The organism is Corynebacterium capitovis DSM 44611 (genome assembly GCF_030440535.1).
Lineage (GTDB): Bacteria > Actinomycetota > Actinomycetes > Mycobacteriales > Mycobacteriaceae > Corynebacterium > Corynebacterium capitovis.
Genome location: NZ_CP047117.1, coordinates 1,144,645 through 1,375,330, shown reverse-complemented (window position 1 = coordinate 1,375,330; position 230,686 = coordinate 1,144,645). Strand labels below are relative to the sequence as shown.

The following is a 230,686-nucleotide window of genomic DNA, read 5'->3' as shown; positions in this document are numbered from 1 at the left end:
CGACGTCGTCGGGATGAGCTACGAGGAGATCGCGTCGACTCTCGGTGTGAAGATGGGCACCGTGCGATCCCGCATTCACCGGGGGCGGGCGCAGCTCCGCGAGAGCTTGGAGGCGCAGGCCCTCAACGACGCGAGCGCGCGCGAACTCATCCGTAGCCACTAGCGCGCTAGGGTAATAAGTGATGGCCGCACCCGAGAAGGAGGTCCCAAGATCGCTCTCCATCTTCACGGGCCCTCCCCAAAACGGGCGGGCACCCGCGCGTTTTCCTCCACTGACCACTTGAGCACGGAGGCCGTGGCCGCGTTCGCGGACGGCGAGTTGTCGGACAGTGCGGCGCACCGAGCCCGGGCACACATTGTCGTCTGCGATGAGTGCTGGCGCGAGGTCAACATCCAGCGCGCTGCCGCTGAACGCTTGCGGCAAGGGAGCCAGGGCGATTCCGTTCGCGCGCCGGAGTCGCTCCTCCAACGGCTCAACGAGGTTGCCGCGCAGGCGCAATGCGCCGCGGACGTACGCCGTCGCAGCAACTGGCGGCGGGGATAAGCGGGAGGTTCGAGGTGTTTTCCAGTATCGGCTGGGGTGAGATCTTCTTCATCCTCATCATCGGCCTCATTGTTATTGGCCCTGAGCGGCTCCCCAGCGTAGTGAAGGACGTGCGCGCTGCCCTCTACGCGGCGCGCAAGGCGATTGACAACGCCAAGAAAGAGCTCGACGGCGGACTGGGGGAGGAGTTCGATGAGCTGCGCAAACCCCTCAGTGCGGTCACCGAGTACGCGTCGCTAGGACCCCGCAAGGCCGCAGCGAAGCTTCTTTTCGACGGCGACGAGGCTGCCCTCGACGACATCGACCCCCGTTCCGCGCTGGGCGATCGCCCGGCACCCGCCATGCCCCCGCGGCAGGGACCCCGCCCAGCCCCGAAGAAAACAAGCGAGGGGGGCACCGGTTCCAGTTTCTCCTGGGCAGATATCACCTAGTGTGTGACGCCGAGGCCGAGGCTTTTGCCGGCGAGGGAATCACGGCGAACCTTGAGCGTCGCTGCGACATCGGCGATGGATCGGGCGGACGGGGAGTCGGGATGGGAAAGCACAACCGGGGTCCCCGTATCGCCCGACTCACGTAGCTGCGCGTCGAGAGGAACGGAGCCGAGGAGGGCGACGTCGCTGTCCGTCAGCGCCGTGAGGCGGTCCGCGACGGTGTGACCACCGCCCTCACCGAAGATGTTGAGGACGGTGCCGTCGTCGAGCACCATGCCTGCCATGTTTTCCACAACACCAGCGATCTTCTGGCCGGTTTGTTGTGCGATAGTCCCGGCGCGCTCCGCGACCTCCGCTGCCGCGGCCTGAGGGGTCGTCACAACGATCAGCTCCGCGCTCGGAACCAGCTGCGCCACCGTAATGGCGACATCCCCGGTCCCCGGGGGAAGGTCCATAAACAGCACGTCAAGGTCGCCCCAGTAGACGTCGGTGAGGAATTGGTGGATAGCGCGCGTGAGCATCGGGCCACGCCACACGACGGGGGCGTTGCCCTCCACGAACTGCCCAACCGAAATGTGCCGCACACCGTGCGAAATTGGCGGCATGATCATGTCGTCCACGACCGTCGGCGGGATGTGCGCCGATCCCATGAGCGCCGGGATTGAGTGCCCGTAGATGTCCGCGTCGAGGATGCCCACGGTCAGTCCCTGGCTTGCGAGGGACGCCGCAAGGTTCACAGTCATCGAGGACTTGCCGACGCCGCCTTTACCGGACGCCACCGCGAAGACGCGGGTCCGCGAGTTGGGGTCGGCGAACGGTATAACCGGGGAGGATTGCTCCCCGCGCAGCTTCAGGCTCAGGGCGCGCCGCTGCTCGGAGCTCATCGTGTGCATCCTCACGTTGACCGAACCCACGCCCTCGAGATCTTGGACGACGGCGCGGACGTTCTTTTCGATCTGGTCGCGCATTGGGCACCCCGCGATGGTGAGGTAAACCCCCACGGACACTGAATCGCCGTCGATCGAGACAGATTCCACCATGTCGAGTTCGGTGATAGGACGGCCAATTTCTGGGTCCTCAACGCGACTCAGCGCATCGCGGACGCGGGATTCAGTAAGTGCGTCAGACATGTGGGACCATTATAGGACCGGTTGAAAACGTAGCGCCTGCGGCCGGTGCCAGTAGACTTTCCCTCAGACGGTTGATCTACAGAAACTACGGAGGCCCCATGGCAAACCAGGTGCAGCGAAAGTCAGTCCCCGAGCGGCCCGCAGGCTGGCCCGTTGGCAGTTTTACAACCTATTCCGATGCCCAGCGGGCCGTGGACGGCCTCTCTGACCAGGAATTTCCCGTCGAAGACCTGTCCATCGTCGGCGTCGACCTGATGCAGGTGGAAAAAGTCGTAGGGCGCCTTACATGGCCCCGCGTCGTGGGCGGGGGCGCGCTCTCCGGAGCCTGGTTGGGCATTTTCATCGGGCTCATATTCGCCCTCTTCGCGGTTCCCGGTGCGGGGTGGGTCGTGTTTGCGACATCCCTCGTCATCGGTGCCATCTTCGGCATGGTGTTTGCTGCCATCAGCTACGCCATGACGGGAGGGCAGCGGGACTTCTCCTCCAGCACCGCGATTGTCGCCGGACGGTATGACGTTGTATGCGACCCCGCGACGGCGGAACGTGCGCGTGATGCGATTGCGGCTATGGGGATCGGCACCTCCACGCAGAAGTAAAGCCGGCCACCCGCGAAGCGGGCGACCGGCTTTAGCTAGGCCGGTTTACGCGGCAAATGCCTCGTCGAGGACCTGCTTATCCTCCATCTGGTGCACCTTGGCAACGCCCGTCGCGGTTGTCGACTGCGCGCGGCGGGACACGCGCACCATCTCGGGCATATCCGGGATGAAACGGCGCAGGTGCTCGTTGTAGAACGGCCACGCGCCTTGGTTCGCGGGCTCGTCTTGTACCCAGCGGACCTGCTTCGCGTTCGGGTAGTTCGCGAAGGCGTCCTGCAGACGGTTGAAGGGGATCGGGTGCAGCATTTCGATGCGGATGATCGCGACGTCCGTCCTCTTGTCCTTCTGGCGACGCTTGTCCAGCTCGTAGTAGATCTTGCCGGAGCACAGCATGATCGTTTCGACGGAGTTCGGGTCGGCCCCCTCGACGCGGGTGTTGTCGAGGGTGACGAAGGCCGGGTCGTCGATGACTGATTGGAACTTCTTCACATCGGTGAAATCGGCTGGCTGCGACACAGCTGCCTTGTTGCGCAGCATCGATTTCGGTGTGAAGACGATGAGCGGGCGCTTCATCTCACCCAGCGCTTGGCGCCGGAGCAGGTGGAAGTGGTTTGCCGGGGTCGACGGCTGGGCCACCGTCATCGACCCCTCCGCAACGAGCTGCAGGAAGCGCTCGATACGGGCCGAGGAGTGGTCCGGGCCCTGCCCTTCGTAACCGTGGGGCAGGAGGGTGATAAGCGACGACAGCTCGCCCCACTTGGTTTCACCAGAGGCGATGTACTCGTCGATGATCGTCTGCGCACCGTTGGCGAAGTCACCGAACTGCGCCTCCCATGCGACGACGGCATCGGAATTGCCCACGGTGTAGCCGTACTCAAAGCCCAAGCCGGCGTATTCGGTCAGCGCTGAGTTGACGACCTCAAAGCGTCCATCGTTGCCGGCCTCGACGGCGTTTTCGTGCAGCGGGTTGTAGCTGCGGCCCGTCTCCGGGTCGTAGAGCACTGCGTGGCGCTGGGTAAACGTCCCGCGCTGGGAATCTTCACCAGCCAGGCGAACGGACTTACCCTGCTCGGCAAGCGAGCCGAATGCGAGCAGCTCGCCCCAGCCCCAGTCGATGTCGCCGTCGTTAAGCGAGTTGCCCCTCTTCTTGAGCACTGAGTTCAACCGCTTGTTCGGGGTGAAGTCGTCCGGCAGTGAGGAGTAGGAGCGTGCCAGCCGCTCGAAGGTCTCGCGAGATATGGACGTGTCCAAACCGCGGGTGAGCTTTTGGGCCTCGGTGATGCCGGTCTGCTCGCTGGGTTTGCCCTCGCTCGCCTTGATGTCCGAGAAGACCGAATCAAGCTGGTCGTGGAAGTCGCGGGCTGCGATCTCGGCCTCTTCTTCGGTGATGTCGCCACGTCCGATGAGGTCGTTGGTATAGCGCGTACGAACCGTCGGGTGGGACTGGATCTGCTCGTACATCAACGGCTGCGTCACGGTGGGGTCATCGGCCTCGTTGTGGCCGCGGAGGCGGTAGCAGATCAGGTCGATGAAGACGTCCTTGCCAAACTCGCGGCGGTATTCCGTCGCGAGCTGCGCGACCCAGGCTGCGGCTTCCGGGTCGTCACCATTGACGTGAAAGACGGGGCAGTCGAAGCCCTTTGCCAGGTCGGTGGCGTAGTACGTGGAACGGCCGGCGTCGGGCGTGGTGGTGAAACCGATCTGGTTGTTCACCACGATGTGCACGGTTCCGCCGACGGAGTAGCCGTTGAGGTTGGAGAGGTTCAGGGTTTCCTGGACGATGCCGAGGCCAGCGAAGGACGCATCGCCGTGGAGCATAAGCGGGACTACCGGGTGGTCAGTGCGCCCCTGCTCGTTTCTGAGCTTGTCATCTTTCGCGCGGGCGATGCCCACCATGACCGGGTCGACCGCCTCCAGGTGAGACGGGTTCGCGGCAAGGGATACCTTGATCTCGCCGTCACCGAACATCTGGATGTGCTCACCCTGGAAGCCGAGGTGGTACTTGACGTCGCCGGACCCGCCCTGCTGGGCGGACTGCATATTGCCCTCGAACTCGTTGAAGATGGTGGCCACGGGCTTGCCGACGATATTGAACAGGACGTTTAGACGGCCACGGTGAGGCATGCCGATCACAACCTCGTCCAGCCCCTGGCCGGCGGCGGTGTCAATGACAGCGTCCATAAGCGGGATGAGGGTTTCGGCGCCTTCTAGGGAAAAGCGCTTCTGGCCCAGGTACTTCGTCTGCAGGAAGTTCTCGAAAGCCTCGGCTGCGTTGAGCTTCTGCAGGATGTACTTCTGCTCGGCGTTCGTGGGTTTGGGCATCCCGGCCTCAACGCGGTCGCGCAGCCATTCGCGCTCGTCACGGTCAAGGACGTGGGTGTATTCGGCACCCACGTGGAGGGTGTAGGCTGCGCGAAGGCGGGAGACGACCTCGCGCAGGGCCATCGTTTCCTTACCTCCGAACCCGCCGACGTGGAATGTGCGGTCAAGGTCCCACAGCGTCAGGCCGTGGGTCTCCATATCGAGGTCGCGGGCGTCGGGGCGGGGCAGACCCGGCTGGTGCCAGCGAAGCGGGTTCGTGTCGGCGATGAGGTGACCGCGGGAGCGGTACGCCTCGATCAGCTGCATGACGCGGGTGTCCTTGTTAATGCCCGAGTTCGGAAGGTCCTGCGCCCAACGGAGCGGGGCGTAGGGGATTTCCATCGCGGTGAAGATGTCGTTCCAGAACTTATCGTCGATAAGAAGCTGCGAGATGTCGCGGAGGAACTCACCGCTCTCCGCGCCTTGGATCACGCGGTGGTCGTAGGTGGAGGTGAGCGTGACCAGCTTGCCCACGCCCAGCTCCGCAAGCCGGTCCTGAGAGGCACCGGCGAACTCCGCCGGGTAATCCATCGCACCGACACCGACGATAGTTCCCTGTCCTTTGGTCAGGCGCGGGATGGAGTGCCGGGTTCCAATGCCGCCCGGGTTAGTCAGCTGGATGGTGACGCCTTGGAAGTCATCCATCTTCAGCTTGCCCACGCGGGCGCGCTCCACGATGCCTTCGTACGCGGCGACGAACTTGTCGAAGGTCAGGCGCTCGCATTCCTTGATTGCCGCCACGACGAGCGACCGGGACCCGTCCTTCTGGGGGAGGTCAATGGCCAGGCCGAGGTTAATGTGTTCAGGCTGGACCGCGAAGGACTTGGAGCCCTCCTCGCGGTAGCTCTTGTTCATGTCCGGGTGGAGCTTAGTGGCCTGGACAATGGCGTAGCCAATAATGTGAGTGAAGGAGATCTTGCCACCGCGGGTGCGCTTGAGGTGGTCGTTGACCAGCGAGCGGTTCTCAAACATGAGCTTGACCGGCATGTCGCGCACCGTCGTGGCAGTCGGCACGGACAGTGACTCGTTCATGTTCTTGGCAATGGCCTTGAACGCGCCCTTGAGCTGGACCTCGCCCGGCTCGGTGGAGACGGAGGACAGCTTATCCAGCGGAGAGGTTTTGGGCTTTTGAAGAACCTTCGTCCGCTTCGTCCGCTCGGTCAGTGCATCCGAGGCTGCTTGGTCTACCTTTGTAGCACGCCCGTCTTGGCTCGGGGCGGCCGTTGTCGCGGAGAGCTGAGGGTCCGTCCGGACACGCTCGGCCGCCTTCGCGTCCTTTTCCTTGGTGGACGCGGTGGACGCGGTGGACGCGGGGGTGGGGGAGGCGGCGGGAGTAGAGGCGCCCGTCGCAGTTCCGGGGGTGCCTTTCTTCTCGAACAGCTCGCGCCACTCCTTGTCCACGGAGTTCGGATCCTTGTGGAACTGCTGGTACATCTCATCCACCAGCCAGTCGTTCTGGCCGAAACTGTTTTCGCTGCTCACGGCAGGAACTCGCCTCTCTTCTCGGGTTTAGTTAAGCGTAAGTTTCCATTGACTTTAATTGCGCCCCTAGGCTGCGCGCTAACTTGTCTCGGGGACGGTGTTCGGTTCGCGCGCCCGCCACCCCCGTTAGCGGTGGACTGACCACATCCGGGCGTACCGGCCACCCCGCTCAAGGAGGGTTTCGTGGGAGCCGTCCTCAATGATACGTCCTTTGTCGATGACAAGTACTCGGTCGGCGCGCGCCGCCGTTGCCAGGCGGTGAGCCACGACGAGGCAGGTGCGGCCTGTTGCCGCCCGCTCTGAGGCGACGAGCACCTCCCTCTCGGTTGCCGGATCGAGGGTGGCGGTGGCTTCGTCGAGAAGAAGTAGCGGCGGGTCGAGCAGCTCGGCGCGCGCGAGGGCGATGATCTGGCGCTGGCCCGAACTCAGACCGCGGCCACGTTCGCCGACTGGGTGGTTGAAACCCCCGGGGATCGCCCCAATGACCCCCAGCCCGCCGATTCGGCGCACCGCGTTTTCAATATCGGCGTTAGTCGCGCCGTCGACTCCGTACGCGATGTTCTCGGCCACGGTGCCAGGAAAGAGGTAGGTCTCCTGCGGGACCTGGGCGGCTGCGCGTCGCCACTGGCTGAGAGGGAAGGAGGCAATATCGCTTGTCGACGCCCTCACGGTGCCCCGGGTCGGATCGTAAAACCGGGCGAGGAGCTTGACGACGGTGGACTTCCCGGCCCCGGTCGGGCCCACCAGCGCGATAGTTTCACCGGGGCGGAAGGTGACGTTGAGGTCGTGAAGAACCGGGTCCGAATCGGCGTAGCCGAAGGTGACGTTGTCGAAGCTCAGCGGCCCGCGCGCGGCCTCAGCCGCACCGCGCGACGTCCCGGAGTCCGGCACGGTCGTCGAAGTGCGAAGCAGCCCCGTGATGCGAGTGAACGAGACCGTCGCTTGCTGCCACGAGTCGAAGATTTGACCCAGCTGCTGGATCGGCCCGTAGAGCTGGCCGAGGTACATCGTGAACGCGACCAGGATCCCCACCTTGAGATCCCCAGCAGCGACGCGTTGCCCGCCGACGGCGATGATGATAGCCGTCATGATCTGGGAAATTGCCTGCATGCCGGGGAAGTAGGTCGCCATGAGAATCGCGGAGCGCACTCTGTAACGACGGTAGAGGTCGGCCTGGTCGGCGAACGCGCGCTCGGCGGACTCCTCCCCCCTGTGCATTTGCGTTGCCCGGATGCCCCCAATCAGCTCTGCGAACTCACCGTTGACAAGGGAAATCTGCGTGCGCGTGGCCTCGTAGAGGTGCTTCGAGATGATCCGGAAGGCCCACGTGGTACCCGCAATCACAGGAACCGCGGCGAGGGCGACGAGGGTGAGTGGGGCATCTGTGGCCACCAACATGGCACTCACACCCACTAGCGTTCCCACGGACACAACCGCCTGCGCTAGGCCTGTTTGCAAGAAGCTGGACAGGGTATCGATGTCCGTGGTCATGCGGGTCATGATCTTGCCCGAGAGCGTGCGCTCGAAATAGCTCAGACCGAGCTGCTGAACATGCGCATAACTGCGAAGGCGCAGCCCGTAGAGGAGGCGCTCACCCGCGCGCGAGCTCAGGACCGTCATCGTGGCATCCGCGGCCCAGGCCACGACGACTGTCGCGAGCGCCGCAACGCCCACGAGCCACAGCGCGTCGGGCTCGGCCGGCGTAATTCCCCGGTCGATGGCAGTCCGAATGAGGGTCGGGAAGGCGAGGTCGGCGAGCACACCGATGACCAGGAGCGCGATCGACGCTACGATGAGCCATTTCACCGAGCTGAAGAGATCGCGCACTCGAAATGGGCGGGACGCGCGCCGCAGACGCTCTGCCGCTAGGTGCGGCTCCTCGGTCGCCGGCGGCAGTGTTTCCACCCGCCTTCGCAGCGCGTCGTCGGCCACCACCGCGCCGCGGACCGGAGCGGGGACGTGCTCCTGGCCGGCCCTTACGACGTGCGGCCACAACCGCTCGTGGGAGGGCTCGGGGTCAACCGCCACCCTGTCTGCGGGCGACATCAGCTCTATGTACGCGGGATGGGAGATGACCGTGGCGCGCGGGCCGTCGGCAACGACCCGGCCTTCCCGCAGCACGACGACCCGGTCCGCGCTGTCCACGGTCGACTGCCGGTGGGCGACCGCAATGACGGCGGTATCGGCGAGCTCACGCCGCATGTTGGACAGAATGGCTGCCTCGTTTTCCGCGTCGATCGCACTGGTCGCGTCGTCGAGGACGAGCACGGCGGGCCTAGCCAGGTAGGCCCGGGCCAGGGCGACGCGCTGCCGCTGGCCGCCGGACAGGGTTAGTCCGCGCTCGCCGACCACCGTGTCGTATCCCGCAGGCAGCTCGTCGATGAACTCGTCGGCTCGCGCGAGGGCGGCAGCCCGGCGGATGTCGGCCTCGGAAGCACCCCCCGGAGCTCCCATCGCTATGTTGTCGCGAATGGAAGAGGAGAACAGGAAGGCCTCGTCGAAAACGCACGTCACCCGCGAGCGAATCTGGGTGGTCGTGAGCTCGGTGTAGGGGGTCGGGTGAGCGGTGGCGTCGATAAGCGACATGCCTCCCGCATCAGGTTCGTAAAAGGCGCCGGCGAGCTGGACGGCCATGGACTTACCTGCGCCGGCGGGACCGACGATCGCCACGCTCTCACCGGGGTTGACGGTGAGACTGAAACCGTCAAGGACGCGGTGGCCGCCGGAGGAAAAGCTCACGTCTTCGAAACGCAGGCCGGTGGGTCCGTCGGGCAGGGCCGCCGGTGTGGCGGGCTCGACTCTGGACGGGCGCAGCCCGAGTACCTCACCGAGCCGGTCTATCGAGCTGCGTCCCATCTGCAAACGCACGTACTGGTTGGTCAGCATAGACAACGTGCTGGTCAAAGAGGTGAGGTACGCCGTGAATGCGACGAACCCGCCCACGGACATTCCGCCGCGGATTGCGATGAGGCCCCCGGCGACGATCGTGACTACCAATGCGACTTTAGGCAACTGCGACAGCAGCGGTTGGAACCGGGCACTCAGTCGCGCGGTGCGCATCTTCACCGCGTAGAGATGGCGGCCCAGCCGGTCGAGCTCATCGATTGCCCGCTCCTCGCGTCCGAAGGCCTTGACAACACGGACGCCCGAGACAGTCTGTTCAACGTGGGAGGCCAAGTCCGCCGCCGATTGCTGGTTCACCCACGTCGCGGCGTACAGAGCGCGACGTGACCGGTTGGCTTCCCACAAAATAAGGGGCACCCAGGCCAGGGAGGCTGCTGTAAGCACCGGATTGACGGAGAACATGACGACCAGGGTGGCGGCGAGCTGAAGCGCCCGCGTGGCAAAGAGGGGCAGCGAACTGAGCACCATGTGGAACTGGTTTAAGTCCGTGATCGAGCGAGAGACGATTTGGCCGGTAACGATGTCGTCCTGCCCGGGGCCGTCGAGACGCTGCAACGTGCGAAGCAAACCGAGCCTCACCCGGTGCTGGCTGCCGGCGGCCCACCAGCCCCCGGCGAAACGGCGCACCCACGACAACGCGAAGGTCGCGAGCGCGACGCCAACCATGGCCCAAACGAGGATGGAGAGAGAACCAGGGGTCGCACCTACCGCGACATCGATGGCGCGCCCCGTCAACGCGGGCAGGGCGGTTTGCCCGAACGCGGCGATTGCAGCGGCAATGAATGCGCCGGCCGCGGCCCACGGGCTGGCGGCTACAGAAAACCGTACAAGGTCGGTGTGTCCTAATTCTTTCGTTTGAACAATCCCTTCTTCCCATTCGCTGCGGGTTCGTCTCGTTTTTCCACTTCGGTCAGCGGGGTATCGAACGCAGCGGGCAACGGGCCAAGGCTAGGGCCCACGCTCTCAACAACGGTTGCGGCGAGTGTGCGGTTCGCGCTTGCCCCCGCAACTGCGCCCAAGCCCAACGGCAACAGCTTGCCCAGCCAGGCTCGGCGCAGACGCTTCGTCACGGCCTTTAAGGCGGTTCGCGTGAGAATACTATTGGCCTCCGCCAGGCGCGGTCCCGAAAATTTGGATAGGCCTGCAATCGACGTCAGTACCGAGCCGTCCGTGCGCAGCACCGTGTCCACGACGGAAAGGCCCTGCGCGCCGGTCAGGACGATGAGCACAATCGCCCGGCGGCGCTCCGGGTCATTGATGTCAACCCCGCGAAGGTATGCGCTGGCCATCGCGTAAAATGCGGCGATGTCCAAAAAGGCCACGGACTCACCCGCGATCGCGGCACTGCCCGTGAGCAGACCAATCCCCGGAATTGCAGCGGCGAGCCCGGCACCGGCACCCGTTCCTGACACCGTGTTGCGGAAGTGCTTGTCTAGGATCGCCTGCGCCTCTGCGGGGGTCGCGTCGGGGTTGTGCCGGCGGACCCTGTCGACGTACGAGCGCACGGTGCCCGACTGGAGGTGCGCCGCCTTATCCACGGTGGCAATGAGCGCGCGGCCGAGTGGCCCAGCTTCTCGCTCCAACGCCGCCGCATCAGAACCCAGTGCGTCCGTAATTACGGGGCCGCTTTTCTTATCGACGTGATCGCGGCGCGACCGGTCACAAGACACGTAGTACCTCCTGGGAATGTGGTGGGGTAGGGGGTCTTCCGCCCGGTACAGCACCCAGCGAAACGGGATAATTCCTCCAGAGACCACAACGTTACACACGGCTACTGTATTGGTCATGGAATCAACGGTTCGGCCCGTTGCCCACACCGTGGCGGGGGCAGTGCGCGGTGTTGTTGACCCAGCGACGGGAGCCCGAACCTGGAGGGGAGTTCCGTACGGCGCTGATACCGCGGGGTCGCACCGTTTCCGCGCCCCGCGCCCACCGGAGCCCTGGGAAGCGGAACGCGACGCTTCCTGGTACGCGGCACCCGCACTCCAAGGGACGTTTGGGTGGCGGGATGCAGTCACGGGTAGCGAGGACTGCCTGCACCTCGACGTAGTCCGGCCCGACACCGATGAGGTGTTGCCCGTCGTGGTCTATTTTCACGGCGGGACGTTTGTGACGGGTGCGAGCCATGAAAAAGTGTTACAGGGCCACTACCTTGTCCAGGCGACGGACATCGTCTACGTGTCTGTGAACTTTCGTCTCGGGGTGCTGGGTTACCTCGACTTTCGTTCCTTGAGCTACGACTGCGCCGCTAACCCCGCACTCCTCGATCAGATCCTCGCTTTGCGGTGGGTGCAGGAGAACATCGGTGCTTTCGGCGGCGACCCCACTCGCGTGACCATCATGGGTGAGTCCGCCGGGGGCGCGGCGGTCATACACCTCATGTCCGCCCCCGCAGCCCGCGGGTTATTCCACGGTGCTATTGCTCAATCGGCGCCGTGCGCCAGTGTCCACTCGCGGGTGCAGGCTGCGATGTGGGTGCGCTCGCTTCTCGACGGAATCGGCCTGGACAGCAACGCCAGCCTCGACGACCTCCGCCGGGAGGACGCGGAGGAGCTTGTCCGGGTGGGGCAGTCCATGCTGCTCAACGGCAAAGAAATCGTCCAGTTCAACACTGCGTTTATGCCAACGGTCGACGGAGACACTCTGCCGGGCCACCCCATCGACGTTTTCGAGGAGGGTACACAAGCCCCCGTCCCGCTCATCATTGGGACCAATTCCGACGAGGCGAGTTTCGCGAAAGCGATGTACCAATCGGCGCGTGCTCGTCGCAGGGCAGCGAACCGCGCGCTCGGCGTTTTCGACCCCGCCAACGCGCAGCTCGTTTTGGAAGCATACGGTTTCGCGGGCGGCCGGTCTGAGTTCGCGGACCTCATCGCGGACGCGGTGTTCTGGGCGCCGTCGGTGATGGTGGCAACCTCTCATCGGCGCATCGCTCCCACATGGATGTACCGCTTTGAATACGCGTCGGCTACGATGCGCCGCCTCGGCCTGGGGGCGATGCACACGGCCGACCTCACGGCTGTCTTCGGAGACCCGTTTGCCACCCGCGCGGCGTGGTTCGACCGATTCGGAACGAAGGAGGGGTTCGCGGAAGTGAGTCATCTCATGCAGCACCATTGGGGAGCTTTCTTTCATACCGGGGCACCGGGCGCCGATTGGCCACAGTACGGATTCCGGGACGACACCGCGCCGGGCCGGGCGACGGCCATCTTCGGAAGAGGGTTGCGCGTTGAATACGACCCGAAAGCTGCGCAGCGGCGGGCATGGGAGGACTTCGACATGCGTGAGTGGGGCACGAACCGCGAGGACCTTCTCGAATCCCTCACCGAGTTCTTCGGGTTCGACGTCCCCGCCACGGATGACGAATAACCGAGCCCGGCGAAACGGCGGGCCAATGGCTAGGCTGGGGTGCCGTCGACCAACACGGGTGGACTCTTCAACACACCACTGGAAGGAACTGGTGCGCTATGAGCTTTTTTGAGGACATTGCCGCCGCCCTTGACCGCGAAGGGATCGAGTCTCGGGTGCATGACGAGACCATGTTCGTGCCCATCACGGCCGACGTGGAGATTCAGTTCGTTGAGATCGACCCGCACCTGCCGGCAGCGAATGTCTATATCGCCGCAGCGGACGTAGACGAGGACGATGAGGAGTTCGAGGCTGTCCTCGTGTCCGTCGTGTTCTCCGTCGAGGACGCGGTGGCGACGGTAGCCGAGCATGTCGCGACCGACCAAGTCGTGACCGTCCTGAGGGACTTGCTCGAGGCAACTGACGAGCGCATCTCGGACCTCGAGTTCTTCCCCGACCGCATCAACAGTCAACTCGTGCGCGCTGAGGTAGGTGACAGCGCCGAGCTGCACGTGCGTGTTGAGGTCGACGGTGGCCAGCCGACCGCTGCTGTGTCTTTCATCGCGCTGACCGACAATTACGACGACCTCATGGATGACGCCATCGGCGAGCTATGGGAATCGGACGGCGACGGCGAGCTCACGGATGAAGACCGCGCCCGCCTTTTCGAGACGATCCACAGCGAGGCAGTGTCAGAGGCCGAAGTTCTCGAGCTCGGCGCTTTCACGGATTTTGATCGTCTTTTCGACGTCCTCTCGCTGGCTGCTGACCAGGCGGAAGACTGGGAGGCGCAACTTCTTCCCGTTGAAGACGACGACGAGGATGAGCTCGACGTCTACGACATTTTCGGCCGCGACGACGCCGATGCCGACACCGACGGTTCTTTCGGGGAAGAGGAGGGAATTGACCCCTCCGAGGAGTCTGCTGTGGAAGACGAGGTTTAGCTCCGGTTAAGCCACAGCAAGACCCGCAAAGAGGGATGGGGGAGAAGGCACGGGCCGGTACGATCCATCCACCAGCCACACGTAGTCCGCGGCCACGGGGGAGCCGAGCTCGTGCACCGCAGTGATGTCCTCGTCCGCGACGAGGGAGCGGATCCAAGCGTCGGAGTGTCGCCGGTCGGTGCGAAGCCCTGTGGCGTCGGTGAAACGCAACTCAACCAGATAGGCCGGGACCGCGGACTCGCCGTATCCCCGTATCCGGGCTTTCGCACGGGGCCCGACTCGCCGCCGCGTTACCGCCACCGCGAGACGCGGGCCGCCGTGGATTGCGGGCAGTTCCTTAACCGGCGGGCGCCATTGCGCGGTTGGTCGTGCAAGCGAACGCGGGTGCCGGATGACGGAGTGGAGAGCATCGACCGTGGCGGGGTGCTGCTCTGTGATGTCGGTGGGGGTGGGGGTTTCAGCTGCGCGGGGTCTCGTTGAGAAAGTGAACATGCATGGCACGTTAGCTGGCGGGCTAGACGTGGCCATCGCAATGTCGAAAATATATTCGATATAACGCGGGACGCCGTGTGCGCCCGCGCGGCGGAGGAGTCTACAGGAAAGGGTAGGGGTCCCAGCCCGAGAAGTACTCAATGCGTTCGCGTGCAATGAGCAAGATGCCAGCGAAGATAAACGCAATGGTAATGGCGAAGAACACCCAGGCGATAATTTTCCGGGGCCCGCTGACTCGGTAGGAGTCATCGGATCCCGCTGGCGGGGTAACAAAGTGGATGCCGAGGGAGAACAGGGCGGGCAACCCGGCGCCAAGGATGAGCCCGCCGGCTATGACCCAGAAAAGAGAGGTAAGAAGTTCCACGACGGTTCCTTAGGAGGTTGCTGGTCGGTCGGGGTTGTCGGATCTAGCAGCTACAGTGGAGCCGGTGCGGGGCCCGCCATCGGGGTTGAGCCCAGCGCTGGTGTCCACAAACTCTCCGGGCTCGCCGTAAATGCGACGCCGCGGACGCTTTGTCTCGTCGGAGGGAGCCGGGGTGATGCCTTCTTCGTCCCAGTCGTCGTTGATGTTGTCCGTGGTTACGGGGTTCTGGTTGGCGCGGTAGAACATGTAACCACCCGCGATGGCGATAATCGCCGCGAGAACAGCACCACCGATGACGAGGTTTCCGGTCAGATCGGCGACGAGCTTGCCCACCGACCAGACAAGGAAGGAGACGAGGGCGGCGATGGGCAGCGTCGTGACCCAAGCGAGGAACATGCGCCCGGCGACGGTCCAGCGCACCTCGCCTTTCGGGCCAGTAAGGCCCGATCCCATGATGGAACCGGTGGCGACGTGGGTGGTCGACAAAGCCATACCAAGGTGGGACGAGGTGAGGATGATGGCCGCGGACGAGGTCTCGGCAGCCATGCCCTGTGGCGGGTGGATCTCGACGAGCCCCTTGCCCAGGGTGCGGATGACCCTGAAGCCGCCGGAATACGTCCCGGCCGCGATGGCGGTGGCGCAGGCCAGCTGGATCCAGAAAGGCATCGGGTCATCAGATTGGAAGTGGCCGGCGGCGACGAAGGCGAGGAAAATCACGCCCATGGTTTTTTGCGCGTCAGAGGTGCCGTGCGCAAGTGCTACAAGGGAAGCGGAGCCGATCTGACCCCACCGGAAGTACGTATCGCGGTGGTGCGGCTCGGTGTCGTTGGTGAGCCGGTAGACAAGCCAGGTTCCGACGAGAGCCACCAAACCGGCCACGAACGGCGCCGCAAGGGCAGGAACGACGATCTTGTCTAGCACGCCGTGCCACACGACGCCGCCGAAGCCCATGGCGGCAATGCCCGCCCCGATCAGGCCGCCGAAGAGCGCGTGCGAGGAGCTGGAGGGGATGCCGAAAACCCAGGTAAAGAGATTCCATAAGATCCCTCCGCCGACCCCGGCGAGGACAACGAGAAGGAGAGTCTCGGCCTGGGCCGCATCCCCGAGGTCGAAATTATCCAGCCGGACAATGCCGGCGGCAACGGTTTTCGCGACTTCTACGGACAGGAACGCACCCACTAAGTTGAGGATACCGGCGAGAGCAACGGCCACCTTCGGCTTGAGCGCGCCGGTAGCAATAGACGTTGCCATCGCATTCGCCGTGTCGTGGAAACCGTTGGTGAAATCAAACACCAAAGCCGTAACCACGATGATGCAAAGAAGAATGGTGATGGACACATCCCGGATTATGCTCCCAGGAAAGGATGGGTGCAGTGCGCGAACGAAATGTTCACGCACCGTTTACCGGGGGCTTTATAACCCGGCGCTGTCCATTACGGCGCGCAATGCGTCGGCGGACTGCCTGAACCGGCGGCGTTCGTCGTCGTCAAGCTGAAGCTCGATGACTTGCTCGACACCGCCGCGACCGAGCACGGCAGGGACGCCGATGTAGATCCCGTCCTGCCCGTACTCGCCGCTGAGCAGTGTTGAGACCGGGAGGGCAACTTGCTCGTCTTTCAGGATGGCTGACACAATGCGCACGAGCCCGGCGCCGATCCCGAAGGACGTCGACCCTTTCGCTTCGATGATCTTGTAGGCGGAATCGCGGGTATCTGCGAACAGCTGGTCGATCTCGGCGGCGACGTTGGGGTTCGTGCGGGATCGGTCGGCGATCCACTTTGACAGGGGCAGGCCAGCCAGCGTCGCGTAGGCGGTTGCTGCCAGCTCGGAATCCCCGTGCTCACCGATGATGTAGGTGTGGATCGAGGAGGGGGACATACCGAAGTAGCGGCTCAGGTTGTAGCGCCAGCGGGCCGTGTCGAGGACCGTCCCCGAACCGACGATTCGGTTAGACGGCAGCTCGAGCTGCTTCCAGCTCACGTAGGACAAGATGTCCACGGGATTTGTGGCCGCAACATACACACCATTGAAGCCGGACTCGCGCACGGAGGTGTTGATGGATTCGAAGATGCTGACGTTGCGCCCAACCAGCTCGAGGCGAGTCTCGCCTTCGTGCTGCGCGACTCCCGCACAATTGACGACGATCGCGGCGTCCCGGCAATCGTCGTAGTCTCCTACGCTGACGCGTGTGTTGTGCCCGGTCCAGGGAACTGCGTGGTTAAGGTCTTCTGCGTGACCCCAGGCGCGTTTGGTATCAAGGTCGATGATGACAAGTTGGTCGCACAGACCCCGGTTGACGGCGGCGTATGCGAACGCGGCGCCAACGTCACCTGCCCCGATCAGGACGACTTTGTTGCCTCTGGTGATCTCAGTCATTGGCTCTTCCTCTGACGCGCTTTCCGGTAGATCGTGGTGCTTCCTAGCGTACGCGCGCAGAAGCGAGGGGGGTCGGGGCCAACGAGGTGGTCCAAGGTGCGTTGGCGAGGAAGCTCGGCATCTCACAGATTTCGGGTAAGTCCGCGGCTTTAAGGCGCTCGGTGATGTGAACTGCACTACGCGGCGCGTGTGCCTGTGTGATTCACGTCGCTTACAGGGCGGTCGGGGCTTGGCGCCACCATCTTTTAGCGCAAATAGTAAAGCCGGCCCAGGTAGCGTATGGTGGGGAAACAATGAGCAATTCCGAAAACGCTACCGGCAGCGAGTATGAGCCGGACATGAATCTGTCGGAAACTCAGGAAACCCCGCAGGATGCCGCGGCCGGTGACACGGTCGCCGTTGAAGGCACCAGGGATGCGGGAGCTTCTGAGGCAGCCGGCGCTTCGGCCGAGGTCGAAGCCACTGCACCTGAAACCACTGAGACTGCCGCAACCGATGACGCGCACGATGCGGATGATGCTGCGACTGATGAACCCATGAGCGGGTTTGCCACACTGAGCCTGCCTGAGCGCGTCGTCGAAGCGGTGAAAAAGGTCGGGTTCGAGCAACCCTCCGCAATTCAGGCGGAAACCATTCCGCTCCTGATGGAGGGCCGAGACGTCGTCGGCCTGGCCCAGACGGGCACGGGTAAGACCGCCGCTTTCGCGCTGCCGATCCTGTCCCGGATTGATACCTCCCTGCAGCATCCGCAGGCGCTCGTGCTTGCGCCGACGCGGGAGTTGGCACTCCAGGTCGCGGATTCTTTCCAGTCCTTCGCTGACCACCTGGGCAATATTCACGTTCTGCCGATCTACGGTGGTCAGGCTTATGGGATCCAGCTGTCCGGTCTGCGGCGCGGGGCGCAGATTATCGTCGGCACGCCCGGCCGCGTGATCGATCACCTCGAGCGTGGCTCCCTCGACATCTCGAACCTGCGTTTCCTCGTCCTCGACGAAGCGGACGAAATGCTGAACATGGGCTTCCAGGAAGATGTCGAGCGGATCCTCGATGACACCCCGGAAGGCAAGCAGGTTGCTTTGTTCTCGGCGACCATGCCGAATGCCATTCGTCGGATCTCGAAGCAGTACCTGGACAACCCCGCTGAGGTGACCGTCAAGTCCGAGACGCGTACGAACACGAACATCACGCAGCGCTACCTGTTCACCGCGCACCGGAACAAACTCGACGCGATTACGCGCATTCTCGAGGTCACCGAGTTCGAGGCGATGATCGTGTTCGTCCGCACGAAGCAGGAGACGGAGGAGCTCGCCGAGAAGCTGCGCGCCCGCGGTTTCTCTGCCGCCGCGATCAACGGTGACATCGCTCAGCAGCAGCGTGAACGCACGGTGGATCAGCTTCGCGACGGGCGCCTTGACATCTTGGTCGCCACCGACGTGGCCGCCCGTGGCCTCGACGTCGAGCGCATCAGCCACGTGCTGAACTACGACATCCCGAACGACACCGAAAGCTACGTGCACCGCATCGGCCGTACGGGCCGCGCCGGCCGCTCCGGCGAGGCGATTCTCTTTGTCACTCCGCGCGAGCGTCGCATGCTGCGCTCGATTGAGCGCGTGACCAACGCGACTATCGACGAGATGGATCTGCCCACGGTCGACGAAGTGAACGAAAGCCGCAAGCAGAAGTTCATGGACTCGATCACCTCCTCGTTGGAGTCCAAGAACCAGGAACTGTTCAAGGCGATGGTTCGCGAGTACTCCGCAGCGAACAACATCCCGATGGATGACATCGCGGCAGCCCTCGCTGCGCAGGTTCAAGCAGCCGACGACTTCTTTATGAAGGAGCCGCCGAAGGACAACCGCGGTCGCTTCGACCGTGGCGATCGTGGCGATCGTGGTGAGCGCGGAGGACGCGGCGAGAGGGGCGGGCGAGACCGCTTCGACCGTGGCGATCGCTTCGACCGGGGTGACAGGGGTGACCGTGGCGGCCGCGGTGGGCGCCGGGACCGCGAGCACGACAATGAGTCCTTTGACACTTACCGTCTCGAGGTTGGAAAGCGCGATCATGTTCGCCCGGGCGCGATCGTCGGAGCGCTCGCCAATGAGGGAGGCCTGAACTCCCGCGACTTCGGCCGAATCACCATCGGCGGTGACTTCACTCTGGTGGATTTGCCGAAGAACCTCGACCGTGGAGTTTTGGACCGCCTGCGAGACACCCGCATCTCTGGCCAGCTGATCAACATCAAGCGTGACCAGGGCGCTCCGAACAGGGGCGAGCGGGGCGACCGGGGAGGTCGCGGTGGCTTCGGTGGCGGCTACGGTGCTCGCCGCGGCCGAGACCGCGAGAGGGGCGGTCGTGGCCGAGAGTGGCGCGATTAAAGAAAATTAAAGGCCGCAGCTGAGAACGCTCTCAGCTGCGGCCTTTGCCGTGGGCGCGAACTACGCGGGGTGGGGAAGGAACATCAGAACGAGAGCGATGATCCAGAGCAGGTTGAACACGCCTGCTCCCGCGGTTGCTTTCGCCTTCGCGCCTTCGAACTCCGATGCGTCCCCCTGCCCCTGAGGGCCCTGGTGAGATAAGACGGACATCAGTTTGCGCTGTTGGGGGAGAACCACCAGGTACAGCACCGCCCACGCGATGATGGAGAGAACAATCGCCGTGTGGATCCAGTAGTTGGTCTTGTAAACGTCCCACCCAGAGATCAGAACGGCAGCGCCGAGGAGAGGGACAAACAGCGAGAACAGGCCGTAGCGCGACGAGATGGTGTGCAGAATTGAGGCGCGGCCGGCGGCCTCCTCGTTCCCGCCGCGGGACTCAGCGGCCTGACCGGGGAACATAGAGGTGGCCACGACAACGGGGCCGAGCAGCAAGATAGCTGCAGCGACATGGAGGAAGACGAAAAACGAGGTCATGTCAACCCACCTTAATCGACGTGGCATCCCGCGTGGTGCTTCGCGTGTCCTCGGATGAGACGGGGGCGATGAGCCGATCACGGGCGAACAGGGAACCGAACCCGGAGCACTGACGGCGTGAGGTACGAAGATCGGCCCGGGGGAGGGGAAGGTCATAGCGCGCGGCAACGGTCGCCACCTGGCGCACGTAAGCGCATCGCGCTCGCCAATCCGACGGGAGCCATTCGCTGGGCAGTTGATCCGACTTCGCCTGGTTCTCCTTGGACGAGGTGACGATGAGGTTAGCTGGGTCGTTGGCGAAGGTGCGGCGTGCCGAGTCAGTCCACGAATGGGCGCCTAGATCCCACGCCGCAGAAAGCGGAAAGACGTGGTCAATCTCCACATCCTCCGGGGACAGTGGCGCGCCTGAATACGGGTCCGTGATCGGGGCGGAGTCCCAGCTTCGATACGGGATGTGACACGAGGCGGAAAACGCCGCGGCCATCAACGCCTCGCGGGACGTGCAGCCATCAGGCAGGCTGCCCCAGCCAGCCCCGAATGCGTCTCGCTCGTACCCCAAGACGGTGACCCGCTGTGGGACGGTGCGGGGAGGGGCGGGGGCGTCGATAAGAAAGCGCCCGGTAGGGAAAGGAAGAATGGCGAGTGTAAAGACGATGAGGGCGGGCACCAAGAACCGCATGTCTCTTTAGACTGCCGGGGCCTCGCTGGGGTTCCCGCCGGCAGCCGCGAGGGCCGAGTCGAATTCTTCGCTCGTGCCTGGTTTCGGCGTCGTTAAGAGCGAGCCGACGACAAGGGCCGCGGTGGCGACGGCAACGCCGGGGACGATCTCGTAGATCGCGCCGGACAAGACATCGATAGAACCCCAGATGAAGACGGTGGCCGCGCCGGCGATCATCCCTGCCACCGCGCCCGGCGCAGTGAGGCGACGCCAGTAGAGCGACGCGACGACCACCGGACCGAATGCCGCGCCGAAACCGGCCCAGGCAAAGCCGACGAGGTTGAGGATCGTGTCGGAGGGGTGAACGGCCAGCACCATGGCCACCACCGCTACCGCCACCACCATGGATCGGGACAGGACGAGCAGGGTTGTGTGCGAAGGGGTGCGTCGGCTGGTTGCGCGGTATAGGTCCTCTACAAGCGCCGAGGATGTGACGAGCAACTGCGAGGACATCGTGGACATGATGGCGGCCAGCACGGCAGTGAGGATGATGCCCGCGATGAAGGGGTGGAAAAGAATGCGAGAAAGGTCCAGGAAGATGGTCTCGAAGCCAGATTGGTCGGTCACTGTGCTGCCGTGTTGTGCGAAATACACAGTAGAAACCAGAGCGGTGCTCACCGCGCCTAGGTAGCACATGAGCACCCAGAATGTTCCCGTGCGGCGCGCAGAGGTGGCCTCCTCGGGAGAGCGCAGTGCCATGAAACGGGTGATGATGTGGGGCTGCCCCATGTAGCCGAGCCCCCAGGCGAGGTTGCCGATCACGGTCGCCCCCGACACGCCAGCGATCATGTCGAAGTAGTTCGGGTTGCCCTCGGGCCATGGGCCGTACGCATGCGAGGTGGCAAAGGAAAAAATGTCGGCGGGATGGTCAAGGGCGACCAGCGCCATGACGGGCACGGCGATGAGGGCGAGAAACATCAGCGCGCCCTGGACGACATCGGTGTATGACACGGCGAGGAAACCCCCGAGGAAGGTGTAGAGCACCGTGATCGAACCGACGATGAGCATGCCGGTGAGGTAATCACCGTGGAAGGTCGACTCGAAGTAGCGCCCGCCGGATACCATGCCCGAGGAGACGTAGAAAGTGAAAAAGAAGATAATGATCACCGCGGCGACAACGCGTAGCAGCGGTGACGAGTCGCGGGTGCGGTTCTGGAAGAACGAAGGCAGCGTGATCGAGTTCTTGGCCACCTCGCTATAAGCGCGCAACCTTGGGGCGATGAACTTCCAGTTCGCCCACGTACCGATGAACAACCCCACGACAATCCACAGTTCGCTCATCCCCGCGACGAAGAGGGCCCCGGGCAAGCCCATGAGTAGCCAGCCAGACATGTCGGAGGCGCCCGCTGACAAACCCGCGACGAATGGGCCAAGGCCGCGGTCGGCCAGCACGTAGTCGTCGTACTTCGAGGTGCGCAGCCACGAGTAAAAGCCGATGGCGACCATGACGCCGAAGTACAACACGATTGCGAGGACGAGCCAGAAGCTGTCAGTCATCGATCCTCCAGGAAGGCGGGGAGAGGGATTCTCTGAGGGTACTGCACTCGTGCGACGGTTCAGGCGCTGCGCCGGTAGTGTCACGCAGGGGTGGTAAAAAGGTGGGTATGCCAAAATTCCTTCTGCACGGACTTTGGTTGGCCGAGTCCGGGCTCAACCTATGGGTTGAGCAAGTGGAAGGACACAGGATCGTGGTGCCCTCGCAGGTACCCGAGGGCACTTTTCCCCGGCCCATCGAGGCACTGCTTGATGACGCCGCCTTCCGTCACCGGTCGCGCGTGCGTCTGCAAACCCCCCGCGGCCGCCACGTGGAATTGCGTGTGCCCTCAGCGGCATTTGCGCCCCAGCAGGCCGTCGATTTCCTTGCCGCGGCCGCGTTTCTCGACGAGCTGTCCCCCGGAGCAACGCGCGCTCAGCGCGACGCGGTGGCGCCGGACCTGTACTGGCTGATCCGGATGTACAACGGGCTGACTCAGTTCATTCGCGCCGGCCGAGTGAGCTTGCACGTTCCTTTCCGAGACGGCCTGTGGTACGCGGAGTGGAAGTTGGGCACGGGGGTTGAAGAAAGGGGATGGCTCGCCGAGATGATCGCCGCCGCCCCCGGTGTGCTTAGCGCCAACAACCCGAGCTTGGGCGAGAACGTCTCCCAGACCATGGTGCACTGGATTGCGACGGCGCGGTTGAGCGGCGTTGAGGAGGAGGAGAGACCGTACCCGTGGCATGACTTCGTCCATTCGTTGCTGCATTCAGCGCCGCTTCGTCGCGGGGGTGGCCCGCTGTCGCTGCGTTTGAGTGATTGGAACGGCTCGATCGCAGCGGTGAACTTGCAACTGGTATTCGTTGTGGAGGAGCCCGAGGACATTGACGAGCAGTGGCGCGAAACCGGGGTGGGGTTCTCGGCGCTGCAATGGCCGGTTCGAGTCCGCGTGCGAGCGGGCACTGACTCGCCGCGACCCGTGAACGTCATGGATTACGACGCCCAGACAGTGCACATGCTACGCCACGACATGGCCCGCGCTGGAGAGGTCAGCAGCGTCGTCGAGGCGGGCAGACGCCCCCGTCAGCCGTGGACTTCGGCGACCGGTGACGAGGGGGATTGGGACCTCTACCTCACCTCGGACGAGATCGTTCGCTTCGTGTCGCAGGACGCCGCAAAATTGCGACGCGCCGGCTTTAGTGTGATGCTTCCGCGTGCGTGGTCCGCGGCCGAAACCCGAGCCCAGCTCCACGTGGCTAGCCAGGCGGATCCCCATGACTCCTCGACGGCCACAGCATTCGGCTTCGACACGATGCTCAAGTACGACTGGCGTGTCAGCCTAGGAGGGGTTGAGCTCACCGACGACGAGATGGCGGAGCTCATCCGTTCCAAGTCGGGCCTGATGAAGCTTCGCGGGCAGTGGGTACTTGCCGACGGCCGCGCGCTGGCCAAAACCAAAAAGTACATGGAGAAGCTGGCGGAACGCTCCGGCGACGGCAGTGACCCCGACGCCCTCGGTGGCACAGCGACCGCCGCCGACCTGCGGCAGCTCGCGCTGGAAACAGCGGGTGTCGAGCCGGTCGAGTTCACCGGGTCCCCCTGGTTTACCTCGCTCGTCGGGGGGACGGACCGTCCTGCCCCGGAGCGCGTCGCGGTGCCCGATGCCGTCCACGCGGAGCTGCGGGAGTACCAGCGGCGAGGGGTTGATTGGCTCGTCTTCATGTCCCGAAACAACCTCGGAGCCGTCCTTGCCGACGATATGGGGTTGGGTAAGACGCTGCAGCTGCTTGCCCTCCTCGCGGTGGAGAAGGCGGCAGACCCTGGCCGGGCGCCAACGCTCGTCATTGCGCCAACGTCGGTGGTGGGGAACTGGGCGGCGGAGGCGGCCCGCTTTGTGCCGGGCTTCCGGGTTGCCGTGCACCACGGCGCCGGGCGGCGCTCGGGGGACGCCTTGGACCAGGTCATCGCGTCCAGCGACGTGGTGGTCACCTCCTACGGCGTGGCAACGCGCGACGCGGAGCAATTGTCACGGACCAAGTGGGATCACGTTGTGCTGGACGAGGCGCAGGCTATCAAGAACGCGGGAACGAGGGCGTCGAAAAGCGTGCGGGCGATCCCGGCCCGGCACCGCATTGCGCTTACCGGGACGCCTATTGAGAACAAGCTCTCGGAGCTACGAAATCTGCTGGATTTTGTGAACCCCGGGATGCTGGGGACCCAGTCGTTTTTCCGCAACCACTTCGCGCGTGCCATCGAAACGCGCCGGGACGAAGAGCTCGCGGACCAGCTGGGCGAGAGGCTGCGCCGGCTCACGGCCCCGTTTATCCTGCGCCGCCTCAAGACAGACCCGGCCATTATCGACGACCTTCCGAACAAGCGGGAGGAAGTCATCACCGTGGATATGACGGCCGAGCAGGCCGCGCTTTACAAAGCTCTGGTCGACGACTTGTCGCGGGAGCTGGAAGAGCGCGAGGGGATGGCCCGCAAGGGGCTGGTGCTCGCCTCGATCACACGAATCAAGCAGATCTGCAACCACCCGGCGCACTTTCTGGGCGACGGAACCCCCGTCACCTCCCGCGGCAAGCACCGGTCGGGAAAGGTCGCGATGCTTGTCAAACTATTGGACAAAGCCATTGCCGACGACCGCCGGGTGCTTATCTTCACCCAGTACAAAGCCTTCGGCGACATCCTCCAGCCGTACCTTCAGTTGCGTTTGGGTGAGGTGGTTCCGTTCCTGCACGGGGGCGTCGGTAAGAATGCGCGAGACGCGATGGTTGCGCAGTTCCAGCAGCCCGACGGGCCGCGGGCGATGCTGCTCAGCCTCAAGGCCGGGGGAACGGGGCTCAACCTCACCGCTGCGTCGATGGTGATTCACATGGATCGCTGGTGGAACCCGGCTGTGGAAAATCAGGCGACGGACCGCGCGTTCCGGATCGGACAAGAGAAGGATGTCACCGTGTACAAAATGATCACGCGGGGAACCCTGGAGGAGTCGATCCAGGATGTCCTGGACGGCAAAACCCACCTCGCCGGCGTGGTCGTGGGCGAGGGCGAAGGGTGGATCACCGAGCTGGGCACGGAAGACCTGACCAGGCTCATGAGTTACAGGGCGGAGAGCTAATGGGAGCGTCACGGCCGACGGAAGACAACGTTATCTGGGCAAATTTCTGGGCGCGGCGGCGTGTCGCCAGCGCGGAGGAGGCGGCGGCGGAGAGCCTCGAGGAGACGCCGGCGCCGCCGCCCGAGCGGTACAACCCGGCGGCGATGCGACTTCTCAACGCGGCGTTGCGCCAAACGGACGCGGGACGGGCCAAGCGCGGACGGCAGTACGTGGCGGACGGCCGCGTGTTAAGCGTGACTCCGCGCTCCGCAGGTTTCGACGGCACCGTTGCCGGCACCCAAAACGACCCTTTCGATGTCACTATCTCTCTGCCGCGGCGTTCGTTTAAAGATGTCGACGTCGCCCTCGAGCTCATGGCACGTCGTTCTGGCTCTGTGCAGCGTGCGCGGGAGGGTGACCTCGACGAAGACGTGATGGCGATTTTGATCGCTCACGACCCGTCTGACGTGCGGTTTTATTGCTCTTGCCCCGACAGTGCTCCCGTGTGTAAACACGCCTGCGCGGTCGCGTTGAAGGCCGCCGAGCTCATCGACGCCGACCCAGCGGTCGTGTTTGCTTTGCGCAACCTCAGCCTCACCACCCTCGAGCTGCGTGTGCGGGGCCAGGCTGAGGCCGCAGCCCGCGACAACGCGGCGGAGGGGTCGGAGTTCTTCTGGGAGGGGCGGGAGCTGCCGGCGCTGCCGCGCCCGAAGGTTGCGCCGATGATCGAGGACTCCGATATGGACCTGCTGCATCAGGCGATGCAGACGGTTTCATTTACGAACATCGACCAGATGCGGGCAGTGGCAGACTTAGAAGATCTTTACGACGAGCTCACGCGCCGATAGAACACGTATTCGAACACAGGCGAACAGTGTCATAACAGTGTCATATTCGTCTGCTATCCATAAATGCATGAGTGAAGTCACCTTCATCCATACCTCAGACCTACAACTGGGTATGACCCGCGCCTTCCTCCCCGCGGAGGCCCAGGCCAGGTTCGATGCCGCTCGCCTCGAGGCGGTCGTTCGCATCGGGCGGATCGCGCAGGAGCGCCAGGCCGAGTTCATCGTGGTGGCAGGTGACGTTTTCGAGCACAATGCGCTCGAGAGCCGCACTCTCGGCCGAGCGCTTGAGATGTTCAAGGCGCTTCCTGTTCCGGTGTACCTCCTGCCGGGAAACCACGATCCGCTGGTCGCGGATTCAATTTTCAGCCGGACCGAAAGTCTGGACAATGTTCACGTTCTGCGCACCTTCGACGTCGTTGAGGTTCGCCCTGGTGTCGAGCTGGTCGGGGCGCCACTGAAAGCCAAGCACGCGTCCGAAGACCTAGTAGCTAAGGCGCTACGCCCTCTCGAGCCGACAGCGGCGATTCGTATCGCGGTGGGGCACGGCCAGGCCGAAGCTCGCACGGCCGATGTTGTGCCCGATCTGATCGACGTAGCTGCGGTGGAGGAGAAGCTGGCCGACGGCACGATTGACTACCTCGCGCTGGGGGATACCCACTCAACGATGAGCCTCGGAACGTCGGGACGAGTGTGGTACTCGGGCTCGCCGGAAACAACCGACTTCCACGACCATGCTCCTGGGGTAGCGGGGAACGAAAGCGATTCTGGGAACGCCCTCGTGGTAACAGCCCGGAAAGGTAGCGCCGAGGTTGAGAAAGTGCGCACCGGGGGCTGGACATTCGACGCACTGCACTGGGAGGTCGACGGGGCAGATGACGTCGACAAGCTTTTGGCTGAGCTCTCCGCGTACCCGGACAAGGAGCGGACAGTGGTGAAGTACTCTATGTCGGGCACACTCGGATTGGAGGAGACGAGCGCTTTGGAAACGGGGTTGGCGCAGCTTGAGCCCGTTTTCGCCGCACTGTACGAGCGATCGAGGTTGATGGACTTGCACCTGGAGCCCGGCGACGGTGAGCTCGCGGGGCTTCCCCTGACAGGGTTCGCCGCGGCCGCCATGAGTGAGCTCGTAGAGGCGGCCGCCGACAACCCGGTGGCTCGCGACGCCGTCAACCTGCTCTTCCGCCTGAGCAAGGAGTCATAAACCAATGCGCATCCGTACTCTGGCTCTGAACGACGTTCGCGGGATCGGCCACCTCGAACTGACGGACCTCCCACCGTCAGGCGTTATTGTTATCCACGGGGACAACGAGGCGGGCAAGTCGACGATCCTTGACGCGCTTGACGTGGTGCTTAACGCGAAGCACACCTCGAAGAAGAGTGAGGTGAAAGCGCTTGAACCAGTCGGACGAGACGCCTCGCCCGACATCACCCTTTCGGCAACCGTCGGGCCGTACGACTTCACCATCCGCAAGCGCTTCGGGCGGGCGAGACTCTCTGAGCTACACATCGTTGCGCCCAAAAACGAGCAATTCACCGGGCGGGAGGCAGACGACGCGCTAGCCCGGATTCTCGATGAACACGTGGACAAAGAACTTCGCTCCTCGTTGTTTGTTCGGCAGGGGATGCTTGATCCCGCGGTCAGCGCCGCCGGAATCCCGTCTGTCACCCGGGCCTTGAATGGCGCGACAGAAACCGGAAGCCAGGAGCCGGAAGACACGGAACTCTTGTCCCGGGTGCACGCGGAGTTCGAGCGCTTTTTCACCAATTCTGGGAAGAAGAAGGCCAGCTACGCTGCCCTCGAGACACGCGTCGAGGGCGCCCGCACGGCTGCCGCCGATGCCCGCCGGCGAGCGAGCGAACTCGATGCCTTTGTTGCCGAGGTTGGGCGCTGTGACAATGAGATTCATGCGGCGGAGGCGGAGCTGCCCGGCGCTGAGGAAGATGTGGCGCAGCGCGAGGCAGATGCCGCCGTTGCCCGCGAGGTAGGTGAGAAGATCGAGGCGGCTAGGCGCGAGCGCGATCGCGCGGGCATCGATGCCCAGCGGGCGGAAGATGATTTCGCGGCCCGCACTGCGGCGAATGAGCGTCTCGCCGCGCTGCGCTTCGAGGTTCTTGAACTGGAAAAAGAGGCCTCGGGCGCCCAGGTGCGGGCAGTTGAGGAGCAGGACAAGCTGCGCGCGCTCACGGAGTCGCGAGACCGCGCCAGGTCTGCCGAGACCGAGGCACGCGAGGTAGCAAAGCGTGCCCGGCAAGATGTTGAGCGCGCACGGGGTGCGAGGCGCAAGACAGAATTGCAACATATTGTTGCCCGGGCGGACAAGGCGACAGATGAGCTCTCCGCGTTCCTCGAGCAGCAGCCCGAGCGGCGGGTAACGGATGCCGACGTCCGCCACGCCGAGAGCGCCGCAGCCGAGGAGGAGCTGCAGCGCCGCTTGCGGGACGCCTCTTCAGCCAGGCTCGACGTCTCTTCCGACAACGACTCAGAAATAGCGGTCGACGGGGAGCCTCGCCCGCTTCGTGGCACGACCACCGTCGAGCTCCACGATGGCACGTCCCTCCAGCTCGGAAAGTTCAGCGTGGTGTACCGCGCCGCTCCCACGGGCACGGACACGGAAGCCCCCTTGCGTGAGGCGCGCATGGCGCTTAACGACAGCCTCGAACCTTTCGGGTGCCAAAACGTCGATGAGCTGCGCGCCTTGCGGGACGCTCATGCTGAGCTGTCCGCTCTCATCGAGGCTGCGCGCCGGCGGCGGGACGAGATCGCGGACGGCCACGACGTCGAAGTGCTACGAGCAGAACTGGCTCGGCTTACGACAGAACTCGGCGAGTGTGAGCAGATCGATGAAGCCGCCGCAGTGAAAACCGCGGACGAGGCCGAGGCGGAGCTTGAACGCGCAACGGCGGCGCTGCACGAGGCCGAGGCGGCGCTGCGTCCCTTTGCAGCGGGTGAACGTTCTACCGAATACACCATCATCAGCGCGCGCTTGGAGGCGAAGAAGTCCGAACTGCAGGCGGCTGAGCGGGAACTAGAAGCCTCAGCGGCACGCGTTTCGACGATGGCGCTCGCACAAGCCAAAGCGGCCGCGGCCAAAGCGTTTGATGCTGCGGCCGCCCGCGTCGCGGAACTAGAGGCGGAGCTAGCCCAGTCCAACCCCGACACAGCGGAACGCCTGCTTGAGGGCGCCCGGAATCGCGCGCAAAGTTTGCGCGAGAGAAGGTCTGCTGCGCACCTGCGGTCCGTGGAGCTCAAGGGGCGTATTGAGGCCGCGATCGGGGCGGCCGAGACAGCGGATCGAGCCGACGCGGCAGTGGAGGCGGCCGAGGCTGAGTTGGTTCGCGCGAACCGTCGCGCCGAGGCGGTCAAGCTGCTGTGGGATACTCTCGTCTCTCATCGCGACGCGTCCCGCCGGCGCTACGCAGAACCGTTTGCTCAGGCCCTAAACCGCTACGCCGCGGTCGTCTTCGGGCCCGGCGTGGAGTTCACACTGGGTGAGGACCTAACAATCGCTGCTCGCACTCTAGGCGGGGTCACGATTCCCCTCGATCAACTGTCAGGCGGTGCGAAGGAGCAAATCGGGCTGCTGGCAAGGTTTGCCATCGCGGATCTCGCTGGCCAGGGAAACGGCGGGGCCGCGCCGGTCCCTGTGGTCGTTGATGACGTGCTGGGTGCTTCAGACGGGGACCGCCTCGAGCTTATGAACGCGCTTTTTGATCAGGTGGGAAAGTCCGCACAGGTCATTGTCTTGACCTGTTACCCGCAGAGGTTCGACCGTGTGGCGGTGGCGCGGAGGGTGTCAGTGCATGAATTGAAGAGTTGACATTTCCCCATCAACGTGGCCCGTAGTAACCTGCGCTTCATGACAATTCAACCGCGGTGGCTCAGTGATGACGAACAAGCCCTATGGCGCGCCATGCTTGCCGCCGCACGAAAGGTGGACCGAGTCATCGGTGACACTCTGCTCGCCGGATCGAACCTATCGTCGCCAGAGTTCGCGGTGCTCGTCGAGCTGAGCGAAGCCGAGGACCGTGAAATGCGGTTGCGTGACCTGTGTTCATGCCTTGACTGGGACCGCTCTCGCACGTCGCATCAGGTGACGAGAATGGAGAAGCGCGGCCTTGTCACCAAATGCAAGAGCCCAGGCGATGCCCGCGGTGTTCTCGTGTCACTGACGGACGAGGGGCTCGCGCGTTTGGAAATGGCAGCTCCTGAGCACGTCGAAAGCGTGCGGCGGGTCGTATTTGATCATCTCGACTCCGCGGATGTCCCGGTGCTGCGGCGCTTCCTAGAGGGCGTGGCCGCCGTTGACAACGTGCCCGGCGCACCGGGTTTCTGTTCGGAATCCGCTCCCCTGAATGAAAAGCGGGGAAATCTCGGGGTCTAACTTCAGGGTTTGCCCTGTTGTGGGGCGGAGGGGGGAGCGGTTGGATAAGTGGTGACTCTAACGCCACCGAGATGAGGAGTTCAGCCATGAATGCGCCGTGAAGTTTTTCGCCCCAGCCCTCTCGCCTTAGCCGCTCGCTCACCGACCGTTGGATCGCCGGTGTCTGTGGTGGCATCGCGCAGCGCTTCAAGATCGATTCGACTCTCGTCCGCCTCGTGTTCGCCGCCCTCGCGCTCGCCGGCGTCGTGCCGGGCGTTCTGCTTTACATCGTCGCATGGATCATCATGCCGGAAGGTGTATAGCTGCGCTGGTCGGTCACAGCTTCCGCCTCGGCGGCTAATCGCTGTCCATGACTGCGAAGGCCTCCTCGACGGAAGCGTGTTCCTCGCGCGCTTCCTGCCACACTTCCCGAAAAGCCGAGAGGTTCAGGAGCGCGATGATGAGGCCGGCGGCGACGTCGAACCACGCCGTCGGCCATGCCCGCGTGGCGACGCCCGCTGCGATGATAAAGATGTTGGCAAGGGCATCGTTGCGAGCGGCGAGCCAGGCCCCCGTCGCCAATGATGTCTCGGCCTCGCGGATTCGGTGCACGATCACCGCGCAGACGAGATTCACGACCAACGCTCCCACCGCTGTGGCCGTTAGCCCCTCTGGCGAGGGCGGTTCCGGCTGCGCGACCTTGTAAGCGACGGTGATCAGTGACGCGGCCGCGGGAATGAGGATGCACACCGCCAACACCCTGCCCATCACGCGGCGGCGTTCGGCTGCCATCGCAACAGCGAAGAACACCAGCAGGTTGATTGCCGTGTCTTCGAGGAAATCGGCGGAGTCCGCGAACAGAGCTGCAGAACCGATGACGCTCGCCGCCACGAACTCGACACCGAAATACACGACGTTGAGAACCGCGACCACGAGAACAGCGCGGCGCACACGCTTAGTACCCATCCACCAACCTCACAGTAGTAAGCAAGCCTCACGGCGAGTAAAGCTGCTTTTGCTATTCGACGCCAACGCTCCGCGTCCCGGGCTTTCGTACCCTGGTTAGTGCTTGGGGTCGAATAGGCCCGCATTACCACGCTACGAGGAGCGGCCAGAAAAAAACCCGCACAAGCGGAACACTGTTCCACCCGCGCGGGGGCCAACTGTCAACTATGTCGCGACTGATGACAACTGTGTCCCCGACAGGATTCGAACCTGCGACCTTCGGTACCGGAAACCGATGCTCTAATCCACTGAGCTACGAAGACAATCCGCGTCCGCTCGGACGAACGGACGCGCTTTAGGTTAGCACCCACCCAGCGCGGTCAACTAATCAGCCTGCTTTCTGGGCTTCGAAGTACCCGGGCGCGTCGGTTGCAGTGGCCTGGCCGGTGCGGAGGTAGTCCACCACGAGGTCGTCAACAACTGGGTTGCCCAGCGCAACGTGACCGTGGCCGGGGCCGTGGACGGTGACTAGGTGGGATCCCATGGCGTCGGCAATAGTCGTCCTGCCGGCATACACCGTCTGCGGGTCACCGGTCGCGTTGATCTGTAGGGGGCGCACCGTCAAGGTGGCGCCGCTCAGGGGCACCTCCGCCGCAACGGGGGCCGCTCCGTTGCAGTAGATGCCGGAACCAATCACTGCATGAGGGCTAGTGAAGATGTCTCCGGTGACAAACGAGCTCCACACAGCTGCCGGGAGCTGCGAGTAGTCGGGCGGGGTGATGTTCTCGTTGCAAATCTGGACCGACTGCAGCCTGAAGAGCGCGAGCTGCATGCCGATTATCTCGTCGGAAAGCTCGGGCGAGAGCTCGGTGGCGCCCGCCTCAAGTGTGCCGTTGGTCATCCGCGCAATGGAGTCCCAGTTTTTCGCCTGCGGCAGCATCGCTTTGGTGGCGGCGAGGAGGGGGGAGTTGATCTGGTTCGAGCCGGGGTTGAGCATGCGGGACACGATCCCCTCGCCTTCGACGCGGGCCTTGCCGGTGGCGGTGAGGGCGTCGGCACCCGCCTGGCCAGAGGAGCCAAGGCCTGCCGGTAGGTCCCCGACCCGCGCTGGGGGCGGGGTGACGGTTGGGTTGGTGCCGGTTTCTGCGACGATTCGGGCGGACCAGTACTGGTAAGCCTTCAGCGGCGTGTCGCCCATGTGGTAGGTCGCGTCATTGTCCGCTACGAAGCCGAAGTAGTCGTTGAGGGTGCGCTCGTACCCGCCTTGCTGGTCGAGCAGAAGGCGGTCCCACCGGGTGCTCGGGTCCATCGCTGAGTCGAGGACAACCCGGTCCGTACGCTCCGGGAACAGGCTGGCGTAGGCGCTGGCCAGGTACGTCCCGTAGGACAGCCCCATGAGTGAGATGGAGTCATAACCCAGGGCTTGACGGGCAGTGTCCCAATCCCGGGCGTTAGTGTCGGTCGTGATCGTCTCCGGGTAGCCTGGCCGACTGCCTTGGCAGGCGGCGCGGCTCTGCGCGCCTGAATTAACGTAGGAGTCGACGACAGTGCGGGCGACGTCGAGAGGAGAAGCGCCCCCGATGACTTCGCACTCCAGCGGGGTGGAATGCTGGAGGCCGCGAGGCTGCACCGTGATGAGGTCCCATTCGTTGCGAATTTCTTCCGGCCATTCAAACCCCCCTTTCGCGGTGCCGAAGTACGAGTACGCATCCACGCCGGGACCGCCCGGGTTGCCGAACAGCGCACCGCGGCGCTCCGACGGGTCGGCAGCCGGAATCTTCATGACACCAAGGCTGATGGTCGGGCCTGCCGGATCGTCGTAGCGCATGGGGGCCTCGACGCTGCCGCACTGGGCGCCATCGACGTTGACGGTTGGGGGGCAGGCCCCCCACTGGATGTGCGATGGCTCGTCAGCGCGGGCGACAGAGGTTGCCCCCGAAATAAGCGCGCAACTTAGAACCGAGGCGACTAATGGCCATTTACGTGCCAACACTGCCCACCTTTTCAGATTGTTTGTATGATTTTCTATGGTTTACGCCCCACAATACATGCGGACGCGTGAGAGAGCGTCTCACGGGAAATGAGGAATGCGAGGGTGGCCGGAGACTCACCCCTGTCGGGTGGCTCCGGCCACCCTCGCGTGCGTCCTCCCCAGTTGGGGTCTGCGACGCACTACTGAATTAGACTGTGACTCCATGACGCCAGCTGACCTTGCCGCAGTGATCCAGCGTGCCGCAACGGACGTGCTCAACGCCCATGACCTAGACGCCACCGTCGTTCCGGACTCAGTGACCGTTGAGCGTCCCCGCAACCCTGAGCACGGGGATTACGCCACGAATATCGCGCTTCAGACGGCCAAGAAGGCGGGCACGAACCCGCGGGAGCTTGCAGGCTGGCTTGTCGACGCCCTCGTGGCCGACCCGGCCATCGAGTCCGCGGAGGTAGCTGGGCCAGGGTTCATCAACGTTCGGTTAGCGGCCGACGCCCAGGGGCAACTCGTGTCGCAGATTTTGGAGCAGGGGGAGCATTTCGGCCACTCGGACAGCCTGGGCGGCCAGAAGATCAACCTCGAGTTTGTCTCAGCCAACCCCACCGGGCCGATCCACTTGGGGGGGACCCGCTGGGCTGCTGTGGGCGATTCGCTCGGCCGCGTCCTCGAGGCCTCGGGCGCGGAGGTGACCCGCGAGTATTACTTTAACGACCACGGTGGGCAGATCGACCGCTTTGCGCGTTCGCTCGTCGCCGCGGCGAAGGGGGAACCGACCCCGGAGGACGGGTACGGCGGGGACTATATCGGCGAGATCGCGCGGGCGGTCGTCGACAAGCGGCCTGATGCCCTCGCGTCTGAGGACGTGCAGGAAACGTTCCGCGCGCTGGGCGTGGAGATGATGTTTGACCACATTAAGTCTTCGCTGCACGAGTTCGGCGTGGACTTCGACGTGTACTTCCACGAGAACTCTCTCTTTGAGTCGGGGGCCGTCGACTCAGCGGTGGAGACTCTGAAGAGCAACGGAAACCTGTACGAGGCCGATGGCGCCTGGTGGCTCAAGTCCACGGACTTTGGCGATGACAAAGACCGCGTGGTGATCAAGTCTGATGGCAACGCAGCGTATATCGCGGGCGATATCGCCTACGTTGCTGACAAGTTCCAACGCGGCCACTCACTGGCTATCTACATGCTGGGCGCGGACCACCACGGCTACATCGCGCGGTTGCGTGCCGCGACGGCGGCGCTCGGTTTCGACCCGTCCGCCGTAGAGGTGCTGATCGGGCAGATGGTCAACCTCGTGCGAAACGGCACGCCGGTGAAGATGTCCAAGCGCGCGGGGACAATCATCACGCTCGACGACCTTGTGGATGCCATTGGCGTCGACGGCGCGCGCTACTCCTTGGTGCGCTCGTCGGTAGACCAAACGCTCGACATCGACCTCGACCTATGGACTTCTCAGTCGAGCGAGAACCCCGTTTACTACGTTCAGTACGGCCACGCCCGGTTGTGCTCGATCGCGCGTCGGGCAGCCGACTCCGGGGTGACGGTCGAGGGGGCGGACCTTTCACTACTCACCCACGAGAAGGAAGGCGACCTAATACGCACGCTGGGTGAATTCCCCGGCGTTGTGGCGGCCGCCGCCAGCCTACGCGAGCCGCACCGGGTGGCCCGCTACGCGGAGGAGCTGGCCAGCTCCTTCCACAAGTTCTACGACTCCTGCCAGATCTTGCCCAAGGCGGGCGAAGAAGCTCAGCCGATCCACGCCGCGCGCCTTTCCTTGGCGACGGCCACGCGTCAGGTGCTCGCTAACGCGCTTGGCCTGCTTGGCATCACCGCACCGGAGCGGATGTAGGTGTCCGCGCCAGTGTCCGCGTTCAACGAACTCCCCGCGCATGTCTGGCCGCGCGGGGCTGCGCGGCAAGAAGACGGAGTGGTCACGGTGGCGGGGGTACCGCTGCCAGAGATCGCTGAGGAGTTCGGCACACCCGTCATGGTTGTGGACGAAGACGACTTCAGGTCGCGGTGTCGCGATATGGCCGAGGCGTTCGGGGCGCCGGAAAACGTGCACTACGCGTCCAAGGCGTTCCTTACCCGTCGGATAGCGAGCTGGGTCGACGAAGAGGGCCTCTCGCTCGATGTGGCCAGTGAAAACGAGTTGCGCATCGCGCTGGCGGCCGGTTTCCCGGCAGAGCGGATCACGGTCCACGGGAATAACAAGTCGGATGGTTTCCTCACGCTGTGCCTCGAGTCCGGCGTCGGGCACGTCGTCGTCGATTCCCACGCGGAGCTTGAGAGGTTAGAAGAGCTCGCGGCACTGTCGGGCACCATCCAGGACGTCTTTGTGCGGGTCAAACCGGGTGTGGATGCACACACCCACGAGTTCATTGCCACTAGCCACGAGGATCAGAAGTTCGGTATGTCCCTCGCGTCCGGTTCCGCGTACCAGGCGGCCGTGGACGCAATTGCCGCCGCACACCTCGAGTTGACGGGGTTGCATTGTCACGTGGGTTCACAGGTCTTCGACGCGGAGGGTTTTAAGCTCGCCGCTGAGCGCGTTCTACGTCTCTACCGCGCGATTTGGGAGAACACGGGCGTCGCGCTCGACTACCTCGACCTCGGGGGTGGCTACGGGATCGCCTACACACCGGCTGAACAAGCGCTCGACGTGCGAGGCGTGGCCGCCGACCTCCTCGCCGCAGTGCGGTCGGCCGCTGCGGATTTGGGAATCGAGGCTCCCACGGTGGTGGTCGAACCGGGGCGCGCGATTGCGGGGCCGTCAACCGTGACGGTGTATACGGCTGGCATCGTCAAGGATGTGCACACCTCGGATACGGAGACCCGACGCTACATCGCGGTTGATGGTGGAATGAGCGACAACGTACGCCCCGCGCTTTATGCGGCGGAGTACGACGGGCGCATGGTCAACCGCTTCACGGACGGAGAAGACACGGCAACAAGGCTCGTGGGGTCCCACTGTGAATCGGGCGACATTCTCATTTACGACGCAACGTGGCCCGACGACATCGTTAGTGGCGATCTCATTGCGCTGCCCGCGACGGGGGCTTATTGCTACTCGATGTCGTCGAATTACAACTCATTCGCTCGCCCAGCGGTCGTCTCGGTGCGCGCCGGGCGGGTGAGCCCCATGATCAGGCGCGAAACCGTTGAGGACATCCTCGCGAGAGAGGTCTAGAGACCCGCGTGCGGACTTCACCGGGTGCAATCTAGACTAAGCGGTACACTCGAGCACAGCCAGAATGACGCGACTACAGGAGACTGCGAGAACGATGACTGCACGCTACGCCGAAGGCCGTAACGGCAACTACCCCGGAAAGGGGATTGGTCAAGAGGTCGGGGTGGCCATCCTAGGCAAGGGGACTGTCGGCTCGGAAGTGCTACGCCTCATCAGTGAGTTCTCCGAAAACCTCGAAAACCGCATCGGCGGGCCCATCGCGGTGCGCGGCGTCGCGGTGTCCGACGTATCCAAGCACCAGGGCAGCCCCGGCCTCGAAAACCTCCAACTTACCGACGACGCCCGCAGCCTCATCGACCGCGACGACGTTGAGGTGGTAGTGGAACTCATCGGCGGGATCGACTACCCCCGCGAACTCGTCCTGCAGGCCCTCAATGCTGGCAAATCGGTGGTCACCGCCAACAAGGCGCTCGTCGCGGCACACGCCGATGAGTTGTCCCGAGCCGCAAACGAGGCCGGGGTCGACCTCTACTACGAGGCCGCCGTGGCCGCGGCGATCCCCGTCGTCGGAATGCTGCGTCGCTCCCTCGCGGGGGACCAGATTCAGCGAATCTCGGGCATCGTGAACGGAACGACGAACTTCATCCTCGATGCGATGGCCACCACGGGGATGAGCTACGAGGACGCGCTGGCCGAAGCCACTCGTTTGGGCTACGCCGAGGCGGACCCCACCGCTGACGTGGAGGGGCACGACGCCGCCTCCAAGGCTGCGATCCTCGCCTCCATGGGTTTCCACACCCGGGTCACATACGACGATGTCTACTGCGAGGGCATCACGAAAATCACCGCCGACGATATCGCAGCCGCCCGCCAGTCGAACGAGACCATCAAATTGCTGGCCATCTGCGAGAGGCTTGTCGACGACACCGGTGCCACGACCGGGGTTAACGCGCGCGTTCACCCCGCGCTGGTTCCCAATGACCACCCGCTTGCCAGCGTGGACAAATCTTACAACGCCATCTTCGTCGAGGCGGAAGCAGCCGGACGCCTGATGTTCTACGGCAACGGCGCCGGGGGCGCTCCCACGGCGTCTGCCGTCCTCGGTGACCTGGTCGGCGCGGCCCGGAACAAGATCCACGGCGGCCGGGCCCCCGCGGATAACCCGTACGCGGACTACCCCGTTGTCGAGTTTGGCGAGGTCCTGACGCGCTACCACATTAATATGACCGTCAACGACCGTGTGGGGGTGCTCTCCGACCTCGCGCGTGAATTCGCCGAGGCCGGCGTGTCGCTTTCGGCCGTGCGCCAAGAGGAATCTGGGGACGGCGCCCATCTCATCGTCGTCACGCACGAAGCAGCGGAAAAGGACTTGCGGAGAATCGTCGAGAATCTGAGCGAGCATCGGGACGTCCAGGCTGTCGACTCGGTGATCCGCCTCGACGCTTAAGATTCTCGCATGCCTATCGATCTGCAGGTGGGGCTCAAGGCCTCGGTTACTGTCCCCGGGTCTTCGGCGAACCTCGGCCCCGGGTTCGACACCCTGGGCCTCGCGCTCGGAATCTACGACACCGTTGAGGTAGAGGTGACGGAGTCGGGCCTGGAGGTGGTGATCTTTGGGGAAGGCGCGGATGAGCTCCCCCGCGACTCCTCGCACTTGGTGGTCAAAGCGATCCGCGAGGGGCTGCGGGCAGCCAACGCCCACGCGCCCGGACTTAAGGTGACCTGCACGAACGCTATCCCGCAATCGCGCGGGTTAGGATCTTCGGCGGCTGCGGCGGTCGCGGGTGTCGTCGCAGCGAACACGCTCGCGGGCCAGCCGCTGGACACTGAGGCTGTTGTGCAGCTGTCGTCGGCGTTCGAAGGTCACCCAGACAACGCGGCGGCATCTGTGCTGGGTGGCGCCGTGGTGTCCTGGACCGACGTGCCCGTCGATGGCGTGACGCAGCCGGCGTATCGTGCCGTTGGGGTCGACGTGCACCCGTCGATAAGAGCGACGGCCTTGGTGCCGGATTTCCACGCTTCCACGCACGCAGTACGTCAAGTGCTTCCGAGCCACGTGACGCATACAGATGCGCGCTTCAACGTCTCCCGCACCGCGGTGATGACGGTGGCCATCCAGCACCACCCGGAGCTGTTGTGGGAAGGCACCCGCGACAGGCTGCACCAGCCCTATCGCGCAGATGTCCTGCCGGTCACGGCGGAGTGGGTCAACCATATGCGCAACCGCGGCTACGCCGCCTACTTGTCCGGCGCCGGCCCGACAGTGATGGTGCTGAGCACGGAACCAGTGCCGGATAAGATCCTCAGCTCGGCCCGAGAGGCTGAGCTGAGGGTCCTCGACCTCGACATCGCCGGAGCGGTTACCGCCACTTTGAGCCGAGCCTAAGCGCCGGGGGTAGCTAGTCCTCTTCCTCGCTAGCCACCGCGACTTGCTCGGCGGTCGGGTTACCGCGCGAGCTGTTACCCGGCCCGGGCAGCGCGATCACGTCGAACACCCCGGCCGCGAGGTGCTTGCGCAGGTCCTTCTTGTCGAATTTGCCCACCGAGGTCTTGTCGATCGACGAGACAAACGCCCAGTACTCGGGTGCCATCCACGACGGAAGGGTGCGTCCCAGCCCGCGACGTAGCCGAGCCGCCGTCTCGGGACTTGGCTCGACGCCCTCGTGGAGGACGGTGACGGCGAGCGGTCGCTCGCCCCACTTCTTGTCGGGGTGGCCAATGACGGCGCACTCCACCACCTCGTCGGCCTCCATCACAAGGTTTTCGACCTGCGCGGAGTAAATCCACTCGCCTCCTGAGCGGATGACGTCCCGGGCACGGTCGTACAAAGTCATAAACCCATCGTTGGTCACCGTTCCCACGTCACCGGTGCGCAGCCACCCGTCCGCCGTGAACAAATTGCGCTGCTCGGTGACGGGTTCCCCCCGAAACTCGCTGGCCAAACCACCGGGTTCTTGGGCAGGGGAGTGGTAATAGGAGCCGGCTACGAGGTTGCCCCGAACTTGGATTTCGCCCTGAGAGCGATCCGTTGACGACATGACGCGTCCATCGTTGACCACTCGGTACTCCAGCCACGGCGCGAACCTGCCCTGGGACACCCGGTACGCCCAGCGCGCTTCACCAGACACCCCGGACGGGGAGCGGGCAATGGTTCCCACCGTCGACGTTTCCGTCATGCCCCAGACGTGGACAACGTCGACGCCATAGCGCTCTTCCCACATCTTGATCAGCGCCGGCGGGGCGGGGGAGCCACCGACGTACAGCTCCGTCAGACTCATTCGAGCCGGCGGATGCTGCAGGTAGTGAACCATGAGCTGGATCCACAAGGTAGGTACACCGTGCGCGACACGGGGGTGCGTCGCCTCGATGAGGCGGGCGAGGGTCGGCGCGGAAACATCCGAATCGGGCAGAACGAGAGGCGTTCCCACGAGAAAGGCCGCAAACGGCACTCCCCAGCTGAGCACGTGGTAGACGGGGATGCAGCAGAGGAAGGACTCCCCATGCGAAACGGCGAGCGAATCCGTTGCGCGCAGACCCATGGCCTCGAGCCAAATCGAGCGGTGCGAATACGCCACACCCTTAGGCGGGCCCGTCGTCGCTGTGGAGTACACGAGCGCCGCGGCTGTGTTTTCGGGTAACACGGGCCAGTCGTAAACGGTGGCGCGTCCGTCGAGAAGCGACTCGTATGAATACGCCGCGACCCCCTCGGGCAGCTCGCGGGCGGCCGTGTCGAGCGGGTCGAGGCCCGTGAAAACCACCGCCCGCACGGTGGGGCACATGCGCACAATGCGCCCGGCCTTAGGCGCCAAGCGCGGGTCTGCGACCAAGACCTCAGCTTGGGAATGATTGACGACGTAAGCCACCTGATCCTCGACGAGCTGAATATTGAGAGGTGTGAACACGGCGCCCTTCGCGGCAACCGCGAACATCACTTCCAGATGCTCGGCGCAGTTGTACATCAAAGAGGCGACCCGCTGGTCGCTATCGACCCCGAGATCGTCGTGCAGTGCATGCGCGAACGCCGCGGCCCGCGCCCCGATCTGGGCGAACGTTGACTCCTCCGCCTCCGGTTGCGCACCGGAGCGCCAGGTAGTCACCCTCGTCGTGCTGTGAATTGTCGCACCGTATTCGAGGATCCGCCCGACGGAAAAAGGCACTTCCTGCATGGTGGAAAACATGATCCACACTCTAGCGTGGCGCGCAGACGTCACCGCCGTGCGTGCCTGAGGGGGTAGTGAAGGGTCACGTAGGCTACAATCATTTCGGAGATCGCCCGAGTTTGCTATTGCTCCTCGTATACATTCCCGCGATGCCCTCGAAGCGGTGCGGAGCGGGTGGCGGTCTTCCCCTTGATTCGGTTGATGCAGCCGGCGGCGCGGGCGCGTGCCGCGGGGGCCCGCTCGGAGTGATGATGAATCCGACGCGCGGGCACAAAAGAGAGCTAATCGCACACGAAAGCTACCGGTTCGCGGCGAGGTGAAGACGCATTAGCGCCACCACGTCGCGTCCGACAAGCGACGAAAGGACATCCGTGACCGATACGGACACCACGGCAGCAAGCCAAGACCTGACTGCCCTAAAACTCCCCGAGCTGCGCAGAATTGCGGCCGAGCGCGGGCTGAAGAGTGTGTCAGCGCTGCGCAAGGGAGCGCTGATCGAGGCGATCCGCACCGGCGTGGTGCCCAAGGGCGCAGTGGGCCGAGGGGGCGAAACGGAGTCCGCGGGGGGTCATGTTTCGGGCGGACGTGACGACCGCCAGGATGCAGAGCACGGCGCGAAAAACGCTGCGCCCGACGAGCGAACCGGGGCATCCGAGGACACGCACGAGTCGGAGGGCTCGCGGGCCGAATCGGAGCAGCAGCGTGAACCGCGCAACGATTCCGGGGAAAACACCGAGCAACGATACGAGTCTCGCTCCGCGGCGCGCCGTGCCCGGCGCAATCGCGCCCGCCAAAGTCCCGACGATCATGAGAATACCTCTGACAACGGCCGCGAACAACACGACAACCGGGATCACCGGGACAACCGAAATAACCCAGACCGCGGCTCGGAGACCCGAGAGGACGATACCCGGGGGGAGAACCGTCCCCGCAGGGACAATAACCAGGACAATAATCGGGACAGCAACCGAGACAACAACCGGGATGCCGACGACAACGACGGCACCAACCGTCGCGGCCGCCGCAATCGCCGTAACCGCAATCGCGGGCGGGAGAACGGTGAGAACCAGAACAACCACCAGAGCGGGCAGAACTCACAGAACCCGCAGGACGAGCCGGAGGAATTGCTCGACGTCGCGGGCATCGTGGATGTCGTAGACAACAACTCGGCGTTCCTGCGCACCACCGGCTACCGCCAGAGCCCGGCGGATGTGTTCATTCACAGCAAGCTCGTACGCCAGAACGGACTCCGCTCTGGCGATGCAGTGGTTGGGCAGGTTCGCTCGAACGGGCAAGGCCACACGCACGGCAACGGGCGCAACCGGCAGCGGTTCAACCAGCTCGTCCGGGTGGATTCCGTCAACGGTGTGAGCCCGGAGGAGGCGCGCCAACGCAAGGAGTTCCACAAGCTCACCCCGCTTTACCCGAACAAGCGGCTGCGGTTAGAGACAGAACCGAACATCCTTACCACCCGTGTTATCGATCTGGTCATGCCGATCGGCAAGGGTCAGCGCGCGCTGATCGTCTCCCCGCCGAAGGCCGGCAAGACCACGATCCTGCAGAACATCGCTAACGCCATTGCGACGAACAACCCGGAGTGCTACCTCATGGTCGTCCTCGTAGACGAACGGCCCGAGGAGGTGACCGACATGCAGCGCGGCGTGAAGGGCGAGGTCATCGCGTCGACGTTCGACCGCCCGCCGAGCGAGCACACTGCCGTCGCCGAGCTCGCAATTGAGCGCGCTAAGCGTCTCGTGGAAATGGGCCAGGACGTCGTGGTCCTGCTCGACTCGATCACCCGCCTGGGTCGCGCGTACAACAACTCCTCGCCGGCGTCGGGGCGCATCCTTTCGGGTGGCGTCGATTCCAACGCCTTGTACCCGCCGAAGCGTTTCCTGGGTGCCGCCCGCAATATCGAGGAAGGCGGCTCGCTGACAATCATCGCCACGGCCATGGTGGAAACGGGATCGGCTGGCGACACCGTTATCTTCGAGGAGTTCAAGGGCACCGGCAACGCGGAGCTGAAGCTGGACCGCAAGATCGCCGAGCGCCGCGTTTTCCCCGCTGTGGATGTCAACCCCTCGGGCACCCGCAAGGATGAGCTGCTGATGAGCCCCGAGGAAGCGCGCATCATGCACAAGCTGCGCCGCATCCTCTCCGCGCTCGATCCGCACCAATCCATTGACATGCTGATCAAGCAGCTCAAGAAGACCAAGACTAACGGTGAGTTCCTCATGGGCGTGGCCCAATCAGCTCCGATGGCCGCTGATCAGGACGAGGAGGAGTACAGCTAGTGGTGAAGAACTCACAGGCCGCGGCGTCGCGCGTATCGCTTGTCGACGACTACGTGTCCGAATACCAAGGTATTCAGGCACAGATGGGTGATCCGGCAGTCGCCGGTGACCAGGGCCTGTTCCGCACGCTGTCCAAGCGCTACGCGGAACTTCAGCCCATCATCCGCGTCAACGACGCCCTCGTGCAAGCCCGGGACGACCACGGAGCGGCTCTTGAAATGGCCGCCGAGGACAAGGAGTTCGCGGAGGAGGCGGCACGGCTCGAGACGAAGATCGTCCGCCTGGAGGAGGAGCTGGCCGACCTTCTCGCGCCGCGCGATGAACACGACGGCGACGACGTCATCATGGAGATCAAAGCCGGCGCCGGCGGGGAAGAAGCGGCACTGTTCGCAGGGGACCTCGCCCGCATGTACCAAAAGTATTGCGAGAAGCACGGCCTAGCCTGGGAAGTCCTCGACCTGTCCGAATCCGACCTGGGCGGTGCGAAGGACCTTACGGTGGCGATCAAGTCTACGACCCCCTCGCGTGACGGGGCGTGGAGCAAGTTGAAGTTTGAGGGTGGTGTGCACCGCGTACAGCGCGTGCCCGTCACCGAGTCCCAGGGGCGGATTCAGACGTCCGCCGCTGGCGTGCTGGTCTACCCAGAGCCGGAAGAAGTCGGCTCCGTCGACATCGATGAGAAAGATCTGCGCATTGACGTATATCGCTCCTCGGGCAAGGGTGGCCAGGGTGTTAACACGACCGACTCGGCCGTGCGCATCACTCACCTGCCCACAAACATCGTTGTGACCTGCCAGAATGAGCGATCGCAAATTCAAAACAGGGCCCGCGCGATGCAGGTGTTGCAGGCCCGTTTGGATCAGATGGAACGCGAGAAGGCAGAGGCCGAAGCCGCGGAGGGACGAGCGTCCCAGGTGCGCACGATGGATCGCTCCGAGCGCATCCGCACCTACAACTGGCCGGAGAACCGCATCTCCGACCACCGCATCAACTACAAGGCCAACAACCTTGATGCGGTGCTCGACGGAAACATGGATGACCTCATCACGGCTCTCCAGACTCACGAGCGCCAGGAGCGCCTTGAAGCCGAGTAAGGATGTCCGCTTCCTCGTCGCCCGCGCCGCCCAGGTCTTGGGGGACGCGGGCGTCGCCACGCCTGCCGTCGATGCGCGTCTTTTGGCCTCAGCTCTGCTCGGTGTGCCCGCGCTCCACCTCACCCTGCTTCCTCCAGCCGACGTCCCAGAGTCGTTTGAGCAGGACTATGCCGCCGCGATTGAGCGCCGCGCCCAGCGCGAACCGCTGCAATACATCACGGGAGTGGCTCCCTTTGGTGGCTTCGACCTAAACGTTGGCCCCGGTGTTTTCATCCCGCGCCCGGAAACAGAGCTGTTGGCTCGGTGGGCGGTCGACACGCTTGATGGTGTCGCTTCGCCGACGGTCGTCGACCTAGGAACGGGATCCGGGGCGATCGCCATCTATATTGCGCTGTCCAGGCCCGACGCCCGCGTCATCGCGGTGGAGCGTTCGGCGGCGGCGCGGGAGTGGGCTGAGGCCAACGGGCGGGACCTTGGGGCGTCGATAAGCGTTGTACCTGGCGATATGACGGACCCGGACCTGTTGACTGAGCTTTCGGGGGAGGTCAACCTCGTGGTGAGCAACCCGCCGTACGTGCCCGAATCGCCCGACCTCAGCCCCGAGGTCTACTTCGACCCGCACGAGGCGGTGTTCTCCGGCGCAGACGGGATGGGGGCCATTCGAGGGCTAGTGCCCGTTGCGGCGCGTCTGCTTGTCGACGGGGGCGCGCTCGGCATCGAACACGACGACACGACTTCGCGCGCGGTACGCAATGTCGTGCACTCCACAGGGGCGTTCCGTGAGTCCGCGGTGGTTCAGGACATGGCGGGCCGAGACCGTTTTGTTACGGCGAGTAGAGTGAAGCGGCACGAACGCTCATGAACACTCACGAGCACTCACGAACACTGAGCAAGCGCTAACGAGGGAGGACCACAATGCCGAGCCGGCTTTATGACTGCCTGGACCCCGAGGGCCGCACAGAGGGCCTGGCCAGGGCAGTTGACGCGGTGCGCGCCGGACAGTGCATCGTCCTGCCCACCGACACTGTCTACGGCATCGGCGCGGACGCCTTCAACAACGACGCCGTCGCGAAGCTGCTGGCTACGAAGCGCCGCGGGCCCGATATGCCCGTGCCGGTCCTCGTCGGGTCGTGGTCCACAATCCGAGGGCTGGTCCGCGAGTTCACCGACACGGCGCGCACGCTCGTCGAGGCGTTCTGGCCGGGTGGGTTGTCGATTGTTGTGCCTGAGGCGCCGAGCTTGCCGTGGAACCTGGGGGACACCCGCGGAACGGTTCTGCTGCGCATGCCCAACCAGCCGCTGGCGATTGAACTCCTCAGGGAAGTCGGGCCGATGGCCGTATCCAGTGCCAACATCTCCGGCAACGAGCCGCCGACCAGCGCGATCGGGGCGAAGCAGCAGTTCGGTGACGCGATTTCTGTCTATCTGGATGGGGGAGACGCGGAGGCGGGGCAGCCGTCGACGATCATCGACATCTCCGGGCCGGAACCAATGATCTTGCGTGAGGGCGCGATCCCCACGGAGCGCCTCGCTGACGTTCTGAACCTTGACCCGGAGCAGCTGCGGAGGCTCTAAATGAACGGAGTGGGCGTCCCGCTGCGCGAGCTAGGCCTAGTCCTCCTCGTTGCGGCCGCGATCACTTACCTCACGACTGGCGGCGTCCGCTCCCTACTCGTGCGGACGGGGAGGGTAGCGGAGATCCGCACCCGCGACGTCCACACCCAGCCGACGCCCTCGGCCGGTGGTGTTGCCATGTTTACCGGCTTTGTGTCCGCCGTCGCCCTCGCGCAGCAGCTGCCCGCGCTGACACGGGGTTTCGCCCCTGTTACACCTGAAATGACGGCGGTGCTCGCTGGCGCCTTCGCAATCGTGGTCGTGGGTGCGTTCGACGATTTATATGAGCTCGGTGCGCTGACAAAGTTGGCCGGGCAGTTCTTCGCCGCCAGCTTGATGAGCCTCATGGGTCTCGTCTTCACCGTGTTCTTCGTGCCCGGAGGCGGGGGAACGACGCTCATCCTCGACCAAGTACAGGGCGTGATCATCACCGTGGTCTTCACCGTGCTGCTGATCAACGCGATTAACTTCGTGGATGGAATCGACGGGCTGGCCGCCGGGCTGGGATTGATCGCTGGGGCTGCGATCCTGGTCTTCTCGCTCACTGTTTTGCACGACCAAGGTGGCGCTGTCTCGGCCTACCCGCCCGCGATCATCTGCGCCGCCCTCGTGGGAATCTGCGCGGGGTTCTTGCCCCACAATTTCGAACCTGCGCGAATCTTCATGGGGGACTCGGGCGCCATGCTCATCGGGTTGCTTCTCGCTGCGGCATCCGTATCGGCGTCGGGAAAAATCAACATGTCCCTCTACGGTGCGGCGGACTTCGTGGCGTTAATCAGCCCCATCATGGTTGTGCTGGCAGCTATTGCGCTGCCAGTGATCGACCTCGTGTGGGCGGTTGTGCGTCGCACCGCCCGCGGATCCAGCCCGTTTAGTGCCGACGCGGGGCACATTCATCACAGGCTCCTCCGTCTCGGTCATACGCACCGGCGCACCGTGCTCGTGTTGTACACGTGGGTCTCCGCCGTGGCCTTTGGGGCGGTGAGTTTCTCGATCGTCCCCACGGGATGGGCGATCGGGCTCAGCGCCTGTGCGGTTGTCGGTGCCTTTCTGCTCACTCTCGTGCCACTGATGCACGTCAGAACTGGCGCCGCGCAAGCGGGCGGTAGGATGACCCAGCGTGAGTAGCGAAAAGAGCAGCGCGGGGGCCTCGTCAAGCGAACCCATCGCGGCAGCCGATACAACCGACTTTGACGATCCCCGTCAGCCCCTCCTTCGGGCTCTCAAGCTGGGGGGAGGCGCGCTAGGCGTCATTTCCCTCGTCTCCCTAGTTGCGTGGGGGGCCCACGCTGGGCTCCCGGGCCTGCTGGGCGTCGTCATGGGGGCGGCCATCGGCGGGGGGTTTGTCCTTCTCACGGCGGCCTCGGTGCTCGCCACGTCGGGCACGTCGCCGTCGACAACAATGGCAATCGTGCTGGGCGGCTGGTTAGTCAAGCTTGTGGTCTTGATTATCGTCCTACTGTTCATCCGCGACCTACACTTTTACAGTCACGTCGCGTTTGGGGTGACGACGATCGTGGCGCTCCTCGTCGTCCTGGGCGCGGAGGCGTGGGGCGTCATCACGACGCGCGTGAGCTACATCGGCGACTAGGCCGTCTCCCGGTTACCCCCAAAGGCCACATTCCGCCCACCTACCTGTTAGGCTATCCGCTGGGTTTTCTTGAGGTAGCACTGCGCCTGCTCGAAGGTGGCCGTTGTATTGCCTTGACAAACATCCCCTGCCCCGCGGTCGCTGATGTGCGACGGAGTCCGCCGCGGACGGCAGCAGTTTTTAAAGACGTCCATCGCACCGCTCCCCGCGCCGACGGGGTGCGGCCCGAGAACGGGAGAGAACGCTGAGCGTTACAACTTTGGCCGAGGGCATGAAGGGTACCTTCCATGCGCCCGCACTTGGTCCAGAATTTTTCCCGGGGCAAACGTACGGCCACATAGTTGGCGAAGACTTCGCCAACGGGTGGTTCGCGCTGGATCGCATCATGATCGTCCGCCTTTTCGTCGCGGCGATCCTGGTGCTCCTGTTTGTTATTGCGTTTAGGAAGCCGCAGCTGGTTCCTAAAGGTCTGCAGAATGTGGCTGAGATGGGCGTGGACTTCGTCCGCGTCAATATCGCCGAAGACACGCTGGGGAAGAAGGACGGCAAGCGGTTCCTGCCGATCATTGCCACCATCTTCTTCACAATTCTGTTCATGAACGCGGCCACGATCATCCCGTTCCTCAACATCTCGCCGAGCGCGCGAATCGGTATGCCGATCGTGCTGGCGGCTGTTGCGTACATCGCGATGATCTACGCCGGAGTGCGGCGCTACGGTGCTCGCTACTTCAAGCACTCGGTTGTGATTCCCGGCCTACCGCCGTTCCTCCACATCCTCGTGGTGCCGATCGAGATCTTCTCGACGTTCATTCTGCGGCCGGTCACCCTGGCTCTTCGTCTGATGGCGAACTTCCTGGCGGGCCACATCATTCTCGTCCTGCTGTACTCTGCCACAAACTTCTTCTTCTGGCAGCTCAACGCATGGACGGCAGTGAGCGGCCTGACGCTGGTGGCAGGGCTTCTGTTTACCCTGTACGAGTTGATCATCATCTTCCTGCAGGCGTACATCTTTGCGCTGCTCACCGCCGTGTACATCGAACTGTCGCTACACGCGGATTCGCACTAACTCGCGCCCGCTCGCGAACCACAGGCCAAACTGAATAACCCCACCCACTTCGTCACTCGCCCAGGTGAGCACATAAGGCACCCGGGCACCTAGAAAGGGAACGACTTTCACATGAACGACATCATCCTCGCCCAGGCTTCCGATTCCACCACGACCACCTTCGACGGCCTGCAGTCCATCGGCTACGGTATCGCCACCATCGGCCCGGGCATCGGCATCGGCATGCTCGTGGGTAAGACGGTCGAGGGTATGGCTCGCCAGCCTGAGATGGCCGGCCAGCTCCGCACGACCATGTTCCTAGGTATCGCGTTCGTCGAGGCGCTCGCCCTCATCGGCCTCGTCGCTGGCTTCCTGTTCTAAAAAGACCCACGCATCCCCGTAAACCTTTTTAGATCAGGAGCAACCAATGACGAACGTCACTGAATTGATCGTGGCGGCGAACCATGAGACGCTCCCGCTTGAGAAGGAGCCGAACATCCTTCTGCCGCCCATGTACGACGTGGTGTGGTCCTTGGTCGTCTTCCTCGTCGTCTTCCTGCTCTTCTGGAAGTACGTCCTTCCGAAGTTCCAGGAAGTCCTGGCGGAGCGCGAAGACCGGATCAAGGGCGGCATCGAGCGTGCCCAGGTTGCCCAGGCGGAAGCCAAAGCTGCGCTGGAGAAGAACAACGCCGAGCTAGCCGAAGCTCGCGCGGAGGCTGCCGAGATTCGCGAGGCAGCCCGCGCGCGCGGCAAAGAGATTGAAGCCCAGGCGCGCGCCAACGCTGAGGCGGAGTCGCGCCGGATCGTCGAAGCCGGTGAGAAGCAGCTGCTCGCCTCCCGCGAACAGGTCGTCGCTGAGCTGCGCAACGAGATGGGCCAGAATTCGATCTCGCTCGCAGAGCGTCTGCTGGGCACTGAGCTGTCCGACTCGACGCGTCGTTCCTCCACGATCGACGACTTCCTGTCTGAGCTCGACAACGTGTCAACGAGGAAGTAGGCGAGATGAAGGCAGCTAGTCGCGAAGCACAGGCCCGCGTTTCGGAGAAGCTCGATGCCGTGGTCGGCTCCGCCGCAGACCCCGTTGCCACCGCAGCCCAGATCGGCGCGGAGCTGTTCCTCGTCGTCGATCAGCTGGACGGGGAGCGCGCCCTGCGTGTCGCCGTTGCTGACCCCTCGCTCGATGCGTCGCAGCGAGCGGGGATTATCGACGAGGTCTTTGCAGGCAAGGTCGCCGAGCCGACCCAGCAAATCCTGCACGCCGCAGCGGACAACGAGTGGTCGACGCCACGTGAAATGCGCGCCGGCCTGGTTAACGCCGGGCGTCAGGCGGTGCTCAAGGCCGCCCAGAAACAGGGACAGCTGGAGCAGGTAGAGCGAGAGCTCTACGAGCTTTCCGTTCTCCTCGAAAGGGAGAAAGAGTTGACCCAGTTGTTGTCCGACCGGACATCAACTGCAGCGCAGAAGCGCGGTCTGCTAGCAAACGTCATCTACGGCAAGGTGACGATGGTCACCGAAGCCCTCGCCCTCCAAGTCATTGGACGGCCCGAGCAAAACCCGATTGATGACCTCGCCGCCCTCGCGGCCGAGATAGCCACGCTGCGCGGCAAGACGGTGGCGCGTGTCGCCACGGCGGAGGAGCTGACTGCGTCTCAGCAGGAGGCTCTCGCTGCAAAGCTGGAGAATATGTACGGTCGCGAGATGGCCATCCACTCTGAGGTAGACCCCAGCCTCCTCGGCGGAATGATCATCCGGGTCGGCGACGAGGAAATTGACGGTTCAACGCTCGGCAAGCTCAACCGTTTGCGGGCCGACCTCGTAGCCAACACGACCTTCTAAAGAGAACTAATGCTGGAACAATCTACCGAGAGCAGGAAGAACATGGCGGAGCTGACGATCTCCTCCGACGAGATCCGTAGCGCGATTGCGAACTACACCTCGAGCTACTCCCCGGAGGCCTCCCGTGAGGAGGTCGGCGTGGTGACTTCGGCTGCCGATGGTATTGCCCGAGTTTCTGGGCTACCCGGCTGCATGACGAATGAGCTGCTCGAGTTCCCCGGCGGTGTTATTGGTGTCGCACAGAACCTGGAGACCGATTCGATCGGTGTCGTGGTGCTGGGCAACTTTGAGACCCTTACCGAGGGTGACACCGTGAAGCGGACCGGCGAGGTCCTGTCCATTCCGGTTGGGGAGAATTTCCTCGGCCGCGTTATCAACCCCCTCGGGCAGCCGATTGACGGCCTCGGCCCGATCGAGTCCACCGAAGAGCGCGCCCTGGAACTCCAGGCGGCGGGCGTTCTTGACCGCCAGCCGGTTGAGGAGCCGATGGCCACGGGTATCAAGGCTATTGACGCCATGACCCCGATCGGCCGCGGCCAGCGTCAGCTCATCATCGGCGACCGCAAGACCGGCAAGACCGCGGTCTGCATCGATACGATCTTGAACCAGAAGTCCTACTGGGAAACCGGAGACCCCTCGAAGCAGGTCCGCTGCATCTACGTCGCCGTCGGCCAGAAGGGGTCGACCATCGCCGGCGTGCGCCAGACCCTTGAGGACAATGGTGCCCTGGAATACACCACGATCGTCGCTGCGCCTGCGTCCGACTCCGCGGGTTTCAAGTGGTTGGCTCCCTTCTCCGGTGCTGCACTGGGCCAGCACTGGATGTACCAGGGCAAGCACGTATTGGTCATTTACGACGATCTGACCAAGCAGGCTGAGGCGTACCGCGCGATCTCCTTGCTGCTGCGCCGTCCGCCGGGACGCGAGGCATACCCGGGCGACGTGTTCTACCTGCACTCCCGCCTGCTCGAGCGTGCAGCCAAGCTGAACGACGAGCTCGGCGCTGGTTCCCTGACCGCCCTGCCGATCATTGAGACCAAGGCGAACGACGTGGGTGCCTTCATCCCGACGAACGTCATCTCCATCACCGACGGCCAGGTGTTCCTCCAGTCCGACTTGTTTAACCAGGGCATTCGCCCGGCTATCGACGTGGGCATCTCGGTGTCCCGCGTCGGTGGCGCCGCGCAGACCAAGGGCATGAAGAAGGTCGCCGGTAACTTGCGTCTGGATCTTGCCGCGTATCGCGACCTCGAGGCCTTTGCTGCGTTCGCTTCGGATCTCGACTCCGCTTCCAAGCGACAGCTTGAGCGCGGTCAGCGTCTAGTCGAGCTGCTGAAGCAGCCGGAGAACTCGCCGCAGCCGGTTGAGTACCAGATCATCTCCATCTGGCTCGCCAACGAGGGCGTTTTTGACGTCGTTCCCGTCACGGAGGTTCGTCGTTACGAGTCCGAGCTGCACGAGTACATCCGCTCGAACGAGCCGCAGGTGTACGAGCAGATCGCTGGTGGCGCTCCCCTAGACGACGAGTCCAAAGACGCACTGCTGCGTGCAAACGATGCCTTTGCTCGGGGTTTCCACACCAGCGAGGGGCGTCGTGTTGTGCGAGAGCCCGAGGCTCAGCCGCTGGACGCCGGCGAGGTGTCCAAGCAGCAGCTCACCGTCAACCGCTCCAAGTAGGTCACAACCTCTTGGGTACACCCCTACACAAAGAAGGGAGGAGAGGAAACCATGGCAACACTTCGCGAATTGCGTGACCGTATCAGGTCCGTCAACTCTACGAAGAAGATCACCAAGGCGCAGGAGCTTATCGCAACCTCGCAGATCACTAAGGCGCAGCAACGCGTCGAGGCGGCAAAGCCCTACGCCGATGAGATGTTGCGCGTCATGGAGCGACTCGCGGCGGCGAGCTCACTCGACCACCCGATGCTCCGAGAGCGCGAGAACGGTCGAGTTGCGGCGATCCTGGTGATTACGTCGGACCGCGGGATGGCAGGTGGCTACAACCACAACGTGCTGAAGAAGACCGCGGAGCTCGAGCGCATGCTGCGCGACGCGGGTTACGAAGTTGTTCGCTTCGTAACGGGCGGCAAGGGCGTCACCCACTTCCGCTTCCGCAATATGGATGTGGCAGGTGCGTGGACCGGTTGGTCCCAGAAACCGTCGTGGGAAGACACGCACGATGTGCGTCACCACATCATCGACGGTTTCTTGGCAGGGTCCGACGGGACCGTCGCGTGGCGTGAAGGCGTGAGCGCTGAGGAGGGGCGGCGTGTTCCCGGTTTCGACCAGGTTCACGTCGTCTACACCGAGTTTGTGTCCATGCTCACGCAGGAGGCTCGCGTACACCAGTTGCTGCCCATCGAGCCGGTGCTTGAGGAGTACACCTACGAGCAGGAGGACATGCTGACCTCCTCAGGCGAGGTCGCTCCGGATATGAACTTCGAGCCGGACCCGGACACGCTCATGAACGAGTTGCTTCCGGCGTACGTCTCCAGGACGCTCTTTTCGATCTTCTTGGAGTCTTCCGCCTCGGAGTCTGCGTCTCGACGCACCGCGATGAAGAACGCGACGGACAACGCAACGGAACTGGCTAACACGCTGACGCGTGAGGCCAACCAAGCCCGACAGGCAAAAATCACCCAGGAAATCACCGAGATTATCGGCGGCGCTGGCGCGTTGTCCGGTAGCGGAGAAAGTGACTAAAACATGACTACTGCTCATTCTTTCGATGAGCGCATTGATGTGCCGTCGGGCGAGGCCGGTGCCAAGGCTGGTTCCGACAACGGCCGTGTCGTGCGCGTCATCGGCGCCGTCGTCGACGTGGAGTTTCCCCGCGGGGAGCTCCCCGAGCTGTACAACGCCCTCAAGGTGGATATCAAGCTCGGCGACCTGTCCAAGACCCTGACCCTCGAGGTCGCTCAGTTCTTGGGCGACAACCTTGTTCGCACCATCGCCATGGCGCCGACTGACGGTCTGGTCCGTGGTGCCCAGGTGCGTGACTCGGGCGACCCGATCTCTGTGCCCGTTGGCGACCAGGTTAAGGGCCACGTGTTCAACGCCCTCGGCGACTGCCTCGACGACCCCTCCGTGGGCCAGGACGGCGAGCGCTGGGGGATCCACCGCGAACCCCCGGCCTTCAAGGACCTCGAGGGCAAGACCGAGATCCTCGAGACCGGTATCAAGGTCATTGACCTGCTCACCCCGTACGTGAAGGGCGGCAAGATCGGCCTTTTCGGCGGCGCTGGTGTGGGCAAGACGGTTCTCATCCAGGAGATGATTACCCGTATCGCTCGCGAGTTCTCGGGCACCTCCGTGTTCGCCGGCGTCGGCGAGCGCACCCGTGAGGGGACCGACCTCTTCCTCGAGATGGAGGACATGGGCGTTCTTCCCGATACGGCCCTTGTGTTCGGCCAGATGGACGAGCCGCCAGGAGTTCGTATGCGCGTGGCGCTGTCCGGTCTGACGATGGCGGAGTACTTCCGTGACGAGCAGAACCAGGACGTCCTCCTCTTCATCGACAACATCTTCCGCTTCACCCAGGCGGGTTCCGAGGTGTCGACGTTGCTCGGCCGCATGCCTTCGGCCGTGGGTTACCAGCCGACTCTTGCCGACGAGATGGGCGTGCTGCAGGAGCGCATTACGTCTACGAAGGGCCGTTCGATTACGTCGCTGCAGGCGGTGTACGTCCCCGCGGACGACTACACCGACCCGGCGCCGGCGACCACCTTCGCGCACCTTGATGCGACCACCGAGCTTTCCCGCTCGATTGCGTCCAAGGGTATCTACCCTGCGGTGGATCCGCTGACCTCCACCTCCCGCATTCTGGAACCGGGCATTGTCGGCGAGCGCCACTACGCCGTGGCGCAAAAGGTGATCGCTATCCTGCAGAAGAACAAAGAGCTGCAGGACATCATCGCCATCCTCGGTATGGACGAACTGTCCGAAGAGGACAAGATCACCGTCATGCGCGCTCGTAAGATTCAGCGCTTCCTGGGCCAGAACTTCTTCGTCGCAAAGAAGTTTACGGGTGACGAAGGATCTTACGTACCGCTGGAGGAGACCATCGAGGCCTTCGACAAGCTGTGCGAGGGAGAATTCGACGCTTACCCGGAGCAGGCGTTCTCGAACCTTGGCGGGCTCGACGACGTCGAAGCTCAGTACAAGAAGCTGCAGGAGAAGTAGGAGGGCCGTCATGGCTGAAATCACCGTGCAACTGGTCGCGGTCGACCGCATGCTCTGGTCCGGCCAGGCGAGCATCCTCACGGCCCAGACCACCGAGGGTGAGATCGGCATTCTGCCCGGCCACGAGCCCCTCCTCGGCCAGCTGAAGGAAAATGGCGTCGTGACGATCCGTCCGATCGACGGCGACCGAATCGTCGCTGCCGTCCAGGGCGGCTTCCTGTCAGTGCAGGGCGACAAGGTCACCGTTCTCGCGGACTACGCGATCTTTGCCAACGAGGTCGACTCCGCGGAAGCGGAGCGCGGACTTGGCGACGCCGACGCGCACACCAAGGCGCGTTCGGAAGCGGAGCTCGCGGCAGTTCGCCGCAGCTCCTCCCGATAGACACGAGGCCGAACCGCCCCCACGCACAGCTGTGCTCGGGGGCGGTTGCGCGTTTCGAGCACCTGTGTCCTGACGTGTTGCACCTGCCTTTAGTGCAGCTAAACTAGGTCAAATAGATGGCCGGTCGGTCGACGCTCGAACACGGCGGGAGTGCATATGGAGTACGTGGGTATCGCGGCGGTTGTGGCCTTGGTGCTTGCCGCCGCGGCTGCGTTATGGCGCTTCACAGCGGTGAGGCGGGCGGGAGCCCCCGGCCTGTTCCGCTGGATGCCCGCGACGGGCGTTCACGGGTGGCGGCACGGGGTGCTGCATTACAGTGGCGACCAGCTGGAGTTCTACAAGGTGCGTTCGCTCTCGCCCAGCCCGGACTTGGAGTTAAACCGCCGCGACGTAGAGCTTGGCGGGCTGCGGGACCTGACGGCGGAGGAGATAGACATCATGCCCGGGGTGTCGTCTGTGCTTCAGTTCTCCACCCCCGCCGGGAAGTTCGAGTTCGCCGCCGCCCAGAGCCTAGCGCTGGCGTTTATCTCGTGGGTGGAGTCGGCGCCTGACCGTCGTCAAGAACCGCGCGCTGTCCGCAACAGGGGAAAGCGCGCGACTCGGGGGCACCGGGAACACTAGTTTCCGCCCTTGAGTATCGGGCGGTACCCTAGCCCCATGCGTTTGCTCATCGCCCGGTGCACCGTGGATTACGTGGGTCGCCTCGAGGCGCATCTTTCAACGGCGATGCGACTCATCATGGTTAAAGCAGACGGATCGGTCTCGGTCCACGCGGACGATCGCGCGTACAAGCCGTTGAACTGGATGACGCCGCCGTGCACGGTGCGCGAAGAGCCCATTGTCGACGTCGATGGCAACCCCACCGGCGAAGAACTGTGGATCGTGGCCAACGACAAGGGCGAGCAGCTGCGCATCACGATTGAAGAGACAATCCACGACACCGCGGTCGAGCTCGGCGTTGACCCGGGCTTGGTTAAAGATGGGGTCGAAGCACACCTGCAGGAGCTCCTAGCGGAACATATTGGCACCTTGGGCGAGGGGTTCACGCTGGTGCGACGCGAGTACCCCACGGCGCTTGGGCCGGTCGATATCCTCGCCCGCGACGCGACAGGCCAGACTGTGGCGGTGGAAGTAAAACGCCGTGGAGGCATCGACGGCGTGGAGCAGCTCAGCCGATACGTCGAGATGCTCAATCGCGATGAACTTTTGCGGCCTGTCCACGGGGTGTACGCGGCACAGGAGATTCGTCCGCAGGCGCGTACGCTTGCGGAAGACCGCGGCATCCGTTGCGTCGTGCTCGATTACGACGACTTGCGGGGCATCGAGTCGAGGGAGTTGAGGTTGTTTTAGCCATGCCGCGCCGCAACAAGCGAGCTGGATCGGCGCCACGGGCGCTTCCGCGAGACGGGTCGACCTTCCTAGGCACCGCCGAACAAGAGGGGCCGAGCTGGTCGGGAGGAGAGATCTTTCTCGTACGACACATGGGGTCGGCGGCTGCGAGGAAGTTCTACGTGTGCCCCGGCTGCAACCAGAACATCCCACCCGGCGTCGCCCATATTGTGGCGTGGCCACGGGATTCGGGGCGAGGAGGAGACGACCGCCGGCATTGGCACCGGCACTGCTGGGAGCGTCGCTAAGCTGGGGGCATGATCGCAGCTTTTTCCGTCGCGCCTGCTGTGGCCGACAACCCGGAGGGTGAGATGTCTGCCGCCGTCGCCCGAGCGGTGCGGGTCGTGCGGGAGTCGGGTTTGCCCCACGAGACGAACGCCATGTTCACGTCCGTTGAGGGGGACTGGGACGAAGTGATGGACGTGATCAAACGGGCGACCCAAGCGGTGGAGGAGGTGTCGCCGCGCGTGTCTCTCGTCATTAAGGCCGACATTCGCCGCGGTTATACGGACATGTTGCACCAAAAGATGCACTCACTGAACAAACACTTGAAGGAGGACTGAGAGGTGGCGCAGTTTGGGCCGGGGGCCGTCGACCTATCGACGCTAAAGAGCGAGGCGGAAAAGCCACGCGACGGCGAGTTTTCGCCGTTTGTCACGCTCACGGATACCACGATCGAGGACGACGCAATCCGTTTCTCGCAGAAGGTGCCCGTCATCGTCCAGGTCGGTTCCGCGCGCTCTGCGGAGTCCGAGCAGCTCAAGGCCGCCTTTTCGCGGATCGTGGTAGGGCGGCGCGATGTCCGCGTCGGGTACGTTGACGCTGACGCGACCCCCATGCTCGCGCAGATGCTGGGCGTGCGCCAGGTCCCGACGGTTCTCGCCCTCGCTGCCGGATGCCCCGTGGCGAGCTTCGAGGGCGGGCAGCCGGAGACCGAGTTGACTCAATGGGTCGCCGGCCTGGTTGCCAGCGTTGGCCCGCAGCTCGAGGGCCTGCCGGAGGTGGACGCGGCCGGCGGCGGGAAGGAAGACCCGCGCCTCGACGCCGCGACGCAGGCGCTCAACCAAGGCGATTTCGACGCAGCACTGGCCGTGTATGACGAGATGCTCCGGGAAAACCCGGGAAACGCCAGGGTGCGACAGGCGAAAGCGACAGTGACGGTGCTCGCCCGGTCGCAGGGGGAGGGGGAGCAGGAGGGCGTCGACAAGGAGCTGGCTCGCGCCGACGTGGAGGCCTTAAGCGGCGAGCCGGAGAAGGCGTTTGACCGCCTGCTCGCTCTAGTGAAGGAGGAGCCGCGGGCGAAGGAGCGCCTGCTCGAGCTTTTCGGCATGTTCGAGGCAAACGACCCGCGGGTGATTGCGGCGCGCACAAAGTTGGCGTCGGCGCTGTTTTAGCGCTACTTCCTAACTACTGCGCCAACCGGTAGTACTGGACGCTCATGGCGGGAAGGTGCAGGCTTACGGATTGCTCGAAGTTGTCCCACGCCGTCGGCTCGGTGTGCACGATCCCGGGCAGGTCGTTGCCGGCCCCTCCGTAGACCGCTTGGTCCGTGTTGATGAGCAGCTCCCAGTTCCCGGCCTCCGGAAGTCCGAGCCGGTAATCCAGGTGCGAGGCGCCGGAAAGGTTCACCACCGCGAGGAGGGGAACGTTGTCTGAGCCCCGCCGGATGTAGGCCAGGACGTTGTGCTGGGCGTCGTCGCCTTTCACCCATTGGAAGCCGAGGGGAGTGTTGTCCTGCGAGAAGAGGCACGGGTTGTCGCGGTACACAAAGTTCAGATCACGCACGAGGCGTTGGATACCGCGGTGGTACTCGTTTCCCCAGCCGTCCGCAAGGTTATCCCAGTTGATGGAGTGGGCCTCGTCCCATTCGGTGGTCTGACCCCATTCGCACCCCATGAACATGAGCTGCTTGCCTGGGTGGGAGAACATGTAACCGAAGAGAGCGCGCACGCCAGCGGCCTTATTCCAGTCGTCGCCGGGCATGCGCTGCCAGATCGAGCCTTTGCCGTGCACCACCTCATCGTGGGAAAACGGCAGCACGTATCGTTCGCTGAATGCGTAGACCAGTGAAAACGTGATTTCGTTGTGGTGGTAGGAGCGGTGAACGGGGTCGAGGGAGAAGTACTCGAGCGTGTCGTTCATCCAGCCCATGTTCCACTTCAGGCTAAACCCGAGACCGCCCGCGGACGTTTGCGCGGTCACGCCCGGCCACGCCGTTGACTCCTCGGCGATGGTTACAACGCCGGGATGGGTGCGGTGCACGGTGGCGTTCATTTCCTGCAGGAAGTGCACGGCGTCCCAGTGCTCGCGGCCACCGTATTGGTTGGGCAGCCATTCACCGGGGTTGCGGGAGTAGTCGAGGTAGAGCATGGACGCCACGGCGTCGACCCGCAGTCCGTCCAAGTGGAACTCCTCGCACCAGTACAAGGCATTGGCTACGAGGAAGTTGCGCACTTCGTTTCGTCCGAAGTCGAAGACGTAGGTGCCCCAGTCCTTCTGCTCACCGCGGCGCCAGTCGGGGTGTTCGTAGAGCGCGGTGCCGTCGAAACGCGCGAGCGCCCACTCGTCCTTGGGGAAGTGCGCCGGCACCCAGTCAACGATGACGCCGATCCCGTGAGCATGAAGCTTATCGACGAGCGCCCGAAACTCATCCGGGGTGCCCCACCGCGCGGTCGGCGCGTAGTAACCGGACACCTGGTATCCCCATGAGCCCCCGAAGGGGTGCTCCGCAACCGGGAGGAACTCGACGTGGGTGAAGCCGTTTTCGACGAGGTAGGGGACGAGTTCCTCTGCTACCGTGGCGTAAGTCGCGCCCTGCTTCCACGAGCCGATGTGGCACTCGTAGACGCTCATCGGGGCGTTGGTGGCATCGATACCGGGGCGGTTATCCATCCATTCGTCGTCACCCCACTCGTAGGCGGTCGGGTCGGCCACGATCGAGACGGTTTCCGGTGGCGCCAGCGTTTGCTTGGCAAGGGGGTCCGCTTTGTCGATGCGCTCGCCGGACGCCGTCTGGACAGCGAACTTGTAGGCGGTACCCGGGCCGACCCCTGGGATAAAGATCTCCCATACCCCGGTGGACCCGAGGGTCCGCATGGGGTACTGGTTGGGGTTCCAGCTGCAGAAATCCCCGACAACGGCGACGCCTCTGGCATTCGGTGCCCAGACTGCGAAAGAGGTCCCCGACACCTCGCCCATCGTGGTGGTGTAAGTGCGCACGTTGGCTCCGAGCACCTCCCACAGGCGCTCGTGGCGACCCTCGCTGATGAGGTGGAGATCAAGCGAACCTAGGGTCGGAAGGAAGTGGTAAGGGTCTGCCTTGACCACCGGTTCGGCTGCGGGGTAGGACACGCGAAGGCGGTAATCGGGGGCGCGCGTATCACCTAGCTCGGCAATCCACACGTCGTCCCCGGTGGCCGTCATCTCCACGACGTCATCACGGATCAACAGCTCGACGTTCTCCGCTCCGAGCTGGCGGGTGCGCACGACGGAACCTCCACCCGCAGCGTGCCAACCGTAAAAATCGTGGGGCGCGTGGTGCTTGCATTCTAGGAGGCGCTGCCGGTCTGGCTCAGGGATGAGAAGCGCAGGGTTGAAACCCGTCATGGTCGTCCTAATTGTCCTTTGATCTCGGCGGTTTTGTTCTTTTCGACGCTACAGGAATCCGCTCTCACGGCCTGTAGTCATGGTCGGAGATGCGGCGGAATCCGAGCTGCTCGGCCTGCCTCGGAGCGACGTCCGGAAGGCGGAAGATGTGGGCGACGTTTGCCTCCGGGGACAGCCTGACGAAGTTGTCGGTTGACCAGGTGTACTCGCCGCCGGTGATGAGGTCGCGGACGGGGAAGGACTCGCCGGGGTTGAGGCCAATGGCCTCAGGGTCGACGTGGACCATCGTCTCCTGCGTCGCGGTCGGGTCCAAGTTGACCACGACGAACACCGCGTTTCCGCTGGCCGGGTCGACCTTAGAATAGGCAATGATCTGGTCGTTGAACGTGTCGTGGAAGTGGATCTGTCGCAACTGCTGTAAGGCCCGGTTGTCTCGGCGGATCGAGTTCAACAGCGTCACATACGGCTCTAGAGACTGACCACGCTCCAGCGCGCCCGCGAAGTCGCGCGGCCGCAGCTCGTACTTCTCCGAATCGAGGTACTCCTCGCTGCCAGGGGACACGGGTTCGTGCTCGTAGAGCTCGAAGCCCGAGTAAACCCCCCAGAGCGGGCTGAGGGTCGCGGCGAGCGTCGCGCGGATCGCAAAGGCCGCCGGGCCTCCCGTCTGCAAAGATTCGTGGAGGATATCCGGGGTGTTGACGAAGAGGTTCGGCCGGGACACGTCGGAGACGTCGACAAGCAACTGCGCGAAGTCCGTGAGCTCTTCCTTCGACGTTTTCCACGTGAAGTGCGTATACGACTGGGAGAAGCCAGCCTTAGACAGGCCGTACATCCGCGGTGGGCGTGTGAATGCCTCGGCGAGGAAGATGACCTCTGGGTGTGTCTCATGAACTTTCGAGATCAACCAGTTCCAGAAGTTGACGGGCTTCGTGTGCGGGTTATCCACGCGGAAGGTGGTAATGCCCAGGTTCACCCAGTACATAAGGACGCGGTAGATTTCGGCGTAGACGGCATCGGGTGCGTTGTCGAAGTTGAGCGGGTAGATGTCCTGGTACTTCTTGGGCGGATTTTCGGCGTAGGCGATGGTGCCGTCCGCGAGAACGGTGAAGAACTCCGGGTGCTCTTTCGCCCACGGGTGGTCGGGAGCAGCCTGAAGCGCAAAGTCGAGGGCGATTTCCAAACCGAGTTCGTCGGCGTGGGCCTTCATGGCCAAGAATTCGTCCTCTCCGCCGAGCTCGGGGTGGAAAGTGTCGTGGCCACCGGCGGCCGATCCCACCGCCCACGGCGAACCGACATCGGACTCCTCGGGGGTGAGCGAGTTGTTGCGGCCCTTGCGGTTGACTTCCCCGATCGGGTGGATGGGAGGGAAGTACACCGTGTCGAACCCCATGGCTGCCACGCGATCGAGTGCCCGCGCGGTAGTCTCCCACGTGCCGTGGACGGGGCGGCCTGTGTCGTCCACGCCGCCGGTGGAGCGAGGAAACAGCTCGTACCAGGAGTTCACCAGCGCGGCCCGGCGCTCGACCAAGATGTCGCACACCGGGCCGCGGGTGATGTGCTCGCGCAGCGGGTAGGCGTCGAGAATATCGAGGACATCGTCATCTAGCGCGGCGTCAACCCGCGCGGCGACCGGTTGTGAGCTATCCGCTAGAGTCTCCGCGACCTCCGCCAAAGCCGCGCCGTCGCGATTCGGGGCGGCGGCAGCGGCCGCGCGGAACAGGTCAACACCGTGGGCAATATCGTTGGCCAACTCAGCCTCGCCCTGGCCCGCCTGGAGCTTCTTAGTGACGGCGTTGCGCCACGTGGCCATCACGTCGCTCCATACGTCGACGCGGAAGCGCCACAGCCCCGGCGCGTCGGGAACGAAGACGGCGTGAACGTAATCGGGGCGGTAGACCTCTGGCTGCATGTGGACCGAAAATTGCTCGCCATCGGGCTGGGTGATCACGAGGGTCGCCGCGACAGCGTCGTGGCCCTCCCGCCACGCGAGGGCAGAAATCGGAACGACCTCGCCTACGACAGCTTTCGCGGGCAAGGTCCGCCCGGACACCTGAGGGCGCACGTCGTCGATACCAAAACGTCCAATCATGGCAGTCCAATCCTTCGCCGGGGAGATGTACCACCCACCCTAGCCACAGAAGGGGAGGCCCTCACCCCACCGAGAGATGTTTTAGTTCAGAATGGGAGGGGTGAGCGACAACCCAGGAACCACCCGAGGAACCACGTCAGACCCGCGCGAGACCGATCCTCCCGAAACCGACCCCGATCTGTTGCTCGATTTCCGCGGTGTCGAGTTCATCCGCGGCGGGTCCACCCTTGTTGGGCCTGTGGATTGGCAGGTCGAGCTCGACGAGCGGTGGGTCATCATCGGGCCCAACGGAGCGGGGAAAACCACCCTCGTCCGGATCGCCTCGGCCGCGGAATTCCCCTCTCGCGGAGTGGCGTTCGTCCTCGGGGAGCGTCTCGGGCGAACGGATATGCGTGACCTGAGGGCGTCGATAGGCGTGACGTCCTCCTCGGTTGCTCAGCGGGTTCCCGAAGGGGAAAAGGTTGCTGACCTCGTGATGTCCGCGGGTTATGCGATCCTCGGCCGCTGGCAGGAGGACTACGACGAGGTCGATTACGGCCAAGCCATGGACGTCCTCGAACAGGTGGGCGCGATGCACCTTGCGGAGCGCGCGTGGGGCACACTTTCCGACGGGGAAAAGAAGCGCGTCCTCATCGCCCGCGCCATTATGACTAACCCCGAGTTGCTGATTATGGACGAGCCCGCCGCGGGCATGGACCTGGGCGGCCGCGAGGACCTCGTCTCCTACGTCGGTGACATGGCCCTCGACCCTGATGCACCCGCGATGGTCATGATCACCCACCACCTTGAGGAAATTCCCTACGGCTTCACCCACGCCATGCTGCTTGACGAAGGCCGCGTGATCGCCCAGGGCCTGATCGAGGACGTACTGACCTCCGCTAACGTCTCCCGCGCCTACCACCAGCCTATCGAGGTCTCCGCGCAGGGCGGGCGCTACTTTGCCCGCCGCGCCCGCGGCGCGCGACGCGGCGCGCACCGAGCTGGTTAGCCCGGCTAGCCTGGGGAGCCTAAAGACGGTGGAGAAGCGGAGGTGAGCCAGCGTGGTCCCGGATCTAGGCACAAGGCGCGTCGTCAGTGAAGAGTTAGACGACAAAGACGCCATTGATCCGTTTGACATGCGGGGGTACAACGGCGCCCGCCTGGCTAGCACCGTGATACTTATCCGAGACGGCCGCAACGGGGTAGAAGTCTGGGTTCAAGAGCGGGTCATGACGATGCCGAGCTACCCCGGTATGACGGTCTTCCCTGGTGGGGGAGTCGACAGCCGCGATTTCCCGGGCCGCTCCTGGGACGACGGGGATTTGTGGATGGGCCGGTCGTCGGTTTCTCTCGCCCGAACCCTCGGCGTGAATAAGTACAAGGCGCACGCCCTGTTGTTCGCCGCCGTGCGCGAGCTGTTCGAGGAGACAGGCACCTTGCTGGCGGTCGACGACGCAGGCACGCTGCTTCTCGACGCGCGACCCTTCCACACCCAGCGGCTCCTCCTCGAATCCCACGAGCTCTCGCTCACCGACGTACTCCGCGACAACGACCTCAACGTGTGTACCGAACTGCTCACCCCCTACGCACGCTGGGTCGGAAGCTCGGAGCGCGGGACGTGGTTTGACGTCTTCACCTGGCTCGTTGTCCTCCCCGCCGGCCAAGAACCCGATGGACAAACGGGGGAAGCCGATGACGCGAACTGGTTCCCACCCGAGCTCCTGCTGGAGGGCTGGCGCGCCGGGCTGGTTCGCTTCGCGCCAGCGACGTGGGCGCAGGTTCACAACATCGCCGGTTACGCCTCAACCGCCGAGCTACTGCGCGCGGCGAAGCACAGCGATTTGACCCCCGTGGTTGGTGACCCGGTGCATCACCCCCGTTACCGCGAGTTTTTCACACACGTACCAACCGACCGGATCGGCCGGGCGGGTGAGGCACGGTGAGTTTCACCGTGGACGAGGTCCGGTACCTGGCAGACAGCCGTGACGAGATCCGGGCTGCGGGCGCGGGGTTAGCGCTAGACGGCGGGAGTGCCTTCGAGGCGCACGCGAAGCTGCGCACGCAGTTCGGCCCTTTTGCCCGCGCGGTCGCGGAGCTCATCTCAGCCCAGCGCTCGGCGGACGGGAAATTCCCGCCGCATTGGCTTGCGGATAGCGATGCCGTGCAGCAGGCGACGCCTTACCGAGTAGCAGACATCCGGGTTGAGCGCCTCTCGCGTGTAGGCGTGGAAGTTGTCCATGACGTGACGTGCTCGGTGGGCTCAGAAGCGCAGGCAGCAGACGCGGTAGGGCTGGAGTGGATCGGTTCCGACCTCGACCGCGCACGTTTACTGATGGCGCGGTTTAACCTCGGCCCCGGTGCGCGGCTTGCCCAGGCCGACGCTCTCGCCCCCGCAATCACCTTCGGCTCGCGGCGCGGCGCCGTCGTGGCAGACCCGGCGCGCCGCGCGGGTGGCCGGAGAATCACCGACCCGGCGCGCCTTTCCCCGCCACTTCCCGCACTGTTAGACGCTCACCGCGGCACGGAGATGGCTATCAAGTGCGCCCCGGGAATCGATTACTCGGAGTGGGAAGGGCTTGTCAGCGTCGTCTCGCTTCGCGGTGGGGTGAAGGAGGCCTGCCTTTATTCCCCGGGCTTGAGCGAGGGGTTGACCCGAGAGGCGGTAGTGCTACACGCCGAGGGGGAGGAGCGGGTCACGTCGCGTGACGACGGCTCCGTGGAGGTCTCCCCGCCTGGTTCCTTCATCATTGACCCGGACGGGGCGGTGATCCGCGCGGGGTTGGTCCGGCAGTGGGGCCATCGCCACGGTCTGAGCATGCTGGACGACCACATTGCGTACCTGACGGGTGAGAAGATTCCACCCGGGTACAGCGGCTTTCCATTCATCGAGGCTGTGCCACTGAAACGACTCCGCGCTGCCCTTGCTGGGTTGGGGGCGGGGGCGTTAGAAATCCTCGTGCGCGGCGTTGGTGTCGACCCAGACGACATGCGAAAAAAGTTGAAGACGAAGGGGGACCGGCCAATGGCCGTCGTCATCGCCCGGGTAGGGGAGCGAGCGGTTGCCCACATCTGCGGCGCGCGCGTGTGGGGTTAAGGTGTCGCCATGGCCTACTTTGATCACGCCGCAACGACGCCCATGAGGCAGAGCGCTATCGACGCATGGGTCCGCTACGCGGGCGAGTTGAACCCCGCCGGTCAATACGCCGCGGGGCGTCGTGCACACGCGGTGCTTGCAGAGTCGCGGGAGATCATCGGTGAGCTGCTCGGTGCCGATCCCGTCGAAGTCGTCTTTACGGGGTCGGGGACGGAATCGGACAACATCGCCCTGCGTGGACTGTACCGGACGTCGCTGGCATTAGGGAAGCGGCGGGTTGTGGCTTCGCCGGCGGAACACTCCGCCGTCGTCGAGACCGTCAAGAACCTAGCCGCCACGGCAGGGGCGGAGGTGAGCTGGCTGCCCGTTACAGAGGATGGGGTCGCCGCCGGTTTGGAGGCCCTCCGCGAACCCGCGGCCGTAGCGACCTGCATGATGGCGAACAACGAAACGGGTGCCGTACAGCCCTTCGAGCAGGCCGCCACACTGGCACGTGAGGCGGGCACCCCGTTTCATATCGACGCGGTCCAGGCGGTGGGCAAGATTCCCGTCGACTTCCACAAGCTGGACGCTACGACCCTGGCGGCATCAGCCCACAAATTCGGGGGTCCGAGGGGGACCGGGATTCTGCTGGCGCGCCGCTCCCCGGTGCCCCAGCCAACTGTCCAGGGGGGCGGCCAAGAACGGGGATTGCGCTCGGGCACGGTCGACGTGGCGTCCGCGGCGGCCACGGCCGCGGCGCTAACGGAGGCGGTGGCAGAGATGGACCGGGAGCGGGAGCGCGTCGATAAGCTGACTGCCCGGCTTGTAACTGGGGTGCTGGAGCGGGTGCCCGGTGCGCGTCTTACGGTGAGCGGGCCTGTCCTGCCCGGGCACGCCCATTTTCTTTTCCCCGGGGCGGACGGCGCGCTGATGATCATGCTGCTCGATTCAGTGGGTATCGCGGCGTCCACCGGTTCGGCGTGCGCGAGCGGGGTGCACCGGATGAGCCACGTGCTAGAGGCAATGGGGATTAGCCGCAGGGAGGGGATGGGTGCGCTGCGCCTGACTCTCGGGAGAACAACCACCGAAGAAGATGTGGACGCGGTGGTGCATCAGATTGAGGGGGTCGTCGAGAAAGCGACGGTGGCGGGAGCGCTTTAGGGATGTGCGTGTTGCGCGTGTTGCCCGTGTTTCTCGTGTGAATTCTTGTACTCTGCGGGACATGCACACCACCCGCAGGAGACAGACCATCACGGCAGCCGTCGCATCGCTTTCTGCAGCAGTCATGACCTTCGGCCTGGCGGCCGTCGTGCCATTCAGCCCGGCCCACCGCACGTCCGCCGACGCCCAAAGCATCACCGACCTCATCCCGGGGATGGTCCAGGGCGTCGACGTCGCCGGGTATCAGCGACCGGGTGGCCAGCAGATCAACTGGGCCCAGGTAGCGGGTGCGGGAAGCCAGGACTTCGCCTTCGTCAAGGCCACCGAAGGGGAGGGCTGGACGAACGAGTTTTACGAGGAGGACGCGCAGCAGGCAGGAACTGCGGGCCTAGCCGTCGGTGCGTACCACTACGCCCGCCCCGCTCATGACCCCGTTGTCCAGGCGCAGCATTTCGCTTCCGTTATCAACTCTGGTCCCGCGCTGTCGCTGCCGCCCGTATTGGACCTCGAGGTGGACGAAGGTCTAAGCCCCGCGGCTCTATCGACGTGGACGGCGTCCTTCCTCACCGAGGTCGAGCGCCTCACCGGTGAAAAACCCATGCTCTACACCTACCGCTACTTCTGGTACGAGCGGATGGGTAACACCACGGCCTTCAGCGAGTACCCGCTGTGGCTGGCGGCGTTCCAGAACGTCGCGCCCCGCCCCGTCGGCGGGTGGGACAAGGTATCCATCTGGCAGCGCTCCAGCGACGGCAGCGTGCCGGGCGTCTCGGCCCCCGTGGACCTCAACATCTTCAATGGGGACGGCACCGCTTTCACCCAGTTCGTCGGGGGCAACCTCACCGCCGGGGGCGGTGTACTGGAGTCGTTCCAAGCTACCGACGACGGCGTCGCGCCGGGGCTGGACGTCCTCGAGCAGAACAGCACGGCGCTGGTCGTTGCCATCCTCGGGCTGGCCACCGGCATCTTAAATTCACCGCAGATTAGCCAGGCGGCGCAGCAGCTGGGCTTCGCGGAACCCGATTCCGCCGCGATCGCCGACGAGGTGCGGGAGCTGGCGGACTCGGGCCGCCTGCCTGTCGACGACCTCCGCACCATGATGCTCGGCGACTACTCGGTAGGAGATCTGCTTATCTTGCTTAATAACATCAGAACTGCCGCCTAACCCGGCAAGGAAGGCCCGGCTAGCGGATCGGTGGCGTCGATGAGCGACAAGGCCTGGGAATGTGCTGTGGATAGGTCGGGAAGTGGCGAGGGGAAGGGGGACAAAGGGGGCATCCGGTCGTAGGTTACTGGGGTGGAATATGTGCGTTCGATCTCCTTACTGTCGCCTACAGCCGCAGTCGCCGTCGCCGGCGTGGCTGTGATCACGACCCTTATCGCACTTCTTCGCCCGAACCGTCGCACATTTTTAGCACTCGTCGGGACCTTGCTGGTGCTTGCAGCCGCCGTCTTTGCGCTATGCGTGTGGCCGAAGCCCTTTCCGGATTCCATCCCGTGGACGATCTACGCTGGGGGGGCAGGGGCGGTTTTTGTCACCCTCTCGGCGGTGTTGCAGAAGGGTCGGCGGTTGTTGCTCGCGGTGCTCGCTATCGTTGCGCTTGGGAACACCTATCTCATCACAAATCTGACCTACCAGCAGTACCCCACCATCGGTTCATTCCGCCCCGCTCCCGTCACGGTGAACATGACACTTGAGGAGTTCCAGGCTGCGAAGCAAGCTCCCATCCTCAACGGGCGCACGGTGGGAGCGCTTGTTACCCTTCCGGCTGACCCGATGCGCGACGCGGTGGCGTACGTGCCACCGGCCTACTGGCAACGCGATGACCTGCCCGTCCTCCTCCTCCTGCCCGGCGACCCTGGCGCCCCCGAGGACTGGTTCACCAACGGCGCGGCCGCGGAAACCGCCGACTCCTACCAGCGCCGCCACAACGGGGCGGCCCCGATCGTGATCAGCGTAGACGCCACGGGCAGCGAGACGGGGAACCCCGCCTGCGTCGACGGCCCCGAACTCGCCGTGCAGACCTACCTCACTCAGACGATCCCTTCCCTTATCACGCGCACGTTCACGGTCAACACCGACCAATCAACGTGGACGGTGGGGGGGCTCAGTTACGGAGGGACGTGCGCGCTACAGGTGATGACAAACCACCCCGGTTCCTACGGGTCGTTCCTCGATTTCTCCGGGGAGCCCGAGCCGACGCTAGGAGACCACCAAGAGACGGTGGACAAGCTCTTCGGCGGAGATGAAGCCGCGTTCCAGGCCCACAACCCCGCCACGTTGCTCGCACAAGCGGCGGGCACCGGAAAGTACAGTGGCGTGGCGGGGCGTTTCATCGCAGGTGAGAGGGACGAGATGAGCACCGCCGCGCTTCCTCACCTCGACGAGCTCGCGCGCGCCGCCGGGATGGACACGAGCTATTCCACGTTGCCCGGCGCCCACAGTTACGGTGTGTGGCGCATCGCCCTGCGTAATACCTTCGATTTCGCCGGCCAGAGGGGGGGTCTTTCGTGAAGACGCTAATGACTTTGGCACGCAAGGTGCCCATCTGCACCGCGATGCTGGTTCTCATGTGGGTGCTTTTTGCTTTCTTGGGCACGTCCGGCCCGTCCGCGTTGGGGTTCAACGCCGGGGGTGAGAGCGAGCTTTGGCGCGTCATCACGTCCGGCTTCACGGGCGGGCACATCCAAGGCATGGTCTTTGCCACGTGCATCCTCGTTCTCTTCGCCGCACCCGCTGAGGTGACGCTGGGATCGGGGCGATTTGCGGTAGTAGCTGTGGCCACCCAGGCGGTCGCGGTGCCCGTGGGGATCACACTAGCTGTCGTTGTAGAGCATGCCGGGTTCAACCGGTGGGGAGCGGATCTGACGAGCCAGACCTTTTTATCGCCGGTGGCGTGGGCCTTTGGTTCGCTCGCGTTCGCTACCTCCACCATGGGTATTCTGTGGCGGCGGCGGTTGCGGCTGGTCATGGTGGCGCTAACTGGGACGCTCGTTCTTTACGACGGCTCCCTGTCCGAGGTCGTCGCCTCCCTCGCTGTCCTCCTTGGCTGGGCCGCGGGCGCCCTCGTCTACGGCCGCTCAGGGTCGGCGTGGCGCGTCTCCCTGCGGGAGTCGCGCGTTCTCGTCGCCGCCCTCCTTCTCGCCGTCACTGCAGGTCCCGCGCTGGCTGCGCTCACCCCCACGTCACAGGGCCCGTTCGCGGAAGTCAGCCAGCTCATGTGGGAGCCCGCCGTGTCCCCACACGAGCTCGCCGAGCTGTGCCTTTCTCCCTCATCCCCGGAGTGCGTCGATGCGATGGCCATCAACCGCCAGAGTGGCATAGGGCCACTGGTGTTCAACCTCGTCCCGCTCGTGGCGTCTCTCGTCGTGGCGCTGGGGCTGGTCCATGGACGCAGGCTCGCCTGGGGCCTCGGCATCCTCATTACAATCTGCTCGATCTTCCTCATCATCGTCCAGGTCGATGGTCCTTTCGGCGACGCGTACATGGCGATCAACCTCGCTCTCGTGGTGGCGCCGTGGGTCGCTGTCCTCGTCGTGCTGCTCGCTTCTTATCGACGATTCACCGTCGCCTCGGACTGGTACCGCGGCCTCATGGGCATCGGCGCGGTCCTCGTGCTCTGTTCCGGCGTGTGGGTTGCGGGGGCGGTGCGTGTCCGGGGATTCGTCGGCACCCCCACCCTCGCTGAGGCGCTTGCGGAACTTCCCAGTCGGTTCCTTCCCCCCATCCTGGCCTTGTTCACGCCCCAATACGTCATTCCCCAGTCCTCTGCCGCGTGGTTCCTCTACGAGTGGGTCGGCATCGCCTTTTGGGCCGTGGCTCTAGTCCTCCTTCAGCGCGTGTTGTCGTCGCCACCGTCCCCGGCCGGAGCGCTGGACAGGCACCGGGCGCGATTGATGTTGATGTCGGGGACGGGTGACCACCTCGCCTGGCAGGGGCTGTGGGAGGGAAACAGATACTTCTTCCACGGAGATCACGGGTACGTCGCTTACCGCGTCTCCCACAACGTGGCGGTCACCCTCGGGGAGCCGGTCTTCCTCGCCCCCGCCACGCGCGGCGAGGTGGCGGACGCTTTCCAGGCTTTCGCCGCCGAGCAGGGGTGGAGAGTCGCGTGGTACTCCGTGACCGAGGGTTTCACGCGTCCCGGCTTCCACACGATCCACGTGGCGGAAGAGTCGTTGCTCTACACGGACAACCTGGAATTCAAGGGCAAGAAGTACCAGAACATTCGCACCGCCCGAAACCGAGCCGTTAAAGAAGGTGTGTCTGCGGTGTGGACCAGCTGGGCGGAGTGCGATGTCGAGATGCACGACAAAATCTCCGCCCTAAGCGAGCAGTGGGTTGCGGACAAAGGTCTTCCGGAGATGGGCTTCACCCTGGGAGGGCTTGATGAGCTGCGCGATGCGGATACGAGGCTGCTCCTCGCCGTGGGCGACGACGGCCACCTCCACGGCGTGACGAGCTGGCTCCCCGTGTACGAAAACGGATCCCTGGCTGGATACACGCTCGATTTCATGCGCCGCGATTCGCATGGGTTCCGCCCCGCGATCGAGTTTCTGTTGGCCGAGGCCGCTGTCATCGCAGCGGGGGAGGGCCTGGGGTGGGTATCGCTCTCCGGCGCCCCATTGTCGCGCTCGGACGAACCGACGTCCTTGCTTGAGGTGCTCCTCGACAAAGCGGGGGGCACCATCGAACCGCTCTACGGTTTCCGTTCCCTCGCCGCCTCGAAGTACAAGTTCCACCCAACCCACCAGGGGTGGTACCTGGCGTACGAGGACGAGATGAACCTGGGTTCGATCGCTCTTGGCGTGGTCAGCTGCTACCTTCCCACGATGCGCGCGGGCGATTACGTAGGCGTCGTCAGGGAGTACCTGGCGCGCCGGGCGCAGGATCGCGCCGCGGAACAGAGGCCTGCTGCCGAGTCCACCGCTCGCCCATGAGTTGCGCCGGCGCGGCCCCGGCCAGAAGCGCGCGACTCAGCTGTGGGTCTTCCTCCACGGGGAAGGGCGCGCCGATAAGTACTACGTTACCCGGCGTGCGGCCCCGAAGCGTTGCGGCGTCGCCAATCGCGCCGACGTGCGGCCAGACTTCCCACATACCCGCCAGTTCCTCCCTCATCTCCGCCGGTCCGGCCAGCGTCCCGCAATTCGCAAGGTAGACGCCTCGCGCGCCGAGCGACGCTTGCGCCGCCCGGTAAAACTCGACGGTGGTCAACTCCTGCGGGGTTGCGGCCGCAGAAAAGACGTCCCGGATGATCACGTCCCGCGTCGCTGGCTTGAAGCGTTCAGTTTCTTGGCGCGCGTCGCCGACGCGGATCTTGACCGCGGGCGCGCGGGGTACGTCGAACAGCTCCCGGGCGAGCCGGGCGAGCTGCGCATCGATCTCCACGACGGTGTTACGCGAGCTCGGCCACGCGCGGGCGAAGTAGCGCGGCAAGCTGCAGGCGCCACCGCCGAGGTGGGTCAGGCGGGGCCGGTCCCACCCAGGGTAGTGGTTGACGTAGTGGTCTAGGTAGTGCGCGATCCACCGCATGTAGGGAAACTCAAGCCGCAGCGGGTCCCCGGGGGTGACGTGGGAACTGGGCACCCCGTTGACGAGCAGCAGTTGCGACCCGTCCGGCTCGTCGACAAGCTCGGCGGTGCCCGTCTCAATCTCGAAACTCTCGCTTTGTGAGGCCACGGGCTGCGAGAGTACACTCCTGCCCCATGCGGGTACTGGTGGCAATGAGCGGAGGAGTGGACAGCTCGGTCGCGGCGGCCCGTTTGGTCGAGGCGGGCCACGACGTCGTGGGGGTGCACCTGGCGCTGTCGCGTGATCCCCAGGCAACGCGCGAATCTGCCCGGGGTTGCTGCTCGCTCGAAGACTCTGCGGACGCTCGTCGCGTTTGCGACAAGCTCGGCATCCCCTTTTACGTGTGGGACTTCTCCGACCGGTTCAAAGAAGAGGTCATCGACAACTTCGTCTGGTCCTACGAGCACGGAGAGACACCGAACCCGTGCCTGCGCTGCAACGAGAAGATCAAGTTCGCGGCGCTGCTGGACAGGGCGCTTGCTCTGGGCTTCGACGCCGTCGCCACCGGCCACTATGCCGTTGTAGATTCCGACGGGAACCTGCGCCGTTCCGCCGACCCGCTTAAGGACCAGTCCTACGTGCTGGGTGTGCTCACCCGTAGCGAGCTCGACCACTGCATCTTCCCCGTGGGGGACACGGAAAAGCCCCAGATTCGCGAGGAAGCGGCTCGCCACGGTTTCGCCACGGCGACCAAGCCCGATTCCTACGACATTTGCTTTATTCCCGACGGCAACACCCAGGCGTTCCTGGGGTCCAGCATCGGCATGCGCCCCGGCATAATCAGAGACCAGGACGGCACGGAGCTTAAGGTGCACGACGGGGCGTTCCAGTACACCATTGGGCAGCGGCGCGGCCTCGACCTGCGTGTACCGGCTGCTGACGGAAAGCCGCGTTACGTCACTGGCATCGACGCGGCAACGGGAGTTGTCACGGTCGGCCCCCGCGAGGCGTTGCAGGTGAGCGTGATACGTGCGGACAGGTTGAAGGTCCTCCACCCCGAGATGACTGGGGCGTTTCGGGCGCTCGTTCAGGTCCGCGCCCACGGTGGCGTCGTCCCCTGCCTCGTAGACATTGCCGGGGATGAGATGACACTGGAGCTGGGCCGCCCCCTCGAGGGTGTCGCGACGGGCCAGGCGGCCGTGCTCTACCTCCCGGACCCGGATGGTCTTGGAGACATCGTCATCGGGTCGGGCACGATCAACGCGACAGCGTGAGGAACGAGCCGTGACCGCGTTCGGCCTTGGAGACATGCCGGGGTGCGACCTTGCCCAGGCCGCCGATGTCGTCCTTAGCGAGAGCCCTCTCCCGTACCTGCCCCAGTTGCCCCAGCGCGGCCTCGACGCCGTGGGTCGCACCGCCGCGCTGCTCGACATCCCGATTGATCGGGGGCCGCGCGGGTGGCGGGTGGCCACGCAGCACCGCGCGGCGAAGGATCAGATGCCCCGTGACCTCGACGTCCTCGAGCAGCTCTGGGCCGGCCGGCTCAGCGAGGTCAAAGTGCAGCTTGTGGGGCCGTGGACTCTGGCCGCGGAGATCGAGATGGCTAACGGGCACCGGATGATGACAGACGCGGGAGCCCGACGAGACCTCGTGGACGCCCTCCTCGGTGCGGTTGAGGAGCACCGCACGGACGTCGAAAAGCGACTGCGTGCGCGCAGCATCCTCCAGCTCGACGAGCCACGCCTCGCCGACGTTATAGCCGGCACCGTGCGCGGGTCGACCGACTTCGAAACCATCCCGGCGGTGCCCGAACCCGAAGAGACACTGTCTCGCTTCGGCGATTTCTTGCTCAATGCGCCCACGCTTATCGACGTCCCGTGGGCCGTCACCGACATCACCCGCGCGCACGACGGGCTCGCCCGCGCGTTGGAGCGGGGAACGCGCCTGGCGGTTGCTCCCGTCGAGCCGAAGCGCCTGTGGCGGGTGTTTGACGAGCTCCGAATCGACCCCGGGGAGGCGCGGCTCGACGTGTGGGCGAAGCCGGCGCCGACGCTGACGCAGGCGGCGCGCAACCTCGCCGCGGCCCGGGAGATGGCCGAGGGCCTCGCCTAGCTCAGCCCAGCATGGGCCACGAGACGCTGAAGTCCGACACGTCGCGCCCCTGCTTCTCGAAGTAGGCCTTCGTGTCCAGCGCCCTTTCGTAGTACTGCACGGCCTGATACTCCATCAGCTCGCCGGTATCCATCTGCGACAGCTCGGGCCAGACCGAGCGGACCTGCTTCCAGGCGATGCGGGCGGCGGCCATCGCGTCGGAGGTGGCTTCGTGCGCGTTGTCGAGGCGCACCCCGTAGTACTCCGCAAGGTCACCGAGGGTGCGCTTCCCCTTACGCCACGGGTCGCGGGCGCGGTCGATCACGAGCGGGTCGAACACGGCGCCCGTGACGGTGAAGTCACCGGTGAGCTGGCGCAGGACCGTCAGGTCGTAGGGGGCGTTGAACACCACGAGCGTGAGCCCCTCGTCCCACCCCTTCTTGATTTCCCGCACCGTATCGCGCAGCACGTCTTCATGTGGGCGGCCTTCCGCCCTCGCCCGCTCGGTGCTAATGCCGTGGATTTCCTGCGCTGCCTCGGGGATGTCCACCCCAGGGTCCGCCAACTGCTCGCTGGCGCTGATATCGCGCCCGTCGATACGAACGAGTGCCGAGGTGACAATCCGCGCCTCAAGAGGATTCGGCGATGTCGTTTCAAGGTCAAACGAGAGCATGCGCGAAGCGTCGAAAGTGGGCATGAGGCACACTCTAGTGGCCCGGCCAGACAACTAGACTGGCTGACTGTGACTGAACCTTCCCCCGACTTGCTCCGCCAGTGGGACGAACTGGCCGCAGAGGTCCGCAAGCACCGCGATCTCTACTACAACGGAGAACCCGTCATTTCTGACGCGGAGTTCGACACCCTCTTCCGGCGCCTGCAAGCCCTGGAGGACGACCACCCCGAGCTCGCCGTGCCCGAATCCCCGACCAAGGAGGTCGGTGCCCCCGTCTCCAGTGCGTTCGCCGACGTGGAGCACCCGGAGCGGATGATGAGTCTGGACAATGTGTTCAGTGCAGAAGAATTGCAGGAGTGGCTGGACAAGACGCCCGGCCCCTACACCGCGGAGCTCAAGATCGACGGCCTGTCTATCGATCTGATTTACGAAGACGGGAAGCTGACCCGCGCCGCGACCCGCGGAGACGGCCGCGTCGGCGAGGACATCACCGACAACGCCCGCGTGATCCCCGACATCCCGCAGCAACTCAGCGGCGACTACCCACCGCTCCTTGAGGTGCGTGGGGAGGTCTTCATCAGGCCGGAAGACTTCCCAGAACTCAACGAGCTCCGACTCCGCGAGGGGGGCAAACCCTTCGCCAACCCGCGCAACACAGCCGCTGGAGGCCTGCGTCAGAAGAACCCGGAGGACGTGAAGAAGCGCAAGCTTCACATGGTGTGCCACGGCATCGGCGCGCGCGAGGGTTTCGCGCCGAAGACGCAGCATGAGGCCTACGACAAGCTGCGGGAATGGGGGTTGCCCGTCTCCGAGTACACCAGACTCGCCGCCACGGCCGATGAAGCCCAGGACGCTGTGCGCTATTGGGCGGATCACCGCCACGATGCCATCTTCGACATGGACGGGGTGGTCATCAAAGTCGATCCGGTCGCGCAGCAGCGCGCGCTGGGGGCGACCAGCCGCGCCCCCCGGTGGGCCATCGCCTACAAATACCCCCCCGAGGAGGTGACGACGAAACTGCTCGACATCGCCGTCTCCGTCGGCAGAACCGGCCGCGCCACGCCGTTCGCCGTCCTCGAGCCTGTCTTCGTTTCCGGCTCCACGGTCTCCCTGGCCACCCTGCACAACCAGCACGAGGTGAAGCGCAAAGGCGTATTGATTGGGGACACCGTCGTCGTCAGAAAGGCCGGTGAGATCATCCCCGAGATCCTCGGACCCGTCGCCGATCTTCGCGACGGCAGCGAACGGGAGTTCGTCTACCCCGTCACCTGCCCCTCGTGCGGCACGAAGCTCGCGCCGGCGCGCGAGGGCGACGCCGACTGGCGCTGCCCCAACACTCGATCCTGCCCTGCACAGCTCTCCCAGCGCCTCAAGTACCTCGCCGGACGCGGCGCCTTCGACATCGAGGCGCTCGGTGAGAAGGGCGCCCAAGACCTCATCGCGTCCGGCGTTCTCATCGACGAGGGCCCCCTGTTCGACCTCACCGCGGATGACCTCGCCAAGTCCCACGCCTACACGACGAAGAAGGGGACGATCAACGCCGCGGGCAAGAAGCTTCTAGACAACCTCGCTACCGCCAAGGACGTTGAACTCTGGCGTGTCCTCGTCGCCCTTTCCATCAGGCACGTCGGCCCCACCGCCGCCCGCGCCCTCGCCGCGCGTTACCGCAGCATGCAGTCGCTTATCGACGCCCCCGTCGACGACCTCGCCGAAACCGACGGGGTCGGGCGCATCATCGCGGAAAGCTTCAAAGAGTGGTTTGACGTCGACTGGCACCGCGACATCGTCCGCTCATGGGCGAAAGCCGGTGTGCGCATGGAAGAATCCACGTCAGACGTGCTCCCGCAAACCCTCGATGGCTTGAGCGTCGTGGTCACCGGCACGTTGGAGAACTACACCCGCGACGAAGCCAAAGAGGCCATCCTGGCGCGCGGCGGCAAAGCTGCGGGCTCCGTGTCCCGGAAGACTAGTTACGTCGTGGTCGGCGAAAACGCCGGCTCCAAGGAAGACAAGGCCCGCGAGCTAGGCGTGCCGATTCTCACCGAAGCCGAGTTCACCCGCCTCCTCGACACCGGCTCCGCCTAACCCCCGCGCCGGCCTCGGCGGGGAGGGAGGCTAGCGCAGCATGGCGCCGATGATGTGGCCCAGGTCGCTGATCTGCGACACCTCTGATGCGAGGAAGTCGGGACCGCCGATGCGCCCGATGACGAGGACGAGGTCCGTGCCGGTCAGCGGGGAGATTGCGAGGGTTGTGTCCAGGATCCACCACGCCTCCGGGACCCAGGTGTCTGTTTCGGGGTGGAGGATGCGCGCGCTGGTGACGTCGACAAGCGTGGGCGTCGAGCCGTCGTCCTCCGGGGCGGCCTGGGATCCGGTGACGCGCACGAGCCCCGCGCCGGTTTCGCGCACCACGACGGCCCAGGACGACGTCATGGCCTGAGGCAAGACGGCGACGAGTTCTGCGGCGGCGGCGGCGACGTCGTGGGTTACTTGCGCGATGCGGGCGAGCATTTCGATCTGGCCACGGCGGTCGACGCGCCCGGTGAATGGACGGATGGAGTCGACCTCGACGCCGTCGAGGGAACCCGCTGCGGTGATGAGGGCGTCGACAAGAGTGCCCGTAGGCAGCTCGACCACGATGTCGTCTGTGACGAATCCGTCCGTGGTTGTCTCGACGATGTCCACGGAGCGGATGTCGGCGTCGATCATGCCGAAAGCCTCGGCCAGCTCGCCGAGGCTTCCTGGTGTGTCGGGGAGGGAGACACGGATCAGATACGACATGGCTTCTTTTATATCAGCCTGAAACTCAGGATTGCCTTATCCCGTGCGGGCCCATGTGCCTGCGTGACGTAAGATGAGGAGCGTTTTCCACCCCCGTATAGATTGGATTTGCTTTGTCTGAGATCTCACGCGATGAGGTGTCCCACATCGCCCGTCTCGCCCGGATCCGCATGAGCGAGGAGGAGCTCGACCACATCGCTGACCAGCTCGACACAATCGTCAGCGCCGTATCTGCCGTGCAAGAGGTCGACACGCAGGGCGTCGCTCCGATGAGTCACCCACACTCGATCGACGCGGGTATGCGTGCCGACGTCCTGCGGGAGACCCTGTCGCAGGAGCAGGCGCTGGACCAGGCCCCGGAAGTCGATGAGCAGCGTTTCGTGGTCCCGCAAATCCTCGGGGAAGGTGAATAAATATGGCGCAGAATAGGTACACGATTCCCACGCAGGGCCTGGTCGGGAAGCCCGCCCACGTTCTGGCTCGCAAGATCCAGGACGGTGAGGTGAGCTCGCGCGAGGTCACCCAGGCGTTTTTGGACAGGATCGCCGAGACGGACGGCGAGCTGGGCGCGTTCCTCCACGTCGGAGCGGAGGAGGCGCTGGCCGCGGCGGACAAGGTCGACGAGCAGGTCGCGCGGGGGGATGAGCCGGCATCGGCTCTCGCTGGGGTCCCGCTGGCGCTCAAGGACCTGCTGGTGACGACGGACGCGCCGACGACCGCGGCGTCGAAGATTCTGGAGGGGTACGTCAGCCCCTACGATGCGACCGTCGTCAAGCGACTACGCGATGCTGGCATCCCGATTCTGGGCAAGACCAACCTGGATGAGTTCGCGATGGGGTCGTCCACGGAGAACTCCGCCTACACGTCGACGAAGAACCCGCACGACCTCACCCGCGTGCCGGGCGGATCCGGCGGTGGAACTGCTGCCGCGCTCGCGGCAGGCCAAGCCCCCCTGGGCATCGGGACGGACACGGGCGGGTCGATCCGCCAGCCCGCGTCCCTGACGGGGACAGTGGGCGTGAAGCCGACGTACGGCGGGGTGTCTCGCTATGGTGTTATCGCCTGTGCCTCCTCGCTTGACCAGGTGGGCCCGTGCGCGAACACCGTACTCGACACGGCGTTGCTGCATGAGGTCATTGCCGGGTACGACGAGTTTGACGCGACCTCCGTTGACCAGCCGGCCGCTGCTGTGGTTACTGCCGCCCGCGAGGGCGCATCGGGCGACCTCACGGGCGTCAAGGTCGGCCGCGTGAAGCAGTTTGACAGCCCGGGCACGCAGCCGGGGGTGGCGGACGTCGTCACCAAGGCTTACGCGCAGCTTGAGCGTCAGGGCGCCACGCTTGTCGACGTCGACTGCCCCTCCTTCGCCCACGCGATGGGTGCGTACTACATCATCCAAATGTCTGAAGTGTCCTCGAACCTCGCTCGTTACGACGGCATGCGCTACGGGCTGCGCGTGGGCGATGACGGGAAGCGTTCCGCCGAGGAGGTGATGGCCCTGACCCGTGGCGCCGGATTCGGCGCGGAGGTCAAGCGCCGCATCCTCCTGGGCACCTACGCGCTCTCGGTGGGGTACTTCGACGCCTACTACCTGCAGGCGCAGCGGGTGCGCACGCTCATCGCGCAGGATTTCCGCCGCGCGTTCGAGGAGGTCGACGTGATCGCCGGCCCCGCCGTGCCTACGACGGCGTTTAAGCTGGGCGAGAAGGTCGACGACCCCTTGGCGATGTACAACTTCGACCTCTTCACCCTCCCGCTCAACCTCGCGGGCCTGCCGGGCATGTCGGTGCCCGCCGGCATGGCCCCCGACACGGGCCTGCCGGTGGGTCTGCAGCTCATCGCGCCGGCATTCGAGGACGACCGCCTCTACCGGGTCGGCGCCGCCTTCGAAGCTAGCCGCGCCTAGACCCAGCGCCTAGACCCAGCGTTGAGGGGTCCCAAGCCCGGAGGCGCGCGTTTCGGCGAGACGCTAGGCTGGGACGCATGCGACTTGCGACACTGACCTCCGGGGGGGATTGCCCAGGCCTGAACGCCGTCATCCGTGGCATCGTGCGCACTGCCAGCGCGGGATACGGTTCCACAGTCGTCGGTTATTTGGACGGCTGGGTGGGCCTCATGGAGGACCGCCGGATCGATCTTTACGACGACGCGTACATCGATTCCATCCTCCTGCGCGGTGGTACGATCCTCGGCACCGGCCGATTGCACCCTGACAAGTTCAAGGCAGGGCTGGACACGATCAAGGCGAACCTGAGCGACGCCGGGGTGGACGCGCTCATTGCGATCGGCGGCGAAGGCACATTGAAAGGTGCAAAGTGGCTCTCGGACAACGGGATCAACGTTATCGGTGTGCCCAAGACCATTGACAACGACGTCGCCGCAACCGACTACACCTTCGGCTTCGACACCGCTGTGTCGGTTGCGACGGACGCGATCGATCGCCTGCACACCACCGCGGAATCCCACAACCGAATCCTCATTGTCGAGGTGATGGGGCGGCACGTCGGCTGGATCGCCCTGCACGCCGGAATGGCGGGTGGCGCTCACTACACCGTGATCCCTGAAGAACCCTTCGACATCGAGGACATCTGCAAGGCGATGGAACGTCGCTTCCAAATGGGTGAGAAGTACGGCATCATCGTTGTCGCCGAGGGCGCCCTGCCCCGCGAGGGGACGATGGACGTCGGTCTCGGCGGGGAAGACGAATTCGGTCACGCCACGTTCGCCGGGATGGGCCAGATCATCGCGGGTGAGATCAAAAAGCGCCTGGGGTACGACGTCCGCACGACCGTCCTCGGCCACATCCAGCGTGGCGGCACACCCACCGCGTATGACCGGGTCCTGGCCACGCGCTACGGGGTCCATGCCGCCCGCGCGGCACATGAGGGCAACTTCGACACGTGCGTCGCCCTCCACGGGGAGAACATCGAGCTAGTCCCGCTTGACGACGCAGTCGCCCACCTCAAGAAAGTCCCCGAAAACCGCTACCGCACCGCGCGGACCATGTTCGGCTAGTTCATCTGGCGGGACTAAGATTCCGCAGGGGTCATCCTAGTCGGCTGCGCGCCGGGCGGGACCTCCTCAAACGTCGTGAGCTACCTCGCGCGTGGCGACGTCGCACTCTCCGTCACCATGACCTCCATCTCCACCTTGCTCGCGCCCCTCGTGACCCCGGTGCTCGCCCTCTGGCTCGCCGGCGAATACATGCCGGTCAGCGCCTCGTCGATGGCGCTGTCCATCCTGCAGATGGTCTTCCTCCCCGTCGTCGCCGGGCTGGTACTCCGCCTCGTCCTGCCGAAGGCCATCGAGGCCGTGCTGCCCGTGCTGCCGTGGGTCTCCGTCGTGTCGATCTCGCTGATCGTCGCCATCGTCGTCTTCGGCTCCCGCGACAAGATCGTGCAGGCGGGCCTTATCGTGCTGGCCGCTGTCGTGATCCACAACGCCCTCGGCTACGCGCTGGGCTACGCTACGGGTCGACTGACCCGCCAGCCCGAGCCCGTCGCGCGCACCATGGCCATCGAGGTGGGCATGCAGAACTCCGGGCTCGCCGCCACCCTGGCCGCGGCTTACCTCAGCCCACTCGCCGCGCTGCCCGGGGCGGTCTTCTCGGTGTGGCACAACCTCTCCGGAGCCCTGCTCGTTCTCATTGCACGTCGAGTAGACTACTCAAATGACTGGGCACTCGGTGGTGATGGAAAACGCGCTGGTCCGGCTCGAGCCGCTGGGCGGTGTACACGCAGAGGACCTGCGCGCCGCGGCCGGGGACCTGGGCAGGATCTGGTACGTCGATCACGTGCCTTCGCCTGAAGGGGTCGCCGCCCAGATCGAGTTCCTGCTCGGCAGCGACAATTACGCTCCGTGGGCTGTCATCGACCTCGCGGCCGGGCGCGCCGTCGGCGTGACCTGCATGTACAACATTGACGAACACAACCGGCACTGCGAGCTGGGCTACACCTGGCTCGGTGCCGAGGCGCAAGGCAACGGCATCAACGCAGGCCTCAAGCTCCTCGTGCTCACCCACGCCTTCGAGGAGCTCGGCTTCATCCGCGCGGAGTTTCGCTGCCACTCCATGAACTGGCAGTCGCGCCGCGCTCTAGAAAAACTCGGCGCCACCTACGAGGGCACGTTGCGACGCCAGCGGATCATGAGCAACGGCACCGTGCGCGACTCCTGCATCTACTCCATCCTCGACTACGAGTGGCCGACCGTGAAGTGCGGGTTGGAGGCGCGGGTGGAAAAGACTCGGCACCGGTCGGGGGCTTAGTAAGCACGTGGCAGAAGGGTTTTTACCCCGGCCGGCCAATCGCTCTCGTTCACTGCGAGTGAGCTTCGTCGGGCAGTGGGTTGAATCCACGGGCTTCCAGGACAGCATTGATCTCTCGTTTCTTTGCGCTGTCGATTACGCCGTCGCCACTAGTGCAAGGGGCAGCGGACTCTTGCTCGATGGGTCGTGGTGGGGAATCGCCGAACTCTGAGAAACGCGTTGCCCTCACAACACGGGTACCAATGCTGGAGAACTACACTGTAGGCCATGACTGCCTACGACCTGATGGATTTCGACGAGGTACTGGAGAAGTTCGACCCGGTAATGGGTCTGGAGGTGCACGTCGAGTTGGGGACCGAGACGAAAATGTTCTCCTCGTCCTCCGCGCACTTCGGGGCCGCGCCGAACAGCAACGTCGACCCAGTGTCGCTGGGCCTGCCAGGGGCGTTGCCCGTGGTCAACGCGAAGGGCGTCGAGTGGGCGATCAAGATCGGACTGGCCCTGAACTGCTCAATCGCCGAGTCGAGCAGGTTTGCCCGGAAAAACTACTTTTACCCTGACCAGCCGAAGAACTACCAGATTTCGCAGTACGACGAGCCCATTGCGTACGACGGCTACCTTGACGTGGTCCTCGAGGACGGGACTGAGTGGCGCGTCGAGATCGAACGGGCGCACATGGAAGAGGACACGGGCAAGCTGACGCACCTGGGTTCGTCGACCGGGCGGATCACGGGTGCGACGGCGTCACTTGTGGACTGCAACCGAGCGGGTGTGCCTCTCATCGAGATCGTGACGAAGCCCATTACCGGGGCGGGGGAGCGTGCGCCCGAGGTGGCTAAGGCGTATGTGGGGGCGCTGCGCGAGCTGGTCAAGGCGTTGGGCGTGAGTGACGCTCGCATGGACCAGGGTTCGATGCGGTGCGATGCGAACGTGTCGCTGCGCCCGATTGGCCAGGAGGAGTTTGGCACGAGGACCGAAACGAAGAACATCAACTCGTTGAAGTCTGTGGAGCAGGCGGTTCGGTTCGAGATGCAGCGCCAGGCCCGAGCGCTGGTAAACGGGGAGGAGATCGTCCAAGAAACGCGCCACTACCAGGAAAAGGACGGCACGACGCTGAAAGGCCGCCCGAAGGAGGAGGCGAGCGACTACCGCTATTTCAACGATCCGGATCTTCCGCCGGTCGTCGCTAGGCGGGAGTGGGTGGAGGAGATCCGGCAAACTTTGCCGGAGCTGCCCTGGGTGCGACGCGCGCGCATTCGCGACGAGTGGAAGCTGCCCGAGAAGGAGTTTCGCGACCTAGTCAACGCCGGGGCCCTGGATGTGGTCGTCCAGACCGTGGAGGCCGGCGCCACACCGGGTGAGGCCCGGGCGTGGTGGGTGTCCTACATTCTGTCGAAGGCGAACGAGCTAGGCCGTGACCTGGACGCAGTGGGCGTTTCCCCGGAAGACGTGGCCAGGGTGGTGCAGCTGGTCAAGGAGGGCAAGCTCACTACGAAGCTGGCGCGCCAGGCTGTGGATGGCGTGATCGCTGGTGAGGGGAGCGTTGATGAGGTCGTCGAGAAGCGAGGTCTCGAAGTTGTCCGCGATGATGGCGCCATTGAAAAGGCCGTGGATGAGGCGCTGGTAGCGAACCCGGACATCGTGGAGAAGTACCGCGCCGGCAACACGAAGGTGACTGGTGCGATTGTCGGCGCGGTCATGAAGGCGACGCAGGGGAAGGCGGACCCGGGTCAGGTCAACAAGCTTATTGCCCAGAAGTTGAGCTAGAACCGGCTTCGGGCTTGACCGCGGGGAAGCTGCCCGTTTCGTACATCTCGGCGTAGGCTTCCCAGTCGATGGGCTTGTCTTCGGGGGAGTCGGGGGCTCCCTCGTAGTTTTCGTGCTCCGGGTTCAGCGCGGGGGCGTCGTCGAGGGAGAACTCGCTGACGGGGTCGGCGTCGAGCTCGGCGGCGACTTCTTCCTGGACGGATTGCCATAGTTCGGTCTCGTCAACGTTAGATTCGGTCACGAGGCTTTCTACTTCTCGACGCTCCCTCGCGCTCAGGTCATCCTCGCTGGGTTCGAGCGCGGTTTCCGCGAGCTCGGCGAGGCGCTCGCGCCTGCGGGTTTCCTCCCGGATCCGCCCACGGTCCTTCAGCCACGAGCCCAGCATCACAGCGATGAGGGCCATCCCGAGGTAGCCGATGACGGGGTAGACCCAGCTGACCAGCGAGGCGAAACCGATGAAGGAGAGCGCGAAACCGATCAGAACCACCGTGAAGTAGACGGGGCGGAACAACTCTGGGCGCGACGCTGTGAGCCGGCGCGCCATCGCGTAGAACATGCCCACGGCCGTGTTGTAGATCATCAGGTAGATGACAACGGAGACCGCAAGCCCTACCAGCGGGTGCATGTTGTGGAAGACCATGAGCAACGGGAAGTCAGCACCGATGACGCCGTCCATGTTTGCGAAGATGACGAATACCAAGATCACCAGCATCACGGAGAACAGCATTCCGCCGACGAGCCCGCCTGTGCCGGCCTCCCGCGGGTTGAGCTGAGAGCCGGCGATGACCAGGATCATCGAGACCGCCATGATGATGCAGAGCGCGGAGTAGTTCAGGGCGGAGATGAGCCAGTTGTTGAACACGCCGCTGGCGGGGGTGTTCGTCATAGCGAGGTCGTTGAGGGCGCCGATGTGGTCTGGCATGTTGACGATCGTGACCATGAGGGCGCCGACGACCGACAGGATGAGCAGGGGAGTAATCGCCGAGATGACATTAGTTAGCTTGTCGACGTTCAAGAACCCCGAACCCAACAACATCAGCGTCATCACGACGGAACCGACCCAGGTCGGGGTTCCGAATTGCTGGGCCATGTTCGATCCTGCCCCGGCGACCATCACGAACCCGATGGCGAAGAGTGTGAACATGGTCGATATGTCGAGGAAGGTGGACACCACCGGTTTGCTCACTCGGCGGAACACGGCGCTGTGGTCGTTGGCCAGGTAGTAGCTACCCAGCTGGAACAAGGTCGAGCCGACGAGCACGATAATGATGCCCGCGACGATCGCCCCGACGATGCCCCAGTAGCCGTAGGCCAGGAAGTACTGGATCGCCTCCTGCCCGCTCGCAAACCCAGCACCCACCAATAAGCCGACGAAGGCAAGCGCCACCTTGACGGATTTTTTCATAACTCGTCCAATCTTTGTCTTACAAAGCAACGCCCCGCGCAGGGACGGGTAACGAGGGTAACAACACGTGGACGTACGCTACAGTTCGGCCCTCAGAAGGCGTGTGGGTTTTTGAGCTCCTCCACCTCTTTAATGGGCCCCGGTTGCGTTGTCGACGGGGCGTACGGGGAGGAGCCGAGACGCTGCCTTCCGTGCGGTTCCCTCAACCAGCTCATGTCGGGGCCGACGGGGACGACGCCGGTGGGGTTGATTTCCGCGTGGGTGATGAAGTAGTGCTTCTTGATCTCGACGAAGTCGGTTGTGTCCCCGAAGCCAGGAAGCTGGAACAGCTCTTGGAGGTACCCGCGCAGGTTTGGCATCTCGGCGATCTTGTGGCGGGACGTCTTGAAGTGGCTGTAATAGACGGGGTCGAAGCGCACGAGCGTGACGTAGAGGTAGATGTCAGCGAGTGTGATGTGCTCGCCGACGAGGTACCGCCGGGAGCCCAAAAGACCCTCGAGCCAGTCGAGCGCGGCCCACAGCTGGGCGTAGGCGTCCTCGTAGGCGTCCTGGGATGCGGCGAATCCGCACCGGTAGACACCGTTGTTGACGTCTCGGTACACGCGGTCGGTGATGTCGTCGATGCGTTCGCGCAACTCCCGCGGGTAGAGATCAGGCGCGCCGGGGCGGTGGTAGGCAGTCCATTGATCGATGAAATCGACGGGAATCTGCCGGAACCAGTTGGTCACAACGCGAGAGTCGGCGCCATCAACCTCGACGATCGCCGGGACGGTGATGCCCCTGGGGTAACCTGGGTATCGGTTTTCGTAGGCCTGTTTGAGGCGGACCAGCCCGGTTGCGGGGTCGCGCTTTCCCGGGTCGAGGTCGAACGTCCAGGAGTCGGCGTCGTGGGTGGGGCCCGCCAGGCCGAGCGAGATCACGTCCTCGAGGCCGAGGAGGCGCCGGGTGATGACAGCGCGGTGCGCCCACGGACACGCGCGAGCAGCCATGAGTCGGTAGCGGCCGGGCTCTACCGGCCACGCAAAGGTGCCGTCGTCACGCTGTGCTGGCGGCGTACCAGGGGGAAGCGTCGCGTCGAATCGGTCGCGGACGTAGGTAGTGTCGCGTTCGAAGGCGCCGGAGGTGGCAGCGTTGCGTGCTGGTTTGCTCATGGCCCAAGTGTGCCCGAGGTATGATGACACGTCAACTATAGTAGGGGAGGGCCACGCCGCAGAGGGTCCCGACGCATAGGCGGAACCTCGCCTACATTCTTAACCATGACCGACAAGAACCGTCGCAACGTCACCCCTGATGACCTCGCCGACCTCGACAGCGCAGGATCCGTGCCAACCTACAACGCCGGTTCCATCTACGAACGCACCGGCAAGGCCGCGCCGACCGAAGTGCTCCCTTCCGCCAAGGGCTCCGAGCCCACCACTTCATTGACAATGGCCGCCCCGCTTGCCGACGCCCCAGCGCCGCGACCGCTCGGCGATTCCCGCGCCGTGTCCGTTCCGGAGGTCGTCGATACGAGGCGGGATGGAGCTCCAGCCCGTCGGGGGACTATCGACCTTGGGCTGCTCTTGCTCAGGCTCCTGCTCGGCTCGGTGCTGGTGCTAGACGCAGTGAAGACGTTCTTCCGTCTCGGTGGCTCGGCCGGCATCTCGGGGCTGGAATCGCAGTTCGCCGATTTCCCTTACGCCTCCGTTTTGTCCGTCTTGGTGCCCACCCTCGAGCTCACAGCGGGAGTCTTCCTCATCCTGGGCCTCCTGACACCGGTGGCCGCGATGGTCGCGGTGGTCGTGACCGGGTTTAACGCGATCTTTTCCGTCTACAGCTCCGGCCACGGCGCGAACGTGCTGGCCTGGGACGCGAACGTGTGGCTGCCCGTGGTCCTGCTCGGAGCGAGCCTCGTGCTGCAATTCACCGGCCCCGGTTTTTACGCGGTCGATGCCGGCCGCGGGTGGGCACGCCGTCCCCTCGCCAGCTCGTGGATCTTCGCTCTGCTGGGCATCGTGGCCGCGGCCGTGCTGTGGTGGTTCGGCACCGGAGTTAACCCGTTCGCCTAGGGCGCACGGGTGCTCGCTTAGTCGACCTCGCGGACGGCGCCCTTGTCTGCGGAGGTCGCCATCTTCGCGTATGCGCGGAGTGCTTTCGACACAGTGCGCGTGCGATTCGGCGTCCACGGGCTGTCGGAGGCCTCCATCTCCGCTCGGCGCTGCGCCAGTTCCGCATCGTCGACAACGAGGCGCAGCTCGCGGTTCGCCACCGAAATGGAGATAGTGTCTCCGTTTCGGATGAGGCCGATTACCCCGCCGTGGGCGGCCTCGGGGGAGATGTGCCCGATAGACAACCCCGAGGTGCCGCCGGAGAAGCGCCCGTCGGTAATAAGGGCGCACTTCTTGCCCAGGCCGGCTCCCTTGAGGAAGGAGGTGGGGTGGAGCATTTCCTGCATGCCCGGCCCGCCGGAGGGTCCCTCGTAGCGAATGACCACCACCTCGCCCTCCTGCACTTCGCGGGCGAGGATCGTGGACACAGCTTGCTCCTGCGAATCGACGACGCGCGCGGGGCCAGTGAACTCCCACAGGCCTTCTTCAACGCCGGCGGTTTTCAGGATCGCCCCGTTCGGCGCCACGTTTCCCCGCAAGACGACGAGGCCGCCGTCGGAGGTGAAGGCGTGGTCCACATCGTGGATGACTCCGTTGGCTGCGTCGTAGTCAAGTGACTCCCAGCGGGACGACTGCGAAAACGCTTCGGTCGTCCTCACTCCGCCGGGCGCGGCGTGGTACAGCTCGACGGCGCGCTCAGTGGGGCGCGGGCCGCGGATGTCCCAGTCACCAAGCCACGAGTCCAGGCTCGGGTAGGCCACTGTGTGGACGTCCTTGTTCAGCAAACCGGCGCGATCCAACTCGCCGAGGATGGCCGGGATGCCGCCCGCGCGGTGCACGTCCTCGACGTGCGCGGTGCCGTTGGGCGCGACCTTCGACAAGCAGGGGATCTTGTGCGACAGGTCGTCGATGTCGGTCAGGTCGAAATCGACCTCACCTTCTTGAGCCGCGGCAAGGATGTGCAGGACTGTGTTCGTCGACCCGCCCATGGCCATGTCCAAGGCCATTGCGTTGCGGAATGCCTCGACGGAGGCGATGGAGCGAGGCAATACAGACTCGTCGCCCTGGCCGTAGTAGCGGTTGCACAACTCGACGATGGTCGCACCGGCCTCCTCGAACAGGGCGCGCCGGGCGGTGTGGGTGGCCAGCGTCGTGCCGTTGCCCGGCAGGGACAGGCCGAGTGCCTCCGTTAGGCAGTTCATCGAGTTCGCGGTGAACATTCCCGAACACGACCCGCAGGTGGGGCAGGCGTTGTTGGCAATCTGGTCCAGCTCGGAATCGGAGACTCGCTCGTCCGCTGACAGCGAGATGGCGTCGATAAGATCTGATTTTGGCTTGGTCACGCCCTCGACGGCGATGGCTTTGCCGGCCTCCATCGGGCCGCCGGAGACGAAGACGGCGGGGATGTTCAGGCGCATCGCGGCATTGAGCATGCCCGGGGTGATCTTGTCGCAGTTTGAGATGCACACCATCGCGTCGGCGGTGTGGGCGTTGACCATGTACTCGACGGAATCCGAGATGATCTCCCGCGAGGGCAGGGAGTACAGCATGCCGGAGTGTCCCATCGCGATGCCGTCGTCTACCGCAATCGTGTTGAATTCTTTCGGAATGCCGCCGGCGGCGCGCACCGCGTCTGCAACGATGTCGCCGACGTTCTTCAGGTGGACGTGGCCCGGCACGAACTGGGTGTAGGAGTTGACGATGGCCACAATGGGCTTGCCAAACTCGTTTTCCTTTGTGCCGGTGGCCCGCCACAGTGCGCGGGCGCCCGCCGCCTGACGGCCGACGGTGGTGACTCGTGAGCGAAGGGGAATCATGTCAGTTAGTCCTTTGTGTGGTGCCCGTGGGTCGAGGTCCGGGGAGGTCGGGGTGCTGGCGTACGTACTCGTCGTACTCCTCCCGCGTGAGTAGGACGGTGTTCCCGCCGCGGTCGATAATCTCGTACTTCCCGTCCGCGGCCTCGGCGCTGCTGGTGATGACGTCTCGGATCCGACCGCGGGAGGCCTCCTCGAGCTCGGGAAGCGAGTTGAACGTCACTCCCGGCATTAGGTACTCGGTACCGTCATGTGTGGTGGCTAGGGCGCGTGTGCCCTTAAAGGCAATACCCTCTAGGTCCGCCCATTTGATGTGCGCGTTCTTCTTGGCGAGGTAGCGGACGTCGATTCCGTCCTCGCCGACGCGTGTCGACGACGCGTAGACCCACGCAAGCCACGCCACGGGAATGAGAAGCAGCCACCCGAGGTAGAGCGGAGCCCAAGAAATCCCGATAAGTGCGATGCCCGTCATGAGCACAATCGCGATCACGTGCTCGCGTGTGGGGCGGAACACTTTCGGCGTGTCATACATGGACAACATGCTAGTCACCGCGTGGCCGTGGCTTGCGTGGGGGGAGCATTTACGCTTGACGGCGCCCCAGGGGCAACCTGGGCGGAAGCGCCGGTGGTCGGCGAAGGTTCGGTTGCCGCTAAGGACGATGCCGCCGGGCTCGACTCTGCTGCGGTGGGTCGCGAGGCGGGGGAGCCCGAGCCCGTGGCGGTTTCGGCAGTGGGTGTCACCCCCGTGGCGGGCGCTGTGGGTGCGACGGGAGCAGGAGTGGACGTGCTCACGGGAACGGGCGTCTCCGTCTCGCGCGGCGGGGGCGCGAGGACCCCGCTATTGTTCGACGTCGCGGTGGAAGCATCGAGAGTCAAGCCGCGGATGATGAGGAGAACCGCGAATACGGCAAGCAGGACCGCGGTGGACAGGCGCATGGTGCCGTGGAGCACAGTGCGGGCAGGCGCGGAACCGGTGTCCTCCTCGTTGTCCCCGGTGCCCTGGGCCAGGGTGTCGGTCGCGGGGTCGTCCTCAGCGTCGATCGAGAGCCCCGCTTCGCTGCCGGTTTCCGCGCGAGCTGCGGGGAGAACGCGTGTGTCCTGTTCGTCGGAGCGCTCGCGCGAGTCGGACGCCGCGGGCATCATCTCGGTGTGCCGCGGGTGGGTGATCACATGGTCCAAGCGTGAGCCGTCGATGGCGGTGGCGGACCCGTATTCATCCCAGAATTCATTGAGCAAAGCGACCCGCACCGCGCGCTCGACCATCCACTGGCTGAGCGGTTCGACGCGGACGATAAACCGGATATCCACAGTCCAAGGCATGCCCACGCTCGTTGGCGGGTTGACGTCGACGGCGGGGTGCACGGAGAGCTCACCGAGCACTTTTTCAGCGACGTCCGGGGTGGACAGCGCACGCTGAGCCGCGTTTTCGGAACGCTCGATCGCCTCGTCGGCACTGGCAGAGCCGAGCAGCGGCACGGGCATGACAACAACCGCAGACGACCAGTAATTCGACTGGTTGATGCAAATCCGCGCGGTCGAATTCGGGATGGACACCGTCGCCTGTTCGAGGGTGCGGATCTGCGTGGATCGCATCGTGATCTGAATAACGTCACCACTGATCTCCACCCCGTTGCCCGAAAAGGTGACGAAGTCGCCAACGCCGTACTGCTTCTCGGTGAGGATGAAGAAACCGGCGAGGAAGTCGGCAATGATCTTCTGCGCACCAAAACCAATGGCGGCGGACACCACGGTGGCGGGGATTGCGGCCCCCGCCAGCGAGAACCCGAGTTGCTGGAGGAAGTAGACGAAAATGAGGAAGAACGCGAGGATCTGGACGATGTTGATGCCCACGCCCGCGATAGCCAGCCGCGTCTTGCCGTCGTCGCTCTCGCTGTTTTGCACCTGTCGCTCCACCACCCGGTTGGCAAACCTGCCCGCCCGGGGAATGAGGAGGGCCAACGCGAGGATGAGGGCGAGGTTGATTCCTGTGCCGGCGACCCACCGCCACAGTTCTTCTGCGATGTACGAAAAGGGCATAGTGCCCCCAGGTTAACCCCGAAAATCAACCCTCTCGTCAACAGTTGCCTGTGAGCTATGTATGATAGTGACCATGATCACCGCGCGACTAGTAGTAATTATTCCGTCTCGGCGTTTGCCGTAGCGGTCTGATTTCCTGCTCAGTCGCCACAACAAACGCCCTCGACAGCGCCGAACCGGTGCCTGTTGAGGGTTTTTGTTTAGGATCACCACGCTGACGACAACCCTCCCCATCCTTTAGCACCAAGGAGCTTTCAATCGTGGCTGCCTCCCACAAAAACTCGGCCAAGACCGAGGACGCCGGGACACCGGAACGCATGAGCGGCGCGGACACTGTTGTCCGCAGCCTCGAGGAACTTGGCATTGATACCATCTTTGGCCTCCCCGGCGGTGCAGTTCTCCCGCTTTATGACGCCCTGTCCTCAGCCCGCATCCTCCGCCACGTCCTTGTCCGCCACGAGCAGGGCGCTGGTCATGCAGCGGTGGGATACGCGCAGGCCTCGGGGCGAGTCGGCGCGTGCTTGGCCACCTCAGGCCCGGGAGCAACAAACCTTGTCACTGCCCTCGCCGACGCTTACCTTGACTCAGTCCCGATGGTGGCCATCACGGGCCAGGTGGGCTCGCCCCTCATCGGCACGGACGCTTTCCAGGAGGCGGACATCCGCGGGATCACCATGCCGATCACCAAGCACAACGTGATGGTGACGCGCGTCGAGGACATCCCGGAGGCCCTCGCTACGGCTGTCCACATCGCGACTACGGGGCGCCCGGGGCCCGTTCTCGTGGACATTCCGAAGGATCTGCAGGCGATGGAGGTTGAGTTCCACTGGCCACCTACCCTGGATTTGCCGGGGTACAAGCCCAACACCAAGCCACATTCCCGCCAGATTTCTCAGGCGGCGACGCTGATTTCCGAGTCGAAGCGCCCGGTTCTCTACATCGGCGGTGGGGTCATCAAAGCCGAGGCGCATGAGGAGCTGCGGGAGTTTGTTGAGCTGACGGGTGTCCCGGTCGTGACCACCCTGATGGCTCTTGGCGTCTTCCCGGAGAGTCATCCCCTCAACATGGGAATGCCGGGCATGCACGGCTGCGTTCCCGCCGTGGGTGCCCTGCAGGAAGCCGACTTGCTCATTGCGATCGGCACGCGTTTCGACGACCGCGTGACCGGGGACACCTCAACGTTCGCCCCGTTAGCAAAGACGATTCACGCTGACATTGACCCGGCCGAGGTGGGCAAGATCCGAGAGGTGGACGTTCCCATCGTCGGGGATGCGAAGCGGGTGTTGCATAAGCTCGCTGATGCTTTCCGTAGTTCGAAACTGCGCGCGCCGTCGATAAGCGAGTGGGTAAGCCGACTGGACGACCTGAAGAGGCGATTCCCTCGCGGGTACGAACCGCAGTCGGACGGCAAGCTTTCGCCGCAGTTCGTGATTGAAACGCTCTCGCGCGAGGTCGGACCGGAGGCGATCTACGTGGCCGGTGTAGGCCAGCATCAAATGTGGTCCGCTCAGTTCATCGACTTCGAGCACCCCCGTACCTGGCTCAACTCCGGTGGCCTGGGGACAATGGGTTACGCCGTACCGGCGGCACTCGGTGCGAAGGCCGCCTGCCCCGAGAAGGAGGTGTGGGCGATTGATGGGGACGGCTGCTTCCAAATGACGAACCAGGAAATCACCACCGCCGCGATGGAGGGCTTTCCCATCAAGATCGCCCTCATCAACAACGGTAACCTCGGCATGGTGCGGCAGTGGCAGACACTGTTTTACGAGGGGAACTACTCCCACACCAAGTTGGGGGGCGAAGAGGCCTACGTTCCTGACTTCGTGAAGCTGTCGGAAGCACTCGGGGCGGAGTCGTTCCGCGTGACGAAGGAGGAGGAGGTCATCCCCGCGATCCAGCGTGCCCGGGACATCAATGACCGCCCGGTCGTCGTCGAGTTTATTGTCGGCGAAGACGCCCAAGTATGGCCGATGATCGCTGCGGGGTCCAACAACTCCGACATCCAATACGCGATGGACATCAGGCCGTTCTTCGACATGGATGAATCGGCCGCCGAAACACCCGACGCAATTCACGATGCCGCCCTCGCCGTCGAGGCCGTTCAGCAGAAGGAGAACTAAAAATGGCTTCCGAAGATACGACGCGCAACATCCTGTCTGTTCTTGTTCTCGACGTCGACGGCATCATTACCCGTGTTACCGCGCTGTTCACGCGCCGCGGGTACAACCTCGTCTCCCTTGTCTCCGCGCGCACGGAGACCGAGGGTATCAACCGCCTCACCATCGTCGTCGACGCAACCGAGTACCACATCGAGCAGATCACGAAGCAGCTGAACAAGCTCATTCAAGTGTTAAAAGTGCTGCGGCTTGACGACGAGACCACGATCGCGCGGTCTCTCATGCTCGTGAAGATCGACGCCGACAACTCGAACCGGCCGCAGGTCGTCGATGCCGCGAACATCTTCCGCGCGCGGGTCGTCGACGTGGCACCAGACTCCGTTGTCATCGAGGCCACGGGAACGCCCTCAAAGCTTCGCGCTTTCTTAGACGTCATGGAAACGTTTGGGATTCGCGAGCTTGTTCAGTCAGGCCAGGTCGCCCTCAACCGCGGGCCGAAGACGCTGGCGCCGTCCAAGTAGGTCACCCGCGGGCTCCCGGAGCCCCCGGTGTGTCATAATATGAAATAACCGTCTCACAGAACAGGAAAAGCGAGGTCTTTCCTTATGGCAATTGACGTCTTTTACGACAACGACGCGGATCTGTCCATCATCCAGGGCAAAAAGGTCGCCGTGATCGGCTACGGCTCTCAGGGGCACGCGCACGCTCAGAACCTGCGCGAATCCGGCGTCGAGGTCGTCATCGGCCTGCGCGAGGGCTCCAAGTCCGCAAGCAAAGCGCGGGAAGCTGGATTTGAGGTGATATCCAACGCCGACGCGGCAGCGTGGGCGGATGTCATCATGCTGCTCGCCCCCGACACCTCGCAGGCCGAGATCTTCAAAAACGACATTGAACCGAACCTGAAAGAGGGTGACGCTCTCTTCTTCGGCCACGGACTGAACATCCACTTCAAGCTCATCGAGCCGGCGGATAACGTCACCGTGGCAATGGTCGCGCCGAAGGGCCCCGGGCACCTCGTTCGCCGTACGTTCGTGGACGGCAAAGGCGTGCCGGCGCTCATCGCCGTCGACCAGGACCCGACCGGAACCGGTCGTGACTTGGCCTTGTCCTACGCCTCAGCCATTGGCGGAGCGCGGGCTGGCGTCATCCCGACGACGTTCGAAGCTGAAACGGTCACCGACCTGTTCGGTGAGCAGGCCGTCCTGTGCGGCGGCTTAGAAAGCCTCATTCTCAACGGTTTCGAGGTGCTCGTTGAAGCTGGCTACGAGCCCGAAATGGCCTACTTCGAGTGCCTTCACGAGCTCAAGCTCATCGTCGACCTCATCTACGAGGGAGGCATCTCGAACATGAACTACTCCGTGTCCGACACGGCCGAGTTCGGGGGTTACCTTTCCGGCCCGCGCGTTGTCGACGCGGGCGCCAAGGATCGCATGCGCGAGATCCTGGCCGACATCCAGTCCGGCGAGTTCACGCGCCGCCTCGTGGCTAACGTCGAGGGGGGCAACAAGGAACTCGAGGGGTTGCGCGAGAAGGTTTCGAGCCACCCGATCGAAAAGACCGGCGCGGGGCTGCGCCAGATGATGAGCTGGGTGCAAAACCCCTTGACCGAAACCGCCTAGGTAAAAGTAGAGCAACACGCGGGGAGCGGCCGACAACCGGTCAGATATCCCACGTTGCTCTACTTCGCCCGCGTGGGAGATCCATCAGGTGAGGAAAGCGAGTGCGCTGGCTCCGAAAATATCCGCGAGCGCGTGGCTAAACACCAGCGGGTACAGGTTGTTGCCCCGCACGCGGCGGTACACCACGTAGTAGATTGACCCGACGGCCAGACCGATGAAGAGCGCAGAGAAAAGCCCCTGGTAGGTGTGGAATGACACGCGGACCGCAAGGGAGTAGAGAAACGCGGCCGTTCGCCAGCGTGGTGCTACCGCGAGGCAGAGCCCGAGGAAGAAGAACTCCTCGTAGAAACCGTTGAACGCGGAATACACCAGCAGCGAGGGGTCGATGTGCGCGAGCGGGGAACCCGCAGCGGCTGCTGCATCTGTTGCTTCTGGGGCCTCCGGTGCTGCAGCTGCGGTGAAGGCGGAGAAGAGCCAGTACGAGACGTCGAAAAGCAAGCCAATCGCGAAAAACAGCCCCACGCCGGCGGCGGTCCCTTTCCACGTCGGGCGGAAGCGGAGAGTGCGGAAGTCGAAGTTTCGAACCCGGAGGTACACCAGCGCGATCACAAGCCACAGTGCCTGCTGCACGAGTGCGCGGAGGTTGTCGTGCGAGGTGAAGTCGGAGGCGCTCGTCGGGGTCGACGCGGCCCCGCCGGCGACGTCGGCCGACGCGAAAAAGATGCCAAGCGATGACATGATGGGCTGCCCGAACAAGATGACAGTAAGGATTCCGATGTCCCACCATCGCAAGTTTCGGCGGGACTGTGCTCCCGGCAGCGCAGAGAAAAACTTTTTGATTCTCACGTACTCCCTTACTGTCGTCTACCTGTCATGGCCCCCGGGGTGTGGACGAGTGTACAGTTTTTCGGACTGGGCCGGCAAGACGGGGTAACGCGAAAAACCCGCACCCCGTGATGCCGGAGTGCGGGTGTGCGGTCGAGTGTGACTAGGACGTTGCCGGCGCGCTCTCGGGCGAGATGGTCTCGGTAGCAGGGTTGACGTTGGTCTCGGCTGCGGTCGTCGGACTGATCGCCGTTGTGCGCTGAGTGGTTGTTGCGACCGTGGAGGTCGTGGTCTCCGTGGTCTCTTCCTCGTCGTTGCCGGCGAACAGGCTCCACAGCAGCCAGAGAAGAAGCAGCAGGGCCAAGATGCCCAGCAGCCACTTCCACCAGTCGTTGCCACCCTCGCGGACGGCGGTGGAACCGGCGGTCTTCTTCTCAGGCTCGACGCGCTCAACGCGGGTTGCGTTGTCACGGTTGACCTTCCCGCCGGCCGTGTCGTCAACACGATCACCAACACGATCACCAACACGGTCGCCAGCGCGGTCGCGAGCGCGGTCCGCAGCCTCGTGGCTAAGGTTGTCGCCGCTGTTCTTCGGGTCGAGCGGGTTCGGGGTCTTGTCAGTCATGGTCGATCCTTTCGTCTAATTTATCGGGAGGGGCCACGGAGGACCTAGGGAAAAGGCTAGCAAAAGTGGACGGGTGGGTCGTGTGCTCTGCGGCACCGCGGCCGAAGCCGAGGTGCCCATTTCACCGTTCTGTACTGGGGTGTTGGCGGCCACATGCATGTTTTCAATTAGTTGTCAATAAGGCCGGGGCTGGGGTAGGTTAGGTCGCATGGCACACGAACATCACGGCGCACACGGCTCTCCCGTTGGCGCCCCCGTGCGCGCTCTCGCGACAGCCCTTTCGGTTACCGCCGTCGTCTTTGTGGCAGAAGTAGTGGGAGGGGTGCTCACCGGATCGATGGCTCTCGTGGCCGACGCGGTGCACATGCTGTCCGATGCGGCCGGGCTGACCATTGCGGTTGTCGCGGTGGTCGTCGGCAGGCGCGCGGCAACAGCGGCAGCGACCTACGGCTACCGCCGGGCTGAAGTGCTCGCGGCACTCCTCAATGCCACTGCGGTGCTAGCCATCTCCCTCTGGATCGTGGTGGAAGCGGTCCGCAGATTCGGTTCCGGGGCAGAGGTCGCAGCCGGTCCCATGATGATCGTCGCTGCCGTGGGGCTCGTGGCCAACGTAATATCCGCGCTTGTCCTGCAGCGACAACGAGCGCAATCGATAAACGTGGAAGGCGCTTTCCTCCACGTCATGATCGACATGCTCTCGTCCGTTGCGGTGTTGTGCGCCGGCGTCGTCATCGCGGTAACCGGCTTTCAGCGAGCTGACGCAATCGCCTCCTTTATTATCGCGGCGATGATCCTGCCTCGGGCGTGGCAGCTGATGCGTCAGGCGCTGCGGGTGCTGTTGGAACAAGTGCCTCACGGGTTCAATGAGGAAGAGGTCGGCCCCGCCCTACAAGCGATTCCAGGGGTGCAGAAGGTGCACGACTTGCACGTTTGGTCGTTGGATGGCGCGGGCGTTCTTGCCACGGCTCACCTCGTGGTCGACGACGACGTCCCGGCAGGCCCGGTTCTCGACAGCGCGCAGCACGCCCTCACGTTGCTAGGGATCCGTCATAGCACCATTCAGATTGAGGCCCCCGAGCACGGGGAGCATGAAGATGCGGAGAACGTGTGTTAACTCTGCTCTAGAGTGGGCCGCATGGGCTTCACCACCGCCAGCTACTCGCTTTCCGACCTGTTCGCCCGCGCCGAACGCGGTGAGCTCCAACTGCCGGATTTTCAGCGCGATTTCGTGTGGGACGTCGACCGCATCCGCACCCTCGTCACCTCTGTCCTCCGCGGCTACCCAGTGGGTGCCTTCCTTGCCCTCGACACCAGGAATGAACCCCTGCGTTTCCAGGCCCGCCCCCTCCACGGGGCACCCGACACTGGGCGCTCGCCGGGCATGTTGCTTCTCGACGGCCAACAGCGTCTCACCTCCCTCTACCACGCCTTCGGCGGCGACGGTCTAGTACCCACTCTTGACTTCCGAGGAAGGCCGATTGAACGCCGGTTCTTCGTGGATGTGGTGGCGGCGGCATCATCGACACCTATGCCCGTGGAGGCCGTTTTCGCCGTCGACCGCGACGGCGCAGTCCGATCGCACTTCGGACCGCAGCTCGACGGCGGGATCCGAACCCGCAACGACATGATTGTTAACGGCGTTGTCCCGCTTCCGTACGTGTTGTCGGAGGCGGGGTCGGACCTCGTCTTCGACATCGTCGCCTCGAGCTCTCAGCCGACGCTCATCGCGGCGGTTAAGGAGTTCCACACCCGGGTAATGAGGGATATCTCCGCGTACACGATTCCCGTCACACGCATTCCCCGGGAGACGCCGCTAACTGGAGTCGGGCAAATCTTCGCCCACGCAAATTCGGCGGGGGTGCAGCTTGACGTGTTCGAGCTTCTCACCTCAGTTTTTGCGGCGCAGCGGCCCGGATTCGAGCTCGCGACTCACTACCGCCAGAACGTGGAGGACCGCCTGCGGCGCCACCCGTCGCTGGGGGGCATCGGGAGGGTGGAGTTCCTTCGCGCCATGTCGCTGCTGGTCACTTCCCAGTCGGGTCCTGCTATGGGCCACCGAGGTGACATCCTCAACCTCAGCGTGGAGACCTACCTGGCGCACGTCGACGAGCTGACCGGGGCTTTTGAGCGCGCCGCGGAATTCCTCTCTGAACGCCGGATTATCACGGTGGATCAGGTCCCGTACTCGTCGCAAATTGTGCCTCTGGCCGCAATCCTCGTGCGAGTCGGAGAGCCAGAGGCGGGCCAGCCGACGGACCGCCTCAACCGGTGGTTCTGGAGCGGCGTGTTCGGCGAGCTTTACGGCGCCCACGCGCCCACGATCCGCGCCGGCAACGATGTCGACGAGGTAACTCCGTGGGTCATGGGGGTCACGGACTCCACCCCGCGCACCGTTGAGGATGCGCGCTTCGCGCAATCGCGGTTGCTCACCGCCGGGCCGGAATCGGGCGTGTACCGCGGGATTTTTTCGCTCATCATGGGGCGCGGGGCGCGAGACTGGCGGACGTGTCTGCCGTTCGACCAAGACACGCTACCCAAGCTCGACACGACCTTTGGCACCGTATTTCCCCCGGGGGCTTTCGCCGGGTTGGGTGATAACGCGGAGGCGGCCTACGGGTCCGTCTTAAACCGAACCCCGATGGGTATCCGCACCCGGGTGCTTATTGGCGACGCGAACCCCAAGCGCTACATCCCCCGGGTTCAGTCGAAATCGATCATGGAAGACGACGAGTTCGACGAGATGCTAGCGGGGCACCTCCTCGACCCGGCCCTGCTCCTTGCGGGGGACGGCGTGGGCTTCCTGAAAAGCCGCCTCGACGCTTTGACAGGGGTCATCGAATATTCCATGGGCAGAGCCGCCGACCGCGACGCGGGGGAGGGCTGGCTTGCCGCAGAGGAGGCGTAGCTCTTCCTCGTTGTGTGCGGCAGGGGCTGCTCTTATTGTTTGCAGTTACCTCGTCGCGTGCGGCCAGCCGGCTGGGCCCGGGTCCATCGAGGAAGCCCGGAACGCAAATCAGGCCCGCCGCGTTGCTGACGGGTTTCCGCAGCATCCCGTCGTGGTTGACGATCAATTCGGGTTCGAGACCGCCAGACTGTTTTTCGACTCGTCGGAAACGCTTGTTGTCACGGACGGGACTGTGGAGGCGCAGTTGCGGGCGGCGTCGATAGCCGTCGTTGCTCACGCGCCGATGCTTGTCGACGACGACCTCCACGACGAGGTGGTCGCAGAGATTTCGCGGCTCGGTGTTCACACCATCCTCACCGTGGGCGACGTATCACTGGCACCCTCCTCTGGCGCGGTCAGCGTGGTCCGCGATCCGGGTGGCCTCGAAGCCCTGGGGGTGATGACGGCGCTTCTGTTCTCGGAGCGAACGCTCACGGACCCGGCAGGTGCTGCCGCCGTTGTAGCTGAGCTCACAGCGGAGGACCCGACGTGGCTGCGAGCAGCGTGGGCGGACCCCGTTGTCTTGCCCAGGGCGAACGCCACACCGTTCCCCGTGCAGTCTCGCCGGGATGCCGACATGGCCCCTGTCGTGGTTGGGACGCGTGATAGTTCAATCGCGGCCGTGGCGAACGCGCGCAGTTTTGGGGCATCCGTCAAAGTGGTGGACAACCCCGACCCGTCGGCCTCACAGGACACACTGCGGGCGATGGCCGGGCTGGGGAGCGCGCCACTCGTCGCGCTCGGCGGGGACTTCGGAACCGACGCGCTGCTCGCGGCACGCATTATGCATGCTGAAGAAATTTATTAGGCCCTGGGTATCCGTCACGGCCGGCGGGCGCGCTATTCTAAACAGGCCGGTAGAGCCCTACCTCGACCCACCTGTCGCACAACCAAATTCCAGGAGAAGTGCCGTGACTAAACCCGTCGTGCTCATCGCAGACAAGCTCGCTCCTTCAACAGTCGACGCCCTCGGAGACTCGGTCACCGTCCGCTGGGTGGATGGACCAAACCGCGCCGAGCTGCTTGCCGCGGTGCCGGAGGCCGATGCCTTGCTCGTGCGCTCCGCAACGACCGTGGACCGAGAGGTGATCGAGGCGGCCCCGAAGCTCAAAATCGTCGGCCGTGCCGGCGTCGGTTTGGACAACGTAGACGTGGCCGCCGCGACCGAGCGCGGTGTCATGGTGGCCAACGCCCCGACGTCGAATATCCATTCCGCGTGCGAGCACGCCATTGCGTTGCTCCTGTCTACCGCCCGGCAGATCCCGGCGGCGGACGCGTCCCTGCGCGAGGGAGGGTGGAAGCGCTCCTCGTTCAAAGGCGTTGAGGTCTTTGGCAAAACGATCGGCATCGTGGGTTTCGGCCATATCGGGCAGTTGTTCGCGCAGCGCCTCGCGGCTTTCGACACCACCATCATTGCCTACGATCCTTACGCGAACCCCGCCCGAGCCGCGCAGCTGGGCGTGGAGCTGGTGGAGCTCGACGAGCTGATGGGCCGCTCCGACTTCGTCACAATTCACTTGCCCAAGACCAAGGAAACGGCCGGCATGTTCAACGCCGGCTTGCTGGCGAAGGCAAAGAAGGGGCAAATCATTATCAATGCCGCCCGCGGGGGCCTCGTCGATGAGCAGGCGCTTGCCGACGCCATTGCGTCCGGCCACATCCGCGGCGCCGGTTTCGACGTCTACGACACGGAGCCGTGCACCGACTCCCCCCTGTTCGGCCTCAAGGAGGTCGTGGTTACTCCGCACCTCGGCGCGTCCACGGAAGAAGCCCAAGACAGGGCCGGAACCGACGTCGCCGATTCGGTTCTCAAGGCGCTTGCCGGGGAGTTCGTCGCTGACGCGGTGAACGTCACCGGTGGACGCGTGGGCGAGGAGGTCGCCCGCTGGCTGGAGCTGACCCGCAAGCTGGGTCTCATCGCGGGCAAGTTGCTTGACGACGCCCCCGTCTCCCTCAAGGTCACCGCTAGCGGGGAGCTGTCTACCGAAGACATTGACATCCTCGGCCTGTCGGCGGTGCGTGGTTTGTTCTCCGGCATCATCTCGGAGCCTGTGACCTTTGTCAACGCCCCCACGATCGCGGAATCGCGCGGCCTAGAGCACACGGTGGCGAAGCGTAGCGAAGCGCGGACCCACCGCAGCTCGGTTGAGGTGCAGGTGGCGGCCGCGTCGGGGGAGGTCTCCTCGGTCACTGGCGCCCTCACCGGGCTGGAAGGCGTGGAGAAGATCGTTCGCATCAACGGCCGCGGGCTGGATCTGCGTGCCGAAGGGCGCAACCTCTTCCTCCGCTACCACGACGCGCCGGGTGCGCTGGGCAAGGTGGGCAGTGAATTGGGCGCCGCGGGTATCAACATTGAGGCCGCGGCCTTGACTCAGGCGACCAAAGGTGACGGGGCAGTCCTCATCCTGCGCGTCGAGAGCGAGGTCCCGGCGGAGCTGGAGGCGGCTATTGCCCGCTCCATCGACGCGTCCTCGGTGCAGATCGACCTCCGCTAGCAACGTCAAGGGGTGGCGCGCACCGAGCCGCCGCGGGCTTCCGGGGAGCCGGGTGGACTGCTGCTAGTCTATGCACTGTCCCGAATGGTGAGAAAGGAATCCCAAAATGAAGATAGCGGTGATCGCCGGCGACGGTATCGGAATGGAAGTGATGGCGGAGGGGCTCAAAGTTCTTCGCGCGGTGCGCTCCGACGTGGATACGACCGATTACGACCTCGGCGCCCGCCGCTACCTCCGCAACGGAGAACTTCTCACGCAAGCGGACTTGGACAGCCTCCGGGACCATGACGCAATCCTGCTCGGAGCAATTGGTGATCCCACGCGCGTGCCAGCGGGCGTTCTAGAGAGGGGTCTGTTACTCCCGCTGCGCTTTAAGCTCGACCACTTTGTCAACCTTCGCCCCTCGCGTCTCTACCCCTCGGCGGTGAGCCCGCTTGCCACGCCCGGGGAGATTGACTTCGTTGTGGTCCGCGAAGGCACGGAGAGTCTCTACGCCGGCAACGGCGGCACCCTGCGCGAGGGGACCCAGCACGAGGTTGCGTGCGAGGTGTCGCAAAATACCCGCTTCGGGGTGGAGCGCCTGGTCCGCCACGCTTTTGACACCGCCATGGCGCGGAGGAAAAAACTCACCTTGGTGCATAAGACCAACGTTTTGGTCAACGCTGGCGGTTTGTGGCAGCGCACGGTCGACGAGGCGTCCGTCGAGTACCCGGAGGTGGAGGTTGACTACACCCACATCGACGCTGCGACGATTTACATGGTGACCGATCCACAACGCTACGATGTCATCGTGACCGACAACCTGTTCGGGGACATTCTGACCGATCTAGCGGGGGCCGTGACCGGCGGGGTGGGACAGGCGTGCTCTGGCAACATTGACGCCTCACGTGCCAACCCGTCGATGTTTGAGCCAGTGCACGGTTCAGCCCCGGACATCGCAGGGCGCGGCGTGGCGGACCCGGTTGCGATGATCTTGTCCGTCGCCATGATGTTGAGGTGGCTCGGGGATGAAGATAACGCCGTGCGCATCGAGCGCGCAGTGGAGGAAGAAGTTGCGTCTCGGGCAGGCGGCGCGGTGCGAACCTCCGAGGTGGGTGACAGGATCGTCGCAGCTGTGAAGTAAGGTGGTCGGGGTGAATTCCCCGCTCAATACCTTATGGAGGCAACCCGTGACCACCCGACGCGTAATCAGTGCCGTGATCATCGCCGCCGGGGTTAGTACACTGGCGGGGTGCGGTGGCGGGTCGTCGACAAGCTCGAGCTCCGTCGCCGACAGCCCGCTTGACACCCACGGCCAAGAAGTTCTCGCCGACGCTGACGGAACGGGTGTGGAGGTATCGCAGCGCCTGTACTCCGCCTCGTCAGCGGTGGTTATCGCGGGCGAGGGGGTTGAGGATCAGCTCCACGCTGCCGCCATCGCTACCAAACTCGGTGTCCCTATGCTCACCCGGCTGCCCGGCACGGACGCTGCGGTTGATGCTGAGGTGACCCGGCTCGGAGCGCAGCGCGTCATCACCGTCCCTGGTGACGACAAGGAACTGGCAGACACACCGACACCCCAGTCACAGGGGACGTCCGCGCTGGATACCGTCGTGGCTCTCCAGCCTTCTCACCCCCAAAACCGCCAACTTCCTCCGTTTTTGGCCACGGAGCAGACGTCCCTTCCTGCGGTAGCGACCGCGCGCGCCGCCGGCGCGAACGTCCTCGTTTCCCCCGCCCCCGACCCGCGGGCGACGAGTGAGACCATGCGGACGGTGACGGCGCAGGACACCATCGCGCTGGGGCGGCAGTGGGGAACAAGCGGACACTATGCGGACCGCGCCAGCCTCGCGAAAAACGGGGAGCTGCCCGGTGGCGGCGGGCTTGTCTTTCCAGGGCGCCGCATGGTGGCACTCTACGGCCACCCCTCGGGCCCCGCACTGGGCGTGATGGGGGAGCAGGGCCCAGCTGAAGCGGCCCAGTTGGCGCAGCAGTACGCCGCGTCCTACCAGGCTCTCACCCCCGACCCGGTGATACCGGCGTTTGAGATCATCGTCACCGTCGCCTCGGGCAGCCCGGGCCCGGACGGGAACTTCTCCAATGAGTCCGACCCCGCCGAGATCGTGCCCTACGTGGATGCGATCACTCAGGCGGGTGGCTACGCGGTGTTGGACCTTCAGCCGGGCCAGGGCAACTTCCTGGAGCAAACGAAGCTGTATGCGGATCTGCTGGCTCGCCCGAACGTGGGTCTGGCCCTGGACGCGGAATGGAAGCTGAACCCGGGCGAGCAACCGTTGAGCCGGGTGGGTTCCGCGACCTCGGCGGAAATCAACGAGGTCGCGGACTGGTTGGCCCAGTTCACCCGCGAACGCAATTTGCCCCAGAAGGCGTTCGTGCTTCACCAGTTCCAGGTGGCGATGTTCCCTGACCGGGAAAACATCCGCACCGATCACCCCGAGCTCGCATACGTGTTGCACGCCGACGGGCACGGTTCGGCCGGCCAGAAATTCGAGACCTGGAACGTGCTGCGCCAGGACCTCGACCCCGGGTTCTTCCTCGCATGGAAGAACTTCATCGACGAAGACATGCCGATGTTCACCCCGGAGCAGACCTTCGCTGACGTGGCTCCACAGCCTTGGTTTGTCAGCTACCAGTAGGTAGTTTTTCCGCTCAAAACACCGGCGCAAACGGCCCTAGCCCCGCCTCGCCGCGCGATAGGCTCGATGTATGACAGTTGAACTCGACGAGGTTCGTTCATTCCTCGCCGACCACGAGCCTTTCTCTCGCCTGCCAGCCGAGGCGCTCGATGTCTTGCCCGCGCACATGGCCATTACGTACGTCCGCCGCGGCGAGACGATTGTGCGCCGCGGTGAGAGGAACGACACGCTCTACGTCATCCGTTCCGGCGCCGTCGACGTTCTCTCGGATGACGATGTCCTCATCGACCGGAGAGATACAGGGCGCAACTTCGGCTACTCGACTCTTATCGACGCCCCCGAGTCGCGCTACTCCATGGTTGCCGTCGAAGACTGCCTAATTCTCACCCTGCCCCGGGAGAGCTTTACGCGGCTTGTTGCGGAGCACCCTCATATCGGGCGTTACTTCCAGTCCGCGTCTCTGCGCGTCAGAGCAGCGGCGAAGGAGATGCGGGAGGCGGGGGCAGCCGCGGATGTTCTGCGCACCCCGCTCAGTGAGGTGGTGGCGGGCCGCAATCTCGTGACGATTGGCGCGGACGCCAGCATTTCCGCCGCGGCGCGGCTGATGGATGACCGCCAAGTGAGCTGCCTTGTTGTCGAGGGCGCGGCTGAACCCGGCATTCTCACGGACCGGGACTTGCGCTCGCGGGTCGTCGCCGTCGCAGCGGACCCCTCCCGGCCCGTCGCGGAGGTCATGACGTCCCCGGTGCGCATGGCTGCCCCCGAGACCCTCGTCTTCGAGGCGATGTTGCTCATGGGCGAGCTGGGCATCCACCACCTCCCCGTGGCCGGTCCCGAGGGAATCAGCGCCGTAGCGACCAGCAATGACATCATGCGGCAGCTGCAGTCTGACCCGATATATCTTTCCGCCGACGTCGCACACAGCGACCTCGCGGAGCTCGCGGGTTCTTTTCGACGCGCCGCGTCCGTCGCCGCCCGTTTTCTAGACCGCGGGGCCTCCGCTTTCGAGGCTCAGCGCCTCCTGTCCAGTATTGCGGATTCAATCGCCCGCCGGTTGACCGTGCTGGGGGTTGAGGAGGTGGGCCCGCCGCCAGTTCCGTTCGCGTTTGTCGCGGTGGGCTCACAGGCGCGCCACGAGATGGGGCCCGCCTCCGACCAAGACAACGCATTCGTCCTCAGCGATGCCTACGACGAGGGTGCCCACGCGGCGTATTTTTCCGCACTGGGGGAGTTCATCTGTGACGGTCTCGCCGAAGCCGGGCAGGCGCGCTGCCCCGGAGGAATGATGGCCTCCTCACCGCAGTGGCGCATGACGGAGTCGCAGTGGGCGGAGACGTTTCACACCTGGGTCACAGCTCCTAATCCCGACGCGTTGCTGCACGCCCAGGTGTTTTTCGACTTCCGCTGTCTCGCCGGGGAAACGGAACTGGCTGGCCGGGTGCATGATGCCGCGCAGGCGGCGGCGCGTGGCTCGCGGCGCTTCCACGCGCACCTGGCGGCCTTGGCCACCCGCCGCGAACCCCCGCTCAGCTTCTTCCGCGGTTTTGTGCTGGAACGCTCAGGTGACTACGCCGCCACTTTGGACGTGAAGAAGGGTGGGACAGCCGCGGTCGTTCAGATGGCGCGCTTGTACGCGATAACGGCCGGGGAGACCGAGCTGGATACGGTGGCGCGGATCCGCGCAGCAGCCGGTTCGTCCATTTCTTCACGGGGGGCAGACGACCTCATCGATGCCTACGAATACATCACCACGCTCGCCCTGCGCCACCAGGCCGAGCAGCTGCGGGCGGGGGAGAACCCCGATTACCACATTGACCCCAGGGCGTTAAGTAGCCGCGACCGTGACGACCTCCGCGACTCATTCCGGGTGATTAAGTCTCTCCAGGCGGCCCTGAGCAGCCAGTACCCGGTCAGGAGTATGTAAATGGCTCCGGCATGGTGGCGACGCGAGGAGGCCGACAACGACGCGCTGCTGGCCGTCGACGTCGAGACGACCGGGCTGACGCCGGGGCGGGACCACCTCGTCTCGGTCGGCTGGGTGCCTGTCAACCGCAAGGTGATCGACCTGTCGCAGGCGCGCCACTACCTCATACTCGGGGCGCGGGTCGGGAACTCCGCGACCCTGCACGGTGTGACCGATGACGACATCGCCCGGGAGGGGGTACCCGCAGCCGCCGTCCTCGATGCATTTGATCAGGCCTTCCGGGGTAGGCGTTTGCTGGCGCATTTCGCTCAGATGGAGCTCTCCTTTTTGAATTACGAGTCGAAGCGCGTGCGGGGAACGTCGATAAGAATGCCTGCCCGCGACGTCGTCGATACCTTCGCGCTCGAGCGGAGGCACATGGAGAGAATGGGGACGTACCCGCGGGGTGAGGATCTGCGGCTGGCGCGGGTCCGGCAGCGCTATCACCTGCCCACGTACCGCAGCCACAACGCGCTGACGGACGCAATCGCGTGCGCTGAGCTGTACTTGGCGCTGACCTCCCGCTAACCCGGAAGAGCGTAAGGGGGTGGGGTAAGCTCTCCCCCATGCGTTTTGGACGAATTGCTACCCCCGAAGGCATGACCTTCGCCGTTATCGACGACGACGCGACGACGGCCAAGGCCATAGCCGGAACCCCGTTCACGGAACCCGAGTACACGGGGAAGGAATGGGCCCTCGGGGAGGTACGCATTCTCGCGCCGATGCTCCCGTCCAAGGTCGTGGCCATCGGCCGCAACTACGCCGATCACGTCGCCGAGGTGTTCAAGCAGTCCGCCGAGCACCTGCCTCCGACCCTGTTTCTCAAGCCCCCGACAGCCGTGATCGGGCCCGAAGCCACCATCAAGATCCCGGATTTCGCCACAAAGGTCGAGTTCGAGGGGGAAATGGCGCTTGTCGTGGGCACGCCCTGCAAGAACGTCAAGGCTGAGGACTGGAAATCCGTCATTCGCGGCGTGACAATCGTCAACGACGTGTCATCCCGTGATCTCCAGTTTGCCGACGGGCAGTGGGCCCGTGCCAAGGGCATCGATACTTTTTGCCCGCTCGGCCCGTGGATCGAGACGGATCTGGATAAGTTCGACTTCTCCAACACGCCGATCAAGGCCCACCTCACCCACGAGGGGCAGACGGAGACGAAGCAGGACTCCAACTCGAACCAAATGATCATGAACCTCGGCGAGATTGTCGAGTTCATCACGGCGTCTTACACGCTTCTTCCTGGCGACGTCATCTGCACCGGCTCGCCCGCCGGCACCGCGGAAATGACGCCAGGTGATTACATCGAGGTGGAGATCCCGGGGATCGGCCGCCTGGGAAACCCCGTCGGTCGCGCCTAGTGTCCCGGGGTTAAAGGCCCAGCGCGCGCATAATGGTGCGCAGCTTGGCCGTTGTCTCATCCAGCTCCGCGTGGGGGTCTGAGGAAGCCACGAGGCCGCCGCCGGCCCAGGTGCGCGCGCCTGTTCCCGCCGCGTTGACCTCGGCGCAACGGATCGCCACCATATATTCGCCATCGCCGTTGCTTGTTGTGTATCCGACTGCCCCGCCGTAGAACCCCCTGTCGGACTCTGCGGTGGAGATGAGCGCCTCAGCGGCGTCGGTAGGTGTGCCGCACACGGCGGGGGTGGGGTATAGACGCAGCGCGAGGTCGAGTGCGTTGAGGTCTGGGTTTTTCAGCACCCCGTTGATGGGGGTAGCGAGATGCCACATTTCGCTCGTCTTTTCCAGAACGGGACGGCTTGGAACGTCCAGCGTGGAACACAGCGGAGCGAGGATATCTCGGATGTGTTTGACCACGTAGGCGTGCTCGGCGAGGTCTTTCTCCGAGTTGTACAGGCTGCGGGCAGCGAGTTCATCCGCGCGCGGGTCGTGAACGCTGCGCGGTGCCGATCCCGCGAGGGGAAAGGAACTGACGTGCACGCCGCGGCGACGCACGAGCACCTCGGGGGAGGAGCCCACGAAGAAGTGGCCTTTCCTGCCCGCGGGGCTCAAGTCCGCGATAAAGCCGTCGCGGGTGTAGGACAAATCGATGAGGCGAGCCGCGACGAGACGGGGGTCTACCGGCGGGTTGAAAGCGATGTCTACGGCACGCGCGAGCACCACCTTGTCCAGGACAGAACTTCTAATCGTCGACACCGCCGCTTCGATGCGCCGCAGGTGTTCCTCCGGCTCGGGGTCGAAGGCGTCGATCCGCGCCGAGAGCTGTGAACCTTCACCGACGCGGTAGTAGGGGTGCGGCTCGAGCGTGCCGGGTTCAGTAACCACCGTCCGGGGAACGGTCAGGGCCGCGGGAGAGTCGCGGTCGAAGGGGAGCGCGCCGACAACGATGTCCGCGCGGCCCGAGGCAAGGGCATCGAGAGCTTCCCAGGGGTCGGCGAAGCTCGCACGGGAGCCCTGAGTGCGCACCGACCCATGACTACGTGAGAGGAGAAAATCGGGTGCTGTCGCAGGGCGGGTTCCAGACATGATTGGCAAGTGTAACGGCCGGAACGCGCCCGCTACGATTGTCCCCATGACTGAATCCTCCACGGTTCCTGCTGCGATGCGCGTTCGTTTCTGCCCCTCGCCAACGGGCACCCCGCACGTCGGCATGGTGCGAACTGCGCTGTTTAACTGGGCGCAAGCGCGCCATTCTCACGGCACGTTCGTCTTCCGCATCGAAGACACCGACGCTGCCCGCGACTCGGAAGAGTCCTACCAGGCGATCATCGATTCTTTGACCTGGCTGGGCCTCGATTGGGACGAAGGCGTGGTGGTGGGCGGGCCCCACGAGCCATACCGGCAATCGCAGCGCGGGGACATCTACCAGGAGGTGCTGGCCAAGCTCATCGAGGCGGGAGAGGTCTACCCTGCCTACTCCACGGCGGAAGAGGTGGAGGAGCGTCACCGTGCCGCTGGCCGTGATCCGAAGCTGGGGTACGACAACTTCGACCGCACCCTGAGCGAGGCCCAGGTGGCCGCCTTTGAAGCCGAGGGACGTAAGCCGGTGTGGCGCTTGCGTATGCTCGAGCAGGACTGGACGTGGAACGACCTGGTGCGCGGTGAGGTGACCTTCAAGGCTGAGACGCAGCCCGACTTCGTTGTCGCCCGCTCCAACGGGGCGCCGCTCTACACGCTGGTTAACCCTGTCGACGATGCCCTGATGGGAATCACGCATGTCCTGCGCGGGGAGGACCTGCTGTCCTCCACCCCGCGCCAGCTGGCGCTGTACGAGGCGCTAAAGCGAATCGGCGTAGCTCAGTCCACGCCCGAGTTCGGCCACCTACCCTTTGTGATGGGCCAGGGCAATAAGAAGCTGTCGAAGCGCGACCCCGAGTCCAACTTGTTTAACCACCGCGACAACGGGATCATCCCCGAGGGCATGATCAACTACCTCGCGCTGCTGGGCTGGTCCCTGTCCGCCGACAAAGACATCTTCACCGCCGATGAGATGATCGCGGCCTTCGACGTGAAAGACGTACTGGGCAACCCGGCACGCTTCGACCAGAAAAAGCTCGAGGCGATCAACGCCGATCACATCCGTCTTTTGCAACCAGAGGACTTCGCGCAGCGCCTCCGCGCGTACCTCACGGAGTACACAGATTTTCCCGCCGATTACCCGTCGGAGAAATTCGCTGTCGCGGCCGATCTCGTGCAGACGCGCATCAAGACGCTTTCCGACGCCTACGGGCTGCTCCGGTTCCTCACGGTCGCCGATTCCAAGCTGCGGCTGGATGACAAATCGGCGAGGAAGAACCTCAAGGAAACTGCGATCCAGCCGCTTGAGGTGGGAATCTCGGCCCTAGAGGGCGTCGGGGAGTGGACGACAGGCGCCATTGAGGCTGCTTTGACCAAGGCGCTCATTGAGGATCTGGGACTCAAACCCCGCACGGCGTTCGGAGCGCTGCGGGTCGGCGTGACCGGCGCGGCAGTCTCCCCGCCGCTGTTCGAGTCGATGGAACTCTTGGGCCGCGAATCGACCTTGGCGCGCCTCCGTTCGGCCCGGGCACTGACCCCGTACGAGGGCACATAACACGCGACGCACGGTGACGTCATCCCGTCTGAGCTGGCGATTTGTAGGGATAACGCCACCGTGTCTATAGTAATCAACGTCGTTCAGCGCCCCCGGGAACTGCAAGCCGGACCCGGAAGTTCTGAAAAACGATGGCCTATGGTGTAATTGGCAACACAACGGTTTCTGGTACCGTCATTCTTGGTTCGAGTCCAGGTAGGCCAGCTGCAAAGCTCGATATGCACAACGCCCCACGCCCCTCTCGCGGCATGGGGCGTTGTCTTTGTTAGTCCCGCTTCTCGCCGGTTACCTTTCCTCCGAACGGTTCACTTTCGAGAACAGTTCAATGCTGGGTGTCAGCACCCTGGAACTCGCAGACACGTGGGTTAACCATGACCGTTTCCGTCCCCCGCCATCAAGGCGAGGAGGTGGCTCCATGACGAAGGGCCTTGTCGTCGACGACGACTCCACGATTTTGCACACTCTGAGGATCAACCTCCGTACCGAGGACCTGCGCCGCGTGCGGGAGGCTTCCCCAGCGCCCACCTCGTGCTGTCAGCACGCGACCGGCCTGGCGACATCGTGGAGGCGCTAGACGACGGGGCGAACGACTTCATCACTAAACCCTTCAGCATCGAAGAACTCACGGCCCGGGTGTGCGCGTGCCTGCGCACGAGCGGGCTCGCGGCTTAACCGGGGCGCCTAACCTTCGTACAGCTGCTGCTTCTGCCTGGCGATTTGCTAGATGATTGAGAGATGCTTTAAGTTTAACGAGTCGCAAGCGACAAGCGAACATGCCCCGTTCGTCTAGCGGCCTAGGACGTCGCCCTCTCACGGCGGTAACACGGGTTCAAATCCCGTACGGGGTACCAACGAGTAGTCGGTGTTTACACGCCGGCTACTTTACTATTACCCCCGACCACTGTGGCACAAAGAGCGCGTGTGCTGGCCAAAAGGGACTCGGCGGGTTAATACCAGGCGTACCCGCTGGCGGGGACTGAGCCGCCTGGGCCGGGGGGACTACAATCAACATCACCGATACGGAGAAGTTAATACGCTGAATGGAACCCCGCGTGCCATCCACTTTAAGAATCGCGGACGTAGTCACGGGTGAGCGAGAACCCGGGCTAGAGACACTTCCGCTCTTTGGCTCAAGCGGTTCCAGTCAGCAACAGTATCTGTGTCGGCGGGAAGCTCCTCGGCCACTTTCGTCGGGGAGCTTCCCTACCTCTTTTACGGGGTTGGCGGCTGGGGTGGTACGCGATAGTGTTGCCCCTGTGTTGCGCACCATGCTCAAATCCAAGATCCACCGAGCCACGGTCATGCAGGCCGATCTGCACTACGTCGGTTCCTGCACGATTGACGCCGACCTTATGGACGCTGCTGACATTCTCGAGGGCGAGCAGATCGACGTCGTCGACATCAACAACGGCAATCGCTTGACGACCTACGCCATCGCTGGAGATCGAGGGAGCGGAGTAATCGGCATAAACGGCGCCGCTGCGCGACTGATCAACCCGGGTGACCTGGTTATCATCATCGGTTACGCACAATTCAGCGAGGAGGAACTCGCTGGATACGCGCCACGAATTGTGTTCGTTGACAACCTCAACAGGCAGCTCGAGGCGGGGCATGACCCCGCCTCCGCGCCCGGGGGCTCGGGGCTGGTGAACCCGCGCCACGTGGACTTTCCTCTTTCTTAGCCGGTTATAGGCTGGCTACGCCGCTGACGGAAGCGCGCCAACAGGGCGTCGATAAGCATGAATGCGATCAAGCTCGCGCCGAAAAGGGGCGCGATGACGCAGTAGACGGGGGCGCACAGACTGAGCAAGACCACAGCCCAACGCGGTAGTCGCGACCATGCCGCGGGGCGTGGCATCGCGCGGCCGCGCTTGAACCACATGGCGTAACCGTAAAGGGTAAGCACCAGGATCAAAAGACCGAGTGCGGCGAGGGCGAGCTGACTGGCTATTCCGAAGAGAGTGCCCATGTGGAGCTGGATGAGCCGCGCCGTCGCCTGGGCCGCAAGGGGGCAGGAGGAGAAGGGCAGGGTGTCGACGATTTCGCCGGTGCGTCCGTCGACGGCCACAGCATCGTTGGCGAGCTTATACGCCTGGCGGGTCTCCGTTGCTACCCGCGCAGTTCCGGGTTGCGCCGGGGGAGTGAGCTCGAGGGTTCCGGTCAGGCCGGAGGCGCGGGGGAGTGTACACACTGCGGACAGACGCGTCATCGCGCATTCTAGAGAGGTGTCAAACGAAGCTACGGGCGCCGGTTCGAGGGCCCGCTCGATAAGAAACGCCGGCGAAGTGTTCGGCACATTCCTGCGCCTGGGTCTGACTTCCTTCGGCGGCCCGGTCGCTCACCTCGGCTATTTCCGCGAGGACATTGTCCAGAGACGGAAGTGGATGAGTGAACGTGAGTATGCAGACTTAGTCGCGCTATGCCAGTTCCTTCCTGGCCCGGCGTCGAGTCAGGTGGGTATGGGGATCGGCCTGCGCCGCGCCGGGCTGCTGGGAATGGCTGCCGCGTGGGTTGCCTTTACCTTCCCCTCGGTGGCGATCATGGTTGCCTGCGCTGTCGGGGTCGCCCACCTGGGTGATATCAGCGGCGCCGGGTGGCTCGTGGGCCTCAAGGCCGCCGCGGTGGGTGTTGTTGCCCAGGCGGTGTACGGCATGAGCCGCTCCTTTTCGTCCGGCCCGGCCCGCGCCACCATATCGGTTGGGGCTTTCGCCCTCGTCGTCTTAACAGGGTGGCCGCTAATCCAATTCATCGTCATCGTCGCCGGGTTGGCGTGCGGCATTGTGTTTTTGCGTTCGCCGGAGTCGAACGAGCCAGACGACGACGCTAGTGCACCCGTTAACCTGCCACGCTGGGTGAGTGCTGCCAGTCTCGTGGCCTTCGCCTCACTCCTGCTTGCGCTTCCTGTTTTCGTTGCGCGCACAGACAACCCGGCAACCCACATCTTCGGTTCCTTCTTTGAGGCCGGCGCCCTCGTTTTCGGCGGTGGACACGTTGTCCTACCCCTCCTAGAACAGGCGGTCGTGCCCTCCGGCCTCGTCAATCATGACGTCTTCCTCGCCGGGTATGGGGCGGCCCAGGCGGTTCCGGGCCCGCTGTTCACTTTCGCATCGTTTCTGGGTGCCAGCTCCGAGGGGATTGGCTGGGCTCCCGGTGCGGCCATCGCCACCATCGCCATTTTTCTGCCGGCCGCTCTCCTTGTCCTCGGGTGCCTTCCCCTGTGGTCCACTCTGCGCCGCCACCGCCTCGCCTCGGCGGCTCTGGCCGGTGCGAACTCGGCGGTGGTCGGTATTCTCGGTGCCGCGCTGTACTCCCCGGTTTTCACTTCCGGGGTGCACGGCCCGGCGACCCTCACGGTGGCGGTGGCTTCCTTTGTGGCGCTTCAACCGTGGAAGATCCCGGCGTGGGCGGTTGTCCTGTGCGCCGCGGCACTGGGCGCCGTCGCCCTCTAGCGAAAGGGTGTTCGGATCCTCGAGCCCGGGTCGTTCGCGCGTGTTACCCTACCGCCGTAACTCACGTGCCCGAGCTTGCATCCGAGAGGTGGACATCCCTCGTCGGTGACAGTTCTTCTCAACCGAGCACGTCGCTTGTCGAGGAGATGGAGACACGGACATCGGCGTTTTCAACTGACATCGCGGCTTCGCCGTTCGCTCGATTATCGACGATTAGCGCTATGAGCTGCTGATTTGTGTCGTCGCGAGCCGTTGTTTATGGTTAACCAGTCGCAAGCGACAAGCGAACATGCCCCGTTCGTCTAGCGGCCTAGGACGTCGCCCTCTCACGGCGGTAACACGGGTTCAAATCCCGTACGGGGTACACAGAGTAAACCGCCCCTCGACCTTCTAGTCGGGGGGCGGTGCGCATTTTCACTCCCACCGAGGAGTTCCCCTTCGCTGGGCACCCAACCCTCGGTTCGGCGGGGGCGTGGCTCGAGCTGGGGGGTCGGCCTGCTCGCCAAGGGGAGGTCGTACAGGAATGTGGTCTCGGCCTTGTTCCGGTCAAGCTCGGCACCGAAGGCACCTTGTACTTCGCCACGCCCCCTCTGCTGCGCTCTGGGCCTCTCTCCGCGCGGGATCTGGACGGGGTGACCGGTGCTTTCGGCATCGCGAAAGCGGATGTTGAAGCCTCGGCGTGGAGCGACAACGGGCCGGGCTGGCGAGTGGTGCAGCTGGTCGACGTCGACAAGCTTGCTGCTCTTTCGTGGCCTGGTTCCTCGAGTCCGAAAGTGGGGTTCTTCGCACTCACGGGTAGCTTGGACCCCGCCTACGAGGTCCGGGCCTTTACTCCGGTTGGGGAAGACCCCGTGACAGGAAGCCTCGGGGGAGCGGTGGCCCAGTGGGCGCGGAAGCAAGGCCTTGTGCCGGAGGAGTACACCGCCGCGCAAGGGTCGTACGTGGGGGGGGGAGGCAAGGGCGGGTCCGCATCGTCGACAACGGGGACCAGCTGTGGGTGGGGGGATCGGTTCGGACTCACGTCCGCGGTACGCTTCGCGTCGATAGCGTGGGCCGATAAATCGGTTAAAAATTTTCGTGAGTCGGCTCACTATTGCGGGTCTTGTGTGTATTGTGTTCACATCTGCTAAATATTGTTGTCCCCTAACTACGGCGGGGATGCAGGAAGGAACACGATCATGGGATACACAAAGAAAGGGCGCCTCGCCGCTATCGTGGCGGCTGGGTTGCTCGCGGTGGGGGCGGAGACGACTGTCATGGCCCAGACTGGGATGTCGGCGAACCTGGCCCTGTCTAACGTCATCTTCACCCAGCAGGTCGGTGGAATCTCCGGCGAGGATTTCGACCTCTTCGTTGACGCTGAGGCGATGGAAAACGGCAATATCGGTGTGTCCCGCCTCCACATCCAGAAGGCCACCATCACCGATCTGTGCATGTCGGCGCCCATCGACTTGCCAGGAATCGGGGCCAAGAAGTTCCAAATGCTCGTGGCGGGTGACGGGACAACCGCAACTAACTTGGTCATCGGCGCGAAGGACATGTCAGGTACGCTGACCATGACCGACACCCATATCGGCATTGATGCCGAGCATCTCTCCGACAAAGCGGCTCCGGGTGCGTTCGGCCTCAGCGCTACAGGATTATCGGCGGTTGACCAGACCATCCACGCCTCGTCCATTTCCGCGGACAGCCTGTCGGCGCGAGGCGGCGCGATCACGATCGAGGAGGCGGACGGTGGCAGCTGTTAAACGTGAAACCTATAGCCCGGAGGGTGGTTCAACAAGGGTCGACCTCGCAGATGGAGATGACCTCGGGGATATCCTCGGCCCCGCCCAGGAACCGCCCCTCCTGCAGCAACCGCCGGCGCAGGAAAAGCCTGCCTTTGAGCCCGTGACGGCCGGAGATGAGTCGACGCCGGGCAGAGGGCGTCTTGGGCGCTTCGGCTCGTGGGTCAAGCAGCGGCCGTTCACGGCCGGTTTGTTGATGATCCTTGCGGGTGCGGTCATCCTCACCCCGGCCTATTTGTCGTTCGAGGTCTCTAACATTCAGATCCAAATCGCCACGATGTCCGGTGTGTCAACGCTGCTCATCGGGGTCTTGCTGATCAGCTGCGGGCTGATGACGTGGTTTCAACGGGACGCGCGCATCCTCACTGGTATCACAGCTCTCATCCTCGCCATCGTGGCCATTCCGACCTCTAACTTCGGCGGTTTCATACTGGGTACACTTCTCGCCCTTCTCGGCGGTGCTTTCGCCTTGTCCTGGGTGCCGAGGGACAAACCGAGTAAGGCGGATCGAAAAAGAGGCCGGAACAATGAGGATTAACCGACACCGCACGCGGGTTGGTATCGGCGCGGTGGTGGCTGCCGCCGTGGTGGCGTGCGCGTGGGCGCAGCCGCACGTCACAGCCCAGGTCGCACCCCAGGTTCCCAAACTACCCTCCGTGGACGACGTGCTTAGTGACATCCAGGCTACGCTGCCCCAGGTACCGGGCGCCCCCACCCTTCCGAATCTCCCCACGCAGCCGTCCTCCCAAACTCCCCCCGGCTTCGAAGGAATCGCGCTGCCCCCCTTGTTGGCGGCAAAGCCGCTGGCGTTGCCGGAAATCGCGGGCCTCGACTTCGCCCCGCCCGGCCCGATCCCTGGGATGGGCACCCCCTTCGGCGGCACATACACCGTGCAGACTGACTCCACTGCGCTAAAGGGAAACGTCAAACTGTCCTACATCACCTTGGACACCGCCCAGGGGCCCAAGCCCGCCATCCGTATCGACGCGGACCAGGTGATCCTGGACAATCTCCGGGTCCGCTTTCCTAGCAGCGTCGCGGGCATCCCCGACCAGTGGCAGCGCAGCGGGCCCGGCAAGATCACCACCCTGACTGGCAACTTCCACATCATTGTGGCGTCCATGAGTGTCACGCCTCAGATCGCGGGCGTGACTCTACCCATACCCATTAGTGTGAGTGCGGACATGGCGGGCGACGACATTGGACGCGCGCTGAAACAGATCGGGGCTGGCATGCCGGACGTGCTCTCCGACCAGATGGTCATGCTCAACGGTACGATGGAGGCCTACTACATTTCGGCGAATGAGCTGAAGGCGTCCCCGGGGACGACGATTAGCAGTTAAGGGAGTCGGCGGGCGCGACGCCACGCGCCCGCCGACTGTCTCCGAAGAATGAGACTCTCGTCACGTTCGGATCCCATTTTGGGTTGGTCACGGCCTACGTTCGGGGTTGCGCGGCCCGCGGCGCCCCCTTGGTGTCCAGATTAAGCATAAGGTTAATTTCATGGATTTACAGACCAGCCCCGACCTTCTCTCGGCTGTTGGACGAACCCCCCTCGTGGCGTTCACCGGCTTTTCGCAAGCGCCAGGTGCGCGCGTGTGGGGCAAGCTCGAGTCTTTCAACCCCGGCGGGAGTGCGAAGGATAGGACTGCTAGGGCGTTGGTTCAAGACGCCACCGAACGAGGTGTCCTCGGGCCGGGGAGCATCGTCGTGGAGTCTAGCTCCGGCAACTTGGGCGTCGCTCTCGCGCGGGAAGCCGTCGTCGGTGGCTGGAAGTTTCACTGCGTGGTGGATCGCCGCACGAACCAGGCGACCCTTGCGCACATTCGGGCTCTGGGTGCCACGATCCACGAGGTCACAGAGCCCGATCCCGAGACGGGTGACTGGCTTACCGCGCGGCGTACCCGGGTGGCGGAGTTAAAGGACGAGCTCGGAGCTATCAACCTCGATCAGTACTCCAACCGGGCCGCCTTCGACGCTCACAGCGAAGGCACGATGCGCGAGATTGTGGCGCAGCTCGGGCACGCCCCTGACGTTCTCGTCGTCGCGGTGAGCACGACGGGAACCGTAGGTGGCTGCGCGCGCTACATCGCCGAGCACGGCCTGCATACCCGCGTGGTCGTGGTGGACGCCGTGGGCTCGGTTCTCTTCGGCGGCGAACGAGGCCAACGGATCCTGCCTGGTTACGGGGCAGGAGTAGTCACTGACCTCTCCCGCGAGACCACGCCAGATGACATTGTGCGCGTTACCGCCGCTGAGGCCGTCGATGCGGCCCGCGCGCTGGCGAAGTCGACCGGATTCCTCCCGGGTGCTTCGGGCGGGGCGGTATGCGTGGGCGTTGAAAAGTGCCTGCATGATGACCCTAGCGCGGAGATCGTCGCGATCTTTCACGACGACGGCAGGGCCTACCTCGACACGGTCTACAACGACGAATGGGTAGAAAGGAACGTTCGGTGAAGGTAGCCATCATCGGCGGAGGCCCGCGCGGCTTGTGGGCGGCCGAGGAGCTCATGGGGCGCGCCCGAGAGCGCGGGGCCCGCATCGACCTGAGCGTCTTCAACGACGGGCCGATCAGCGGTCCTGGCGCATTCCAACAAGATCTTCCCGCGCGGTGGTTGCTCAATGTTCCCGCGCACATCATTTCCTCGCAGCTCGGCACGTTCAACGATTGGCGCGGGGCGGACGACATGTACCCGCCGCGCCGTGACGTCGGGCGGTTCCTCACCGCTTCCTGGGACGCGCTCGAGCGGCACCTCCCTGCCGGGTGCGCGCTGACATTCACCGACACAGAGGTTCGCTCTATCGCTCGAAGTGGGGAGAAGTTCGAGGTCGAGGGCTCTCTTTTCGACGAGGTCCTAGTGACCACTGGCCACGCCACGCGGTGGCCGGGCCAGTTGACCAGCGCTGAGGTCGGTGGGTTGCCGGTCATATCCCCGGCCTACCCCGCGACTCAGCTTGACCGCATTAGCAGCGAGGACGTCGTCCTAGTGCGGGGCGCGGCGCTGACGTTTATCGACGTTGTGCGCTACGCCCCGGCGAAGGCGTTCTACCCGGTCACCCGCGGTGGGCGATTCATGGAGGTCAAGGCCCAGCCGTCGGCGCAGGCGCAGGCCCAGGTCGACGACTTGGTCACGCAGGCCGGGCCGCGGTTCCTGGCCGCAGCAGACTTCGACGCTCTACGGGCGGCCCTCGCCGGCCTAGCCGCGTCCATTGTGCAGGCGCTGGGCGGTTCCGCGGCCGCCGGAGAGATCGACGCAGTGCTTGCAGGCACTGACGGCACCGGTGATGCGGTATCCGATCTGAGACGCTCATACGCGGCGGCAACCGGCGCACAACCGTGGACGGCGGCGACGGCGGTGGGGTACGCCTTCCGCGCGGCGTACCCCTACATCATTGAACGCTCCTCTTTCGGCGGGCGTGATTCCCTCGGCGGCGCTCAATTCGGCGCGCTAACCCGCACCCTGGAACGCGTGGCCTTCGGTCCGCCGCCCGAAACGGCTGGGGAGGTGCTCGAACTCATCGATGCTGGGCGGATCCGCACCGACGTCCTCGGCAGCGGCCACGACGACCTCGCAGATGTTGCCGCCCGCGTCGGAGCCACCTGCGTCGTTGACGCCGTCATCGCCCCTTCCGGCGTGGTTCCGGGGACTCTCGCGGGCGCGTTGGTCGAGGCGGGCCTCGGCCACGTTCACCCCGAGACGGGTTCGTTGATCGTCGAGAGCGACGGCACCGTGGCGGGCACCCCGCACCTCGCCGCGGCGGGCCGAGTCAGCGAGGGGTGGATTCTCGGGCACGACACCCTGCGCCGGGGAGCGCATGAGGTGATCCCGTCGTGGGCGCGACGTGTCACCCGCGAGGCAATGGACACCCCAGACCGGGTACACGGGATGCCCCCACTCGAGGCGCGGCTCGAACCCTGGTCGCGGGATCTGGTCGCCGACTTCTCGGAGTGCCGGCGCCTCGTCAACACGTTCGGCAGCCCCGTTAACGTGCTTCATCCGGCCCCCATGCTTGCCAACGTTGACGAGCTCGTCACCGCTGGCGATGAGTGCGGCGTCGAGGTCAAGGTCTTCTTCGCGCGCAAGTCCAACAAGGCGCTGACGTTCGTCGACACGGTGCGCGACGCCGGCCACGGAGTTGACGTGGCGAGCGAGAATGAACTGCGTCAGGTGATCGCCCGTGGGGTGCCGGGGGAGCGGATCATTCTCTCCGCCGCCGTCAAGCCCGATGGGTTGCTCGATCTTGCTATCGCCAACCGCGTCGTCATTTCCGCAGATAACCGGGAGGAGTTCGCGCGGATTCACCGCATAGCTGGTTCACGCACGGCGTTCGTCGCCCCCCGGCTCGCGCCCGACCCCAACCTCTTGCCACCCACCCGTTTCGGGGAGCGCTCCGCCGTCTGGTCCAGCTTCCTCACCCCAGGCCCGGACAATGTGGCCATCGTCGGAGTCCATGCCCACCTGCATGGTTACGCCGCGTCTGATCGCCGCGTCGCGCTGCGCGAGTGTCTCTCGCTTATCGACGCCCTGCGCGCCGCCGGGCACGACCCGCAGTTCATCGACTTAGGCGGCGGCGTCCCCATGAGCTACCTCGACAGCGCGCAGCAGTGGGAGGGTTACCAAAGCGCCATCGCCGCGCAACGGGCGGGTTACGCCGACCCCTTCACGTGGAAGTCCGACCCGCTGACCACGACCTACCCTTACTATCAGCGGCCCACCCGCGGCGCGTGGTTGCGCGATGTCCTCGGGGATGGGTTCGCGGAGGAGCTCACCCGGCGCGGTCTTCGCCTCCACCTCGAACCGGGGCGGTCCCTTCTCGACGGCTGCGGGCTGATCCTCGCCGACGTCGCCTTCGTGAAGACGCGTAGTGACGGTCTGTCGCTCGTGGGCTTGCACATGAACCGGACGCAGTGCCGCACGACGTCGGACGACTACTTGGTGGATCCCATCTTGGTCGCGTCCTCTTCAGAAGGCGAGGAGTGTGAAGCCTTCCTGGTCGGGGCCTACTGCATCGAGGATGAGCTGATCCTGCGCCGGAAAGTGCGCTTCCCGCGCGGGGTTTCCGCGGGTGACATCGTCGCTATTCCAAATGCTGCCGGCTACTTCATGCACATCTTGGAATCTGCCTCGCACCAGATCCCGCTGGCGAAGAACGTCGTTTTCCCCGAGTGTGTGCTCGATGACATCGACCTCCACTAAGGAGGCACTAGCCCTTCACAGCTTGACTGAGGCGCTCTGCCGCGGCGTGGAGCTGCTCTCCCCACGTCGCTGCGGGGCTGGGGCTGAGGCGCTCGACGGGGCCCGAAATCGAAAGGACCGCCACGAGGGCACCATCGGTACCCAGGACTGGCGCCGAGACACTGGCCAGGCCCACCTCGCGTTCTGCGACGGACTCGGCGACGCCAGTTTCGCGCACCTGGTCGAGTTCGTGGGAGGGGAAGGCGGTGGCGTCGATAAGCGAAAATGCAGCGAAAACGCGTGCCGCCGAACCGGCTGTCAGGGTCAGCTGAGAACCCACGGGAACGGTGTAGGTCAAGCCACTCGGGGGCTCGTGTGCGGCAATGCACGTCCGCGTTGTGCCGGTGAGTTCGTAGAGCTGGGTGGACTCGCCGGTAAGCTCGACGAGGTCCCGCATCACGGGTTCGGCGGCGGTGAGGAGACGCGGCGGCGTCGAAGATGAGAAGCGGGCTAGTGCGGCCCCGACGGTCCACTCGCCGCCCGGGGTGCGAGCGAGGACATGGTGGACCTCGAGGGCTGTGGCGATGCGGTGCGTCGTTGCGCGTGGCAGGCCTGTGTCCTCGCTCAATGCCGCGAGGGTCTTAGATCCTGCCGCGACCGAGCGCACGATTGCCACTGCCCGGTCGAGTACTTTGATCCCCGAGTCTTCGCTATACTGTCTCACTTAACGGATAGTATCATTCCGCATTGTGGGAATACAGGAGGACATCATGGCAGACAAGCCGTTGACTCTCGCGGAGAAGGTATGGCGGGACCACGTGGTGACCAAGGGGGAGAACGGGGACCCTGATCTCATCTACATCGACTTCCAGCTCATCCACGAGGTGACCTCTCCACAGGCCTTCGACGGGCTGCGGATGTCCGGGCGAACCATCCGCCATCCGGAGCTGCACCTCGCTACGGAGGACCACAACGTGCCCACCCTCGGAATCAAGACGGGCAACCTCCTGGAAATCGCCGAGCCGACATCCCGGACCCAAGTGGAGACGCTCCGACGCAACTGCGCTGAGTTCGGCATCACGTTGCACGCGATGGGCGACGTCAAGCAGGGCATCGTCCACACGGTAGGGCCCCAACTGGGGATCACGCAGCCCGGAATGACCATCGTCTGCGGGGACTCACACACGTCTACCCACGGCGCCTTCGGTTCCATTGCCATGGGCATCGGCACGTCCGAGGTAGAGCACGTCATGGCCACCCAAACGCTGTCGCTGAAACCCTTTAAGACGATGGCCATTGAGGTATCCGGAGAACTGGCGGAGGGAGTGACCGCGAAGGACCTGATCCTGGCGATCATTGCCAAGATCGGCACGAATGGGGGCCAGGGCCACATCATCGAGTATCGCGGTGAAGCTGTGCGCAAGTTGTCGATGGAAGCGCGCATGACGATCTGCAATATGTCGATCGAGGCAGGCGCCCGGGCGGGAATGGTTGCTCCTGACGACAAGACGTTTGACTACGTCAGGGGCCGCGAGTACGCCCCAACAGGCGCTGAATGGAACAAGGCGGTGGAGTACTGGAAGACCCTTCCCACTGACGACGGCGCGCAGTTCGACACAGTCGTGCACATCGACGGCTCCGCTCTGACCCCCTACGTTACGTGGGGCACGAACCCGGGCCAAGGCTTGCCGCTGTCGGAGACGGTGCCAGACCCAGAGAGCTTCGGCGACGACACCTCGAAGTTCGCCGCCGAAAAGGCATTGCGCTACATGGACCTCACCCCCGGCACGCCGCTGCGCGACATCAAGATCGACACCGTGTTCCTCGGATCGTGCACGAACGCCCGGATCGAGGACCTGCGCGCCGCGGCGTCAATCGTGCGCGGGCGCACCATCGCGCCGGGCACGCGGATGATGGTGGTGCCCTCGTCGACAATGGTGAAAAAACAAGCCGAGGAGGAGGGGCTCGACGAGGTCTTTCTCGCGTTCGGTGCCGAATGGCGCACCGCCGGTTGCTCGATGTGCCTAGGTATGAACCCCGACCAGCTGGCACCGGGAGAGCGCTCCGCGTCGACCTCCAACCGCAACTTCGAAGGCCGCCAGGGTCCCGGAGGCCGCACCCACCTCGTCTCCCCGCTCGTCGCCGCCGCCACCGCCGTCGCCGGGTACCTCGCTAGCCCCGCCGACCTGTAAAGGAGAACCCCGTGGAAAAGTTCACCACTCACACTGGGGTCGGGGTGCCCCTGACCCGCTCGAACGTCGACACCGACCAGATCATCCCTGCCCGCTATCTCAAGCGGGTCTCCCGAACGGGGTTCGAAGACGGCCTTTTCTCCAACTGGCGTGAAAACGAACCCGACTTCGTGTTGAACCAGGAGGCGTACAAAGACGGTTCCGTCCTGTTCGCAGGGCCCGATTTCGGTACAGGATCCTCCCGCGAACACGCCGTATGGGCTTTGGGGGACTACGGCTTCCGCGCCGTGTTCAGCCCGCGCTTCGCGGACATCTTCCGCGGCAACGCGGGCAAAGGCGGGCTCCTCGCCGGGCTGATGAGCGAGTCAGACATCGAGCTGGTGTGGAAGCAGCTCGAACAACGCCCCGGGCTGGAAGTTACGGTGTCCCTGGAAGATCGCACCGTCACGGTGGGGGAGTCGACGTACACCTTCGATATCGACGACTACACGCGGTGGCGCCTTATTGAGGGGCTCGACGATATCGGGCTTACGCTGCGCGATGGGGACGCTATTGACGCTTTTGAATCCCGCCGCCCGTCCTTCAAACCCCGCGTTTAACCCCGTTCCCTAACGCACCGGCAGCGCAGAAGGCATATAGTCCGCCCCGGTCAGCTCCCCTTTGTGGAAGGAAAGCACCCACACGCCGCCCTTCTTCACCGGGATGTCCCCGTCGATAGGAAGCCGGCCGTTGGCCGCGAGCCACGCGATGATGTGTGGCATCACGGTGCCTTGGCCGCACACAACGCTAGTACCGCCCCGCTCGATGACCTCCGTGATCGCTTGCTGCGCCGCCACCTGGTTTTCCAGCCAGCCCTCGTCGCCGAACCGCTTGTCGACGGTGACCTCGAGGCCCAGTTCGTCGGAAAGCGGGGCAACCGTTGTGAGGCACCGGTCGGGTTCAGCGGAGTAAATCCGCTCCGGAGCGAAGGGGGCCAGCATCGGGACGAGCATCTCTGCTTGGCGACGTCCCTTTTTGTCAAGGGGACGAAGGTTGTCATCCCCGGACCACTTCTGCCGGTCGTGCGCCCGGGCGTGGCGCACGTAGAGAATTCGTGCGTCTGCGGGCAACCCGAAGCGCTTGCCCGCCTTTTCCAGCACCTGTCGGTCGCATTCGTACGTGATCAGCTCCATTGCCTCCGCGAGAGGCAGCCAGCGCAGCTCGTCCACCTCCTCGTTGGGGGTGAATTCACCGCCGGTCACCTGGCCCGTCCAGTAGTAGACGACCTTCATGGAGTCCTTGACGGGGTAAATCGTCTTGCCTAGGAGCTTGCCCAGGCGGACGTCGTAACCCGTTTCCTCCTTGATCTCCCGCACCGCCGTCGCAACCAGAGACTCGCCCGGGTCGACCTTGCCCTTCGCCAGAGACCAATCGTCGTAGTGCGGGCGGTGGATACAGGCGACCTCGACACCTTCAGCACCGCCAGCAGCGAGATCGCCGCGCCACAGGACGATGCCGGCGGCGAGAGTGGTTCGTTCGAACTCCCTCGACGGGTGGCGGGGAATCTCCTGCAACCGGCCCGTCAGGAACATTTCTCCCTGATCGTCCTTATCTTGCTCGTGCAACGTCGCCTTTGGGCTCGCTTTCGGGGCCGTGTCTTTCGCCATGGTGATATTGTGGACCACTTCGGGCGCAAGGGCGAACTCATCTACACTGAGCGTCGTTGGTGAACAGAGGAGGATGAAGGAGCCGGAGATGCACAAGGTGGCGGTGATGGGCGCCGGCTCATGGGGAACGACTTTGGCCAAGGTTTTCGCTGACGCGGGAAATGAGGTCACCCTGTGGGCGCGGCGCACTGAACTGGCTCAGAACATCGCGCGTTGCCACGTAAACCCGGACTACCTCCCAGATATCGCCCTGCCGACCTCAATTACTGCGACCTCAGACGCCGCCGCTGCCCTCCGGGGGGCGGGCATCGTCGTCTTCGCCGTACCCAGTCAGACGATGCGCGACAACCTCACCGCGTGGGCGCCGCTCCTTCCCGACGACGCCACGTTGCTGTCCATCTCAAAGGGCATCGAGTCAGGCACCCACATGCGCATGTCTGGGATCATCGCGGAAGTTACGGGGGCAAGCCTCGACCGCATCGCAGTGCTGTCCGGCCCCAACCTCGCCAGAGAAGTCGCCGAAGGGCAGCCCGCCGCAACCGTCATCGCGTGCTCGGACCTCAACCGCGCTAAGGCCGTTCAGGCCGCCTGCGCGACGAGCTACCTTCGCCCCTACACCAACACCGACGTTGTGGGGTGTGAAATCAGCGGTGCATGCAAGAACGTCATCGCTCTCGCCTGCGGCATGGCGGCGGGACAGGGACTGGGGCACAACACGCTGGCCAGCTTGATTACGCGCGGTTTGGCCGAGATCACGCGGCTGGGCACCCGTCTCGGGGCAGACCCCAGGACTTTTGCCGGTCTCGCTGGCATGGGGGACTTGGTGGCCACGTGCTCCTCGCCTTTGTCGCGCAACCGCACTTTCGGGGCTGCGTTGAGTAAAGGGGCGAGCATCGAGGAGGCGAAACTCGCCACAAAAGGCCAGGTCGCTGAGGGGGTGGCCTCGTCCCAGAGCATTTACCAGCTAGCCCAACAGGTCGGGGTCGATATGCCGATCACCCACTCGGTTTTCGCCGTCTGCCACGCCGGATATTCCGTCGCGGATTGCATCGTGGCGCTGATGGGGCGGTCCAAGAAATCGGAATAGCCCTCTGTAGGATCGGCGGGGTGATTCGAATTGCCGTCATTTACGGTGGTCAGTCCACCGAACACTCCATCTCCTGCATCTCAGCTGGCTCGATTATGCGTGAGCTCGACCCGGCGGTTTACGAGGTCTTCCCCGTCGGCATCACCCGCGACGGCACGTGGGTAACAGGCACCCTTGATCCTGTCGGGCAGGCCACCCTTCCCGAGGTCAGTCCAGGGCGCGAGATCGCGCTCTCGCTCAGCCCGGCACGGCGCGGTGAGTTCCGCGACCTCGAGACGGGCGAGGTCCTCGCCACCGTTGACGTGGTTTTCCCCGTGCTCCACGGCCGTTTCGGGGAGGATGGCACCATCCAGGGCCTGCTTGAAATGGCCGGCGTCGCCTACGTCGGCCCCGGGGTGTTGGCCTCCGCGTGTGGCATGGACAAGGAGTACACCAAAAAGATCATCGCGGCCGCGGGTATTGCCATCACCGACGAGATCGTTCTCACCGAGGGCGCATCGCTTGACGACGCAGCCCGCGACCGCCTCGGACTGCCCGTGTTTGTGAAGCCGGCGAGCGGCGGGTCGTCGATAGGCGTGTCCAAGGTGAGCGACTGGAGCGAGCTCGACGCCGCAATCGCTCTGGCACGGGAATCCGACTCCAAAGTCATCGTGGAGGCGGGTCTGACCGGAGACGAGGTGGAAGTTGGCGTCCTCGAGCACCCGGACGGCCGCGTTGAGGCGTCGCTGCCAGCGAAACTCAACGGAACGGAAGACGGGGAGGAAGGGTTCTACGGCTTCGAGACGAAGTATCTCGAAGACGGGGTGACGGCGACAATTCCCGCGCCCTACGACGAGCAGCTCACTGCGGAGCTGCAGACGCTCGCGATCACCGCGTTTCGCGCGCTCGGCGGCTCCGGCTTGGCTCGCGTCGATTTCTTCGTGACTCCTTCCGGGCCCGTCCTCAACGAGGTCAACACCATGCCCGGCTTTACGTCGATCTCGATGTATCCGCAGGTGTGGCGGGCATCGGGGGTGAGCTACCAGGAGCTTTTGAATACGCTGATTAACTCCGCTCTGGCACGCTCGCAGCGATAGCGTCGGAGAGAGCCGTTACGGCCGCGTTTCCTTCCTCGCTAGGCAGGTAGGCGGCAACCACGTCCTTTCTCCCCAGTGCGTACCAGGTCGAGGACGTCGTGCCGTTGGCTACCTGCGTGTCTTCGAACCAGGCGATGCCGTTGATCTGATAGATCTGGGCCCCGGCCGCGTATGCCGGCGGGTTAGCCACGCCGCAGCGCACTACGATGGGCTCGCGCCCGGCGTGCACCCACAAAGCGGTGTCGTGCTGATCGGCATCCACGCGCTCGTAACCCTGCGCCACCTCGGCGGGAAGAGCGTCAAGGAGGCTCCGGCACGTACTGTCGGTGCCGGCAGCCAGGTCGCTCAGCGGTGCCGGCGCGGGTTGCGCATCCTGCTGTGGCAGGGCTGAAAGATCGAGCTCGGCGACGGGGTCGTCGCCCGCGGGGCCCAGTGAAGTCACGGCCACGGCGGGTAAGCGATCGACGGTGTACCACGTCGACATCGTCGACCCCGGGGTGAGATCGTCAACACGCATCCAGCGTGCCCCACCTTCCACCTCGGTCGGGGTGTACGTCGTGTACTGTGCGGGCAGATCCACGCCGCAGCGCAGGGTCACCCGGTCCAGGGAGGACGTCTGCCACGCCGCGGCTCCGGCCGGGGCGGGTTGGGCGAGCTCGGCCCGGCGGCGGCCGCCGAGGTTGCGCGGGAGGGCGTCGATAAGCTGCGTGCACTCGGAGGAATCCGCGAGCGGGGAGGAAATATCGGCGAGGGCAACCGGCTGACGCGCGACCCGCTCGTATACCACTTTTGCACCGACGAGTACCCCGACGACCAGGGCGAGCGCCAACCCAAGTGAGACGGCAATCACCCGCGGGCTAAATTGGTTCTCGCTCGCCACGCTCATGGCGACTCAGTCTACTGAAAGGGCTCTCCGTCTCGTGATACGCACCGGATTCCCCCACGCGGGGCCGACCATCGGTGAGGTCGGGGAGCAGGAAGTCATTCGCTCGATTGTCGCGGCAGCGCCGTCGACAGTGAACGGCGATGACGCCGCGGTACTGTCCCAGGCGGCGCCGAACAGCCGAGTGGTAGCGACCACGGACATGCTCGTGGAAGGACGGCATTTCCGTGCCGATCTCACCACGGCCTATCAGCTCGGGCGCAAAGCGGTCGTGCAAAACTTCGCCGATATCGAGGCCATGGGTGCCCGCCCAACCGCGGCGCTGTTGGCCATTTCAGCCCCCCCGTCGCTGCCGCTGGCTGTGCTTACCGAGCTGGCGGAGGGAGTCCACTCCAAGGTAGAGGAGTATTCCAGCGAGTTGGTCGGCGGCGATGTCACGGGTGGCGATAGTCTCGTCGTGTCTTTGTCGGCGATCGGCGTGCTAGGCGGCAACCGTGACCCCCTCACCTTGTCTCGTGCGCGCCCGGGGCAGCACATTGTGGCCCACGGCCGCATTGGGTATTCCGCCGCGGGGTTTGCCCTGCTGTCCGCGGGCGTGCCCATCCCCGCTGAGCTGGAACCGCTTGCGTTGCAGCATCAAGCGCCTGAGCTCACGCCGGGCCGCGGCGTCATCGCGCGAGCGGCGGGGGCGACGTCGATGACCGACAACTCCGACGGTCTCATCCGCGACCTCGGCCACATCGCCTCTGCCTCCCATGTCGGTTTAGATCTCGACGAGGACGCCATCGCTCCAGATGAGGCCTTGCTCGCCGCGGGGGAGGCGCTCGGCATCGACCCGTGGACATGGGTGCTCGGCGGGGGAGAGGACCACACCCTGTTGGCGACGATCGAAGGCGATGCCCCCATCGGGTTCCGCACAATTGGCGTCGTACGCCGGGGCGCCGGGGTGACCGTAGGTGGCTCCACGCCCCGCTACACCGCGGGATGGGAGAGTTTTTGATGTTGCCTGTCCATGACTCGTGGAAAGAACCCCTCGCGTCCGTCGAAGATACGATCCACATGCTGGGGGACTTCCTCCGCGCGGAGGAGTCGTACTTACCCCGGGGTGCGGACATTCTTCGCGCCTTTGCAGACCCTTTCGATGCCGTGCGCGTCCTCATTGTGGGCCAAGATCCTTACCCCACACCCGGCCACCCCATGGGTCTGTCCTTTTCCACGCAGCCGGGTGTGGCCCCGCCGCGCTCCCTGGTCAACATCTACGAGGAGCTCCGAAGCGATGTGGGAGTGACGCCTCCGGCAGACGGGGACCTCACCCCGTGGTCGCGTCAAGGGGTGCTCCTGCTGAACAGAGTGCTTACGGTCCGTCCCGGCCGGCCAGGTTCTCACCGGGGCAAAGGGTGGGAAAAAGTAACGGAACAGGCCATCCGGGCGCTGGCCGAGCGGGATCTTCCGCTTGTCGCCATCCTGTGGGGCCGTGACGCGCAAACGGCAGCCCGGTTCCTCGGTGATGCCCCCCGGATCGAATCTGTCCACCCCTCGCCGCTTTCGGCCCGCCGCGGGTTCTTCGGTTCGCGGCCGTTTTCGCGGGCCAACGCGGCCTTGAAAGAACTCGGCGCGGACCCGATCGACTGGTCACTGTAGAATCGACTGCCATGGTTCAACCAGCTGCCGCCTCCCGTGACGTCGATAGTTTCGGTGCGGCACGCCTCATCTCTTGGGCCCGTCGCGCCGCCGGGGAGCTGGAACGGCGAAGGGTGGAAATCAACGGGTTAAATGTCTTTCCCGTCCCTGATGCGGATACGGGCTCCAATATGGCGCACACCGTTCGGGCGGCCTTGGAGGAAGCGGACAAGCTCGGACCCGAGGCGAGCTTGCAGGAGGCCGCCGAGGCGCTGGCGCTAGGCAGCATGCGGGGGGCCCGCGGCAATTCGGGGGTCGTGTTATCCCAGGTCATCCGGGCGGTGGCGCAAAGCGTCGGTGCGGAGTCCGTTTCGGGGAGCGTGTTTGCCGACGCTCTAGGGGTTGCCGTCACCTTCGTCGACCGAGCCATCTCGGACCCCGTCGAGGGAACAGTGATTACCGTGCTCCGCGCCGCCGCCGCTGCCGCGCAGGAGGTGCGGGACGAGGATCTGCGGGTTGTCGCAGAGTCCGCTCGGGATGCCGCGCGGACTGCGCTGGAAAACACCCCGTCTCAGCTGGAGGCGCTTCGCGCTGCCGGAGTCGTTGACGCCGGCGGCGCAGGCTTGCTCATTCTCCTAGAAGAGCTGGTCAATGAGGTCTCGGGGAGCGACGCTTCGGCCACGCTCACGCCTGCCCATCCAGCCTCGCCAGCCCGCGAGCTGGAGGTCATGTTTTTCTTTACTGGTCCGCTCGCGCAACTGGAGGACCGGCTAGCCCGGATGGGAACGAGCCTTGTCATCTCCCGAGCCGACGAGGAAGCCGGCACGGTCCACATCCACTCCACCGATGCAGGCGGGGTCGTCGAGCTGGCCTACTCCCTAGGGCAGGTCAGCGACCTGCGCCTTGAGGTCTTGCCCGCAGGTCCCGTGACCGATAATCCCCAGCGTCTCATCGTCGCCCTAACCCCGGCCGGTTCTTTGGCCGACTTGTACGCGGAGGCGGGGGCTGTGACGGTCGCTCCGGGCAAAGACGCAGTCTCTGAGGTGCTGGCTGCGATCCGGCGCAGTACCGCCCGCGAGGTGATGCTCTTACCCAATGGCCTGCTAGCCCAGCGCAACATCGCCGCCATCGAAAAGGCGGCGCGGGCGTTCTCGCAAACCGTTCTGGTCCTGCCCACCGTGCGCCTCGTCTCCGGCATTGCCGCTCTCGCCGTTCACGACGCGTCGCAGCCGATGTCAACGGTCGCATTCGCCATGTCAGAGGCAGCGGGCGAAATGCGCACGGCGGTTATCAACCTCGCTGGGAAGGCGTCGGGAAGTAATGGCGGCGCGACGGCGACTGCCTACGGTGAAGTGATCGCCCGCGAGGAGTCGGTGGACGGGGCGGTTCGTGCGGCGTGCCGCCGCCTCCTCGATGTGGGGGGAGAGCAGGTGACGATCCTCTTTGAGCCGTCCGTGCTCGAAGCGGTCGACACCGAGGCTCTCGCGGCCGAGTTCGGCGTGCCCGTATTCAGCTTCCCCGCTGATGGGTTGGGGTCGGCCGCGGAGATCGGGGTGGAGTAGAGCCGTGCTGGGGTTTCAGGATACGCGCCCGCTCAACCTGGTCATTCCGGCCAAGCAGGCCCGCGCGCTGAAGAAGCACCTCGGCATCGAAACGTGCGGGGAGCTGCTGCGGCATTACCCGCGCCGCTACCTGCATTATGGCTTAGCCAGCGCGCTGGAAGACGCCCGCGAGGGAGACACCGTCAGCGTCGTGGGCGTCGTCCAAGACACCTCAACCATGGCCGCGGGGCAGCGCCCCATCTTCAAGGCGCGAGTCTTTGATGGCCGGCAGACGCTGACAGCTACGTTTTTCGGGTCGCGCTTCGCAATGGGCGCGCTCACCCCAGGAACGCGGGTCATGCTGACCGGGAAGCTCTCCTTCTACAAGAAGCGGCCACAATTACAACACCCTGACTTCGTTCTTCTCGACGGAACCGCGAAAGCCACCGGCGCGCTGCGCCAGCTCCAACATTTCGGAGATGTCGGCGAAATCATGTCTGGCCGCGAGTGGCTCCCCCTGTACCCCGCGGCGAAATCCGTGAGCACGTGGACGATCATGGGGGCGGTCCATGCGGTTTTGGCGTCGCTCCCCCGGGTCGAAGAACCGCTGGGGTATACCCCAATCGGGTTCGTTTCCCTGAATAAGGCGATCCGGGATATCCACGAGCCCAGTGAGGAGGGGCCCGGCCGGGCGCTACGTCGCTTGAAGTACGAAGAAGCAATTGGGATTGCCCTCGTGATGGCGGTGCGCCGCGCCGATGCGGTGCAGCGTCGCGCCCGCCCCCTGCCGCGGAAGGAGGGCAAAAACCAGGACATCCTCCTGCGGCATTTGCCTTTTCCCCTCACGCGCGGGCAGAACGAGGTGCTTGGCGAAATCAGCGATGACCTCTCGGGCAGTCTGCCAATGAGTCGCCTCCTGCAGGGCGAGGTGGGCTCGGGCAAGACCATCGTCGCCCTGCTCGCCATGCTCCAAGCCGTGGACAACGGCACTCAGTGCGCGCTCCTCGCCCCGACTGAAGTGCTTGTGATGCAGCACGCCCGCTCCTTGCAGGGGACGTTGTTGCGCGCCGGGGTACCTGTCCGAGTCGTCGCGTTGACAGGGTCGATGAGCACCGCCCGGAAGCGGGACGTGCTGTTGCAGGTGGTCTCGGGGGAGGCCGATATTGTCGTCGGTACCCACGCGCTGATCCAGGACAACGTGGACTTCTTCCGCCTCGGTCTCGTCGTGGTGGACGAGCAGCACCGCTTCGGCGTCGAGCAGCGCGATACCCTTCGGGCGAAGGGCGGCGAGGAGACGCCCCACTTGCTGGTGACAACCGCGACACCGATTCCCCGCACGATCGCCATCACTGTTTTCGGCGACCTGCAGATCTCGACCCTGCGTGAACTTCCTGGCGGCCGGAAGCCCATCCAGTCCTCACTCGTGCCCGAGTTCAAGCGGGCGTGGGTGGCGCGAGCGTGGGAGAAGATCCGCGAGGAGGTCACGGCCGGGCGCCAAGCCTACATTGTGTGCCCTCGCATTGACGGCGACGGTGGCGTTCTCGAACTGGCGCAGCAGCTTAAGGAAGGCGAGCTCAGCGGACTCGCCCTCGGGATCCTGCACGGCCGCCTGCGGGGGGAGGATAAAGACGCGGTCATGGCGGAGTTCGCGGCGGGGAAGATTGACGTGCTCGTCTCTACGACCGTCATCGAAGTTGGCGTTGACGTCCCTAACGCGACCGTGATGCTCGTGCGCGAGTCCGAGCACTTCGGCGTGTCCCAGTTGCACCAGCTGAGGGGCCGGGTCGGCCGAGGGGGCAATGCCTCTTTGTGCCTTTTCCACACACTGGCGGAGGAGGGCACACCCTCCTTTAACCGTGTGAGCGCGGTCGCGCAGACGTCTGACGGGTTCGCCCTCGCGGAGCTCGACCTGCGTAACCGTCAGGAGGGTGACGTGCTCGGGTCACATCAATCGGGAAACAACCGCACGCTCCGTCTGATCAATCTGGTTGATGATTTCGACATCGTGGTCCGCGCCTACGACGACGCCGAACGCTACGTCGCAGACCACCCAAATCTCGCACGGCAGGTGACAGCCTCATTCGTACCGGAGCAATTTGACTACTTAGACAAGAGTTAGGGTGGTGGACATGAACCGCATCATCTCTGGTGAGGCCCGCGGCCGCAAGATCAAGGTGCCCCCCGAGGGCACGCGACCTACCTCAGACCGCGCCCGTGAGGGGCTTTTCTCGTCCCTCCAAGTGCGCTTTGGCATTGCGGGCCAGACAGTGTTGGATTTGTTTGCAGGTTCCGGCGCCCTTGGGCTTGAGGCCGCCTCCCGGGGCGCGGAGGAGGTCGTGCTCGTAGAAAATGACCCGCGCGCGGTGGGTGTCATCGAGTTCAATGCCGCCGTCGTGGGCCACCCAAACGTGCACATCGAATCCGTCAAGGCCTCGACCTACCTCGCCCGGGCCCCGCGCAATCACTTTTCCATGGTGCTCGCCGACCCGCCTTACGCGCTCGCGGACGAATCGGTCGTGGAGATGCTGCGCGCGCTTGAGCCCTCGCTTGTCGACGGCGCCGTGGTCGTCGTCGAACGTCACCGCGAGAGCCCCGAAACCGCTTGGCCGTCAGCGTTCACCCCGACAACGCAGAAGTTGAAAAAGCGCATCTACGGAATTGCCAGAATGGATATGGCCGTATATTCCGCACTCGAAAGGCCCTAAATCATGACCCTTGCAATCTGTCCCGGGTCTTTTGACCCGGTCACGAACGGCCACCTCGACATCTTCCGCCGCGCGGCCCGCCACTTCGAAGAAGTGGTCGTCCTAGTCACCGGCAACCCGACGAAAACATCCGGGTTGTTCACGGTGCAGGAGCGCGTCGACCTGATCGAGCAGGTGACTGCGGACGTGGCCAACATCCGCGTGGATTTCTGGGGCGGGTTGCTCGTCGACTACACAACGGCCCATCACGCCACCGCCCTAGTCAAAGGCCTGCGCTCCTCTTTGGACTACGAATACGAGCTGCCCATGGCGCAGATGAACCGGCGTCTCACCGGGGTAGACACGTACTTTTTGCTGACGGACGAAAAGTACGGCTACACGTCTTCATCCCTGTGCAAAGAGGTGGTGAAGTACGGCGGGGACGTGACCGGGTTGGTTCCTGATGTCGTCGTTAAGGCGATGAAAGAGCGGCTTAGGTGACGCTCGCCGTAGGCGTTTTCGCTGTCGTGCTCGTCGGGTCGCTCCTACAGCGCGTCTCCGGAATGGGTCTTGGATTGCTCGCGGCGCCTGTCATCTCACTTATGATCGGGCCGGTCGAGGGCGTGCTGCTCGTCAACGTCTTGGCCACAATGAACGCGCTGATGACAACCTTATCGGTACGGCGCGATGTGGATTGGAAAAAGTTCGCCTCCATTGCACCCTATCTTGCTGTGGGGGCGGTACCCGGGGCGTTTCTCATACGAGCGGTGTCTGCGAACGTCCTGCTTGTCATCGTGGGCGTGCTGTTGCTCATCGCGCTGGGCGCGGTGACCCTCGGCGAGCGCTTTGTTCCCCGGATGGAGGGGCGCGGGCCAGCAGCGATCGCCGGCACCGCGGGGGGATTCATGAACACTCTGGCGGGGGCGGCGGGACCGGCTATTACGGTCTATTCTCACGCGGCGAGGTGGGATCAGCGGACCTACGCTGCCACGCTTCAGCCGATTTTCATGGTCAGTGGCGCGACTTCTTTTGCGATTAAACAGCTAAGCGCCGCCGGCTCGCTAGAATCCATCGACGGGTCGATGTGGGCCGCCGGCTTGCTGGCGATGGTCGCTGGGATCGCAGCTGGCACCGCCATCGCTCCGCGTGTGCCCGGCAATCGCGCGCACGCGCTGGCGCTCGGTCTCGCCGTCGCCGGCGGACTGACCGCGCTGGCGCGAGGAGTGCTCGGCCTCCTCAGTTAAAACAACGTGGAAAGGAACGCCTGGGTGCGCTCCTCCCGCGGGTTATCCAGCACCTCGGCCGGGGCACCTGACTCCACGATGCGACCATCGGCCATAAACACGACGTGATCGGCGACCTCGCGGGCGAAAGCCATCTCATGGGTTACTACCAGCATGGTCATCCCGCCGCGGGCGAGGTCCTTCATCACGCGCAGGACTTCCCCGACCAGCTCGGGGTCGAGGGCGGACGTGGGCTCGTCGAAAAGCATGAGCTTGGGGTCCATGGCGACGGCGCGCGCAATGGCCACCCGCTGCTGCTGGCCGCCCGAGAGCTGGATGGGGTACGCCTGAGCCTTCGATTCAAGGCCAACCATTGCCAAAAGCTCCATCGCCCGAGCCTTCGCCTTGTCGACGGGCTCACCCTTGACCTGGACCGGGGCCTCAATGATGTTGTCTAAGACGGTTCGGTGGCCGAAGAGGTTGAAGTTTTGGAACACCATTCCGATGTTCCGACGCTGGCGCGCGGCGTCCTTTTCGCTCATCTCGTAGAGGATGCCGTCGCGCTCGCGGTACCCGATGAGCTCGCCGTCGACGTAGAGCCGGCCCGCCGTGACCTTCTCCAGGTGGTTCACGCACCGCAGAAACGTCGATTTACCGGACCCAGAGGGCCCGATGAGGCAGGTTACGGAGCCAGGGGCGACCTCTAGGCTCACGCCCTTGAGCACGTCCAAGGTGCCGAAGGACTTCCATACGTCCACGGCCTCGATCATGGGAGCCATTAGCGTCCTTTCCTTTCCGGTGCCGTGACGATCTCCACATTGGAGGGGATCGTCCCTTCCGCGTCCGCTAGCGCCGCAAGCTGGCGGGAGGTGAGCTGACGGGTCGCACCCCTGTCAAAGTACTTCTCGAGGTAGTGCTGGCCGACCATGAGAAGAGATGTGATGGCCAGGTACCAGGTGGCGGCGACGAGGAGGAGGGGGACGGGCTCGAAGAGTGCTGCGGCGATGTCCATCGACCTGCCGTACAGCTCGAGAGAGTAGGGGACCGCCACGACGAGTGAAGAAGTCTTCAGCAATGAAATGAACTCGTTGCCGGTGGGGGGAATGATGATGCGCATGGCCTGTGGCAGCACGGTGCGGCGCATGGTCTGCGCCCAGCTCATCCCCAGCGCCTTCGACGCTTCTACCTGACCCTCTGGGACCGAGGAGATTCCCGAGCGAACGATCTCCGCCATGTACGCGGCCTCATTGAGGCCCAGCCCGACGACGGCGAGGCTGAACGCGGAAGACGTCAACGGGCTGAGGGGGATGGAGGTGAACCCCAGGTTGATCGAGTCATAGATCGCTCCAAGCAGGCCCCAGAACATCAGCTGCACGTACACGGGCGTGCCGCGAAAGATCCACAGAAACGCCCACGCCACCGCGGTAAATACCGGGTTCGGGCTCATGCGCATCACTGCCAGCAGCACGCCACCGATCACCCCGATCACCATCGCGAGCAGGGTGATGGCGATGGTGTGCAAAGCGGCCGCCGCGATCCGGGTGTCAAGCAGGTAGGCGAAGTACGTCTCCCAGCCGTACGCCTCGTTGCGGGCGGCGCCGACGACGAACCACGCGACGAGCAGGAGAAGCAGGGCTGCCGTAATCCACCGCCCTGGGTGGCGAAGAGGCTTCGCCTCGATGCGCTCTGGGGCGCGCGGGGTTGACGTTGCACTCATGGGCTACTCCCGTCCTTCTATGGGCTGTTCGTTGATAGTCGCCTGCGTGAGGTGGCCGGAGGTGACGTTCCACTGCCGGAGAATGCGGTCGTAGTCTCCGGTGTCGATCAGGTGTTGCAGCGCTGCGGCCATCGCCGGAGCGAGGGGCGAATCTTTCGGCACCGCGAAACCGTAGGGCGCGGCATCAAACATTTCGCTGACCAGCTCCAGCTTGCCTTCCGATCGCTCCACCGCCCAGGCCGTGACGGGGGAGTCCGCGCTCAGCGCATCGGCCCGCCCGACCAAGGCCGCGAGCGCCGCGTTGTCCGACGTGTCGAATGAGAGAACGGTGATCGGGTCCTCACCGTTTGCTACACATGCGTCGCTCTTCGGCCGCACGTCGTCGGTCTCGGACACGGTAGTGCGCTGCACCGCGACGGTCAGGCCACATGGGTGGGCAGGGTCGACGTCCTTGCCCGGCTGTGTCGCCCACTGAACTCCGGCATAGAGGTAGTCGACGAAGTCGAAGGAGGCGCGTCGTTCTTCCGTGTCCGTGAATCCCGATATTCCCGCGTCGAGGCTGCCTGCTTGAACCGCGGGCAGAATCATGGAGAAGTCCATCTCCTGCGGGTCGAACTGCAACCCCATCACGCTAGCCACAGCGCGGCCCAGATCCATCTCCACTCCGACGATGCGGCCCTCAGAGTCCTTGAATTCGAAGGGGGCAAAAGGCGGGTTCGCGCCGACCGTCAATGTCCCGTCGGCGGCAACGTCTGCTGGTACGAGCTCCACGATCTCCGGTACGGGCTCGGGTGACACATCGACCCAGCCGTCGGGGTTACCCCCTTCGACGTTGGTTACGCAGGCGGGCAGCACGCTTATCGACGTGAACACGGCCGCCCCGGCCCAAAATTTACGCATAACCGTATATTAACCGGCTTCTATGCTGCGTCGAGAACGACCACCCACACGGCGATCATGTGCAACGCCGCGGCGACAATCGTCAGGGTGTGGAAGTGCTCGTGATACCCGTAGACTCGGGCGTTGCGGCCCGGCCATTTGAACCCGTAAATGACGGCGCCGACCGTGTACGCAACCCCACCAGCGAAGAGCAGCCACACCACGGCAGCCCCCGCTTGGTTCCGCAACACGGGCGCGAGGAATACCACGATCCACCCCAGTCCCACGTATACGGCGACGTCAAGCCACCGCGGGTGATTGATCCACACCAGGTTGAGTACCGCCCCCATGACCGCGCCGGACCAGGACACGGCGAGCAGCCACCACGAGTAGGGGGGTGCGAGCAGAATGACGCAGATCGGTGTGTACGTCGCGGCGATGAACACCGCGATGGTTGCGTGATCCGCCCGCCTCCACCATTGCACCGTCTCGTGGGTCCGCCAGGGCCAGCGGTGGTACATCGCGGAGACTGTAAAAAGCTGGATGAGGCCAGCCACATAGACGGTGACGCTGGCGGCCTGTGCCCACTGCAGCGTCATCCAGGAAACGGTCAGCAGTACCGCACCCGCCACGGCGGACCCCAGCGCCGCGGCGACATGGAACCAGCCTCGGGTGAGCGGGCGTGCGCCACGGTCGGCGACAACGTAGGTTCGTTCGGTAAGCACCACCTCCTCAACGCTACGCTGGAGTAGGGTTCGTCGCTTAGTTAGCGACGGACAGGCGGTCGTAGTACGCGCTCTGACCCAGCGGGTAGGCGTCCCAGGCCGGGGCTTTGGCACCCGTGAGAGCCGCGACGAGGCAGTCCAAGTAAAACTCCCAGCCCGGCCCGATATCCCTGAGCTGCGCCTCGTCGATCCCCCGGTGCACGAACAAAATCTTGGTCCCTTCCGCAGTTGGCGAAAGCTCAAAACCAATATCCCACGCCGGTGGCGCCACACCGACCAGCCGGAGTTGTCGGGGTCGCTCGCACGCAACCACCTCCATTTCGGCCCATGCTTCCTCAACTGCCATATGCACGTCAACGCGCCTTTCGCCGTCGCCCTGCCGCCAGGCACCCACCCACGCGGCGGTTTTGTCTGGGTGGGTGATCCACTGCCACGTGGCGTCGATAGGCAGGTGCGCGTCGCGAGTGATAAAGAGGTCCGAGCCATCGGGCCGGCGGTTTAGAACTCCGGTGGGTTGCGGGGTTGTCATGGGGTCGATGCTAGTGGCGGCGGCGATTGTGTTTCCGGGGGCGCACTGCGTTATGATTCTCTTCGCAGTTTTGCACGCGCCCCAGTAGCCCAATTGGCAGAGGCAACGGATTCAAAACCCGTCCAGTGTGAGTTCGAGTCTCACCTGGGGCACGATAAGGCCAGGTCACAGCGTTGTTAAGTGGCCTGGCCTTTCGTTGGCCTCCTTACATCCTGAACCCTGCATTTCCGCAGGTTGCGTCACGGCGCATATGTGAAGTGTTGCGATCGTGCAGCGGGCAGTGGTCGTGATCAACGACTTCTACGTCTCAAGCTCGCGTCTAGACTGGCTCACCGTGACGACATCCGCGAGCAAACGCCTGCTTCTCATCGACGGCCACTCCATGGCTTTCCGCGCTTTCTACGCTTTACCGGCGGAGAATTTCTCCACCTCGGGCGGGCAGCACACAAATGCTGTTTACGGGTTTTTGTCGATGTTTGCGAACATCCTCGCCGAGGAGCAGCCCACTCACGTTGCGGTCGCGTTTGACGTGGGTCGCAAGACCTTCCGCACGGAACGCTTTCCCGAGTACAAGGCGCAGCGAGAGGCGGCACCCCCCGAGTTCAAAGGCCAGGTGCCCATCATTGACAAAGTTCTGGGGGAGCTCGGCATCGTCACCTTGTCCAAGGAGAACTTCGAGGCCGACGACATCGTGGCCACCCTGGTCAGTGAGGCCCGCGCGGAGGGCGGGTTCGAGACGGTCCTCGTCTCCGGTGATAGGGACTACATCCAGCTTGTCGACGCCACAACGACTCTGCTCTACCCAACCCGCGGTGTGTCCACGCTGACCCGCTTCACCCCGGAGACCGTGGAAGAGAAGTACGGTCTCACCCCAGAGTTGTACCCAGACTTCGCAGCGCTGCGGGGAGACCCTTCCGACAACCTGCCGAGTGTCCCGAAGGTGGGGGAAAAGACGGCGACGAAGTGGATTTCCCAGTACGGGGGCCTGGAAGGGCTTATCTCCCACGCCGAGGAGATCAAAGGTGTCGCCGGGCAGAACTTCCGGGACCGGATCGACCAGGTGCGGTTGAACCGGGAATTGACGCAGATGGTCACAGACGTCGAACTACCCGTGGGGCCGGACGAATTGGTGATGCGTCCCATCGAAATCGCCCAGGTTGCGCAGTCGTTCGACGAACTCGAGTTCGGAGTCAACCTCCGCGAGCGCGTGTTGGCCGCGGTGCCCACCACGGGCGCGCCCGCTCCCAGCGCCGCGGACGAGCCAGCAGAGGTAACCCTCTCCGACGAACCTCTCGACGCCTGGCTTACATCCCGCCGCGGTGAGGGTCTCGCTCTTTACCTGCGCGGTAATGGCGCCCCGGGCAGGGGGGATGCGGCCGCGGTGGCGCTCGTCGACAAGAGTCGATGCGGCGTGCAACGCGACATGGTGGACTTGTCTCCCGCTGAGGACGCCGCGTTCAAGCTGTGGGCCGAGTCGGACTCGCCCAAGTTCCTGCACGAGGCGAAGCAGGCTTACCACATGCTGCGCGGTCGCGGAATCACGCTGCGGGGTATCGCCCACGACACCGCGATCGCGGCGTACATCCTTCGACCCGGCCAGCGGACGTACGAACTCGCCGACGTATACCAGCGCCATCTCCAGCGCCACTTGGGTGATACCAGCGGCCAGCTCAGCCTCCTCGACGACGACTCATCGCTACGCGCGGCCACTGCGATCCTGGAGCTCTCGGCCGAGCTCTCCGCGCAGCTTCGCGCCATCGACTCTTACCAGCTCTACTCCGACCTCGAGCTGCCCTTGGTGAGCATCCTCGCGGAGATGGAGGACGCGGGCATCGCCGTCGATGTGTCCATCCTCGAGGGCGAGCTCGCGCACTTTTCCAACAAGGTCACCGAAGTCGAGCAGCACGCGCGTCAGCTTGTCGACGAGCCCGCCCTCAACCTTTCCAGTCCGAAACAACTTTCTGTCGTCCTGTTTGACAAGCTCAAGCTGCCGAAGACAAAGAAGACGAAGACGGGGTACTCGACCGCGGCGAAAGAGATCGAGACCCTCGCTGCGAATAACCCGCACCCGTTCCTCCAGGCGTTGCTCGAGCATCGCGAGTATCAGAAGATGAAGTCGACGATTGAGGGGCTCATCAAAACTCTGCAAGACGACGGGCGGATTCACACGACGTTCAACCAGACCGTGGCCTCCACGGGACGGTTGTCATCGACTGATCCGAACCTACAGAACATTCCGGTACGAACGGAGGCGGGGCGCGTTATCCGTTCGGCCTTCACCGTGGGGGAGGGGTACGATTGCCTTCTCACCGCCGATTACTCGCAGATCGAGATGCGCGTCATGGCTCACCTATCGCAGGACGAGGGATTGATCGAGGCCTACCGAGGCGGCGAAGACCTGCACAACTTCGTTGGCTCGCGGGTTTTTGACGTCCCCATCGACCAGGTCACCCCGGAGCTGCGTCGTCGCGTTAAGGCGATGAGCTACGGGCTGGTGTACGGCCTCTCCGCTTTTGGACTTTCCAACCAGCTATCTATCAGTGCCGGCGAGGCAAAGAAGATCATGGAGAGCTACTTTGAACGCTTCGGCGGTGTGAAGCGCTACCTCGACGAGGTGGTTGAGCAGGCCCGTCGTGACGGCTACACCTCGACGGTGTTCGGACGCCGTCGCTACCTGCCTGAGCTGACCTCCGATAACCGGGTGGCCCGGGAAAACGCGGAGCGCGCGGCTCTAAACGCACCGATTCAGGGGACTGCGGCGGACATCATCAAGGTGGCGATGATCCGCGTGAACGAAGCGTTGCACGGCCGCGCCTCGCGAATCCTGCTGCAGGTCCACGACGAGCTCGTGGTCGAAGTAGCCCCGGGCGAGCTAGAGGACGTCAAGGACATTGTCGAGCGAGAGATGGACGGCGCGATCACGTTGCTGGTACCCCTCGAAGTCTCTGCCGGGACAGGCCCCAATTGGGACGCGGCGGCCCACTAGCAAACATGTAGCCGGTGTGCGGACCCCTCCGCACACCGGCTCCCCCCGAGGTCGTTGGCCCCGATATACGCCCACACTTTAACATCGTTCACGTGGCTAGCTGTGGGCAAGCTGGCCAATTATTTGGAAACTCTAGGTGAACAAGTGCGGCGGGCTGCGCGGGTGCGTCGACAAGTTGCCTTAGCTGGGGAAAGAGGCTAGCCTTTTACAGGCGTGTCTGCTAAAGGCGTGTCGCCTGCCGCGTAGGAGGGTGGGGTCACGGCGAAGCGAACGACACACCCATGTCCATCTACGATCTCCTACCTCTTTCGGAGCACTCTAACTTATGCCCACTTCTAACGCACCCCAGGTTGCCATCAACGACATTGGCAGCGCTGAGGATTTTCTCGCCGCGGTCGACGCCACCATCAAGTACTTCAATGATGGTGACATCGTGTCCGGCACCGTTGTCAAGGTCGACCACGATGAGGTCCTCCTCGACATCGGATACAAGACGGAGGGTGTGATTCCCACCCGCGAGTTGTCGATCAAGCACGACGTCGACCCCGACGAGGTCGTCGAGGTTGGCGACGAGATCGACGCCCTTGTCCTCACCAAGGAGGACAAGGAAGGCCGCCTCATCTTGTCCAAGAAGCGTGCTCAGTACGAGCGCGCCTGGGGCACGATTGAGGAGCTGCAGAGCAACGATCAGCCGGTTACCGGTACGGTCATCGAGGTCGTCAAGGGCGGCCTGATCCTCGACATCGGCCTGCGTGGCTTCCTGCCCGCATCGCTCGTCGAGATGCGCCGTGTCCGCGACCTGGAGCCCTACATCGGCCAGGAGCTCGAAGCGAAGATCATCGAGCTGGACAAGCACCGCAACAACGTCGTCCTTTCCCGCCGCGCATACCTGGAGGAGACCCAGTCCGCGGTTCGCTCCGACTTCCTGCACCAGCTGCAGAAGGGCCAGGTCCGCAAGGGTGTCGTGTCCTCGATCGTCAACTTCGGCGCGTTCGTCGATCTCGGTGGGGTCGACGGCCTCGTGCACGTCTCCGAACTGTCCTGGAAGCACATTGACCACCCGTCTGAGGTTGTCACCGTGGGCGATGAGGTCACCGTTGAGGTTCTCGACGTCGATCTCGACCGTGAGCGTGTATCCCTGTCGCTCAAGGCGACGCAGGAAGATCCGTGGCGCGTCTTCGCCCGCACCCACGCCGTGGGCCAGATTGTCCCGGGCCGCGTGACCAAGCTCGTTCCCTTCGGTGCGTTCGTTCGTGTCGAAGAGGGCATCGAGGGTCTGGTGCACATCTCCGAGCTGGCTCAGCGCCACGTTGAGGTGCCGGACCAGGTTGTGGGCGTTGGCGAAGAGGTCATGGTGAAGGTCATCGACATCGACCTGGACCGTCGCCGCATCTCCCTGTCGTTGAAGCAGGCGGACGAGGACTACACCGAAGAGTTCGATCCGTCCCGTTACGGCATGGCCGACTCCTACGACGAACAGGGCAACTACATCTTCCCGGAGGGCTTCGACCCGGAGACCAACGAGTGGATGGAAGGCTTCGACGAAGCCCGCCAGGCATGGGAGGCACGTTACGCCGAGGCCGAGCGTCGCTTCCAGGCTCACACCGCTCAGATCGAGCGTCACCGTGCCGCCGCGGCTGAGGCCGCGGAGCAGGGCGCCGATGCGAACTACTCCTCTGAGTCCAACGCTGCAGCTCCGGCAGCGGACCGGGGTGACGAGTCCATGGGCTCTCTCGCGTCGGACGAGCAGCTGGCCGCGCTCCGCGACCGCCTCGCCGGCAACTAAGTAGTACAGGCTAAAACCCCGCCCCGGTTTCCGGCGGCGGGGTTTTTCGCGTGGGTGCGAAAGAAAAGTCATTACACTGAGCTCATGCTGAGAGTCGGACTCACCGGTGGAATTGGCAGTGGTAAATCCACCGTCGCGCGCATGCTGCGCGAGGCGGGGATCCCAGTGGTCGATGCAGACGCGATTGCGCGTGAGATTATGGAGCCTGGGTCGCATGTGCTGGACCGCGTGGCCGCCGAGTTCGGTGCGGATCTTCTCGACGGCGGCGCGCTCAACCGCTCCGAGCTCGCCCGGCGCGCGTTCACCAGCCCCGAGGCGACGGCGCGCCTGAACGCCATTACACACCCGGCCATTCGCGCCGAGTCCGACCGTCGTTTCGAGGAACTCGAGGCCGCGGGGGAGGCGGTGGCGGTCTACGATATGCCTCTGCTCCTAGAGCTCGGGCTGGACAAGGCCATGGACCTCACCGTCATCGTCGAGGTGGAGGCGGATGAACGGGTGCGCCGCTTGGTGCAGCAGCGCGGAATGGGTGAAGAAGACGCACGGAATCGGATTGCTCGGCAGATATCGGACGCTGAGCGGCGTGCACGTGCCGACATCGTGATCGACAACAACGGAGACGTGAACGCACTGAAAGCGCAGGTTGAGGGGCTGGTCTCCCGGATAAAAGACTTTTAGTGCACCGTTCAACTGTTGGTAAAGTCCAAGTAACGTCGCCGGTTTAGGTTGTTCAAGCATGGGGACGTGGAACTATGGTCCGTTCGACAACGACAAAGCGCGTGATGTCGTTCGCCAGCTGGCGGATGGCACCTTTCGCCTGGACCAGTTCCGGTTCGATTGCGCCGACGAGCCGCTCGATTCCGAGCGTGCCGAGGCAGTTGTCGCCCTAGTCGCGGTCATGAACGGGCACCTGCCCGCCGAGGCTGACCGCGCCGCCCTGAGTTTCCCCTTCGACCTGAGCGAGCGCCGCTGGTTGCAGGCCAAACTCCGGGAGACGCTGAACCCCGAGAATTCGGAGCTTTACGAGCAGTGGCGCGATGCCGGCGAGTTGGAGCAATGGTTGGCCGCGACGGAAAAGGTAGCCCATTAACCGCGCGCTAGACTGTTCGCATGGCATTCGCTGCTGAGCACCCAGTCCTCGCACAGTCCGAGTTCCGCCCGGTCGGCGACATTGAGCGTCGGCAAAAGCCGTTTGAGGTGGTCTCCGAGTACCAGCCTTCCGGCGACCAGCCGACGGCCATCGCGGAGCTTGACCGACGCTTGCGGCGCGGCGAACGCGACGTCGTGCTGATGGGCGCAACCGGTACGGGGAAGTCCGCGACGGCGGCGTGGCTAATTGAAAAACAGCAGCGTCCCACGCTCGTCATGGCGCCGAACAAGACGCTCGCGGCCCAGCTGGCCAACGAGCTCCGCCAGCTCCTGCCGAATAACGCCGTTGAGTATTTCGTCTCGTATTACGACTACTACCAGCCGGAGGCGTATATAGCACAGACGGATACGTACATCGAGAAGGACTCATCGATCAACGACGATGTCGAACGCCTTCGCCATTCGGCCACATCCGCGCTGCTCAGCCGCGCGGACGTCGTCGTCGTGGCCTCAGTGTCGTGCATCTACGGCCTGGGCACTCCGCAGTCGTACCTCGACCGCTCGATCGTTCTCCGAGTCGGCGAGGAAGTGGACCGCGACCAGTTTCTTCGCCTGCTTATCGACGTTCAGTACGAGCGCAACGACATCGACTTCCGCCGAGGGACCTTCCGCGTCAAAGGGGACACCGTCGACATCATTCCGGCGTACGAGGAGATTGCGGTCCGGGTGCAGTTCTTCGGAGACGAGATCGACGAGCTGTACTACATCCACCCGCTGACAGGGGACGCCCTGAGCAAGGAAGACGAAGTGCGCATCTTCCCGGCCACGCACTACGTCGCGACGGACGAACGGATGGAGAAGGCGGCCGAAGCCATCAAATTGGAGCTCGCCGAACGCCTAGAGGATTTGGAGAACCGGGGAAAGCTGCTTGAAGCCCAGCGGCTGCGTATGCGCACCGAATACGATCTGGAAATGATTCAACAAGTCGGATTTTGTTCGGGCATTGAGAACTATTCGCGGCACATCGACGGACGCCCCGCGGGGTCGGCGCCGGCCACGCTCATCGACTACTTCCCGGAGAACTTCCTCACCATCATCGACGAGTCCCACGTCACCGTTCCCCAAATCGGCGGGATGTACGAGGGCGACATGTCGCGCAAGCGAAACCTGGTGGAATTCGGCTTTCGCCTGCCCAGTGCCGTCGACAATCGCCCCTTAACTTTCGACGAGTTCGAGGCGCGCGTCGGGCAGACCGTCTACATGTCGGCCACTCCGGGCGACTTCGAGCTAGAGGCATCGGGCGGCGAGGTCGTCGAGCAGGTTATTCGCCCAACGGGGCTCGTGGACCCAAAGGTCACCGTCAAACCCACCAAGGGGCAGATCGATGATCTTATCGACGAAATCAGGCAGCGCGTGGACAAGGATGAACGCGTGCTGGTCACCACGTTGACCAAGCGCATGGCGGAGGACCTGACCGATTACCTCCTGGATAACGGCATCAAGGTCCGCTACCTCCATTCGGACATCGATACGTTGCAGCGCGTCGAGCTGCTACGCCAGCTTCGGCTGGGGGAGTACGACGTGCTCGTCGGTATCAACCTCCTGCGCGAGGGCCTTGACCTACCGGAGGTCTCGCTCGTGGCGATTCTCGACGCCGACAAGGAGGGGTTCTTGCGGTCGACCAAGTCCCTGATCCAAACCATTGGCCGCGCGGCTCGGAACGTCTCTGGCGAGGTCATTATGTACGCCGACTCGGAGACGGATTCCATGCGGGAGGCGATCGAAGAGACGGAGCGTCGCCGCGAGAAGCAGCTTGCCTACAACCGCGAGCACGGGATCGATCCCCAGCCCCTGCGCAAGAGGATCGCGGACATCCTCGATCAAGTCTACGAGGATGGCGGCGGTGACGCGGAAAGGGTCTCTGCCCAGGCGGCGCTGGCGGATAAACCGAGCGTTCAGGGGATGGCATCGGACGAGGTGGAAAAGCTCATTGAGGACCTCACCGCCCAGATGGGCGCCGCAGCGCGCGAGCTCAAATTCGAGCTGGCCGGAAGGCTTCGCGACGAGATCGCGGATCTCCGCAAGGAGCTGCGTGGTATGAAGGAGACCGGCAACTGAGTAACAAGGGAGAGACTTACATGCACACGTACACCTCGATCGCGGTCGGAACTGACGGATCTCCAACCTCGCTGATGGCGGTGCGCGCGGCGGCGAGCCTCGCTCGTGTGTACGGCGCGGACCTCACCGTCATCTGTGCCCATTACACCGCTAGTGGGTCCATGCTCAATGCGACGAACGCCGAGCTATCACAGATCGAAATCGTCAGCGACAGCGACGCGGAACATATTTTAAACCAGGCCGCGTCCATCGCGGAGGAGGAACAAGCGCCGCGGGTCACTCTCGTGGCGCAACCAGGTCAGCCTGCGTCGGTGCTCGTCGAGGCCGCCCAGAAATTCGGGGTAGACCTCCTCGTGGTGGGTAACAAGGGAATGCGCTCGCTGGCCGGGCGAATTTTCGGCAACGTCGGGGGGAACGTCGCTAAGAAATCGCCCGTTGACGTCCTCCTCGTTGACACCCGGGCGGAAGGCCACAACTAATACCCACCGGGGTATTGTGGGGATAGTTCTGACACAAAAGTACTCGGCCCTGAGAAAGGTTTGGGAGTGACAGTGGGAAGCTACTACAACACCATCGTCGTCGGGAGTGACGGGTCGAAATCGTCGCTTCTTGCTGTGGAGCGGGCCGCGAAGATGGCGGTCGCCTTTGAGTCGACCCTAGTTATCGGGACCGCCTACTACGAGACGGAGGAGGAGGCCGCAAAGGCGCTCCGTCAGGACTCCGTGACGATTCTTGGCGACGATCAAGCCCTGCGCAACCTCGAAGCAGCAGCGGAGCACGCCCGTTCCGTCGGGGCGCAAAACGTCCAGACCGCAACGCGGCCCGGGACCCCGGTCGAAGCCCTTATGGCCATCGTCAACGACAACGACGCGGACCTCCTGGTTGTGGGCAATCGGGGGATCAACTCGCTGACCGGACGCCTGTTGGGCTCCGTCCCGGCGGATGTCGCTCGTCAGTCGGACTGCGACGTCATGATTGTGCACACCGTGGACTAGCCGCGAGAGGGTTCCTCGCCGATGATGGTGAGGGTCTGTGTAGCGCGGGTGACGGCGACGTACAGGTCCTGCCAGCCCTGGGGGGAGCTGGACACGATCTGACGGGGTTCGACGACGATAACGTGATCGAACTCTAGTCCTTTCACGTCGTTGACCGTCGCCGCCGTCACGATGGAGGCGGTCCTTTCTCCGCCCTCTGTTAGCTGGGCAGCGATCACGGCGGGGTCGGTGCCAGACGGCAGGCGTCGGACCTCTAGCCCCGTCGCGCGAATCGCGGTGGCGGGTTTCGCGTCTGGGTCGATGACCGCGAGGATCTCGTCGGCGACACTCATTACTTCCTTTGGCGTCCGGTAATTCACCGTCAATTCCCGAGTTCTGAACCGCTCGCCCACAAACGGCGCCAGCGCCTCAGACCAGCTGTCCGTCCCCGCAGGTGAGGATGTCTGCGCAGTGTCGCCGACCACGGTCATCCACCGTGATGGGGAGCGGCGGAAGACCATGCGCCACTCCATCGGAGAGAGTTCTTGGGCCTCGTCAACGATGACGTGGCCGTAGGCCCACTGGCGGTCGGCGCGGGCCCGCTGCGCCGTCGAGCGAACGTCCGTTTCGCGCTGCCGCTGGGCGAGCGTCTCAGCGTCGATCACGTCGTGAGCCGAGAGGATTTCGGCCTCGAACTGATCGTCGTCGTTATCAGTCGACTCGGAGGAGGACAGGGCATCCAGTGCTTCTTCCGCCTCGGCAACGAGGTCATCGGAATTGTCCTCTTTATCCTGCGCGCCGTGGACGTCCGCTCCCGGGCCGATGAGCTCGATAAGCTCGTCGATCAGCGCGGTATCCGACTCGCTGAACCCCGAACCGGGGGAGCGGTAGAGAGCCGCCTGGGTGTACTCGTCGTAGTCACCGGCCGCCTCTTCGATGCGAGCGCGGGAGGTGAGGAGCGCGTCGAGAACGTCGGGGGCGCTGAGGACCGGGAAGTGGGCGTCGATAAGCGAGCGCACCGCGGGCTCCTCGGAAAGGTCGTCGAAGAGCTGGTCAACGTCGGCGCCGCTGAGCAAGTTCTCCCCGCCAAGGGGATCCTCGCCGATGCGCGCAGCAAGGGCGTCGGCGAGGGACTGGGTGAGGTGTTCCGCGAAGAAGGCCCGCGCCTCGTTGTGCGGTTTGCGCGAACGGCGCGCTCGCGTTCGGGCGGCGCGCACCATCGCAGGGGTCGCCTCGAGGGGGACGGACCCCACTGCGAGCGGGACAGGGTGGTCAGGAATTGTTTCGTAGGCTTGAACCGCTCGTGTGAGGATCGTGAGCATCTCCGCTGACCCCTTGACCTCGCGGGCCTCCCGCGTCTCGGCACCAGTCGGGTGAAAACCCGGAACGAGGGCGCCCACCGTGCTCAGGACTACACCGGTTTCGCCGAGCTCAGGTAGAACCCGGGAGATGTAGTCGAGGAAGGTCGCATTCGGCCCGATAATCAGCACGCCGCTGCGGGCGAGCTGCTGCCTCCACGTATAGAGAAGGTACGCGGCGCGGTGGAGAGCGACTGCGGTCTTTCCCGTGCCCGGTCCCCCTTGGACGACCAGCACCCCGCGGGTGGTCTCGCGAATGATGTCGTCCTGCTCCCGCTGAATGGTCTCAACGATGGAGCGCATGCGCCCGCTGCGCGCGGCGTTTATTGCTCGGCGCAGGGCGCTTTCCGATCCGACGTCGGATTCAAACCCGGGCGGCGGATCTCCAACCAACACTTCATCATTGACGGCGGTGACGGTCCTGCCGCGCATGCGGATATTTCTGCGGGTTTCCACGCCCTCAGGGTGGGCCGTCGTTGCTAGGTAGTAGGGGCGGGCCATGGGGGCGCGCCAATCGAGCAACAGGGTGCGGTAATGGTCACCGCGGTCGTCGATACCAATCCGCCCTATGTAGCGGCGGTCAAGCCGAGGTCGCCCCGGCGCAGGGTTTTCGGCGTTGTCATCAGCCACGTCGATCCGGCCGAAGACTAAACCAATCTCTGCGACGTTGAGCGTGTCCAGCTTCGCATTAAGGCCGTGGTACTCCGTTTCCCTTCGCACCAGCGCGTCAGCATCCGGATTATCCGGATCCACGTCAGCCTGCACCTGGTCAAGCCGGCGCTGGGCCGCTCTCACCTCCGTGTCGAGGTGCGCAAAGAGGACATCGGCGTACCTCTGCTCTTCGGCTATGCTCTGCGACGGGTTGAGGGCGCGTGGCACTAGGAGCTCCTTCTTGCCGGCGAGACAACATGGGGAAAATACAGGCCGACCAGTGTACTGGCTGGAAAAAACCCCGCACCCCACGTAGCGGGGTGCGGGGTAAGCGGTAAGTGGCTAGCGGAACTTCTTCTGCGCCCGCTTCACGGCCTTCTCGGCGCGCTTCTGCGCTTTCTTGGCGGTGCGGTCCCATTTGCGACGCTGCCGCTTCGAGGGGGCGGCGTCGAGGTTGGCAAAAGCGGATTGCAAGGAATCAACCGCGTCCTGTGCTCGGCCCTGCACCTTGGCGGCGGTCTTCGCTGCCTTCTTCTTGGCCCGCGCCTTGTCGCGGGAGCTGGGTGCGAGGGAATCCAGCTGCGACTGCAGGTCGCTCACGCGCTTGTCCACAACCGGTTTGAGATTCTGGGCTTGGTCCGTAGCCGCAGAGAAAAAGTGGGAGGTCTGCTTCTTAGCGTCCTCGAAGAGGTCACCCGCGACATCCGTGGCGTTGTCGGCGAAATGTGCAGCGGCCTTCTTCCAATCGTCCTTGTTGTCATCCACATACGAGGTGACCTGCTCAGTGGCGTCGGACAGCCAGCCGCTGGCTTTGGCCGTTGCCTTCTGTGCCTCGGACTGGGTGGGAAGAGCCTGCTGGACGTTCTTCTTCGCGGCCTTGGCAGCCGTCTGAGCGCGCCACTGCAGGTCGGGCTTGCCGGCGGTATCGACGGTGGCCAGCAAGACGCCCCCGAGCAGTGCGGCATCGGTGATCGCACCGGAGCGACGACGGGCCTTCTCCTCGGCGTCCTTCGCCTCCCAAAACGCGTTCCGGCCGATCAGCGAGGGAACAGCCGTTGCCGCGAGAAGGGCAGCGGCGGTACGAGGCGCCTTACCCAGGGCGAAAAGGGCACCGGCGCCCGTCTTCACACCACCGGCGATCTGGGCGGCGGTCTCAGGCGAGGACGGAAGCAGGGAGCGGTACTGGGCGGGCACGACCGCGCGCACCTTCTTCAGCGTCGACTCAGCACTCTCTTTGTGCTTGCCAGGGTTAAGAACGGTCTCCACTCCGTCGATAACGTAGACCGACGCGAGCATCGGACGCGCAAACTTGCGAATCATCAGTGACATTCCTCATCTCATTGCTAGTGGAAGTTGTACCTCACTAGCTTAGACAAATCTCAGACACCCGTGGGGAGGTAAGCCTCTACCAGCGCCTTTCCCACCACTCCTCAAGGTGCGGCCGCTCAGCGCCGAGGGTCGTCGCCTTACCGTGGCCCGGGCGGACGATGGCGGAGTCGGGGTATGAGTCGAAGACTCGGGTGGACACGTCACGGAAAAGCCGGATGAAGTCCCCTTCGGAACTCGTCTTGCCTAGCCCGCCTGGGAAGAGGGAGTCTCCGACGAAGAGGTTGAGCGCCTCGTCGACCTCCGCGGCGAGGCATACGCCACCTGGCGTGTGGCCGCGAAGGATGCGCACGTCAAGGCGGTGGCCAGCAAAATCCAGGTGGTCGCCGTCGGAAAGCTCGTGGTCAACGGGTGCTGGGAGAGCGGGGGCGTCGAGAAAGGATGCCCAGTGAGTCGCACCCGTCTCCTCGAGGACGGTGGGCAATGCGCGGACGTGGTCGTGGTGTCGGTGAGTGGTCAGCACGTCCGTGATTCGCACCCCCGCGTCGGCGGCGAGGCTGAGGAGCGCCTCCGGGTCGTCCGCTGCGTCGACGAGAAGGCCGACGCTTCCAGCGGTGAGGAGGTAGCAGTTGTTGTCCATCTCGGAAACCGAGATCTGACGCAGGCCGAGAGGTTCATTCATGGCACCGACAGTAGCGTCCACGCTGAAATAGCGGCCGGCGGTCCGACGTTGGTAGTTTCGTATCTATAAAACTGTGTACCAACCTCGCACAACCCTATTCAACTTCTAACCGTCATTCGAACTAAAGGACTTACACCCAGGTGGCTGACCGGCTAACAGTACGCGGCGCGCGCGAGCACAACCTCAAGGGAGTCGATGTCGAGCTGCCACGCGACAAGATGGTGGTCTTTACCGGCTTGTCGGGGTCCGGCAAGTCGTCCCTGGCGTTCGATACGATTTTCGCGGAAGGGCAGCGGCGCTACGTCGAATCCCTTTCCTCCTATGCGCGCATGTTCCTGGGGCAGATGGACAAGCCGGACGTCGACTACATCGACGGCTTGTCCCCAGCAGTGTCTATCGACCAGAAATCCACCAACCGCAACCCGCGCTCGACGGTGGGGACCATCACCGAGATTTACGACTACCTTCGTCTGTTGTACTCCCGCGCGGGTACTCCGCACTGCCCGGTGTGCGACGCACGGATAGAACGCCAGACCCCCCAGCAGATCGTTGACCAAGTGCTGGAGATGGAGGAGGGGACCAAATTCCAGGTCCTCGCTCCCGTCGTGCGTAAGCGGAAGGGAGAGTTTGTCGACCTCTTCGCTGACCTCGCAGCCCAGGGGTATTCCCGTGTCTCCGTCGACGGGGACACCCACCTGCTGTCGGACCCGCCAAAGCTGGAAAAGCAGGTCAAGCACACTATCGACGTCGTGGTCGACCGCCTGAAGGTCAAGGCGAGCCAACAGCAACGGCTGACGGACTCCGTCGAGACGGCCCTCAAACTCGCAGACGGACTCGTTGCATTCGAATTCGTCGATCGCGAGCCTGGAGACGCGGCACGCTCTCGTATCTTTTCGGAAAAGATGGCGTGCCCGAACGGTCACACGCTGGACGTCGAGGAGTACGAGCCGCGCGCCTTCTCCTTCAACTCGCCCTTCGGTGCGTGCCCGGCCTGCGACGGCCTCGGGGTGCGCAAGGAGATTGATACGGATCTGGTCATTCCGGACCCGGACGCCCCCGCCGTCGACGCGTTCCAGCCGTGGAACTCCAGCCCGAACAAGAGCTACTTTGTCAAGCTCATCGAGGCGCTGGCCGCCGAGGAGGGTTTCGACGCTCACGCCCCCTTCAGCTCGCTGACGAAGACGCAGCAAAAACACCTGGTCCGGGGTTCTAAAACTACGGTGAGCGTGCGCTACAAAAATCGCTACGGCCGTCAGCGCTCTTTCAGTGCTGCCTACGAGGGTGTCCTTGGCTACCTGGAACGCAAATTGGACCAGGCGGAGTCGGAGTCTCAAAAGGAACGGCTCCTCGCTTACACGCGAGAAATCCCGTGCCCCACCTGTGAAGGGACGCGGTTGAAGCCGGAAATCCTCGCCGTGCGCTTGGATTCCACGACGCACGGCGAAAAGTCCATCGCCGCGCTGACCGAGTTGTCCATCGAGGAGGCATCCTCATACCTGGACCATCTCGTACTTGGTCGTCGCGAAGAGCTCATCGCCGGGGCAGTACTACGTGAGATCCAGGCCCGCTTGCGCTTTCTTCTCGACGTCGGCCTGAACTACCTCACCCTGTCCCGCTCCGCCGGAACCCTCTCGGGTGGGGAGGCACAGCGCATCCGTCTGGCCACGCAAATTGGTTCCGGTCTGGCTGGGGTCCTGTACGTCCTAGACGAGCCATCGATCGGGTTGCATCAGCGCGACAACCAGCGCCTCATCTCCACTCTGAAAAAACTCCGCGACCTCGGAAACACGCTCGTCGTGGTCGAGCACGACGAGGACACCATTAAAGAGGCCGATTGGCTTGTCGACGTCGGCCCGCTCGCGGGCGAGTACGGCGGCGAGATCGTCTACCAGGGCGACCCCGCCGCGATTGTCGACGCGAAGAATTCCCTGACCGGGGACTACCTCGCCGGCCGGAAGTCCATCGAAGTTCCTGCCGAGCGCAGGGCTATCGACAACCAACGTCACATCGACATCGTCGGCGCGCGCGAGAACAACCTGCAGGACGTAAATGTGTCCATCCCCTTAGGCGTATTGGTGGCGGTGACGGGGGTCTCGGGCTCCGGGAAGTCAACCATGGTCAACGAGATTCTTGCTAAGACGCTGCAAAACCAGCTCAACGGAGCCCGCCAGGTGCCGGGCCGGGTCAAGCGCGTCGACGGCATCGACAACTTGGACAAACTGGTGCAGGTGGACCAGTCGCCCATCGGCCGCACACCGCGGTCGAACCCGGCAACCTACACAGGGGTATTCGACAAAATCCGCACCCTGTTCGCCGAAACGCAAGAAGCAAAGGTGCGCGGGTACAAAGCTGGGCGCTTTTCCTTCAATGTCAAAGGCGGGCGGTGTGAGGCCTGCCGCGGCGACGGCACGCTCAAAATTGAAATGAACTTCTTGCCCGACGTCTACGTTCCCTGCGAAGTGTGCAACGGCTCCCGATACAACCGTGAAACCTTAGAGGTGCGTTATAAGGGCAAGAACATCGCTGAAGTGCTGGACATGCCCATCTCCGAGGCGTGCTCGTTCTTTGAGCCAATCACCTCAATACACCGCTATTTGAGCACTCTTGTCGACGTCGGCCTCGGCTACGTTCGCCTCGGCCAAGCCGCCACGACGCTGTCAGGCGGCGAAGCGCAGCGCGTGAAGCTCGCTTCTGAGCTGCAAAAGCGATCCAACGGGCGAACCATCTACATCTTGGACGAGCCGACGACGGGTTTGCATTTCGAGGACATCCGCAAGCTGATGCTTGTTCTCAACGGTCTCGTCGAGAAAGGCAATACCGTTCTCGTCATCGAGCACAACCTCGACGTGATCAAGTGCGCAGATTGGATCATCGACATGGGCCCGGAGGGCGGCTCCGGCGGCGGGACGGTCGTCGCCCAGGGCACCCCGGAGGACGTCGCGAAGGTGAAGGATTCGTATACGGGGGAGTTCCTCGGCCGGATTCTTTAGGGGCGGCCGCAGACACCCCTAGTAATCGGCGTTGAGGACTTTCACCACGAGGTTGAGCCGCGACGTCGCACCGAACTGGGAGATGATGTTGGAGACGTACTTCTTAATCGTCGACTCGGAGTAGGCCAGCTCCTCGGCCATCTCTGAGTTCGACATTCCCTGGCACAGTAACACGAGCACGTTCTTTTCGGCGTTAGTAAGCGTTTGAAGTTTGAGTGCCTCGTCGATCGGGTCGACCCGGCGTTGCGGCTGATCGACTCGCAGATTTGTCACGAGCCGGCGCATCGCCGGGGCGGAGACGACCATGCCTCCGTCGGTCGCAGAACGGATGGCGTCGATAAGGATTTGAGGCTTTTCGCTCTTGAGGACGTAACCAGCTCCGCCCAACCGGAGAATGCGTCGCATCGTGCGGTCGGAATCGAACGCAGTGACAGCCACGAAAATCGGGGGCGAATCAAGCTCATTGATGTGCTCGAGAAGCGTCGGGCCGTCCATCGTCGGCATGTGGATGTCAGCGAGAACGACGTCGATATCGTGAAGTGCTAACTCGGCTAGTGCCTCCCGGCCGTTAGCGGCGTCTGCTACCACAGTGATGTCGGACGTGGTGCTGAAGTACTGGCGGAAGGAGCTGAGGACAAGAGGGTTGTCATCAACGAGAAGGACGTTGATGGGATCGCTCATCGGGGCGCGTTGGACGTGGGGCACCAAGGGCGGGTCGGGTACAATTTGCAGGACAAGAAGTCGGTCATCGTGGAATAGAAGCTGACGGACGGAGTGGAATCCCGCTCTGGTTCTGCCTCGGTGTGTGCATGAGCTGCGGGGGCCGCCCCGAACAACAGGGCGACCGAGAGGACGCCGGCTGTCAAGCGAGCTTTCATTGCAAATCCTTTCCTGAATCTTCCTGGCTGGGATGAGTAATCCTAGCTTCGTCCCTATTTTCGCCGATGTCGGGCCACACTCCACCTCCGCGGGTCCATTGAGGAACGAAGGTCTCCACCCATTTTGGGGGGCACTGGCGGGGTTGGGGCGTCTGCTCGAGGTGGCTCAGGGAGGTAGAAATCCACCACCCAGCGGTTGAGCCGTGGGCGCGCCCGGAAGGTGCCACCGTGGCGTTCAACAAGACGGCGCGCCTCCTCCAACCCAAACCGGCTCGTCATGTGGGAAAGGGAGACGGCCCCACCGACGACGTTGCTCAGCCGACAGTGCAGGCCTGTCTCGTCCTTGACAATTCGCAACAGGATCGTCGACCCCGGCAGTGCGTACTTGATCGCATTGGTAGCAAGCTCGGCGAAAAGGCGCTCGAAACCGGCGGGGAAAGACCCTTCGATGAGTTTGGCTTCCTCGTCCCCCCGCACTTCGAAGCCGTGGCTTCGCAAGAGCCTCGACGTGACGCTGACCTGCTCGGCGATCGTCCTGTCCAGGGGTTCTGTTTCGGCTTCGATCGCCCAGTCATCGCGGGTGACCTGGATGAGGTGCCGAACTTCCTGCATCGCTTCGCGTGTCTCGTCGGCAATCAGCTCCAAAGACTTCTTCACGTCGGAGCCACTGGTGGACGTGAGGGCGAGTGTCTCCGCGCGCATGACAACAGACGTGAGGGTAGTGGCTACCGAATCGTGAAGGTAGCGGGTCAGCTGCTCCCTCCGGTCATCCATTTCCGCCTCGAGTCGTTGCTGATTGGCAGCGTGGAGGAGCCGCTGCCGGCGAAAATAACTGCCAGCCCACAAAGCCACGGATAGGGCAGTGGCAAAAATCAGCGTTCCGGTGAGATCGTAGGGAGCCCATTGGCCTGTGAAGGGGCTTGTAACGCTGATGTAGCCAAGAATGAGGGCGAGAGCAAGCGCGAAGCGGAACCGCCCCGAAAAGGCGATGGAGGCGACGAAGAAGGGAGCTGTGAAAACCAGGACGGGACTACGGGTCCCGACGAAAGCGGCGCCGCAGACGAACAACACCACCATCGCGGCGCCGGTCTGGTGAGGCCACCGCTGGGAGAGCGCCACAAGTGCGATGGCGAGGAGACTCGCGCCCAAAGCCGGGAGTGCTAACGGAGAAATCGCGGCCGACAGTGCGAGCGCGAATGCGCCCAACGCCGCAGCTTTCCAGTCGACGCCGGGCGGGCGGGCTGGCGACACAGTCGTATCCACGTCGATCAAGGCTATCTCTGTCGCGCCGTTTTGAGAATCACCGCGCGCATGTTATCGTGTAGCCACTACCGCCCAGTGTGGCCTTTTTGGGGCACGCGGGCCACAAGTGGAGTTACTCCCACCCCATGCCGCTGAGTATTCGGAAGGCTACGGGTTCAACGCGCGGACGCCAGTGGTGGCCGCGTTAGGAAGAGCTCCCGTGCCGCCGCAAGCGGCACGGGTTTTTCGCGTGGGATGAGTTCGACATGAGTGGTTCGGTAGCGACCGACAGTGATTCTTTAGTCTTTAGGAGTTCTCATCAGCGCTGAAACTCGGATCAACGAGCGCATCCGCGTTCCCGAAGTTCGACTCGTCGGACCCTCCGGCGAGCAGGTGGGCATTGTCCGCACCGACGATGCCCGCAAACTGGCATACGAAGCGGACCTTGACCTTGTCGAAGTGGCTCCGACTGCGAAGCCGCCCGTAGCCAAAATCATGGACTACGGCAAGTTCAAGTACGAGCAGGACCAAAAGGCCCGCGAGTCCCGCAAGAACCAGCAGCAGACAGTGGTGAAGGAACAGAAGTTCCGCCCTAAGATCGATGAGCACGACTACCAGACTAAAAAGGGCAATGTCGAGCGCTTCCTGGAAAAGGGTAACAAGGTCAAGGTCACGATCATGTTCCGCGGGCGTGAACAGTCGCGTCCCGAGCTCGGTTATCGCCTCCTCGATCGTCTTGCGGAAGACATCGGGGAGCTCGGAGTGGTGGAGTCCCGGCCGAAGCAAGACGGCCGGAATATGACCATGATCTTCGGTCCATCCCGCAAGGGAAAGAAGTAAACATCGTTTCCAACGTTCTATAGGCACCCCGCCTTTGGACGTTTCAAACACGTTACAACCTCGGAAGGGCTTTACCATGAAGCAGAAGACCCACAAGGGCACCGCCAAGCGCATCAAGGTCAACGGCAAGGGCAAGCTGCGCCGCGAGCAGGCAGGCAAGCGCCACCTGAACGAAAAGCTCTCCTCGAAGCGTCGCCGCAAGCTTTCCGGCACCACGGACGTCGCCCCAGCTGACGTTAAGCGCGCGAAGCGCCTCCTCGGCATCTCCTAAGACCTGCCGGCGTCCTCGTACATCCCCCGATTTCACAAAGGAAGTTTTGACCCATGGCACGTGTTAAGCGTTCAGTCAATGCCAAGAAGAAGCGCCGCGCGATTCTGAAGTCCGCCAAGGGCTACCGTGGCCAGCGCTCCCGCCTGTACCGCAAGGCCAAGGAGCAGTGGCTGCACTCCCAGACCTACGCGTACCGCGACCGCCGCCAGCGTAAAAACGAGTTCCGTAAGCTGTGGATTCAGCGCATCAATGCTGCGGCTCGTATGAACGACATCACCTACAACCGCCTCATCCACGGCCTCAAGCTGGCGCAGGTTGAGGTCGACCGCAAGATCCTCGCTGAGCTCGCCGTCAACGATTTCGCGGCGTTCTCCGCTCTCTGCGCGACGGCCAAGAACGCGCTCCCGGAAGACGTTAACGCTCCGGTCCGCGCCGCGTAAACGAGGCCCGCGCGTGACCCCCACCCGCTGCCCACCGCCTGTGTGCAGCGGGTTTTAGCTTGCCTGACGCGTCTCCAAGTAATCTCTTCATTCATGACCCTAGACTTCGCTTCGCCTTTTACCGAGCGGACACCGCGCATCGTCAACGCTGCTAAGCTTCACAAGGCTCAAGGGCGGCGAAAGGCTGGCCGTTTCCTCATCGAAGGTGCTAACTCCGTTGAGGCAGCGGTGGCGACGGGCGCGGCTACGGACATCTTCGTGACGGAAGCGGCGGCTCACGAGTTTTCAGAGATTCTCACCGCGGCGGGGCACATGAATGTTTACACCCACGCCATTACCGAAAAGGCCGCCACGTACTTAGCGGACACGGTGAGCACGACGGGCCTGTTTGCTGTCTGCAAACCGGCGCTCTGGTCATTGAGCGCGGTTTTGAGGGGCTGCCCCCGGTTCCTCGCAGTGGGTGTTGCAACGAACGACCCAGGCAACGCCGGCACGCTTGTCCGGATCGCGGACGTCTGCGGGGCGGATGCGGTGATTTTTTCCGGTGACGCCGTCGACCCCGAGGCGGGAAAAGCCGTGCGCGCCTCGGCAGGGTCTCTGTTTCACGTGCCCGTCGTCCGTGAGAGAAATACCGCGGATGTGGTCGGTCAACTCCGCGCGGCGGGCCTACAGATCGTTGCGACGGCATCGAACGGTGAAGTGTCTCTGGACTCTGCTGGCGGTTTGCTTGAACGGCCGACGGCGTGGTTGTTCGGTAACGAGGCCCACGGGCTGCCAGATCGCCTCATCGCGGAGGCTGACGCGCGCGTGAGCATCCCTATCCGCGGGAGCGCGGAGTCGCTCAACTTGGCCACGGCAGCTGCGATGTGTATGTGGGAGTCATCGAAGGCGATATTTTCCCCGGGCGGCGCCGTGGGCGATTAGGTGGTTGGCGGTCGCGAGGGAGTGCCGCCACCCATGGGGGCGATGCCGCTGGGCGGTTGAGGTCAAGATCGCCTTCGTGGAGTCCGTGATGTCGTCCACCGAGGAGAACACCTCGAAGTGAATGTGTGGCCAACGCCCGGAGTAGCAGCCGGGGACGATAGTCGTGAATTCGACGGAACCGTCGTCACCCGTCACCTGCACGCCTCGCAGGTACGTTTCGTTTTCCAATCCCGCGGAATACATCGAGTACTCACCCTCCGCGTTGCAATGCCACATGTAGACCGCAGCGCCCGCCATAGGTGAGTTCGAGTTCGTCATGTCGATGATGTTCATTGTGACGCTCAGCGGGATACCGCTCGCGGTCGCGCCGCCGCCAATTGAACCGCGAATATCTTTGCGCTGAACACCTACCTGCTCCAAGACGTCGGGTCCGTTTGAACCGTCCCCCGGGTAGGGGCCGGAGGTCTCGGTTTCCATCTCGATTGCCGCAGCTGCCGCACCAGCGGTGGCGGTGGTTGTTGACGTCGCGGTTGAGGAAGCCGTCGAGGCTGATTGTCCGATGGGTGCGCAGGCCGCGAGTGCCGCCGCGCCAGCGCCAACCCCTCACATTCCCAGCAGACGTCGGCGGGTGACGCGCGTGTGTAGAGTGCCGAGGTCGAAGGCCAGGCCTTGATCTTCGACGTCCTCGTGTTGCCGGTCGAGGGGTCGTCCCTCGAAGAAACGGGTCATGGGAGTGTCCTTTCCGCAGGGAGTAAACAGAAGGGCTCGGAATCCGTGTCCGAGCGCTAGAGCTGAACCTAGGGAAAAGTGTTGTGCAGACGGTGGAGTTTCGAACCAGAGAAAGCACTAGTGAGGCGTGAGGTAACCGCACATCTGCTGGGCAAACGCTGAGTGGGCCAGATTCGCGGTCACCCGGAGCGCGCTGGGTATGCTGGTGAGCGCTTAAAACAGGCGAAGAACGAATCTATGCGGAAGGGATAAAACGTGTCCGACACTCCCAATCTGTCCGAGGAGGCGCTTGTCACTGCGGCCAACGCCGCGATTAGTGCTTTCGAGCACGCGACGGACCTTAAGTCTCTTGAGGAGGCCCACCGCGCGCACCTCGGAGACGATGGCTACATTCCCCAGGCCCGCCGAGCGCTAGGTTCGTTGCCCAAGGAACAACGTAAAGACGCGGGCAGGCTGGTGAATATGGCGCGCGGGCGCGTCGAGAAGCGGTTTGCGCAGATCCGCGAGGAGCGGGAAGCCGAGCACCGGGAACAGCAGCTTCGTGAAGAAAAGGTCGACGTGACGCTACCCACCACCCGCTCGCAGGTGGGGGCCATGCACCCGATCACAACGCTGAGCGAGAACATCGCGGACATTTTTCTCGGCATGGGGTGGGAAATTGCCGAAGGCCCGGAGGTGGAGGCGGAGTACTTCAACTTCGATGCGCTGAACATCATTCCGGACCACCCGGCCCGAACGTTGCAGGACACGTTTTACGTCGGCCACGAGGATTCGAAGCAGGTCCTGCGAACCCACACTTCTCCCGTCCAGATCCGCACGATGTTGGAAAGGGACGTGCCCCTCTACATCGCCTGCCCCGGCCGCGTGTTCCGCTCCGACGAGCTCGATGCGACGCACACACCCGTGTTTCACCAGGTCGAGGGGCTGGCGGTGGACCGCGGCCTGACGATGGCGCACCTCCGCGGTACTCTCGACCACCTCGCAACGACGCTCTTCGGCCCCGGTACGAAGACGCGCATGCGGACGAATTATTTCCCCTTCACTGAACCGTCTGCCGAGGTGGACGTGTGGTTCCCCAACAAGAAAGGCGGCGCCGGGTGGATCGAATGGGGCGGGTGCGGGATGGTCAACCCCAACGTACTGCGGGCGGTGGGTATCGACGCGGAAGAGTATTCCGGTTTCGCCTTCGGCATGGGCCTGGAGCGCACCCTTCAATTCCGCAACGGCCTGTCAGACATGCGTGACATGGTCGAAGGAGATGTCCGCTTTACTATCCCATTCGGCGTTCAGGCCTAGCAGAGGAGTTCAAACGACATGCTGATTTCGCAAGAGTGGATTACTCGCCTGCTCCGTAACGGCGGGAACGAAGGCTGGTCCGTCTCTCCCGAAGAACTCGACGCCGGGTTCGTCCGGGTCGGTTTCGAAACCGAGGGTTTCACCGCCATCCCGGAGACCACCGGGCCACTCGTTTACGGCCGCGTGCTTGAAATCGAGGAGCTTAGCGGGTTTAAGAAGCCGATTCGTTACTGCCAGGTTGACGTGGGTCGCGCGAACGGCACTGGCGAGCCACAGGGGATCATATGCGGCGCTCGCAATTTCAACGTCGGCGACCTCGTTGTCGTCTCGCTGCCGGGTGCCGTTCTTCCGGGTGGTTTCGCCATCGCCGCGCGAGAAACCTACGGTCACATCTCGAACGGGATGATGGCGTCAGCGGCGGAGCTCGGCTTGAGCGCAAAAAGCGAAGGGATTATTACCCTGCCGGACGGGTCGGGGACCCCGGGTGAGGACGCCAGGAAGGGCCTCGGCTTGGCGGACACCGTCTTTGACGTCAACATCACGCCCGACCGCGGATACGCTCTGTCGGCCCGCGGTATCGTGCGCGAGATCGCCTCGTCTTTCGGTTTGACCTATATGGATATCGCGACGCGGCCGGACGTCGCGGGCGTGGACCTCACTGCTGTTCCCGAGCCGCAGGGTTCGCTGATCGACGTCTCCCTGGAGCCGTCCACCAAAGCCCGGTGCTTCGGTGTGCGCAAGGTTGAAGGCATCGACCCTCATTCTCCAGCCCCTTTTTGGCTCCAACGCGAGCTGATGCTCAGTGGCATCCGCTCCGTCAACGCAGCCACCGACGTGACCAACTACGTGATGCTTCTCCTCGGGCAGCCGATGCACGCATTTGATGCCGACAAGATCTCGGGTTCCCTCCGCGTGCACACCGCCGCGGGCGGAGAAGAGTTTGAGACCCTCGATCATGTCCGGCGGACCCTGTCGGCCGAGGACGTGGTGATTTCCGACGCCTCCGGCATCCAGTCACTCGCCGGTGTTATGGGGGGCACCACCTCCGAGATCTCGGAGGAAACGTCCTCGGTCTATTTCGAGGCCGCGACGTGGGATGAACTCACCGTGGCGCGGACTGCTCGCCGTCACCGCCTCAGCTCCGAGGCATCTCGCCGGTTTGAACGGGGTGTCGACCCGGCCGTTGTGGAGGTTGCGCTCGACGTCGCGTGCGCACTGCTTGTCGAGTGCGCCGGCGGCACAATCGCCGCGGGTCGCACTCTCGTCGGAAGCGAGCCCGAGCGGCGAACGATCACGATGCGTGCTTCCCGCCCGGCTGAGGTCGTGGGCGTGGAGTACAGCGCGGAGGACGTCGTCACGCGATTGAGCGAAGTGGGTTGCGAGGTCGAGCGTCACGGAGACGAGCTGCGGGTTGTCCCGCCAACCTGGCGTAACGACCTCATCATGCCCGTAGACCTCATCGAGGAAGTCGTGCGCCTTGAGGGATTGGACGCGATCCCGTCCGTCCTGCCGACGCCGCGCGGCGGGCGGGGTCTTTCGCCCGCGCAGAAGCGGCGCCGAGCCGTAACTCACGCGCTGGCCTACTCCGGATACGCCGAGATCATCCCCACGCCCTTCATCGCGAATACGACGTTCGATACCTGGGGCCTTGACGCGGATGACCCGCGGCGGGAGGTTGTCACCGTCCGCAACCCGCTCGATGCGGACTACGCGATGCTGGGGTCCACCCTGCTGCCCCCCATGCTCGAGGCGGTCGGCCGAAACGTCGCACGCGGAAAGCGCGACCTGTCGGTCTATTCGGTGGCGCAGGTCACCCGGCGCCGGGCTGATTCCTCGCCTCTGCTCGACGTCACCGCGCGTCCGAGGGAGGAGGAGTTGCGTGAGCTCGTTGAGTCCTTGCCCCAGCAGCACCTCCACGCGGCGACGGTGGGTGTGGGCCTCCACGAGTTGGGCGGGCCGTGGGGCGCCGGGCGTGCGTACTCGTGGGCTGATTCGATTGAATCCGCGCGGGTCGTAGCCCGGGCGGCCGGGGTCGAGCTCGACGTGGAGGCGGCAGGGTACCTCCCGTGGCACCCCGGACGCTGCGCGGCGCTGTTCGCCGGAGGCACCGTTGTCGGGCATGCTGGGGAGTTGCACCCGCAGATCCTCGAGTCGCTCGGCCTGCCGGAGCGCGCGTGCGCTATGGAAATCGACCTGAGCAGCCTGCCCGAAAACACCCGGCTGCCGGCTCCGTCGCTTTCCGCATTCCCAGCTGTTCTCCAAGACATCGCGTTGGTTGTGGACGAGCAGGTTCCCGCCGAGTCCGTGCGACGGGCGGTTGAGCGCGGCGCCGGAGAGCTGCTGGAAAGCGTCTCGCTTTTCGACGTCTACCGTGCTGATCACCTCGGCGTGGGGAAGAAGTCCCTCGCTTTCGGCCTCGTCTTCCGCGCCCCCGACCGGACGCTCACGGAAGACGAAGCTTCCGCGGCCCGTCTTGCTGCGGTTGAGACTGCGCAGCGAGAGTGCGGCGCAGAGATGCGTGCATAGATTGCATTTGATTGCATAAAAGCCTACAGTGGCTTTTATGACACTCAAAGTAGCCGTGGCGGGTGCGACGGGATATGCAGGCGGGGAGATTCTCCGTCTGCTCTTGGGCCACCCGGCGTACCAATCGGGTGAGCTCGTCATCGGGGCGCTCACTGCGAACGCGAACTCGGGGCAAACCGGCGCCGCGCTGCTTCCGCACGTTCCGCAGCTGGCGGACCGGGTAATGGAGAAGACGGACCCCGCGGTCCTCGCCGGCCACGATGTCGTTTTTCTCGGCCTGCCGCACGGCTACTCCGCAGACATTGCCAAGAAGCTGCCGGAGTCCACTCTCATCCTCGACTGCGCCGCTGACTTCCGGCTGGAGAATCCCGCCGATTGGGTGGAGTACTACGGAAACGATCACGCCGGCACGTGGCCTTACGGAATCCCGGAGATGCCGGGCCACCGAGAGCGCATCGCCGCTTCACGGCGCGTTGCGATCCCCGGGTGTTTCCCCACCGGGGCGACGCTTGCGGCTATGCCGGCTATCCAAGCGGGTATCGCCCGTCCAGACGTGAACGTAGTGTCCGTGACCGGTGTTTCAGGCGCTGGGAAGAAAGCGCGGGTGTCCCTGCTCGGCTCGGAAACGATGGGGTCCCTCAAAGCGTACGGCACCGGTGGACGCCACCGTCACACCCCTGAAATCGCGCAAAACATCGCGGAGGTGGCCGGGGCGCGTGCCGGCGACGTCAAAGTCAGCTTCACTCCAGTTCTCGCACCGCTGCCACGGGGCATCCTTACGACCGTCACCGCGCCGCTAGAAGAAGGGGTGGATACCGCCCGAGCCCGACAGGTATACCTCGACTTTTATGCTTCGGAGCAATTCGTGTGGGTAATGCCGGAGGGAATCCAACCGCAGACGAAAAACGTGGTGGGCACCAACATGTGCCACCTCCAGGTCGAGGCTGACGAGCGTTCGGGCAAACTCCTCGTGACCACGGCCATCGACAACCTGACCAAGGGAACAGCGGGCGCGGCGGTCCAGTGTATGAACATCGCACTCGGTTTCGACGAGACCGCGGGCCTTCCCACTGTCGGCGTGGCGCCCTAAAACAGAAGGGAACCTCTTATGTCATCGTTAGGCGTCACAGCACCACGGGGTTTCATCGCGGCAGCGACAACCGCCGGGATCAAGGCATCCGGCAACCCCGACATGGCACTTGTTGTCAACACTGGCCCATTGTTCTCGGCGTCTGCAGTTTTCACCCGCAATCGCGTGGTCGCCTCGCCAGTAAAAGCCACCCGGCGTGCCGTCGCGGATGGCACGCTCAAAGCTGTCGTTTTCAATTCCGGCAACGCCAATGCCTGCAACGGGGCTCAGGGGGATGCAGACGCGGTGGAGGAGCAGGAGCTCGTTGCCGAGAATGTTGGCATCGAGCTAGACGACGTCGCAGTGTGTTCCACGGGGCTTATCGGTGACCTGTTGCCAATGAGCAAGCTCCGCGCGGGGATTGTTGAACTGTCTTCCTCGCTTGGGGACGAGGGGGAGGCCGCGGCGCGGGCGATCATGACCACCGACACCGTTGCGAAGCAGGCGCTCGCTGCCCGGGATGGGTGGAGCGTGGGGGCGATGGGCAAAGGCGTGGGGATGATGGCGCCGTCCCTAGCAACGATGCTCGCCTGTCTTAGCACCGACGCTGTCGCGACGCCTGAGACGCTCGACCGCGCTCTGCGCGCCGCGACTGCCGCGACCTTCGATACGCTCGACATCGACGGGGCGACCTCGACAAATGACACGGTCATCCTGATGGCGAGCGGCGCCAGCGGTGTCACGCCGACCCAGGAGGACCTTGATGCCGCCGTTTTAGAGGTGTGTGAGGACCTTGCCCGTCAAATGCAGGCTGATGCCGAAGGCGTCACCAAACGCGTGACGATTACTGTGACCGGCACCGGGTCCGAGGCGCAGGCTCTGAACGCGGCGCGAACCATCGGGCGGGACAACCTGTTCAAGTGCGCCATGTTCGGTTCGGACCCGAACTGGGGCCGCACGCTCGCAGCCGTTGGGATGGCCGACGCTGACATGAATCCGGACAAGATCTCCGTCTCTTTCAACGGGCAGCCCGTCTGCATTGACTCCACAGGGACGCCTGGGGCGCGCCAAGTCGACCTTTCCGGGGCGGATGTGCAGGTCCTTGTTGACCTGGGCACCGGCGGGGCAGGCACAGCAACGGTACGGACGACGGATCTGTCGCATGCCTATGTGGAAATCAACTCGGCTTACAGCACATAGGGAGGAGGAAATCTCATGATGGCATCTCCGCTTAGCGCAATGAACCTCACCAATGAGGCGCGCGCTCATGTCCTCGCAGAGGCCCTGCCCTGGCTGCAGCATTACCGCGACAAAATCGTCGTGGTGAAGTACGGCGGGAACGCGATGGTGGACGAGGACCTGAAGTCCGCTTTTGCCGCGGACATGGTGTTCCTCCGCACCGTAGGTGTCAAACCCGTTGTCGTGCACGGTGGTGGACCGCAGATATCTGCAATGCTCACCAGGCTTGGAATGGACGGCGGGGAGTTCCTCGGTGGGTTGCGAGTAACAACTCCGGAAATCCTGGAAGTCGTCCGCATGGTGCTTTTCGGCCAAGTCGGGCGAGACCTACTTGGGCGGATCAACTCGCACGGGCCCTACGCCGTAGGAATTTCGGGGGAGGACGCGGGGTTGTTCCGCGCCGAGCAGCGTTTCGTGGAGGAAAACGGGCAAGCGCTTGACATCGGCCTCGTCGGCACGATTGTCGACGTCAACCCGTCCGCCGTCATGGACCTCATCGACGCGGGTCGCATTCCCGTCGTGTCCGGGATCGCCCCTGGCGCGGACGGGAACGTCTACAACATCAACGCCGACGAGGCCGCCGGCGAGCTGGCGGCGGCGCTCGGAGCGGAGCGTCTTGTGGTGCTGACGAACGTTGAGGGCGTGTACACCGATTGGCCCAATCAGGATTCACTCGTGTCAAAGATTGAGGTGTCGGGCTTGGGCGCAATGATGCCGACGCTCGATGCCGGCATGATCCCAAAGATGGAGGCGTGCATGACAGCCGTGCGCGGCGGCGTGAGGGCTGCCCATGTGATTGACGGCAGAATCGCCCACTCGGTGCTGCTCGAGCTTCTCACAACGGGAGGAATAGGCACGATGGTTTTGCCTGACGGCTACGACGCCTCGCACTACCCGGAGGGGACAGTTTTTAGAAAGGACGATCAGGCGTGAGTACTGCGATCGACGCGTGGGCCTCCTCACTTATGGACACCTACGGGGCGCCTCAGCTCGAGCTGGTCTCGGGCGCGGGTGCCACGGTGACGGACGCTTCCGGCAAGGAGTACATCGACCTGCTCGCTGGGATTGCGGTCAACGCGCTCGGCCACGCGCACCCCGCTATCGTGCGGGCGGTAAGCGAGCAAACGGCGACGCTGGGCCACGTCTCCAACTTCTTCGCAACCCGACCTGTCGTGACGCTCGCGCAGCGCCTCCAAGCTCGAACCGGTGATGAGTCCGCCCGCGTGTTCTTGTGCAACTCGGGTGCAGAGGCGAATGAGGCGGCATTTAAGCTCGCCCGGTTGACGGGCCGGGGACGGATCCTCGCTGCCGAGCACGGTTTCCACGGGCGGACCATGGGCGCCCTCGCGTTGACCGGGCAACCCGACAAGCGCCGCCTCTTCGAACCCCTGGCCCCGGGCGTGGAGTTTTACCCCTACGGGGACACAGCTGCCCTCCGCTTCCTGGTCGAGCGCGACCCAGGTGACGTAGCCGCTATCTTCCTGGAACCGATTCAGGGCGAGTCAGGAGTTCTGCCCGCTCCCGACGGGTTCGTAGCTAGCGTGCGGGAGATATGCACGAGGCACGGCATCCTCATGGTGGTTGACGAGGTCCAGGCGGGCGTGGGCAGAACAGGAAGGTTCTTCGCTCACGAACACGACAACGTCGCCCCCGACGTCATCACGATGGCGAAGGGGCTCGGCGGCGGCCTCCCGCTCGGCGCGGTCATCGCGCGCGGGCGCGCGGCCTCGCTGTTCACGCCTGGCTCCCACGGGACGACGTTCGGTGGCAACCCCATCGCTTGCTCCGCGGCCAACGCGGTACTTGACGTCGTGGACGACGATTTCATGGATGAGGTGAAGCGGAAGGGCGAGCTGTTCTCACAGCTCCTTTGGCAGCTCGACGGCGTCAACAACGTCCGCGGCCGCGGCCTCATGCTCGGAGTCGTGCTCGCCCGCGACGTAGCGAAAGAAATGGTGACCGCCGGGTTGGGTAACGGGTTGATCCTGAACGCGCCGTCGGCAAGCGTTGTGCGAATCACGCCCCCATTGGTCATCACTGGCGATGAAATACGGGAGGCGGTGCGCCGATTTGAGGCGACGCTTGAAAGCTGTTCGAAAGGAGCAAAGTAGATGGCACTGCGGCATTTTCTTTCCGACGATGACCTCACGCCCCAGGAACAAGCCGAGGTCCTTATCTTGGCCGCGGAACTCAAGCGGCAGCCCCTGGCGCGCCGTCCGCTAGAGGGCCCGCTTTCGGTGGCCGTCTTGTTCGACAAGACGTCGACCCGAACGCGTTTCTCCTTCGACGCGGGAATCGCGCAGCTCGGAGGGAACGCCATCGTCGTCGAGACGGGAAAGTCCCAAATGGGCAAAGGCGAGACTTACCAGGACACGGCCGCTGTTCTCTCCCGCTACGTGGAAGCAATCGTGTGGCGCACGTACGCTCAGCGCGGTCTCGAAGAAATGGCGCAAACCGCGACGGTCCCAGTGGTCAACGCGTTGTCCGACGACCTTCACCCCTGCCAGATCCTTGCGGACCTACAAACGTGTGTCGAGAACGTGTGCCCCAAGGAGGGCCCCGCCGGACTCCGCGGCAAAAAGGCCGTCTACCTCGGCGACGGTGACAACAACATGGCCAACTCCTACATGATTGGCTTCGCGACGGCAGGAATGGATATCTCCATTATCGCGCCGGAGGATTTCCAACCGCGGGCAGAGTTCGTGGCGAGGGCTCGGACCCGTGCAGCCGAGACGGGGGCGACCGTGGTCGCCACTTCAGACCTCGCGGAGGTGCGCGGCGCTGACGTCGTCATCACGGACACGTGGGTGTCAATGGGGATGGAAGGCGACGGCAAAGACCGCCGTACTCCGTTTCTGCCATATCAAGTCAACGCCGACGTGATGGCTGCGGCCGGGGATAACGCGATCTTCCTGCACTGCCTGCCCGCCTACCGTGGCAATGAGGTGACGGTGGAGGTCATCGACGGGCCCGCTTCCCGGGTTTTCGACGAGGCGGAGAACAGACTTCACGCCCAAAAAGCGTTACTCGCGTGGCTGTTAGAGGAGTCGCGGTGAGCCCTTCCATTTCAAGAACGGCGCGACTTGCCCGCATCATGGAGATCCTCGATTCCACGCGGGTGTCATCCCAAGTCCAGCTGGCCGAGTTGCTTCTCGACGAGGGGATTGACATCACACAGGCAACTCTTTCCCGCGATCTCGACGAACTCGGGGCCCGAAAAGTGCGCCCAGCCGACGGCAGTAGGCCATTTTACACCGCCAACGCCGGATCACCGACGGTGGCGCCCCCACAGTCGGGGCCGCGGGACAAGCTGCGGCGCATGATCGATGAGTTGGTGGTATCGGCGGATTTTTCGGGGTCCACCGCGGTACTGCGCACACCCCCGGGTGCCGCCCAGTACCTGGCCAGCTACATTGACCGGGTTGGGCTAGACGATGTTGTTGGCACGATCGCTGGCGATGACACGATTTTCGTCCTCGCCCGAGACCCAATGACAGGCAAGGAACTCTCTGAGCGACTCTGCGGCCCCGCCGGGCTATAACCACGCGCGGCACACAGTGACGACAGTAATCACAGTAATGCACGCATTTCACACAAAAGGAGACATCATGACAAACCGCGTCGTTCTTGCGTACTCAGGTGGATTGGACACTTCCGTGGCCATCCCGTACCTCTCAGAGATGATCGAAGGCGAGGTCATCGCGGTCTCGCTCGACTTAGGCCAGGGGGGAGAGGACATGGAGTCCGTCCGCCAGCGAGCCCTCGACTGCGGGGCGGTGGAATCCATCGTCGTCGATGCCAAGGATGAATTCGCGGACGAGTACTGCCTACCCGCGATTAAGGCAAACGCTTTGTACCAGGGGGAGTACCCGCTCGTCTCGGCGATTTCTCGGCCGCTGATTGTGAAGCACCTGGTCCAGGCCGCCCAGGAGCAGGGCGGCACCCACGTTGCGCACGGGTGCACGGGCAAGGGCAATGATCAAGTTCGTTTCGAGGTCGGTTTCCTCAACCAGGATCCGGACCTGGAGATCGTGGCGCCGGCCCGCGATTTCGCGTGGACTCGCGACAAGGCCATCGAGTACGCCGAGGGCAAGGATCTGCCCATTGAGCAGTCTGCGGCGTCCCCGTTCTCCATCGACCAAAACGTGTGGGGACGTGCTGTCGAGACCGGCTTCCTGGAGGATCTGTGGAACCCGCCGACGAAAGATCTCTACGCCTACACTGAGGACCCCGCCATGGGTAATGCTCCCGATGAGATCACTATCTCCTTTGAGTCCGGCACGCCCGTCGCTATCGATGGCCGCCGCGTGACGGTTCTCCAAGCGATCGAGGAGCTCAACCGCCGCGCAGGCGCTCAGGGGATCGGCCGCCTCGATATGGTGGAGGACCGACTAGTGGGCATCAAGTCCCGCGAGGTGTACGAAGCGCCGGGCGCCCTCACGCTCATCACCGCGCATAAGGCGCTGGAGGACGTGACGGTAGAGCGCGAACTTGCCCGGTACAAACGACTTATCGACGCCCGCTGGTCCGAGGAGGTTTACGACGGGCTGTGGTTCGGTCCGCTGAAACGCTCGCTCGATGCGTTTATCGAGTCGACTCAGGAACACGTCACCGGGGATATCCGGATGGTCCTGCACGCAGGACGCGCCGTCGTCAACGGGCGGAGGTCCGACCACTCCCTGTACGACTTCAACCTGGCCACCTACGACACCGGCGACACGTTTGACCAGACCCTGGCCAAGGGTTTCGTGCGCCTGCACGGCCTGTCCTCTCAGATTGCGAACAAGCGCGACCGGGAGGCCCGAGGGTAATGGAGCAGCACACGACAAATGAGGGTGCGCTGTGGGGAGGGCGCTTCTCCGGGGGCCCTTCCGAAGCCATGTTCGCTCTGTCGGCCTCCACGCACTTCGATTGGGTGCTCGCTCCTTACGACGTGCTGGCGTCCACGGCGCACGCCAAAGTGCTGCACGACGCCGGGCTCCTGAGCGACGAGGATGCGGCGACCATGCTGACGGGTCTCGCGCAGCTCGGACGCGACGTTGCCGACGGCTCGTTCCTGCCAAATCCGACGGACGAGGATGTTCACGGGGCGATGGAGCGCGGCCTGATCGAGCGCATCGGCCCAGAGGTGGGGGGTCGTCTTCGCGCCGGACGTTCCCGCAACGACCAGGTCGCAACGATGTTTCGCATGTGGTGCCGCGACGCGCTGCGGGCAATCGCGCTCGATATCTCGCACCTTATCGACGCAATCGTGACCCAGGCGGCCACCCACCCGGATGCCGTTATGCCCGGCAAGACCCACTTCCAGGCTGCCCAACCGATCCTTTTGGCGCATTCGCTGCTGGCGCACGCCCAGCCACTGCTGCGGGACCTCGATCGGATCCGTGACGTCGATAAGCGACTCGCGGTTTCGCCCTACGGGTCGGGTGCCCTAGCTGGTTCCTCGCTAAAGCTCAACCCCGAAGCGATCGCCGCCGAGCTCGGGTTCGACTCGGCTGCGGAGAACTCTTTGGACGGCACATCGTCGCGAGACTTCGCATCCGAAACTGCCTTCATCCTCGCGCAGATCGCGGTTGATATGTCGCGTTTCGCCGAGGAGATCATCGCTTGGTCGACCCCGGAGTTCGGCTACGTCACGCTTCACGACGCCTGGTCCACGGGCTCATCGATCATGCCGCAGAAGAAGAATCCGGACGTCGCAGAGTTGACGCGCGGGAAGGCGGGGCGGCTGATCGGCAACCTGGCCGGGTTACTTGCCACGCTCAAGGCGATGCCCCTGGCCTACAACCGCGATCTGCAGGAGGATAAAGAACCGGTTATCGACTCCGTCGCTCAACTCCGCCTCCTCATCCCGGCCATGACAGGTCTGGTGTCCACACTCACCTTCCACGAGGACAGGATGCGCGAGTTGGCCCCCGCCGGGTACACGCTGGCAACGGACCTGGCGGAATGGATGGTCCGTCAAGGAGTTCCTTTCCGCGAAGCACACGAGGCCTCCGGAGCGTGCGTCCGCATCGCGGAGGTCAGGGGAGAGGGCCTCGACCAGCTCACTGACGAGGAACTGCGAAGCGTCGATAAGCGTCTGAGCCCGAACGTGCGCGATGTACTGACGGTCGAAGGGGCCATTGCCTCGCGTGATACGCGTGGTGGCACCGCCCGCCCACGCGTGGAGGAGCAACGAGACCGAGTGCAGGCACGTAACGAGGAGTTTCGACGCTGGGCGGAGACGCCTGTTCGGAGCAACGTAGGATAGCCCTCATGAGTCTTGATCCGAAGCTGCTCGAGCTTCTCGCCTGCCCTAGGGACGGGGGGCCGCTCGAGTATCACGAGGAAGAACAACTGCTGGTTAATGATCGGCTTTCGATCGCCTATCGCATCGAGGACGACATCCCGGTGCTTCTTGTCGATGAGTCTGAGCCCTATCCGGCTCAGTAGACCCGAACCCACCACCACGCGTTCACCTACGGAGAAAAGACGACTGAGATGACTTCACCTTCCGGTCCGCACGCCCCCACCTCAATCATCGACGAGCTCGAATGGCGCGGGCTGATCAACCAATCGACCGACCTTGATGACCTCCGGGAAGCCACGAAGGAACCGATCACCCTCTACTGCGGTTTCGACCCGACTGGGCCGTCCCTCCACGCCGGGCACCTCGTTCCCCTGCTCATGCTGCGCCGATTCCAGCTAGCTGGGCACCGGCCGATCGTGCTGGCCGGGGGTGCTACGGGGATGATCGGGGACCCGCGCGACGTGGGGGAGCGAACCATGAACTCTCGTGACACCGTCGCGGAATGGGCCGACCGGATCTCGGGCCAGCTGTCGCGTTTTGTCACTTTAGAGGGTGACAACGCAGCGATGCTGCTAAACAACAACGAGTGGACTCGCGAGCTCAGCGCCATCGATTTCTTGCGTGACGTGGGTAAGCATTTCTCCTTGTCAACCATGCTGAGCCGTGACACAGTCAAGCGTCGCCTAGAGGGCGACGGGATCTCCTTCACCGAGTTTTCCTACATGCTGCTCCAGGCCAACGACTTCGTCCAGCTCCGCCGCAATTACGGCTGCGTCCTGCAGGTGGGCGGTGGAGATCAGTGGGGCAACTTGGTCGCCGGGGTGGACTTGAACCGTCGGGCGGACGGCGCCAAGGTGCACGCGCTTACGGTGCCGCTGGTCACGGACTCGGAAGGCAAAAAGTTTGGCAAATCGACGGGCGGCGGGTCGCTGTGGCTCGATCCCGAGATGACCAGCCCGTATGCGTGGTACCAGTACTTTGTGAACACGGCGGATGCAGACGTCATCACGTACCTCCGCTGGTTTACGTTCCTCACCCGAGACGAACTGGCGGAGATGGAGACAGAGGTCCGGGAGAGGCCGTTCAAGCGCGAGGCTCAAAGGCGCCTGGCTCGCGAAATGACCACTCTGATCCACGGCGAAGACGCCACGGCATCGGTTGAACAGGCATCTCAGGCGCTGTTCGGTCGCGCGGACCTCGGGGATCTCGATGAGGCGACGCTGGCTTCAGCCGTGTCCGAGACCAGGGTTCACGAAACCTCGACCCGGACCGAGACGATCATCGACTTCCTCGTCGGCACTGGCCTGGCAGATTCGCGCGGAGCCGCCCGACGCTCGGTAGCCGAGGGTGGCGTTTACGTGAACAACGAGCGAATCTCCGACGAGGAGTGGACCCCCTCGTCCGAGAACTTCCTTCACGGAAGATGGCTGGTCCTGCGGCGCGGCAAGAAAAATTTCGCCGGAGTCAAGCGGATCTAGGCCTTCGAGCTTGACGACGCCCCTGCGCACATAAACACACCGTACGCAGGGGATTTGTGTTATCTGACGGGTGCTGGCTAATGTTCTTTCTCGCCGCCGGAACGGGAAGCCCCAAGGTGAAACGGACCGAGTCGGCAGAATAATTTCAGAAACAGCGTCGCGGACGGAAAGTTACCGGTTAACGCCAGGTTGACTTCGAGAAAACGACAATGTAGCCTGAGCAAGCTGCTTTCACTTCAATCCTGATGGGTTGGTGGTGGGGTGTGCGTGTGGTGTTTGAGAACTCGATAGTGTGCCAATGTACTTTTGTTTGTGGGTTGGTTGTGTGCTGTGTGTGTCTTGCTGTGCTGCTGCTTGGTTGTGGTGGTGTGGTGGGGTGTGTGCCGGCGTGCATGTGCTGCTGCTGCTTGGTTGTGGTGGTGGTGTGTGTGGTTGGTGGCATGGTGCGTGATTGATTCGCGTGGTGTGTTTTTTGTGGCTGGCCTTTTGTGCTGCACTGCTGTGTTTTGTGGTGTGGTGTGGGGGTTGGTTGTTTTTTTGTGCGTGGCTGTGTGCGCTCTGCTTTGGTGTGGGGTGTGTGTGGTTGCGTGTTTTGGTTGGGTTTGGGCTTTTCACGGCCTGTTTCTGCTGAAACGTTTTTGTGGAGAGTTTGATCCTGGCTCAGGATGAACGCTGGCGGCGTGCTTAACACATGCAAGTCGAACGGAAAGGCCCTGGCTTGCTGGGGTGCTCGAGTGGCGAACGGGTGAGTAACACGTGGGTGATCTGCCCTGTACTTCGGGATAAGCTTGGGAAACTGGGTCTAATACCGGATAGGAATCGCATGTTGGTGTGTGGTTGGAAAGCTTTTGCGGTATGGGATGAGCTTGCGGCCTATCAGCTTGTTGGTGGGGTAATGGCCTACCAAGGCGTCGACGGGTAGCCGGCCTGAGAGGGTGTACGGCCACATTGGGACTGAGATACGGCCCAGACTCCTACGGGAGGCAGCAGTGGGGAATATTGCACAATGGGCGCAAGCCTGATGCAGCGACGCCGCGTGGGGGATGACGGCCTTCGGGTTGTAAACTCCTTTCGCCAGGGACGAAGCTTTTGTGACGGTACCTGGATAAGAAGCACCGGCTAACTACGTGCCAGCAGCCGCGGTAATACGTAGGGTGCGAGCGTTGTCCGGAATTACTGGGCGTAAAGAGCTCGTAGGTGGTTTGTCGCGTCGTTTGTGTAAGTCCATGGCTTAACTGTGGGGTTGCAGGCGATACGGGCATAACTTGAGTGCTGTAGGGGTAACTGGAATTCCTGGTGTAGCGGTGAAATGCGCAGATATCAGGAGGAACACCGATGGCGAAGGCAGGTTACTGGGCAGTTACTGACGCTGAGGAGCGAAAGCATGGGTAGCGAACAGGATTAGATACCCTGGTAGTCCATGCCGTAAACGGTGGGCGCTAGGTGTGAGTCCCTTCCACGGGGTTTGTGCCGTAGCTAACGCATTAAGCGCCCCGCCTGGGGAGTACGGCCGCAAGGCTAAAACTCAAAGGAATTGACGGGGGCCCGCACAAGCGGCGGAGCATGTGGATTAATTCGATGCAACGCGAAGAACCTTACCTGGGCTTGACATGAACAGGATCGCCGCAGAGATGTGGTTTCCCTTGTGGTCTGTTTGCAGGTGGTGCATGGTTGTCGTCAGCTCGTGTCGTGAGATGTTGGGTTAAGTCCCGCAACGAGCGCAACCCTTGTCTTATGTTGCCAGCAATTCGGTTGGGGACTCATGAGAGACTGCCGGGGTTAACTCGGAGGAAGGTGGGGATGACGTCAAATCATCATGCCCCTTATGTCCAGGGCTTCACACATGCTACAATGGTCGGTACAGCGCGTGTGCGAGCTTGTGAGAGTGAGCTAATCGCTGAAAGCCGGTCGTAGTTCGGATTGGGGTCTGCAACTCGACCCCATGAAGTCGGAGTCGCTAGTAATCGCAGATCAGCAATGCTGCGGTGAATACGTTCCCGGGCCTTGTACACACCGCCCGTCACGTCATGAAAGTTGGTAACACCCGAAGCCGGTGGCCTAAACCCTGTGTGGGTGGGGAGCTGTCGAAGGTGGGATCGGCGATTGGGACGAAGTCGTAACAAGGTAGCCGTACCGGAAGGTGCGGCTGGATCACCTCCTTTCTAAGGAGTTTTTTGTGTGCCCCCCTGCGCGCGTGGTCGTGTGGTGGGGGTGGTGGTTGATGTGTCCGTGTGTGGCACTGCCATCTTTTTTTAAATCTGGCCGGGTGGTCGCGCACCCCCTGTTGTGTGGATGATGCTGGTGTGTTGTTCGTGTGATGGTGGGCGTATGTGGTCATGACCGTGTGTCCTGCAAACGGGTGGTTGGCATGCTGTTGGGTGTCTGGGGCACTTCGCGTGTGTGCGCATGACTGTTGTGGTTGTGTGTGTGCGTGGTGTTCGTGGGCGCGCCTGTCATGATTGTGCACGGTGTGTGTGGTTGTGGGGGGTGTGTGTGGTGTGTGAGAACTGTATAGTGGACGCGAGTATCTTTCTTTTTTGTGTGTTGTGTGCCTGATTGTGTGTGTTGGGTGTGTTGTGAAGGGCGTACGGTGGATGCCTTGGCATGCTGAGCCGATGAAGGACGTGGGAGGCTGCGTTATGCCTTGGGGAGTTGCCAACCGAGCGTTGATCCGAGGATGTCCGAATGGGGAAACCTGGCACCAGTTGTGTGGTGTGACCTGCAGGTGAATTCATAGCCTGTGTGGGGGTGTACGCGGGGAAGTGAAACATCTCAGTACCCGTAGGAAGAGAAAACAAGTGTGATTCCGTTAGTAGTGGCGAGCGAACGCGGATGAGGCTAAACCATGTGCGTGTGAGACCTGGCAGGGGTTGCGTGTGTGGGGTTGTGGGATGATGCGTGTGTTCGGGCTGCCACCTGGGCCATTGTGGTGTGCGCGTGAGCGGAAGCATCTGGGATGGTGCGCCGTAGTGGGTGATGAGTCCCGTACGTGGTTGCGTGTGTGCTGTGGTGTGCGTGTTGTCCCGAGTAGCAGTGGGCTCGTGGAATCTGCTGTGAATCTGCCGGGACCACCCGGTAAGCCTAAATACTCAGTGTGACCGATAGTGGATAGTACCGTGAGGGAATGGTGAAAAGTACCCCGGGAGGGGAGTGAAAGAGTTCCTGAAACCGTGCGCTTACAATCCGTCAGAGCACCGCTGGTGTGTGATGGCGTGCCTTTTGAAGAATGAGCCTGCGAGTCAGCGGCATGTCGCGAGGTTAACCCGGTTGTGGGGGAGTCGTAGCGAAAGCGAATCCGAAGAGGGTGTGTAGTGGCATGTCCTGGACCCGAAGCGGGGTGATCTACCCATGGCCAGTGTGAAGCAATTGTAAGAGGTTGTGGAGGCGCGAACCCACTTAGGTTGAAAACTGAGGGGATGAGCTGTGGGTAGGGGTGAAAGGCCAATCAAACTCCGTGATAGCTGGTTCTCCCCGAAATGCATTTAGGTGCAGCGTTATGTGAGCTTGCCGGAGGTAGAGCTACTGGTTGGTTGAGCGGGACTATCATCTTAGCAATGTCAGCCAAACTCCGAATGCCGGTTAAGTGGTGCATGGCAGTGAGACTGTGGGGGATAAGCTTCATAGTCGAGAGGGAAACAGCCCAGATCGCCGGTTAAGGCCCCTAAGGGTGTACTAAGTGGAAAAGGATGTGGGATCGCGATGACAGCCAGGAGGTTGGCTTAGAAGCAGCCACCCTTGAAAGAGTGCGTAATAGCTCACTGGTCGAGTGGTTCCGCGCCGACAATGTAGTGGGGCTCAAGTACACCGCCGAAACCGCGGCAATGATATCCCTGTGGGGTGTTGTTGGGTAGGGGAGCGTCGCGTGTGGGGTGAAGCAGGACCGTGAGGGGTTGTGGACTGCACGCGAGTGAGAATGCAGGCATGAGTAACGAGTGGTAAGTGAGAATCTTACCCGCCGGATGACTAAGGGTTCCTGGGTCAAGTTCGTCTTCCCAGGGTGAGTCGGGTCCTAAGGCGAGGCCGACAGGCGTAGTCGATGGTCAACGGGTTGATATTCCCGTACCCGTATGCACGCGCCCAAGACGTAACGGGTGATACTAACTTCCCGCATGCTCATTATTGTGCTGCCTTCCCCTTCGGGGGGTGGTGGTGTGGTGGGTGTGTGGTGGAGGGCCTGAACCTTAGTAGGTCAGTGATGGGGTGACGCAGGAAGGTAGCCACGCCGCGGAATGGATTGCGCGGTGTAAGCGTGTGGCACGGTGGGGTGTGAAATGCAGCCCGCTTTTGTGTGAGGCGTGATGCGTAGCCCCCTAGAGGGGTGATGGTGGTGATCCTATGCTGTCGAGAAAAGCCTCTAGCGATGTGTGCGTACGGCCCGTACCCGAAACCGACACAGGTAGTCAGGTAGAGAATACTAAGGCGGTCGGGTGAACTGTGGTTAAGGAACTCGGCAAATTACCCCCGTAACTTCGGGAGAAGGGGGACCCTACGAGGTGATCACACTGTTCGTGTGTGAGCGTGGTGGGGTCGCAGAGAAGAGAGGGGAGCGACTGTTTACCAAAAACACAGGTCCGTGCGAAGACGTGATGTTGATGTATACGGACTGACGCCTGCCCGGTGCTGGAAGGTTACGAGGACCTGTTAGACCCCCCCTGGTGGGGGTCGAAGCGGAGAATTTAAGCCCCAGTAAACGGCGGTGGTAACTATAACCATCCTAAGGTAGCGAAATTCCTTGTCGGGTAAGTTCCGACCTGCACGAATGGCGTAACGACTCCCCTGCTGTCTCAACCACAGGCCCGGTGAAATTGCACTACGAGTAAAGATGCTCGTTTCGCGCGGCAGGACGAAAAGACCCCGGGACCTTCACTACAGCTTGGTATTGGTGTTCGGTGCGGTTTGTGTAGGATAGGTGGGAGACTATGACACCATCACGCTAGTGGTGGCCGAGTCGTTGGTGAAATACCACTCTGACCGTAGTGGATACCTTAACCTTGGCCCATGATCTGGGTTGGGGACAGTGCCTGGTGGGTAGTTTAACTGGGGCGGTTGCCTCCCAAAGAGTAACGGAGGCGCCCAAAGGTTCCCTCAGCCTGGTTGGCAATCAGGTGTTAAGAGTGTAAGTGCACAAGGGAGCTTGACTGTGAGACGGACATGTCGAGCAGGGACGAAAGTCGGGACTAGTGATCCGGCACCTACGAGTGGAAGTGGTGTCGCTCAACGGATAAAAGGTACCCCGGGGATAACAGGCTGATCTTCCCCAAGAGTCCATATCGACGGGATGGTTTGGCACCTCGATGTCGGCTCGTCGCATCCTGGGGCTGGAGTAGGTCCCAAGGGTTGGGCTGTTCGCCCATTAAAGCGGCACGCGAGCTGGGTTCAGAACGTCGTGAGACAGTTCGGTCTCTATCCGCCGCGCGCGTTGAAACTTGAAAAAAGCTGTCCCTAGTACGAGAGGACCGGGACGGACGTACCTCTAGTGTGCCAGTTGTTCCGCCAGGAGCACCGCTGGTTGGCTACGTACGGAAGGGATAACCGCTGAAAGCATCTAAGCGGGAAGCCTGTTTTAAGATGAGGTTTCATTCGAGGTTCCCCACAGACGATGGGGTTGATAGGCCAGAGTTGGACACACAGTAATGTGCACCAAGACGACTGGTACTAATACACCAAAACCACCCGCACACGAAACACACACCACAAAGGTGTCGTACCCGCGTCCACTATGCAGTATCTGACACACCACACCCCCCGGCCACGGGGCGCCCAACAACAAAAAAATGTGTCGGTGGTCAATAGCGGCGGGGACACGCCCGGACCCATTCCGAACCCGGAAGCTAAGCCCGCCCGCGCTGATGGTACTGCCCCCGGGAGGGGGTGGGAGAGTAAGTTACCGCCGACCAACAACTCAACAACACAAACCCCCCCAAAGCACACGCCCACAGGGGGGTTTCGTGCTTTTCCGGGCCCCGGCCCTAAACGCCCGCCATCCGCGCCTATACTGAGCGCAACTACGTGGAAAGGTTCACATGGCGTACGATTCGCAGTCCCGCGGACGACAGAGCGACGACCGCCGACGCGGAGATGGTGGCCGCGAAGGTCGCCGCGGCCGGCCCAACGACGGGCGTTCCCAGCACCGGGGAGGCACCAGCACTAATCCGCGCCGGCAGGGCTACCGCGAAGACCGCATGTCCCAGCGTCTGTCTGAACCAGATATCCCGGATGACGTGGACGTCAACGACCTTGATCGGTCCGTGCTCCAAGACCTGAAGGTTTTGTCCAAAGACAATGCCCAACGAGTGGCGCAACACATGATCATGGCCGGCACCCTCCTTGAAGACGACCCGCAACTTGCACTGCGTCACGCGCGCGCTGCGAAGAACAGAGCGGGGCGAGTCGGCGTTGTGCGTGAGACGAACGGGATTGTGGCCTACCACGCGGGGGAGTGGAAGGAAGCCCTGTCCGAGCTTCGCGCCGCGCGTCGGATCTCGGGTGGCCCGGGTCTTCTTGCTGTGATGGCCGACGCCGAACGCGGACTAGGGCGTCCGGAACGAGCGCTGGAGATCGGTCGGTCTCCCGAGGCTCGCGAACTGGATCCCGATGCCAAAAGGGAGTTGGCGATCGTTCTCGCCGGGGCTCGCCACGATCTGGGCCAGGATGAAGCGGCTCTTGCAACTCTGGACCGCTTGCAGCCTTCGTTGGAGTCGACTGAACCTTCGCTGGCGCGGCTGTCCTATGCCTACGCTGACGCGTTGCTGCGGTTGGGTCGCTCAGATGAGGCTATGCAGTGGTTCGAGCACGTGGCCAAGATTGACCTCGACGGGTTGACCGACGCAGCCGACCGTCTAGAAGAACTGGGGTAGCCCGCAGTGCCGCTCCAAGACGCCTACGACGCCCTGCTTCTCGATCTCGACGGCACGGTTTGGGAGGGAGGCCGCGCAATAGCCCGGGCGGTTGACGCCATTAATGCGGCTCCGTCGGCGAAGGTGTACATCACCAACAACGCGTCGCGCAGCCCCGCTGTCGTCGCCACGATGTTGCGCGAGGTGGGCCTAAAGGCATTTCCTCACGACGTACTCACCTCTGCCCAGGCTGCGATCGCTCTGGCGGGTGAGTTTATCAACCCGGGCGAGCCTGTTCTTGTTGTAGGTGCTCCGTCGTTTCGTGAGCTGGCGAAGGCTGCTGGGTATCGCGTGGTCGCCTCGGCAGATGACAGACCTGCGTTGGTGCTTCACGGCCACAGTCCTGACACTGGCTGGGCGGATTTGTCCGAGGCGGCTCTTGCCATTGCGCGGGGCGCTGCGTACGTAGCGTCAAATGTGGATACCACGCTACCTACCCAGCGGGGGCTCATGGTCGGTAACGGCTCGATGGTCGCTGCTGTTACGTCAGCGACGGGGGTCGTCCCCCGCTCGGCGGGTAAGCCCGAGCCAGCGATGTTTTTTCAGGCGGCGCAGCAGGTCCACTCCTCTCGGCCGCTTGGTGTGGGAGACAGGTTGGACACCGACATCGCCGGGGCGGTGGCCGCAGGGATGGACTCGCTTCATGTGTTGACCGGTGTTTCCGGCCCGTTCGCCCTTTTATCGGCGCCGCGGGAGTGCCGGCCCACGTTCGTCGCCGAAGATTTGTCCGCTCTTGCTGCCCCTGCTGGGACACTTCGGCCCGGGCCCGCCGGCGGGTTCTCGGCGCGCGTGGAGGATGGGGAGATAGTTCTTGACGGTGGCGACGCGGAGCGTGGGGGTTCTTTAGATGCGTTGTTGACTGCGCTTGACGTTGCGTGGTCGCAAGACTGCCTGTCGGGGCGCATTCGTCCCGTTTCGTCAGCAGCGCGCGCCGCCTGTAAGCAGTGGTGGTAGCACATGTCGTCCCCACGGCCGCGCGACCCGCGCGCACCTCGCATCTCGCCCGGTGAGATTGAGCAACGCATTAGCAGCATTCTCGCGGAGGACTGCGCAAACCTAGCGGAGGAGATCGACCAGCTCAACCGCGCACATTCCATTCTTCACGAGGCGTTGCGCGAGGCGTAGACTGCCCGTTTCGCGAAAGGAGACATCATGCCCCCTCAACGCCGCAGGCTCGATGCCGAGCTGGTGCGCCGGAAGTTGGCCAGGTCGAGGGAACACGCTCAGCGGCTGATCAAAAGCGGCTGTGTTGAAGTCAACGGGTTTGTTGCGAGTAAGCCGGCCACCGTCGTGGACCCCGCGGCATCGATCCGCGTCGCTGCGGCAGCCGAAGAGGACTGGGCGTCCCGCGGTGCGCACAAGCTGCTGGGGGCATTAGAGGCGTTTGAGGCGCGCGGATTAGACGTCGAGAAGCGGCGTGCCCTCGACGCGGGGGCGTCGACTGGAGGTTTCACTGACGTGCTTCTGTCGCGGGGGGTGCAGGAGGTCGTTGCCGTGGATGTTGGATATGGGCAGCTGGTGTGGCGTCTCCAGAATGACCCGCGGGTCACAGTTTTGGACAGAACGAATATTCGCACGCTTACCGCGGAGATGATGGGGGGCCCAGCCGATCTCATGGTGGGCGACCTCTCGTTCATATCTTTAAAGCTCGTCCTCCCTGCTATCGCATCGTGCATGTGCGATGGGGCGGACCTTGTGCCGATGGTAAAGCCGCAGTTCGAAGTGGGCAAAGACCGGCTCGGTAGTGGGGGAGTCGTGCGGTCTCCTCAACTGCGGGAAGACGCCACTCGCGACGTGGCTGAATGTGCGCAGGAGATCGGGCTCAGTGTCCGAGACGTCGTTGCATCGCCGCTTCCCGGGCCGAGCGGCAACGTAGAATATTTCCTGTGGCTCGTCAAAGATGCCGGTGCTTCGCGGCTCGACGGCGAGCGGCTTGCTTCTTTGGTACACCGCGCCGTCGAGGAAGGACCGACATGACATTCCGCCATAAGAGAACGATCCTTCTTGTCCCGCACACCTACCGGGCCGGCAATATCGCTGCGGCCGCGCGCGCAGCCGACCTGCTGAGCGCCGCCGGGATTGGGGTGCGCCTGCTGGACCAGGGGAAAATGGGCCCTGTCGAGGAGGAGGAGGCCCTACGCGCCCTCGAGCGGGTCGAGGAGGGGCCGGAGGCCGCGGCGGGATGCGAGCTGGTCCTAGTTCTCGGGGGCGATGGCACCTTCTTGCGCGCGGCCAATTACGCCCACATCCAAGACGTTCCCGTGTTGGGCATCAACTTGGGCCACGTGGGCTTTCTGGCCGAATGGGAGCAGGAAAGCCTCGATGAGGCGATTGGACGAGTGATCGACAGGTCGTACCGCATCGAGGAAAGAATGACCATTGACATCGTGCTGCTCGACGCGGAAGGCAATGAACTCGGTGAGGGCTGGGCGCTGAACGAGGCGAGCATTGAAAACGTTAATCGCACGAAGGTGGTGGATGCCACGCTGGAGGTCGATCTGCGCCCGGTGTCCACCTTTGGGTGCGACGGCGTCCTCATTTCCACCCCGACGGGTTCTACCGCCTACGCCTTCGCTGCTGGCGGCCCCGTCATGTGGCCGGAGGTGGAAGCGCTCCTCGTGGTTCCCAACAACGCCCACGCCCTGTTTACCAAACCGCTTGTCGTTTCGCCCCGCTCCACCGTTGCGGTCGAGCTTGAGCCCACGACGGGTGATGCAAACGTCGTCCTTGACGGCTTTCGTATGCTCTCTATGCCTCCGGGGTCCAGGGTGGAGGTGGTTCGCGGGCGTCGCCCAGTGCGCTGGGTGCGGTTGGACGAGCATCCCTTCACGGACCGCCTAGTGCATAAGTTCCACCTCCCGGTGTCGGGGTGGCGCGGGCCTGCCACGAAGTAAGCGCGTAGGTTCGCTTTGTAATGCTTACGGAACTTTCTATCTCGAACCTCGGTGTTATCCCGCGTACTACTGTGGAGCTCAGCCCGGGGCTGACGGTGTTGACGGGTGAGACGGGTGCTGGCAAGACCATGGTGGTCACTGGACTGCGCTTGCTCACTGGAGGTCGGGCGGATGCCTCCCGCGTGAGGACGGGTGCGGAACAAGCCGTGGTGGAGGGGGCCTTTAGCCTCACGGGCCTGAGCGAGGAGGCTGCCACAGAGATTCACGCCCTCGCCGCTGAGGCTGGGGCGGAGCCCGATGAGAACGGCGAATACGTAGTGTCCCGGTCGGTCAAATCAACGGGCAGGTCCCGCGCGCACCTCGGCGGCAGATCCGTGCCTGCCGCCACGCTAGCCTCGCTCGCGGGCCACCTTATTACGATCCACGGGCAGAACGACCAGATCCGGCTGATGTCGCCTGACCAGCAACTCGCCGCGCTCGATCGATACGACCCGAGAATCGGTGAATCACTGGTCGCTTATCGCGATGTGTGGACCCAGTGGCGTGCGGCGACCAGGCTGCTCCGGGAGAAGACGGAGAAGCGCCGCGAGCTCGCGCAAGAAGTTGACCGGTTGCGCTTCGCACTACAGGAGATAGACGCGGTCGCTCCCGCTGCGGGGGAGGACGATGAGCTTGTGTCCTCAATCAATTTGCTTCAAGACGTTGACGCGCTGCGGGAAGCCGCCGACAGCGCACTCGTTGCTATCGACGGAGCACCGGCAGAATTCGCGGAATCGGCAGGCAACGAAGCGGCCTCGGACCTCGTCGGCAAAGCGGCGGCATCGCTGACCGGTGCTAGCGATGCCAGCCTGCAGCAACTGGGTGCCCAGCTCGAATCGGTGGCCAGCGTCTTATCGGACGTTTCCGCCGAATTAGGCAGCTTCCTCGCAGGTTTGCCCAGTGATCCGAGCGAGCTTGAACGGAGCCTGCAACGACAGCAGGAACTAAAGGGGCTGACTCGGAAGTACGCGCCCGATATCGCGGGTGTTTTAGAATGGCGCGCAAAAGCTGAGCGTCGATTGAACAAAATCGACACCCCGCCGGAGGCCGTCGAAGAACTGAAGCGGGAGGTGGCCACGCTGGAACGCGAGGTCAAAACTCGCGCTCGGGAGTTGAGTAGTGCGCGTCGACGGGCGGCGACGGAGTTAGCCCGCGACGTCACCCGAGAGCTGCGTGGACTCGCGATGCCCAAAGCACGCCTCACCGTGCACATCAGCGAACAGGACCCGGGCCGCGACGGGGCGGATGTCGTGGAGTTGCGCCTTGCCCCCAACGATGCTCTGGAACCGCGACCCCTCGCGACCAGTGCCTCGGGCGGCGAGCTCTCCCGCGTCATGCTGGCGCTGGAAGTGACGCTGAGCTCGACGGATAAAGGCGCGACGATGGTCTTCGATGAGGTGGACGCAGGAGTCGGCGGGCGAGCAGCGGTCGAGATCGGCCGGCGGCTCGCGCGCCTTGCAACCCACAACCAGGTCATCGTCGTGACGCACCTGCCCCAGGTCGCCGCGTACGCGGATACGCACCTCCACGTCGCCAAGAATGTCGGTGACGTTGCCGTCACCTCGGGGGTTGCCACACTCACCCTCGAAGAGCGTGTTGAAGAGCTAGCGCGGATGCTCGCAGGTATGGACGATTCCGAAACGGGCAGGGCCCACGCGGCCGAGCTGCGAGACCGAGCGCGCGCGGACGTCTCGGCACTGCGGCAGGAATTGCGCGCTTAGACCCCGCGCGCCTCCACGGTAAAGACCCCGCGGCCGTGCACTATTGCTGGCATGAGTGTCTTTCCTACCGATCCCGATGCGAGGATTGCTGACGCGAAGATTGCCGAAGGGGCTTTAAGGGACTGCACTCCGCGGGGTCGCAGCTCCGGGGTAGTAGGAAGGCTTGGACGGTTTAGCGAGGGCGACATTGCTGTCGTTGATTCCCCTGAGCTCACGAGGCGGGAAACGGAGGCGCTGATCTCGGCACGACCTGGGGCCGTGGTCAACCTCGCCGCCTTTACCACCGGTGGCCTGCCTAGCTACGGGCCTCTCTTGCTCCTTGATGCGGGAATTCCTCTCATCGAGGACGCTGGGGGCGCACTTCGTTCCGCGTTGCGGGGCGGACGCTTCGGGAAGAAGGCGACGGTAACCGGGGACGGCGGGGTTACCGTCGGGAAGAAGCTCGTTGCTCAGGGCCGAATCGTTGACCGGGCTGCCGTTGACGCCGCGTTCGCGGAGTCGCAGCGGGCTCTGCTGGACCACATGGAGGCCTACTTCGGCAACACCATCGAGTTCATCCATTCAGAGGCACCGCTGCTTATAGACGGCGTCGGCGTCCCCGACATCGGTAACGACATGGAGGGGAGGAAGGTTCTCATTGCGTCGCCCGAACCGACGACAAGGGACAAACTCCTCGGGTTGCGCAACTTTATCCGGGAGTATTCGCCCGTCATCGTCGGAGTCGGCGCGGCAGCTGACACCCTCGCCGACCTGGGATACCGTCCCGATTTCATCGTCGGCGACCCCCTCGATGTTTCGGCCGAGAACCTGCGCGGGGAATCGAGGGTTATCCTGCCGGCTGACCCTGACGGCTACGCGGTTGGCCTGGAGCGGATCCAGGACCTCGGCGTGGGTGCGATGACGTTTCCCGCGGCGACGGATTCGCCGCTCGACCTGGCCATCATGCTCGCGGCCTTCCACGGTGCGGAGATGGTCGTCACCGCGGCACCGGATATCGATCTCGACAGAATTCTCGCCCATTCTGCCGAAGCGACGCCGGCGGCGCTTCTAACCAGGCTTAAGGCGGCTCCGCGGCTGGTGGACTCGAGCGTCATCGCGAACCTATATGAGGTGAACTCGGGGTCCTCGGTCGCCTGGGCCTGGGCTATTCTCGGGGTGTTGGTTGCCTTGGCTGTGGTAGTACTCATCGTCGGGTTGGGGGGAGACCAGGCGTTCGTCGATAACCTCATCCACACCTGGAACAACATCGCGTTGAGTTTCCAAGGGTGGGTTCGGGGATTGTTCAACTAAGAAGGAGGCGTTGTGGGTCATCAACGCGGTAGAGCAGCGTTCGTGCTGGCGGGGCTCGGTTGGGGCCTGGCCCTCGGCACAGCCTTTGGCGTGCTCGCGCTAGCGCCGGCCATGCAAGATGGGTCCGGAGTTCAAGCCGCCGGCCCAGACCACGCAACGCAGGAGCAGCTGAGCCGGGCTGAACGCCACGCGGAGGCTGCCGAAAATCTGCTCGGCGCCGACCCGCGGGCAGTCCTCGGTGACGCTCTGGATGGCCTGCGGGTGCTGATCGTCCGCACGTCTGATGCTAGCAACGAAGATGTCACTGCCACACGCACACTCCTCAGCGACGTCGGGGCGCGGGATGCGGGGAGCATCAGCCTAACCGACCTTTTTGTGTCTCGGGAGGGGGCGGACGAGCTGCGTTCGATCGTGGCCAACACCCTGCCCGCCGGCGCGCAGTTAAGCGTCGACAACCTCTCACCTGGGACACACGCCGGGCAGGCGCTCGGGGCCGCGCTTCGTCCCGACGCCAGCGCGGACGACCGGATCTTGCTCCTCGACGCGCTCGCGCAAGGCGGGTACCTGAGTTACGACGCCGAGGTGTCAGACGGGGCCGACGCGGTTCTCGTCGTCGGCGCACCCAGCGGAGACGACGCCGCGTTTGCGCAAAAGATGCTCGATGACTTCGTCACCGCTCTCGGCTCAAACGGGCGCGCCGCGGCACGCGATAAGGAGGGCGTCGATACCGTCGCGGGGCGCTTCGAAGCCGTCCACAACCTAGCCAGCTCGAAATCTCAAGCGGGTGAGAGCTGATGGCGCATGAATACAGGGTTACGGAGTCCGAAATACTCCTCGACGCGCCCATTCTCGCTGTGCGCCGCGATCGCGTCGTCATGCCGGGAGGGCACAGTGCAGCCCGCGAGATAGTAGAGCACTTCGGCGCCGTCGCGGTAGCCGCGGTGGACGAGAACGGCAGAATCGCCTTGGTGGAGCAGTACCGGCATTCCGTCGGCAAGCGACTGCTCGAGCTCCCCGCCGGCCTGCTCGATGTTGCAGACGAACCGGAACTGGCCTGTGCCGAGCGGGAGCTGAGGGAGGAAGCTGGCCTCGCGGCGAGCAGGTGGGGAGTGCTGGTCGATCTGATCACCTCGCCGGGGTTCGCTGAGGAAGCGGTGCGGGTGTTTCTCGCGCAGGACCTTGCAGAAGTGGCCCGGCCCGAGGCGGAAGACGAGGAGGCGGATCTCACCATCATGTGGGTGGACCTCCAGGAGGCGCGGGAACGGATCCTGAGCGGGGACATTGTCAACTCGATTGCCGTAGCGGGCATCTTCGCGGCGTGCGAGGCAGTAGAGCGCGGGTCCCAGGGGCGAGACGTGGCCGAACCCTTCTGCTGGCGTCCGAGGTCGCTCACTGAGCGCCGGAAACTTCGAGGCCATGGCCGCGACCTGAAAAGGATGTAATGCGTGCCGACGAGCTAGCTCGGGTGTGGCTTGATCACCTCGCGGTGGAACGGGGGTTGTCCAAGCACACGCTGAGCAATTACCGACGCGACGTGTCCCGCTACATTACGTGGCTTGCTCAAGCGGGGCATTCGACCCTCGACGCCGTCACGCCCCGTGACGTGGAAGCGTACCTCGCCGACTTAAGGAGGGGAACCGAAGAATCACCGCCTTTGGCAGCATCTTCGGCCGCCCGCGCTCTCGTTGTCGTGCGGGGCTTGCACAAGTTCGGGGTGGCGGAAGGGTACCTTCACGCCGATGTGGCCGCCGAGGTCAGCCCGCCGCCCGTCGGTGAGAAGCTACCGGGTGCGCTCACGGTCCAACAAGTCGCTCAGCTTCTCGACGCTGCCCCGGCCACGACCCCAACGCAGCTGCGCGACAAGGCACTACTGGAGACCCTGTACGCCACCGGCGCGCGGATCTCAGAGATTCTTGCCCTCGTCGTGGACGACATAGCCGATGTCGTAGACACCGTGGAGCTCCCAGAGAAGGAACCAGGCGACGTGGCGGTGGTGACTGTTACGGGCAAGGGGAACAAGCAGCGTCTCGTGCCAATTGGTTCGGCGGCGCGGGAGGCGCTGCGTGCGTACGTGGTTCGCGGGAGGCCGGCGCTTTCCCGGGGTGCGTCCCACGCGCTCTTTCTGAATAACAGAGGGGGCGCGCTGTCGCGTCAAAGCGCATGGACGCTCATGAAAGACGCCGCCGCACGCGCCGGCATAAACGTCGACGTCTCTCCCCACACACTTCGCCATTCCTTCGCCACGCATTTGTTGCAGGGAGGGGCAGACGTGCGAACCGTGCAGGAGCTCCTGGGACACTCGTCGGTGACCACGACGCAGATTTATACCCACGTGACGGTTGAGACTCTCCGAGAAGCCTGGCTTACCTCACACCCGCGCGCATAATGCGTAAAATGACACCCGTGTAATCTAGAAGTCAACGCTCTAGGATAGACAGGCCCTAGGGTTCCAAGCCTGGCGCGAGGGAAAGGTGTGGAATGGCGGAGGACTCGTTGTTCGAAGCCGGGAAGGCGGCCACCGGTTTGACGGGCCGACCGGTCCGAGAGTTGCCCCAACCGGAGCCACTACTCACGCACGGTCCCGCGACCGTCATCTCGATGGTGAACCAGAAAGGCGGGGTGGGTAAGACCACTTCGACGATTAATCTCGGGGCTTGTCTCGCGGAGCAAGGCCGCAAAGTCCTTCTCGTCGACCTGGACCCGCAGGGTGCGTTGTCTGCGGGGCTCGGGGTGTCACACGACGAGGAACAAACCACCGTCTACGACCTGCTGTTCGATACAACGGCAAGCATTCACTCGGCGATCCGGCACTCCAATGTCTCGGGCCTCGACCTTGTTCCCGCTAATATCGACCTCTCAGCCGCAGAGATCCAGCTTGTCAACGAAGTAGGGCGCGAGCACACGCTAGCCCGCGCGCTACGCCCCGTTCGGCGGGATTACGACTTCATCATCCTTGACTGTGGCCCCTCGCTCGGCCTGCTTACCGTCAACGCACTCGCCGCGTCCCACGGCGTAATCATCCCCATGGAGTGCGAGTATTTCTCGCTTCGCGGGCTTGCGCTTTTGACCGATACCGTCGAGAAAGTCCGAGACCGCATTAACTTCGACCTCGAGATTGTTGGGATTCTTGTGACGATGTTCGACCGGAGGACAACGCACGCGCGTGAAGTGATGGAGCGCGTTCTTGAAGTCTTCGGTGACACTGTCTTCGACACGGTGATCACCCGCACAGTGCGGTTCCCAGAAACATCGGTGGCGGGCGAGCCAATCATCACCTGGTCGCCCAGTTCCCAGGGCGCCCAGCAATACCGGAATCTCGCCCTCGAGGTCTTGGAGCGCACCGCGCGGTGACGCGCTCCGCCGGCGGGGCGCAGCCGGAGATCACCGGGTTCACCCTCGCTCTCAGTAACTTTGAGGGGCCGTTTGACCTACTTATCAACCTAATTGGTTCGAGAAAGCTCGACATCACCGAAGTAGCGCTCGCGGAAGTGACGGACGAGTTCATCGCCTACACCCGAGCGCTTGATGAATCATCACAACTCGACGAGGTCACCGAGTTCGTCTACGTCGCGGCGACGTTGCTCGACCTCAAAGCGGCCCGCCTGCTGCCCCGGGGCCAAATGAGCGATGCCGAGGGAATCGAGCTGCTGGAAAGCCGCGATCTGCTTCTCGCTCGCCTCCTCCAGTACCGGGCATACCAGCAGGTAGCCGACTTGTTCGGCGAGTGGCAGCGCGAGGCTCCCCGCCGCTACGCGCGGGCGGTGTCCCTCGAGCCGCGGTTTGCCTCGCTTCTCCCGCCGGTGGTGCTCGGCCACACGCCAGAGTCCTTCGCTCAGGCCGCCGCGGCTGCGTTCCGTCCGCGCGCCCCCGAAGTTGTCAGCACCGAGCATGTTCACGCGGCTGCAGTGTCAGTGCCCGAACAGGCGGGAAAGCTCCTCGAAGCCCTCCGGACACTCGGCGTGAACTACCCCGCCACTTTCGACGCGTTGACGCGCGACTGCACGCGCACCATCGAGGTGGTGGGGCGCTTTCTCGCCTTGCTGGAGCTGTATAAGGCGCGTGCCGTCGAGGTGGACCAGGACACCGCGCTAGGGCCCCTTCATGTTGCGTGGACCGGGCGCGATGTCGATCCGGCCGTCGTAGCAGCGGCCAACTGGAATTAGGATGGCCGGTCATGGAACCCGTCTCCCCGCTCCGCTCACGCATCGAGTCAGTCCTCCTTGTCAGCGAGTCTCCCGTGGGCGCCGCAGAGCTCGCGCGTGTCCTGGGCGGTGACCTGGGAGACGTCGAAAAGCATCTGCGTGCGTGGTCGCGCGAACTCGACGACCGGGGCAGTGGGCTGGATTTGCGGGAAAGCGACGAAGGGTGGCGCCTTTACACGCGCGCTGAAAACGCCGAAGCCGTCGAAGCTTTCGTCCTCCAAGGCGCCCAAACGCGCTTGTCTCGCGCTGCGCTGGAGACCCTGGCGATTGTCGCATATCGCCAGCCGGTGACCCGCGCCCAGGTGTCTGCGGTGCGCGGAGTCAACGTCGACGGTGTGATGCGAACGCTGCTGCTTCGCGGTCTCGTCGCTGAACACGAGCCCGACCCCGCGACGGGGGCCCTGCGGTACGTGACAACCCAGCTCTTCCTCGACCTGCTCGGGCTGGACTCGCTCGACCGGCTGCCCGACCTCGCCCCGCTCCTTCCGGACATTGAGCAGGTTGATCAGGCCTGGTAGCAACCGGTAGACTCGCGCCAGTTAACAATCGCATACAAAGTGAGGGATAGACCATGACACCTCCCGCTCGCCGAGACGGCACACCGGACAGAGGGAAGGACAAGCCGTTCTTCATCTCCTACGCTAAGCCGGCGAAGAAGCAGAACGTCACCCCAGAAGAGCTCCGCAGCCCCCACCCTCTTGAGGACAAGTGGTGGGAGGATGGCGACGACTCGTCAGATGAAGGAAAACAGTCCCGCGCCGGCGCGTCCGTGCGGCTACAAAAAGCGCTCGCCCAGGCCGGCGTGGCCTCGCGTCGCCACGCCGAGGTGATGATCGAACAGGGCCGTGTCGAAGTGAATGGCAAAATCATCACCCAGCAAGGCACCCGCGTCAATCCCGCCGTGGATGTGATTCGTGTGGACGGATCGCGCATTAACGTCAACGAAGAACACGAGTACTTCGTGTTCAACAAGCCCCGTGGCGTCCATTCGACGATGAATGACGAGTTGGACCGCACGTCCGTGGGAAGCTATGTCGCCGAGCGCACGGCGTCGGGGCAGCGCCTTTTCCACGTCGGCCGGTTAGACGCGGACACCGAGGGATTGTTGCTGCTCACAAACGACGGTGAGCTGGCCAACCGGTTGACGCATCCGAAGTACCGGGTGTCTAAGACGTACCTTGCGACGGTTCTCGGTGAGGTCAAGCCAGCCTTGGTCCGCACCCTAAAAGAGGGCATCGAGCTTGACGACGGCCCAGCCCAGGCCGACTACGTCCAAATCGTCGATGTTCATAACGGCCAGTCGCTTCTGCGCATCGAGCTCCACGAGGGACGCAAGCACATCGTGAGGCGCATGCTCAAAGCGGCGGGATATCCCGTGCAACGGCTGGTCCGTACGAAAGTACACACGGTCCAGCTGGGGGACATGAAACCGGGCTCCATGCGCGCGTTGAATAGCGCGGAGCTGGCCTCCCTGTACAAGGTGGTGGAGATGTGATGGAGACCGACACGTCCTTGTCCAACATGCCCAATGGGGGCCTCATCCTCGCGGTGGATGGACCTTCCGGCACGGGAAAGTCGACCACCTGCCGCGCCTTGGCGAAGAGGCTTGGGGCGAAGTACGTTGACACCGGAGCTATGTACCGAGTGGCTACCCTCGCAGTCCTGCGCGCCGGCGTCGATCCCGCAGACACCGCGCACGTCATCGAAGCGACCCGCGATCTTCCCTTGGAAGTATCCGACGACCCCGATTCAACGGCTGTCCTATTCGGCGGGGAGGATGTCTCAGACGAAATCCGCGGCGCGGATGTCACACGAAACGTTTCGGCTGTCAGCGCGATCCCCGAGGTCCGGGAAAACCTCGTTGCCCTCCAGCGAAGCCTCGCGTCCGGAGCCCACCGGGCGATCGTCGAGGGCCGCGACATCGGCACGGTCGTCCTTGCCGACGCCCCCGCGAAGGCGTTCCTCACCGCAGCCGCGGAGGTGCGTGCGCGCCGTCGTTTCGATCAAGACGTCGCGGCCGGTAGAGACAGCGACTACGAGACCGTTTTGGCAGACGTCCAACGCCGGGACAGCTTGGATTCCTCCCGCGCTGCAAGCCCGCTGCGCCCGGCGGACGATGCCACCGTCATCGACACCTCTGCTATGACCCCGAGTGACGTGCTCGATGCCCTCATCGCCCTCATAGAAAGGAGCGCCCAGTGACAACTGAGCCCACTGAGTACGATCCGGAATACGGAGATGGTTTCGAGGACGCCGATGTCATCGAGGGCGATTTCGCTGAGGCCGACTTCGGCGAGGATGATATTGATGAATTCGACGAATTCGACGAATTCGACGGCGAGATAGACGGATTCCCGGGAGAGGTCAAAGAGGACCTTCCCACTGTGTCTATCGTGGGCAGGCCCAATGTGGGAAAATCCACCCTCGTCAACCGCTTCCTCGGGCGGCGAGAAGCTGTTGTTGAGGACCACCCCGGTGTCACCCGCGACCGCGTAAGTTACCTGGCGGATTGGGGGGGCCGTCGGTTCTGGGTTCAGGACACCGGTGGCTGGGACCCCGACGCACGCGGCATCCACGCGGCAATTGCCCGTCAGTCAGAGGCTGCGATGGAAACGTCAGATGTCATCGTTATGGTTGTGGATTCCCACACCGGTGTAACCGAGTCTGACGCGGTCATGGCGCGTAATTTGCAACGGGCGGACGTGCCCGTCATTTTGGTGGCCAACAAGTTCGAATCGGAGTCCCAGTGGGGGGATGTAGCCGAGTTCTATTCCCTCGGGCTTGGGGACCCGTGGCCGGTCTCAGCTCTGCACGGGCGCGGGGGAGCTGACGTCCTCGACGAGATCCTTCGTCGCTTCCCCAAGGTGCCCCGTTCTACGGGGTCGGTGACCGACGGCCCGAGGCGCGTTGCCTTGGTGGGTCGGCCGAACGTCGGTAAGTCGAGCCTGCTGAACAAGCTGTCCAGATCGAACCGCTCCGTGGTAGACAATGTCGCGGGGACGACCGTGGACCCGGTCGACGAATTGATTCAGCTTGACGGCGCGCTGTGGAAGTTCATCGACACGGCGGGGTTGCGTCGCAAGGTAAATAACGCTCAGGGCCACGAGTACTACGCGAGCCTGCGCACGCGCGGGACCATCAGTGCGGCCGAGGTGTGCGTTGTTCTCATCGACGCATCTCAGGAAATTACCGAGCAGGACCAGCGGGTTGTCTCCATGGTCCTTGAGGCGGGCAAGGCACTTGTCATCTGCTTCAACAAGTGGGATCTCATGGACGATGACCGCCGCGATCGCTTTGACCGCGAGTTCGACGAGATGATCGGTCACCTGTCGTGGGTGTCCAAGCTCAACATTTCTGCCGACACCGGACGAGGCCTTCACCGCTTGGAACCCGCGATGGAGGAGGCGCTGGAGAATTGGGACAAGCGCGTCTCTACAGGCCAGCTGAACAACTGGTTGCGCGAGGCAATCGCGGCCAACCCGCCGCCCATGAAGAACAACAGGCTGCCCCGCGTGCTTTTCGCCACGATGGCATCAACGCAGCCGCCGACAATCGTGCTGTTTACCACCGGCTTCCTCGACGCGGGATACCGCCGCTACCTCGAGCGGAAGTTCCGTGAGCAGTTCGGCTACCACGGCACCCCCGTCCGGATCGCGGTGCGTGTGCGAGAGCGCAACACCCGTCGGGGCTAGCTTTCAGCGCGAGTAAGCGAACGCGTCCGTGCGGTAGGGAAGAGGCAGGAGCTGGCCGGGTTCGAACCCGAGCCGTTGGTAGAGATACCAGGTCAGGTTTTCGGTCATCCTCGCACGGGTGCTTGCCGACGCCCGCAGCCAGTACGACCGCGTGGCCATCAGATCAAAGAGATCCTCCGGGGTGGCGGGCTGGAGCCAGGTAACGCGGCGCTCATCCACTAGCGTCCAGGGCGAGCGCACATCGGGGCAAAAGCCCTCTCGGTGTATGTCACCGGAATGGGCAATGCGGCTCAGACGGAGCACCCACGGGTGCGACACGTCGAGGGTGTTCCAGCACAGCACCAGTCGGCCTCCGTCGCGTACAACTCGGTCTGCCTCCGCACTTGCAGCGGCCGCATCGAACCAGTGCCACGCTTGGGCGGATGCGTAAACGTCGACGCTCTTCGCTCTCAGCGCTGTCGCCTCGCCGGCCGCTCTCCAGACCGGAATGGTGGGGTGCTGCGAGCGAAAAACGCGCACCATCGCCGACGCCGGCTCGCAAGCGTAAACTTCGTGACCCCGGGCGGCGAGTGGGGCGGCGAGCTGACCGGTGCCGGCCCCCACGTCGAGGACGGTCGAGCCAGGGGGGACGAGCTCCGCAACGGCAGGGGGGTAGGAGGGGCGTGCGGCGTCGTAAAGCGATGCTGCTGATTGGAAGGATGAAGCAGAGTGTAATCGCGCCGCCGCACTCTCAAACGCGGGCGAATCCTTCGTGCTTGGCTTCATTTCCCCCCAAAATGCATGTGGTCGGGCTGACAGGATTTGAACCTGCGACCCCTACACCCCCAGTGTAGTGCGCTACCAAACTGCGCCACAGCCCGTTCGCTCTCGGCCGGTTGCCACCGGTCGGTGCGACTTGGCTAGATTACTGCACTCGGCTCGCGAACGACGAATCACCAGCATATCCAATGAAAATTTGTCCGAAAGCGGATGTGCAGAAAGGGCTGCGGGGCCGCTGACGTAAAGTCGTGGGTTAGTGACCGCAAGAAGAAGGGAAGTGCCATGGGCGCCTTTGACTGGTTCTGGAAGGCGATGGGCTCCGCGACAGAGCGCAACGACAAAAAGTCAAAGGGGATTGTCGAGCAGGCGCACGGTCTCATTGAAAGTGTCAGCGCCTTAACGGATGCTGAAATCGCGCAGCGCGCTGCGGAAACCGTCGACGAGGGGGCCATCAGCGACAAGGCGACCTTCTTGGCCCTCCTTTCAGTCGCTTCAGCGCGCACGCTCGGTCTGACCCCGTTCCCGGTGCAGAGCCAAGCCGTGCTCAGGTTGCTGGAGGGTGACGTCGTTCACATGGCTACCGGCGAAGGGAAGACGCTTGTCGGCGCGATGGCTGCGACGGGTTTCGCGCTGATCGGCAAACGCGTGCACGTGGTGACGGTTAACGACTATTTGGCGAAACGCGACGCGGAGTGGATGCGCCCGTTGGTCGAGCTGTTCGGTCTGCAGGTTGCGGCGGTGACAAGCGCTTCGACGCGGGAGGAGCGCAGAGACGCCTACCGGTGCGACGCGGTGTACGCGCCAGTCGCCGAGATCGGATTCGATCACTTACGCGATAACCAAGTCACTCGCCGAGAAGACGCGGTGCAGCTTCCCGCCGACGTCGCTTTAGTCGACGAGGCGGACAGCGTCCTGGTCGACGAGGCCCTCGCGCCGCTCGTTCTCGCTGGCTCGCAACCCGGCGCCCAGACGATTGGCTCCATCACCAATGTCGTCGCCCACTTGCGGGAATCGGCGGATTTCTCGACCGACGCGGAGGGTCGCAACGTTTTTCTTACCGACGCCGGGGCGGAGAAGGTAGAGCGGCTGCTCGGGATTGATTCTCTTTACTCCGACGAGCACGTCGGCACGACCCTCGTTCGCGTTAACGTGGCGCTGCACGCTCGGGTCTTGCTGACTAAGGACGTCCACTACATCGTTGACGAGGGAAAAGTCTTTCTTATCGACGCGTCCCGCGGCCGCGTCTCCGACCTCCAGCGCTGGCCCGACGGCTTGCAGGCGGCGGTGGAGGCGAAGGAAGGACTCACTGTCTCCGAGGGCGGGCGAATCTTGGATTCGATCACGCTGCAGGCTCTGATCCGTCGATACCCGTCTGTGTGCGGGATGACGGGTACCGCGGTTGAGGCGACTGACCAGCTCCGCTCCTTTTACGGCCTGCACGTTTCCGTCATCGACAGGGAAAAGGAGCTGCGCCGGATTGACGAGCCTGACCGCATCTATGCGACGACGGGCGAGAAGACACGGGCCATTGCGGACGAGATCGAACACCTGAACTCGAGCGGGCGGCCCGTGCTCGTCGGGACCCACGATGTCGCGGAGTCCGAAGCCCTGGCTGCAGATCTCATAGCCCGCGGGATCGACGTCGCGGTACTCAACGCCAAAAACGATAGTGAGGAGGCTCGAATTATTGCCGAGGCGGGCGACGTGGGACGGGTTACAGTCTCGACCCAAATGGCGGGCCGAGGCACCGACATTCGTCTGGGGGGCGCGGATGAGAAAGATCGCGAGGAGGTAGTCCGGCTAGGAGGGCTTGCGGTCATCGGCACCGCGCGGCACAGGACGGTGCGCCTGGATAACCAACTACGCGGTCGCGCTGGCCGGCAAGGCGACCCCGGTTCCAGTGTGTTTTTCGTATCTCTCGAGGACGACATCGTAGCAGTCGGCGGAGCGGACGAGGAGGTAACGGCGCATCCCGGCCCAGATGGACGTATCGAATCGGCCCGGGTACGCGGTTTTATTGAGCACTGCCAGCGCGTCACGGAAGGTCAACTACTGGAGATCCACTCCCAGACCTGGAAGTACAACAAACTGATTTCGGACCACCGGGAAATCTTGGATCGCCGGCGCGCTGACATTCTCGATACCGACACGGCGTGGGAGGAGCTCTCGGAGCGGGCGCCGGAGCGGGCCGCTGACGTCGAAAAGCTGGGTGCCGTTGCCAAACAGGCCGCGCGCGAGATCGCGCTATTCCACCTCGACGACGAGTGGTCGCAGTACCTCGCCCTCATGGAGGACGTGCGCGAGTCCATCCACCTTCGAGCGATTGCACGAGAAACCCCGATCGATGAGTTTCACCGGATCGCTGTGCGCGAATTTAAGAACTTGGCTAACCGGGCTGTCGATCAGGCTGTGGCAACGTTCCGGGCCGCCACGATTGATGGCGACGGGGTCCACTTGGCACAGCAGGGATGGTCCCGGCCAAGCGCAACGTGGACCTACATGGTCTCCGATAATCCGCTGAGCGGTCGTTCTTTCGCTTCGGGCGTCGCGAGCATATTCCGCTAGCTGCCTTGTCCCCGTCTGCAGAGGCGAACCGGTACTATAGCGTGCAGTTGATTCGAAATTCCTAGCCAGCGTCAGGAGAAGTTGATGAGCGAGAACTCTGGTATTCCGGAAACCCAGGTAGAAACCACGTCGGTTTTCCGCGCCGATCTGCTGAAGGAAATGGAGACGGGCGCGGCCGCTTCGGATGCGGCGAAGGGTATCGATAATCTTCCGGAAGGGGCTGCGCTTCTCGTTGTCAAGCGTGGACCGAACGCGGGTGCTCGCTTCCTCCTCGACCAGGACACCACCACTGCAGGACGCCACCCCGAGGCCGACGTTTTCCTCGACGACGTCACCGTGTCCCGTCGCCACGCCGAGTTCCGGCGCAATGAGGGGTCTTTCGAAGTTGTCGATGTAGGGTCGCTCAACGGCACCTACGTCAACCGCGAACCGCGCAATTCGCAGACACTGGCGTCCGGCGACGAAATCCAGATTGGAAAGTTCCGTCTCGTCTTTATTTCCGACGCGCAGTAAACCACCCTAGGACTAGAGGAAATCCGAGCCCGTGAGCGCCCTTCGTCAAACCTCCCCGCAGCAGCCGGCCCCCCGCGCCGGTAGTAAGACAATGTCCATCGGCGTGGTCCTCAACCGGCTGCGCGAGGAGTTTCCGGATGTCACGGTGTCCAAGATTCGGTTCCTTGAGTCGGAGGGGTTGATCACGCCTCAGCGCACCGCTTCTGGGTACCGCCGCTTCACAGACGACGATGTCGACCGTTTGCGCTACATCCTGGTCACCCAGCGCGATAACTACCTGCCTCTCAAGGTCATTCGCGAGCAGCTCGAGTCCATGGACTCGGGGCAGGTCACCGCACTCGTCTCGGTGTCGAGCGGCGAGCCTATCGTTTCACCAGGCACGCTGCGGCCATCCGCCGCGACGCGTTTGAGCGACCTCGATGTCGCGGACCAGGCTCGTGCCGAGGTTGACACAGTCGACGAGCTCATCAAGGCCGGTTTGATCACGCCCGACCCCGCCGGCTTTTTTACTTCGGACGACGTGCGCACCGTCACGACTGCTCTTGCACTAATGGAATTCGGGTTGGATATTCGCCACCTGAAGACCATACGTACAGGTGCGGCGCGTCAAGCTGCCTTGGTGGGACAGGTAACGGGGCCCGTGGCTCGGTCGGGGAAATCGGGCGCTCCGCAGCAGGCGGAGGAGCTAGGACGCCAGTTAACTGCGTTGGTGGCTTCTCTGCATACTTCGGTGATGAAGGCTGAGCTGCGCGGCCAGCTCGGCCAGTAGCAGGTTTCCCATGGTTCCCGTTGCGCTTGTTGGCGTGTACCCGATTGGACCCGAGGGGTACCAGTGCGCGTTGCTTGAGTGTGAAGGCAGCGGGCGGTATATCCCGGTGTGGCTCTCGCCTGCGGGAGGGCGCGAGCTCGCGCAGCGGCTTAACGGCTGGACGCCCGAACGGCCGAGCCCGCACGAGATGCTGGCGGAGGTGATTTCGAAGTCGACGACCGGCTTGCACTCAATTGAACTATCGAGTTACTACCAGGGCGTGTTCCTTGCTACCGTGTCCTTGAATGACGGCCAGGAGCTCGATGCGACGGCGTCCGATGCCCTCATCCTTGCTCTTCTTCTCGACGCCACTGTCGAAGCCGACGAATCCGTGCTAGCGCAGAGCTCCCTTCGCCTCGCCGCGGAGGATGCCCAGAAGTATTTCGATTTGGAGATTGCCCCGGAGGAGGACCCGTCGGGTTCTGCTGTTTCGGATCCGGACGCCCAGTCTTTCGGTGAGTTCCTGCGCAGTTTGGGAGTGGAGGAAGATGACCTGCGGGGTGACGGGGTCGATTAGTCTAAAGTATTGGTTTAGACTTACGGTGTGTCTGAGGCCATGAGGCTTGACCAACTCCTATCCTTGTCTTTAAATAGCCGCATAGGCCCATTTCTAAACTGCATGGGAGTAATTACGTGAGCGAGTACATAGCCGACGAGGTCGCTGTCCAAGAGTCCCTCTTCGATGTCGGGCCCTCCGATGAGGTGGGGTACCGCGTCCCCATCGCGTGCCAGGTTGCGGGAATCACCTACCGCCAGCTGGATTACTGGGCCCGCACGAACCTGGTCCGCCCTTCGATCCGCGGCGCGCGGGGGTCAGGGTCTCAGCGCCTGTACTCGTTCAAGGACATCCTCGTCCTCAAGATTGTCAAGGGCTTATTGGATACGGGGATCTCGCTCCAGAACATTCGTCTTGCCGTCGACAAGCTGCGTGATCGCGGGGTGAACGACATCGCTGAGATCACCCTTGTCTCTGACGGGACAACGGTCTACGAATGTCGCAGCAATGAGGAAATTATCGACCTTCTCGGCGGAGGCCAGGGGGTCTTCGGTATCGCCGTTCCTCAGATTGTCCGCGAGCTGACCGGGACGATCTCGTCCTTTCCCTCCGAGAGGATCTCGGAGGATGGCATCGTCGACGTCGGTGTCGACGAACTCGCAGCGCGCCGCCGCCTAAAAACCTCGTAGGGCCTCGTACCGCCTTATAGGGCCCCGTAGGGCCCCGTAGGGTTCTGCGTTGGGACCTACGTAGTGGCCGCGGTTATCGCCGCGGCTATTTTTGCTGCGTCGGCATCGGCCTCCGAAGCCGACTGGGTAGCAGTGTTGGCCAATACCCCGTCCCGCGGGGCCGAACCGACGTGGACTACGGACAGGGTAACGCCACCCGCTTCGGCCGCACGGATGGCATCCGCACATGCCGCGTCATCGCCACCGTCAGACGTGCCCGTGGTGATAACTACGATACGTAAGGGGGCACCAAGAGCCAGCGCGTACTCTAGCGCGGCGTTTACCGCTTCCCGCGTCTGTGGTTGGCCGCCCGTGCCGAATCGGCCGAGGGCCGTGCCGATATCGGCGGCGCTGTCAGTTAAGTTGACATTCTGGCGGTATCCCTTTGTCACGCCCGCCGTTAAGGGCGACGAGTAGTTCCACAGACCAACCCTGTGGCCCGCGGACACCGCTTCTTGCGATGCGGAGGCGACACCCTGAGCGACGGCGTCGTAGTACGGCGCCATCTCGGTAGACGTGTCCACGAGGAAGAGAGTGTCGGTGATCTCCGCAGCGGGCGCTGCCTCGGTTGGAGGAGAGGGCGCGGCCTCGGCGGCGGCCCACGCTGCATCGGAGACACTGATCGAGTTCGCTGGGGCGCTAAAGCTCTCGCCGCTCCGGCGCGCGAAATCTTGACCGGCGCGTGCCTGGTCCTCAGTAACAGAACCCGCCTGATTGAGGGGATACGCGCCGAACACGACAGATGCATCTAGCGGGAAGAAACTGAATCCGTCTGGGACGGTGTCGCGCTGGACCGCCGCGTATGTGTCGGCATCTTTCGCGGTGGCAACCCGCTGATTGGTCACGGCCGCGGCCGCTGCCGCCTCGTCATTCGACAACCGGGTTGCGACGGCGGCCGAAGCGACGCTGTCATCCGTCGGGAAGACGACGTCGGAAAGCGGAACGCTCTTGGCATCGGCAGGGGGAGTCCGACCAGCCAGGCCCACTTCTACGGAGGCCACGCTCGTCGGAGTTTCGCTCGCGGTGCTGCGTCCTGCGTCAGAGATCGCCCACGTTGTCTGGGGGGATTCCGCCGCGACGTACACGGCAGCATCGCTGAGGGAGTCCACCACCGTTGGATTCACGCAGTAATCGCGAACGACGGAGTTGGCGGAACGGTAGTCGTCGACAAGCTTCTGTGCGATGACTTTGCTCGAGGCCGCGACCGGAAGAACCAGCTCGCCGGAGACGCACCGCGCCGCGTCATCCGCCGCGCCCCCCGGCTGGTCTCGGACGGACCGGGTGACGACGATCGCCGCGACAGCGATGGCGAGCACGGCGACGGCGGCAAGCGCGGTAAGTAACCCTGCAGAAAGCCTGTAGTTATTCTTGCCACTTGCATGCCGTGCCATATCAGGGGACCACCTTCAGATCGCGAGAGACGTTCATAGGAAATCCTAACTGCCCGGTGCGCCACCGGACGGGCGCGACAAGCCGGGGTGCTAGGAGCTCTCGTGCGTCCAGTCTGACACTGTTCCCACGTACTCCTCGATCAGATCCTCCAGCGCAAGAACGCCGACCAGCTCGCCATTTTGCCGGACCTGGGCCATGTGAGCTGAGCGCCTGTGCATCGCCGTCAGGGCGTCGTCGAGGCTGCCGTCGCCGTCTACCGTGCTCAGCGCCCTGATTCGAGAGACAGGAACAAGTGGCGTCGCGGGGTCGTCTTGATCCATGAGATCGAGGATGTCTTTGACGTGGATGTACCCCACCAACGCTCCCTCCTGGCGCTCAACGGGGAAACGGGAGAAACCGGTGGCCCGTACCGCGTCCTCCACGACGGAGACAGGAATACCCGCGGGGGAATAAGGGATCGTCTTCACCTCGGGCAGAGGGATCATGACTTCCCTCAAACTGCGCGAATCCAGACGCAGCGCGTTGGCCAAACGGACCGACTCTTCCGCGTCGAGGAGTCCCTCCTCCCGAGACTCTTGGATCATCGTGGCCAGCTGCGCCTGGTCCACGGTGGAGTCAAGCTCGTCTTTCTGCTCGAGCCCGAAGGCCTTGAGAGTGAGACGGGCAATCCAGTTCAAAAACGCGAGAATGGGCTTCGTCGCCTTGACCCAAACAGTCATCACCGGAGTAAGCCATAGCGCCAGGGTTTCCGGGCCGGCGAGTGCGATGTTCTTCGGCACCATTTCCCCGAAAATGATGTGGAGGTAGGAAATGAGCGCCAAGGCGATCACGAAAGAAACCGGATGGAGGTATTCCGCAGGCAGGCCGAGGGCTGTGAACGGCATCTCGACGTAGTGAGCCACGGCCGGCTCCGCAACCTTGCCAAGGACGAGGGACGCGATCGTAATGCCGAACTGCGCGCCTGCCAGGTAGATCGAAAGATGCTCCAGGGCATCGAGCACGCCTTGGGCGTCCCGTCGACCCTGCGCCAACATTGACTCCAAACGATCCCGGCGCGAGGAAACGAGAGCGAATTCGGAGGCAACGAAGAACGCGTTCACTCCGAGAAGAAACGCCACGAGCAACCCTGCTACCACAATACTCATCGCTAGACTCCCGCTTCCTGGCTGGCTTTTTCGGCCGGCACCGGGGTGAGGATGACCCGGTCCACCCGTCGCTCGTCCATCACAGTCACCCGCGCCATCCACCTGCCGGCATTACCCGCCGCGAACTCCTGCTGAAAGTCACCCGCAGTTTCCGGGAGGAGGACTTTGTCTCCTACACGGGGTATTCGACCCAGCGAGGACATGACCAACCCGCCGATTGTCTCGTACGGCCCATCCGGGGCGGTATAGGAGAGTCGGGCGCTTAACGCATCCAAGCGGACCAGCCCAGAGATCTCCCACGACGAACCGAAGCGCTGGATATCGCGTTCGGATTCGCGGTCGTCGTACTCGTCGTAGACTTCGCCGAGAATCTCCTCGACGACGTCTTCGATGGTCACGAGCCCTTGCGTCCCGCCGTACTCGTCGGCGACGAGAATCACCTGGGAGCCAGCGGAGCGGACGCGGTTAAGCACGGCGTCCCCGTCGAGCGTGCCGGGGACGAAGGGGACAGGCCGCGCGATCTCTCCCAAGCGTGTGGTGGCCCGATCCTCCTTGTTCACGGAGAACGCGTCTTTGATGTGGACGACTCCCACCGTGTCGTCGAGGTCCCCGCGGCGCACGGGGAAGCGCGAAAAACCGGTTTCCCGCGCCATTGCAATGAGATCGGCGATGGTGTCGTTGACGTCGAGCGAGGAGATCCTTGATCGCGGGGTCATGACGTCCTCGGCCGTGGTGTCACCGAAGCGCAGCGAGCGGTCGATCACCCGGGCCGTATCCGCATCGAGACCCCCGGCTTCCGCCGAGCTGCGCACCATCGACCCCAGCTCCTGGGCCGAGCGTGCGGACGCGAGCTCATCGGCTGGTTCAAAGCCCAGCTTTCGCACAACCCAGTTTGCAGATCGATTGAGAAAGACGATGAACCATTTCAGCGCGGTGTTGAACGCGTTCACGGGGCGCACCACAAAGCGGGCAACCCCAAGCGGCTCTGTAATGGCCATGTTCTTCGGCACGAGTTCCCCGAAAACCATTGAAAGGAACGTCGCGACGACGAGGGCCAGAATGAGCGCGGTGGGGGTGGCGGCGGACTCGCTCAACCCGGCTAGCGCAAGCAGTGGCCCGAAGAAGCGACCGAGGACCGGCTCCGCGAGGTAGCCGGCAGCGAGCGTCGTGACGGTGATGCCCACCTGGGCACCGGAGAGCACAAAGGACAGGTTCGCGTGATCTCGGGCGAGCGCCCGCGCGGTGTCGTCGCCCTTGTCGCGCACGTGCGCTTCGATTGCCGAGCGTTCAAGGCCGGTCATCGCAAACTCGATCGCGACAAACAACCCCGTCGAGGCCGTGAGCAGAATGAACCCGAGAAGAGCTAAAACAGATATGAAGATGTCCATCGTGAGTGGAACTAGCGCCCGTTACTCCTTCGTTTTCGGCGCGCCGCGGTGGGCTGGCCGGTCTTTTTCGCGCCGCCGCGTGAGGGCTGTTGGCCCGGCGGTGGCAGAGGCACCCCACTCGGAGTGCGCGCCCCTGCGATTTTAGCCAACTCCGCGGAGTCGGGAGTTACCCGCAGCGGAGTTGCGGAAACCCCAGCCTTGTGCAGCAGCTTATCGACGTCACCCCGCTGCTCGTCCATCACCAACGTCGCAACCGTGCCCGCCATTCCAGCTCGTGCGGTCCGCCCGGCACGGTGCAGATACGCCTTGTGCTCCGCCGGCGGATCGACGTGGAGAACAAGGGAGACGTCGTCAATGTCGATGCCGCGTGCCGCGATGTCTGTCGCGACTAAGACAGGGGTCGTGCCGTTCGCAAAATCCTCGAGCGCGCGAGTCCGCGCCCCTTGCCCCTTGTCGCCATGTAGGCCCTGGGCATTGATACCGACGCGGCGCAGCTTCTTCACCTGGCGGTCCACACCATGTTTGGTGCGCATAAACATGATGGTCTTTCCCTCTCGTGCCGCGACCCGGGCGACGACCTCGTTGCGCTCATCGCGACCGCCAATGAGGAAGATGTAATGCTCCATTGTGTCCACCGAGGCCTCGGCGGGGGCGGTGTAGTGCGTGACCGGTTCGCGCATGTAGCGGTCCACCAGTTTTTGGATATCACCGTCGAGCGTGGCAGAAAAAAGAAGCCGCTGGCCGCCCCGCGGGGTGAGATCGAGCAGTTTGCGCACCTGCGGCAGGAAGCCCATGTCGGCCATCTGATCGGCCTCGTCAAGGGCCGTAATCTCCACCTGGCTTACATCGAGCTTGCGCTGGTTGATCAGGTCCTGCGCGCGGCCCGGGGTGGCAACGAGGACGTCGACCGGCCGGGCGAGCGAGCGAATTTGGGTGTTGATGTTTACCCCGCCCACGACATCGAAGACCCGAAGCCCGAGGGCAGCGGCCGGCTCATCGAGTCGCTCACGGATCTGCGACGCAAGCTCGCGGGTCGGCGCGAGCACGAGGCCGCGCGGGTGGCCCGGCCTGGACGGGGCACCGGCGAGGCGGGCCAGCATGGGCAGGCCGAACGTGAACGTTTTCCCCGACCCGGTGGGGCCCCTTCCCAAAACATCCTTTCCCGACATCACATCGGGAATGGCCGCAGCCTGGATGGGGAATGCCTCGGTGATTCCTTGGCGGCCCAGGACCTGGACTATGGGGCGGGGCAGGCCGAGGTCGGTGAACGTTGTCATTAGTGGCACTCTACCTGCCGCCCCTGTCTCGCTAGTAGTCCAGCTCCTCACGGTCACCGGACCATGAGGTGTGGAACGTCCCTTCCATGTCGACGCGCTTATACGTGTGTGCCCCGAAGAAATCGCGCTGGCCCTGGATGAGGGCCGCGGGAAGCCGCTTCGACCGCAGCGAGTCGTAGTACGACAGGGATGATGCGAAGACGGGGACTGGCAGTCCCAGCTGGGTCGCGATAACAATCACGCGACGCCACGAATCCACCAGCCCTGCCAGCTCCAACTTGAAGTACGGGTCGAGCAGGAGGGATGGTAGATCCGGGTCGTTTTCATAGGCCTCTGTAATGCGGTTGAGGAACTTCGCGCGGATGATGCACCCCCCACGCCAAATTCGCGCGAGGTCCCCGGGCCGAATCGACCACGAGTGCTCCTGGGAGCCCGCATTGATCTCATCAAATCCCTGAGCGTAGGCGACCAGCTTGGAGGCGTACAGGGCGCGGCGCACGTCCTCGACGAAGGAATCGCGGTCGACGCCGAGCGATTCGAGGGTCGAGAGCTCTCCGGCGGGAAGATCGCCGTCCTGGGCAGCCTGGCGCTGGGCCAAAGCCGAAGACAGGGCTCGAGCGAATACCGCCTCACCGATGCCTGTCACGGGAACACCGAGGTCAAGGGCCTCCTTAACGGTCCACCGTCCGGTGCCTTTCTGGCCCGCGGCGTCCACGATGACGTCGATAAAAGGCTTGCCGGTCTTGCGGTCCTTCTGCCTCAGCACCTCAGCCGTGATTTCGATGAGGTAGGAGTCAAGGTCTCCGGCGTTCCACTCGGTGAAAATCTCGGCGAGCTCGTCGGGCGCAATCCCCGCAGCGTAGCGTAGGAGGTGGTATGCCTCACCGATGACCTGCATATCGGCGTATTCGATGCCGTTGTGGACCATCTTGACAAAGTGCCCGGCTCCGTCCGGTCCGATATGGGTAACGCACGGCACGCCGTCGACTTTCGCCGCGATATCCTCCAGCAGAGGGCCGAGTGTTTCCCAGGATTCCTGTGGCCCACCCGGCATGATTGACGGGCCCCGAAGAGCGCCCTCCTCGCCGCCTGAAATGCCGGCGCCGACGAAGTGGCGCCCGCGCTGTGCCACTTCGTGCTCGCGGCGGATGGTGTCCGTGAACAGGGAGTTACCACCGTCGATAATGATGTCACCCTCGTCCATGGCGTCGACAAGCTGGGCGATGACCGCATCCGTCGCCGGGCCGGCCTGAACCATGATGACTGCCTTGCGGGGCCGCTCGAGGGAGGCGACGAAGTCCTCGATCGACTCCGACGGGATAAACGCCCCCTCGCTACCGAACTGCTCCATCACCGCGCGGGTCTTTTCCGGAGAGCGGTTGAAGATAGCTACGGTGTGGCCTTTGGAAGCGAAGTTCCGCGCGAGGTTTGAGCCCATGACAGCCATGCCGACGACGCCGATCTGGGCGAGGGAGTTTGGGGCGGAGTTCGGAGCGTTCGGGCTTGTGCCAGGCCTGTTTTCGGGGTTGGTCATGGTCAACATAATAAGGGACACCCGGCGCGGTGTGGCGTACCCTGCATGAACATGACACATCGATTTGGATCAGAAGTCCTTAAGACGCCACTCGACGCCGCCGAACTTGAGCAATTCAATTCTCTCAACACGGGGTTGTCGAGGACCCTGGGCATCGCGGTCACCCACGTTTCTGGGGATAAGGTGGAAGGCTACCTTGACGTTCAGCCCTCGCACCACCAGTTCACGGGCATTGTCAACGGCGGGGTGTACTGCTCGATCGGGGAGACACTGGGTTCGATAGCCGCCGTTGCGGCAGCCGGGGTGCCCGCGGTGGGGATGAATAACAACACTGACTTATTGAGCAGTGTCTCCGAGGGGAGGATTGACGCCGTGGCAGTTCCCGTACACGTCGGGAGAACAACCCACTTGTGGCGCGTGGAGATGCGGGCCGGTGACAAGCTGCTGGCCACGACAAACCTCAAACTTATGATTCTCCGGCCCCGTTAAAGCCAGTTGTTGCGTCGGAACCACCAATACATGAGCGCCATGACTGCGACCATGGCTGCGAGAACGACGGGATAACCCCACTTCCACGACAGCTCCGGCATGTAGGTGAAGTTCATGCCGTAAATACCTGCGAGCATCGTGGGTGCGGCGGCCATTCCAACAACTGCCGAGATGGTGCGCATGTCGCTGTTTTGCTGCATACTCACCTTCGCTACGGAGGCGTCGAGCAGTGAGGAGAGCCGCTCGTCGTAACCGGAGACGCTGTCGCTGACGATCGTGGCGTTGTCTTGGACGTCTCGAAAGTACGAGCGCAGCGACTTGCGCAGCAGGTCCTTGTTGTTCGTCAGACCGTTGCGCAGTGCGGGGGCGAGAGGGTCGATCGCATGGCGCATCTCGAGAATCTCACGCTTATACATGTAGATCTTGTCGATGTTGATCGCGCGGCGCGGGGTGAACACCTCGTTTTCCAGCTCGTCGACGTCCGCGCCGAGTAACTGGGTGACGCGCAGGTAGTTGTCGACGACGTAGTCGGAGACCTTCCACGCGACCGCCGGCGGTCCGAGAATAGCCAGCTCCTCGTCCTCCTCGAGCTCAGCGGTGAGATCGGGCAGGGGAGCGTTGTGGCGGATGGTGATGGCGAAGGTCGGTCCCACCACGATCTGCACTTCACCCGTCGAGATGATCTCGCGGGCATCGTCGACTTCCTCGTCATCTCGGTAGTACACCGAGCGAACGACCATAAACAACTGGTCATCGTACCGCTCCACCTTCGGGCGCTGATGGGCGTCAACCACGTCGTCGACAATGAGGTCGTGGAGGTCAAAGATCTCCGCAATTCGCATCATCTGCTGCTGCGTGGGCTCTCGCAATGACAACCAGACGAAGGCGTTATCATGCTGCTCCGTGATCTGCAACGCGTGGTTGATCCGGGCATCACCTGGGAGGCGTTTGCCGTCGACAAAGACCCGACAAAAGTCCGCGGATCTTTCGATCGGGACCGGCACCGCCGGCTCCACGGCAGCTGGCTGCTTCGCGCGCTGACGGGGCAGCGGGATACGTGGCGGCATGAACGGCCTCCCTTCGCTTTGATTCAGACTGTCGACATAGTACGCCCCATGCCCCGCAGGCGAACGCTTAGAACACCTGCAGGCCGCGGGAGCGGAAAACGTTCCGTGCGTCCTCAACTGCCTGCGCTGAAGGGGGAGCGGTTGCCGTCAATGTGTAGGGCATTCCAATCCGGTGCCACTTGTCGGCCCCCATGTTGTGGAAGGGGAGCACCTCAACCCGTTCAACGTTATCCGACCAGCGGGCCACGATATCGGCGACCCCGCGAATGTTGTCCGGAGCGTCCGTCAAACCTGGGACAAGCACGAACCTCACCCAAACGCGCTTGCCCGCGCGGCGGAGCCGATCACCAAAGTCGATCGTGGGTTGCAGCGTGCGCGACGTGACGCACTGGTAGGTCTCTTCGCTGCCTGACTTCACGTCTAGGAGAAAGAGGTCGACAACGTCAAGGTCGGAGTCGGTTAACCGTGAGCCGAGAAACCCTGACGTGTCCACCGCGGTGTGGACGCCGGCGTCATGGACGGCGCGAAGCAGGCGCCTGGTGAACTCAATTTGAAACAGGGGCTCGCCGCCCGACACGGTCAACCCGCCGCCGGACGCATCGAAAACGCGCTTATACCGCAGCACTCGCTTTACGACGTCGTCGATCCGCTCGACGGTCCCTTCCCGCATCTCCATGGTGTCGGGGTTGTGGCAGTACTGGCAGCGCAGCGGGCAGCCGGACATGAACACCGTCATTCGCGTCCCGGGGCCGTCTACCGCCGTAACCAGTTCCCAGGAATGGACTAACCCGATTTCACCGGCGCGACGGGCGTCGAGAAGCTCTGGCCTGGCGAAGTCTTCGGTGCCGCCTAAGCCCGCGGCGACCCCGCGGACGCGCTCGCCCTGCTCGGGGGCGATCGAGACGATCCCCGTTGTACCGTCGCGCGTCATGTTAGGCGTTTTGGTGGAAAGTGCGGGAAATGACGTCGCGCTGCTGCTCGCGGGTGAGCTTGACGAAGTTCACGGCGTAACCCGATACGCGCACCGTGAGATTGGGGTAGTTCTCGGGGTGTTCCATCGCGTCAACCAGCGTGGTCTCGTCCAACACGTTAATGTTGGCGTGATAGAGCCCAGAGTCCATGTGGTGGTTGCTGCGCGATGCCTTCATATCGGCAAGACGCTCATCGAAAGTTGGGGTGCGTGACATGGGGATCCTCCTCAGTTGTCGTCCATGATGAAGACGGCGTCCAACACGCCGACGAGATTGGTCACCTGTTCGTTCTTCGTCCGACCCAGGCCAGACGGGGTGATGGTATTGGTCAGCGAGATACCGTCGAGTGCGTCGTTGTAGTCCAGCTTGCCCACGGAGAGCATGGAAGCGACCATGCCGTGGGTATCGCGTCCGTTTTCCGGGTTGGCGCCGGGCGCGAATGGGGTGCCGGCCTTATGCCCGGAGGGGAAGGCGCCGGTCGCCTTGCCGTAAACGACGTTGGAGGTAATCGTCAGCACGGACTGAGTCGGCATCGCGTCGCGATACATCGGCAGGTGGTTGATCTTGTCCATCACGGTGTGAACGACGGTCGCGGCGATGTCATCGGCTCGGTCGTCGTCGTTGCCGTAGAAGGGGAAGTCGCCCTCGGTGACATAATCGACGACGAGGCCGGTCTCATCGCGCACTGGCGTGACCTTCGCGTACTTGATGGCAGAGAGGGAGTCGGCCACAATCGACAGGCCCGCGATGCCGCACCCCATCGTGCGGAGGATGTCCGAATCGTGGAGCGCCATCTCAATGGACTCGTAGGCGTACCGGTCGTGGCAGTAATGGATGATGTTGAGCGCCTCGACATAGGTGCCCACCACCCAATCCAATATTTCTTCGTACTTTTGCCAGACTTCGTCGAAATCAAGCGGGCCGTCACCCTCGATCGGTGTGTGACCGGTCGTTATCTGCTTCCCCGTTACCTCGTCGCGCCCGCCGTTGATGGCGTAGAGTAGCGCCTTCGCAGCGTTGACTCGGGCGCCGAAGAACTGCATTTGTTTGCCCACGCGCATGGGAGAGACGCAGCAGGCAATCGCGGCGTCATCTCCCCACTTGTCGCGGATCTGGCGGTCCGATTCGTACTGGAGCGAGGATGTCTCAATCGAGATTGCCGCGCAGAATTCCTTGTAACCCTGGGGCAGAGAGGGGTCCCAGAAGATGGTGATGTTGGGTTCAGGGGCGGGCCCGAGGTTACGCAGCGTTTGGAGAAGACGGAACGACGTCTTCGTCACTTGGTGGCGGCCCGACTCGGAGAAGCCGGCATCCGACCAGGTGGCCCAGTATGGGTCGCCGGAGAAGATCTGGTCGTAGTCCTCGGTACGGAGGAATCGCACGATCCGCAACTTGATGACCAGCGCGTCAATGATCTCCTGCGCGGAGGATTCGTCGAGAATCCCGCGGGCCACATCGCGCTCGAAGTAGATATCGAGGAAGGGGGACAGGCGCCCGATCGACATTGCGGCACCATCCTGGCTCTTGACGGATGCGAGGTAGCCGAAGTAGGTCCATTGCACCGCCTCCCGGGCCGTCGTGGCTGGCCCCGAGATGTCGAAACCGTAGCTCTGGGCCATCGTTTTAAGCTTCTTTAGCGCCTTGATTTGTTCGGAGTGCTCCTCGCGGTAGCGGGCCCAGTGCTCCGAGAACTCCTGTCCCAGGCAGGCGTCCTTGGCTTGCTCTTTTTGCTCGATGAGCGCGTCGACACCGTAGAGGGCCACCCGGCGATAGTCACCGATGATCCGGCCACGGCCGTAGGCGTCGGGCAATCCGGTGATGATGTGCGCGGAACGGGCCGCGCGGATGCGGGGCGTGTAGATGTCAAAGACCGCGTCGTTGTGGGTCTTGCGGTACCTGGTGAATACCTTTTTAACCTCCGGGTTGGGCTCTTTCCCGGCCTCACGGATCGCCTGTTCAACCATGCGCCACCCGCCATTGGGCATCATCGCGCGCTTCGTCGGCACGTCAGTTTGAAGGCCGACGATGACGTCGTCATCCTCGGAGATGTACCCGGGGCCAAAGGCGTCAATGTCCGCGGGGGTTTCGGTGTCAACGTCGAAAACACGGCGCTCTCGCTCCGCAGCTAGGTACGTGGAGTCCAAGTGGTTCCAAAGCCGGAGAGTCTTTTCGGTCGGTCCCGCCAGGAAGGAGGCATCACCATCGAAGGGCGAGTAGTTTCGCTGAACGAAGTCTCGGACATCGATGTTATCCATCCACGGGCCTTCAGCAAACCCTTCCCATGGCGCAGTAGAAGAAGTCACTATGTCACCGATCCTTGAATATCGGAGTAGGGGCACCAGCGGCGAACGCTCCGGGCGAAGCTCAACAGTTAGCTTTGGGCGTCTGCCACTTTCACCTTCGATTATAAGCCCAGTTAGGGCAATCGCCACCACGCTCCGCGGACGAAAAAACCCCACCCTAGGGGGATGGGGTTGGCATGCGAGCAGGGGGTTAGTTCTCCCCGTTAGTATCGCGAATTTCCTGGAGCTGGTCGCCCTCGCCCGAGACGCCGCGAAGCTTCTCCAACGCGGTGCGGCCGTGCATCTGCTGCAGGGTGGTGGCCAGGTTGTAGCGCTCCGGGGTCACCGCGTTCAGCGTCCAGGTAAACAGAGAGACGAGGCGGTTTCGCTGGCTGGCGAGGAAGGACACGTGAACGACAAGCCACATGATCCACCCGAGGAAGCCAGAAATCTCGACCTTGCCCATCTTGACCACCGCGTCGAAGCGGGAGACGATGGCCATCGAACCTTTGTCGTAGTAGCTGAAGGGGTCGCGCTCAGCGGGGGCAACATCGTTTTCGACCTGCTCGCGGATGATGCGGGCCACGTACTCGCCGGACTGGATAGCCACCTGGGCAACGCCCGGGAGGCGGTCGCGGCTCATCATGTCACCAATGATGTACACGTTGGACCTGTCGCCGACGGTCAGATCCGCGTTGACCGGCACCTTGCCGTTGCGCTCTGCCTCGACACCGACCTGGCCGGCGACCAGGGTGCCAAGCGGGGACGCCTGAACACCGGCGGACCAAATCTTCGTGGTCGTCGGGATCGTGACCTCATCGCCGGACTTGGTGTCCTTGTAGGTCACGGACGTCGCGTCCACGTTGCTGACCATGGCGTTGAGAACGACCGTGACGCCCTTCTTCTCCAGCTCACGCTGCGCCTTCCGGCCCAGGCGCTTGCCGAAAGGCGGAAGGACCTGCGGCATGCCGTCGATAAGCGTGATGCGCGCCTGCGAGGGGACGAAGTTGGAGTACAAGCCGTCGAAGGAGCGGTGCGCCATCTCGGCGATCTGCCCCGCCAGCTCAACACCGGTTGGGCCGGCGCCGACGATGACGATATTGAGGTGGCGCTCGCGTTCCTCGGCGGTCCCTGCGACCTCCGCGCGCTCGAAAGCGCTGATGATGCGGGAGCGGATCTCGAGCGCATGGTCCAAAGTCTTCAGGCCCGGGGCGAACTCCGCAAAATGGTCGTTGCCGAAGTAGGACTGGCCAGCGCCCGCCGCAACGATGAGCGAATCGTAACCGTAGGTCCGCGTGTACTCGCCTTCGACGGAGGTGACGGTTTGCGACTCAACGTTGATATCGACGACATCTCCACGAACGACGTTGATGTTGTCCTGGTGGGCGAAAATCTGGCGAACGGACGTCGCAATCTCCCCAGGGGAGAGAAGGCCGGTGGCAACTTGGTAAAGCAGCGGGGCGAAGAGGTGGTGGTTCGTGCGGTTGATGATGGTGATGTCAACGTCGGCACCAGCGAGCTCGCGGGCTGCGAAGACCCCGCCAAAACCAGCGCCGATGATGACGACGTGATGGCGGTTGCCTGCGGGGCGTACGACCGTATCAGCCATGGAGTACCTTCCTTTAATGGTTCTTTGTGGTATTAGCTCGGGCTACCGCAGCTATCATACGCCGTCGGGCGGATGCGTCTATTTGAACCCCGTCGCGCCTGAACCGCTGCGCCCGCGATACGTCTTAAGGTGAAGAACGTGGCCTCAAACCGGACTGTTCCCCCGCACCTTGACGCCGTCGATGCCACCGCCTGGCCTGGAGTCGCTCGCCCCCCGCGCGGACCATGTACCGGGTTGCGTGCCCGCGTCGCCGAAATGTCCTTCGCCCGCGCGTGCTCGTCCGCGGGTTTGGAAGTAGGCGAAGGGGAAGGAGCGGATCTCACAGTTGAAAGGGCCGAGCTCTTTCCTCGTCTCGCCGTCTCGGGCTGGGTCGGGCTCGCCGAAAGCTATATGGCTGCCGAGTGGGCCACGCCAAGTACGCAGTCGCTTGTTGACGCCATCGTGGCCCTCATATCCGCCGGGTACAGACCGCGCGCGACCCCGCGTTGGAGCCTGAGCTCATGCGAGCACGCTCGCCCGAGCGGTGACATTCCGCCGGACCTAGTCCAGCACTACGCCGGCGACGGGACGAGCAGTTTCGCCGGGCATTTTGCGACGGGCGTGGCGACGAGCGAGCGTGTCAAGTTCCGCTCACACACTCCGGGTGCGGGTCGACGCGGTGAACCGGCGGCTTATTTCGTCGACGTGACGAATTATAGTGACCCCGTGGGGCCCGAACGAGGCGACTTGGGGGACGCCCAGCGTCGCTCGGCCGAGATGCTTCTCGACGCCTGCGGGGCCGGGCCCGGAACGCACCTCATTGAATACCCGTCGTCCGGCGGGACGCTCGCCGTGCTCGCAGCGCACCGCCGGGGAACGGTCGACTCCCTTACGACCGACCCCGCGATGGCCCGCTCCCTGGCGGAGCACTTAGTGTACGAGGGGGTTGACGACGCCGTTCGTGTCGAGCTCGGCGGTTCGCACGGCGGCAGGGTGGGCTCCTACGACGCTGTTGTGGCCGCAGAGAAGCTGGAGACTCTGTCAGACAAGAGCAAGGAAGCCTATCTGCGGTCAATCGGCCGCCTTGTGCGCCCGGGAGGGCGGGTGGCGCTGCAAACGATCGTGCAGACCCCGAGCTACACCAAGGCCGCGGACGCGGCGGTCGATTCGCTGCGCGCATATGTATGGCCCGCGTTGTCGTATTGCGCAGTAGAAGACATAGGCCAGATCGTTGACAGGGCGACGCCGCTTCGCATGGTGGCGTGTACTCACGCGCCCGGCCACCTGGCCGAATCGCTGCGTCTGCAGCGCGAGTTATTCGACGCTCATCTGCGCGAGGCCGCTGCCGACGGCTACGACCCCGTGTACCGCAGATTGTGGCGGTGGCAATTCGCGGTGCGGGAGGCGCTGGCGCGGATGGGGATGCTCGACGTCGTGCAGATCACCTTCACCGCGCGCCGGCGGGCGGGGAGCCGCTAAGAGGAGCTACTTGACATAATGTACATTATCGGACAATCACTTGGAGAGGTTGAGCCGGATATCGACGCTGCCTTCTTCGGCGATCTTGGCGGCAACGAAGTCGGGTGACTCGACTCCGAAATCGGAGCGCTTGACCGGAATCGACCCGGCAACAATTACGGAGTCCCCGGATCGCGCGACCGAGAATTGCTGGGTGACAGACTTCGTCTGGCCGTGGATGGTGAGATCCCCAGTGAGATCGACGGAAGCCACGGAACCGTCGCCGGGTAACTGGGACACGTCGACGGGCTGCGTGAGCACGAACGTCGCTTCTGGGAACTCGTCGGTGTGCAAGATGGAACGGCGGACGTTCGAGTCGCGCACGTCGCTGTCTGTAGTCACGCTGGCGACGTCCACGTGGATGTCACCGGAGACGAGTGTGCCTGAGTCGACGGCCACGGTCCCGGTGACGTCGCGGGTAGATCCGGAAGTAACCTTCTTCTCACCGGGCAGGATCTCGTAGAAGGTGAAACCTGCCGACGTGTGATTGGACCCGGGCGCGGACGAGACTGTCCACGTGCCGTCGAGATCCGCCGTAGCGGGCTTGAGCTTTGCGGCGTCGATACCTTCGGTCTTCACCCCGTGGCCGCCAGAAATGAGTGCGAGGAGCAACGGGACGATTGCGACGGACGCTGCCATCGCGATAAACACAGCACCGATGATCACGATCGGTTTCTTGGCTCGAGCCGTAGATTCATTCACCCTTGCTACCCTAACCCTTCTGCCGTCTTGGTTAGAACTATTAATTCGTCACACAAGTGACGAATTTCTTCGCTATCCGCGCCATCCTCATATGCGGTCGCGATATCTTCGGCAGCGCACCTCACCTGGAATAACTGATCGCGCAGTGTCGCAACTCGTTCCGGGCTCATGATCACCGCATCTGCCGTCTGCTGGGGCGAGCGTCCCCCGCCAACGCTGAGGCGGTGCTCATACGCGCGTTGCTTGCAGGAGTCACTGCAATACTTCCTACGCCGGCCCCTCCCCTGTGGCTGCATCAATTCGGCCCCGCACCACTGACAGGTGGGAAGGCGGACTCCGCGGGCTGGCATGGTGACAGCCTATCACCGGGCGAGGTCGCCGCCGGCGACCCGGGAACAATCGAGCGGGGCCAAGCGTTACACTTATCGACTGTCTCCGGCCCTCCACCGGCCGGGGCATAAGGCAAACGTAGGAGGGACACTGAATGGCCGATCGTGTTTTGCGTGGTAGCCGCATGGGCGCCGTGAGCTACGAAACGGACCGCGACCATGATCTCGCACCGCGCCGCATGGCGAAGTATCGGACGCCGGACGGCGAAGTTTTCGACGTCCCCTTTGCCGACGATGCGGAGCTACCCGAAGAGTGGATGTGCAAGAACGGCCAGGTCGGAACTCTCATGGAGGGCGACGGGGTTGAGGCGAAGCCGACGAAGCCCCCGCGCACTCACTGGGACATGCTGCGGGAGCGTCGCACCATCGAGGAGTTGGATGTCCTCCTCGAGGAGCGCTTGGAGCAGTTGCGGAAGCGCCGGCGCACCGCCGCCCGCATGGCGAAAGAACAGCAGGACGCTTCCCGCTAACCCCGCTTTGTCAGCTCGTACGAGCCGAGGCTGATGCCGGCGCGGGCCATATCAACCGCGGCATCGGCCACCCGAGCTGCCCGTCGGGTAAGCCCGTGAAGCGGCGAGCGCTTCAACTCGTACGCCACGAGGCGGGAGCCCTCGGAGAGGGCCTCCACAACCTTCTCTGGGACTGTACCGATCGTGCGGTTGAGCTTCCACAGCCCCGCGTGGTTCGCCTCGTATTGGGCGAGTTTGAGCCCCTCCTTCGCAGCCTCACCGATAAGTTCGCTCTTTTCGGCGACGGCCCACTTGGTTACCTCAACGAACGATTCCCCAGCGAAGCCCGCGTCCAGCTTGGATTCCCCCGCGGTGCGATCAACGAAGGTAATGGGGACCTCTCGGACATCGAAGCCTTCCGCGATAGCACGGTGGGCAAGGTCAACCTGGAAAATGTAGCCCTTCGGGGAGAGGGCGTTGAGGTCGACTGTCTCGAGGACCTCACGGCGGAAAGCGCGGAAGCCCGCGGTCATGTCGTTCACGTGGTCGCCCAGCGCGAGGCCAATATAGCGGTTTCCCCACTTAGACAGCTGGTGGCGGCTCTCGGGCCAATCCTTCACCACGCCGCCCGGAACGTAGCGGGATCCGATTACAAGGTCCGCACCCCGGTCGATCTCGGCCAGTAGCTTCGGCAAGTCAGCCGGCGCGTGAGAACCGTCTGCGTCCATTTGAACGACGACCTCGTAGTCGCGCTCCAGCGCCCACCGGAAGCCCTCGCGGTACGCGGCTAGGAGCCCCTCCTTTCCCGCGCGGTGGACGACGTGAACCTCGTCGTGCTGGGTGGCGAGCTCATCGGCGAGCTGCCCCGTCCCGTCCGGCGAATTGTCGTCCACGACGAGGATGTCAAGTCCGCGGCCGGCGTCCTTCGCCGCGGTGAGCACACCCTCCACGATGCGTGAAAGGTTCTCAACCTCGTTGTACGTCGGGATGATGACCACGGTGGTGTTGGCCACGGCACGTTCTCCTTTGTCTCTTACGCTTCGATATCGGCGCCAAGCGATGCCCGCCGACGTCCCCAACGCAGCATACCCGCCCACATCGTGACGACGGCGCCCGCTGCCACAAGAAAGCCTTGGACGTATGCGCCGTAGCGCACAGCCGGGGTGATGGAATCCCTGAGGGGCAGCGTCTGCACGAGGTAGGCGGGTTCGAAGATGGAGGTCTGTTGCGCGACGGTGCCGTCTGGGTTAACGATTGCGGACACCCCCGAGGTCGCGGCCACGACAACGGCACGGTCAGTCTCTATCGCCCGCATGCGGCTCATGGCAAGTTGCTGGTATGTCATGTCCGTAAACCCGAACGTCGCGTTATTTGTGGGGGTCGCTAGGATCTGGGCTCCTGAATTGACCGCTGTGCGGTACGCCGCGTCGACGGCCACTTCATAGCAGGTCGCAATCCCCAGCGTCGCCCCGCCGATCCGCACGGTTCCCGTTCCATCCCCTGGCTTGAAATCCCCCGCCATGTCCACATAGTGCGAAAACCGCCGGAAAAAACCGCGCCAGGGCATGTACTCCCCGAATGGCTGGAGGTATTTCTTATTGTGGTAGTCCCCCGCCTGCCCGTCCGGGTTGAACACAACCATGGTGTTGCGTGCGCCAACGGAATCGCGGGTGATTGTTCCCACCAAAATTGGAACATCCACCGCGTCAACGGCGCGATCAATGAGGCGCGAGGCCTCCGAATCGCTAAATGGGTTGACGTCGGAGGAGTTTTCCGGCCACACGACGAAGTCGGCGAGCACGCCTGAGTCAGCGAGGGCCTCGGTTTGTGCAACGTGGTTGGCTAGCACGGCCCTTCGTTGGGCATTGAAATCCAAACCCATCCGCGGGACGTTCCCCTGGACCGCCGCAACAGTGACCTTGCCTACTTCGTGCGGGGCGGGGTGAGCCGAATCTTCCGGCAAACTGACAACCACGCTGGCCGCCACACCGAGGCTAAGAGGGACCAGGGCGAAAAGGGACGTCGAAAAGCGATGCGTTCGTAGAACCATGCTGGCGGCGCTGCTCGCGACAGCGACCGTCGCGGCGGTGACTAGAGCTGGCCCTCCCCACGCGGCGAGCCCTGCGAGCGGGCCTTCTATTTGCCCCCAGGCGAGACGGACCCACGGGAACCCACCGAAGGGGACCGAGGATCGAACGTATTCGCAGGCAAGGTAGAGGAAAGGAAACGCGGCGAACCCCCATCTGCCGCGTCCGAGCAGGACACCGAACGCACCCACCGGCAGGGAGAACAAAGCCAACGTTATCGACAGCGCCACAAACGGCGCGGGCCCCACAAACTCCCCGACCCACGGGAGGAGGAGGAGATAGAGGCTTAAAGCGTGAACGAAACCCAGCAGCGCGCCGAAGCGGCCCGAAGGATTCGACCGGGCCCAACTCCCCACCCCTGCAGGCCAGGGCATCAGTGCGGCATAAAAGGCACCGATTCCGACGACGGCGAGGGGCCACAGTCCTAACGGCTCGTACGACGTAAAGACGAGTGCACCCGAAACGGCTGCGAGTGCGAGGCGAAGGAGTGCACCCACCTAGCTCGACTCGCCCGGGCGTCGGTCCTGATCCCCTGCGCTGTCGGCGTGGTACCACCGTTCGAGCTCGGTGGCATCGATCACTCCCGGTTCGGACCGGAACGTGCCGTAGCTCGTGTGCTGTTGCCCAGCGGGCGATGCGGAATAAACACGAGCCCCGAAGTGTTCGACGGTGTCCTTGACGCGAGTGGTGAGGATGCGACGAATCGCGCCGCGGGTCGGCCCTGCCACAAGAGCCACACCGAGGATGGACGTGACGTACCCGGGAACGACGCAGAGGGCCCAACCCGCAGCCAGCAAGGCCGTGTCCCCTGCCACCTGGCCGATGGACCCCTGCCCATGAGCGGCTCGCGCTAGCACTCCCCGTAGCGAGAGGCCCGCAGCGGCGCCACCAAGAGCCATCACCGCCACGAGCGCGAGAAACGCCCACCCCCACCCGAGGAGTTGAGCGACCCCGACATAGGCCAGGGCTTCGATAAGAACGTAAGCAACGAGGACGAGCGGCATGGGGATAGCTTACCCGCCCAATTGGCTTACCAACCATCGAGCGTCCCGGTGTAGACGCAGGTAATAAGGTGCGAAATGGTTAAAACCGCTCCGGCCGGGAACTCGGGGAATGCGCGACTCTGCTAGCTTCACGCCCCACGCGCGCGCGAGGCTCAGCGAACTGCTAAACGGTACGACATCGTCGTGCAGTGCGGCCCAAAATCGGACAGGAATGTCCGGAATGGCGTGCCGCCCCAGCACGTTTCGGTCAAGGTAATCGCGGGTTCGCGGGAGATGCTCCAGCGTATCGCTCATGCGCAGCCCGCTTTGCGTCCACTCTCGGGTGCTCCGCCAGCGGGTGTGCGCGACTGCACCTACGGCGCAAACGCGCTCTCCGAGCTCGATAGCCGCGAGACCGGAGGGGCTGAGGACAGCGGCGATTTCTGCGGCAATGCCTGGGTCCGCCGCCATCATGCCCGCCACGGCATAGAGGATTACGGTCGAGGGAAGCGAACCATCGACGTGGTCTAAGACCTCGGCGAGATTGGCAGGCGGGGATCCAATCACGGCCGCCAGCGGTTGCAGTTCGGGGGCGTAGTGGGAGTTTTCCAGCCACGCGCCGATAGCACCACCTCCCTGGGAAAACCCCCAGAGGCCCAGGTTATCGGACCCGATGCCGAGCTCGGCCGCGGCGCGCAGCGCGTCGGCGAGCGCGCGAGCCGCCGAGAGGTGATCACAGTACAACTGCACCCCCGATTCCGGCTCTCGCGGGTAATCCGTGAGGACCACGTTGCACCCGGCGGCGAGGAAGAGGTTGATGGTGGGTTGTTCGTACGACGCGATGAGGTCGAGGGGCTGGCGGCGCAGCGCGACACCCACCGTGCAGGAATAGGACGGGTCGCACCTGGGGGCGACCCCCTGTGTCGAGGGCGCGAAAGCAACTGTGGGACGCGGCCCATGACCCCGCCAGGGACACAACGAGCGAAACACGGCGCCCGTTGCGCTCACGACGCGCCGCTGGGCGTCGGAGGTGGCGTAATCGATGCGCCATGCGCGGGCGGGGTTAAGCCGCGACCCCAACCCGATGGCTCGTACGCAGTGGGACTGGAGTAGCTGGCCGGGCGTTGTCCCCACCAACCACGTCGCGTGGCCGAACTCTGGGTCTGTTCCAGGGTGCGCGCGCGTGGCGTCGAAAAGAAGGGGTACGGTGGCCCTCGCGAAAGCGCTGAGCATTTTTAGCGCGGCATATGTCGCCAGATCGGCCGCGGGACAATGCGCATCACGGCCGCGAGAAGAGCCAGTCGGCGCGGAACCCACACCGTCCGGCTGCGTCCAAGCGCGGCCACGACCGCGTCTGCGACGTCGGAGGGCGTGACGGAGAGTACCGCGGGTTTCATCCCCCTGGTCATCGAGCCGATAACGAAACCCGGCCTGGCGAGTACCAGGTTGACGTCCGAACCGTGGAGCCTGTCCATCAGGCCCTGGCAGAACGCGTCGAGGCCCGCTTTGGTTGAGCCATAGACGTAGTTCGCGCGGCGGGCGCGCCACCCGGCGACGGAGGAAAAAGCGACGATGTCACCGCTCGTCATGACGTGTGCTAGCACCGTCAGCGCGTTGATCTGTGCGAGGTAGTCCACCTCCGCGATGCGCGCGGCCTCGCGCTCGTCGCGCTCGGCCAACGCCTGATCCCCCAAAATCCCGAAGGAAACCACCGCGGTGGTGACCGGGCCAGCGTCTTCGATGACACGCCGGTGAGAAGCGAGGTCGGTCGCCTCGAAGGGGGTCACTGTGACAGAAGCAGCTCCCCCATCGCGCAGTCGCTTCTCGACGCCCGCCGCCCGCTCCAGGTCACGCGCCGCGAGCACCACGTGCCTGCCAGCGCACAAACGGAGAGCGATGTTCTGGCCAATATCGCTGGTAGCCCCGAGTATGAGGAGGGTTCCGTCTGCCATGGCGTCGAGCTTACGCGCCGATCGCGACAACCCCACGGCGAATGGCATCAATGGCCCGGTGCGCGGTGCGGCGAATGGCTGAGTCGTACCCCGTCGTGGCAACTTGCTCAAGCAGGTCGATCACTTGCCGGCACCACCGCACGAAGTCACCGGGCGTCAGTTCGGCCCCCGATTGCGCTGCCGCAGCGAGCGCATACCCGAGTGGGGCGCCCGCTGCCCACTGATGAACCGACAAGGCAAAGCCTTGGTCCGGAAGCCGCGTGGGGGGCAACCGGTGACGGCGCTCGTCGGACACTAGCTCGTCGTAAATCCGCATCGTGTGGGAGATCGCCTCGGCCATCTTTTCGGTTGGCGCCTGCGGGCTGCCCCCGGTGGCCTTACGGTTTTCGAACACGCACAGGGAAACGACGCCCGCTAGCTCGGCGGGGTCCAGCTCTTCCCACACGCCCCTCTTAAGACATTGGGCGACGAGCAGGTCGGAGACGCTGTGTATGGCCGCCAGCCGCTCACCCTCGTCGGTGACGGTCACGTCGCCACCCTCGATGTCGACGTAGTTCATCTCAGCAAGCAGACCAATGATGCGTTCAAACGTGCGGCCGAGGGAGTCGGTGTCCGAATCGAGCTTGCCTTGGACCCCTTCCAGCTTGCGTGTTTCTCGCGCGAGCTCCTCCCCCACTCGCGCGAGCATCTCTCGGTCCGGGGCGGGCCAGGAGTGCACGGGGTGGCTGCTCACGGCCTCGCGCAACGCGGAGACCTTCTTATTCGGGCGGGTTCGCGCCTCCACGCGCAGTTTCCGGGGGGCGCGAAAGGTGCCGGAGGCAAGCAAGCTCACCACTTTCCGGGCGTGTTTGCGCGGCTGGTCCTGCATGTGGCGCGGGATTTTGATACGTCCTACGACAACGGGTGGGTTCCGGAAGGCGGAGGCGTCGACTCTCCCCGACCACCCGCGCTCCGTAGTGATCCACGGCCGATCTCGGCCCGCAACCTGCACAACCGCGGCCAGCTCTGGCCGTTTCTTACCAGGAAGCGCAATAACCTCGCCGACCTGCAGGCGGCTGAGAATCATCCGCGTTTCTTCCGCACGCTCCTCCATGGCCCGAGCGCGGGATTCCCGCTCGGCCTCGCGCAAGTTCCGGCGGAGGGTGAGATATTCCAGTAGATCCCCGCTGGGGTCGGCGGAGGGCGGCGCGAAGCTCGCGATGTCCCGCTCGAGCTGAGCGCGCAGCTTATCCACTTTCGCGCGCCTGCGCTCAACGTCACGAACCTCCCCGACGACGGAACGATCGGTTTGGAACTGGGCGAAGGACTGCTCGATGAGCCGGATGGAATTGTCGTAGCCATTCATCTTCACCATGTTGATGGCCATGTTGTACCCAGGTTGGAAGGGAGAGATAAGCGGGTAGGTGCGTGTGGAGGCCAATCCCGCGACCTCGTGCGGATCCACGGCCGGCGCCCACTGCACGACGGCGTTTCCGATGTGGTCGATACCCCTACGCCCAGCTCGTCCCGTGAGCTGGGTGTATTGCCCGGGAGTGAGGTCGACGTGTGCCTCGCCGTTGAATTTGACCAGCTTTTCCAAGACCACCGTGCGGGCCGGCATATTGATGCCCAGTGCGAGCGTCTCGGTAGCGAAGACGACTTTGACTAAGCCCTCAACGAAGAGCCTCTCCACAATGTGCTTGAAAGCAGGTAGCAGGCCCGCATGGTGCGCCGCGAACCCGCGCAACCAGGCGGTCCGCACGTGACGGTAGTTCAACACGGCCAGGTCTTCGGCGGGAATGTCGGCCACGCCGTCGTCGATAATCGTCGCGATGCGCTCTTGTTCCTCCGGTGAGGTGAGCTCTCGCCGGGAGCGCAGGCACTGGATCACCGCACCGTCGCACCCCGCCCGTGAGAAAATAAACACAATCGCAGGCAGCATGTCGCGGCCCTGCAGTGCCGAAATCACCTCCGGCCGTCCAACCGGTCTCATTCGGTCCTGGCTTCGATCCCGCCCAGAGCGGCGACCCTCCGCCCGGGCGCGGAACCCACGCCCCGACTCGAAGTCTCGCCTGCCGTCGTCGGCGGCGCCCGCGTCCGCTCTCTCGATCGCGCGGGCCAGATCGCGGTTGACGGCACCGTCGGATCCAGGTTCGAACAGCGGGAAGACCTTGCGGCCAACCATCATGTACTGGCTGAGCGGGACAGGCCTGTGCTCGGAGACGATGACGTCGGTGTCACCCCGGACCGTGGCCAGCCATTCGCCGAACTCCTCGGAGTTGGACACCGTGGCGGACAAGCCGATGATAGACACGGAATCATCCAGATTGAGGATGACTTCTTCCCACGCGGCCCCGCGGTCGCGGTCGGCGAGGTAGTGAATCTCGTCCATCACAACGTGGGAGAGCCGGTCGAGCTGCGGTGACTGCGCGTAAATCATGTTGCGGAGGACTTCGGTGGTCATGACGACAACCTCGGCCGACCCGTTGATGCTCACATCCCCGGTGAGCAACCCCACAGCGTCAGCGCCGTGCTGACCCACAAGATCGTGATACTTCTGGTTGCTCAGCGCCTTGATGGGCGTGGTGTAAAAGCACTTCGTCCCTCGGCTGAGGGCTAGTGAGACCGCGAACTCCCCCACAATCGTTTTGCCTGAACCGGTCGGGGCACACACCAGCACCCCGCGGTCCTTCTCCACCGACTGGCAGGCCCGCACCTGAAAATCATCGAGCTCGAAGCTTATCGACGCCCTAAAGTGCGCGAAATGGGAATTCGAAGTGGCCGTCGGAAAAGAGGCAGACATGCCCCCTAGAGTACGTCTCGAAAATAGTCGGCGTGTACGGGGCGTGGGCTCGCTTGGACAGGCTCCGGCGCGGCGATGGGGCCGGAAGCAGACTCGTCGTCGGTATCCATCCACGCGGGCCGCTGCGCGGACTTTTTCTTGTCGCGGATGCGGCAGAACTGGAAGGCCAACTCGACCAACAGGGACATCGCAGCACCCAGGGCGATCATCGAGAACGGGTCCTGGCCAGGAGTGATGAACGCGGCGAAGATGAACAGCCCTACCGAGATCATGCGTCGTTTGTCGCGAACGTGCTCGTAGCGGAGGAGGCCCGCGAGATTGAGCATGACGATGACCAGTGGAAGTTCGAAGCTCACGCCGAAGATGACGATCAAACTGAGCATGAAGCTGTAGTACTCGTGGCCCGTCAGAGCCGCGACTTGAACCTCGGAACCGATCGACATGAGCACGTAGAGGCCCTTGTCCAGGACGAAGTACGCGAGCATCGCTCCGAGAACAAAGAGCGTCACCGCCAGCGTGACAAAGCTGAACGTGTAGCGCTTCTCGTTGCGGTGCAAGCCGGGCGTAATAAACGCCCAGATCTGGGTTAACCAGATCGGTGAAGACATGACGATGCCGGCAAGGAACCCGACCTTGAGGCGGAGCATGAACATCTCAAACGGAGTCGTTGCTAGCAGCCGGCATTCCCCGTCACCCGTGAAATCCGCCCGCAGGTCAGCAGGGAGATTACAATACGGCCCACGGATGATCTCTCCTAACGGCAACAACCCCGCGGGCGCGGATTGATACCACACGAACCCGACTACGGTGCCCGCGAGCAGGGCGAGCATGGAGATGACAACGCGCCGTCTCAGCTCCTGCAGGTGCTCGACGAGGGACATGTTTCCCTCGGGGTCTTTGGGTTTCCGCTTGAGCGTCCACCGCTTGCGCGTCGGTGTGCTCACTGCTTAGCGAGGCTGGTTCTCAGGCCGGTCCCAAAAAGTCTCGGCGCTCTTTGTCTCCTGGTTCGTCTGAGGCACCTCGCTCTTCGGGAGCTCCGCCGGGCGATCGGTAGGCGCTGCGGCCTCAACCACGGCATCGTCGTTGCGCATTTCCTTCACCTCGGACTTAAAAATCCGCGCGGAGCGTCCCATAGACCGCGCGAGGTCCGGCAACTTGTTTGCTCCGAAAAGAAGCAGGATGATGGCCAAGATGATGAGAATCTCGGTCCAACCTAGGTTCGCCATAATTTTCCTTTCTGCGGGCGCCGTCCGGCGTTGCATCGACCTATCTTAACCTCTCCGCCGCCAACCGCGCCCGACGCGCAACCTCTTCCGCGACGTCTGCGGGGTGCCGAAGAACCACGCGGTCAGCCTGAGCGAGGCAAAACCTGATAAGCCATTCGACGGTGCCGTAGGGAATCTCGGCGCTTACCCATCCCTCGCGAGCAGGTGCGGAAACCTCCAGGTCAATCTCCCAATAATCGGCCAGCCACGTCGCCTCGCGACGCACCTCGACGCGGGCGCGTGCCGCGTCGGAGAAACCAAACGGATCACGCGCGTCAAAACCGCCCGCGCGGGATATCACTTCAGGCGGTGCCGGGGCATCCAGGACAGTCGCCGCCCGCACGCGGTCAAGGCGGAAAGTTTTGACCACATCGTCCTCAACAGCTCTCAGGTACGTCTCACTATCCCGGTGAAATAGGTTGACAGGCGTAACTCTTCGTGTGGAGGTCGTGTCGGACGACGCGGAGTAATACACCAACTCAAGCTTGTGCTTCACCGCAACCGCCTCGGCCACGGCGGCTGCCGGGCCGGGCTCCGCCGGATGGACGGCATCTGATACCCCGGACCCAGCGACTACCTTCCGAATCTTCTCCGCCGCGGACGTCACAGCCTTCGTATCGACGAGGCCGGGCATTGTCTCTAAGGACTCCAGCGTGAGGAGCAAAGCGTTGGCCTCGGTGGGTGTGAGCCGAAGTGGCCGGTTGAGGCCTTGATCGTCGATAAGCGTGATGCCCGTCCACGAAGCGACGAGATCGATCAATTCCCCCGGGCCCCTGCCCACCCCCGACAGGCTGAGGCGGGAGAGGTCGTCCATCACCTGCTGATGAGTCGATCCCAGGTCGCGCGCGATTTCCATTGGCGTCGCCGCGGTGTGGGTGCGCAGATAGGGGATGAGATTGAGTGAGCGCACCAGCCCTTCGAGCTTCTTGGGGCTATCCATCAGTTCACCCCTTCGGAGGTCCCGCGGGCGTGGCTAAGCAGCGTCACGACGTCGTCGCGCACGTCCTTTGGCTCGATCGCGGCGATGTCCGTGGCCACGCTCGCAACGGTCCGCACAAGCCAGTCGCGCTCCACTGACGTGAACACGACTTCGCTGCCCTCCCGGCGCCCGCGCTCTGATAGCTCCCCGAGCTCCGCATCGACCCGGGCGAGGGTGAGGCGCGCGTCGGTGACCGGCCCACGCAGCGTCTCTCGCACAATCTCGGCGAGGGGACGGTTCGGCTGATGGAATGGCCCCGAGTAGCCGGCTCGCCGCACGTTGGTGACACGTTTGGCACGAAATACCCGCACCTGCTCTCGCTCCGGGTCGAACCCGACGACGTACGCCCGGTTGTTCAGCGCGACAATGCCCCAGGGGTCCATCACTCGGGTCTGGGTGGGTGCTCCTGCGGCTGGGGCGTAGTCGAATACCATTCGCTCCTGGCCGCGCACGCAGGCAGTCACGTCACGCACGACGGTGGCGTCGAGGCGAAGGACGTCATTGTCGGCGGAGGCGAGTGCGGGACTATCGAAAGAGCGCGTGACTCCGGAGGCCGCCAGCTTGACCCAGCCCGATCGAGCGAAAGCCCCGAGGCTCGTTCCCTGCCCCAATTCCCCGGCGAGGCCGAGGACCGTCGCCTCCTCGTCGGTAAACGCAATCGCGGGCAGCTCGTAGGCATCTTTATCCACCCATACGAGCCCCCCGTCGGCGCGCGCGGGCACACCCGCACGGCGGATCGTCTTGACGTCTCGGGCGATTTGGCGTTGGAGAGCGCCCGGCCCGCGGCCTTCGTAACCCTCGACGTGGGCTTGGATCCACGCGAAGTCGCGGGGCCGGGGCGAACCCAGTAGGGCGAATGTGAGGTTGGTCAGTCTCCGGATCGCGGCGTCCTCTCCCGCCGGGCGTGTGTTCACGGGTGCCCCGCTTCGATGTCCTCGATGAGCCGGTCCACGCTCTCGTTGTGCGACTCAAACGGGTCGAGCAGCTCGACTGTGCGGGGCTCGGGTCGGTTGAGCTTGAGGCGCACCCAGTCGGCGTTGTACTCGGCACCCTTCGCTTGAGCGGCAGAGACGAACCGGCCACGCGATCGGGCGCGGGTCGTGTCTGGCGCGTGCTCGACAGCGTGCTCGATGTCGGCATCGCTCACCCACCGCGCCGCGCGGCCACGGCTTTGCAAAAGATAGAACAACCCCCGGTCTCGACGGATGTCGTGGTAGGCGAGATCAAGGTGGGCGAGTTTCGGGTGGTCCCAGTCGCACCCGAGGCGCGTCCGAAACTGATCCAGCAACCTGCGTTTAATCACCCAGTCAATGTCGGTCTCCACTCCGCGGAAATCCTGGGTCTCCACCGCTGTCACCGCCCTGTCCCACAAATCGACGACGCGCTCGAGTTCGCCTCCTCGGTCGCCGAGCCAGCTTCGAGCCGCGTCGACAGTGGCGCGCTGCACCTCGACGGCGCTAACCGTGCCACCGCGCTTCAAGTTCAGTACGGTGCCCCCCGTGGGGTCTGCAGCGATATCGCGGATGTGCGAGATGGGGTCGGCCAACTCGAAATCCGGCAGGTCCACGTCGGCCTCGAGCATCTCCAGAACAAGCTGAGTGGAGCCCATTTTCAGCGCACACGTCGTCTCCGACATGTTCGAGTCCCCAACGATGACATGCATCCTACGGAAACGGTGCGAATCTCCGTGCGGTTCGTCGCGCGTGTTGATAATTGGCCGAGTCCGCGTCGTGGCCGAGGAGACGGCCTCCCATACTTGATCCGCGCGCTGGGACAGGAGGAACGTGCCGTCTTTAACCAGGCCGGCGCCGCAAACGAGCTGGCGGGTAATCAAAAACGCCAGCAATTGCCGGGACAGGTTCTTGAGCGCTAGCTCCCTGCTGATGAGGTAGTTTTCGTGCGCGCCGTAGGAGTTTCCGCGCGAATCGACGTTGTTTTTGAACAGATAGATGGATCCGCCGATGCCGTCTGCTTCCAACGTCTCTTCGCCGCGGCGCGCCAGTCGGTCGTAGATCACCTCCCCCGCCTTGTCTTGGGCGACGAGCTGGGCGACCGAGTCGCACTCAGCGGTGGCGTACTCGGGGTGCGCCCCCACGTCGAGGTATAACCGCGACCCGTTGGGCAGGAACACGTTCGAGCTTCGGTGTTGAGCGACGACCGGCCGAAAGAGGTAGCGCGCGATTTCCTCCGGGCTGAGTACGGCTTTGCCGTCGCGCATCGCGGTGACTCCGAACTCGGTCTCCACCCCGGCGATGCGGCGCAGGTATACGGCGGGCACGCTGGCTACTCCCCGCCTTTTTGCACGTAGGAGCGGACGAATTCCTCGCTGTTCTCGCCTAACAGCGAGTCGATTTCGTCGAGCAAGTCGACTGCTTCAGTTGTGTCGAGCTGCGCTTGACCCGCCTCGGTTGCTTCACCGCGGTCGTCGCCGCCTCCGGCGGTGTGCTGCTGTTGTTGTGTCGCCATACTCCTACCCTAACCGGCTTCTATGGTGGCGATGAGCTGCTCGACAGACATGTTGTCGCCCAGCGTTATCCGCTCGCGCGTGTAGCCGCCAACGTCGTCGATGTTCACCCGGCGCGGCCCGCCAGCGGTATCGAACAGGATGGACTGCCAGCTCGAAGCGATGATGTGTTCCCCGTAGTTCCTACTCAGGGTGCCGCGAAGCCACGCGCGGGTATCAGCCGGGGGCGTATCGGCGGCCCGCTCGATCGTGGCGGAATCGACGAGGGTACGCATTCGGCCGCGCCGCACGAGCGCGTGATAAAGGGAAGAAGCTGGGTCGATGTCCGCATAGCGCAGGTCTAGCGCTTTCAACTTGGGGTCGCCAATGTCCACACCGCGAGCTGTAAACCCCCGAATCAGTGCCCACTTCGCTGTCCAGTCAAGCCGGTCGGCTGTGGACAGAGGGTCGCGCTCCAAGTCATCGAGAATCTCACCCCATAGTTCGAGCACTCGCTTGTCGACGTCATCGCGCGCCCGGCACCGGGCGCGGTATTCGCGTTGGATGGCGATGGCGGTGAGCCTCCTGCCGTCGGCAAGCACAAGCTCCCGCGTGCAGCGCGGGTCGTGAGAGACGCGCTTGATGTCCGCGACGGCATCTACGAGCGAGAGGTCTCGGAAGTCGACCTCGTCTTCGATGGCATCGAGAACGAGTTTGGTCATGCCGAGCTTGAGGAAGATCGCGTGCTGGCTCATATTCGCGTCGCCAACAATGACGTGAAGGCGGCGGTATTCGCGCTCGTCGGCATGGGGTTCGTCGCGGGTGTTGACGATGCCGCGGTTGAGCGTCGTCTCGAGACTCACTTCCTGTTCGAAGTAATCGGCGCGCTGCGAGATCTGGAAGCCCTCTTTTTCCCCCTCCTGCCCGATCCCAACGCGCCCCGCACCGATGATGACCTGGCGCGTGACGAAAAAAGGTATGAGCGACCGGGTGAGCACGGCGAAATCAGTGTGCCGAGAGTACTGGTAGTTCTCGTGGCTGCCGTACGACGCCCCCTTGCCGTCCACGTTGTTCTTGTAGAACGTCAGCGGCGGGCACGGGGCCGTGTCCTTCAACACGCTCGCGCCCTGTTTATACAGGTCCGCGATGGTGGTTGCGGCGCGGCCCAGCACAACGTCCCCCGCGACGTCGTAGATCATCGCGTCCCACGCGTTTGACACTTCCGGCGAGGAGTACTCCGGGTGCGCGTGGTCGACGTAGAAACGGGCACCGCTAGCCGTGACGACGTTGGCCACTCCCATCGCATTGGCGTCGACTACGGGCACCGTGTGGTAGCGCTTGAGGTCGAACCCGCGGGCGTCTTTCAAGGGGTGCTCGGCCTCGTAGTCCCAGCGGGAGCGCGCCGTGGTCCGCATCGCGGCGTAGGCGACGACGGCGTGGGTCGAGGTGACAATCGGGCTCAAAGTCGGGTCGTTCGGCGAGGTGATGCCGTATTCGGTCTCTGTGCCCATGTAGCGCGCCATGCGCCTCAGGCTACCTTTTCCACAAACCTCGCGTGGATCGTCGTATCCCCCGTCAGCTCCGGGTGGAAGCTCACCGCCAGAGCGCTGTGCGTCTCGACGCCCACGATCCGCACGCCCTTGGTGGCGATGACCTCGACCCCGTCGCCGACACTTAAGACCTCCGGCGCGCGGATGTAGGCGGCGCGCACCGTGCCGTAGGCGGTATCGATCTCCTCGACCGCGCTCTTGACCTGACGCCCGAACGCGTTGCGGCGCACTCGCATCGGGATCACGCCCAGGCCCTCCTGCCCCGGCGCCGGGTCCTCGATCTCGGTGGCCAGCGCGATAAGCCCCGCGCACGTGCCGAGCACCGGAAGCCCGTCACGCAGCGCTGCGGCGAAGGTTTCGCGCTGGCCGAAGATGCGCAGTAGCCGATCGATTGTCGAGGACTCGCCTCCCGGGATGACCAGGCCGTCGACGTCTTCGAAGCGGCGCAGCAGCACAACCTCGGCGCCAAGGGATTCAAGCATCTCTGCGTGCTCGCGCACCCCGCCCTGTAGTGCGAGGACGCCGATCCTTACCATCCGCGCTCCGCCAGGCGGTGCGGCGCCGGGACATCGGCGACGTTGATGCCCACCATGGCCTCGCCGAGGCCGCGGGAGGCCTCCGTGACGGCCTCAATGTCGTCCCAGGCGGCGGTGGCCTTCACGATGGCCGCCGCGCGGGCGGCCGGGTCGCCGGACTTGAAGATGCCGGAGCCGACGAAGACGCCGTCGGCGCCGAGCTGCATCATCAAAGCGGCGTCGG

At 63.7% G+C, this 230,686-nt stretch carries 204 protein-coding genes, 6 tRNA genes, 3 rRNA genes and 1 pseudogene (2 of these 214 running past the window's edge); 141 read left to right on the top strand and 73 right to left on the bottom strand.

Features of this window, described 5'->3' with window-relative positions; genetic code table 11:
• The 3 genes from sigE to tatB form a co-directional block, all read left to right on the top strand.
• Nucleotides 1-163, top strand: partial view of an RNA polymerase sigma factor SigE gene (gene sigE / locus CAPI_RS06675; protein WP_018017869.1) — the end only. 434 nt of this gene lie to the left of the window's left edge; 163 of the gene's 597 nt are visible here — the last part of the coding sequence; its start codon lies off the left edge, out of view; it ends in the stop codon at nucleotides 161-163.
• Between the two features lie 117 nt (nucleotides 164-280).
• The gene (locus CAPI_RS06670; RefSeq protein ID WP_051059730.1) at nucleotides 281-544 is read left to right on the top strand and encodes a zf-HC2 domain-containing protein; all 264 of its coding nucleotides are present in this window, start codon (nucleotides 281-283) and stop codon (nucleotides 542-544) included.
• The gene (gene tatB / locus CAPI_RS06665) at nucleotides 499-975 is read left to right on the top strand and encodes a Sec-independent protein translocase protein TatB (protein ID WP_245531645.1); all 477 of its coding nucleotides are present in this window, start codon (nucleotides 499-501) and stop codon (nucleotides 973-975) included. Before CAPI_RS06670 ends, tatB begins: the two co-directional genes overlap by 46 nt.
• Here tatB and CAPI_RS06660 read toward each other — a convergent pair.
• Entirely contained in the window at nucleotides 972-2,105 is a 1,134-nt protein-coding gene (locus CAPI_RS06660; RefSeq protein WP_018017866.1) for an Mrp/NBP35 family ATP-binding protein, read from the bottom strand. The genes tatB and CAPI_RS06660 overlap by 4 nt on opposite strands.
• Before the next feature lie 98 nt (nucleotides 2,106-2,203).
• Between CAPI_RS06660 and CAPI_RS06655 the strand changes: the two genes are divergently transcribed.
• Nucleotides 2,204-2,701, top strand: a complete 498-nt coding sequence (locus CAPI_RS06655) for a general stress protein (RefSeq protein ID WP_018017865.1) — start codon at nucleotides 2,204-2,206, stop codon at nucleotides 2,699-2,701.
• Nucleotides 2,702-2,746: 45 nt separating this feature from the next.
• Here CAPI_RS06655 and CAPI_RS06650 read toward each other — a convergent pair whose 3' ends face one another.
• The 3 genes from CAPI_RS06650 to CAPI_RS06640 all read right to left on the bottom strand — a co-directional run bounded on the left by CAPI_RS06650 (nucleotide 2,747) and on the right by CAPI_RS06640 (nucleotide 11,235).
• Nucleotides 2,747-6,544 (bottom strand): multifunctional oxoglutarate decarboxylase/oxoglutarate dehydrogenase thiamine pyrophosphate-binding subunit/dihydrolipoyllysine-residue succinyltransferase subunit, encoded by a 3,798-nt coding sequence (locus CAPI_RS06650; RefSeq protein WP_018017864.1) that lies wholly within the window; start codon nucleotides 6,542-6,544, stop codon nucleotides 2,747-2,749.
• 126 nt (nucleotides 6,545-6,670) lie between these two features.
• Complete coding sequence (locus CAPI_RS06645; RefSeq protein ID WP_026157176.1) at nucleotides 6,671-10,312, bottom strand: ABC transporter ATP-binding protein; 3,642 nt, start codon at nucleotides 10,310-10,312, stop codon at nucleotides 6,671-6,673.
• The gene (locus tag CAPI_RS06640; protein WP_211205610.1) at nucleotides 10,291-11,235 is read right to left on the bottom strand and encodes a hypothetical protein; all 945 of its coding nucleotides are present in this window, start codon (nucleotides 11,233-11,235) and stop codon (nucleotides 10,291-10,293) included. Before CAPI_RS06640 ends, CAPI_RS06645 begins: the two co-directional genes overlap by 22 nt.
• On the opposite strand from CAPI_RS06640, the gene CAPI_RS06635 reads away from it, so the two are divergent.
• Both CAPI_RS06635 and CAPI_RS06630 read left to right on the top strand, forming a co-directional pair.
• Complete coding sequence (locus tag CAPI_RS06635) at nucleotides 11,234-12,817, top strand: carboxylesterase/lipase family protein (RefSeq protein ID WP_026157175.1); 1,584 nt, start codon at nucleotides 11,234-11,236, stop codon at nucleotides 12,815-12,817. The two genes, CAPI_RS06640 and CAPI_RS06635, sit on opposite strands and share 2 nt — an antisense overlap.
• Nucleotides 12,818-12,915: 98 nt before the next feature.
• Nucleotides 12,916-13,740 carry a hypothetical protein gene (locus tag CAPI_RS06630; protein ID WP_018017860.1) on the top strand — a complete coding sequence of 275 codons (825 nt, stop codon included), beginning with the start codon at nucleotides 12,916-12,918 and terminating at the stop codon, nucleotides 13,738-13,740.
• Nucleotides 13,741-13,746: 6 nt separating this feature from the next.
• Here the strand turns inward: CAPI_RS06630 and CAPI_RS06625 are convergent, their stop codons facing one another.
• The 4 genes from CAPI_RS06625 to CAPI_RS06610 all read right to left on the bottom strand — a co-directional run bounded on the left by CAPI_RS06625 (nucleotide 13,747) and on the right by CAPI_RS06610 (nucleotide 16,972).
• Entirely contained in the window at nucleotides 13,747-14,232 is a 486-nt protein-coding gene (locus CAPI_RS06625) for a hypothetical protein (RefSeq protein ID WP_018017859.1), read from the bottom strand.
• 100 nt (nucleotides 14,233-14,332) lie between these two features.
• A complete protein-coding gene (locus CAPI_RS06620; protein ID WP_018017858.1) occupies nucleotides 14,333-14,596 on the bottom strand; it encodes a hypothetical protein in 264 nt (87 codons plus the stop codon).
• A gap of 9 nt (nucleotides 14,597-14,605) precedes the next feature.
• Complete coding sequence (locus CAPI_RS06615; protein ID WP_018017857.1) at nucleotides 14,606-15,934, bottom strand: inorganic phosphate transporter; 1,329 nt, start codon at nucleotides 15,932-15,934, stop codon at nucleotides 14,606-14,608.
• Nucleotides 15,935-16,009: 75 nt separating this feature from the next.
• Nucleotides 16,010-16,972: an L-lactate dehydrogenase gene (locus CAPI_RS06610; protein ID WP_018017856.1), complete on the bottom strand. Its 963-nt coding sequence runs from the start codon at nucleotides 16,970-16,972 to the stop codon at nucleotides 16,010-16,012.
• 293 nt (nucleotides 16,973-17,265) lie between these two features.
• Between CAPI_RS06610 and CAPI_RS06605 the strand changes: the two genes are divergently transcribed.
• Nucleotides 17,266-19,347 (top strand): DEAD/DEAH box helicase, encoded by a 2,082-nt coding sequence (locus CAPI_RS06605; RefSeq protein ID WP_018017855.1) that lies wholly within the window; start codon nucleotides 17,266-17,268, stop codon nucleotides 19,345-19,347.
• Nucleotides 19,348-19,407: 60 nt separating this feature from the next.
• Here CAPI_RS06605 and CAPI_RS06600 read toward each other — a convergent pair whose 3' ends face one another.
• From CAPI_RS06600 to putP, 3 genes are read right to left on the bottom strand one after another with little or no spacing between them, the layout of a single operon-like run.
• A complete protein-coding gene (locus CAPI_RS06600) occupies nucleotides 19,408-19,881 on the bottom strand; it encodes a hypothetical protein (RefSeq protein ID WP_018017854.1) in 474 nt (157 codons plus the stop codon).
• A 1-nt stretch (nucleotide 19,882) separates the two neighbouring features.
• Nucleotides 19,883-20,560: an HNH endonuclease family protein gene (locus CAPI_RS06595; RefSeq protein ID WP_018017853.1), complete on the bottom strand. Its 678-nt coding sequence runs from the start codon at nucleotides 20,558-20,560 to the stop codon at nucleotides 19,883-19,885.
• Between the two features lie 6 nt (nucleotides 20,561-20,566).
• Nucleotides 20,567-22,096: a sodium/proline symporter PutP gene (putP, locus tag CAPI_RS06590; protein WP_018017852.1), complete on the bottom strand. Its 1,530-nt coding sequence runs from the start codon at nucleotides 22,094-22,096 to the stop codon at nucleotides 20,567-20,569.
• 107 nt (nucleotides 22,097-22,203) lie between these two features.
• On the opposite strand from putP, the gene CAPI_RS06585 reads away from it, so the two are divergent.
• From CAPI_RS06585 to CAPI_RS06560, 6 genes are all read left to right on the top strand, one after another.
• The gene (locus CAPI_RS06585; RefSeq protein WP_018017851.1) at nucleotides 22,204-25,194 is read left to right on the top strand and encodes a DEAD/DEAH box helicase; all 2,991 of its coding nucleotides are present in this window, start codon (nucleotides 22,204-22,206) and stop codon (nucleotides 25,192-25,194) included.
• Nucleotides 25,194-26,021: an SWIM zinc finger family protein gene (locus CAPI_RS06580; protein WP_018017850.1), complete on the top strand. Its 828-nt coding sequence runs from the start codon at nucleotides 25,194-25,196 to the stop codon at nucleotides 26,019-26,021. Before CAPI_RS06585 ends, CAPI_RS06580 begins: the two co-directional genes overlap by 1 nt.
• Nucleotides 26,022-26,088: 67 nt before the next feature.
• Entirely contained in the window at nucleotides 26,089-27,222 is a 1,134-nt protein-coding gene (locus CAPI_RS06575; RefSeq protein WP_026157174.1) for a metallophosphoesterase family protein, read from the top strand.
• Between the two features lie 4 nt (nucleotides 27,223-27,226).
• Entirely contained in the window at nucleotides 27,227-29,839 is a 2,613-nt protein-coding gene (locus CAPI_RS06570) for an AAA family ATPase (RefSeq protein ID WP_018017848.1), read from the top strand.
• 39 nt (nucleotides 29,840-29,878) lie between these two features.
• Nucleotides 29,879-30,403 (top strand): MarR family winged helix-turn-helix transcriptional regulator, encoded by a 525-nt coding sequence (locus CAPI_RS06565; protein ID WP_018017847.1) that lies wholly within the window; start codon nucleotides 29,879-29,881, stop codon nucleotides 30,401-30,403.
• A gap of 152 nt (nucleotides 30,404-30,555) precedes the next feature.
• Complete coding sequence (locus CAPI_RS06560) at nucleotides 30,556-30,705, top strand: PspC domain-containing protein (protein WP_083893946.1); 150 nt, start codon at nucleotides 30,556-30,558, stop codon at nucleotides 30,703-30,705.
• Between the two features lie 34 nt (nucleotides 30,706-30,739).
• Here CAPI_RS06560 and CAPI_RS06555 read toward each other — a convergent pair whose 3' ends face one another.
• The 3 genes from CAPI_RS06555 to CAPI_RS06545 all read right to left on the bottom strand — a co-directional run bounded on the left by CAPI_RS06555 (nucleotide 30,740) and on the right by CAPI_RS06545 (nucleotide 33,110).
• Nucleotides 30,740-31,348, bottom strand: a complete 609-nt coding sequence (locus CAPI_RS06555) for a cation efflux transmembrane domain-containing protein (protein ID WP_018017846.1) — start codon at nucleotides 31,346-31,348, stop codon at nucleotides 30,740-30,742.
• Nucleotides 31,349-31,576: 228 nt separating this feature from the next.
• A tRNA-Arg gene (locus CAPI_RS06550) sits at nucleotides 31,577-31,650 on the bottom strand.
• Nucleotides 31,651-31,715: 65 nt separating this feature from the next.
• Nucleotides 31,716-33,110 carry an alpha/beta fold hydrolase gene (locus CAPI_RS06545; protein ID WP_245531643.1) on the bottom strand — a complete coding sequence of 465 codons (1,395 nt, stop codon included), beginning with the start codon at nucleotides 33,108-33,110 and terminating at the stop codon, nucleotides 31,716-31,718.
• Nucleotides 33,111-33,522: 412 nt separating this feature from the next.
• Between CAPI_RS06545 and argS the strand changes: the two genes are divergently transcribed.
• The 4 genes from argS (at nucleotide 33,523) to thrB (ending at nucleotide 38,896) form a co-directional block, all read left to right on the top strand.
• Nucleotides 33,523-35,169, top strand: a complete 1,647-nt coding sequence (argS, locus tag CAPI_RS06540; RefSeq protein WP_018017844.1) for an arginine--tRNA ligase — start codon at nucleotides 33,523-33,525, stop codon at nucleotides 35,167-35,169.
• Nucleotides 35,170-36,510, top strand: a complete 1,341-nt coding sequence (gene lysA / locus CAPI_RS06535; protein WP_040356829.1) for a diaminopimelate decarboxylase — start codon at nucleotides 35,170-35,172, stop codon at nucleotides 36,508-36,510.
• Between the two features lie 94 nt (nucleotides 36,511-36,604).
• Nucleotides 36,605-37,957: a homoserine dehydrogenase gene (locus CAPI_RS06530; RefSeq protein WP_018017842.1), complete on the top strand. Its 1,353-nt coding sequence runs from the start codon at nucleotides 36,605-36,607 to the stop codon at nucleotides 37,955-37,957.
• A 9-nt stretch (nucleotides 37,958-37,966) separates the two neighbouring features.
• Entirely contained in the window at nucleotides 37,967-38,896 is a 930-nt protein-coding gene (gene thrB, locus CAPI_RS06525) for a homoserine kinase (RefSeq protein WP_018017841.1), read from the top strand.
• Nucleotides 38,897-38,909: 13 nt separating this feature from the next.
• On the opposite strand, the gene CAPI_RS06520 is transcribed toward thrB, so the two are convergent.
• Entirely contained in the window at nucleotides 38,910-40,688 is a 1,779-nt protein-coding gene (locus CAPI_RS06520; RefSeq protein WP_018017840.1) for a long-chain fatty-acid--CoA ligase, read from the bottom strand.
• A 353-nt stretch (nucleotides 40,689-41,041) separates the two neighbouring features.
• On the opposite strand from CAPI_RS06520, the gene rho reads away from it, so the two are divergent.
• The 19 genes from rho to CAPI_RS06425 all read left to right on the top strand — a co-directional run bounded on the left by rho (nucleotide 41,042) and on the right by CAPI_RS06425 (nucleotide 57,491).
• The gene (gene rho, locus CAPI_RS06515; protein ID WP_018017839.1) at nucleotides 41,042-42,964 is read left to right on the top strand and encodes a transcription termination factor Rho; all 1,923 of its coding nucleotides are present in this window, start codon (nucleotides 41,042-41,044) and stop codon (nucleotides 42,962-42,964) included.
• A gap of 83 nt (nucleotides 42,965-43,047) precedes the next feature.
• On the top strand, nucleotides 43,048-44,058 hold the full coding sequence (prfA, locus tag CAPI_RS06510; RefSeq protein WP_245531652.1) for a peptide chain release factor 1: 1,011 nt from the start codon (nucleotides 43,048-43,050) through the stop codon (nucleotides 44,056-44,058).
• Nucleotides 44,045-44,920, top strand: a complete 876-nt coding sequence (gene prmC, locus CAPI_RS06505) for a peptide chain release factor N(5)-glutamine methyltransferase (protein ID WP_018017837.1) — start codon at nucleotides 44,045-44,047, stop codon at nucleotides 44,918-44,920. Before prfA ends, prmC begins: the two co-directional genes overlap by 14 nt.
• A gap of 53 nt (nucleotides 44,921-44,973) precedes the next feature.
• Complete coding sequence (locus CAPI_RS06500; protein WP_018017836.1) at nucleotides 44,974-45,633, top strand: L-threonylcarbamoyladenylate synthase; 660 nt, start codon at nucleotides 44,974-44,976, stop codon at nucleotides 45,631-45,633.
• Nucleotides 45,634-46,800, top strand: coding sequence for an MraY family glycosyltransferase (locus CAPI_RS06495; protein WP_018017835.1), 1,167 nt, complete (start codon nucleotides 45,634-45,636; stop codon nucleotides 46,798-46,800).
• A complete protein-coding gene (locus CAPI_RS06490; RefSeq protein ID WP_018017834.1) occupies nucleotides 46,793-47,263 on the top strand; it encodes a Cg1360 family ATP-synthase-associated protein in 471 nt (156 codons plus the stop codon). Before CAPI_RS06495 ends, CAPI_RS06490 begins: the two co-directional genes overlap by 8 nt.
• Nucleotides 47,264-47,534: 271 nt before the next feature.
• The gene (gene atpB / locus CAPI_RS06485; protein WP_018017833.1) at nucleotides 47,535-48,329 is read left to right on the top strand and encodes a F0F1 ATP synthase subunit A; all 795 of its coding nucleotides are present in this window, start codon (nucleotides 47,535-47,537) and stop codon (nucleotides 48,327-48,329) included.
• 111 nt (nucleotides 48,330-48,440) lie between these two features.
• A complete protein-coding gene (locus CAPI_RS06480) occupies nucleotides 48,441-48,689 on the top strand; it encodes an ATP synthase F0 subunit C (protein WP_018017832.1) in 249 nt (82 codons plus the stop codon).
• Between the two features lie 46 nt (nucleotides 48,690-48,735).
• On the top strand, nucleotides 48,736-49,305 hold the full coding sequence (locus CAPI_RS06475) for a F0F1 ATP synthase subunit B (protein WP_018017831.1): 570 nt from the start codon (nucleotides 48,736-48,738) through the stop codon (nucleotides 49,303-49,305).
• A gap of 5 nt (nucleotides 49,306-49,310) precedes the next feature.
• The gene (locus tag CAPI_RS06470; RefSeq protein WP_018017830.1) at nucleotides 49,311-50,144 is read left to right on the top strand and encodes a F0F1 ATP synthase subunit delta; all 834 of its coding nucleotides are present in this window, start codon (nucleotides 49,311-49,313) and stop codon (nucleotides 50,142-50,144) included.
• 9 nt (nucleotides 50,145-50,153) lie between these two features.
• Nucleotides 50,154-51,821 carry a F0F1 ATP synthase subunit alpha gene (atpA, locus tag CAPI_RS06465; RefSeq protein ID WP_018017829.1) on the top strand — a complete coding sequence of 556 codons (1,668 nt, stop codon included), beginning with the start codon at nucleotides 50,154-50,156 and terminating at the stop codon, nucleotides 51,819-51,821.
• A 51-nt stretch (nucleotides 51,822-51,872) separates the two neighbouring features.
• Entirely contained in the window at nucleotides 51,873-52,847 is a 975-nt protein-coding gene (locus CAPI_RS06460; RefSeq protein WP_018017828.1) for a F0F1 ATP synthase subunit gamma, read from the top strand.
• Between the two features lie 3 nt (nucleotides 52,848-52,850).
• Nucleotides 52,851-54,326, top strand: coding sequence for a F0F1 ATP synthase subunit beta (gene atpD, locus CAPI_RS06455; RefSeq protein ID WP_018017827.1), 1,476 nt, complete (start codon nucleotides 52,851-52,853; stop codon nucleotides 54,324-54,326).
• Between the two features lie 10 nt (nucleotides 54,327-54,336).
• Nucleotides 54,337-54,708 carry a F0F1 ATP synthase subunit epsilon gene (locus tag CAPI_RS06450; RefSeq protein WP_018017826.1) on the top strand — a complete coding sequence of 124 codons (372 nt, stop codon included), beginning with the start codon at nucleotides 54,337-54,339 and terminating at the stop codon, nucleotides 54,706-54,708.
• A gap of 156 nt (nucleotides 54,709-54,864) precedes the next feature.
• Nucleotides 54,865-55,329: a DUF2550 domain-containing protein gene (locus CAPI_RS06445; RefSeq protein WP_018017825.1), complete on the top strand. Its 465-nt coding sequence runs from the start codon at nucleotides 54,865-54,867 to the stop codon at nucleotides 55,327-55,329.
• 36 nt (nucleotides 55,330-55,365) lie between these two features.
• On the top strand, nucleotides 55,366-56,058 hold the full coding sequence (nucS, locus tag CAPI_RS06440; protein WP_018017824.1) for an endonuclease NucS: 693 nt from the start codon (nucleotides 55,366-55,368) through the stop codon (nucleotides 56,056-56,058).
• A 2-nt stretch (nucleotides 56,059-56,060) separates the two neighbouring features.
• On the top strand, nucleotides 56,061-56,345 hold the full coding sequence (locus CAPI_RS06435; RefSeq protein ID WP_083893943.1) for an Rv1322 family protein: 285 nt from the start codon (nucleotides 56,061-56,063) through the stop codon (nucleotides 56,343-56,345).
• Nucleotides 56,346-56,354: 9 nt separating this feature from the next.
• Nucleotides 56,355-56,660, top strand: a complete 306-nt coding sequence (locus CAPI_RS06430) for a thiamine-binding protein (RefSeq protein ID WP_018017823.1) — start codon at nucleotides 56,355-56,357, stop codon at nucleotides 56,658-56,660.
• A gap of 3 nt (nucleotides 56,661-56,663) precedes the next feature.
• Nucleotides 56,664-57,491: a tetratricopeptide repeat protein gene (locus CAPI_RS06425; RefSeq protein WP_018017822.1), complete on the top strand. Its 828-nt coding sequence runs from the start codon at nucleotides 56,664-56,666 to the stop codon at nucleotides 57,489-57,491.
• Between the two features lie 13 nt (nucleotides 57,492-57,504).
• Here CAPI_RS06425 and glgB read toward each other — a convergent pair whose 3' ends face one another.
• Nucleotides 57,505-59,703, bottom strand: coding sequence for a 1,4-alpha-glucan branching protein GlgB (gene glgB / locus CAPI_RS06420; protein ID WP_018017821.1), 2,199 nt, complete (start codon nucleotides 59,701-59,703; stop codon nucleotides 57,505-57,507).
• A gap of 64 nt (nucleotides 59,704-59,767) precedes the next feature.
• Entirely contained in the window at nucleotides 59,768-61,792 is a 2,025-nt protein-coding gene (locus tag CAPI_RS06415) for a maltotransferase domain-containing protein (protein WP_018017820.1), read from the bottom strand.
• Nucleotides 61,793-61,883: 91 nt separating this feature from the next.
• On the opposite strand from CAPI_RS06415, the gene CAPI_RS06410 reads away from it, so the two are divergent.
• From CAPI_RS06410 to CAPI_RS06380, 7 genes are all read left to right on the top strand, one after another.
• Nucleotides 61,884-62,780, top strand: coding sequence for an ABC transporter ATP-binding protein (locus CAPI_RS06410; protein WP_018017819.1), 897 nt, complete (start codon nucleotides 61,884-61,886; stop codon nucleotides 62,778-62,780).
• 52 nt (nucleotides 62,781-62,832) lie between these two features.
• Nucleotides 62,833-63,714, top strand: a complete 882-nt coding sequence (locus CAPI_RS06405; protein ID WP_018017818.1) for an NUDIX hydrolase — start codon at nucleotides 62,833-62,835, stop codon at nucleotides 63,712-63,714.
• Nucleotides 63,711-64,865 (top strand): THUMP-like domain-containing protein, encoded by a 1,155-nt coding sequence (locus CAPI_RS06400; RefSeq protein WP_018017817.1) that lies wholly within the window; start codon nucleotides 63,711-63,713, stop codon nucleotides 64,863-64,865. Before CAPI_RS06405 ends, CAPI_RS06400 begins: the two co-directional genes overlap by 4 nt.
• Nucleotides 64,866-64,874: 9 nt before the next feature.
• A complete protein-coding gene (locus CAPI_RS06395) occupies nucleotides 64,875-66,008 on the top strand; it encodes a cysteine desulfurase family protein (protein ID WP_018017816.1) in 1,134 nt (377 codons plus the stop codon).
• Nucleotides 66,009-66,069: 61 nt separating this feature from the next.
• On the top strand, nucleotides 66,070-67,173 hold the full coding sequence (locus CAPI_RS06390) for a glycoside hydrolase family 25 protein (protein ID WP_026157169.1): 1,104 nt from the start codon (nucleotides 66,070-66,072) through the stop codon (nucleotides 67,171-67,173).
• Nucleotides 67,174-67,305: 132 nt separating this feature from the next.
• Nucleotides 67,306-68,523: an alpha/beta hydrolase gene (locus tag CAPI_RS06385; protein ID WP_018017814.1), complete on the top strand. Its 1,218-nt coding sequence runs from the start codon at nucleotides 67,306-67,308 to the stop codon at nucleotides 68,521-68,523.
• Between the two features lie 8 nt (nucleotides 68,524-68,531).
• The gene (locus tag CAPI_RS06380) at nucleotides 68,532-70,949 is read left to right on the top strand and encodes a bifunctional lysylphosphatidylglycerol flippase/synthetase MprF (RefSeq protein ID WP_040356827.1); all 2,418 of its coding nucleotides are present in this window, start codon (nucleotides 68,532-68,534) and stop codon (nucleotides 70,947-70,949) included.
• Here CAPI_RS06380 and CAPI_RS06375 read toward each other — a convergent pair.
• Nucleotides 70,870-71,688, bottom strand: a complete 819-nt coding sequence (locus tag CAPI_RS06375; protein ID WP_018017812.1) for a spermidine synthase — start codon at nucleotides 71,686-71,688, stop codon at nucleotides 70,870-70,872. The genes CAPI_RS06380 and CAPI_RS06375 overlap by 80 nt on opposite strands.
• Before the next feature lie 26 nt (nucleotides 71,689-71,714).
• On the opposite strand from CAPI_RS06375, the gene mnmA reads away from it, so the two are divergent.
• Complete coding sequence (mnmA, locus tag CAPI_RS06370) at nucleotides 71,715-72,794, top strand: tRNA 2-thiouridine(34) synthase MnmA (RefSeq protein WP_026157167.1); 1,080 nt, start codon at nucleotides 71,715-71,717, stop codon at nucleotides 72,792-72,794.
• A 10-nt stretch (nucleotides 72,795-72,804) separates the two neighbouring features.
• Nucleotides 72,805-73,632, top strand: a complete 828-nt coding sequence (locus CAPI_RS06365; RefSeq protein ID WP_018017810.1) for a uroporphyrinogen decarboxylase/cobalamine-independent methonine synthase family protein — start codon at nucleotides 72,805-72,807, stop codon at nucleotides 73,630-73,632.
• A gap of 1 nt (nucleotide 73,633) precedes the next feature.
• Here the strand turns inward: CAPI_RS06365 and CAPI_RS06360 are convergent, their stop codons facing one another.
• Entirely contained in the window at nucleotides 73,634-74,308 is a 675-nt protein-coding gene (locus CAPI_RS06360) for a 3'-5' exonuclease (RefSeq protein WP_018017809.1), read from the bottom strand.
• A 45-nt stretch (nucleotides 74,309-74,353) separates the two neighbouring features.
• On the opposite strand from CAPI_RS06360, the gene ligA reads away from it, so the two are divergent.
• The gene (gene ligA / locus CAPI_RS06355) at nucleotides 74,354-76,369 is read left to right on the top strand and encodes an NAD-dependent DNA ligase LigA (RefSeq protein ID WP_018017808.1); all 2,016 of its coding nucleotides are present in this window, start codon (nucleotides 74,354-74,356) and stop codon (nucleotides 76,367-76,369) included.
• A gap of 30 nt (nucleotides 76,370-76,399) precedes the next feature.
• Here the strand turns inward: ligA and CAPI_RS06350 are convergent, their stop codons facing one another.
• Entirely contained in the window at nucleotides 76,400-77,065 is a 666-nt protein-coding gene (locus CAPI_RS06350; RefSeq protein ID WP_018017807.1) for an ACT domain-containing protein, read from the bottom strand.
• Between the two features lie 113 nt (nucleotides 77,066-77,178).
• On the opposite strand from CAPI_RS06350, the gene gatC reads away from it, so the two are divergent.
• The 6 genes and pseudogenes from gatC to gatB all read left to right on the top strand — a co-directional run bounded on the left by gatC (nucleotide 77,179) and on the right by gatB (nucleotide 83,096).
• Complete coding sequence (gatC, locus tag CAPI_RS06345; protein WP_018017806.1) at nucleotides 77,179-77,478, top strand: Asp-tRNA(Asn)/Glu-tRNA(Gln) amidotransferase subunit GatC; 300 nt, start codon at nucleotides 77,179-77,181, stop codon at nucleotides 77,476-77,478.
• A gap of 2 nt (nucleotides 77,479-77,480) precedes the next feature.
• Nucleotides 77,481-78,971, top strand: a complete 1,491-nt coding sequence (gene gatA, locus CAPI_RS06340) for an Asp-tRNA(Asn)/Glu-tRNA(Gln) amidotransferase subunit GatA (RefSeq protein WP_018017805.1) — start codon at nucleotides 77,481-77,483, stop codon at nucleotides 78,969-78,971.
• Between the two features lie 77 nt (nucleotides 78,972-79,048).
• Nucleotides 79,049-80,080: an ATP-dependent 6-phosphofructokinase gene (locus tag CAPI_RS06335; protein ID WP_018017804.1), complete on the top strand. Its 1,032-nt coding sequence runs from the start codon at nucleotides 79,049-79,051 to the stop codon at nucleotides 80,078-80,080.
• A 21-nt stretch (nucleotides 80,081-80,101) separates the two neighbouring features.
• Nucleotides 80,102-80,728: pseudogene (locus CAPI_RS06330) on the top strand (bile acid:sodium symporter family protein); the annotation flags it as partial.
• Between the two features lie 7 nt (nucleotides 80,729-80,735).
• Nucleotides 80,736-81,329 (top strand): GNAT family N-acetyltransferase, encoded by a 594-nt coding sequence (locus tag CAPI_RS06325; protein WP_040356824.1) that lies wholly within the window; start codon nucleotides 80,736-80,738, stop codon nucleotides 81,327-81,329.
• Nucleotides 81,330-81,596: 267 nt separating this feature from the next.
• Nucleotides 81,597-83,096, top strand: coding sequence for an Asp-tRNA(Asn)/Glu-tRNA(Gln) amidotransferase subunit GatB (gene gatB / locus CAPI_RS06320; protein ID WP_018017801.1), 1,500 nt, complete (start codon nucleotides 81,597-81,599; stop codon nucleotides 83,094-83,096).
• Here the strand turns inward: gatB and CAPI_RS06315 are convergent.
• Together CAPI_RS06315 and CAPI_RS06310 are read right to left on the bottom strand one after the other, a co-directional pair.
• Nucleotides 83,074-84,501, bottom strand: a complete 1,428-nt coding sequence (locus tag CAPI_RS06315) for a YkvI family membrane protein (protein ID WP_018017800.1) — start codon at nucleotides 84,499-84,501, stop codon at nucleotides 83,074-83,076. The genes gatB and CAPI_RS06315 overlap by 23 nt on opposite strands.
• A 92-nt stretch (nucleotides 84,502-84,593) precedes the next feature.
• A complete protein-coding gene (locus tag CAPI_RS06310) occupies nucleotides 84,594-85,652 on the bottom strand; it encodes a glutathione S-transferase C-terminal domain-containing protein (RefSeq protein ID WP_018017799.1) in 1,059 nt (352 codons plus the stop codon).
• A gap of 105 nt (nucleotides 85,653-85,757) precedes the next feature.
• On the opposite strand from CAPI_RS06310, the gene CAPI_RS06305 reads away from it, so the two are divergent.
• Nucleotides 85,758-86,549 carry a DoxX family protein gene (locus CAPI_RS06305; protein WP_018017798.1) on the top strand — a complete coding sequence of 264 codons (792 nt, stop codon included), beginning with the start codon at nucleotides 85,758-85,760 and terminating at the stop codon, nucleotides 86,547-86,549.
• A gap of 17 nt (nucleotides 86,550-86,566) precedes the next feature.
• Here the strand turns inward: CAPI_RS06305 and ilvD are convergent, their stop codons facing one another.
• The 3 genes from ilvD to CAPI_RS06290 are packed head-to-tail and all read right to left on the bottom strand — an operon-like array spanning nucleotide 86,567 to nucleotide 90,439.
• A complete protein-coding gene (gene ilvD, locus CAPI_RS06300) occupies nucleotides 86,567-88,405 on the bottom strand; it encodes a dihydroxy-acid dehydratase (protein WP_018017797.1) in 1,839 nt (612 codons plus the stop codon).
• A gap of 1 nt (nucleotide 88,406) precedes the next feature.
• Entirely contained in the window at nucleotides 88,407-88,934 is a 528-nt protein-coding gene (locus tag CAPI_RS06295) for a PH domain-containing protein (protein WP_156806893.1), read from the bottom strand.
• 14 nt (nucleotides 88,935-88,948) lie between these two features.
• A complete protein-coding gene (locus CAPI_RS06290; protein ID WP_018017795.1) occupies nucleotides 88,949-90,439 on the bottom strand; it encodes a mechanosensitive ion channel family protein in 1,491 nt (496 codons plus the stop codon).
• Between the two features lie 317 nt (nucleotides 90,440-90,756).
• Between CAPI_RS06290 and CAPI_RS06285 the strand changes: the two genes are divergently transcribed.
• The 3 genes from CAPI_RS06285 to ilvC all read left to right on the top strand — a co-directional run bounded on the left by CAPI_RS06285 (nucleotide 90,757) and on the right by ilvC (nucleotide 94,175).
• The gene (locus CAPI_RS06285) at nucleotides 90,757-92,559 is read left to right on the top strand and encodes an acetolactate synthase large subunit (protein WP_040356865.1); all 1,803 of its coding nucleotides are present in this window, start codon (nucleotides 90,757-90,759) and stop codon (nucleotides 92,557-92,559) included.
• A gap of 2 nt (nucleotides 92,560-92,561) precedes the next feature.
• Nucleotides 92,562-93,077 carry an acetolactate synthase small subunit gene (ilvN, locus tag CAPI_RS06280; RefSeq protein ID WP_018017793.1) on the top strand — a complete coding sequence of 172 codons (516 nt, stop codon included), beginning with the start codon at nucleotides 92,562-92,564 and terminating at the stop codon, nucleotides 93,075-93,077.
• 84 nt (nucleotides 93,078-93,161) lie between these two features.
• Nucleotides 93,162-94,175, top strand: a complete 1,014-nt coding sequence (gene ilvC / locus CAPI_RS06275) for a ketol-acid reductoisomerase (RefSeq protein ID WP_018017792.1) — start codon at nucleotides 93,162-93,164, stop codon at nucleotides 94,173-94,175.
• A gap of 84 nt (nucleotides 94,176-94,259) precedes the next feature.
• Here ilvC and CAPI_RS06270 read toward each other — a convergent pair whose 3' ends face one another.
• Both CAPI_RS06270 and CAPI_RS06265 read right to left on the bottom strand, forming a co-directional pair.
• Entirely contained in the window at nucleotides 94,260-95,021 is a 762-nt protein-coding gene (locus CAPI_RS06270; protein WP_018017791.1) for a CPBP family intramembrane glutamic endopeptidase, read from the bottom strand.
• Between the two features lie 142 nt (nucleotides 95,022-95,163).
• The gene (locus CAPI_RS06265) at nucleotides 95,164-95,625 is read right to left on the bottom strand and encodes a hypothetical protein (protein ID WP_018017790.1); all 462 of its coding nucleotides are present in this window, start codon (nucleotides 95,623-95,625) and stop codon (nucleotides 95,164-95,166) included.
• A 208-nt stretch (nucleotides 95,626-95,833) separates the two neighbouring features.
• On the opposite strand from CAPI_RS06265, the gene CAPI_RS06260 reads away from it, so the two are divergent.
• The 9 genes from CAPI_RS06260 to CAPI_RS06220 all read left to right on the top strand — a co-directional run bounded on the left by CAPI_RS06260 (nucleotide 95,834) and on the right by CAPI_RS06220 (nucleotide 107,021).
• On the top strand, nucleotides 95,834-96,739 hold the full coding sequence (locus tag CAPI_RS06260; RefSeq protein WP_018017789.1) for a cation diffusion facilitator family transporter: 906 nt from the start codon (nucleotides 95,834-95,836) through the stop codon (nucleotides 96,737-96,739).
• A 21-nt stretch (nucleotides 96,740-96,760) separates the two neighbouring features.
• Nucleotides 96,761-98,530, top strand: a complete 1,770-nt coding sequence (locus tag CAPI_RS06255; protein WP_018017788.1) for a DUF262 domain-containing protein — start codon at nucleotides 96,761-96,763, stop codon at nucleotides 98,528-98,530.
• A gap of 151 nt (nucleotides 98,531-98,681) precedes the next feature.
• Nucleotides 98,682-99,377 carry a hypothetical protein gene (locus CAPI_RS06250; RefSeq protein WP_245531642.1) on the top strand — a complete coding sequence of 232 codons (696 nt, stop codon included), beginning with the start codon at nucleotides 98,682-98,684 and terminating at the stop codon, nucleotides 99,375-99,377.
• Between the two features lie 103 nt (nucleotides 99,378-99,480).
• The gene (serA, locus tag CAPI_RS06245; RefSeq protein ID WP_018017786.1) at nucleotides 99,481-101,064 is read left to right on the top strand and encodes a phosphoglycerate dehydrogenase; all 1,584 of its coding nucleotides are present in this window, start codon (nucleotides 99,481-99,483) and stop codon (nucleotides 101,062-101,064) included.
• Between the two features lie 106 nt (nucleotides 101,065-101,170).
• Nucleotides 101,171-102,187, top strand: coding sequence for a 3-isopropylmalate dehydrogenase (locus tag CAPI_RS06240; protein WP_018017785.1), 1,017 nt, complete (start codon nucleotides 101,171-101,173; stop codon nucleotides 102,185-102,187).
• Between the two features lie 46 nt (nucleotides 102,188-102,233).
• Complete coding sequence (locus CAPI_RS06235; protein WP_018017784.1) at nucleotides 102,234-103,700, top strand: cell wall-binding repeat 2 family protein; 1,467 nt, start codon at nucleotides 102,234-102,236, stop codon at nucleotides 103,698-103,700.
• A 70-nt stretch (nucleotides 103,701-103,770) separates the two neighbouring features.
• Nucleotides 103,771-105,624, top strand: a complete 1,854-nt coding sequence (locus CAPI_RS06230; protein ID WP_018017783.1) for a putative nucleotidyltransferase substrate binding domain-containing protein — start codon at nucleotides 103,771-103,773, stop codon at nucleotides 105,622-105,624.
• A complete protein-coding gene (locus CAPI_RS06225) occupies nucleotides 105,625-106,191 on the top strand; it encodes an exonuclease domain-containing protein (RefSeq protein ID WP_018017782.1) in 567 nt (188 codons plus the stop codon). It abuts the gene before it with no gap.
• Nucleotides 106,192-106,229: 38 nt separating this feature from the next.
• Entirely contained in the window at nucleotides 106,230-107,021 is a 792-nt protein-coding gene (locus CAPI_RS06220) for a fumarylacetoacetate hydrolase family protein (protein WP_018017781.1), read from the top strand.
• Nucleotides 107,022-107,031: 10 nt separating this feature from the next.
• Here the strand turns inward: CAPI_RS06220 and CAPI_RS06215 are convergent, their stop codons facing one another.
• Complete coding sequence (locus CAPI_RS06215) at nucleotides 107,032-108,147, bottom strand: isochorismate synthase (protein ID WP_026157164.1); 1,116 nt, start codon at nucleotides 108,145-108,147, stop codon at nucleotides 107,032-107,034.
• Nucleotides 108,148-108,223: 76 nt separating this feature from the next.
• Between CAPI_RS06215 and gltX the strand changes: the two genes are divergently transcribed.
• The 5 genes from gltX (at nucleotide 108,224) to panD (ending at nucleotide 111,375) form a co-directional block, all read left to right on the top strand.
• Nucleotides 108,224-109,693, top strand: coding sequence for a glutamate--tRNA ligase (gltX, locus tag CAPI_RS06210; protein ID WP_156806922.1), 1,470 nt, complete (start codon nucleotides 108,224-108,226; stop codon nucleotides 109,691-109,693).
• A 132-nt stretch (nucleotides 109,694-109,825) separates the two neighbouring features.
• Nucleotides 109,826-109,897, top strand: a tRNA-Gln gene (locus tag CAPI_RS06205).
• A gap of 211 nt (nucleotides 109,898-110,108) precedes the next feature.
• Nucleotides 110,109-110,267 (top strand): hypothetical protein, encoded by a 159-nt coding sequence (locus CAPI_RS06200; RefSeq protein WP_018017778.1) that lies wholly within the window; start codon nucleotides 110,109-110,111, stop codon nucleotides 110,265-110,267.
• A 201-nt stretch (nucleotides 110,268-110,468) separates the two neighbouring features.
• A tRNA-Glu gene (locus CAPI_RS06195) sits at nucleotides 110,469-110,544 on the top strand.
• 405 nt (nucleotides 110,545-110,949) lie between these two features.
• Nucleotides 110,950-111,375 carry an aspartate 1-decarboxylase gene (gene panD / locus CAPI_RS06190; protein WP_018017777.1) on the top strand — a complete coding sequence of 142 codons (426 nt, stop codon included), beginning with the start codon at nucleotides 110,950-110,952 and terminating at the stop codon, nucleotides 111,373-111,375.
• Here panD and CAPI_RS06185 read toward each other — a convergent pair.
• Nucleotides 111,372-111,902 (bottom strand): PepSY domain-containing protein, encoded by a 531-nt coding sequence (locus CAPI_RS06185; protein ID WP_051059728.1) that lies wholly within the window; start codon nucleotides 111,900-111,902, stop codon nucleotides 111,372-111,374. The genes panD and CAPI_RS06185 overlap by 4 nt on opposite strands.
• A gap of 16 nt (nucleotides 111,903-111,918) precedes the next feature.
• Here CAPI_RS06185 and chrA point away from each other — a divergent pair, with 16 nt between their 5' ends.
• The 8 genes from chrA to CAPI_RS06145 all read left to right on the top strand — a co-directional run bounded on the left by chrA (nucleotide 111,919) and on the right by CAPI_RS06145 (nucleotide 120,127).
• A complete protein-coding gene (gene chrA, locus CAPI_RS06180; RefSeq protein ID WP_211205609.1) occupies nucleotides 111,919-113,142 on the top strand; it encodes a chromate efflux transporter in 1,224 nt (407 codons plus the stop codon).
• 291 nt (nucleotides 113,143-113,433) lie between these two features.
• A tRNA-Glu gene (locus CAPI_RS06175) sits at nucleotides 113,434-113,506 on the top strand.
• A gap of 40 nt (nucleotides 113,507-113,546) precedes the next feature.
• Nucleotides 113,547-114,272 (top strand): PhzF family phenazine biosynthesis protein, encoded by a 726-nt coding sequence (locus CAPI_RS06170; RefSeq protein WP_040356823.1) that lies wholly within the window; start codon nucleotides 113,547-113,549, stop codon nucleotides 114,270-114,272.
• 48 nt (nucleotides 114,273-114,320) lie between these two features.
• A complete protein-coding gene (locus CAPI_RS06165) occupies nucleotides 114,321-114,890 on the top strand; it encodes a DUF6230 family protein (protein ID WP_018017774.1) in 570 nt (189 codons plus the stop codon).
• The gene (locus tag CAPI_RS06160) at nucleotides 114,877-115,467 is read left to right on the top strand and encodes a DUF6114 domain-containing protein (RefSeq protein ID WP_018017773.1); all 591 of its coding nucleotides are present in this window, start codon (nucleotides 114,877-114,879) and stop codon (nucleotides 115,465-115,467) included. The genes CAPI_RS06165 and CAPI_RS06160 overlap by 14 nt, the downstream gene beginning before the upstream one ends.
• The gene (locus tag CAPI_RS06155; RefSeq protein ID WP_018017772.1) at nucleotides 115,457-116,272 is read left to right on the top strand and encodes a hypothetical protein; all 816 of its coding nucleotides are present in this window, start codon (nucleotides 115,457-115,459) and stop codon (nucleotides 116,270-116,272) included. The genes CAPI_RS06160 and CAPI_RS06155 overlap by 11 nt, the downstream gene beginning before the upstream one ends.
• 160 nt (nucleotides 116,273-116,432) lie before the next feature.
• Complete coding sequence (locus tag CAPI_RS06150) at nucleotides 116,433-117,386, top strand: pyridoxal-phosphate dependent enzyme (protein ID WP_018017771.1); 954 nt, start codon at nucleotides 116,433-116,435, stop codon at nucleotides 117,384-117,386.
• Nucleotides 117,362-120,127 carry an FAD/NAD(P)-binding protein gene (locus CAPI_RS06145; RefSeq protein WP_026157160.1) on the top strand — a complete coding sequence of 922 codons (2,766 nt, stop codon included), beginning with the start codon at nucleotides 117,362-117,364 and terminating at the stop codon, nucleotides 120,125-120,127. The genes CAPI_RS06150 and CAPI_RS06145 overlap by 25 nt, the downstream gene beginning before the upstream one ends.
• 7 nt (nucleotides 120,128-120,134) lie before the next feature.
• Here the strand turns inward: CAPI_RS06145 and CAPI_RS06140 are convergent, their stop codons facing one another.
• Complete coding sequence (locus CAPI_RS06140) at nucleotides 120,135-120,830, bottom strand: IclR family transcriptional regulator (RefSeq protein WP_026157159.1); 696 nt, start codon at nucleotides 120,828-120,830, stop codon at nucleotides 120,135-120,137.
• A gap of 46 nt (nucleotides 120,831-120,876) precedes the next feature.
• Between CAPI_RS06140 and leuC the strand changes: the two genes are divergently transcribed.
• Complete coding sequence (leuC, locus tag CAPI_RS06135; protein ID WP_018017768.1) at nucleotides 120,877-122,298, top strand: 3-isopropylmalate dehydratase large subunit; 1,422 nt, start codon at nucleotides 120,877-120,879, stop codon at nucleotides 122,296-122,298.
• An 11-nt stretch (nucleotides 122,299-122,309) separates the two neighbouring features.
• Nucleotides 122,310-122,897 carry a 3-isopropylmalate dehydratase small subunit gene (gene leuD, locus CAPI_RS06130; RefSeq protein ID WP_018017767.1) on the top strand — a complete coding sequence of 196 codons (588 nt, stop codon included), beginning with the start codon at nucleotides 122,310-122,312 and terminating at the stop codon, nucleotides 122,895-122,897.
• A 9-nt stretch (nucleotides 122,898-122,906) separates the two neighbouring features.
• On the opposite strand, the gene CAPI_RS06125 is transcribed toward leuD, so the two are convergent.
• On the bottom strand, nucleotides 122,907-123,944 hold the full coding sequence (locus tag CAPI_RS06125) for an NUDIX hydrolase (RefSeq protein ID WP_051059739.1): 1,038 nt from the start codon (nucleotides 123,942-123,944) through the stop codon (nucleotides 122,907-122,909).
• Nucleotides 123,945-124,032: 88 nt separating this feature from the next.
• Here CAPI_RS06125 and CAPI_RS06120 point away from each other — a divergent pair, with 88 nt between their 5' ends.
• Nucleotides 124,033-125,031 carry an NAD(P)H-dependent glycerol-3-phosphate dehydrogenase gene (locus CAPI_RS06120; RefSeq protein WP_018017765.1) on the top strand — a complete coding sequence of 333 codons (999 nt, stop codon included), beginning with the start codon at nucleotides 124,033-124,035 and terminating at the stop codon, nucleotides 125,029-125,031.
• Between the two features lie 20 nt (nucleotides 125,032-125,051).
• Entirely contained in the window at nucleotides 125,052-126,107 is a 1,056-nt protein-coding gene (locus CAPI_RS06115; protein WP_018017764.1) for a D-alanine--D-alanine ligase family protein, read from the top strand.
• On the opposite strand, the gene CAPI_RS06110 is transcribed toward CAPI_RS06115, so the two are convergent.
• Nucleotides 126,076-126,993, bottom strand: coding sequence for a DUF3515 domain-containing protein (locus tag CAPI_RS06110; protein ID WP_018017763.1), 918 nt, complete (start codon nucleotides 126,991-126,993; stop codon nucleotides 126,076-126,078). The two genes, CAPI_RS06115 and CAPI_RS06110, sit on opposite strands and share 32 nt — an antisense overlap.
• A 34-nt stretch (nucleotides 126,994-127,027) precedes the next feature.
• Between CAPI_RS06110 and CAPI_RS06105 the strand changes: the two genes are divergently transcribed.
• From CAPI_RS06105 to CAPI_RS06075, 7 genes are read left to right on the top strand one after another with little or no spacing between them, the layout of a single operon-like run.
• Nucleotides 127,028-127,990: a thiamine-phosphate kinase gene (locus tag CAPI_RS06105; RefSeq protein WP_018017762.1), complete on the top strand. Its 963-nt coding sequence runs from the start codon at nucleotides 127,028-127,030 to the stop codon at nucleotides 127,988-127,990.
• Nucleotides 127,990-128,631, top strand: a complete 642-nt coding sequence (locus tag CAPI_RS06100) for a uracil-DNA glycosylase (RefSeq protein ID WP_018017761.1) — start codon at nucleotides 127,990-127,992, stop codon at nucleotides 128,629-128,631. The genes CAPI_RS06105 and CAPI_RS06100 overlap by 1 nt, the downstream gene beginning before the upstream one ends.
• 11 nt (nucleotides 128,632-128,642) lie before the next feature.
• Nucleotides 128,643-130,172, top strand: a complete 1,530-nt coding sequence (locus tag CAPI_RS06095; protein WP_026157155.1) for a DAK2 domain-containing protein — start codon at nucleotides 128,643-128,645, stop codon at nucleotides 130,170-130,172.
• A 4-nt stretch (nucleotides 130,173-130,176) separates the two neighbouring features.
• Nucleotides 130,177-132,270: an ATP-dependent DNA helicase RecG gene (locus tag CAPI_RS06090; RefSeq protein WP_018017759.1), complete on the top strand. Its 2,094-nt coding sequence runs from the start codon at nucleotides 130,177-130,179 to the stop codon at nucleotides 132,268-132,270.
• 10 nt (nucleotides 132,271-132,280) lie between these two features.
• Nucleotides 132,281-132,856: an RsmD family RNA methyltransferase gene (locus CAPI_RS06085; protein ID WP_026157154.1), complete on the top strand. Its 576-nt coding sequence runs from the start codon at nucleotides 132,281-132,283 to the stop codon at nucleotides 132,854-132,856.
• Nucleotides 132,857-132,859: 3 nt separating this feature from the next.
• Complete coding sequence (coaD, locus tag CAPI_RS06080) at nucleotides 132,860-133,336, top strand: pantetheine-phosphate adenylyltransferase (protein WP_018017757.1); 477 nt, start codon at nucleotides 132,860-132,862, stop codon at nucleotides 133,334-133,336.
• Nucleotides 133,333-134,079 carry a sulfite exporter TauE/SafE family protein gene (locus tag CAPI_RS06075; protein WP_018017756.1) on the top strand — a complete coding sequence of 249 codons (747 nt, stop codon included), beginning with the start codon at nucleotides 133,333-133,335 and terminating at the stop codon, nucleotides 134,077-134,079. The genes coaD and CAPI_RS06075 overlap by 4 nt, the downstream gene beginning before the upstream one ends.
• Here the strand turns inward: CAPI_RS06075 and CAPI_RS06070 are convergent.
• Genes CAPI_RS06070 through CAPI_RS06050 form a run of 5 tightly spaced genes read right to left on the bottom strand, consistent with a single transcriptional unit; the run spans nucleotide 134,076 to nucleotide 137,908 of the window.
• Nucleotides 134,076-134,837 carry an amino acid ABC transporter ATP-binding protein gene (locus CAPI_RS06070; RefSeq protein ID WP_018017755.1) on the bottom strand — a complete coding sequence of 254 codons (762 nt, stop codon included), beginning with the start codon at nucleotides 134,835-134,837 and terminating at the stop codon, nucleotides 134,076-134,078. The two genes, CAPI_RS06075 and CAPI_RS06070, sit on opposite strands and share 4 nt — an antisense overlap.
• Complete coding sequence (locus CAPI_RS06065) at nucleotides 134,837-135,775, bottom strand: amino acid ABC transporter permease (RefSeq protein ID WP_018017754.1); 939 nt, start codon at nucleotides 135,773-135,775, stop codon at nucleotides 134,837-134,839. Before CAPI_RS06065 ends, CAPI_RS06070 begins: the two co-directional genes overlap by 1 nt.
• Before the next feature lie 3 nt (nucleotides 135,776-135,778).
• A complete protein-coding gene (locus CAPI_RS06060) occupies nucleotides 135,779-136,675 on the bottom strand; it encodes an ABC transporter substrate-binding protein (RefSeq protein WP_018017753.1) in 897 nt (298 codons plus the stop codon).
• A 20-nt stretch (nucleotides 136,676-136,695) separates the two neighbouring features.
• The gene (trhA, locus tag CAPI_RS06055; RefSeq protein ID WP_018017752.1) at nucleotides 136,696-137,379 is read right to left on the bottom strand and encodes a PAQR family membrane homeostasis protein TrhA; all 684 of its coding nucleotides are present in this window, start codon (nucleotides 137,377-137,379) and stop codon (nucleotides 136,696-136,698) included.
• A gap of 37 nt (nucleotides 137,380-137,416) precedes the next feature.
• Nucleotides 137,417-137,908, bottom strand: coding sequence for an SRPBCC domain-containing protein (locus CAPI_RS06050; protein WP_040356822.1), 492 nt, complete (start codon nucleotides 137,906-137,908; stop codon nucleotides 137,417-137,419).
• A gap of 78 nt (nucleotides 137,909-137,986) precedes the next feature.
• Between CAPI_RS06050 and CAPI_RS06045 the strand changes: the two genes are divergently transcribed.
• The 8 genes from CAPI_RS06045 to CAPI_RS06010 all read left to right on the top strand — a co-directional run bounded on the left by CAPI_RS06045 (nucleotide 137,987) and on the right by CAPI_RS06010 (nucleotide 146,882).
• A tRNA-Leu gene (locus CAPI_RS06045) sits at nucleotides 137,987-138,060 on the top strand.
• A gap of 230 nt (nucleotides 138,061-138,290) precedes the next feature.
• Nucleotides 138,291-140,894, top strand: coding sequence for a DNA polymerase I (gene polA / locus CAPI_RS06040; RefSeq protein ID WP_051059738.1), 2,604 nt, complete (start codon nucleotides 138,291-138,293; stop codon nucleotides 140,892-140,894).
• Between the two features lie 325 nt (nucleotides 140,895-141,219).
• A complete protein-coding gene (gene rpsA, locus CAPI_RS06035) occupies nucleotides 141,220-142,680 on the top strand; it encodes a 30S ribosomal protein S1 (RefSeq protein WP_018017750.1) in 1,461 nt (486 codons plus the stop codon).
• Nucleotides 142,681-142,764: 84 nt separating this feature from the next.
• On the top strand, nucleotides 142,765-143,358 hold the full coding sequence (gene coaE / locus CAPI_RS06030; protein ID WP_018017749.1) for a dephospho-CoA kinase: 594 nt from the start codon (nucleotides 142,765-142,767) through the stop codon (nucleotides 143,356-143,358).
• A 58-nt stretch (nucleotides 143,359-143,416) separates the two neighbouring features.
• A complete protein-coding gene (locus tag CAPI_RS06025) occupies nucleotides 143,417-143,770 on the top strand; it encodes a DUF4259 domain-containing protein (RefSeq protein WP_018017748.1) in 354 nt (117 codons plus the stop codon).
• A 20-nt stretch (nucleotides 143,771-143,790) separates the two neighbouring features.
• Nucleotides 143,791-145,887: an excinuclease ABC subunit UvrB gene (gene uvrB / locus CAPI_RS06020; protein WP_018017747.1), complete on the top strand. Its 2,097-nt coding sequence runs from the start codon at nucleotides 143,791-143,793 to the stop codon at nucleotides 145,885-145,887.
• A 20-nt stretch (nucleotides 145,888-145,907) separates the two neighbouring features.
• Entirely contained in the window at nucleotides 145,908-146,366 is a 459-nt protein-coding gene (locus tag CAPI_RS06015; RefSeq protein ID WP_018017746.1) for a universal stress protein, read from the top strand.
• Nucleotides 146,367-146,438: 72 nt separating this feature from the next.
• Entirely contained in the window at nucleotides 146,439-146,882 is a 444-nt protein-coding gene (locus CAPI_RS06010) for a universal stress protein (RefSeq protein ID WP_040356855.1), read from the top strand.
• On the opposite strand, the gene CAPI_RS06005 is transcribed toward CAPI_RS06010, so the two are convergent.
• The 3 genes from CAPI_RS06005 to CAPI_RS05995 form a co-directional block, all read right to left on the bottom strand.
• On the bottom strand, nucleotides 146,879-149,098 hold the full coding sequence (locus tag CAPI_RS06005; protein ID WP_018017744.1) for a HelD family protein: 2,220 nt from the start codon (nucleotides 149,096-149,098) through the stop codon (nucleotides 146,879-146,881). The genes CAPI_RS06010 and CAPI_RS06005 overlap by 4 nt on opposite strands.
• A gap of 114 nt (nucleotides 149,099-149,212) precedes the next feature.
• Nucleotides 149,213-150,190, bottom strand: coding sequence for a DoxX family membrane protein (locus CAPI_RS06000; protein WP_018017743.1), 978 nt, complete (start codon nucleotides 150,188-150,190; stop codon nucleotides 149,213-149,215).
• An 85-nt stretch (nucleotides 150,191-150,275) separates the two neighbouring features.
• A complete protein-coding gene (locus CAPI_RS05995) occupies nucleotides 150,276-150,878 on the bottom strand; it encodes an MBL fold metallo-hydrolase (protein ID WP_026157152.1) in 603 nt (200 codons plus the stop codon).
• Nucleotides 150,879-151,018: 140 nt separating this feature from the next.
• Between CAPI_RS05995 and uvrA the strand changes: the two genes are divergently transcribed.
• On the top strand, nucleotides 151,019-153,868 hold the full coding sequence (gene uvrA, locus CAPI_RS05990; protein WP_018017741.1) for an excinuclease ABC subunit UvrA: 2,850 nt from the start codon (nucleotides 151,019-151,021) through the stop codon (nucleotides 153,866-153,868).
• A gap of 18 nt (nucleotides 153,869-153,886) precedes the next feature.
• On the opposite strand, the gene CAPI_RS05985 is transcribed toward uvrA, so the two are convergent.
• Together CAPI_RS05985 and CAPI_RS05980 are read right to left on the bottom strand one after the other, a co-directional pair.
• Nucleotides 153,887-154,549: a response regulator gene (locus CAPI_RS05985; protein ID WP_018017740.1), complete on the bottom strand. Its 663-nt coding sequence runs from the start codon at nucleotides 154,547-154,549 to the stop codon at nucleotides 153,887-153,889.
• A 251-nt stretch (nucleotides 154,550-154,800) separates the two neighbouring features.
• Entirely contained in the window at nucleotides 154,801-156,009 is a 1,209-nt protein-coding gene (locus tag CAPI_RS05980; protein WP_245531641.1) for a sensor histidine kinase, read from the bottom strand.
• A 297-nt stretch (nucleotides 156,010-156,306) separates the two neighbouring features.
• Here CAPI_RS05980 and infC point away from each other — a divergent pair, with 297 nt between their 5' ends.
• The 4 genes from infC to CAPI_RS05960 all read left to right on the top strand — a co-directional run bounded on the left by infC (nucleotide 156,307) and on the right by CAPI_RS05960 (nucleotide 158,463).
• The gene (gene infC / locus CAPI_RS05975) at nucleotides 156,307-156,828 is read left to right on the top strand and encodes a translation initiation factor IF-3 (protein ID WP_083893935.1); all 522 of its coding nucleotides are present in this window, start codon (nucleotides 156,307-156,309) and stop codon (nucleotides 156,826-156,828) included.
• 76 nt (nucleotides 156,829-156,904) lie between these two features.
• Nucleotides 156,905-157,099 carry a 50S ribosomal protein L35 gene (gene rpmI, locus CAPI_RS05970; protein ID WP_018017736.1) on the top strand — a complete coding sequence of 65 codons (195 nt, stop codon included), beginning with the start codon at nucleotides 156,905-156,907 and terminating at the stop codon, nucleotides 157,097-157,099.
• Nucleotides 157,100-157,152: 53 nt separating this feature from the next.
• Nucleotides 157,153-157,539 carry a 50S ribosomal protein L20 gene (gene rplT / locus CAPI_RS05965; protein WP_018017735.1) on the top strand — a complete coding sequence of 129 codons (387 nt, stop codon included), beginning with the start codon at nucleotides 157,153-157,155 and terminating at the stop codon, nucleotides 157,537-157,539.
• Between the two features lie 93 nt (nucleotides 157,540-157,632).
• Nucleotides 157,633-158,463 carry a TrmH family RNA methyltransferase gene (locus CAPI_RS05960; protein WP_018017734.1) on the top strand — a complete coding sequence of 277 codons (831 nt, stop codon included), beginning with the start codon at nucleotides 157,633-157,635 and terminating at the stop codon, nucleotides 158,461-158,463.
• On the opposite strand, the gene CAPI_RS09635 is transcribed toward CAPI_RS05960, so the two are convergent.
• Entirely contained in the window at nucleotides 158,419-158,940 is a 522-nt protein-coding gene (locus tag CAPI_RS09635; RefSeq protein ID WP_018017733.1) for a dioxygenase family protein, read from the bottom strand. The two genes, CAPI_RS05960 and CAPI_RS09635, sit on opposite strands and share 45 nt — an antisense overlap.
• A 126-nt stretch (nucleotides 158,941-159,066) precedes the next feature.
• Nucleotides 159,067-159,192, bottom strand: a complete 126-nt coding sequence (locus tag CAPI_RS09630) for a hypothetical protein (RefSeq protein WP_018017732.1) — start codon at nucleotides 159,190-159,192, stop codon at nucleotides 159,067-159,069.
• A gap of 255 nt (nucleotides 159,193-159,447) precedes the next feature.
• On the opposite strand from CAPI_RS09630, the gene pheS reads away from it, so the two are divergent.
• The 31 genes from pheS (at nucleotide 159,448) to der (ending at nucleotide 193,826) form a co-directional block, all read left to right on the top strand.
• On the top strand, nucleotides 159,448-160,488 hold the full coding sequence (gene pheS / locus CAPI_RS05950; protein ID WP_018017731.1) for a phenylalanine--tRNA ligase subunit alpha: 1,041 nt from the start codon (nucleotides 159,448-159,450) through the stop codon (nucleotides 160,486-160,488).
• 18 nt (nucleotides 160,489-160,506) lie between these two features.
• Nucleotides 160,507-163,014 (top strand): phenylalanine--tRNA ligase subunit beta, encoded by a 2,508-nt coding sequence (pheT, locus tag CAPI_RS05945; protein ID WP_018017730.1) that lies wholly within the window; start codon nucleotides 160,507-160,509, stop codon nucleotides 163,012-163,014.
• Nucleotides 163,015-163,051: 37 nt separating this feature from the next.
• The gene (gene argC, locus CAPI_RS05940) at nucleotides 163,052-164,104 is read left to right on the top strand and encodes an N-acetyl-gamma-glutamyl-phosphate reductase (protein WP_026157151.1); all 1,053 of its coding nucleotides are present in this window, start codon (nucleotides 163,052-163,054) and stop codon (nucleotides 164,102-164,104) included.
• Nucleotides 164,105-164,122: 18 nt separating this feature from the next.
• Nucleotides 164,123-165,283 (top strand): bifunctional glutamate N-acetyltransferase/amino-acid acetyltransferase ArgJ, encoded by a 1,161-nt coding sequence (gene argJ / locus CAPI_RS05935; RefSeq protein WP_018017728.1) that lies wholly within the window; start codon nucleotides 164,123-164,125, stop codon nucleotides 165,281-165,283.
• A gap of 18 nt (nucleotides 165,284-165,301) precedes the next feature.
• Nucleotides 165,302-166,255 carry an acetylglutamate kinase gene (gene argB / locus CAPI_RS05930; protein WP_040356853.1) on the top strand — a complete coding sequence of 318 codons (954 nt, stop codon included), beginning with the start codon at nucleotides 165,302-165,304 and terminating at the stop codon, nucleotides 166,253-166,255.
• A gap of 32 nt (nucleotides 166,256-166,287) precedes the next feature.
• A complete protein-coding gene (locus tag CAPI_RS05925) occupies nucleotides 166,288-167,433 on the top strand; it encodes an acetylornithine transaminase (RefSeq protein WP_040356852.1) in 1,146 nt (381 codons plus the stop codon).
• Nucleotides 167,434-168,378 (top strand): ornithine carbamoyltransferase, encoded by a 945-nt coding sequence (gene argF / locus CAPI_RS05920; RefSeq protein ID WP_018017725.1) that lies wholly within the window; start codon nucleotides 167,434-167,436, stop codon nucleotides 168,376-168,378. It begins immediately after the preceding gene.
• A gap of 38 nt (nucleotides 168,379-168,416) precedes the next feature.
• Complete coding sequence (locus CAPI_RS05915) at nucleotides 168,417-168,863, top strand: arginine repressor (RefSeq protein WP_245531650.1); 447 nt, start codon at nucleotides 168,417-168,419, stop codon at nucleotides 168,861-168,863.
• A gap of 67 nt (nucleotides 168,864-168,930) precedes the next feature.
• On the top strand, nucleotides 168,931-170,133 hold the full coding sequence (locus CAPI_RS05910; protein WP_018017723.1) for an argininosuccinate synthase: 1,203 nt from the start codon (nucleotides 168,931-168,933) through the stop codon (nucleotides 170,131-170,133).
• Nucleotides 170,133-171,575 carry an argininosuccinate lyase gene (argH, locus tag CAPI_RS05905; protein WP_018017722.1) on the top strand — a complete coding sequence of 481 codons (1,443 nt, stop codon included), beginning with the start codon at nucleotides 170,133-170,135 and terminating at the stop codon, nucleotides 171,573-171,575. Before CAPI_RS05910 ends, argH begins: the two co-directional genes overlap by 1 nt.
• Before the next feature lie 5 nt (nucleotides 171,576-171,580).
• Nucleotides 171,581-171,757 carry a Trm112 family protein gene (locus CAPI_RS05900; protein WP_018017721.1) on the top strand — a complete coding sequence of 59 codons (177 nt, stop codon included), beginning with the start codon at nucleotides 171,581-171,583 and terminating at the stop codon, nucleotides 171,755-171,757.
• Between the two features lie 48 nt (nucleotides 171,758-171,805).
• Nucleotides 171,806-173,092 (top strand): tyrosine--tRNA ligase, encoded by a 1,287-nt coding sequence (tyrS, locus tag CAPI_RS05895; RefSeq protein WP_018017720.1) that lies wholly within the window; start codon nucleotides 171,806-171,808, stop codon nucleotides 173,090-173,092.
• A 637-nt stretch (nucleotides 173,093-173,729) separates the two neighbouring features.
• A 16S ribosomal RNA gene (locus CAPI_RS05890) occupies nucleotides 173,730-175,254 on the top strand.
• A gap of 405 nt (nucleotides 175,255-175,659) precedes the next feature.
• Nucleotides 175,660-178,769: ribosomal RNA gene (locus CAPI_RS05885) — 23S ribosomal RNA — on the top strand.
• Nucleotides 178,770-178,870: 101 nt separating this feature from the next.
• Nucleotides 178,871-178,988 (top strand): 5S ribosomal RNA (rrf, locus tag CAPI_RS05880).
• The 16S, 23S and 5S rRNA genes sit together here, the layout of an rRNA operon.
• Before the next feature lie 127 nt (nucleotides 178,989-179,115).
• Nucleotides 179,116-179,949 (top strand): tetratricopeptide repeat protein, encoded by an 834-nt coding sequence (locus tag CAPI_RS05875; RefSeq protein WP_156806777.1) that lies wholly within the window; start codon nucleotides 179,116-179,118, stop codon nucleotides 179,947-179,949.
• A 6-nt stretch (nucleotides 179,950-179,955) separates the two neighbouring features.
• The gene (locus CAPI_RS05870; RefSeq protein WP_018017115.1) at nucleotides 179,956-180,942 is read left to right on the top strand and encodes an HAD-IIA family hydrolase; all 987 of its coding nucleotides are present in this window, start codon (nucleotides 179,956-179,958) and stop codon (nucleotides 180,940-180,942) included.
• A 3-nt stretch (nucleotides 180,943-180,945) separates the two neighbouring features.
• A complete protein-coding gene (locus tag CAPI_RS05865; protein ID WP_018017114.1) occupies nucleotides 180,946-181,113 on the top strand; it encodes a hypothetical protein in 168 nt (55 codons plus the stop codon).
• A 27-nt stretch (nucleotides 181,114-181,140) separates the two neighbouring features.
• Complete coding sequence (locus CAPI_RS05860; RefSeq protein WP_018017113.1) at nucleotides 181,141-181,965, top strand: TlyA family RNA methyltransferase; 825 nt, start codon at nucleotides 181,141-181,143, stop codon at nucleotides 181,963-181,965.
• Nucleotides 181,962-182,882 carry an NAD kinase gene (locus CAPI_RS05855; protein WP_018017112.1) on the top strand — a complete coding sequence of 307 codons (921 nt, stop codon included), beginning with the start codon at nucleotides 181,962-181,964 and terminating at the stop codon, nucleotides 182,880-182,882. Before CAPI_RS05860 ends, CAPI_RS05855 begins: the two co-directional genes overlap by 4 nt.
• A gap of 20 nt (nucleotides 182,883-182,902) precedes the next feature.
• A complete protein-coding gene (gene recN, locus CAPI_RS05850) occupies nucleotides 182,903-184,642 on the top strand; it encodes a DNA repair protein RecN (RefSeq protein ID WP_018017111.1) in 1,740 nt (579 codons plus the stop codon).
• Between the two features lie 51 nt (nucleotides 184,643-184,693).
• A complete protein-coding gene (gene steA / locus CAPI_RS05845) occupies nucleotides 184,694-185,932 on the top strand; it encodes a putative cytokinetic ring protein SteA (protein WP_026157061.1) in 1,239 nt (412 codons plus the stop codon).
• Between the two features lie 12 nt (nucleotides 185,933-185,944).
• Nucleotides 185,945-186,727 (top strand): copper transporter, encoded by a 783-nt coding sequence (locus tag CAPI_RS05840; RefSeq protein ID WP_018017109.1) that lies wholly within the window; start codon nucleotides 185,945-185,947, stop codon nucleotides 186,725-186,727.
• Nucleotides 186,727-187,374: an NUDIX domain-containing protein gene (locus tag CAPI_RS05835; RefSeq protein ID WP_018017108.1), complete on the top strand. Its 648-nt coding sequence runs from the start codon at nucleotides 186,727-186,729 to the stop codon at nucleotides 187,372-187,374. The genes CAPI_RS05840 and CAPI_RS05835 overlap by 1 nt, the downstream gene beginning before the upstream one ends.
• Complete coding sequence (xerD, locus tag CAPI_RS05830) at nucleotides 187,374-188,318, top strand: site-specific tyrosine recombinase XerD (RefSeq protein WP_018017107.1); 945 nt, start codon at nucleotides 187,374-187,376, stop codon at nucleotides 188,316-188,318. Before CAPI_RS05835 ends, xerD begins: the two co-directional genes overlap by 1 nt.
• A gap of 92 nt (nucleotides 188,319-188,410) precedes the next feature.
• On the top strand, nucleotides 188,411-189,283 hold the full coding sequence (locus CAPI_RS05825) for a ParA family protein (protein ID WP_018017106.1): 873 nt from the start codon (nucleotides 188,411-188,413) through the stop codon (nucleotides 189,281-189,283).
• Nucleotides 189,280-190,095, top strand: a complete 816-nt coding sequence (locus CAPI_RS05820; protein WP_018017105.1) for a segregation and condensation protein A — start codon at nucleotides 189,280-189,282, stop codon at nucleotides 190,093-190,095. Before CAPI_RS05825 ends, CAPI_RS05820 begins: the two co-directional genes overlap by 4 nt.
• 11 nt (nucleotides 190,096-190,106) lie before the next feature.
• Nucleotides 190,107-190,652 carry an SMC-Scp complex subunit ScpB gene (gene scpB / locus CAPI_RS05815; protein ID WP_018017104.1) on the top strand — a complete coding sequence of 182 codons (546 nt, stop codon included), beginning with the start codon at nucleotides 190,107-190,109 and terminating at the stop codon, nucleotides 190,650-190,652.
• A gap of 53 nt (nucleotides 190,653-190,705) precedes the next feature.
• On the top strand, nucleotides 190,706-191,629 hold the full coding sequence (locus CAPI_RS05810; RefSeq protein WP_018017103.1) for a pseudouridine synthase: 924 nt from the start codon (nucleotides 190,706-190,708) through the stop codon (nucleotides 191,627-191,629).
• Complete coding sequence (gene cmk / locus CAPI_RS05805; RefSeq protein WP_018017102.1) at nucleotides 191,629-192,336, top strand: (d)CMP kinase; 708 nt, start codon at nucleotides 191,629-191,631, stop codon at nucleotides 192,334-192,336. The genes CAPI_RS05810 and cmk overlap by 1 nt, the downstream gene beginning before the upstream one ends.
• Nucleotides 192,333-193,826 (top strand): ribosome biogenesis GTPase Der, encoded by a 1,494-nt coding sequence (gene der / locus CAPI_RS05800; protein ID WP_018017101.1) that lies wholly within the window; start codon nucleotides 192,333-192,335, stop codon nucleotides 193,824-193,826. The genes cmk and der overlap by 4 nt, the downstream gene beginning before the upstream one ends.
• A gap of 3 nt (nucleotides 193,827-193,829) precedes the next feature.
• Here the strand turns inward: der and CAPI_RS05795 are convergent, their stop codons facing one another.
• Nucleotides 193,830-194,591 carry a class I SAM-dependent methyltransferase gene (locus CAPI_RS05795; RefSeq protein WP_018017100.1) on the bottom strand — a complete coding sequence of 254 codons (762 nt, stop codon included), beginning with the start codon at nucleotides 194,589-194,591 and terminating at the stop codon, nucleotides 193,830-193,832.
• Between the two features lie 18 nt (nucleotides 194,592-194,609).
• A tRNA-Pro gene (locus tag CAPI_RS05790) sits at nucleotides 194,610-194,686 on the bottom strand.
• Between the two features lie 181 nt (nucleotides 194,687-194,867).
• Between CAPI_RS05790 and secA2 the strand changes: the two genes are divergently transcribed.
• The 5 genes from secA2 to CAPI_RS05765 all read left to right on the top strand — a co-directional run bounded on the left by secA2 (nucleotide 194,868) and on the right by CAPI_RS05765 (nucleotide 199,656).
• Nucleotides 194,868-197,150 carry an accessory Sec system translocase SecA2 gene (secA2, locus tag CAPI_RS05785; protein WP_018017099.1) on the top strand — a complete coding sequence of 761 codons (2,283 nt, stop codon included), beginning with the start codon at nucleotides 194,868-194,870 and terminating at the stop codon, nucleotides 197,148-197,150.
• 84 nt (nucleotides 197,151-197,234) lie between these two features.
• Complete coding sequence (gene odhI / locus CAPI_RS05780; RefSeq protein ID WP_018017098.1) at nucleotides 197,235-197,663, top strand: oxoglutarate dehydrogenase inhibitor Odhl; 429 nt, start codon at nucleotides 197,235-197,237, stop codon at nucleotides 197,661-197,663.
• Between the two features lie 31 nt (nucleotides 197,664-197,694).
• Nucleotides 197,695-198,432 carry a transcriptional regulator FtsR gene (gene ftsR / locus CAPI_RS05775; RefSeq protein ID WP_026157060.1) on the top strand — a complete coding sequence of 246 codons (738 nt, stop codon included), beginning with the start codon at nucleotides 197,695-197,697 and terminating at the stop codon, nucleotides 198,430-198,432.
• 10 nt (nucleotides 198,433-198,442) lie between these two features.
• Nucleotides 198,443-198,988, top strand: a complete 546-nt coding sequence (locus tag CAPI_RS05770; protein WP_018017096.1) for a bifunctional nuclease domain-containing protein — start codon at nucleotides 198,443-198,445, stop codon at nucleotides 198,986-198,988.
• A gap of 116 nt (nucleotides 198,989-199,104) precedes the next feature.
• On the top strand, nucleotides 199,105-199,656 hold the full coding sequence (locus tag CAPI_RS05765; RefSeq protein ID WP_018017095.1) for a MerR family transcriptional regulator: 552 nt from the start codon (nucleotides 199,105-199,107) through the stop codon (nucleotides 199,654-199,656).
• Nucleotides 199,657-199,712: 56 nt separating this feature from the next.
• Here CAPI_RS05765 and CAPI_RS05760 read toward each other — a convergent pair whose 3' ends face one another.
• From CAPI_RS05760 to gnd, 5 genes are all read right to left on the bottom strand, one after another.
• Nucleotides 199,713-201,086 (bottom strand): VWA domain-containing protein, encoded by a 1,374-nt coding sequence (locus tag CAPI_RS05760; RefSeq protein ID WP_018017094.1) that lies wholly within the window; start codon nucleotides 201,084-201,086, stop codon nucleotides 199,713-199,715.
• Between the two features lie 90 nt (nucleotides 201,087-201,176).
• Entirely contained in the window at nucleotides 201,177-202,232 is a 1,056-nt protein-coding gene (locus CAPI_RS05755) for a hemolysin family protein (protein ID WP_018017093.1), read from the bottom strand.
• A 2-nt stretch (nucleotides 202,233-202,234) separates the two neighbouring features.
• Entirely contained in the window at nucleotides 202,235-203,620 is a 1,386-nt protein-coding gene (locus tag CAPI_RS05750) for a hemolysin family protein (protein ID WP_018017092.1), read from the bottom strand.
• An 11-nt stretch (nucleotides 203,621-203,631) separates the two neighbouring features.
• The gene (locus CAPI_RS05745; protein WP_018017091.1) at nucleotides 203,632-204,897 is read right to left on the bottom strand and encodes a DEAD/DEAH box helicase; all 1,266 of its coding nucleotides are present in this window, start codon (nucleotides 204,895-204,897) and stop codon (nucleotides 203,632-203,634) included.
• A 31-nt stretch (nucleotides 204,898-204,928) separates the two neighbouring features.
• A complete protein-coding gene (gnd, locus tag CAPI_RS05740) occupies nucleotides 204,929-206,431 on the bottom strand; it encodes an NADP-dependent phosphogluconate dehydrogenase (RefSeq protein WP_051059702.1) in 1,503 nt (500 codons plus the stop codon).
• A gap of 51 nt (nucleotides 206,432-206,482) precedes the next feature.
• On the opposite strand from gnd, the gene CAPI_RS05735 reads away from it, so the two are divergent.
• Nucleotides 206,483-206,920 (top strand): PaaI family thioesterase, encoded by a 438-nt coding sequence (locus tag CAPI_RS05735; RefSeq protein WP_211205598.1) that lies wholly within the window; start codon nucleotides 206,483-206,485, stop codon nucleotides 206,918-206,920.
• Here the strand turns inward: CAPI_RS05735 and CAPI_RS05730 are convergent.
• The 5 genes from CAPI_RS05730 to CAPI_RS05710 all read right to left on the bottom strand — a co-directional run bounded on the left by CAPI_RS05730 (nucleotide 206,917) and on the right by CAPI_RS05710 (nucleotide 212,849).
• The gene (locus CAPI_RS05730) at nucleotides 206,917-207,987 is read right to left on the bottom strand and encodes a magnesium and cobalt transport protein CorA (protein WP_018017088.1); all 1,071 of its coding nucleotides are present in this window, start codon (nucleotides 207,985-207,987) and stop codon (nucleotides 206,917-206,919) included. The two genes, CAPI_RS05735 and CAPI_RS05730, sit on opposite strands and share 4 nt — an antisense overlap.
• A 67-nt stretch (nucleotides 207,988-208,054) precedes the next feature.
• On the bottom strand, nucleotides 208,055-208,918 hold the full coding sequence (pflA, locus tag CAPI_RS05725; RefSeq protein ID WP_018017087.1) for a pyruvate formate-lyase-activating protein: 864 nt from the start codon (nucleotides 208,916-208,918) through the stop codon (nucleotides 208,055-208,057).
• A gap of 1 nt (nucleotide 208,919) precedes the next feature.
• Nucleotides 208,920-209,174 carry an autonomous glycyl radical cofactor GrcA2 gene (grcA2, locus tag CAPI_RS05720; protein ID WP_018017086.1) on the bottom strand — a complete coding sequence of 85 codons (255 nt, stop codon included), beginning with the start codon at nucleotides 209,172-209,174 and terminating at the stop codon, nucleotides 208,920-208,922.
• Nucleotides 209,175-209,185: 11 nt separating this feature from the next.
• On the bottom strand, nucleotides 209,186-211,213 hold the full coding sequence (locus CAPI_RS05715) for a pyruvate formate lyase family protein (protein WP_018017085.1): 2,028 nt from the start codon (nucleotides 211,211-211,213) through the stop codon (nucleotides 209,186-209,188).
• Nucleotides 211,214-211,451: 238 nt separating this feature from the next.
• The gene (locus CAPI_RS05710) at nucleotides 211,452-212,849 is read right to left on the bottom strand and encodes an NAD(P)/FAD-dependent oxidoreductase (RefSeq protein ID WP_018017084.1); all 1,398 of its coding nucleotides are present in this window, start codon (nucleotides 212,847-212,849) and stop codon (nucleotides 211,452-211,454) included.
• 138 nt (nucleotides 212,850-212,987) lie between these two features.
• Here CAPI_RS05710 and CAPI_RS05705 point away from each other — a divergent pair, with 138 nt between their 5' ends.
• Entirely contained in the window at nucleotides 212,988-214,307 is a 1,320-nt protein-coding gene (locus CAPI_RS05705) for an SAM-dependent methyltransferase (protein ID WP_026157057.1), read from the top strand.
• Between the two features lie 36 nt (nucleotides 214,308-214,343).
• Here the strand turns inward: CAPI_RS05705 and CAPI_RS05700 are convergent, their stop codons facing one another.
• Together CAPI_RS05700 and CAPI_RS05695 are read right to left on the bottom strand one after the other, a co-directional pair.
• Nucleotides 214,344-215,048, bottom strand: coding sequence for a YceI family protein (locus tag CAPI_RS05700; RefSeq protein ID WP_018017082.1), 705 nt, complete (start codon nucleotides 215,046-215,048; stop codon nucleotides 214,344-214,346).
• Between the two features lie 5 nt (nucleotides 215,049-215,053).
• On the bottom strand, nucleotides 215,054-215,398 hold the full coding sequence (locus tag CAPI_RS05695; protein ID WP_040356561.1) for a hypothetical protein: 345 nt from the start codon (nucleotides 215,396-215,398) through the stop codon (nucleotides 215,054-215,056).
• A 134-nt stretch (nucleotides 215,399-215,532) separates the two neighbouring features.
• Between CAPI_RS05695 and CAPI_RS05690 the strand changes: the two genes are divergently transcribed.
• Nucleotides 215,533-215,907 carry an RNA polymerase-binding protein RbpA gene (locus CAPI_RS05690; protein WP_018017081.1) on the top strand — a complete coding sequence of 125 codons (375 nt, stop codon included), beginning with the start codon at nucleotides 215,533-215,535 and terminating at the stop codon, nucleotides 215,905-215,907.
• Here the strand turns inward: CAPI_RS05690 and CAPI_RS05685 are convergent.
• From CAPI_RS05685 to pdxS, 15 genes are all read right to left on the bottom strand, one after another.
• Nucleotides 215,904-216,899 carry a polyprenol monophosphomannose synthase gene (locus CAPI_RS05685; protein WP_018017080.1) on the bottom strand — a complete coding sequence of 332 codons (996 nt, stop codon included), beginning with the start codon at nucleotides 216,897-216,899 and terminating at the stop codon, nucleotides 215,904-215,906. The two genes, CAPI_RS05690 and CAPI_RS05685, sit on opposite strands and share 4 nt — an antisense overlap.
• Before the next feature lie 20 nt (nucleotides 216,900-216,919).
• A complete protein-coding gene (lnt, locus tag CAPI_RS05680; RefSeq protein ID WP_018017079.1) occupies nucleotides 216,920-218,470 on the bottom strand; it encodes an apolipoprotein N-acyltransferase in 1,551 nt (516 codons plus the stop codon).
• Complete coding sequence (locus CAPI_RS05675) at nucleotides 218,471-218,977, bottom strand: FxsA family protein (RefSeq protein WP_018017078.1); 507 nt, start codon at nucleotides 218,975-218,977, stop codon at nucleotides 218,471-218,473.
• A gap of 9 nt (nucleotides 218,978-218,986) precedes the next feature.
• The gene (locus CAPI_RS05670; RefSeq protein ID WP_026157056.1) at nucleotides 218,987-220,189 is read right to left on the bottom strand and encodes a lipase family protein; all 1,203 of its coding nucleotides are present in this window, start codon (nucleotides 220,187-220,189) and stop codon (nucleotides 218,987-218,989) included.
• Nucleotides 220,190-220,191: 2 nt separating this feature from the next.
• Nucleotides 220,192-220,908 (bottom strand): SDR family NAD(P)-dependent oxidoreductase, encoded by a 717-nt coding sequence (locus tag CAPI_RS05665; protein WP_026157055.1) that lies wholly within the window; start codon nucleotides 220,906-220,908, stop codon nucleotides 220,192-220,194.
• A gap of 10 nt (nucleotides 220,909-220,918) precedes the next feature.
• Entirely contained in the window at nucleotides 220,919-223,690 is a 2,772-nt protein-coding gene (locus CAPI_RS05660; protein WP_018017075.1) for a DEAD/DEAH box helicase, read from the bottom strand.
• A 5-nt stretch (nucleotides 223,691-223,695) separates the two neighbouring features.
• Nucleotides 223,696-224,571, bottom strand: coding sequence for a twin-arginine translocase subunit TatC (gene tatC / locus CAPI_RS05655; RefSeq protein WP_018017074.1), 876 nt, complete (start codon nucleotides 224,569-224,571; stop codon nucleotides 223,696-223,698).
• Nucleotides 224,572-224,637: 66 nt separating this feature from the next.
• The gene (tatA, locus tag CAPI_RS05650; RefSeq protein ID WP_018017073.1) at nucleotides 224,638-224,916 is read right to left on the bottom strand and encodes a Sec-independent protein translocase subunit TatA; all 279 of its coding nucleotides are present in this window, start codon (nucleotides 224,914-224,916) and stop codon (nucleotides 224,638-224,640) included.
• 40 nt (nucleotides 224,917-224,956) lie between these two features.
• A complete protein-coding gene (locus CAPI_RS05645) occupies nucleotides 224,957-225,895 on the bottom strand; it encodes a helix-turn-helix transcriptional regulator (protein WP_018017072.1) in 939 nt (312 codons plus the stop codon).
• Nucleotides 225,895-226,848 (bottom strand): helix-turn-helix transcriptional regulator, encoded by a 954-nt coding sequence (locus CAPI_RS05640; RefSeq protein ID WP_018017071.1) that lies wholly within the window; start codon nucleotides 226,846-226,848, stop codon nucleotides 225,895-225,897. Before CAPI_RS05640 ends, CAPI_RS05645 begins: the two co-directional genes overlap by 1 nt.
• Entirely contained in the window at nucleotides 226,845-228,152 is a 1,308-nt protein-coding gene (pafA, locus tag CAPI_RS05635) for a Pup--protein ligase (RefSeq protein WP_083893902.1), read from the bottom strand. Before pafA ends, CAPI_RS05640 begins: the two co-directional genes overlap by 4 nt.
• A 65-nt stretch (nucleotides 228,153-228,217) precedes the next feature.
• A complete protein-coding gene (locus tag CAPI_RS05630) occupies nucleotides 228,218-228,400 on the bottom strand; it encodes a ubiquitin-like protein Pup (RefSeq protein ID WP_018017069.1) in 183 nt (60 codons plus the stop codon).
• Nucleotides 228,401-228,409: 9 nt separating this feature from the next.
• Nucleotides 228,410-229,900, bottom strand: a complete 1,491-nt coding sequence (gene dop / locus CAPI_RS05625) for a depupylase/deamidase Dop (protein ID WP_018017068.1) — start codon at nucleotides 229,898-229,900, stop codon at nucleotides 228,410-228,412.
• 5 nt (nucleotides 229,901-229,905) lie between these two features.
• Nucleotides 229,906-230,454, bottom strand: a complete 549-nt coding sequence (gene pdxT / locus CAPI_RS05620; RefSeq protein WP_211205601.1) for a pyridoxal 5'-phosphate synthase glutaminase subunit PdxT — start codon at nucleotides 230,452-230,454, stop codon at nucleotides 229,906-229,908.
• Between the two features lie 2 nt (nucleotides 230,455-230,456).
• On the bottom strand, nucleotides 230,457-230,686 hold the 3' end of the coding sequence (gene pdxS, locus CAPI_RS05615) for a pyridoxal 5'-phosphate synthase lyase subunit PdxS (protein WP_018017066.1). It continues 655 nt past the right edge of the window; the window shows 230 of its 885 coding nt (coding positions 656-885); the start codon falls outside the window, past its right edge; the stop codon is at nucleotides 230,457-230,459.

Coding starts and splice junctions, on each gene's coding strand:
- tatB (WP_245531645.1), top strand. CDS start 499: ATGCGCCGCGGACGTACGCCGTCGCAGCAACTGGCGGCGGGGATAAGC.
- CAPI_RS06660 (WP_018017866.1), bottom strand. CDS start 2,105: ATGTCTGACGCACTTACTGAATCCCGCGTCCGCGATGCGCTGAGTCGC.
- CAPI_RS06655 (WP_018017865.1), top strand. CDS start 2,204: ATGGCAAACCAGGTGCAGCGAAAGTCAGTCCCCGAGCGGCCCGCAGGC.
- CAPI_RS06635 (WP_026157175.1), top strand. CDS start 11,234: ATGGAATCAACGGTTCGGCCCGTTGCCCACACCGTGGCGGGGGCAGTG.
- CAPI_RS06640 (WP_211205610.1), bottom strand. CDS start 11,235: ATGACCAATACAGTAGCCGTGTGTAACGTTGTGGTCTCTGGAGGAATT.
- CAPI_RS06630 (WP_018017860.1), top strand. CDS start 12,916: ATGAGCTTTTTTGAGGACATTGCCGCCGCCCTTGACCGCGAAGGGATC.
- CAPI_RS06625 (WP_018017859.1), bottom strand. CDS start 14,232: ATGTTCACTTTCTCAACGAGACCCCGCGCAGCTGAAACCCCCACCCCC.
- CAPI_RS06610 (WP_018017856.1), bottom strand. CDS start 16,972: ATGACTGAGATCACCAGAGGCAACAAAGTCGTCCTGATCGGGGCAGGT.
- CAPI_RS06605 (WP_018017855.1), top strand. CDS start 17,266: ATGAGCAATTCCGAAAACGCTACCGGCAGCGAGTATGAGCCGGACATG.
- CAPI_RS06600 (WP_018017854.1), bottom strand. CDS start 19,881: ATGACCTCGTTTTTCGTCTTCCTCCATGTCGCTGCAGCTATCTTGCTG.
- CAPI_RS06595 (WP_018017853.1), bottom strand. CDS start 20,560: ATGCGGTTCTTGGTGCCCGCCCTCATCGTCTTTACACTCGCCATTCTT.
- putP (WP_018017852.1), bottom strand. CDS start 22,096: ATGACTGACAGCTTCTGGCTCGTCCTCGCAATCGTGTTGTACTTCGGC.
- CAPI_RS06585 (WP_018017851.1), top strand. CDS start 22,204: ATGCCAAAATTCCTTCTGCACGGACTTTGGTTGGCCGAGTCCGGGCTC.
- CAPI_RS06580 (WP_018017850.1), top strand. CDS start 25,194: ATGGGAGCGTCACGGCCGACGGAAGACAACGTTATCTGGGCAAATTTC.
- CAPI_RS06575 (WP_026157174.1), top strand. CDS start 26,089: ATGAGTGAAGTCACCTTCATCCATACCTCAGACCTACAACTGGGTATG.
- CAPI_RS06570 (WP_018017848.1), top strand. CDS start 27,227: ATGCGCATCCGTACTCTGGCTCTGAACGACGTTCGCGGGATCGGCCAC.
- CAPI_RS06565 (WP_018017847.1), top strand. CDS start 29,879: ATGACAATTCAACCGCGGTGGCTCAGTGATGACGAACAAGCCCTATGG.
- CAPI_RS06555 (WP_018017846.1), bottom strand. CDS start 31,348: ATGGGTACTAAGCGTGTGCGCCGCGCTGTTCTCGTGGTCGCGGTTCTC.
- CAPI_RS06545 (WP_245531643.1), bottom strand. CDS start 33,110: ATGAAGATTCCGGCTGCCGACCCGTCGGAGCGCCGCGGTGCGCTGTTC.
- argS (WP_018017844.1), top strand. CDS start 33,523: ATGACGCCAGCTGACCTTGCCGCAGTGATCCAGCGTGCCGCAACGGAC.
- CAPI_RS06530 (WP_018017842.1), top strand. CDS start 36,605: ATGACTGCACGCTACGCCGAAGGCCGTAACGGCAACTACCCCGGAAAG.
- thrB (WP_018017841.1), top strand. CDS start 37,967: ATGCCTATCGATCTGCAGGTGGGGCTCAAGGCCTCGGTTACTGTCCCC.
- CAPI_RS06520 (WP_018017840.1), bottom strand. CDS start 40,688: ATGTTTTCCACCATGCAGGAAGTGCCTTTTTCCGTCGGGCGGATCCTC.
- prfA (WP_245531652.1), top strand. CDS start 43,048: ATGGGTGATCCGGCAGTCGCCGGTGACCAGGGCCTGTTCCGCACGCTG.
- CAPI_RS06500 (WP_018017836.1), top strand. CDS start 44,974: ATGCCGAGCCGGCTTTATGACTGCCTGGACCCCGAGGGCCGCACAGAG.
- CAPI_RS06495 (WP_018017835.1), top strand. CDS start 45,634: ATGAACGGAGTGGGCGTCCCGCTGCGCGAGCTAGGCCTAGTCCTCCTC.
- atpB (WP_018017833.1), top strand. CDS start 47,535: ATGAAGGGTACCTTCCATGCGCCCGCACTTGGTCCAGAATTTTTCCCG.
- CAPI_RS06480 (WP_018017832.1), top strand. CDS start 48,441: ATGAACGACATCATCCTCGCCCAGGCTTCCGATTCCACCACGACCACC.
- CAPI_RS06475 (WP_018017831.1), top strand. CDS start 48,736: ATGACGAACGTCACTGAATTGATCGTGGCGGCGAACCATGAGACGCTC.
- CAPI_RS06470 (WP_018017830.1), top strand. CDS start 49,311: ATGAAGGCAGCTAGTCGCGAAGCACAGGCCCGCGTTTCGGAGAAGCTC.
- atpA (WP_018017829.1), top strand. CDS start 50,154: ATGCTGGAACAATCTACCGAGAGCAGGAAGAACATGGCGGAGCTGACG.
- CAPI_RS06460 (WP_018017828.1), top strand. CDS start 51,873: ATGGCAACACTTCGCGAATTGCGTGACCGTATCAGGTCCGTCAACTCT.
- atpD (WP_018017827.1), top strand. CDS start 52,851: ATGACTACTGCTCATTCTTTCGATGAGCGCATTGATGTGCCGTCGGGC.
- CAPI_RS06450 (WP_018017826.1), top strand. CDS start 54,337: ATGGCTGAAATCACCGTGCAACTGGTCGCGGTCGACCGCATGCTCTGG.
- CAPI_RS06445 (WP_018017825.1), top strand. CDS start 54,865: ATGGAGTACGTGGGTATCGCGGCGGTTGTGGCCTTGGTGCTTGCCGCC.
- nucS (WP_018017824.1), top strand. CDS start 55,366: ATGCGTTTGCTCATCGCCCGGTGCACCGTGGATTACGTGGGTCGCCTC.
- CAPI_RS06435 (WP_083893943.1), top strand. CDS start 56,061: ATGCCGCGCCGCAACAAGCGAGCTGGATCGGCGCCACGGGCGCTTCCG.
- CAPI_RS06430 (WP_018017823.1), top strand. CDS start 56,355: ATGATCGCAGCTTTTTCCGTCGCGCCTGCTGTGGCCGACAACCCGGAG.
- glgB (WP_018017821.1), bottom strand. CDS start 59,703: ATGACGGGTTTCAACCCTGCGCTTCTCATCCCTGAGCCAGACCGGCAG.
- CAPI_RS06415 (WP_018017820.1), bottom strand. CDS start 61,792: ATGATTGGACGTTTTGGTATCGACGACGTGCGCCCTCAGGTGTCCGGG.
- CAPI_RS06410 (WP_018017819.1), top strand. CDS start 61,884: ATGGGAGGGGTGAGCGACAACCCAGGAACCACCCGAGGAACCACGTCA.
- CAPI_RS06395 (WP_018017816.1), top strand. CDS start 64,875: ATGGCCTACTTTGATCACGCCGCAACGACGCCCATGAGGCAGAGCGCT.
- CAPI_RS06390 (WP_026157169.1), top strand. CDS start 66,070: ATGCACACCACCCGCAGGAGACAGACCATCACGGCAGCCGTCGCATCG.
- CAPI_RS06380 (WP_040356827.1), top strand. CDS start 68,532: ATGACTTTGGCACGCAAGGTGCCCATCTGCACCGCGATGCTGGTTCTC.
- mnmA (WP_026157167.1), top strand. CDS start 71,715: ATGCGGGTACTGGTGGCAATGAGCGGAGGAGTGGACAGCTCGGTCGCG.
- CAPI_RS06360 (WP_018017809.1), bottom strand. CDS start 74,308: ATGCCCACTTTCGACGCTTCGCGCATGCTCTCGTTTGACCTTGAAACG.
- CAPI_RS06350 (WP_018017807.1), bottom strand. CDS start 77,065: ATGTCGTATCTGATCCGTGTCTCCCTCCCCGACACACCAGGAAGCCTC.
- gatA (WP_018017805.1), top strand. CDS start 77,481: ATGGCGCAGAATAGGTACACGATTCCCACGCAGGGCCTGGTCGGGAAG.
- CAPI_RS06335 (WP_018017804.1), top strand. CDS start 79,049: ATGCGACTTGCGACACTGACCTCCGGGGGGGATTGCCCAGGCCTGAAC.
- CAPI_RS06325 (WP_040356824.1), top strand. CDS start 80,736: ATGACTGGGCACTCGGTGGTGATGGAAAACGCGCTGGTCCGGCTCGAG.
- gatB (WP_018017801.1), top strand. CDS start 81,597: ATGACTGCCTACGACCTGATGGATTTCGACGAGGTACTGGAGAAGTTC.
- CAPI_RS06315 (WP_018017800.1), bottom strand. CDS start 84,501: ATGAAAAAATCCGTCAAGGTGGCGCTTGCCTTCGTCGGCTTATTGGTG.
- CAPI_RS06310 (WP_018017799.1), bottom strand. CDS start 85,652: ATGAGCAAACCAGCACGCAACGCTGCCACCTCCGGCGCCTTCGAACGC.
- CAPI_RS06305 (WP_018017798.1), top strand. CDS start 85,758: ATGACCGACAAGAACCGTCGCAACGTCACCCCTGATGACCTCGCCGAC.
- ilvD (WP_018017797.1), bottom strand. CDS start 88,405: ATGATTCCCCTTCGCTCACGAGTCACCACCGTCGGCCGTCAGGCGGCG.
- CAPI_RS06295 (WP_156806893.1), bottom strand. CDS start 88,934: ATGTATGACACGCCGAAAGTGTTCCGCCCCACACGCGAGCACGTGATC.
- CAPI_RS06290 (WP_018017795.1), bottom strand. CDS start 90,439: ATGCCCTTTTCGTACATCGCAGAAGAACTGTGGCGGTGGGTCGCCGGC.
- CAPI_RS06285 (WP_040356865.1), top strand. CDS start 90,757: ATGAGCGGCGCGGACACTGTTGTCCGCAGCCTCGAGGAACTTGGCATT.
- ilvN (WP_018017793.1), top strand. CDS start 92,562: ATGGCTTCCGAAGATACGACGCGCAACATCCTGTCTGTTCTTGTTCTC.
- ilvC (WP_018017792.1), top strand. CDS start 93,162: ATGGCAATTGACGTCTTTTACGACAACGACGCGGATCTGTCCATCATC.
- CAPI_RS06265 (WP_018017790.1), bottom strand. CDS start 95,625: ATGACTGACAAGACCCCGAACCCGCTCGACCCGAAGAACAGCGGCGAC.
- CAPI_RS06260 (WP_018017789.1), top strand. CDS start 95,834: ATGGCACACGAACATCACGGCGCACACGGCTCTCCCGTTGGCGCCCCC.
- CAPI_RS06255 (WP_018017788.1), top strand. CDS start 96,761: ATGGGCTTCACCACCGCCAGCTACTCGCTTTCCGACCTGTTCGCCCGC.
- CAPI_RS06240 (WP_018017785.1), top strand. CDS start 101,171: ATGAAGATAGCGGTGATCGCCGGCGACGGTATCGGAATGGAAGTGATG.
- CAPI_RS06230 (WP_018017783.1), top strand. CDS start 103,771: ATGACAGTTGAACTCGACGAGGTTCGTTCATTCCTCGCCGACCACGAG.
- CAPI_RS06225 (WP_018017782.1), top strand. CDS start 105,625: ATGGCTCCGGCATGGTGGCGACGCGAGGAGGCCGACAACGACGCGCTG.
- CAPI_RS06220 (WP_018017781.1), top strand. CDS start 106,230: ATGCGTTTTGGACGAATTGCTACCCCCGAAGGCATGACCTTCGCCGTT.
- CAPI_RS06215 (WP_026157164.1), bottom strand. CDS start 108,147: ATGTCTGGAACCCGCCCTGCGACAGCACCCGATTTTCTCCTCTCACGT.
- gltX (WP_156806922.1), top strand. CDS start 108,224: ATGCGCGTTCGTTTCTGCCCCTCGCCAACGGGCACCCCGCACGTCGGC.
- CAPI_RS06200 (WP_018017778.1), top strand. CDS start 110,109: ATGACGAAGGGCCTTGTCGTCGACGACGACTCCACGATTTTGCACACT.
- CAPI_RS06185 (WP_051059728.1), bottom strand. CDS start 111,902: ATGACGCGTCTGTCCGCAGTGTGTACACTCCCCCGCGCCTCCGGCCTG.
- CAPI_RS06165 (WP_018017774.1), top strand. CDS start 114,321: ATGGGATACACAAAGAAAGGGCGCCTCGCCGCTATCGTGGCGGCTGGG.
- CAPI_RS06155 (WP_018017772.1), top strand. CDS start 115,457: ATGAGGATTAACCGACACCGCACGCGGGTTGGTATCGGCGCGGTGGTG.
- CAPI_RS06150 (WP_018017771.1), top strand. CDS start 116,433: ATGGATTTACAGACCAGCCCCGACCTTCTCTCGGCTGTTGGACGAACC.
- CAPI_RS06145 (WP_026157160.1), top strand. CDS start 117,362: ATGGGTAGAAAGGAACGTTCGGTGAAGGTAGCCATCATCGGCGGAGGC.
- leuC (WP_018017768.1), top strand. CDS start 120,877: ATGGCAGACAAGCCGTTGACTCTCGCGGAGAAGGTATGGCGGGACCAC.
- CAPI_RS06125 (WP_051059739.1), bottom strand. CDS start 123,944: ATGGCGAAAGACACGGCCCCGAAAGCGAGCCCAAAGGCGACGTTGCAC.
- CAPI_RS06120 (WP_018017765.1), top strand. CDS start 124,033: ATGCACAAGGTGGCGGTGATGGGCGCCGGCTCATGGGGAACGACTTTG.
- CAPI_RS06110 (WP_018017763.1), bottom strand. CDS start 126,993: ATGAGCGTGGCGAGCGAGAACCAATTTAGCCCGCGGGTGATTGCCGTC.
- CAPI_RS06100 (WP_018017761.1), top strand. CDS start 127,990: ATGTTGCCTGTCCATGACTCGTGGAAAGAACCCCTCGCGTCCGTCGAA.
- CAPI_RS06095 (WP_026157155.1), top strand. CDS start 128,643: ATGGTTCAACCAGCTGCCGCCTCCCGTGACGTCGATAGTTTCGGTGCG.
- CAPI_RS06085 (WP_026157154.1), top strand. CDS start 132,281: ATGAACCGCATCATCTCTGGTGAGGCCCGCGGCCGCAAGATCAAGGTG.
- coaD (WP_018017757.1), top strand. CDS start 132,860: ATGACCCTTGCAATCTGTCCCGGGTCTTTTGACCCGGTCACGAACGGC.
- CAPI_RS06070 (WP_018017755.1), bottom strand. CDS start 134,837: ATGGCTCCCATGATCGAGGCCGTGGACGTATGGAAGTCCTTCGGCACC.
- CAPI_RS06065 (WP_018017754.1), bottom strand. CDS start 135,775: ATGAGTGCAACGTCAACCCCGCGCGCCCCAGAGCGCATCGAGGCGAAG.
- CAPI_RS06060 (WP_018017753.1), bottom strand. CDS start 136,675: ATGCGTAAATTTTGGGCCGGGGCGGCCGTGTTCACGTCGATAAGCGTG.
- CAPI_RS06050 (WP_040356822.1), bottom strand. CDS start 137,908: ATGACAACCCCGCAACCCACCGGAGTTCTAAACCGCCGGCCCGATGGC.
- polA (WP_051059738.1), top strand. CDS start 138,291: ATGGCTTTCCGCGCTTTCTACGCTTTACCGGCGGAGAATTTCTCCACC.
- rpsA (WP_018017750.1), top strand. CDS start 141,220: ATGCCCACTTCTAACGCACCCCAGGTTGCCATCAACGACATTGGCAGC.
- coaE (WP_018017749.1), top strand. CDS start 142,765: ATGCTGAGAGTCGGACTCACCGGTGGAATTGGCAGTGGTAAATCCACC.
- CAPI_RS06025 (WP_018017748.1), top strand. CDS start 143,417: ATGGGGACGTGGAACTATGGTCCGTTCGACAACGACAAAGCGCGTGAT.
- uvrB (WP_018017747.1), top strand. CDS start 143,791: ATGGCATTCGCTGCTGAGCACCCAGTCCTCGCACAGTCCGAGTTCCGC.
- CAPI_RS06015 (WP_018017746.1), top strand. CDS start 145,908: ATGCACACGTACACCTCGATCGCGGTCGGAACTGACGGATCTCCAACC.
- CAPI_RS06000 (WP_018017743.1), bottom strand. CDS start 150,190: ATGATTCGCAAGTTTGCGCGTCCGATGCTCGCGTCGGTCTACGTTATC.
- CAPI_RS05995 (WP_026157152.1), bottom strand. CDS start 150,878: ATGAATGAACCTCTCGGCCTGCGTCAGATCTCGGTTTCCGAGATGGAC.
- CAPI_RS05985 (WP_018017740.1), bottom strand. CDS start 154,549: ATGAGCGATCCCATCAACGTCCTTCTCGTTGATGACAACCCTCTTGTC.
- rpmI (WP_018017736.1), top strand. CDS start 156,905: ATGAAGCAGAAGACCCACAAGGGCACCGCCAAGCGCATCAAGGTCAAC.
- rplT (WP_018017735.1), top strand. CDS start 157,153: ATGGCACGTGTTAAGCGTTCAGTCAATGCCAAGAAGAAGCGCCGCGCG.
- CAPI_RS05960 (WP_018017734.1), top strand. CDS start 157,633: ATGACCCTAGACTTCGCTTCGCCTTTTACCGAGCGGACACCGCGCATC.
- CAPI_RS09635 (WP_018017733.1), bottom strand. CDS start 158,940: ATGGAAACCGAGACCTCCGGCCCCTACCCGGGGGACGGTTCAAACGGA.
- CAPI_RS09630 (WP_018017732.1), bottom strand. CDS start 159,192: ATGACCCGTTTCTTCGAGGGACGACCCCTCGACCGGCAACACGAGGAC.
- pheT (WP_018017730.1), top strand. CDS start 160,507: ATGCTGATTTCGCAAGAGTGGATTACTCGCCTGCTCCGTAACGGCGGG.
- argC (WP_026157151.1), top strand. CDS start 163,052: ATGACACTCAAAGTAGCCGTGGCGGGTGCGACGGGATATGCAGGCGGG.
- argJ (WP_018017728.1), top strand. CDS start 164,123: ATGTCATCGTTAGGCGTCACAGCACCACGGGGTTTCATCGCGGCAGCG.
- argB (WP_040356853.1), top strand. CDS start 165,302: ATGGCATCTCCGCTTAGCGCAATGAACCTCACCAATGAGGCGCGCGCT.
- CAPI_RS05925 (WP_040356852.1), top strand. CDS start 166,288: ATGGACACCTACGGGGCGCCTCAGCTCGAGCTGGTCTCGGGCGCGGGT.
- argF (WP_018017725.1), top strand. CDS start 167,434: ATGGCACTGCGGCATTTTCTTTCCGACGATGACCTCACGCCCCAGGAA.
- CAPI_RS05915 (WP_245531650.1), top strand. CDS start 168,417: ATGGAGATCCTCGATTCCACGCGGGTGTCATCCCAAGTCCAGCTGGCC.
- CAPI_RS05910 (WP_018017723.1), top strand. CDS start 168,931: ATGACAAACCGCGTCGTTCTTGCGTACTCAGGTGGATTGGACACTTCC.
- argH (WP_018017722.1), top strand. CDS start 170,133: ATGGAGCAGCACACGACAAATGAGGGTGCGCTGTGGGGAGGGCGCTTC.
- CAPI_RS05900 (WP_018017721.1), top strand. CDS start 171,581: ATGAGTCTTGATCCGAAGCTGCTCGAGCTTCTCGCCTGCCCTAGGGAC.
- tyrS (WP_018017720.1), top strand. CDS start 171,806: ATGACTTCACCTTCCGGTCCGCACGCCCCCACCTCAATCATCGACGAG.
- CAPI_RS05875 (WP_156806777.1), top strand. CDS start 179,116: ATGGCGTACGATTCGCAGTCCCGCGGACGACAGAGCGACGACCGCCGA.
- CAPI_RS05865 (WP_018017114.1), top strand. CDS start 180,946: ATGTCGTCCCCACGGCCGCGCGACCCGCGCGCACCTCGCATCTCGCCC.
- CAPI_RS05860 (WP_018017113.1), top strand. CDS start 181,141: ATGCCCCCTCAACGCCGCAGGCTCGATGCCGAGCTGGTGCGCCGGAAG.
- CAPI_RS05855 (WP_018017112.1), top strand. CDS start 181,962: ATGACATTCCGCCATAAGAGAACGATCCTTCTTGTCCCGCACACCTAC.
- recN (WP_018017111.1), top strand. CDS start 182,903: ATGCTTACGGAACTTTCTATCTCGAACCTCGGTGTTATCCCGCGTACT.
- steA (WP_026157061.1), top strand. CDS start 184,694: ATGAGTGTCTTTCCTACCGATCCCGATGCGAGGATTGCTGACGCGAAG.
- CAPI_RS05835 (WP_018017108.1), top strand. CDS start 186,727: ATGGCGCATGAATACAGGGTTACGGAGTCCGAAATACTCCTCGACGCG.
- xerD (WP_018017107.1), top strand. CDS start 187,374: ATGCGTGCCGACGAGCTAGCTCGGGTGTGGCTTGATCACCTCGCGGTG.
- CAPI_RS05825 (WP_018017106.1), top strand. CDS start 188,411: ATGGCGGAGGACTCGTTGTTCGAAGCCGGGAAGGCGGCCACCGGTTTG.
- scpB (WP_018017104.1), top strand. CDS start 190,107: ATGGAACCCGTCTCCCCGCTCCGCTCACGCATCGAGTCAGTCCTCCTT.
- CAPI_RS05810 (WP_018017103.1), top strand. CDS start 190,706: ATGACACCTCCCGCTCGCCGAGACGGCACACCGGACAGAGGGAAGGAC.
- cmk (WP_018017102.1), top strand. CDS start 191,629: ATGGAGACCGACACGTCCTTGTCCAACATGCCCAATGGGGGCCTCATC.
- CAPI_RS05795 (WP_018017100.1), bottom strand. CDS start 194,591: ATGAAGCCAAGCACGAAGGATTCGCCCGCGTTTGAGAGTGCGGCGGCG.
- secA2 (WP_018017099.1), top strand. CDS start 194,868: ATGGGCGCCTTTGACTGGTTCTGGAAGGCGATGGGCTCCGCGACAGAG.
- odhI (WP_018017098.1), top strand. CDS start 197,235: ATGAGCGAGAACTCTGGTATTCCGGAAACCCAGGTAGAAACCACGTCG.
- CAPI_RS05770 (WP_018017096.1), top strand. CDS start 198,443: ATGGTTCCCGTTGCGCTTGTTGGCGTGTACCCGATTGGACCCGAGGGG.
- CAPI_RS05760 (WP_018017094.1), bottom strand. CDS start 201,086: ATGGCACGGCATGCAAGTGGCAAGAATAACTACAGGCTTTCTGCAGGG.
- CAPI_RS05755 (WP_018017093.1), bottom strand. CDS start 202,232: ATGAGTATTGTGGTAGCAGGGTTGCTCGTGGCGTTTCTTCTCGGAGTG.
- CAPI_RS05750 (WP_018017092.1), bottom strand. CDS start 203,620: ATGGACATCTTCATATCTGTTTTAGCTCTTCTCGGGTTCATTCTGCTC.
- CAPI_RS05745 (WP_018017091.1), bottom strand. CDS start 204,897: ATGACAACGTTCACCGACCTCGGCCTGCCCCGCCCCATAGTCCAGGTC.
- gnd (WP_051059702.1), bottom strand. CDS start 206,431: ATGACCAACCCCGAAAACAGGCCTGGCACAAGCCCGAACGCTCCGAAC.
- CAPI_RS05735 (WP_211205598.1), top strand. CDS start 206,483: ATGACACATCGATTTGGATCAGAAGTCCTTAAGACGCCACTCGACGCC.
- CAPI_RS05730 (WP_018017088.1), bottom strand. CDS start 207,987: ATGCCGCCACGTATCCCGCTGCCCCGTCAGCGCGCGAAGCAGCCAGCT.
- pflA (WP_018017087.1), bottom strand. CDS start 208,918: ATGACGCGCGACGGTACAACGGGGATCGTCTCGATCGCCCCCGAGCAG.
- grcA2 (WP_018017086.1), bottom strand. CDS start 209,174: ATGTCACGCACCCCAACTTTCGATGAGCGTCTTGCCGATATGAAGGCA.
- CAPI_RS05715 (WP_018017085.1), bottom strand. CDS start 211,213: ATGGATAACATCGATGTCCGAGACTTCGTTCAGCGAAACTACTCGCCC.
- CAPI_RS05710 (WP_018017084.1), bottom strand. CDS start 212,849: ATGGCTGATACGGTCGTACGCCCCGCAGGCAACCGCCATCACGTCGTC.
- CAPI_RS05695 (WP_040356561.1), bottom strand. CDS start 215,398: ATGCCAGCCCGCGGAGTCCGCCTTCCCACCTGTCAGTGGTGCGGGGCC.
- CAPI_RS05690 (WP_018017081.1), top strand. CDS start 215,533: ATGGCCGATCGTGTTTTGCGTGGTAGCCGCATGGGCGCCGTGAGCTAC.
- CAPI_RS05675 (WP_018017078.1), bottom strand. CDS start 218,977: ATGCCGCTCGTCCTCGTTGCTTACGTTCTTATCGAAGCCCTGGCCTAT.
- CAPI_RS05670 (WP_026157056.1), bottom strand. CDS start 220,189: ATGCTCAGCGCTTTCGCGAGGGCCACCGTACCCCTTCTTTTCGACGCC.
- CAPI_RS05665 (WP_026157055.1), bottom strand. CDS start 220,908: ATGGCAGACGGAACCCTCCTCATACTCGGGGCTACCAGCGATATTGGC.
- CAPI_RS05660 (WP_018017075.1), bottom strand. CDS start 223,690: ATGTCTGCCTCTTTTCCGACGGCCACTTCGAATTCCCATTTCGCGCAC.
- tatC (WP_018017074.1), bottom strand. CDS start 224,571: ATGTCCCTCGTCGAGCACCTGCAGGAGCTGAGACGGCGCGTTGTCATC.
- tatA (WP_018017073.1), bottom strand. CDS start 224,916: ATGGCGAACCTAGGTTGGACCGAGATTCTCATCATCTTGGCCATCATC.
- CAPI_RS05645 (WP_018017072.1), bottom strand. CDS start 225,895: ATGGATAGCCCCAAGAAGCTCGAAGGGCTGGTGCGCTCACTCAATCTC.
- pafA (WP_083893902.1), bottom strand. CDS start 228,152: ATGCGCGACGGCAAAGCCGTACTCAGCCCGGAGGAAATCGCGCGCTAC.
- CAPI_RS05630 (WP_018017069.1), bottom strand. CDS start 228,400: ATGGCGACACAACAACAGCAGCACACCGCCGGAGGCGGCGACGACCGC.
- dop (WP_018017068.1), bottom strand. CDS start 229,900: ATGGCGCGCTACATGGGCACAGAGACCGAATACGGCATCACCTCGCCG.